The 223,702-nt window shown below is 68.4% G+C and carries 217 protein-coding genes, 2 tRNA genes, 1 other RNA gene and 1 pseudogene (2 of these 221 cut by a window edge); 95 read left to right on the forward strand and 126 right to left on the reverse strand.

The window, feature by feature from the left end:
* The 4 genes from JL100_RS25340 to mdh form a co-directional block, all read right to left on the reverse strand.
* Positions 1–1,463, reverse strand: partial view of a 2-oxoglutarate dehydrogenase E1 component gene (locus JL100_RS25340; protein WP_202680646.1) — the 5' end (the start) only. It extends 1,474 nt beyond the left edge of the window; 1,463 of the gene's 2,937 nt are visible here — the first part of the coding sequence; its start codon is at positions 1,461–1,463; its stop codon lies beyond the left edge, outside the window.
* A gap of 97 nt (positions 1,464–1,560) precedes the next feature.
* Positions 1,561–2,436: a succinate--CoA ligase subunit alpha gene (sucD, locus tag JL100_RS25345; RefSeq protein ID WP_202680647.1), complete on the reverse strand. Its 876-nt coding sequence runs from the start codon at positions 2,434–2,436 to the stop codon at positions 1,561–1,563.
* Positions 2,437–3,633 (reverse strand): ADP-forming succinate--CoA ligase subunit beta, encoded by a 1,197-nt coding sequence (gene sucC / locus JL100_RS25350; RefSeq protein WP_202680648.1) that lies wholly within the window; start codon positions 3,631–3,633, stop codon positions 2,437–2,439.
* 225 nt (positions 3,634–3,858) lie between these two features.
* A complete protein-coding gene (mdh, locus tag JL100_RS25355) occupies positions 3,859–4,824 on the reverse strand; it encodes a malate dehydrogenase (protein WP_202680649.1) in 966 nt (321 codons plus the stop codon).
* A gap of 279 nt (positions 4,825–5,103) precedes the next feature.
* On the opposite strand from mdh, the gene JL100_RS25360 reads away from it, so the two are divergent.
* The gene (locus JL100_RS25360) at positions 5,104–5,505 is read left to right on the forward strand and encodes a hypothetical protein (protein ID WP_202680650.1); all 402 of its coding nucleotides are present in this window, start codon (positions 5,104–5,106) and stop codon (positions 5,503–5,505) included.
* A 239-nt stretch (positions 5,506–5,744) separates the two neighbouring features.
* On the opposite strand, the gene JL100_RS25365 is transcribed toward JL100_RS25360, so the two are convergent.
* The 4 genes from JL100_RS25365 to soxY all read right to left on the reverse strand — a co-directional run bounded on the left by JL100_RS25365 (position 5,745) and on the right by soxY (position 9,199).
* Positions 5,745–6,512, reverse strand: a complete 768-nt coding sequence (locus JL100_RS25365) for a cytochrome c biogenesis CcdA family protein (protein ID WP_202680651.1) — start codon at positions 6,510–6,512, stop codon at positions 5,745–5,747.
* Between the two features lie 37 nt (positions 6,513–6,549).
* Positions 6,550–8,238, reverse strand: a complete 1,689-nt coding sequence (soxB, locus tag JL100_RS25370; RefSeq protein WP_202680652.1) for a thiosulfohydrolase SoxB — start codon at positions 8,236–8,238, stop codon at positions 6,550–6,552.
* Positions 8,239–8,309: 71 nt separating this feature from the next.
* Positions 8,310–8,639: a thiosulfate oxidation carrier complex protein SoxZ gene (gene soxZ / locus JL100_RS25375; RefSeq protein WP_202680653.1), complete on the reverse strand. Its 330-nt coding sequence runs from the start codon at positions 8,637–8,639 to the stop codon at positions 8,310–8,312.
* A gap of 80 nt (positions 8,640–8,719) precedes the next feature.
* Complete coding sequence (gene soxY, locus JL100_RS25380) at positions 8,720–9,199, reverse strand: thiosulfate oxidation carrier protein SoxY (protein ID WP_202680654.1); 480 nt, start codon at positions 9,197–9,199, stop codon at positions 8,720–8,722.
* A 164-nt stretch (positions 9,200–9,363) separates the two neighbouring features.
* On the opposite strand from soxY, the gene JL100_RS25385 reads away from it, so the two are divergent.
* Positions 9,364–9,714: a transcriptional regulator gene (locus JL100_RS25385; protein ID WP_228420905.1), complete on the forward strand. Its 351-nt coding sequence runs from the start codon at positions 9,364–9,366 to the stop codon at positions 9,712–9,714.
* Between the two features lie 54 nt (positions 9,715–9,768).
* Positions 9,769–10,275 (forward strand): GlcG/HbpS family heme-binding protein, encoded by a 507-nt coding sequence (locus JL100_RS25390; protein ID WP_202680655.1) that lies wholly within the window; start codon positions 9,769–9,771, stop codon positions 10,273–10,275.
* Between the two features lie 32 nt (positions 10,276–10,307).
* On the opposite strand, the gene JL100_RS25395 is transcribed toward JL100_RS25390, so the two are convergent.
* From JL100_RS25395 to JL100_RS25440, 10 genes are all read right to left on the reverse strand, one after another.
* Positions 10,308–10,778: a DsrE family protein gene (locus tag JL100_RS25395; protein WP_202680656.1), complete on the reverse strand. Its 471-nt coding sequence runs from the start codon at positions 10,776–10,778 to the stop codon at positions 10,308–10,310.
* On the reverse strand, positions 10,778–11,446 hold the full coding sequence (locus JL100_RS25400) for a c-type cytochrome (protein WP_202680657.1): 669 nt from the start codon (positions 11,444–11,446) through the stop codon (positions 10,778–10,780). The genes JL100_RS25395 and JL100_RS25400 overlap by 1 nt, the downstream gene beginning before the upstream one ends.
* The gene (gene soxC, locus JL100_RS25405) at positions 11,430–12,767 is read right to left on the reverse strand and encodes a sulfite dehydrogenase (protein WP_202680658.1); all 1,338 of its coding nucleotides are present in this window, start codon (positions 12,765–12,767) and stop codon (positions 11,430–11,432) included. The genes JL100_RS25400 and soxC overlap by 17 nt, the downstream gene beginning before the upstream one ends.
* 29 nt (positions 12,768–12,796) lie before the next feature.
* Complete coding sequence (locus JL100_RS25410; RefSeq protein WP_202680659.1) at positions 12,797–14,101, reverse strand: c-type cytochrome; 1,305 nt, start codon at positions 14,099–14,101, stop codon at positions 12,797–12,799.
* A 23-nt stretch (positions 14,102–14,124) separates the two neighbouring features.
* Complete coding sequence (locus JL100_RS25415; RefSeq protein WP_228420906.1) at positions 14,125–14,697, reverse strand: NapC/NirT family cytochrome c; 573 nt, start codon at positions 14,695–14,697, stop codon at positions 14,125–14,127.
* Positions 14,698–14,768: 71 nt separating this feature from the next.
* Entirely contained in the window at positions 14,769–16,073 is a 1,305-nt protein-coding gene (locus JL100_RS25420) for an NAD(P)/FAD-dependent oxidoreductase (RefSeq protein ID WP_202680660.1), read from the reverse strand.
* Positions 16,074–16,084: 11 nt separating this feature from the next.
* A complete protein-coding gene (locus JL100_RS25425; RefSeq protein ID WP_202680661.1) occupies positions 16,085–16,681 on the reverse strand; it encodes a c-type cytochrome in 597 nt (198 codons plus the stop codon).
* Positions 16,682–16,912: 231 nt separating this feature from the next.
* A complete protein-coding gene (locus JL100_RS25430) occupies positions 16,913–18,160 on the reverse strand; it encodes a DUF2336 domain-containing protein (RefSeq protein WP_228420907.1) in 1,248 nt (415 codons plus the stop codon).
* A gap of 114 nt (positions 18,161–18,274) precedes the next feature.
* Entirely contained in the window at positions 18,275–18,826 is a 552-nt protein-coding gene (locus JL100_RS25435; protein ID WP_202680662.1) for an NUDIX hydrolase, read from the reverse strand.
* Positions 18,827–18,893: 67 nt separating this feature from the next.
* Entirely contained in the window at positions 18,894–19,097 is a 204-nt protein-coding gene (locus JL100_RS25440; protein WP_202680663.1) for a hypothetical protein, read from the reverse strand.
* A gap of 476 nt (positions 19,098–19,573) precedes the next feature.
* On the opposite strand from JL100_RS25440, the gene JL100_RS25445 reads away from it, so the two are divergent.
* Positions 19,574–20,746 (forward strand): DUF2336 domain-containing protein, encoded by a 1,173-nt coding sequence (locus JL100_RS25445; protein ID WP_202680664.1) that lies wholly within the window; start codon positions 19,574–19,576, stop codon positions 20,744–20,746.
* A 22-nt stretch (positions 20,747–20,768) separates the two neighbouring features.
* Here the strand turns inward: JL100_RS25445 and JL100_RS25450 are convergent, their stop codons facing one another.
* Positions 20,769–21,197, reverse strand: coding sequence for a DUF1178 family protein (locus tag JL100_RS25450; protein WP_202680665.1), 429 nt, complete (start codon positions 21,195–21,197; stop codon positions 20,769–20,771).
* A gap of 119 nt (positions 21,198–21,316) precedes the next feature.
* On the opposite strand from JL100_RS25450, the gene JL100_RS25455 reads away from it, so the two are divergent.
* The 3 genes from JL100_RS25455 to JL100_RS25465 all read left to right on the forward strand — a co-directional run bounded on the left by JL100_RS25455 (position 21,317) and on the right by JL100_RS25465 (position 24,159).
* A complete protein-coding gene (locus JL100_RS25455) occupies positions 21,317–21,898 on the forward strand; it encodes a class I SAM-dependent methyltransferase (protein WP_202680666.1) in 582 nt (193 codons plus the stop codon).
* 142 nt (positions 21,899–22,040) lie between these two features.
* Positions 22,041–23,774 carry a PAS domain-containing sensor histidine kinase gene (locus JL100_RS25460; RefSeq protein ID WP_202680667.1) on the forward strand — a complete coding sequence of 578 codons (1,734 nt, stop codon included), beginning with the start codon at positions 22,041–22,043 and terminating at the stop codon, positions 23,772–23,774.
* Positions 23,767–24,159, forward strand: a complete 393-nt coding sequence (locus tag JL100_RS25465) for a response regulator (protein WP_202680668.1) — start codon at positions 23,767–23,769, stop codon at positions 24,157–24,159. Before JL100_RS25460 ends, JL100_RS25465 begins: the two co-directional genes overlap by 8 nt.
* Here JL100_RS25465 and JL100_RS25470 read toward each other — a convergent pair.
* Genes JL100_RS25470 through JL100_RS25480 form a run of 3 tightly spaced genes read right to left on the reverse strand, consistent with a single transcriptional unit; the run spans position 24,149 to position 26,147 of the window.
* A complete protein-coding gene (locus JL100_RS25470) occupies positions 24,149–25,030 on the reverse strand; it encodes a carbon-nitrogen hydrolase family protein (protein WP_202680669.1) in 882 nt (293 codons plus the stop codon). The two genes, JL100_RS25465 and JL100_RS25470, sit on opposite strands and share 11 nt — an antisense overlap.
* Positions 25,030–25,290 (reverse strand): glutaredoxin 3, encoded by a 261-nt coding sequence (gene grxC / locus JL100_RS25475; protein WP_202680670.1) that lies wholly within the window; start codon positions 25,288–25,290, stop codon positions 25,030–25,032. The genes JL100_RS25470 and grxC overlap by 1 nt, the downstream gene beginning before the upstream one ends.
* Before the next feature lie 59 nt (positions 25,291–25,349).
* Complete coding sequence (locus tag JL100_RS25480; RefSeq protein WP_202680671.1) at positions 25,350–26,147, reverse strand: ComF family protein; 798 nt, start codon at positions 26,145–26,147, stop codon at positions 25,350–25,352.
* Between the two features lie 95 nt (positions 26,148–26,242).
* Between JL100_RS25480 and JL100_RS25485 the strand changes: the two genes are divergently transcribed.
* Positions 26,243–27,154: a methyltransferase domain-containing protein gene (locus tag JL100_RS25485; protein ID WP_202680672.1), complete on the forward strand. Its 912-nt coding sequence runs from the start codon at positions 26,243–26,245 to the stop codon at positions 27,152–27,154.
* Positions 27,155–27,167: 13 nt separating this feature from the next.
* Here JL100_RS25485 and JL100_RS25490 read toward each other — a convergent pair whose 3' ends face one another.
* From JL100_RS25490 to JL100_RS25515, 6 genes are all read right to left on the reverse strand, one after another.
* Entirely contained in the window at positions 27,168–27,905 is a 738-nt protein-coding gene (locus JL100_RS25490) for a Crp/Fnr family transcriptional regulator (protein ID WP_202680673.1), read from the reverse strand.
* A gap of 101 nt (positions 27,906–28,006) precedes the next feature.
* Complete coding sequence (gene ccoS / locus JL100_RS25495; RefSeq protein WP_267133624.1) at positions 28,007–28,150, reverse strand: cbb3-type cytochrome oxidase assembly protein CcoS; 144 nt, start codon at positions 28,148–28,150, stop codon at positions 28,007–28,009.
* Entirely contained in the window at positions 28,089–30,635 is a 2,547-nt protein-coding gene (locus JL100_RS25500; protein ID WP_202680674.1) for a heavy metal translocating P-type ATPase, read from the reverse strand. The genes ccoS and JL100_RS25500 overlap by 62 nt, the downstream gene beginning before the upstream one ends.
* A gap of 10 nt (positions 30,636–30,645) precedes the next feature.
* Entirely contained in the window at positions 30,646–31,167 is a 522-nt protein-coding gene (locus tag JL100_RS25505) for a FixH family protein (protein ID WP_202680675.1), read from the reverse strand.
* Positions 31,168–31,183: 16 nt separating this feature from the next.
* Positions 31,184–32,635, reverse strand: coding sequence for a cytochrome c oxidase accessory protein CcoG (ccoG, locus tag JL100_RS25510; RefSeq protein WP_202680676.1), 1,452 nt, complete (start codon positions 32,633–32,635; stop codon positions 31,184–31,186).
* Positions 32,636–32,967: 332 nt separating this feature from the next.
* Positions 32,968–33,783: an enoyl-CoA hydratase gene (locus tag JL100_RS25515; RefSeq protein ID WP_202680677.1), complete on the reverse strand. Its 816-nt coding sequence runs from the start codon at positions 33,781–33,783 to the stop codon at positions 32,968–32,970.
* A 112-nt stretch (positions 33,784–33,895) separates the two neighbouring features.
* On the opposite strand from JL100_RS25515, the gene JL100_RS25520 reads away from it, so the two are divergent.
* The 4 genes from JL100_RS25520 (at position 33,896) to argC (ending at position 36,725) form a co-directional block, all read left to right on the forward strand.
* Positions 33,896–34,342, forward strand: a complete 447-nt coding sequence (locus tag JL100_RS25520) for a PaaI family thioesterase (RefSeq protein WP_202680779.1) — start codon at positions 33,896–33,898, stop codon at positions 34,340–34,342.
* Between the two features lie 223 nt (positions 34,343–34,565).
* Positions 34,566–35,030 carry a 50S ribosomal protein L13 gene (gene rplM, locus JL100_RS25525; protein ID WP_202680678.1) on the forward strand — a complete coding sequence of 155 codons (465 nt, stop codon included), beginning with the start codon at positions 34,566–34,568 and terminating at the stop codon, positions 35,028–35,030.
* 2 nt (positions 35,031–35,032) lie between these two features.
* Positions 35,033–35,533 carry a 30S ribosomal protein S9 gene (gene rpsI, locus JL100_RS25530; RefSeq protein WP_202680679.1) on the forward strand — a complete coding sequence of 167 codons (501 nt, stop codon included), beginning with the start codon at positions 35,033–35,035 and terminating at the stop codon, positions 35,531–35,533.
* Positions 35,534–35,672: 139 nt separating this feature from the next.
* Positions 35,673–36,725 carry an N-acetyl-gamma-glutamyl-phosphate reductase gene (gene argC / locus JL100_RS25535; RefSeq protein WP_202680680.1) on the forward strand — a complete coding sequence of 351 codons (1,053 nt, stop codon included), beginning with the start codon at positions 35,673–35,675 and terminating at the stop codon, positions 36,723–36,725.
* Positions 36,726–36,873: 148 nt separating this feature from the next.
* On the opposite strand, the gene thiL is transcribed toward argC, so the two are convergent.
* Genes thiL through JL100_RS25560 form a run of 5 tightly spaced genes read right to left on the reverse strand, consistent with a single transcriptional unit; the run spans position 36,874 to position 40,738 of the window.
* A complete protein-coding gene (gene thiL / locus JL100_RS25540) occupies positions 36,874–37,839 on the reverse strand; it encodes a thiamine-phosphate kinase (protein ID WP_323378318.1) in 966 nt (321 codons plus the stop codon).
* Positions 37,826–38,389: a transcription antitermination factor NusB gene (gene nusB, locus JL100_RS25545; protein WP_202680681.1), complete on the reverse strand. Its 564-nt coding sequence runs from the start codon at positions 38,387–38,389 to the stop codon at positions 37,826–37,828. The genes thiL and nusB overlap by 14 nt, the downstream gene beginning before the upstream one ends.
* Positions 38,390–38,434: 45 nt before the next feature.
* Positions 38,435–38,956, reverse strand: a complete 522-nt coding sequence (gene ribH, locus JL100_RS25550) for a 6,7-dimethyl-8-ribityllumazine synthase (RefSeq protein WP_202680682.1) — start codon at positions 38,954–38,956, stop codon at positions 38,435–38,437.
* Between the two features lie 3 nt (positions 38,957–38,959).
* Positions 38,960–40,147, reverse strand: a complete 1,188-nt coding sequence (gene ribB, locus JL100_RS25555; RefSeq protein ID WP_202680683.1) for a 3,4-dihydroxy-2-butanone-4-phosphate synthase — start codon at positions 40,145–40,147, stop codon at positions 38,960–38,962.
* A 3-nt stretch (positions 40,148–40,150) separates the two neighbouring features.
* Positions 40,151–40,738: a riboflavin synthase gene (locus JL100_RS25560; RefSeq protein WP_202680684.1), complete on the reverse strand. Its 588-nt coding sequence runs from the start codon at positions 40,736–40,738 to the stop codon at positions 40,151–40,153.
* Positions 40,739–41,084: 346 nt separating this feature from the next.
* Between JL100_RS25560 and JL100_RS25565 the strand changes: the two genes are divergently transcribed.
* Entirely contained in the window at positions 41,085–42,080 is a 996-nt protein-coding gene (locus tag JL100_RS25565; RefSeq protein ID WP_202680685.1) for an acyltransferase family protein, read from the forward strand.
* A gap of 9 nt (positions 42,081–42,089) precedes the next feature.
* On the opposite strand, the gene ribD is transcribed toward JL100_RS25565, so the two are convergent.
* The 4 genes from ribD to rpiB all read right to left on the reverse strand — a co-directional run bounded on the left by ribD (position 42,090) and on the right by rpiB (position 45,565).
* Positions 42,090–43,214 (reverse strand): bifunctional diaminohydroxyphosphoribosylaminopyrimidine deaminase/5-amino-6-(5-phosphoribosylamino)uracil reductase RibD, encoded by a 1,125-nt coding sequence (gene ribD, locus JL100_RS25570; protein WP_228420908.1) that lies wholly within the window; start codon positions 43,212–43,214, stop codon positions 42,090–42,092.
* A gap of 40 nt (positions 43,215–43,254) precedes the next feature.
* Positions 43,255–43,713 (reverse strand): transcriptional regulator NrdR, encoded by a 459-nt coding sequence (gene nrdR / locus JL100_RS25575; protein WP_158047284.1) that lies wholly within the window; start codon positions 43,711–43,713, stop codon positions 43,255–43,257.
* Positions 43,714–43,726: 13 nt separating this feature from the next.
* Positions 43,727–45,055, reverse strand: a complete 1,329-nt coding sequence (glyA, locus tag JL100_RS25580) for a serine hydroxymethyltransferase (RefSeq protein ID WP_202680686.1) — start codon at positions 45,053–45,055, stop codon at positions 43,727–43,729.
* A 75-nt stretch (positions 45,056–45,130) separates the two neighbouring features.
* Positions 45,131–45,565, reverse strand: a complete 435-nt coding sequence (rpiB, locus tag JL100_RS25585) for a ribose 5-phosphate isomerase B (protein WP_202680687.1) — start codon at positions 45,563–45,565, stop codon at positions 45,131–45,133.
* Positions 45,566–46,090: 525 nt separating this feature from the next.
* Here rpiB and JL100_RS25590 point away from each other — a divergent pair.
* Positions 46,091–46,534, forward strand: coding sequence for a MucR family transcriptional regulator (locus JL100_RS25590; RefSeq protein WP_037454989.1), 444 nt, complete (start codon positions 46,091–46,093; stop codon positions 46,532–46,534).
* Positions 46,535–46,790: 256 nt separating this feature from the next.
* Here JL100_RS25590 and JL100_RS25595 read toward each other — a convergent pair whose 3' ends face one another.
* A complete protein-coding gene (locus JL100_RS25595) occupies positions 46,791–46,994 on the reverse strand; it encodes a DUF6898 family protein (RefSeq protein ID WP_202680688.1) in 204 nt (67 codons plus the stop codon).
* A gap of 134 nt (positions 46,995–47,128) precedes the next feature.
* On the opposite strand from JL100_RS25595, the gene JL100_RS25600 reads away from it, so the two are divergent.
* Complete coding sequence (locus JL100_RS25600; RefSeq protein WP_202680689.1) at positions 47,129–48,367, forward strand: acyl-CoA dehydrogenase; 1,239 nt, start codon at positions 47,129–47,131, stop codon at positions 48,365–48,367.
* Positions 48,368–48,489: 122 nt separating this feature from the next.
* On the opposite strand, the gene JL100_RS25605 is transcribed toward JL100_RS25600, so the two are convergent.
* From JL100_RS25605 to JL100_RS25620, 4 genes are all read right to left on the reverse strand, one after another.
* The gene (locus tag JL100_RS25605) at positions 48,490–48,963 is read right to left on the reverse strand and encodes a MarR family winged helix-turn-helix transcriptional regulator (protein WP_158047289.1); all 474 of its coding nucleotides are present in this window, start codon (positions 48,961–48,963) and stop codon (positions 48,490–48,492) included.
* 74 nt (positions 48,964–49,037) lie between these two features.
* The gene (gene mmsB, locus JL100_RS25610) at positions 49,038–49,928 is read right to left on the reverse strand and encodes a 3-hydroxyisobutyrate dehydrogenase (protein WP_202680690.1); all 891 of its coding nucleotides are present in this window, start codon (positions 49,926–49,928) and stop codon (positions 49,038–49,040) included.
* Positions 49,929–49,987: 59 nt separating this feature from the next.
* Positions 49,988–51,127: an enoyl-CoA hydratase/isomerase family protein gene (locus JL100_RS25615; protein WP_202680691.1), complete on the reverse strand. Its 1,140-nt coding sequence runs from the start codon at positions 51,125–51,127 to the stop codon at positions 49,988–49,990.
* A gap of 76 nt (positions 51,128–51,203) precedes the next feature.
* Entirely contained in the window at positions 51,204–52,343 is a 1,140-nt protein-coding gene (locus JL100_RS25620) for an isobutyryl-CoA dehydrogenase (RefSeq protein ID WP_202680692.1), read from the reverse strand.
* A gap of 236 nt (positions 52,344–52,579) precedes the next feature.
* Between JL100_RS25620 and JL100_RS25625 the strand changes: the two genes are divergently transcribed.
* From JL100_RS25625 to hemB, 3 genes are all read left to right on the forward strand, one after another.
* Entirely contained in the window at positions 52,580–53,566 is a 987-nt protein-coding gene (locus tag JL100_RS25625; protein WP_202680693.1) for a diacylglycerol/lipid kinase family protein, read from the forward strand.
* A 20-nt stretch (positions 53,567–53,586) separates the two neighbouring features.
* Positions 53,587–54,438, forward strand: coding sequence for a metallophosphoesterase family protein (locus JL100_RS25630; protein ID WP_202680694.1), 852 nt, complete (start codon positions 53,587–53,589; stop codon positions 54,436–54,438).
* A 198-nt stretch (positions 54,439–54,636) separates the two neighbouring features.
* Positions 54,637–55,614 (forward strand): porphobilinogen synthase, encoded by a 978-nt coding sequence (hemB, locus tag JL100_RS25635; RefSeq protein WP_228421431.1) that lies wholly within the window; start codon positions 54,637–54,639, stop codon positions 55,612–55,614.
* A 21-nt stretch (positions 55,615–55,635) separates the two neighbouring features.
* On the opposite strand, the gene JL100_RS25640 is transcribed toward hemB, so the two are convergent.
* Positions 55,636–56,121 (reverse strand): PaaI family thioesterase, encoded by a 486-nt coding sequence (locus JL100_RS25640; protein WP_228420909.1) that lies wholly within the window; start codon positions 56,119–56,121, stop codon positions 55,636–55,638.
* 186 nt (positions 56,122–56,307) lie between these two features.
* On the opposite strand from JL100_RS25640, the gene JL100_RS25645 reads away from it, so the two are divergent.
* On the forward strand, positions 56,308–56,922 hold the full coding sequence (locus JL100_RS25645; RefSeq protein WP_202680695.1) for a glutathione S-transferase family protein: 615 nt from the start codon (positions 56,308–56,310) through the stop codon (positions 56,920–56,922).
* A 16-nt stretch (positions 56,923–56,938) separates the two neighbouring features.
* Here the strand turns inward: JL100_RS25645 and JL100_RS25650 are convergent, their stop codons facing one another.
* The 3 genes from JL100_RS25650 to JL100_RS25660 all read right to left on the reverse strand — a co-directional run bounded on the left by JL100_RS25650 (position 56,939) and on the right by JL100_RS25660 (position 60,865).
* Entirely contained in the window at positions 56,939–57,544 is a 606-nt protein-coding gene (locus JL100_RS25650) for a hypothetical protein (RefSeq protein WP_202680696.1), read from the reverse strand.
* A gap of 293 nt (positions 57,545–57,837) precedes the next feature.
* Positions 57,838–59,520 carry an energy-dependent translational throttle protein EttA gene (gene ettA, locus JL100_RS25655; protein ID WP_202680697.1) on the reverse strand — a complete coding sequence of 561 codons (1,683 nt, stop codon included), beginning with the start codon at positions 59,518–59,520 and terminating at the stop codon, positions 57,838–57,840.
* A gap of 127 nt (positions 59,521–59,647) precedes the next feature.
* Positions 59,648–60,865: a polyhydroxyalkanoate depolymerase gene (locus tag JL100_RS25660; RefSeq protein ID WP_202680698.1), complete on the reverse strand. Its 1,218-nt coding sequence runs from the start codon at positions 60,863–60,865 to the stop codon at positions 59,648–59,650.
* A 248-nt stretch (positions 60,866–61,113) separates the two neighbouring features.
* On the opposite strand from JL100_RS25660, the gene JL100_RS25665 reads away from it, so the two are divergent.
* Positions 61,114–61,773 carry a glutathione S-transferase family protein gene (locus JL100_RS25665; RefSeq protein WP_202680699.1) on the forward strand — a complete coding sequence of 220 codons (660 nt, stop codon included), beginning with the start codon at positions 61,114–61,116 and terminating at the stop codon, positions 61,771–61,773.
* Positions 61,774–61,792: 19 nt separating this feature from the next.
* Here the strand turns inward: JL100_RS25665 and JL100_RS25670 are convergent, their stop codons facing one another.
* Entirely contained in the window at positions 61,793–62,239 is a 447-nt protein-coding gene (locus tag JL100_RS25670) for a VOC family protein (RefSeq protein ID WP_202680700.1), read from the reverse strand.
* On the reverse strand, positions 62,239–62,859 hold the full coding sequence (locus JL100_RS25675; protein WP_228420910.1) for a glutathione S-transferase family protein: 621 nt from the start codon (positions 62,857–62,859) through the stop codon (positions 62,239–62,241). The genes JL100_RS25670 and JL100_RS25675 overlap by 1 nt, the downstream gene beginning before the upstream one ends.
* 154 nt (positions 62,860–63,013) lie before the next feature.
* Here JL100_RS25675 and JL100_RS25680 point away from each other — a divergent pair, with 154 nt between their 5' ends.
* Positions 63,014–63,790, forward strand: coding sequence for a class I SAM-dependent methyltransferase (locus JL100_RS25680; protein WP_202680701.1), 777 nt, complete (start codon positions 63,014–63,016; stop codon positions 63,788–63,790).
* Here the strand turns inward: JL100_RS25680 and JL100_RS25685 are convergent.
* Positions 63,750–65,231 carry a glycosyltransferase gene (locus JL100_RS25685; RefSeq protein WP_202680702.1) on the reverse strand — a complete coding sequence of 494 codons (1,482 nt, stop codon included), beginning with the start codon at positions 65,229–65,231 and terminating at the stop codon, positions 63,750–63,752. The genes JL100_RS25680 and JL100_RS25685 overlap by 41 nt on opposite strands.
* Positions 65,232–65,627: 396 nt before the next feature.
* Here JL100_RS25685 and JL100_RS25690 point away from each other — a divergent pair, with 396 nt between their 5' ends.
* The gene (locus JL100_RS25690; protein WP_202680703.1) at positions 65,628–65,954 is read left to right on the forward strand and encodes a DUF1476 domain-containing protein; all 327 of its coding nucleotides are present in this window, start codon (positions 65,628–65,630) and stop codon (positions 65,952–65,954) included.
* Between the two features lie 95 nt (positions 65,955–66,049).
* Positions 66,050–66,787: pseudogene (locus JL100_RS25695) on the forward strand (amidoligase family protein); the annotation flags it as partial.
* Positions 66,788–66,990: 203 nt separating this feature from the next.
* On the opposite strand, the gene JL100_RS25700 reads toward JL100_RS25695, so the two are convergent.
* Positions 66,991–68,784: a sensor histidine kinase gene (locus tag JL100_RS25700; protein WP_202680704.1), complete on the reverse strand. Its 1,794-nt coding sequence runs from the start codon at positions 68,782–68,784 to the stop codon at positions 66,991–66,993.
* Between the two features lie 187 nt (positions 68,785–68,971).
* A complete protein-coding gene (locus tag JL100_RS25705; RefSeq protein WP_202680705.1) occupies positions 68,972–69,910 on the reverse strand; it encodes a LysR family transcriptional regulator in 939 nt (312 codons plus the stop codon).
* A 132-nt stretch (positions 69,911–70,042) separates the two neighbouring features.
* Here JL100_RS25705 and JL100_RS25710 point away from each other — a divergent pair, with 132 nt between their 5' ends.
* From JL100_RS25710 to fba, 8 genes are all read left to right on the forward strand, one after another.
* Positions 70,043–71,509: a ribulose-bisphosphate carboxylase large subunit gene (locus tag JL100_RS25710; protein ID WP_202680706.1), complete on the forward strand. Its 1,467-nt coding sequence runs from the start codon at positions 70,043–70,045 to the stop codon at positions 71,507–71,509.
* Between the two features lie 152 nt (positions 71,510–71,661).
* Positions 71,662–72,078: a ribulose bisphosphate carboxylase small subunit gene (locus JL100_RS25715; RefSeq protein ID WP_202680707.1), complete on the forward strand. Its 417-nt coding sequence runs from the start codon at positions 71,662–71,664 to the stop codon at positions 72,076–72,078.
* Positions 72,079–72,090: 12 nt separating this feature from the next.
* Positions 72,091–72,801, forward strand: a complete 711-nt coding sequence (gene rpe / locus JL100_RS25720) for a ribulose-phosphate 3-epimerase (RefSeq protein ID WP_202680708.1) — start codon at positions 72,091–72,093, stop codon at positions 72,799–72,801.
* Positions 72,798–73,685, forward strand: a complete 888-nt coding sequence (cbbX, locus tag JL100_RS25725; RefSeq protein WP_202680709.1) for a CbbX protein — start codon at positions 72,798–72,800, stop codon at positions 73,683–73,685. Before rpe ends, cbbX begins: the two co-directional genes overlap by 4 nt.
* A 62-nt stretch (positions 73,686–73,747) precedes the next feature.
* Positions 73,748–74,854: a class 1 fructose-bisphosphatase gene (locus JL100_RS25730; protein ID WP_202680710.1), complete on the forward strand. Its 1,107-nt coding sequence runs from the start codon at positions 73,748–73,750 to the stop codon at positions 74,852–74,854.
* A gap of 4 nt (positions 74,855–74,858) precedes the next feature.
* Positions 74,859–75,734 (forward strand): phosphoribulokinase, encoded by an 876-nt coding sequence (locus tag JL100_RS25735; RefSeq protein WP_202680711.1) that lies wholly within the window; start codon positions 74,859–74,861, stop codon positions 75,732–75,734.
* 37 nt (positions 75,735–75,771) lie between these two features.
* Positions 75,772–77,802: a transketolase gene (gene tkt / locus JL100_RS25740; protein ID WP_202680712.1), complete on the forward strand. Its 2,031-nt coding sequence runs from the start codon at positions 75,772–75,774 to the stop codon at positions 77,800–77,802.
* Between the two features lie 46 nt (positions 77,803–77,848).
* Entirely contained in the window at positions 77,849–78,895 is a 1,047-nt protein-coding gene (gene fba, locus JL100_RS25745; RefSeq protein ID WP_202680713.1) for a class II fructose-bisphosphate aldolase, read from the forward strand.
* Positions 78,896–78,938: 43 nt separating this feature from the next.
* Here fba and JL100_RS25750 read toward each other — a convergent pair whose 3' ends face one another.
* From JL100_RS25750 to JL100_RS25785, 8 genes are all read right to left on the reverse strand, one after another.
* The gene (locus tag JL100_RS25750) at positions 78,939–79,349 is read right to left on the reverse strand and encodes a type II toxin-antitoxin system VapC family toxin (RefSeq protein ID WP_202680714.1); all 411 of its coding nucleotides are present in this window, start codon (positions 79,347–79,349) and stop codon (positions 78,939–78,941) included.
* A complete protein-coding gene (locus tag JL100_RS25755; protein ID WP_202680715.1) occupies positions 79,349–79,594 on the reverse strand; it encodes a type II toxin-antitoxin system Phd/YefM family antitoxin in 246 nt (81 codons plus the stop codon). The genes JL100_RS25750 and JL100_RS25755 overlap by 1 nt, the downstream gene beginning before the upstream one ends.
* A 514-nt stretch (positions 79,595–80,108) precedes the next feature.
* Positions 80,109–80,306 carry a hypothetical protein gene (locus JL100_RS25760; protein WP_202680716.1) on the reverse strand — a complete coding sequence of 66 codons (198 nt, stop codon included), beginning with the start codon at positions 80,304–80,306 and terminating at the stop codon, positions 80,109–80,111.
* 168 nt (positions 80,307–80,474) lie between these two features.
* Positions 80,475–80,865: a transfer-messenger RNA gene (gene ssrA / locus JL100_RS25765) on the reverse strand.
* Between the two features lie 41 nt (positions 80,866–80,906).
* Entirely contained in the window at positions 80,907–82,322 is a 1,416-nt protein-coding gene (uxaC, locus tag JL100_RS25770; RefSeq protein WP_202680717.1) for a glucuronate isomerase, read from the reverse strand.
* Positions 82,323–82,329: 7 nt separating this feature from the next.
* Positions 82,330–83,607 (reverse strand): TRAP transporter large permease, encoded by a 1,278-nt coding sequence (locus JL100_RS25775; RefSeq protein WP_202680718.1) that lies wholly within the window; start codon positions 83,605–83,607, stop codon positions 82,330–82,332.
* A complete protein-coding gene (locus JL100_RS25780) occupies positions 83,604–84,119 on the reverse strand; it encodes a TRAP transporter small permease (protein ID WP_202680719.1) in 516 nt (171 codons plus the stop codon). Before JL100_RS25780 ends, JL100_RS25775 begins: the two co-directional genes overlap by 4 nt.
* A 40-nt stretch (positions 84,120–84,159) precedes the next feature.
* Positions 84,160–85,143 (reverse strand): C4-dicarboxylate TRAP transporter substrate-binding protein, encoded by a 984-nt coding sequence (locus JL100_RS25785; protein WP_202680720.1) that lies wholly within the window; start codon positions 85,141–85,143, stop codon positions 84,160–84,162.
* A gap of 161 nt (positions 85,144–85,304) precedes the next feature.
* On the opposite strand from JL100_RS25785, the gene JL100_RS25790 reads away from it, so the two are divergent.
* A complete protein-coding gene (locus JL100_RS25790; protein ID WP_202680721.1) occupies positions 85,305–86,024 on the forward strand; it encodes a GntR family transcriptional regulator in 720 nt (239 codons plus the stop codon).
* Positions 86,025–86,028: 4 nt separating this feature from the next.
* On the opposite strand, the gene JL100_RS25795 is transcribed toward JL100_RS25790, so the two are convergent.
* From JL100_RS25795 to JL100_RS25850, 12 genes are all read right to left on the reverse strand, one after another.
* Positions 86,029–86,574 (reverse strand): biotin transporter BioY, encoded by a 546-nt coding sequence (locus JL100_RS25795; protein ID WP_202680722.1) that lies wholly within the window; start codon positions 86,572–86,574, stop codon positions 86,029–86,031.
* Positions 86,575–86,656: 82 nt separating this feature from the next.
* Positions 86,657–87,256 (reverse strand): energy-coupling factor transporter transmembrane component T family protein, encoded by a 600-nt coding sequence (locus tag JL100_RS25800; protein ID WP_202680723.1) that lies wholly within the window; start codon positions 87,254–87,256, stop codon positions 86,657–86,659.
* Positions 87,256–87,930, reverse strand: a complete 675-nt coding sequence (locus tag JL100_RS25805) for an energy-coupling factor ABC transporter ATP-binding protein (protein WP_202680724.1) — start codon at positions 87,928–87,930, stop codon at positions 87,256–87,258. The genes JL100_RS25800 and JL100_RS25805 overlap by 1 nt, the downstream gene beginning before the upstream one ends.
* 48 nt (positions 87,931–87,978) lie before the next feature.
* On the reverse strand, positions 87,979–88,317 hold the full coding sequence (locus JL100_RS25810) for a HesB/IscA family protein (RefSeq protein WP_202680725.1): 339 nt from the start codon (positions 88,315–88,317) through the stop codon (positions 87,979–87,981).
* Between the two features lie 62 nt (positions 88,318–88,379).
* Positions 88,380–88,736 carry an SUF system Fe-S cluster assembly protein gene (locus tag JL100_RS25815; protein WP_228420911.1) on the reverse strand — a complete coding sequence of 119 codons (357 nt, stop codon included), beginning with the start codon at positions 88,734–88,736 and terminating at the stop codon, positions 88,380–88,382.
* A gap of 40 nt (positions 88,737–88,776) precedes the next feature.
* Positions 88,777–89,259, reverse strand: coding sequence for a Fe-S cluster assembly sulfur transfer protein SufU (sufU, locus tag JL100_RS25820; RefSeq protein ID WP_228420912.1), 483 nt, complete (start codon positions 89,257–89,259; stop codon positions 88,777–88,779).
* The gene (locus JL100_RS25825; RefSeq protein ID WP_202680727.1) at positions 89,259–90,527 is read right to left on the reverse strand and encodes a cysteine desulfurase; all 1,269 of its coding nucleotides are present in this window, start codon (positions 90,525–90,527) and stop codon (positions 89,259–89,261) included. Before JL100_RS25825 ends, sufU begins: the two co-directional genes overlap by 1 nt.
* 24 nt (positions 90,528–90,551) lie before the next feature.
* On the reverse strand, positions 90,552–91,892 hold the full coding sequence (gene sufD / locus JL100_RS25830) for a Fe-S cluster assembly protein SufD (RefSeq protein WP_202680728.1): 1,341 nt from the start codon (positions 91,890–91,892) through the stop codon (positions 90,552–90,554).
* Between the two features lie 14 nt (positions 91,893–91,906).
* Positions 91,907–92,659 (reverse strand): Fe-S cluster assembly ATPase SufC, encoded by a 753-nt coding sequence (gene sufC / locus JL100_RS25835; protein WP_202680729.1) that lies wholly within the window; start codon positions 92,657–92,659, stop codon positions 91,907–91,909.
* 40 nt (positions 92,660–92,699) lie between these two features.
* The gene (locus tag JL100_RS25840) at positions 92,700–93,188 is read right to left on the reverse strand and encodes a DUF29 domain-containing protein (protein ID WP_202680730.1); all 489 of its coding nucleotides are present in this window, start codon (positions 93,186–93,188) and stop codon (positions 92,700–92,702) included.
* A 6-nt stretch (positions 93,189–93,194) separates the two neighbouring features.
* The gene (gene sufB / locus JL100_RS25845; protein ID WP_202680731.1) at positions 93,195–94,676 is read right to left on the reverse strand and encodes a Fe-S cluster assembly protein SufB; all 1,482 of its coding nucleotides are present in this window, start codon (positions 94,674–94,676) and stop codon (positions 93,195–93,197) included.
* Entirely contained in the window at positions 94,660–95,169 is a 510-nt protein-coding gene (locus JL100_RS25850) for an SUF system Fe-S cluster assembly regulator (RefSeq protein ID WP_202680732.1), read from the reverse strand. Before JL100_RS25850 ends, sufB begins: the two co-directional genes overlap by 17 nt.
* Before the next feature lie 274 nt (positions 95,170–95,443).
* Between JL100_RS25850 and JL100_RS25855 the strand changes: the two genes are divergently transcribed.
* Positions 95,444–95,647, forward strand: coding sequence for a type II toxin-antitoxin system Phd/YefM family antitoxin (locus tag JL100_RS25855; protein WP_202680733.1), 204 nt, complete (start codon positions 95,444–95,446; stop codon positions 95,645–95,647).
* A 96-nt stretch (positions 95,648–95,743) separates the two neighbouring features.
* Here JL100_RS25855 and JL100_RS25860 read toward each other — a convergent pair whose 3' ends face one another.
* From JL100_RS25860 to JL100_RS25880, 5 genes are all read right to left on the reverse strand, one after another.
* Positions 95,744–96,760, reverse strand: a complete 1,017-nt coding sequence (locus JL100_RS25860) for an aspartate-semialdehyde dehydrogenase (protein ID WP_202680734.1) — start codon at positions 96,758–96,760, stop codon at positions 95,744–95,746.
* 248 nt (positions 96,761–97,008) lie between these two features.
* A complete protein-coding gene (gene thpR, locus JL100_RS25865) occupies positions 97,009–97,545 on the reverse strand; it encodes an RNA 2',3'-cyclic phosphodiesterase (protein ID WP_202680735.1) in 537 nt (178 codons plus the stop codon).
* A 42-nt stretch (positions 97,546–97,587) separates the two neighbouring features.
* Positions 97,588–98,631: an NADP(H)-dependent aldo-keto reductase gene (locus tag JL100_RS25870; protein ID WP_202680736.1), complete on the reverse strand. Its 1,044-nt coding sequence runs from the start codon at positions 98,629–98,631 to the stop codon at positions 97,588–97,590.
* Positions 98,632–98,681: 50 nt separating this feature from the next.
* Entirely contained in the window at positions 98,682–99,824 is a 1,143-nt protein-coding gene (locus JL100_RS25875; protein WP_228420913.1) for an FIST signal transduction protein, read from the reverse strand.
* A 5-nt stretch (positions 99,825–99,829) separates the two neighbouring features.
* Positions 99,830–100,564 carry an arylesterase gene (locus JL100_RS25880; RefSeq protein WP_202680738.1) on the reverse strand — a complete coding sequence of 245 codons (735 nt, stop codon included), beginning with the start codon at positions 100,562–100,564 and terminating at the stop codon, positions 99,830–99,832.
* Here JL100_RS25880 and JL100_RS25885 point away from each other — a divergent pair.
* The 5 genes from JL100_RS25885 (at position 100,563) to JL100_RS25905 (ending at position 106,897) form a co-directional block, all read left to right on the forward strand.
* The gene (locus JL100_RS25885; RefSeq protein WP_202680739.1) at positions 100,563–101,306 is read left to right on the forward strand and encodes an ABC transporter ATP-binding protein; all 744 of its coding nucleotides are present in this window, start codon (positions 100,563–100,565) and stop codon (positions 101,304–101,306) included. The two genes, JL100_RS25880 and JL100_RS25885, sit on opposite strands and share 2 nt — an antisense overlap.
* A gap of 15 nt (positions 101,307–101,321) precedes the next feature.
* On the forward strand, positions 101,322–103,862 hold the full coding sequence (locus JL100_RS25890; protein WP_202680740.1) for an ABC transporter permease: 2,541 nt from the start codon (positions 101,322–101,324) through the stop codon (positions 103,860–103,862).
* 220 nt (positions 103,863–104,082) lie between these two features.
* The gene (locus JL100_RS25895) at positions 104,083–104,814 is read left to right on the forward strand and encodes a Bax inhibitor-1/YccA family protein (protein ID WP_201074783.1); all 732 of its coding nucleotides are present in this window, start codon (positions 104,083–104,085) and stop codon (positions 104,812–104,814) included.
* Positions 104,815–105,004: 190 nt separating this feature from the next.
* On the forward strand, positions 105,005–106,447 hold the full coding sequence (locus JL100_RS25900) for a PAS domain-containing sensor histidine kinase (protein WP_202680741.1): 1,443 nt from the start codon (positions 105,005–105,007) through the stop codon (positions 106,445–106,447).
* A 54-nt stretch (positions 106,448–106,501) separates the two neighbouring features.
* A complete protein-coding gene (locus JL100_RS25905) occupies positions 106,502–106,897 on the forward strand; it encodes a response regulator (protein ID WP_202680742.1) in 396 nt (131 codons plus the stop codon).
* 24 nt (positions 106,898–106,921) lie between these two features.
* Here the strand turns inward: JL100_RS25905 and JL100_RS25910 are convergent, their stop codons facing one another.
* Complete coding sequence (locus JL100_RS25910) at positions 106,922–107,236, reverse strand: hypothetical protein (RefSeq protein WP_202680743.1); 315 nt, start codon at positions 107,234–107,236, stop codon at positions 106,922–106,924.
* Positions 107,237–107,440: 204 nt separating this feature from the next.
* On the opposite strand from JL100_RS25910, the gene JL100_RS25915 reads away from it, so the two are divergent.
* On the forward strand, positions 107,441–107,827 hold the full coding sequence (locus JL100_RS25915; protein ID WP_202680744.1) for a YciI family protein: 387 nt from the start codon (positions 107,441–107,443) through the stop codon (positions 107,825–107,827).
* Positions 107,824–109,074, forward strand: coding sequence for an RNA polymerase sigma factor (locus JL100_RS25920; protein WP_202680745.1), 1,251 nt, complete (start codon positions 107,824–107,826; stop codon positions 109,072–109,074). Before JL100_RS25915 ends, JL100_RS25920 begins: the two co-directional genes overlap by 4 nt.
* Positions 109,075–109,104: 30 nt before the next feature.
* Here JL100_RS25920 and JL100_RS25925 read toward each other — a convergent pair whose 3' ends face one another.
* The 3 genes from JL100_RS25925 to JL100_RS25935 all read right to left on the reverse strand — a co-directional run bounded on the left by JL100_RS25925 (position 109,105) and on the right by JL100_RS25935 (position 110,807).
* Positions 109,105–109,248: a hypothetical protein gene (locus JL100_RS25925; RefSeq protein ID WP_202680746.1), complete on the reverse strand. Its 144-nt coding sequence runs from the start codon at positions 109,246–109,248 to the stop codon at positions 109,105–109,107.
* Entirely contained in the window at positions 109,245–109,667 is a 423-nt protein-coding gene (locus JL100_RS25930) for a hypothetical protein (RefSeq protein ID WP_202680747.1), read from the reverse strand. Before JL100_RS25930 ends, JL100_RS25925 begins: the two co-directional genes overlap by 4 nt.
* Before the next feature lie 132 nt (positions 109,668–109,799).
* Complete coding sequence (locus JL100_RS25935) at positions 109,800–110,807, reverse strand: hypothetical protein (RefSeq protein WP_202680748.1); 1,008 nt, start codon at positions 110,805–110,807, stop codon at positions 109,800–109,802.
* A gap of 186 nt (positions 110,808–110,993) precedes the next feature.
* Between JL100_RS25935 and pepN the strand changes: the two genes are divergently transcribed.
* The 3 genes from pepN (at position 110,994) to JL100_RS25950 (ending at position 114,260) form a co-directional block, all read left to right on the forward strand.
* Entirely contained in the window at positions 110,994–113,648 is a 2,655-nt protein-coding gene (gene pepN, locus JL100_RS25940; protein ID WP_202680749.1) for an aminopeptidase N, read from the forward strand.
* A 151-nt stretch (positions 113,649–113,799) separates the two neighbouring features.
* Positions 113,800–113,892: transfer RNA gene (locus JL100_RS25945), tRNA-Sec, on the forward strand.
* Between the two features lie 185 nt (positions 113,893–114,077).
* Positions 114,078–114,260 carry a hypothetical protein gene (locus JL100_RS25950; protein ID WP_202680750.1) on the forward strand — a complete coding sequence of 61 codons (183 nt, stop codon included), beginning with the start codon at positions 114,078–114,080 and terminating at the stop codon, positions 114,258–114,260.
* 37 nt (positions 114,261–114,297) lie between these two features.
* Here JL100_RS25950 and JL100_RS25955 read toward each other — a convergent pair whose 3' ends face one another.
* The 11 genes from JL100_RS25955 to JL100_RS26005 all read right to left on the reverse strand — a co-directional run bounded on the left by JL100_RS25955 (position 114,298) and on the right by JL100_RS26005 (position 128,904).
* On the reverse strand, positions 114,298–116,055 hold the full coding sequence (locus tag JL100_RS25955) for a hypothetical protein (RefSeq protein ID WP_202680751.1): 1,758 nt from the start codon (positions 116,053–116,055) through the stop codon (positions 114,298–114,300).
* A complete protein-coding gene (locus JL100_RS25960; RefSeq protein ID WP_202680752.1) occupies positions 116,055–117,086 on the reverse strand; it encodes a glycosyl hydrolase family 8 in 1,032 nt (343 codons plus the stop codon). The genes JL100_RS25955 and JL100_RS25960 overlap by 1 nt, the downstream gene beginning before the upstream one ends.
* 3 nt (positions 117,087–117,089) lie before the next feature.
* On the reverse strand, positions 117,090–119,492 hold the full coding sequence (locus JL100_RS25965) for a cellulose biosynthesis cyclic di-GMP-binding regulatory protein BcsB (protein ID WP_202680753.1): 2,403 nt from the start codon (positions 119,490–119,492) through the stop codon (positions 117,090–117,092).
* 59 nt (positions 119,493–119,551) lie between these two features.
* On the reverse strand, positions 119,552–121,849 hold the full coding sequence (gene bcsA, locus JL100_RS25970; RefSeq protein ID WP_202680754.1) for a UDP-forming cellulose synthase catalytic subunit: 2,298 nt from the start codon (positions 121,847–121,849) through the stop codon (positions 119,552–119,554).
* 15 nt (positions 121,850–121,864) lie between these two features.
* Positions 121,865–122,509: a cellulose biosynthesis protein BcsN gene (gene bcsN / locus JL100_RS25975; protein ID WP_202680755.1), complete on the reverse strand. Its 645-nt coding sequence runs from the start codon at positions 122,507–122,509 to the stop codon at positions 121,865–121,867.
* Positions 122,506–123,105, reverse strand: coding sequence for a hypothetical protein (locus tag JL100_RS25980; RefSeq protein WP_202680756.1), 600 nt, complete (start codon positions 123,103–123,105; stop codon positions 122,506–122,508). The genes bcsN and JL100_RS25980 overlap by 4 nt, the downstream gene beginning before the upstream one ends.
* Before the next feature lie 11 nt (positions 123,106–123,116).
* Positions 123,117–123,842 (reverse strand): response regulator transcription factor, encoded by a 726-nt coding sequence (locus JL100_RS25985; RefSeq protein ID WP_202680757.1) that lies wholly within the window; start codon positions 123,840–123,842, stop codon positions 123,117–123,119.
* 584 nt (positions 123,843–124,426) lie between these two features.
* Entirely contained in the window at positions 124,427–125,791 is a 1,365-nt protein-coding gene (locus JL100_RS25990; protein WP_202680758.1) for a glycosyltransferase family 2 protein, read from the reverse strand.
* Positions 125,792–125,802: 11 nt separating this feature from the next.
* The gene (locus JL100_RS25995) at positions 125,803–127,014 is read right to left on the reverse strand and encodes a glycosyltransferase family 4 protein (RefSeq protein ID WP_202680759.1); all 1,212 of its coding nucleotides are present in this window, start codon (positions 127,012–127,014) and stop codon (positions 125,803–125,805) included.
* 109 nt (positions 127,015–127,123) lie between these two features.
* The gene (locus tag JL100_RS26000; protein ID WP_202680760.1) at positions 127,124–127,804 is read right to left on the reverse strand and encodes an RluA family pseudouridine synthase; all 681 of its coding nucleotides are present in this window, start codon (positions 127,802–127,804) and stop codon (positions 127,124–127,126) included.
* A gap of 29 nt (positions 127,805–127,833) precedes the next feature.
* Entirely contained in the window at positions 127,834–128,904 is a 1,071-nt protein-coding gene (locus JL100_RS26005) for a hypothetical protein (RefSeq protein ID WP_202680761.1), read from the reverse strand.
* Positions 128,905–129,075: 171 nt separating this feature from the next.
* On the opposite strand from JL100_RS26005, the gene JL100_RS26010 reads away from it, so the two are divergent.
* Positions 129,076–129,387: a cupin gene (locus tag JL100_RS26010; protein ID WP_202680762.1), complete on the forward strand. Its 312-nt coding sequence runs from the start codon at positions 129,076–129,078 to the stop codon at positions 129,385–129,387.
* A gap of 1 nt (position 129,388) precedes the next feature.
* The gene (locus JL100_RS26015; RefSeq protein WP_228420914.1) at positions 129,389–130,453 is read left to right on the forward strand and encodes a potassium channel family protein; all 1,065 of its coding nucleotides are present in this window, start codon (positions 129,389–129,391) and stop codon (positions 130,451–130,453) included.
* 6 nt (positions 130,454–130,459) lie between these two features.
* On the opposite strand, the gene JL100_RS26020 is transcribed toward JL100_RS26015, so the two are convergent.
* Positions 130,460–132,685, reverse strand: coding sequence for a helicase-related protein (locus JL100_RS26020; protein ID WP_202680763.1), 2,226 nt, complete (start codon positions 132,683–132,685; stop codon positions 130,460–130,462).
* A 135-nt stretch (positions 132,686–132,820) separates the two neighbouring features.
* Between JL100_RS26020 and JL100_RS26025 the strand changes: the two genes are divergently transcribed.
* The gene (locus JL100_RS26025; protein ID WP_202680764.1) at positions 132,821–133,846 is read left to right on the forward strand and encodes a hypothetical protein; all 1,026 of its coding nucleotides are present in this window, start codon (positions 132,821–132,823) and stop codon (positions 133,844–133,846) included.
* A 762-nt stretch (positions 133,847–134,608) separates the two neighbouring features.
* Positions 134,609–135,988: a group II intron reverse transcriptase/maturase gene (gene ltrA / locus JL100_RS26030; RefSeq protein ID WP_407696907.1), complete on the forward strand. Its 1,380-nt coding sequence runs from the start codon at positions 134,609–134,611 to the stop codon at positions 135,986–135,988.
* Between the two features lie 863 nt (positions 135,989–136,851).
* Here ltrA and JL100_RS26035 read toward each other — a convergent pair.
* A complete protein-coding gene (locus JL100_RS26035; protein ID WP_202684065.1) occupies positions 136,852–137,196 on the reverse strand; it encodes an HNH endonuclease in 345 nt (114 codons plus the stop codon).
* Positions 137,197–137,216: 20 nt separating this feature from the next.
* Complete coding sequence (cynS, locus tag JL100_RS26040; protein WP_202684064.1) at positions 137,217–137,672, reverse strand: cyanase; 456 nt, start codon at positions 137,670–137,672, stop codon at positions 137,217–137,219.
* A 160-nt stretch (positions 137,673–137,832) separates the two neighbouring features.
* On the opposite strand from cynS, the gene JL100_RS26045 reads away from it, so the two are divergent.
* From JL100_RS26045 to JL100_RS26065, 5 genes are all read left to right on the forward strand, one after another.
* Positions 137,833–139,236, forward strand: coding sequence for an ethanolamine ammonia-lyase subunit EutB (locus JL100_RS26045; protein WP_202684063.1), 1,404 nt, complete (start codon positions 137,833–137,835; stop codon positions 139,234–139,236).
* The gene (eutC, locus tag JL100_RS26050) at positions 139,229–139,996 is read left to right on the forward strand and encodes an ethanolamine ammonia-lyase subunit EutC (protein WP_202684062.1); all 768 of its coding nucleotides are present in this window, start codon (positions 139,229–139,231) and stop codon (positions 139,994–139,996) included. Before JL100_RS26045 ends, eutC begins: the two co-directional genes overlap by 8 nt.
* 75 nt (positions 139,997–140,071) lie before the next feature.
* Positions 140,072–141,844: an ATP-binding protein gene (locus JL100_RS26055; RefSeq protein ID WP_202684061.1), complete on the forward strand. Its 1,773-nt coding sequence runs from the start codon at positions 140,072–140,074 to the stop codon at positions 141,842–141,844.
* A 149-nt stretch (positions 141,845–141,993) separates the two neighbouring features.
* Positions 141,994–144,240, forward strand: a complete 2,247-nt coding sequence (locus JL100_RS26060) for a methyl-accepting chemotaxis protein (protein WP_202684060.1) — start codon at positions 141,994–141,996, stop codon at positions 144,238–144,240.
* Positions 144,241–144,328: 88 nt separating this feature from the next.
* A complete protein-coding gene (locus JL100_RS26065) occupies positions 144,329–145,297 on the forward strand; it encodes a calcium-binding protein (RefSeq protein ID WP_202684059.1) in 969 nt (322 codons plus the stop codon).
* 90 nt (positions 145,298–145,387) lie between these two features.
* On the opposite strand, the gene JL100_RS26070 is transcribed toward JL100_RS26065, so the two are convergent.
* Positions 145,388–146,173, reverse strand: coding sequence for an alpha/beta fold hydrolase (locus JL100_RS26070; RefSeq protein ID WP_202684058.1), 786 nt, complete (start codon positions 146,171–146,173; stop codon positions 145,388–145,390).
* A gap of 428 nt (positions 146,174–146,601) precedes the next feature.
* Between JL100_RS26070 and JL100_RS26075 the strand changes: the two genes are divergently transcribed.
* The 3 genes from JL100_RS26075 to JL100_RS26085 all read left to right on the forward strand — a co-directional run bounded on the left by JL100_RS26075 (position 146,602) and on the right by JL100_RS26085 (position 149,692).
* The gene (locus JL100_RS26075; protein WP_202684057.1) at positions 146,602–147,603 is read left to right on the forward strand and encodes a cytochrome-c peroxidase; all 1,002 of its coding nucleotides are present in this window, start codon (positions 146,602–146,604) and stop codon (positions 147,601–147,603) included.
* 120 nt (positions 147,604–147,723) lie between these two features.
* Positions 147,724–148,890, forward strand: coding sequence for a NapC/NirT family cytochrome c (locus JL100_RS26080; protein WP_202684056.1), 1,167 nt, complete (start codon positions 147,724–147,726; stop codon positions 148,888–148,890).
* 244 nt (positions 148,891–149,134) lie between these two features.
* Complete coding sequence (locus tag JL100_RS26085) at positions 149,135–149,692, forward strand: Uma2 family endonuclease (protein ID WP_202684055.1); 558 nt, start codon at positions 149,135–149,137, stop codon at positions 149,690–149,692.
* 23 nt (positions 149,693–149,715) lie between these two features.
* Here JL100_RS26085 and JL100_RS26090 read toward each other — a convergent pair whose 3' ends face one another.
* Positions 149,716–150,480, reverse strand: a complete 765-nt coding sequence (locus tag JL100_RS26090) for an SDR family NAD(P)-dependent oxidoreductase (protein WP_202684054.1) — start codon at positions 150,478–150,480, stop codon at positions 149,716–149,718.
* A gap of 355 nt (positions 150,481–150,835) precedes the next feature.
* Here JL100_RS26090 and JL100_RS26095 point away from each other — a divergent pair, with 355 nt between their 5' ends.
* The 4 genes from JL100_RS26095 to JL100_RS26110 all read left to right on the forward strand — a co-directional run bounded on the left by JL100_RS26095 (position 150,836) and on the right by JL100_RS26110 (position 153,329).
* Entirely contained in the window at positions 150,836–151,057 is a 222-nt protein-coding gene (locus JL100_RS26095; protein WP_202684053.1) for a hypothetical protein, read from the forward strand.
* A gap of 246 nt (positions 151,058–151,303) precedes the next feature.
* Positions 151,304–152,038: a terminase small subunit gene (locus tag JL100_RS26100; protein WP_202684052.1), complete on the forward strand. Its 735-nt coding sequence runs from the start codon at positions 151,304–151,306 to the stop codon at positions 152,036–152,038.
* 183 nt (positions 152,039–152,221) lie between these two features.
* The gene (locus tag JL100_RS26105) at positions 152,222–152,803 is read left to right on the forward strand and encodes an RbsD/FucU family protein (RefSeq protein WP_202684051.1); all 582 of its coding nucleotides are present in this window, start codon (positions 152,222–152,224) and stop codon (positions 152,801–152,803) included.
* A gap of 49 nt (positions 152,804–152,852) precedes the next feature.
* A complete protein-coding gene (locus JL100_RS26110; protein ID WP_202684050.1) occupies positions 152,853–153,329 on the forward strand; it encodes a hypothetical protein in 477 nt (158 codons plus the stop codon).
* Between the two features lie 32 nt (positions 153,330–153,361).
* Here JL100_RS26110 and pyrB read toward each other — a convergent pair whose 3' ends face one another.
* A complete protein-coding gene (gene pyrB / locus JL100_RS26115) occupies positions 153,362–154,237 on the reverse strand; it encodes an aspartate carbamoyltransferase (RefSeq protein WP_202684049.1) in 876 nt (291 codons plus the stop codon).
* Positions 154,238–154,421: 184 nt separating this feature from the next.
* On the opposite strand from pyrB, the gene JL100_RS26120 reads away from it, so the two are divergent.
* From JL100_RS26120 to JL100_RS26130, 3 genes are all read left to right on the forward strand, one after another.
* Positions 154,422–155,570 (forward strand): L,D-transpeptidase family protein, encoded by a 1,149-nt coding sequence (locus tag JL100_RS26120; RefSeq protein ID WP_202684048.1) that lies wholly within the window; start codon positions 154,422–154,424, stop codon positions 155,568–155,570.
* A gap of 69 nt (positions 155,571–155,639) precedes the next feature.
* Positions 155,640–156,428, forward strand: a complete 789-nt coding sequence (locus tag JL100_RS26125) for an SDR family oxidoreductase (protein ID WP_202684047.1) — start codon at positions 155,640–155,642, stop codon at positions 156,426–156,428.
* A 52-nt stretch (positions 156,429–156,480) separates the two neighbouring features.
* Positions 156,481–156,645, forward strand: coding sequence for a hypothetical protein (locus tag JL100_RS26130; protein ID WP_192499135.1), 165 nt, complete (start codon positions 156,481–156,483; stop codon positions 156,643–156,645).
* A 23-nt stretch (positions 156,646–156,668) separates the two neighbouring features.
* Here JL100_RS26130 and JL100_RS26135 read toward each other — a convergent pair whose 3' ends face one another.
* Positions 156,669–157,154 (reverse strand): hypothetical protein, encoded by a 486-nt coding sequence (locus JL100_RS26135; RefSeq protein ID WP_202684046.1) that lies wholly within the window; start codon positions 157,152–157,154, stop codon positions 156,669–156,671.
* A gap of 17 nt (positions 157,155–157,171) precedes the next feature.
* On the reverse strand, positions 157,172–158,119 hold the full coding sequence (locus JL100_RS26140) for a hypothetical protein (RefSeq protein ID WP_202684045.1): 948 nt from the start codon (positions 158,117–158,119) through the stop codon (positions 157,172–157,174).
* 265 nt (positions 158,120–158,384) lie between these two features.
* Here JL100_RS26140 and katE point away from each other — a divergent pair, with 265 nt between their 5' ends.
* From katE to JL100_RS26160, 4 genes are read left to right on the forward strand one after another with little or no spacing between them, the layout of a single operon-like run.
* Positions 158,385–160,505 (forward strand): catalase, encoded by a 2,121-nt coding sequence (katE, locus tag JL100_RS26145; protein WP_202684044.1) that lies wholly within the window; start codon positions 158,385–158,387, stop codon positions 160,503–160,505.
* 5 nt (positions 160,506–160,510) lie between these two features.
* Positions 160,511–161,632: an alpha/beta hydrolase gene (locus JL100_RS26150; RefSeq protein WP_202684043.1), complete on the forward strand. Its 1,122-nt coding sequence runs from the start codon at positions 160,511–160,513 to the stop codon at positions 161,630–161,632.
* A 30-nt stretch (positions 161,633–161,662) separates the two neighbouring features.
* Positions 161,663–162,685, forward strand: coding sequence for an alpha/beta fold hydrolase (locus JL100_RS26155; RefSeq protein ID WP_228420915.1), 1,023 nt, complete (start codon positions 161,663–161,665; stop codon positions 162,683–162,685).
* A gap of 10 nt (positions 162,686–162,695) precedes the next feature.
* Entirely contained in the window at positions 162,696–162,971 is a 276-nt protein-coding gene (locus JL100_RS26160; RefSeq protein ID WP_202684041.1) for a GNAT family N-acetyltransferase, read from the forward strand.
* Between the two features lie 11 nt (positions 162,972–162,982).
* Here the strand turns inward: JL100_RS26160 and JL100_RS26165 are convergent, their stop codons facing one another.
* Together JL100_RS26165 and JL100_RS26170 are read right to left on the reverse strand one after the other, a co-directional pair.
* Positions 162,983–164,110 carry a type III PLP-dependent enzyme gene (locus JL100_RS26165; protein ID WP_202684040.1) on the reverse strand — a complete coding sequence of 376 codons (1,128 nt, stop codon included), beginning with the start codon at positions 164,108–164,110 and terminating at the stop codon, positions 162,983–162,985.
* Between the two features lie 389 nt (positions 164,111–164,499).
* A complete protein-coding gene (locus JL100_RS26170; protein WP_202684039.1) occupies positions 164,500–165,669 on the reverse strand; it encodes a pyridoxal phosphate-dependent aminotransferase in 1,170 nt (389 codons plus the stop codon).
* A gap of 174 nt (positions 165,670–165,843) precedes the next feature.
* Here JL100_RS26170 and mtnK point away from each other — a divergent pair, with 174 nt between their 5' ends.
* Positions 165,844–167,166, forward strand: coding sequence for an S-methyl-5-thioribose kinase (mtnK, locus tag JL100_RS26175; protein WP_228420916.1), 1,323 nt, complete (start codon positions 165,844–165,846; stop codon positions 167,164–167,166).
* 308 nt (positions 167,167–167,474) lie between these two features.
* Here mtnK and xth read toward each other — a convergent pair whose 3' ends face one another.
* A complete protein-coding gene (gene xth / locus JL100_RS26180) occupies positions 167,475–168,266 on the reverse strand; it encodes an exodeoxyribonuclease III (RefSeq protein WP_202684037.1) in 792 nt (263 codons plus the stop codon).
* Positions 168,267–168,442: 176 nt separating this feature from the next.
* Between xth and JL100_RS26185 the strand changes: the two genes are divergently transcribed.
* Both JL100_RS26185 and JL100_RS26190 read left to right on the forward strand, forming a co-directional pair.
* The gene (locus JL100_RS26185; protein ID WP_202684036.1) at positions 168,443–168,862 is read left to right on the forward strand and encodes a CopG family transcriptional regulator; all 420 of its coding nucleotides are present in this window, start codon (positions 168,443–168,445) and stop codon (positions 168,860–168,862) included.
* Positions 168,863–168,916: 54 nt separating this feature from the next.
* On the forward strand, positions 168,917–170,179 hold the full coding sequence (locus tag JL100_RS26190) for an extracellular catalytic domain type 1 short-chain-length polyhydroxyalkanoate depolymerase (RefSeq protein WP_202684035.1): 1,263 nt from the start codon (positions 168,917–168,919) through the stop codon (positions 170,177–170,179).
* 13 nt (positions 170,180–170,192) lie between these two features.
* Here JL100_RS26190 and JL100_RS26195 read toward each other — a convergent pair whose 3' ends face one another.
* On the reverse strand, positions 170,193–171,383 hold the full coding sequence (locus JL100_RS26195) for a response regulator (protein ID WP_202684034.1): 1,191 nt from the start codon (positions 171,381–171,383) through the stop codon (positions 170,193–170,195).
* 366 nt (positions 171,384–171,749) lie between these two features.
* Between JL100_RS26195 and JL100_RS26200 the strand changes: the two genes are divergently transcribed.
* Positions 171,750–172,646, forward strand: a complete 897-nt coding sequence (locus JL100_RS26200; RefSeq protein WP_228420917.1) for an alpha/beta hydrolase — start codon at positions 171,750–171,752, stop codon at positions 172,644–172,646.
* Between the two features lie 346 nt (positions 172,647–172,992).
* Here the strand turns inward: JL100_RS26200 and JL100_RS26205 are convergent, their stop codons facing one another.
* Complete coding sequence (locus tag JL100_RS26205) at positions 172,993–173,946, reverse strand: ABC transporter substrate-binding protein (RefSeq protein ID WP_202684032.1); 954 nt, start codon at positions 173,944–173,946, stop codon at positions 172,993–172,995.
* Positions 173,947–174,208: 262 nt separating this feature from the next.
* On the opposite strand from JL100_RS26205, the gene JL100_RS26210 reads away from it, so the two are divergent.
* On the forward strand, positions 174,209–174,934 hold the full coding sequence (locus JL100_RS26210; RefSeq protein ID WP_202684031.1) for a hypothetical protein: 726 nt from the start codon (positions 174,209–174,211) through the stop codon (positions 174,932–174,934).
* 72 nt (positions 174,935–175,006) lie between these two features.
* Here JL100_RS26210 and JL100_RS26215 read toward each other — a convergent pair whose 3' ends face one another.
* The gene (locus JL100_RS26215) at positions 175,007–175,960 is read right to left on the reverse strand and encodes an ABC transporter substrate-binding protein (protein ID WP_202684030.1); all 954 of its coding nucleotides are present in this window, start codon (positions 175,958–175,960) and stop codon (positions 175,007–175,009) included.
* A 188-nt stretch (positions 175,961–176,148) separates the two neighbouring features.
* Between JL100_RS26215 and JL100_RS26220 the strand changes: the two genes are divergently transcribed.
* From JL100_RS26220 to JL100_RS26245, 6 genes are all read left to right on the forward strand, one after another.
* On the forward strand, positions 176,149–177,519 hold the full coding sequence (locus JL100_RS26220) for an MFS transporter (RefSeq protein ID WP_202684029.1): 1,371 nt from the start codon (positions 176,149–176,151) through the stop codon (positions 177,517–177,519).
* Complete coding sequence (locus JL100_RS26225; protein WP_202684028.1) at positions 177,516–178,661, forward strand: alpha/beta fold hydrolase; 1,146 nt, start codon at positions 177,516–177,518, stop codon at positions 178,659–178,661. Before JL100_RS26220 ends, JL100_RS26225 begins: the two co-directional genes overlap by 4 nt.
* A gap of 5 nt (positions 178,662–178,666) precedes the next feature.
* Positions 178,667–182,248: an ATP-binding protein gene (locus JL100_RS26230; RefSeq protein ID WP_202684027.1), complete on the forward strand. Its 3,582-nt coding sequence runs from the start codon at positions 178,667–178,669 to the stop codon at positions 182,246–182,248.
* An 82-nt stretch (positions 182,249–182,330) separates the two neighbouring features.
* Entirely contained in the window at positions 182,331–182,906 is a 576-nt protein-coding gene (locus JL100_RS26235) for a histidine phosphatase family protein (protein ID WP_202684026.1), read from the forward strand.
* Between the two features lie 175 nt (positions 182,907–183,081).
* Entirely contained in the window at positions 183,082–184,647 is a 1,566-nt protein-coding gene (locus JL100_RS26240) for a methyl-accepting chemotaxis protein (RefSeq protein WP_202684025.1), read from the forward strand.
* A 411-nt stretch (positions 184,648–185,058) separates the two neighbouring features.
* The gene (locus JL100_RS26245; protein WP_202684024.1) at positions 185,059–185,550 is read left to right on the forward strand and encodes a MarR family winged helix-turn-helix transcriptional regulator; all 492 of its coding nucleotides are present in this window, start codon (positions 185,059–185,061) and stop codon (positions 185,548–185,550) included.
* Between the two features lie 2 nt (positions 185,551–185,552).
* On the opposite strand, the gene JL100_RS26250 is transcribed toward JL100_RS26245, so the two are convergent.
* From JL100_RS26250 to JL100_RS26265, 4 genes are all read right to left on the reverse strand, one after another.
* Positions 185,553–186,344: a gamma-glutamyl-gamma-aminobutyrate hydrolase family protein gene (locus JL100_RS26250; RefSeq protein ID WP_202684023.1), complete on the reverse strand. Its 792-nt coding sequence runs from the start codon at positions 186,342–186,344 to the stop codon at positions 185,553–185,555.
* A 126-nt stretch (positions 186,345–186,470) separates the two neighbouring features.
* The gene (locus tag JL100_RS26255; RefSeq protein ID WP_202684022.1) at positions 186,471–186,887 is read right to left on the reverse strand and encodes a flagellar basal body rod protein FlgC; all 417 of its coding nucleotides are present in this window, start codon (positions 186,885–186,887) and stop codon (positions 186,471–186,473) included.
* Positions 186,888–186,973: 86 nt separating this feature from the next.
* Positions 186,974–188,710, reverse strand: coding sequence for a stimulus-sensing domain-containing protein (locus JL100_RS26260; protein ID WP_202684021.1), 1,737 nt, complete (start codon positions 188,708–188,710; stop codon positions 186,974–186,976).
* Positions 188,703–189,404: a response regulator transcription factor gene (locus JL100_RS26265; RefSeq protein WP_228420918.1), complete on the reverse strand. Its 702-nt coding sequence runs from the start codon at positions 189,402–189,404 to the stop codon at positions 188,703–188,705. The genes JL100_RS26260 and JL100_RS26265 overlap by 8 nt, the downstream gene beginning before the upstream one ends.
* Before the next feature lie 167 nt (positions 189,405–189,571).
* Between JL100_RS26265 and JL100_RS26270 the strand changes: the two genes are divergently transcribed.
* The 4 genes from JL100_RS26270 to JL100_RS26285 all read left to right on the forward strand — a co-directional run bounded on the left by JL100_RS26270 (position 189,572) and on the right by JL100_RS26285 (position 192,781).
* Positions 189,572–190,366, forward strand: a complete 795-nt coding sequence (locus JL100_RS26270; protein ID WP_202684019.1) for a HugZ family pyridoxamine 5'-phosphate oxidase — start codon at positions 189,572–189,574, stop codon at positions 190,364–190,366.
* A 53-nt stretch (positions 190,367–190,419) separates the two neighbouring features.
* Positions 190,420–192,033 (forward strand): phosphoenolpyruvate carboxykinase, encoded by a 1,614-nt coding sequence (locus JL100_RS26275; protein ID WP_202684018.1) that lies wholly within the window; start codon positions 190,420–190,422, stop codon positions 192,031–192,033.
* Positions 192,034–192,241: 208 nt separating this feature from the next.
* Positions 192,242–192,463, forward strand: a complete 222-nt coding sequence (locus JL100_RS26280) for a ribbon-helix-helix domain-containing protein (protein ID WP_202684017.1) — start codon at positions 192,242–192,244, stop codon at positions 192,461–192,463.
* A gap of 75 nt (positions 192,464–192,538) precedes the next feature.
* Positions 192,539–192,781 (forward strand): hypothetical protein, encoded by a 243-nt coding sequence (locus tag JL100_RS26285; protein ID WP_202684016.1) that lies wholly within the window; start codon positions 192,539–192,541, stop codon positions 192,779–192,781.
* 113 nt (positions 192,782–192,894) lie between these two features.
* On the opposite strand, the gene infC is transcribed toward JL100_RS26285, so the two are convergent.
* The 3 genes from infC to JL100_RS26300 form a co-directional block, all read right to left on the reverse strand.
* Positions 192,895–193,347, reverse strand: coding sequence for a translation initiation factor IF-3 (gene infC, locus JL100_RS26290; RefSeq protein WP_407696909.1), 453 nt, complete (start codon positions 193,345–193,347; stop codon positions 192,895–192,897).
* Between the two features lie 224 nt (positions 193,348–193,571).
* The gene (thrS, locus tag JL100_RS26295; RefSeq protein WP_202684069.1) at positions 193,572–195,536 is read right to left on the reverse strand and encodes a threonine--tRNA ligase; all 1,965 of its coding nucleotides are present in this window, start codon (positions 195,534–195,536) and stop codon (positions 193,572–193,574) included.
* Between the two features lie 58 nt (positions 195,537–195,594).
* Positions 195,595–196,911: a glycosyltransferase family 4 protein gene (locus JL100_RS26300; protein ID WP_202684014.1), complete on the reverse strand. Its 1,317-nt coding sequence runs from the start codon at positions 196,909–196,911 to the stop codon at positions 195,595–195,597.
* A 13-nt stretch (positions 196,912–196,924) separates the two neighbouring features.
* Between JL100_RS26300 and JL100_RS26305 the strand changes: the two genes are divergently transcribed.
* Complete coding sequence (locus JL100_RS26305; protein WP_202684013.1) at positions 196,925–197,695, forward strand: alpha/beta hydrolase; 771 nt, start codon at positions 196,925–196,927, stop codon at positions 197,693–197,695.
* Here the strand turns inward: JL100_RS26305 and JL100_RS26310 are convergent.
* A complete protein-coding gene (locus tag JL100_RS26310) occupies positions 197,682–197,957 on the reverse strand; it encodes a hypothetical protein (RefSeq protein WP_228420919.1) in 276 nt (91 codons plus the stop codon). The two genes, JL100_RS26305 and JL100_RS26310, sit on opposite strands and share 14 nt — an antisense overlap.
* 178 nt (positions 197,958–198,135) lie before the next feature.
* Here JL100_RS26310 and JL100_RS26315 point away from each other — a divergent pair.
* The 4 genes from JL100_RS26315 (at position 198,136) to JL100_RS26330 (ending at position 199,448) form a co-directional block, all read left to right on the forward strand.
* Positions 198,136–198,225 (forward strand) — tRNA-Ser (locus JL100_RS26315).
* Positions 198,226–198,468: 243 nt separating this feature from the next.
* A complete protein-coding gene (locus JL100_RS26320; protein WP_202684071.1) occupies positions 198,469–198,723 on the forward strand; it encodes a ribbon-helix-helix domain-containing protein in 255 nt (84 codons plus the stop codon).
* A 150-nt stretch (positions 198,724–198,873) separates the two neighbouring features.
* On the forward strand, positions 198,874–199,044 hold the full coding sequence (locus tag JL100_RS26325) for a hypothetical protein (protein WP_228420920.1): 171 nt from the start codon (positions 198,874–198,876) through the stop codon (positions 199,042–199,044).
* Between the two features lie 158 nt (positions 199,045–199,202).
* A complete protein-coding gene (locus JL100_RS26330) occupies positions 199,203–199,448 on the forward strand; it encodes a hypothetical protein (protein ID WP_202684070.1) in 246 nt (81 codons plus the stop codon).
* On the opposite strand, the gene JL100_RS26335 is transcribed toward JL100_RS26330, so the two are convergent.
* From JL100_RS26335 to JL100_RS26350, 5 genes are all read right to left on the reverse strand, one after another.
* Positions 199,381–199,626 carry a BrnA antitoxin family protein gene (locus JL100_RS26335; RefSeq protein ID WP_202684010.1) on the reverse strand — a complete coding sequence of 82 codons (246 nt, stop codon included), beginning with the start codon at positions 199,624–199,626 and terminating at the stop codon, positions 199,381–199,383. The two genes, JL100_RS26330 and JL100_RS26335, sit on opposite strands and share 68 nt — an antisense overlap.
* A complete protein-coding gene (locus tag JL100_RS36580) occupies positions 199,586–199,720 on the reverse strand; it encodes a BrnT family toxin (RefSeq protein ID WP_267133627.1) in 135 nt (44 codons plus the stop codon). The genes JL100_RS26335 and JL100_RS36580 overlap by 41 nt, the downstream gene beginning before the upstream one ends.
* Before the next feature lie 217 nt (positions 199,721–199,937).
* Positions 199,938–200,408, reverse strand: coding sequence for a hypothetical protein (locus JL100_RS26340; protein WP_202684009.1), 471 nt, complete (start codon positions 200,406–200,408; stop codon positions 199,938–199,940).
* A 239-nt stretch (positions 200,409–200,647) separates the two neighbouring features.
* Positions 200,648–202,096, reverse strand: coding sequence for a carotenoid oxygenase family protein (locus JL100_RS26345; protein WP_202684008.1), 1,449 nt, complete (start codon positions 202,094–202,096; stop codon positions 200,648–200,650).
* Between the two features lie 11 nt (positions 202,097–202,107).
* On the reverse strand, positions 202,108–202,584 hold the full coding sequence (locus tag JL100_RS26350; protein ID WP_202684007.1) for a DUF2141 domain-containing protein: 477 nt from the start codon (positions 202,582–202,584) through the stop codon (positions 202,108–202,110).
* A 97-nt stretch (positions 202,585–202,681) separates the two neighbouring features.
* On the opposite strand from JL100_RS26350, the gene JL100_RS26355 reads away from it, so the two are divergent.
* Complete coding sequence (locus JL100_RS26355) at positions 202,682–203,509, forward strand: LytTR family DNA-binding domain-containing protein (RefSeq protein WP_202684006.1); 828 nt, start codon at positions 202,682–202,684, stop codon at positions 203,507–203,509.
* 112 nt (positions 203,510–203,621) lie between these two features.
* Positions 203,622–205,895 (forward strand): heavy metal translocating P-type ATPase, encoded by a 2,274-nt coding sequence (locus JL100_RS26360; RefSeq protein WP_202684005.1) that lies wholly within the window; start codon positions 203,622–203,624, stop codon positions 205,893–205,895.
* 8 nt (positions 205,896–205,903) lie between these two features.
* Here JL100_RS26360 and cysE read toward each other — a convergent pair whose 3' ends face one another.
* The gene (cysE, locus tag JL100_RS26365) at positions 205,904–206,770 is read right to left on the reverse strand and encodes a serine O-acetyltransferase (protein WP_323378324.1); all 867 of its coding nucleotides are present in this window, start codon (positions 206,768–206,770) and stop codon (positions 205,904–205,906) included.
* A 150-nt stretch (positions 206,771–206,920) separates the two neighbouring features.
* Here cysE and JL100_RS26370 point away from each other — a divergent pair, with 150 nt between their 5' ends.
* The 3 genes from JL100_RS26370 to JL100_RS26380 all read left to right on the forward strand — a co-directional run bounded on the left by JL100_RS26370 (position 206,921) and on the right by JL100_RS26380 (position 210,270).
* A complete protein-coding gene (locus JL100_RS26370) occupies positions 206,921–207,595 on the forward strand; it encodes a cation transporter (RefSeq protein ID WP_202684004.1) in 675 nt (224 codons plus the stop codon).
* A gap of 114 nt (positions 207,596–207,709) precedes the next feature.
* Positions 207,710–209,041 carry an O-acetylhomoserine aminocarboxypropyltransferase/cysteine synthase family protein gene (locus JL100_RS26375; RefSeq protein WP_202684003.1) on the forward strand — a complete coding sequence of 444 codons (1,332 nt, stop codon included), beginning with the start codon at positions 207,710–207,712 and terminating at the stop codon, positions 209,039–209,041.
* A 161-nt stretch (positions 209,042–209,202) separates the two neighbouring features.
* Entirely contained in the window at positions 209,203–210,270 is a 1,068-nt protein-coding gene (locus JL100_RS26380) for an SDR family oxidoreductase (protein WP_202684002.1), read from the forward strand.
* A gap of 18 nt (positions 210,271–210,288) precedes the next feature.
* Here the strand turns inward: JL100_RS26380 and JL100_RS26385 are convergent, their stop codons facing one another.
* Positions 210,289–210,738, reverse strand: coding sequence for an RrF2 family transcriptional regulator (locus JL100_RS26385; protein WP_202684001.1), 450 nt, complete (start codon positions 210,736–210,738; stop codon positions 210,289–210,291).
* Between the two features lie 341 nt (positions 210,739–211,079).
* Here JL100_RS26385 and JL100_RS26390 point away from each other — a divergent pair, with 341 nt between their 5' ends.
* Both JL100_RS26390 and JL100_RS26395 read left to right on the forward strand, forming a co-directional pair.
* The gene (locus tag JL100_RS26390) at positions 211,080–211,514 is read left to right on the forward strand and encodes a septal ring lytic transglycosylase RlpA family protein (protein ID WP_228420921.1); all 435 of its coding nucleotides are present in this window, start codon (positions 211,080–211,082) and stop codon (positions 211,512–211,514) included.
* Positions 211,515–211,740: 226 nt separating this feature from the next.
* The gene (locus JL100_RS26395; RefSeq protein ID WP_202683999.1) at positions 211,741–212,082 is read left to right on the forward strand and encodes a ComEA family DNA-binding protein; all 342 of its coding nucleotides are present in this window, start codon (positions 211,741–211,743) and stop codon (positions 212,080–212,082) included.
* 63 nt (positions 212,083–212,145) lie between these two features.
* Here the strand turns inward: JL100_RS26395 and JL100_RS26400 are convergent, their stop codons facing one another.
* Positions 212,146–215,646: an FAD-dependent oxidoreductase gene (locus JL100_RS26400; protein WP_202683998.1), complete on the reverse strand. Its 3,501-nt coding sequence runs from the start codon at positions 215,644–215,646 to the stop codon at positions 212,146–212,148.
* A gap of 228 nt (positions 215,647–215,874) precedes the next feature.
* On the reverse strand, positions 215,875–216,405 hold the full coding sequence (locus JL100_RS26405) for a hypothetical protein (protein WP_228420922.1): 531 nt from the start codon (positions 216,403–216,405) through the stop codon (positions 215,875–215,877).
* A 190-nt stretch (positions 216,406–216,595) separates the two neighbouring features.
* Here JL100_RS26405 and ispH point away from each other — a divergent pair, with 190 nt between their 5' ends.
* Positions 216,596–217,546 (forward strand): 4-hydroxy-3-methylbut-2-enyl diphosphate reductase, encoded by a 951-nt coding sequence (gene ispH / locus JL100_RS26410; protein ID WP_202683997.1) that lies wholly within the window; start codon positions 216,596–216,598, stop codon positions 217,544–217,546.
* Positions 217,547–217,585: 39 nt separating this feature from the next.
* On the opposite strand, the gene JL100_RS26415 is transcribed toward ispH, so the two are convergent.
* The 4 genes from JL100_RS26415 to JL100_RS26430 all read right to left on the reverse strand — a co-directional run bounded on the left by JL100_RS26415 (position 217,586) and on the right by JL100_RS26430 (position 222,583).
* Positions 217,586–217,951, reverse strand: a complete 366-nt coding sequence (locus JL100_RS26415; protein ID WP_202683996.1) for a hypothetical protein — start codon at positions 217,949–217,951, stop codon at positions 217,586–217,588.
* Positions 217,952–218,141: 190 nt separating this feature from the next.
* Positions 218,142–218,882, reverse strand: coding sequence for a response regulator (locus JL100_RS26420; protein WP_202683995.1), 741 nt, complete (start codon positions 218,880–218,882; stop codon positions 218,142–218,144).
* 5 nt (positions 218,883–218,887) lie between these two features.
* Positions 218,888–221,392, reverse strand: a complete 2,505-nt coding sequence (locus tag JL100_RS26425) for an ATP-binding protein (RefSeq protein ID WP_202683994.1) — start codon at positions 221,390–221,392, stop codon at positions 218,888–218,890.
* Positions 221,393–221,518: 126 nt separating this feature from the next.
* A complete protein-coding gene (locus tag JL100_RS26430; RefSeq protein WP_202683993.1) occupies positions 221,519–222,583 on the reverse strand; it encodes an Rpn family recombination-promoting nuclease/putative transposase in 1,065 nt (354 codons plus the stop codon).
* Positions 222,584–222,736: 153 nt separating this feature from the next.
* Between JL100_RS26430 and JL100_RS26435 the strand changes: the two genes are divergently transcribed.
* Positions 222,737–223,702, forward strand: partial view of a homoserine kinase gene (locus JL100_RS26435; protein ID WP_202683992.1) — the 5' portion only. The gene runs 12 nt beyond the window's last position; only the first 966 of its 978 coding nucleotides appear in the window; its start codon is at positions 222,737–222,739; its stop codon lies off the right edge, out of view.

Here is a 223,702-nt window from a genome sequence, read left to right on the forward strand (position 1 = left end):
TCGACGACCACGTCCTTCTTGAACTTCTGGCGGAACTCGATCGCGATCCGCGCGACGTGGACGACCGCCTCCGGGTCGTCGCCGTTGACGTGGAAGATCGGCGCCTGGATCATCTTCGCGACGTCGGTGCAGTACGGCCCCGAGCGCGAATAGCTCGGCATCGTGGTGAAGCCGATCTGGTTGTTGATGATGAAGTGGATCGTGCCGCCGACGCGATAGCCCTTCAGCTCGCTCATCATCAGCGTCTCGGCCACCAGTCCCTGGCCGGCGAAGGCCGCGTCGCCGTGCAGCAGGATGCCCAGCACCTCGTCGCGGCTCTCGTCGGTCGGCGGGACGGTGCCGCAGCGCTGGATCTGCTTGGCGCGCACGCGGCCGATCACGACCGGGTCGACCGCTTCCAGGTGCGACGGGTTCGGGCTCAGCGACAGGTGGACGGAGTTGCCGTCGAAGTCGCGGTCGGACGAGGTGCCCAGGTGGTACTTCACGTCGCCCGAGCCCTGGACGTCCTCCGGATGGGCCGAATTGCCCTGGAACTCCGAGAAGATCGCCTTGAACGGCTTGCCCATGAAGTTGGCCAGCACGTTGAGACGGCCGCGGTGGGCCATGCCGAGCACGACCTCGCGCAATCCCAGCTGGCCGCCGCGCTTCAGCACCTGCTCCATGGCGGGCATCAGGGCCTCGCCGCCGTCCAGGCCGAACCGCTTGGTGCCGGTGTATTTCTTGTCGAGGAAGCGCTCGAAGTTCTCGGCCGCGGTCAGGCGCTCCAGGATCGCCTTCTTGCCGTTGACCGTGAAATCGGTGTGGTTGCGGCCGCCCTCGATGCGCTCCTGGATCCAGGCCTTCTGCTCGGGGTCCTGGATATGCATGAACTCGACGCCGATGGTGCCGCAATAGGTCTTCTTCAGCACCTCCAGGATCTGGCGCAGCGTCGCCGTCTCCATGCCGAGGACGTTGTTGATGAAGATCGGGCGGTCCCAGTCGGCGTCGGTGAAGCCGTAGGTCTTGGGATCCAGTTCCGGATGCTGCTCGCGCTTCTCCAGCCCCAGCGGGTCAAGGGTGGCCTGGAGATGGCCGCGGACGCGGTAGACGCGGATCAGCATCAGCGCCCGCAGGCTGTCCAGCGTGGCGGCACGGAGCTGGTCCTGGTCGATCACGGAAGCCGGCGCCGCGGCGCCGTTCGGGGCGGCGTGGCCGTTGGCCTTGGCCTGCGCCGAACCGTTCGGCTTGGCGGCGGGGGCGGGTTCCTCGCCGATCACCGCCGTGGTGTTGGGCGCCCAGCTCGCCCCGCGCAGTTCGTCCAGCACCTCCCGCGCGTCGTCGTTCAGTTCGCCGAAGAAGCTGCTCCAGCTCTGGTCGACGGACTGCGGGTCCTTGAGATAACGGGCGTACAGCTCGGCGATGAAAGTGGCGTTCGAGCCGAAAAGGAACGATGACTGATCAGGGGTCGCTGCGGTCGCTGACATTTTGTTAATGACGCGGGCGTTGGCGCCCGCGCCCTCTTTCTGGCAAGGGTTTACGGCTCCGGCGGGTCGGTCGGGGACCGGCCCGGGCTGATCGGGATCAACCCTTCAGAGCCTTCAGCATGGTGCTGCCCAGGCTGGCCGGGCTGTCGGCAACGTGGATGCCGGCGGACTTCAGCGCCTCGACCTTGAAGTCGGCGGTGTCGTTGCCGCCCGAGATCACGGCGCCGGCATGTCCCATCCGGCGTCCCGGAGGAGCGGTGCGCCCGGCGATGAAGCCGACGACCGGCTTCTTCGTCTTGCTGTCCCTCAGGAATTCGGCTCCCTTGACCTCGGCGTCGCCGCCGATCTCGCCGATCATGATGATGCCTTCGGTCTCCGGATCGTCCAGGAACAGCTCCAGGCTGTCCACGAAGTTGGTGCCGTTGACCGGGTCGCCGCCGATGCCGATGCAGGTCGACTGCCCCAGGCCCGCCGCCGTGGTCTGCGCCACCGCCTCATATGTGAGGGTGCCGGAGCGGGAGACAACACCGATCTTGCCGCGGCGGTGGATATGGCCGGGCATGATGCCGATCTTGCACTCGTCCGGGGTGATGACGCCCGGGCAGTTCGGCCCGATCAGGCGGGTCTTGGAACCGGCCAGGGCGCGCTTGACGGTCACCATGTCGAGGACGGGGATGCCCTCGGTGATGCAGACCACCAAGGCGATCTCGGCGTCGATCGCCTCCAGGATCGCGTCGGCCGCGAACGGCGGCGGGACGTAGATCACGCTGGCGTTGGCGCCGGTCGTGTGGACCGCCTCGGCGACGGTGTCGAACACCGGCAGGTCGAGGTGCTTGGTGCCGCCCTTGCCGGGGGTGACGCCGCCGACCATCTGCGTGCCGTAGGCGATCGCCTGCTCGGAGTGGAAGGTCCCCTGCGCGCCGGTGAAGCCCTGGCAGATGACTTTCGTTTGGGAATTGACGAGGACAGCCATTTACGCCGCTTCCTTCACCGCTTTGACGACCTTTTCCGCCGCATCCGCCAGATTGTCGGCGGACAGGATGGGGAGGCCCGATTCACTGAGGATCTTCTTGCCCAGGTCGACGTTGGTGCCTTCGAGGCGGACGACGAGCGGGACATGGAGGGAGACTTCGCGGGCCGCGGCGACGACGCCCTCGGCGATCACGTCGCAGCGCATGATGCCGCCGAAGATGTTGACCAGGATGCCTTCGACGTTCTTGTCCGACAGGATCAGCTTGAACGCGGTGGTCACCCGCTCGCGCGTGGCACCGCCGCCGACGTCGAGGAAGTTGGCCGGCTCGCCGCCGTACAGCTTGATGATGTCCATGGTCGCCATCGCCAGGCCGGCGCCGTTGACCATGCAGCCGATCGAGCCGTCGAGCTTGATGTAGTTGAGGCCGTGCTTGGCGGCTTCCAGCTCGGAGGCTTCCTCCTCGTCGGCGTCGCGCAGCTCCTCCACGTCCTTGTGGCGGAACAGGGCGTTGTCGTCGAAGTTCATCTTGGCGTCGAGCGCGATGATGTCGCCGGCGCCGGTCACGACCAGCGGGTTGATCTCGACGATCGAGGCGTCCAAGTCCACGAAGGCCTTGTACGTCGCCAGGATCAGCTTGACCGCGGCGTTCACCTGCTTGCCTTCCAGGCCCAGGCCGAAGGCGATCTTGCGGGCGTGGAAGCCGGAGATGCCGGTCGCCGGGTCGACCGCGACCTTCAGGATCTTCTCCGGCGTGTTGTGGGCGACCTCCTCGATCTCCATGCCGCCCTCGGTCGAGGCCATCACGGTGACGCGGGAGGTGGCGCGGTCAAGCAGCAGGCCCAGGTACAGCTCGCGCTTGATGTCGCAGCCTTCCTCGATGTAGAGGCGCTTGACTTCCTTGCCGGCCGGGCCGGTCTGCTTGGTCACCAGGACGTGGCCGAGCATCTCCTTGGCGTTGGACGCGACGTCCTCGACCGACTTGACGACGCGGACGCCGCCCTTGCCGTCGGGATTGTCGGCGAAGCGTCCGGCGCCGCGGCCGCCGGCGTGGATCTGGGACTTCACCACCCAGACCGGCCCGCCCAGCTCCTTCGCGACCTGTTCGGCCTCGGGAATGGTATAGGCGACGCCGCCGCGCGGCACCGACACACCGTATTTTTTCAGCAGGTTTTTGGCCTGATATTCATGAATGTTCATGGACGTCCGTCTATCTGATGGCGGCTATCTGGTGACGGGTGGCAAACGAGGCACCCCGGCTTAAGAATACCTGGCCCGTACCGTCGGGATCGCGGGGGTGCCGGCCGCTCAGTCTAGCACCCTCCGCGCCCCGATTGAACCGGGCCCGGCCGTACCGGCTATGCCGGACGGCCAGTCGGGATACAAAAAAGGCCGCCCGGAGCGGCGGCCTCCCGAAGGCCGCTGTCAGGCGGACTTCTCGCTTTCCATCTTCTTGACGACCTCTACCAGGGTCTTCACGGCCCCGACCGAGTGGTCGAACATGGCCTTTTCGTCGGCGTTCAGCTCGATCTCGACGATCTTCTCGACGCCGCCCGCGCCGATCACCACCGGCACGCCGACATACATGTCGTCCACGCCGTACTGGCCGGTCAGGTGGGCCGCGACCGGCAGGACGCGCTTCTTGTCCTTCAGGTAGCTGTCGGCCATCGCGATGGCGGAGGCGGCCGGGGCGTAGAAGGCCGAGCCGGTCTTCAGCAGCTTGACGATCTCGGCGCCGCCGTCGCGGGTGCGCTGGACGATCGCGTCGAGCTTTTCCTGGGTGGTCCAGCCCATCTTGACCAGGTCGGGGAGCGGGATGCCGGCGACGGTGGAGTAGCGCACCAGCGGCACCATGGTGTCGCCGTGGCCGCCCAGCACGAAGGCCGTCACGTCCTCGACCGAGACGTTGAATTCTTCCGCCAGGAAGGTCCGGAACCGCGCGCTGTCGAGCACGCCGGCCATGCCGACCACCTTGCTGGTGGGCAGGCCGGATGCCTGCTGAAGCACCCACACCATCACGTCGAGCGGATTGGTGATGACGATGACGAAGGCGTTCGGGGCGTACTTGCCGATGTTCTCGCCGACCGTCTTCATCACGCCGGTGTTGATGCCGATCAGGTCGTCACGGCTCATGCCGGGCTTGCGGGGAACGCCGGCGGTCACGATCACGACGTCGGCGCCCTCGATGATCGAGTAGTCGCTGCCGCCGACCATCCTGGCATCGAACCCCTCGACCGGGGCGGACTGGGCGATGTCCAGCGCCTTGCCGTCCGGCATGCCTTCCGCGATGTCGAACACGGCGATGTCGCCGAGTTCCTTCAAGCCTGCCAGCAGGGCGAGCGTGCCACCGATCTGGCCGGCGCCGACGAGCGCGATCTTATTGCGTGCCATGAAGCGTTCCCCAAGTGTTGCCGAGCATTGTTTACGAGGGAGCGAGGGTCGCTTTGGTCCGGGCCGGCCGGTCCTGAGATCGGCCCTCAAATCCGCGCGGCTACGTACTCCGATTCCGTGCCGAGGGCAAGGGGGACGGGCCGGGCGTAACCGAGCGCCGGTTGAGTAGCACCCGCTCACGACCATCGCGCCGACCCTCCCCGGAATCGCGCTTCGGGAACCCTCGGGCCGCGCTTAAGGTTTGGATGGTAATACCAAATTTGGCTGAGGAGAGCGCTCATGTTGACCTGGACTTCCCGCTTGTGCGGTGCGGCGGCACTACTCGCCGCCTCGCTGCCGGTACAAGCCCAAGTGGTATCACCATCGCCCGGGGCGGCCCCCGATCCGGCCTCCCGGCAGGCCCAGCCGACCCCGCCCGCCTTCACCTCGGTGACCCCCGGCTCGGATGCCGCGGAAACCTTCGAATGCAGGTCCCTGCTGACTTTGCTGCGGGTCGACATACCCTCCTGGGAGCGCGCGACCGCCTGGTTCCTGGAACCGTTCGTCCGGGACCAGCCGACGCTCGAACAGCTCGCCGCGCGCCAGCGCTGCTTCGACGTCATGGCCTCCCCGGTCGTCACCTTCCAGGAAAACGTCCCGGTCGAGCGGCCCGTGGACCGGGTGCCGCGTCCGGGCATGTGAGCACCGCCGGTCCCCGCGCGCAGGCTCCCGAGGGGCGCCCGGAAGGCCGTTCCGGGACGCTTCGGGAGCAGTTTCCGGTTGTGGCGGCAGATTGACGCAGTGCCCGAAAGTCGGCCGGATCGGGGGCGGTTTGGACAGATTTGTATAGCTTGCCGCCCTTGGCAAGCAACTTCCCGCCGGAAGGCTGGCAGTTCCGGCAATCTTCGCATCAATACCCGCCGGAGAGGCATCCCGGGGCCTCAGCCGATCCGGCCGAGCGCGGGCACGGCGTCGAGCAGCCATCCCGCCACCGTCGGCATGGCTCCCGACAGCATCAGCGCGCCGGTGCCGATCAGCGACAGGCCGATGCCCCCCTCGATCATCGGCATATGCCGCCGCAGCCGTTTCGCGAGGCGGAGGAACGGCCGCACCGCCAGGGCGGCCGCCAGGAAGGGAATGCCGATGCCGGCCGCGTAGACGGCCAGCAGCAGCGCGCCGCGCGCCGCGTCGGCCTCGCCGCCGGCGACGAACAGGATGGCGGCCAGCACCGGCCCCACGCAGGGCGTCCAGCCGAAGGCGAAGGCCAGCCCGACCACATAGGCGCCGGCCAGGCTTCCAGCCACCCGGCTCCCCGGATCGATCCGCCAGTCGCGGTACAGCGCGGTGACGCGGAAGACGCCGAGATAATGCAACCCGAGCAGGACGATCATCGCGCCGGCGATCCGGGACAGCGGCTCCAGATGGTCCGCGACCAAGCGGCCCAGCGCCGAGGCCGTGGCGCCCAGGGCCACGAAGACCGTCGCGAAGCCCAGGACGAAGGCCAGCGCCGCCGCGAAGACGCGCGCCTGCGTCCCCGGCGGCGGCCCGCCGCCGCCTTCTCCGTCCGTCCCTTCCCCGCCGGTCAGGCGGTCGAGCGAGACGCCGCCGAGGAAGCACAGGTAGGCCGGCACCAGCGGCAGCACGCAGGGCGAGGCGAAGCTCAGCAGGCCGGCCGCCAGGGCGCCGGTCCAGGTGATGTCGATCCCCATCGGCGCGATCCCGGAAGACGATCCCCCGAACCGGGGCTCAGAAGCCGCTCACCTTGACGGTGTCGTTCTCGGGGATGTTGACGACCTGCCGGCGCTCGATGAAGCTGCGCACCAGGTCGTAGACCGGCGGCCCCTCCGTCCCCTCGTTCACCGAGGCCCATCCGGCCACAGCATAGCTCGCCGAGGCGTCGATCGCCTGCCCGGTCCGCAGCAGGGTCAGGGCGCCGATCCTCTGTCCCATGGGCTTGGAAACGTCGATCGCGTAGCCCAGGCCGCCCACCCGCACCATGTCGCCGCCCTGCTGGTAATAGGGGTCGGGGTTGAACAGGTTGTCGGCGACGTCCTCCAGGATGTCCTTGATCTGCGCCCCGGTCATCTGCATCCGGTAGGCCGCGGGATAGGTTATGGCCGTCTGGTTGTAGACGTCGTCCATGGTGATGTCCTGGCCGGGAAGCAGCGTGGCGCCCCAGCGGAAGCCCGGCGACAGCGAGATCTCGGCGTCCCGCTCCTCGATCAGCGCCCGGCAGATCAGGTCGTCCCAGGTGCCGTTGAAGTTGCCCCGCCGGTACAGCAGCCCGTCGGTCCGTCCGACCACGCGGGAGAGCTCGGGCTTGAAGGGGGCCCGCAGCCCCTCGATCACCCCGGCCATGTCCGGGTCGGGCGCGATGGCGTCGGAGAACACAGGGATCAGCTGGAACCGGTAGTCCTTGACTTCCCCGCCCCGCACGTCGAGGTCCAGCCGCGACAGGAACTTGCCGTGCGAGCCCGACGCCACGATCAGCGTCCTGCCGACCGGCACCACCGCCGGGACCGCGTCATGGGTATGGCCGGACAGCACCACGTCGATGCCGGCGACCCGGCTCGCCAGCTTGCGGTCCACGTCGAACCCGTTGTGCGACAGCAGCACGACCAGCCCGGCGCCCTCGGCCCGCGCCGCCTCCACATGCTTGCGGACCAAGTCCTCGCGGATGCCGAACGACAGCGTCGGGTTCATGTAGCGCGGGTTCGCGACGGGGGTATAGGGGAAGGCCTGGCCGACCACCACGATCTTCACGCCGCCCCGCTCGTACATCTCGTAGGGCTTGAAGGCCTGCTCGTCCCACTCGGTGTCCAGCACGTTGCCCGCGACGAAGGGACAGCCCAGTTCCTCGATCAGTTCCTTGACCCGTTCGGTGCCGTAGGTGAACTCCCAGTGGAAGGTGCAGCCCTCGACCCCCAGAGCCTTCAGCGCCGCCGCCATGTCGCCGCCGCGGGTCTTCAGCGCGCCGTAGGATCCCTGGAGGCTGTCGCCGCCCTCCAGCAGCAGGGTCTTGCCCGGCCGCTCGGCGCGGATCGCCTTGACCAGGGTGGCCATGCGGTCCAGCCCGCCGACCCGGCCGTACTCCGCCGCCAGCCCGGCATAGCCTTCGCTGGAGAAGGCGTAGGCCTCGGCCGAGCCCTGCCGGATGCCGAACTTCTTCAGGAAGGCGTCGCCGGTGACGTGGGGCGCCACCCCGGCCGCCTCGCCGATGCCCAGGTTGACCGACGGCTCGCGGAAGAAGATCGGCACGAGCTGGGCGTGGATGTCGGTGACGTGCAGCAGGGTCACCGTGCCGACGGGATCGAACCGGAGCAGCCCGTCCTGGGTGATGGCTCCCTCGGCGATGGCCTGGCTCAGCGAGCCGGAAAAGCCGGTCAGGGTGGTGGCGGCCGCTGCCACCTGCAGGAAATCGCGGCGATTGAACATCGCTTCCGCCTCTTGGATATGTCTTCTCGTGGACAGGCGCTCGGGACGGGCGGCCGGAGGGGCCACCCCGCTCAGCCGACGGTGATTTCCTTGACGTCCTTGTAGACGGTGCCGTCGTCGTCGGTCCAGGCGAACTCGAACTTGCCGCTCTCCTCCATCTTGACGAGGAAGGTGATGTACGGGTTGGCCGACAGGGACGGGTAAAGGTCGGCCTTGAACACCTGCCGGCCGTTGAAGGTCGCGACGAAGCCGTTGATGATCTGGCGCGGGATCGGCTGGCCCTTGTCGTCCTTGCGCTGGCCCGATTCCATGGGGTGGGTGATCAGCGTCTTCACTTCCAGCAGTTCGCCCTTCGCTGCGGTCTTGGGCAGCTTGATCCGGGGCTTGGCGTCGATGGCCATGGTGGCACTCCTCGAATGGGTTGCGGCCGGCAGGTTGCGGCCGGGTCGGGACTTGACCGGGTCGAGACTGGGCCGCGGGATCAGCCGCCGCAGCCGCCGATGGTGACCTTGACCTCGGTCTTGTCGATGTAGACCGATCCGTCCTTCATCTCCGCGACCGCCCAGACGTTCTGCGTGGTCGACATGCGCATCCGGGTCGTGATCTCGGCCCGGCCGTTGGCCGGCGACAGGTGGAACGAGGCGACTTCCGGCGCGGGATTGCCGTCGGCCATGATGTGGATGACCTTGACGTGGTCGGCGTCGGTCATGGGGCTGTCGACGGTGACCGCGACCGGCACGGTGTTCCCGTTCTCCGCGATCTCCGGCATGGTCAGCTTGACCCGGCCCGCGACGGGGGTCCGGTTGCCGATCAGGCTCGCCATGAACTTGGTGGCCGCCTCGACCGTGGCATGGGCGGGCGGCGGCAGGAAGACCGTGCCCGCGGCGGCGATCACGCCGGCGCCGGCGGTGGCGAGCAGGCCGCGGCGGCTGATGCCGGCGGCCGGGTTAGAGTTCGGCATTGGGGCCTCCTCCTTCGTTGGTACGGTTGAACTGTCTCTGCATGGAGCCGAGCGGCACGGGCATTCCGCGTCCGGTTGAACTCCATGCTGGCATTCGCCTTTATATTATGTTTCTCTTATATAATCCAGCATCAATGACCGGCCACAAGGAATAGGGAGCCGCCATGATCGCCCGCGTCCTGAGCCTCCTCGCCTTCCTCTCGCTCCCCTTCGGCCCGTCGCTCGCCGCCGAGCTGGTGATGTTCGAAGCGGAAGGCTGTGCCTGGTGCGCGGCCTGGGACCGGCAGATCGGCCCCGTCTACCCGCTGACCGACGAGGGCCGGCGGGCGCCGCTGCGCCGCGTCGACCTTCATGGTCCGCGGCCGGACGACCTCGGGCGGATCACGGGGGTCGTCCATACGCCGACCTTCGTCCTGACCGAGGACGGGCGCGAGATCGGCCGCATCCGGGGCTACCCGGGCGAGGATTTCTTCTGGGCCATGCTGGGCGACCTGATCCGCAAGCTGGATCCCTGATCCGGCACCAACCGGGCCGGACAGGCCCACCGATCCCACAAGGAAGGAAACACCATGAAGAAGCGCATCACTCTTGCCGCGGCCCTGCTGTTCGGCATCGCCGTTTCCCCCGCGCAGCCCCGGGCCGAGGGCGAGGCCCTCGTCACGTTCCGCAGCCTCAGCCCCGCGGCGGCGCTCGATCTCGCGCGGGCGGTCCTGGACAGCTGCCACCACAAGGGATTCCAGGTGGCCGTGGCGGTCGTCGACCGGTTCGGGACGCCGCAGGTCATGCTGCGCGACCAGTTCGCCGGTCCGCACACGCCGGACACCGCGACGGCCAAGGCCTGGACGGCGATCAGCTTCCGCTCTGACACCCTGAAGCTGGCGGCGTCCACCGCGGGCGACCAGGCCCAGTCGGGCGCCCGCTTCATCGCCGGCGCGGTCATGCTGGGCGGCGGGCTCCCGGTCGAAGCCGGCGGATCGATCGTCGGCGGCGTCGGCGTGTCCGGCGGCCCGTCGGGCGAGGCGGACGACGCCTGCGCGCGCACCGGGATCGCCGCGATCGAGGACAAGCTGTTCTGACCGCGGCAGCGGGACCGCACCCCCGGGGCGCCTCATGGCCGGACATAGACCCAGCCGGCCAGCTGGCGCTCCACGATCTCGGCCACGCCGGCGGTCACCACCTCGACCCCGGGGATCAGGTCGGCGGGGGTGCGGTTCTGGGTCTTCATGGTGTTGGCGCAGCCGATGAAGGCGACGCCGTACCGCATCAGGCTGCGGACCCGTTCCGCCACCGGCGAGACGTCGGCGTAGAGCGCCTGCATGCCGGCGCCGAAGGCGACGATCACCACCTCGGCATTGTCCTGGCCGTAGAAGTCCTGGACGTTCACCGCATTGTAGAAAAGGTTATTGATATCCTTCTCGTCCGAGCTGGTGAGTTGCAGCAGCAGCCGGCGGGGAGCCTCCGGGCTCGGCTCCGGGCTGGCCAGCACGGTGTCGGCCGACGCCGGGGAATGCCCCGCGCCGCCGAAAGCCGCCCCGGCCAGGACCAGGGCTGCCGCCAGGCGCCTGACCGCCGGACCCATCACTTGCCCGCCGGCGCGATGTCGGGCGTGATGTTGGCGTCCACCGCGCGGGCGGTGATCCTGACCGGCTCGCCCTTGCGGCAGTCCTTCATGCACGGCTCACCGGCGGGGACGTCCGGACGGGGGTCCTCTTCCAGGAAGCCGTCCCGGTTGGGCATCCTGATCGACACCAGCTTGGCGGCGTCCAGCGTCTCGTCCTGGCCCAGCAGGTCGTTCAAGTAGAGGATGTAGGCGACGATGCCGTAGGTCTCGTCCGCGGTCAGGCTGTGGGCCTGGCCGAACGGCATCGAGGTGTAGATGTAGCTGAAGACGCCCGGCGCGTAGGGCCAGAAGCTGCCCACCGTGCGCACCGGGTCGGCCGTGGCCAGCGTGTCGAAGCCCCCGGCCAGCGGCAGGTAGCGGGTGCCCTCGCCGAAGTCGCCGTGGCAGACGGCGCATTTTTCCGAGAAAACCTCCTCGCCGTCGGTGGCGTTGCCGCTTCCGGCGGGCAGGCCCAGCCCGTCCTCCGCCCGGACGGTCCGGTTCCAGCCGGCGACCTCCTCCGGGGTGACCGGGCGGCCGAAGCCGTAGCGCTCGCCGGCCGAGGCGGCGCCGGACAGCAGGGTCGCGGCGAGCAGGCCGCCCAGCAGGACGGAGCGACTTTTCGCTTTCTCAGGAAATCTGGACATTCTCGACCTCGCCGCCGGGCAGGACATGCCACGTGTAGATGCTGTTCTTGTGGTAGATGCTGTTGGTGCCCCGGACCGCGCGGAGCTGCGGCAGCGAGGGCTGGACATACCCGGTCTCGTCGATCGCCCGGCATTGCAGGAAGGCGTCCTTGCCGTCCCAGGTCCACGGGATCTCGAACCGGGTCAGGCACTTGGACAGCACCGGCTCGTTCAGCCGGGCGGGCGTCCAGGTGTTGCCGCCGTCGGCCGAGAAGTCCACCCGGCGGATCTTGCCCCGGCCGCTCCAGGCCAGGCCCGACACGTGGTACAGGCCCGGCCCCTGGCGTATCGGCTTTTCAGGGCAGGGGAAGGTGATGACCGAGTTGGCCTCCTGCATGAAGGTGAACTTGCGCGCCTTGCCGTCCGCCATCAGGTCGGTGTAGCGCGACGTCTCCTCCCGGCTGTGCCAGGGCTTGTCGCCGACCTCCAGCCGGCGCAGCCACTTGACGCTCATGTTCCCCTCGTAGCCGGGCAGGAACAGGCGGATCGGATAGCCCTGCTCGCGCCGCAGCCGCTCGCCGTTCTGGCCCCAGGCGACCAGCGCGTCGTCCAGCGCCTTGTCCATCGGGATCGAGCGGTGGTTGCCGGCGGCGTCGGCGCCCTCGGCCAGGATCCACTTGGCCCCGGGCTTCACGCCGCACTCGTCGAGCAGGACCGAGAGCGGCACGCCGGTCCATTCGCAGCAATGGATCATGCCGTGGGTGTATTGCAGGCGCGTCATCTGCGCGCCCTTCCACTCCATCCCGCCGTTGGCCGGGCACTCCAGGAAATGGATGCGGCTGACCGAGGGGAAGCGGGTGATGTCGTCCATGGTGAAGATCATCGGCCGGTCGACCATGCCGTGGATCATCAGCCGGTGCTCGTCCGGGTTGATGTCGGCGCAACCGCCGTGGTGGCGCTCGAAGCATACGCCGTTGGGCGTGATGATGCCGGACAGGTCGGCCAGCGGCGTGAAGCTGATCGAGGCGATGCGGTCCGCCGTCAGCCAGTCGACGTTGCGCCGGACCACGTTCGCCTCGTAGGGCGACGGCATGCCATAGGGGTATTCGACCACCCCGTAGCCGGCCGTGGTCGTCCAGGGCGGATTGTTGGGCGGCAGGTTCGCCGGATCGGCCGGGCCGGCCAGCGCCGGGCGGGAGGTTCCCGACAGCAGCGCCGGCGCCGCCGCGAGGCCGGCGGTCCCGCCCGCGACCTTGCGCAGGAAGGAGCGGCGCGACGGGCTCTCCCCGGGCCGGACGGCCGTCGGGGTGCGCGGAGGGGCAGTTTCGTCTTGGTCGTTCATGGTGCGCTCCCTGGAGTCGTTCCGCGGGTTCATTTCTTGGCGGGCAGGGTCTGGGCGTAGGCCAGGATGCTGCCGATGGTTTCCGCCGGCATCGCGCGGAGCGGCGGCATGGTGTCTCCGGGATGGCCGTTGTAGACGCTGTGCAGCGATCGCCACGGGTCCGACGCGACCATCCGGCCGAGCGGCGGCATGGTCCGGACGGCGCGGCCGTCCTTGCCGTGGCAGGTGGCGCAGATGGTTTGGAAGAAGGGTTCGCCGGCGGCGGCGTCGCCCTTGAACCGACGCTCCGCACCGTCGATGAAGGCCGCCATGTCCACCTGCCCCTGCGTCACGAAGCGCGCCAGGTCGGTGAGGTCGCGGACCGACAGCAGGCCGCCGAACTGGTGGACCTGGTCCGACAGCGCCGCCGCCACGGCGGCCGGGTCTGTCCCCTCCAGGTTCCGCAGCCCGGCGATGCCGTCGCGCCCGCGATAGTCCCAGCCGTGGCACTCGACGCAGCGCCAGGTGGATTGCGGGCGAAGTCCCTCGTCCTTGGCCGCCCGGGCGGCCGGGAACGAGGGGTGCAGCCCCGCCGGCGGCGTCCGGCCGTTCTCCTTGAACCAGTTGTCGTAGAGCCGGCCGCCGCGGACCAGCGAGGCGGTCGGGTCGCGCTGGGGAAGGGTCTGGAGATAGGCCAGCGTGTCGGTCAGGACGGCCCGGTCCAGCGCCCGAAGCGCCGACATGCTGCCGTTGGGATGGCCGTTCATCATGCTGTGCAGGGCGTGCCAGGGCTGGTCGCGGCCAAGCTCGCCCAGCGGCGGCATGCTTTCGACCTGGAGCCCGTCGGCACCATGGCAGTTGGCGCAGATCGTCTGGAAATAGACGGCGCCCCGGGCCGGCTCGCCCCGGGCCCTGAGGGTCGCAGGATCGATGTGGTCCGTCATGGCGACCTGGCCGCCGGTAACGAAATTGGCGAGGTCCTGGATGTCCTCCGCGTCGAGCAGCGCGCCGTAGCCATGGGACGGGTGGCGCAGCAGCGCCGCGACCGCCGCCGGGTCGCCGCCCTGGAAGGCGCCGAGGCCCCTGGCGGTCCCGCCCGAGGCGCCGTCGGCGCCGCGGTAATCCCAGCCGTGGCAGTCCACGCAGCGCCCGGAACCGGTCCCGGCGGCGCCCTCGGCCCGCTCCTTGCCGAGATGGGAGATCCGGCGCTCGTGCTCGCCGGTCTCCACGTGCCAGTTGTCGTAGAGCCGGCCGCCCCGCGCGATCGAGGACAGGACCTCCTCCGCGCCGGCCGGGAGGGCCGCGAGAAGCGCCGCCAGGATCAGGACGGCCGGAGCGATGATGCGGACGGGCATGCTTGCCTCCAGTCGTGCCGGACTCACTTGGGGTCGTATCCGGCGGGCAGCTCGTGGACGATGCCCTTGTGGCAGTCGATGCAATGCTTGCCTTCCTGCATCGCCACGGGGTGCCGGACCTTGGCCCGCCGCCCCTGCTCGCCCAGGTTCATGGCGTCGAAGGCGTGGCAGTTCCGGCACTCGCGCGACTGGGTGCTTTCCATGCGCGCCCAGACGCGGGTCGCCATCTCCAGCCGGTGGGCCTCGAACTTCTCGGGCGTGTCGATGGTGCCCAGCAGGTGATGCCAGACATCCTTGACGGCCACGACCTTGGCGACCAGCTTGGGGCCGAACTCCTTGGGGACGTGGCAGTCCTCGCACTCCGCCCGGACGCCGGTGCGGTTGGTGAAATGGATGCTCTTGCGGTACTCGGCATAGGTCCCGGTCTCCATCTCGTGGCACGAGATGCAGAACTCCATGCGGTTGGTGTATTCGGCGAAGACGGTGAACCCGCCGAGGAACACGACCGCGGCGGCCACGCCCGAGAAGATCAGGACCATCCCGCCGCCGAAGACGGGCCACGGGCGCGCAAGCCGATTCCAGAGACGGCCGAACATGGGGAATTCTCCGGTTCAGGGGAGTGCCCGCCGATCCCTTCGGCGCGAAGCTTCCGGGCGGCGGGACGGGCTCAGCCCCAGGCGTCGTGGCGGATATTGTCGAACCAGCTGTAGGCGTACATCAGCTCCCGCCGGCGGTCCTCGGCCGACGCGCCGAGCGGCGAGATGCCGCCGGCATCCGGCAGTTCGACGATCTTGTTGTCGGCCGCGCTGTAGCCGTAGACCCCCGCGATCGAGAAGCAGTGGTCCGTGCCGGCCACGGAATAGCAGGTGTTGATGTAGGACGGCTTCGGCGGCTCCTGCCCCTTCAGCGCGGAGACCACCGCCGCGGCGGCGACCTTGGCCTGGGAATTGGCGCCGTAGGCCGACTTGGGCATGGTCGCCGCGTCGGCGGCGTCGCCCATGACGTAGACCCCGGGGAGCTTCTTCGCCTCGAAGGTCCCCTTGTTGACCGGAACCCAAGCTCCCTCGGTCAGGCCGGCATCGACCGCGATCCGGCCAGCGCCCTGCGGCGGGATCACGTTGACCACGTCGCCCTTGAAGGTCCCCGCTTCAGCCGTCACCGTCATGGTGCCCGGATCGACCTTCAGCACCTTGCCGCCCTCCTTGAGGGGGACCCAGGTGATCATGCTGTCGGCCGTGCCGAAGCCGTAGAACTTCTCCCAGGCCTCCTTGAACAGCGGCTGCTTGGAGAAGGCGTCCTTGGCGTCGAGGATGATGACCTTCGACTTGGGCTTGTGGTGCTTGAAATAGTTGGCGATCAGGCTGGCGCGCTCGTACGGGCCGGGCGGGCAGCGGAACGGGTTGGCCGGGGCGACCATGACGAAGGTGCCGCCGTCGGGCATGGCTTCGAGCTGGCGGCGCAGCAGCGCGGTCTGCGCCCCTGCCTTCCAGGCGTGCGGCATCTTCTCCGCCGCCTCGACGCCGTAGCCTTCGAGGCCGGCATAGTTCAGCTCGATCCCCGGCGCCACGACGCAGCGGTCGAAGCCGAAGGTCTGGCCGCCCTTGGTGGTCACGGTCCTGGCCGTGCCGTCGACGCCGGTCACCAGGTCGTGGACCACGGCGATGCCGTGCTTCTTCAGCCCGTCATAGCCGATCGCCAGGCTCTCCAGCTTGCGCTCGCCGCCGATCACCTCGTTGCTCATGAAGCAGGTGTGGTACTGGGGGTTGGCCTCGATCAGCGTGACCTCGACCGAGGGGTCGAAATGCTTCAGGTATTTGGCGGCGGTGGCTCCGGCCGGCCCGCCGCCGACCACGACCACCTTGGGTCCGGCGGCGCGGGCGATGCGGGGCATCGCGACCACGCCGGCCGCGGCGGCTCCCGCGAGGTTAAGGGCCGCGAGCTTCAGGAAGGTCCGGCGTCCGGTGTTCTGCATGGCGGCGGCCCTCACTTCACGCTGGCATAGTAATGGAGGATCGCGTCGAACGCGTCCCGGCCCTGGTCGGCGAGCAATGCGTCGAACTTCTGCTTCTGGCGCTTTTCCATCGCGCGCCGGCCGGACAGGAAGTCGGTCACCGAGAACTGCATGTAGGGCAGCCGCTGCCCGGCGAGCACGCCGACGCCCTCGCCGACCTTGCCCTCCTCCTCGTGGCAGGATTCGCAGTATTTCTTCGCCAGCCCCTTGCCGGCATCGACCTTGGCCTGATCGACGGCCTGTCCGGGCCGGTCGAACGGCTTGCCCTCGAAATACTCGGCCAGCTTGTCGATCTGGGCGTCGCTGTAGCCCTTGGCGATCCGCCCCATGACGGTGGAGGGCCGCGTCTCGGTCTTGTAGGCGATCATGCTGTCGACGAAGTATTCCGGCGACAGGCTGGCGATCGTGGGAGTCGCGATACCGATGCTGCTGCCGTCGGTTCCGTGGCACGCCGCGCAGGACACGGCGAGCAGTTCGGTCTCCAGATCCGCCAGCGCCGGCGCCGACCACAGGATCGCGCCGAGCAGGAGGGCGGACCCCAGGCGGCGGCTTGGGATTGATGGCCTCACGAGCATGTCCTGGGAACCTCCCCGTTCCGTTTCGTTGGTCCGGACGGATGCTCCGCTGGCCGTGAAGCTGTCGCCTTCGCCTGAACGGCCGCCCGAATGGACGCCTTATATCAGGCTCTGCGTATATAATGGATTCAGAATGTAAGGAAGCGCACGGATGCGGCGTAAAAATGATCCAGATCAATTCCGTTGGGAAATTGGAGACCCTCCACTCCGCAACCGGAGCGGGCGCTACAGCCTGACCCCGTAGAACTCCAGCTGCCAGGTCATCTCGACCGGGGTCAACGGATAGTCCACGCCGTTGCGGGCGTTCAGCAGCATGCGCGGCGGAATATTGGCGGCGCGCGATTGGAGCTGCATGGCGCAGCGCATGCTGAGGCCGGCCCGCCAAGCCAGCGCGGTGACGCCCTTGGGGCTCTGCGCCGCGATGATCTCCTCGACCAGGGACGGCGCGATGCCGGCCATCAGCGCCAGGCCCAGCTTGACGAACACCATGTCGTTCCACGACAGCGCGTCGCTGATGGCGCTCTCGTCGAGCTGGCCGACCGCGAAGAGCCGCCGGACGCGGTGCTCCGGGGACTCGCCGTCGGACCGCTGGTCCAGATAGTCGATCCTACGGCGGGCGACGCTGACCACCTCGGCCGCGGTCTCGCCGTCCAGGTCGCGGCGCTGGCGCAGGATGGTCAGCACGTGCTGGTCGACGAACTCGGCGAGCCGGACCGCAAGCCGGCCGGGCAGCCTGGGGCGCTTCGCCAGAGGCTCCTGCCACGACGGGCGGGCTGTCGACTGCTCGACCATGCCGGACAGGGTATGCTCGGGAATCAGGGCGCCGTGATTGTCGAGCAGCGCGGTCGACGCGGGGATGTCGCCCGTCTCGTACAGGGCCGCCGCGACCGGACCGGAGACGCCGTCGCGCTGGGCGATGGCGCTGAGCACCCAGGATTTCGGCTGATTGGCGATGATGCTCAGCAGATCCTGGTCGGTCAGCGTGGCGCAGTAATGCAGGATCGGCTCGGCAACCCCCCGCTCGACGTCGCGGGCCAGATGCGCGCAAAGGTCGGGCGGCGCACAGGCGACGTCCTTGAGGCTGGACGCCAGCGCCTGCCGGACGCCGACCGCCTGGTCGCGCGCCAACTGCTCCAGCGTCCGCACCGTCAGCTGGAAAAGTTGGCCCTGGGCCTCGCGCGAGAGGTCGGGCAGCAGTCGGGCCAGCTTGTCCGCCAGCAGGCGGCGCACGCTCTCGTCGCTGTCGCGGGCCAGCACCGCGCTGGCCTGCGCCGGTGCCGACCGGTTGGCCGCCACTTCGCGGCGCACTTCGACCGCGGGATCGATCGCGAGGTAATAGAGCAGTTCCGGCCTGACATCCTCGCGCCCGGCGACCTGGGCGCGGACGGCGGTGTCCTCGCTCTGGGCCATGCGCTTCGAGGTCTCGTAATCGAGCTGGCCGTCGGGTGGCGGTTTCTGCTCTCTGCTGGGCACGATATATCCTGGTCTGCCGGCTTGGTCTGCCGGGCGCGGCGACTGCCAGCCGCGCCGATCCCGATCCTTTATCGGCGATCGGAGTTTCCAGAAGATGAACTTGGGGGATCGCCCCTACAGGCCCGTGGGCGGCGGCGGTTCGGGTTCCGGGTTGGTCGCCGGGCTGAACTCGTGCTCGCGGCGCCGGCTGTCGAACTCGTCCAGGGCCCAGCGCACGGTCGGGAAGGCGATCTGGTCCCAGGGGATCTCGTCCCACCTGAAGAGCCCCACCTCTAGGCTCTCCGGTCCCGCCGCCACGTCCGGCGACCGGAGCCGCGCGCGGTAGATGAGCTGGACCTGGCTGATGCGCGGGATCTCGTACACGGCGAGCAGGCAATCGATCTCGATCCTGGCCCTCGCCTCCTCCCAGGCTTCGCGGGTCGCCCCCTCGGCGGTGGTCTCGTTCAGCTCCATATAGCCGGCCGGCAGGGTCCACAGCCCCTTGCTAGGCTCGATCGCCCGGCGGCACAGCAGGATGCGGTCCTCCCACGCGGCCACCGAACCCACCACGATCTTCGGGTTCTCGTAATTGATGAAGCCGCAATCGGGGCATACGAGGCGGTGACGGTCGTCGCCCTCGGGGATGATGCGGACTGTCGGCCCGCTCGGCTTTGGATCGGAAGTCATACCCGTAATGTGGCGCAGCCCGTGGGGGTGGGCAAGCGGAACGCGCCGACGCCCTCGGACCTGGACTTCAGACCGTGATGTTCACGTTCCGGCCGCGGGTGGCGAAGGGATCCGTGACCGGCCGGTTCTCCGGAGTGCCACCCTGAGGCCCGCCGGCAGCCTGGCTGCCGCCCGAGCCGCCCTGCTGTTCTTCCTGGGGACGGGTCGCGGCGGATTGAAGCGGGCTGGAGTAGCCCGATGCGGGACCGACTCCCGATGCTTGGACTTGCATGGCAATCTCCTGGATGCGCTGCGGAAGCCGGACGTCACACGGACCCGGGCCATTCCTAAGAGGGGTTACACCATCGTGAGTATAACCCGCACGGGAGGGATAAAGCCATACCCATCAGGCTGCGGCACCATCGCCTTTCAGCGCCCTGAAAAACGTTCGGCGCCCTATTCTCCAGCGTTCGGCGGGTTCGAGGCAAATCGTTTAAAATGCTGACAATTCCGGAATCGAGACACGGGTGGGGTGATCGCGGACCGCCGGATTAACATTTTACTAAGGAAGATTCCGCATGCTCGTCACGCTGCGAAGTCAGCGGGAACACGGTTCCGATCCAATGACCGGCCGACCAGAAGGGTCGCGAAGATGAAGTGTTTGGTTTTGGTTTCCCAGGCAATGCCGGCCGAGCGGAGGGTCCTTCCCGTGCCGCACCGCGAGGGCGGCCGGAGAATCTTCCGGGGCCGTCCCGGCGGAGGACGCCGATGAACGGCGGCACGGTGGAACCGGGATCGGAAACGGGAACAGGCGGCGGTACAATGGCGCATCTGGCCGATCTGTTCGAGATGGCACGGGACAGGAGCCAGACCGGACGGCGGGCTCTGGCCGACAAGGTCGGCGATTTCTATTTCGCGGGGCACAGCCTTTCCGACCGCGAGCGCGCCCTGGTGATCGATATCCTCCGCCAGGTTCTGCGCGACGCGGAGATGGACGTCCGGCGGTCGCTCGCCGAACGGCTGGCGCCCCACGCCGAGGCACCCCGGGACCTGATCGTGACCCTGGCGAACGACCAGATCGAGATAGCCCGGCCGATCCTGATGCGCAGCGAGGTGCTCGAGGACGAGGACCTGATCGCCGTCGTACGCGCCCACGCGGAGGCCCACCAGCTCGCCGTCGCCGGCCGGCCCAGGATCAGCGCGGCGGTCAGCGACGTCCTGATCGAAACCGGCAACACGCGCGTCGCCGAGACGCTGCTGGGCAACTTGGGCGCCAGCCTGTCCGGACAGGCGATGATCCGCCTGACCAATGTCGCCCGCCGGGTGCCGCCCCTGCGGTCGCCGCTGCTGGGCAGACCCGAGCTGACGCCGGAACTGGCGACGAAGATCTACTGGCTCGTCTCCCAGGAGCTGCGGCGGACTATCCTCGACCGATTTCCGATCCCGAGGGCGCAGCTCGACGCGGCGCTCCAGGCGACGCTCCAGGATCTGATCGACGGGACCCGCGGGCGGACCAGCCTGACCGCCGACCAGCTGGAAACGGTCGAACGGATGGCCGAAGCCGGCGCCATCACGCCGCAGGTCCTGATCCAGACGCTGCGGCTCGGCCAGATCGACCTGTTCAAGGCGCTGTTCGGCCGGATCGCCGGCCTGGGTCCGGAGGCCATGCACCAGCTGATCGCCGAGACCGGCGGCGAAGCCATGACCCTGGCCTGCCGGGCGCTGAGGATCGACAAGGGATTCTTCGCCTCGATCTTCCTGCTGAGCCGCGCGGCCCGGCCGGGCGAGCAGATCGTCGATCCGCGCGAGCTGTCGCGGGTGCTGGCGCTCTACGACCGCCTGACGCCGGAAACGGCGCTGCCGATCCTCCAGGGCTGGCGCCAGAATCCGGCCGCCATCAACCTGGTCCCGCTGCGCCGCCGCGAGCGCCCGGACGCCTGACCGGTCCCCCGCCGGACCATCCTCAGGAGTTGGTCGTCGGGATCCAGGGAATGCGCTCGACGGTGATGCCTTCCTCCTTCAGCTCCGACGATTCGGCTTCCGTCGCCTCGCCGTAGATCCCGCGGCTCTCGACCTCGCCATAATGGATGCGCCGGGCCTCCTCGGCGAAGCGGTCTCCGACATAGTCGCAGTTCTCCTCGACCTTGCGGCGCAGGTCCTTCAGCTCGCGCAGGATCTCCGCCTTCCGCCGGCTCGCCTCGTCGGCGTCCTTGGCGGAGGCGTCGCGCGACTTGGCGATGCGCGGCGCCATCGGCGCCTTGGCGATCCGGACGTCCCCGCAGATCGGGCAGGAGATCTCCTGCGCGGACGCCTGCGCCTCGTAGGCGCCGCCGTTCCTGAACCAGGCCTCGAAGACGTGGCCGGCTTGGCACTTGAGATCGAAGAGGATCATCGACCGTTACTCGTTCCGCTCCCGGCGGCGGCGGCGCCGCATGTTCACTGATCAGCCTGATCTGTCATATATGTACGAATTGGTTAGGCCAAGATGAAAGCACAAGCGGGTACCGGACCATGGACCACCCTTCCCCTCCGCCGCCTTCCCCTCCGCCGCCCTCCCGGTGGGTGATCCGCTTCGCGCCGCTGGTCCGGCAGGGCGGGCCGGTGCTCGACCTGGCCTGCGGGTCCGGCCGGCACACGCGCCTGTTCTCCGGGCGAGGGCACCCGGTCACTGCGGTCGACCGGACCCTGGCGGGCGTCGCCGACCTGGCCGGCCAGCCGTCCGGGCCGGAACTGATCGAGGCCGACCTGGAGGACGGCGGCCCCTGGCCCCTGCCGGCGCACCGGCGCTTCGCCGCTGTGGTCGTCACCAACTACCTTCACCGCCCCCTGTTTCCCAGGCTGCTGGGCTCGCTGGAGCCCGGCGGAGTGCTGATCTACGAGACGTTCATGCGGGGCAACGAGCGGTTCGGAAAGCCCTCCTCGCCGGACTTCCTGCTGGCCTCCGGCGAACTCCTCGACCGCATCGGCCTCCAACTCCAGGTCGTAGCCTTCGAACAGGGCCTGACCGATTTCCCGAGGCGGGCGGTCGTCCAGCGCCTCTGCGCCGTCGCCGATCCCGCTCCCCGGCCGCTGCCGCCGCACGCCATGGGATAGCCCCTACCGTTCAATAGGACGAGACAAGGCCCCGGCCTTTGGCTTACAATTATTAACCTTGTTTGCGTTTCTCGACCGGGCGGGAGGCCGGCTTCCGGTAACCGCGGCGCCCTGAATACTGCGATATCGAACCGGAAACTGGATGGAACCCTTCTTTCGCGCCCTCGGCGAGCCCGACGACTTTCTGCCCCATGGCCTTTGCTTGACTTGGCGACCGGAGCTGATCTGGACCCATCTGCTGTCCGACCTGCTGATCGGCCTCGCCTACTTCTCCATTCCGGTCGGATTGCTCTACTTCGTCTGGCGGCGCCAGGACCTCGCCTACAAGTGGATCTTCCTGATGTTCTGCGGCTTCATCCTGGCCTGCGGGATAACCCATTTCTTCGGCGCCTGGACGTTGTGGAACCCGGATTACGTCGCCCAGGGCGCGGTCAAGGCGTTCACCGCCGCGATCTCGGTCGTGACCGCGGTCGTTCTCTGGCCCCTGATCCCCCACGCGCTCGCCCTGCCCAGCCCGGCCCAGCTCCGCGACGCCAATTTCCGGCTCGAGCAGCAGATCCGGGAGCGGCAGCGCGCGGAAGCTGAAGTCCGCCATGTTAACGGGGAGCTGGAGCGCCGGGTCGCCGAGCGCACCGCCGAGCTGGAGGCGGCCAACGCGGCGCTGCAGCGGGCCAACGAGACGCTGGAGATCCGGGTCGCCGAGCGCACCGCCGAGCTGTCCGACGCCAACCGCCGGCTGCGCGCCAGCGAACTGCATTATTCCAGCATCTTCCACCATCTGGCGGAGGGGCTCTTCGTCGTCCGGGTGGAGGGACCCGGCGAATTCCGGTACGAAGCGCTAAATCCCAGCCACGAGCGCCAGACCGGCCTGCTCTCGACGCAGGTGGCCGGCCGCACGCCGCACGACCTTTTCCCGCCCGCCCTCGCCGATCATCTGGTCGAACGCTATCGCGCCTGCTGCGAGGCCCGGCAGCCGATCCAGTACGAAGAGACGCTGGATCTTCCGGAGGGCACCCGCATCTGGCAGACCAACCTAGCTCCCGTGCTCGACGCCGAGGGCCGTCCGACCAAGTTGCTGGGCACGTCGCGCGACATGACCGAGTACCGCACCCTCCAGGAGGAACTGGCCCAGACCTCCAAGCTGGCCACCCTGGGCACCCTGGCGGCCGGCATCGCCCATGAGATGAGCCAGCCGCTGAACATCATCAGGATCACCGCCGACGACAACCGCCTCCTGATGGAGGAGGACGGAATGGAGGCCGACGCGGCCTATCTCCGCCAGGGGATGGAACTGATCTCGACCCAGGCGGCCCGCATGGGCGAGATCGTCGACCAGATGCGCTCGTTCAGCCGCCGAGACGGACCGGAGGTCGTGCCGTTCGACCCCGTCCAGCCGGTCAGGCGCGCCGTCGCCCTGCTCGATCGCCACTTCGCGACCGAGGGCACGGTCCTGGCCCTGTCGACGCCGCCGACCGCGTCCGCCGTGGCCGGCCGGCCCGGCCGCCTGGAGCAGGTCGTGATCAACCTGTTGAGCAACGCCCACGACGCCATCGTCGCCCGCCGGGGCATCGATCCGGGCTTCGAGGGCGGACTCATCGAGGTCGGCCTGTCCGAGGAGCAGGGGCCGCACCAGATCCGCATCACCATCAGCGACGACGGAACCGGCCTGCCGCCGGGAATGGCCGACCGGATCTTCGACCCGTTCGTCACCACCAAGGAGGCGACCAAGGGGGTCGGTCTCGGCCTGTCGATCTGCGCCAGCCTGATCGGCGCGATGGGCGGGCGGATATCCGCCGAGAACCTGGCCCAGGGAGCCCGCTTCACCATATTGCTGCCGGTCCGCAGCAGACCACCGCATGAGAACCCGAATGCCTGACACCGATGCCGTGACGCAAGAACAGCCCAGGAGCCATGTCCTGGTCGCGGACGACGAGGTGATCGCCGCGATGGCGCTCGAACGGTTCCTGACCCGCAAGGGCTATCGCGTCACCACCGCCTGCGACGGCAGGGAAGCCCTGGCGATTCACCGGCAGGATCCGGCCGACATCGTGGTGACCGACATGCGGATGCCCCGCGGCGGCGGGCACGAGCTGATCGGCCATCTTCGCTCCACCGACGGCGACCTTCCGATCGTCGTGATGACCGGCTACATGTCGCCGAACGAGGAGGAGACCATCCCCGTCGGCGACAGGCTGGTGGTGTTGCAGAAGCCGATCGAGGTCGAACGGCTCCTGCGGATCATCCGGAGCTTCACGGGCTGACGCTCAAGGCACCGCGTCGGGGGGGGTCGATCTCGCGGTCGTGCTTCAGTGACGGCACCTGGGCGCGGGCCTTGGCGACCTCCCCCAGGTCCAGACGGGCGGTGACGACGCCGGGCTCCTCGCCGCCGTCGGCCAGGATCTCGCCCCAGGGGCTGACGATCAGGGAATGGCCGTAGGTCGTGCGGCCGCCGTCATGGGTGCCGCACTGGGCCGGAGCCACCACGAAGCAGCCGGTCTCGATCGCCCGGGCGCGCAGCAGCACGTGCCAATGCGCCCGGCCGGTCGGCACCGTGAAGGCGGACGGAACGGTCAGGATCGACGCGCCGGCATGGGCCAGCATGCGGTACAGGTAGGCGAAGCGCAGGTCGTAGCACACCGTCATGCCGACCCCGCCCCAGGGCGTCGCGGCCAGGACCGCCCGGTCGCCGGGCCGGAACGTCGCCGACTCGCGGTAGCTCTCTCCCCGCGCCAGGTCGACGTCGAACATGTGGATCTTGTCGTAGCGCCCCGCGATCTCGCCCTCGGGCGAGAACAGCAGGCTGCGGTTGGCGACCCGCTCCTCGTCTAGCTTGACGGCGAGGGAACCGGCCAGCAGCCAGGCCCCGGTCCGCCTGGCCATGTCGCGGAAGAAGGGAACCGCCGGATGGTCGCTTTCCGGCTGGGCCCGCCGCAGGACGCGGCTGCGGCCCAGCACCATCATGCTGACATTCTCCGGCGTCGTGATGAAGTCGGCCCCGGCCTCCCGCGCGCGCAGGATCAGGTCCCCGACCGCGTTCAGGTTGGGTTCGATGTCCGGCCCGGCGTTGACCTGGACGCAGGCGACGGTGAGCGAGGCGGCGGGCGGCGGGTCAGCGAGGGCGGAGCCGGTCATCACGCGCGGCCCAGCATGGGGTCGAGCTTGCCGGCCCGGTCGAGCGCGTAGAGGTCGTCACAGCCTCCGATCGGCTTGGCGTCGATGAAGATCTGCGGCACCGAGGTCCGTCCTTCGGCCAGCTGGGTCATCTCCACCCGCTTGCGCGGCTGCATCATCACGTCGATCTCCTCGAACTGGACGCCCTTCTCGGTCAGCAGCTTCTTGGCCCGCGTGCAATAGGGGCACCAGGGACTGGTATAGATGATGACTTCGGCCATGGACTCCGGCTCCACTGTGGATTGACTATCCCGTTATATGATCGGTACCGCCGATTTCGCTAGACGCCGGACCGTATGACGCGCGCGAGCGTGAGCACGTCGACCCTGGCCGCCCCGGCGCGCAGCAGGACCCGGGCGCACTCGGAGACGGTGGCCCCCGTCGTCAGCACGTCGTCGACCAGCACCACCGGGCGCCCGTGGATGCGTTCCGCCAGCCCGGTCCTTACCCGGAAGGCGCCGCGGACGTTCCGCTGCCGGCCGGTCCGGGAATGGCCGCCCTGCGGCGTGGTCCGGCGCTGGCGCACCAGCAGGCCGGGCAGCACGGCGACGCCGGAGCGGCGGCCCACGTCCCCGGCGAGCAGGGCCGCCTGGTTGTAGCGCCGGGCGAACAGTTTCCAGCGGTGAAGCGGCACCGGCGCCAGGACGGCGTCCGGCGTCAGCAGTTCGGCCCCGGACCGGGCGAGCCAGCCGCCGAAGGCGACGGCGGCATAGGTCTGGTCGGCATGCTTGAAGCCCAGGATCATGCCCCGGCTGCCGTCGTCGTAGCGGAGCGCCGACCGGGCGCGGCCGAACGGCGGCGGGCTCCCGACGCAGCGGGCGCACAGCAGCGACTCGGCCTGTCGCGTCTCGTCCTGTCGCATCTCGGGCGGGCCGGGATCGACGACGCCCTCGAACGGCTCGCCGCAGCAGGAGCACCAGGGCGGCGCCAGGAAGGTCAGGGCGCCCCAGCAGCGCATGCACAGCGTCCCCTGCCGGTCGACCGACTCGGCGCAGGACAGGCAGCGCGGCGGCAGCACCGCGTCGAGCGCCGCGCGCGCGAAGTTCGTCAGGGAGGCGGCGAGCGGCCACGAAGTCATGGTGGAGGATCGCACCGTCCCGCGCCGGCGGCAACGGATCGGATGCCGCACCCGGCGTGTGTTGTGCGGCGCGGCGGAGTCTCCATATAGGGGGAATGGACGACAGCGACATCATGAACGTGTTCGACCGCGCGATGGTCCGCCGCCACCGCGACCGCGCGGCCGCCGGCTTCGCCGGTTACGGCTTCCTGTTCGAGGAGATCGCGGAACGGCTGGCCGACCGGCTGGACGACGTGGTCCGCGACTTCCCCACGGCGCTGGACCTGGGCTGCCACACCGGCGAGGTCGGCCGCGCGCTACGCGGGCGGAAGGGGATCGAGCGGCTGGTCCAGTGCGACCTGTCGCCCGCCATGGCCGCCGCCGCCGGGGGCCTGTCGGTCGCTGGCGACGAGGAGCTGCTGCCGTTCGCCGACGCCAGCTTCGACTTGGCAATCAGTAACCTCAGCCTGCACTGGGTGAACGACCTGCCGGGAGCACTGCTCCAGCTCCGCCGCGCGCTGAAGCCGGACGGCCTGTTCATCGGCGCCATGCTGGGCGGCGACACCCTGTTCGAGCTGCGGCGCTGCCTGATGGAGGCCGAGCTGGACCTGACCGGCGGGGTCAGCGCCCGCATCTCCCCCTTCGCGGAAGTGCGGGACGCCGGCGGCCTGCTCCAGCGCGCCGGTTTCAGCCTGCCGGTGGTGGACAGCGACACGCTGACCGTGACCTACGAGAGCGCTTTCAAGCTGATGGCCGACCTGCGCGGCATGGGCGAGACCAATGCCGGGCTGAACCGCCGTCGGCAGCCGACTCCGCGGGCCTTGCTGATCGACGCCGCACGGCGCTATGGCGAGCTGTTCTCCGAACCCGACGGACGGGTGACCGCGACTTTCCAGGTGCTCTATCTCGCCGGCTGGTCGCCGCACGAGAGCCAGCAGAAGCCGATGCGGCCGGGCAGCGCCCAGGCGAGGCTGGCCGACGCCCTGAAGACGGAGGAACGGCCGGCGGGCGACAAGGCGGAACCCTGACGGCCGGAAGAGGTCAGACGCCTTCGGCCATGTCGTAGATGCCGTCCATGTCGGCGATCTGGATCCGGTTGCCCTCCTGGAGAGAGATCGCCTGGGAGGTCTTGAGCTGGGTGAAGGTCCGGCTGACGGTCTCGGTCGTGAGGCCCAGATAGTCGGCGATGTCGGCCCGGCTCATCGGGACGTAGACCGGGTTCTCCTTGTGGCCGCGGCGCGACTGCCGCTGCGACAGCATCAGCAGGAACGAACAGATCTTCTCCCGCGCGGTCTTGCGTCCGAGCAGCAGCATCTGGTCCTGCGCCGCCGCCAGCTCATTCGACGCCATCGAGAAAAGGCGCCGCTGCATCTTCGGGAACTCGTCCAGCAGCGCTTCCATCTTGCGGCGGGGGAACCTGCAGAGCGAGGTGGGCGTCACCGTCTCCGCCGAATAGGCGTAGCTCTCGTTCATGGCGAGACCGAGGAAATCGCCCGTGACCAGGAACCCCGTGATCTGCCGGCGCCCGTCGGGCAGCAGCTTATAGAGCTTGACCGTGCCGGAGGTGACGTTGAACAGGGCGTCGGCCTGGTCGCCCTCGGCGAAGATCGTCTGGTTGCCTTCCAGGCGCTGCATCTGGACGATATCGGCGAGCCGGCGCACCTCGTCCACCTCCAGCGCCGCACAGACCGTCAGCGTCCGAACCGGACACGCGCCGCAGGGCGTCGTCTCCGCCGCGGCACCCTTGTCGCGCACCCTGCCCATGTCGAATGGAGGCATCGCAGTTCCCCCCGCCCTTCTGCTTCCCTATTCCATTCTGGTTATAAATTGGATTTTTCGCAAGATTGCAACACGCCTGAATATAACCATTCTCATAGTGGTTATTTTTGGTCGTTTCGCGGCTGCGGTGTTGCACGCTCGTCATCGTCGAACAGGATGCGGTTGGCGGCTCCGTCGAGATCGTCAAACTGGCCGGACTTCAGGCACCACAGGAAGCCCAGAAGGCCCAGGAGTCCCAGGCCCACCGCCAAGGGAATGAGATATATGAGCACGTCCATGGGACTGTCCCGGGTTGGCCCGGCGCCGGGCCAGGCGCAGGGCGTTGAGGATGACGATCAGCGACGAAGAGGACATGGCGAGCGCCGCGATGAGGGGAGTTACCAGCCCGGCGACCGCCACCGGTATAGTCAATAAGTTATAGAGAAAGGTCAGGGCGAAGTTCTGGCGGACCAGGCGGTCCGACCGGCGGGCCACGTCGAGCGACTCCAGGATCGGCGTCAGCCTGATCCCCTGGAACACCACGTCGGCCGCCGTCTGGCTGACGTCCGCCGCGGTGGCCGGCGACATGGAGACATGGGCGGCCGCCAGCGCCGGCGCGTCGTTGAGGCCGTCGCCGACCATCAGTACGGTGGCCCCGGAGCGGGCCAGCTCCTCCAGGCAGGCGGCCTTGTCGGCCGGCGCCTGGGCGGCCCGCCATTCCTCGATCCCGAGGCGGGCGGCGCAGGCGGCGACGGCCGGCCGGCGGTCGCCCGACAGCAGCAGCACCCGCTTGCCGCCGGCCAGCAAGGCCGCCACCACGGCGGCGGCGTCGGGCCTCAGGGCGTCGCTGAAGGCAAAGCGCACGGGTGGGCGGCCGGGCCGGGCCAGCCACAGCTCGGGACCGCCCGACTCGCCGGCAGGATCACCGCCCGACCCACCAGGCGCCCCGCCGTCCTCCGGGACGCCGGTGAAGCGGCGGCTGCCCAGGCGGATCTCCCCGTCCGGCCCGTCGAGGCCGAGCCCGGCGCCGGGCACCTCGCGCACGCCGGCGGCGACCGGAACCCCCGGCACGGCGCGGCACAGCGCCCGCGCCAGGGGGTGGCGGCTGGCCCCGGCGATGGCGGCGGCGAGCCGCAGGTCGTCCTCCTCCGCCCCGTCCGTGCCCTGGAGTTCGGGTCGCCCCTCGGTCAGGGTGCCGGTCTTGTCGAACACGACGGTGTCGACCCCGGTCAGCCGCTCCAACGCGGTGGCCGACTTCAGCAGGATGCCCTGGCGCATCAGCCGGCCGCTGGCGATCACCTGGACCACCGGCACCGCCAGCGCCAGCGCGCAGGGGCAGGTGATGATCAGCACCGCGATGGCGTTGAGCAGGGCCGGCTGCCACGGGCTGCCGGCCAGGAGCACCCAGCCGAGGAAGGTCGCCAGGGCGGTCAGGTGGACCACCGGCGCATAGGCCCGGGACACCCGGTCGGCCAGGGCCACGTAGCGCGCCCGGCCCTGCTCCGCGACCTCCATCATGCGCACGATCTCGGCCAGCAGGGTGCCTTCGCCCACGGCGGTGACGGTCAGCCGCAGCGGCGCGGTCAGGTTGAGGGTCCCGGCGAACACCTGGTCTCCGACCCGGGCGGCGCCCGGCACGCTCTCCCCGGTGATCAGGCCGGTGTCGATGTCGGAGACGCCGTCGAGGACGCGGCCGTCCACGGGGATGCGCTCCCCGGCCGCGACCAGCACCGTCATTCCCGCGGCGACCTCGCCCGGCCGGACGACGCGCCCGCGCCCGTCGGCGTCGAGCACGGTGACGGCGGCGGCGCCCAGCGCCAGCAGGTGCTCGGCCGCGGACCGCGCCCGGCCCCGCGCCCGCATGTCCAGGTAGCGCCCGATCAGCAGGAAGAACAGCAGCGTCACCGCGCTGTCGAAATAGGCGTGCTCCGCGCCCCGGATCGTCTCGGCCAGGCTCATCCCGGTCGCGAGCGTCACGCCGATCGAGATCGGCACGTCCATGTTGGTGCGCCGGGCCGACAGCGCCGCCCAGGCGGAGCGGACGAAGGGACGGGCGGCGTAGAGGATCGCCGGCATCGCGATCATGGCGGAGACCCAGTGCATCAGGTCGCGGGTCGCCGGCCCCATCCCCTGCGCATGGCCGGCCCAGATCGCGACGGACAGCAGCATCACGTTGGCGGCGGCGAAGCCGGAGACGCCCAGCGCCCGCAGCAGCTCGCGCTCCTTCGAGGCTTCGGCCGCCTCCATCTTCGCCGGATCGAACGGCACCAGCCGGTAGCCCAGCCGCACCACGGCGCCGGCGACCCGGGCGGCGTCCGTCGCCGCCGGGTCCCAGGTCACGGTCAGCCGGCGGGTCGTCATGTTGAGCCGGGCGTGGGTGACGCCGGGCTCACGCCGCAGCACCGTCTCGATCAGCCAGACGCAGGCGGCGCATTGCAGCCCGTCCACCATCAGGTGCAGGCTGGCCCGCCCGTCGGCGCCGGCCGACACGTGGGCCGAGAAGTCGGCGGGGGCCGCGTCCCCGTCGGGGCGGATCGGCCGCGCGTCGGGATCGATGCAGCGGCGGGCGTAATAGGCGTCCAGCCCCAGGTCGCGGATCAGCGCGTAGGCGGCCTCGCAGCCGGAACAGCAGAAGCCGGCATTCCGGCCGGAAATCTCCTGGCCGCAATGCAGGCAGGCGCCGGGAAGCTCGCCGGAGGACAGGGAGACGGAGGCGGAGGCGGTGGAAAGGGAAACGGCGGAGGTGCTCATGCCCGGGTCTTCACCCCTTGACCACGACTCGGCGGACTTCCTGGTAGTCTCCCTGGGGATGGTCGGCGACGACCCGGATGTCCCACTGGCCGGGCAGCGGCATCGCGAACTCGGCGCCGTAGCGGCCCTGGCCCTGGTAGGTCAGGTCGACCGTGAAGTCGTGCCCCTCGCTGGTCGGGCGGACGACCAGGGCGGTCACGCTGGCCCCGCCGAGGGCGTTGCCGTGGCGGTCCTTCAGGTCGACCGTCAGCCGGGCCTGCCGCGCCGCCGGGGCCTGGAAGTCGATGCCGACCTGCCAGCCGCGCTCCTGCTGGCGGCGGGCGCCCTCGATCGCGGCGTTATAGGTGGTGCCGCGCTGCCAGTAATGCTGGGTTTCCAGCCCGGTCCAGGTGTTCATCGCGAAGTACACCATCGTCGCGTTGACCGCGACGGTGACGAAGAAGAAGGCGACGAAGATCCACGGATACCACCACCCCGGTGATCTTCCGCCGGGGCGGGACTGCTGCTGGTCGATGTTCATGGCGCTGCTCATGGGGTCCATCCGGGCGTCACTTGTCGGGACCGATGAAGACCGAGTCGTAGTCCGCCGAGTCGGAGGTCTGCTTGTCGGTCAGGGTGAAGGTCACGGGTGTCGAGGTCGCCTTCAGGGCGGCGGGCGGGGTCCGCACGTAGATCCGGTAGGTCGCGACGGTGTCCGGCTTGGCGGAGAGTTCGATCCGGTCCAGCTTCTCGTCCTGACCGATCACCGACAGGGTGGCGTCGGGCACGCCGGCGAGCCGGAGGCTGTATTCCTTCTGGTACCGCGTCATGTTGGAGATCTTGAAGGTGTAGCCGTTACGGATGTCGCCGTCGGACAGGGTGACGAACAGCGGCGCGCGGTCGCGCAGCACGCTGATGTCGAGCTGCGGCCGGAAGATCAGGCCGGCGACCATCAGGCCGACCAGCACGACCAGGATCAGCCCGTAGATGATGGTGCGCGGCCGCAGCAGCTTGACGCTGGTCTTCTCGCCGCAAGACCGGGCGACCTGGTTGTTGTGGGTGTCGAAGGTGACCAGGTTCAGAGGCCGGCCGATCTTCCTCATGATGTCGTTGCAGGCGTCGACGCACAGGCCGCAGCCGATGCATTCCATCTGGAGCCCGTCGCGGATGTCGATGCCGGTCGGGCAGACATGGACGCAGGCCTTGCAGTCGATGCAGTCGCCCCGCCCTTCCCACGACTGGTCCTTGCGCTTGGCCCCGCGCGGCTCGCCCCGCCAGCCCTCGTAGGTGACGATCAGGCTGTCCTCGTCGATCATGGCGCTCTGGAAGCGCGGCCAGGGGCACATGTAGGTGCAGACCTGCTCGCGCGCCCAGCCGCCCAGCAGATAGGTGGTGAAGGTCAGCAGGGAGATGAAGAAGATCGACTGGCTGTCGAGCTGGAAGTGGAACAGGTTGTAGACCAGCGTCGGCGCGTCGGTGAAGTACATCGCCCAGGCGCCGCCGGTCAGGAAGGCGATGACCAGCCAGGACGAATGCTTGGCGATCTTCTTCAGCATCTTGGAGCCGGTCCACGGCCCCTTGTCCAGCCGGATGCGTTCCGACCGGTCGCCCTCGATCTTGCGCTCGACCCACATGTAGAGGTCGGTCCACACGGTCTGCGGACAGGCGTAGCCGCACCAGATGCGCCCGGCCAGCGAGGTGGCGAGGAACAGCCCGACGGCGGCCATGATCAGCAGGCCGGTGAGGTAATAGATCTCCTGCGGCCAGATCTCGATGAAGAAGAAGTACAGGCGCGGCCCCGTCATGTCGACCAGCACCGCCTGGTCCGGCGCGGTCGGCCCGCGGTCCCAGCGGATCCAGGGAACGAGGTAGTAGATGCCGAGCAGGACGACGACGGCGGCCCATTTGAGCTTGCGGAACTTGCCCGCGACCGAGCGCGGGTAGACTTTCTCCCGGTTCTTGAAAAGCGACTTGGGAGCCTGTTCCTCCGCCGCGCCGTGGGTCTGGGTAGTCGTCGTCATTCCGTCCGCCTCGGGTCTACGTCACCGTCTCCGCCGGCGAGCACGCGGCGGATCACGGAACGCAGTGTGAACCGGACAGGTCAGTCCCGGCATTGCGATACATCAAAGCCCGACGGCGATATTCGGCGCTTTCGGGGGACACTCCGCATTTCAGCGCCCGCGGCCCTCCAGCTATCACCGCACCGTGATTCTGATTGGCTCGCCGTAGGTCGGCCTCGGCCGAAGGCCGACGCCGACAGCATGGCCGAGGCGTCGATGCAGGGTGTCGGCGTTCGCCCTGACGGGCGAACGCCGGCCTACGGCAAACCCAACGTGATCACAGCACGGAACCGCTACCGGCCTTCCCACACCGGCGGGCGCTTGGCGAGGAAGGCGTCGATCCCCTCCTCCGCGTCGCGGGCCAGCATGTTCCTGGTCATGACGTCGCTGGCATAGGCGTAGGCGTCGTCCAGGCCCATGTCGAGCTGGCGGTAGAAGGCTTCCTTGCCGATCGCCAGGGTCAGCGGCGACTTGGACGCGATCCGGGCGGCGAGGTCCTGGACGGTCGCGTCCAGCTCGGCTTCGGGCACCGCCTGGTTGATCAGGCCGAACATCACGGCGTCGCCGGCGCCGATCATGTCGCCGGTCAGCAGCATCTCCATCGCGTGCTTGCGGCCGACCGCGCGGGACAGCGCCACCATGGGGGTGGAGCAGAACAGGCCGATATTGACGCCCGGCGTCGCGAAGCGGGTCGTGTCCGCCGCGATGGCGAGGTCGCAGGTCGCGACCAGCTGGCAGCCGGCCGCCGTGGCGATGCCGTGGACGCGGGCGATCACCGGCTGGCGCAGGCGGGTGATCGTCAGCATCAGGCGGGAGCACTGGCGGAACAGCGCCTCGTAGGTCTCCCGCCCGGGGTTGGCCCGGATCTCCTTCAGGTCGTGGCCGGCGCAGAAGGCCGGGCCGGCCCCGGCCAGCACCACCACCGCGATCCCGGCGTCGTCGCGGATATCCTCCAGCTCCTCGGTCAACAGGGTCATCAGCTCCATGGAGAGCGCGTTGCGGGCGGCGGGCCGGTTCAGCGTCAGCGTCGCCACGCCGTCGCGGACCTCGCGCAGGAGGATCGGTTCCGCGGGGCGGGCGGCGGCCGGGGCCGAGCCTGTGGCTGTCATGGTGGCGTTCTCCCGTTCATTTCGGCTGTGTGTTGGTGCGCTTGGATGGTGACGCGCATGGGAAACCATGCGACGAAGGGATTCAAGAGACGAGATGACGGGGGCCTGGGAAATGGGTGAGTCGGCGATCGCGGCGGCGGAACTGGAAACGCTGATCCGGGAGGGCGTGCCGCTGGTCGGCAGCTATGGCGTCGCAGTGGAGAGCGTGGGCGCCGGGACGATCCGGCTGCGCATGCCCTACCGCCAGGATTTCGTGCGGCCGGGCGGCACCGTGACGGGGCCGGCCCTGTTCGGCCTGGCCGACGTGGCGCTCTACGGCGCCGTGCTCAGCCTGATCGGCCGGGTCGAGCTGGCGGTCACCACCAGCATGACCATCAATTTCCTGCGCAGGCCCGGCCAGCGGGCGGTGATCGCAGAGGCGCGCGTGCTGAAGCTGGGCAAGCGGCTGGCCTATGGCGACATCCTGCTCTATTCCGACGGCGAGGACGACCCGGTCGCCCACGTCACCGGCACCTACAGCATCCCGCCCGACCGCCCTCCCGTCACCATGCTGGCGTGAGGCGAGTGCGGTATCTGCATACCGCATGGTGAAACCAATCGGAAAAAGCCTTTTCCAACAAGGGCATAAGAGGTGCGGTATCGTGATACCGTGAGCCTAAATCCCTGCCATGGCGGCACTTTTCCGGTTGACTCACACCCTGCCGGCGCCCTAGAACAGCGCCCAACTTCGGCAGGGGAGTCCCGCTCTCGTGCCGTTACCGGTATTTCTTGAGAGAGTGGCAATGAAGACCCTGTCCCTGAAGCCGTCCGAAGTCGAAAAGAAGTGGTTCGTAATCGACGCGGAAGGCCTCGTCCTCGGACGTATGGCGAGCATCATCGCCAACATCCTGCGCGGCAAGCACAAGCCGTTCTATACCCCGCACGTCGACTGCGGTGACAACATCATCGTCATCAATGCCGAGAAGGTCCGCCTGACCGGCAACAAGCGCAACGACGACATCTTCTACTGGCACACCGGCTACCCCGGCGGCATCAAGGGCCGTTCCAAGGGGCAGATTCTGGATGGCAAGTATCCCGAGCGCGTGATCATCAAGGCGGTCGAGCGCATGGTTCCGCGCGGTCCGCTGGGCCGCAAGCAGATGGGCAACCTGAAGGTATACGGCGGCACCGCCCATCCGCACGAAGCCCAGCAGCCGGAGGTGCTGGACATCGGCGCCCGGAACCCGAAGAACAAGAGGATCGCATAATCATGGCGCAGGTCACCACCACCCTTGCCGATCTGAAGAACCTGACCGGCGGCGCCTCCTCCTCGGTCACCGCCGTCGACGCCGTCGCCGCGGCGCCCGAGCCGAAGATCGACGCCCAGGGCCGCGCCTATGCCACCGGCAAGCGGAAGAACGCGGTCGCCCGCGTCTGGATCAAGCCCGGCTCCGGCAAGGTCACCGTCAACGGCCGCGACATCGGCGTGTATTTCGCCCGTCCGGTGCTGCGCATGCTGCTGAACCAGCCGTTCGAGATCGTCGCCCGCATCGACCAGTACGACGTGACCTGCACGGTCGCCGGCGGCGGCCTGTCGGGCCAGGCCGGCGCCGTTCGCCACGGCATCTCGAAGGCGCTGACCTACTACGAGCCGGGCCTGCGCTCGCCGCTGAAGGCCGCCGGCTTCCTGACCCGCGACGCCCGCGTCGTCGAGCGTAAGAAGTACGGCCGCGCCAAGGCCCGCCGCAGCTTCCAGTTCTCGAAGCGCTAACGGGTACCCAGGGCACCAAGCCCCGCATTTCTGTTATACTGCGGCAGGGCGTCCCGATCGGGGCGCCCTGTTCGTTTTCGTACTTGCCGCCACTATCCCCGTTCTTCTGTCCCGCTCTTCGCCTTTGGGAGTTCGTTCCATGCCCGAAACGGTCGACCGGATCCGGATCGCCATCCTGGGAGCCAGCGGTTATACCGGTGCCGAACTGGTCCGCATGCTGGCCCGCCACCCCGCCGCCGACATCCGAGTCCTGACGGCCGAGCGTCAGGCCGGCAAGCCGCTGTCGGACGTCTTTCCCCACTTGGCCTATTTGAAGATGCCGGACCTGGTGAAGGTCGAGCAGGTCGACTGGTCGGAGATCGACTTCGTCTTCTGCGGCCTGCCCCACGGCACCACCCAGGAGATCATCCGCGCGCTGCCGAGCACGCTGCGGGTCGTCGACCTGTCGGCCGACTTCCGGCTGTCGGACGCCGCGACCTACGCCGAGTGGTACGGCCACGAGCACCAGGCGGTGGAGCTCCAGGCCGAGGCGGTCTACGGGCTGACCGAGTTCAACCGGCAGGGCGTGCGCAACGCGCGGCTGGTCGCCAACCCCGGCTGCTACCCGACCGCCACCCTGATCCCGCTGCTGCCGCTGGTGCTGGACGGGCTGATCGAGACCGACGACATCATCGTGGACGCCAAGTCCGGGGTCAGCGGCGCCGGCCGCGACGCCAAGCAGCAGAACCTGTTTTGCGAGGTCAGCGAGGGCATGCACGCCTACGGCGTCGGCCGCCATCGCCACATGCCGGAGATGGAGCAGGAACTGAGCCTCGCCGCCGGCAAACCGGTGACCATGGCCTTCACCCCGCACCTGATCCCGATGAACCGGGGCGAGTTCGTCACGACCTATGTCAGGCTGGCCGGCGCCAACACGCCGGACGACCTGCGCGCGGCGCTGGCGGCGCGGTTCGAGGCGGAGCCGTTCGTCCAGGTGCTGCCGGCCGGCGTGGTGCCGCACACCAAGCATGTCCGCGGGTCGAACCAGATCCACATTTCCGTGTTCCCGGACCGGATCAAGGGCCGCGCGATCGTGCTGTCGGTGATCGACAACTTGGTCAAGGGCGCCTCGGGCCAGGCTATCCAGAACATGAACGTGATGGCCGGCCTGATCGAGACCATGGGCCTGGAGCAGGCGCCGCTGTTCCCGTAGGAGCAAGAGGGGTTTTGCCACAGATGAACGGCGATGGAGGGAGATACTGTCCGGATCATCTCCGTTGATCGCCGTTATCTGTGGCCGAACCTTCTCCCTTTTGGCTTATCAACTAAAACGTGTATAACCGTAGGTCGTCGTCAGATAATCAGAAGTGCGTCCAGCCCCGGGACGGAAGCGGCAGGGGCTGGCCGGCGGCGTTCAGGACGGTGACGCTTCCCGGCTCGCCGCCGGGGACCAGCCGGCCGATCTCGGTCACGTCGGCGCCGGTGGCGAGCAGCGCGTCGCGATCCTGCGGCTTCACCGTGAAGACGATTTCGTAGTCGTCGCCGCCGGTCAGCGCCGTCGCCAGCAGGCTCGCGTCGGCGGCCACGACGGCACGGGTCGAAGCGGACAGGGGGACGCGGTCGGCGTGGATGACGGCGGCGCGGCCCGAGACCTCGCACAGATGCCCCAGGTCGGCGACCAGGCCGTCGGACACGTCGAGGCCGGCGGTGGCGAAGCGCCGCAGCACGGGCACCAGGGACAGGCGCGGCTGAGGGCGGCGGTAGCGGTCGATCAGCGGCTGCGGGTCGGCGGCTGTCAGGTTCCCCTGGAGCACGCCCAGGCCGAGCACGGCGTCGCCGATGGTGCCGCTGACGAAGACCAGGTCGCCTGGGTCCGCCCCGCCCCGGCGCAGCGCCTTGCCTGCGGGCACCAGGCCGAAGGCGGTCACCGACAGGGTGACGGGGCCGGGCGTGGACACGCTGTCTCCGCCCATCAGGTGAATGCCGTATTCTCGCTGGTCCTCCGCCAACTGGGCGGCGAAGTCGGCCAGCCACGCGTCGCCCAGGCCTGCGGGCAGGCTGGTGACCAGGGAATAGGCCAAGGGCTCGGCGGCCATGGCGGCAAGGTCGGACAGGTTGACCCGCAGCATCTTGGCGGCGATGTCGGCCGGCGGGTCGTCGGCCAGGAAATGCACATCGGCGACCAGCGCGTCGGTGGTCACCACCAGCTCGTGCCCGGCGGGAATGCCAAAGACCGCCGCGTCGTCGTTCAGGCCGAGCGCGCCGGGAAAGCCCGCCGCCAGCGGCTTCAGGTATCGTTCGATCCGGCCGAATTCACCGAGCGGCACGGGAAGGATCCGGCGTCGCCAAGTCCTCGGCCCGGATCGCGCGGGCCAGCTTGTCCAGCACGCCGTTGACCATGGCCGGCTCGCGCCCGGCGAAGAAGGCGTGCGACACGTCCACATACTCGCTGATCACGATGCGGGGATGGGTGTCCACATGGACCAGGAGCTCGAAGGCGCCGGCCCGCAGGATCGCGCGCATCAGCAGTTCCAGCCGGTCGATCGGCCATTGGGCGTCCAGGCAGGTGCCCAGCATCTCGTCCAGTTCGGCCCGGCGGGCGCTGGCGCCGCGCAGGATGTCGGAAAACAGCTGGGGGTCGGCCGCGACATAGGTGTCGCCGTCCACCTCGTGCCCCAGCCGGTGCTTGATGAATTCGCCCAGGACCGACTCCGCGTTGGTGCCGGTCAGGTCGATCTGGTAAAGCGCCTGCACGGCCGCCAGCCGGGCCGCCTTGCGGCGCGCCTTCGCGGAACCCCCGCCGCTGCGGCGTGACCCCGAACCGGAAGTGCCGCGCTTGGGCGGGGCGCCGTCGCGCGCATCGTCGGACTGTGCCATGGTGGAGCTTTTCAACCGCGTCTATGTCTGATTCGAACGTCCCGGTCAGGACGTGAGGCCGAAGTGGCGCTTCAACCGGATCATGTCAAGACACGCGTTGGCGACCGCCCCGCCCTTGTTCTTCTGATCCACCTTGGCGCGCGCCCAGGCCTGGTCGTCGTTCTCGACCGTCAGGATGCCGTAGCCGATCGCGGCGTTGTGGCGCAAGGCGAGATCCTGCAACCCTCTGGCGCTCTCCACGCAGACATAATCGTAGTGTGTCGTCTCGCCCCGGATCACGCAGCCGAGCGCCACGTAGCCGTCGTAGCGCGGCGGCGCCCCGGCCTCGTCGTTCGCATGGGCGGGGGCATGGGTGGCGTCGCCGCCGGCCAGGATCGCGAAATTGATCGCGGCCGGAATCTCGAAGGCGCCGGGCACCGCGATCCGGTCATAGGTCGCTCCCGCCGCCTCCAGCGCCAGGATGGCGCCGCGCACCAGTTCGTCGGCGATGTCCTCGTAGAAGCGGGCTTCGACGATCAGGACGTGGGGACCCATGATCTGGGTTACTGAGTCGGAAACGGCGGACATGCCTCAGTCGGCTCCGGAAGTGGTTGCGTCAGGACTGGTGAGCGGGATGGGCTGCTGGCCGACCACGGTCAGGCCGTAGCCATCGAGCCCGATGATCGTCTTCTTGTGGTTGGACAGGAGGATCATCTCCCTGACGCCCAGGTCGAACAGGATCTGGGCGCCGATGCCGTAGTCGCGCAGCTCGCCCGCCGGGTTGGGCATGCCTTCGAGCTGGGCCTTGACGCGGCTGGACAGGCTGGTCGCCTGCGGCTCGCGCAGCAGCACGACGATGCCGCGGCCGGCCTCGCCGATCGCCCGCATCGCCGCCTGGAGCTCCCCGCCCCGGCCGCAGGACCGGTCATGCAGCACGTCGTCGAGAACGTTCAGCGCGTGCATGCGGACCAGCACCGGGCCGGGCGCCGTGATGTCGCCCTTCACCAGCGCGATGTGCTCGGCGTACTGCACCTTGTTGACATAGACCATCATGCGGAACTGGCCGCCGTAGCGGCTGTCCAGCACCGTCTCCAGCGTGCGGTCGATGATCGTCTCGGTCCGACGGCGGTGCGCGATCAGGTCGGCGATGGTGCCGATCTTCAGCCCGTGGAACTGGGCGAACTTCACCAGGTCCGGCAGGCGGGCCATGGTGCCGTCGTCGTTCATGATCTCGCAGATCACGCCGGACGGGTTCAGGCCGACCATGCGGGCGACGTCGACCGCGGCCTCCGTGTGGCCGGCGCGGACCAGCACGCCGCCGTCGCGCGCCATCAGCGGGAACACGTGGCCGGGAGTCGCGATGTCGTCGGCGCCCATCTCCGGGTCGATCGCGACCTGGACGGTGCGCGCCCGGTCGGCCGCCGAGATGCCGGTGGTGACGCCCTCCCGCGCCTCGATCGAGACGGTGAAGGCGGTCTGGTGGCGCGAGGCGTTCTGCTTGGCCATCAGGGGCAGGCGCAGCTTCTCGATCCGCTCGCCGGTCATGGCGAGGCAGATCAGCCCGCGGCCGAACTTCGCCATGAAGTTGATCGCCTCCGCCGTCGCCATCTGGGCGGGGATGACGAGGTCGCCCTCGTTCTCCCGGTCCTCGTCGTCGACCAGGATGAACATCCGGCCCTGCCGGGCCTCCTCCAGGATTTCCTCGGTGGTCGAGAGATATTCCGTGTCGTGGGGGCTGCGCAGGCCCGCGACGAGGTCGGTCTTGTTGACGGTCCGCATGATCTAAAGGCTCTCCGCCAGGCGCGCGACGTAGCGGGCCAGCATGTCCACTTCCATGTTCACCCTGCTGCCGGGACCCAGCGTCCGGAAGGTGGTGTGGGTCCGGGTATGCGGGATGATGTTGACGCCGAAGCGGCGCCCCTCGACCTCGTTGACGGTCAGCGACACGCCGTCCAGCGCCACCGAGCCCTTGGGCGCCACGAAGCGGGCCAGGTCGGCCGGCACCTCGAACAGGTAGCGCCAGCTGTCGCCCTCCTGCGCCGCGGAGACCACGTCGGCGACGCCGTCCACGTGGCCGGAGACGATGTGCCCGCCCATCTCGTCGCCGAGCCGAAGCGCCCGCTCCAGGTTGATCTCCGTCCCCTGCTCCCAGGTGCCGAGCGTCGTCTTGGACAGGGTCTCGCCGGAAGCCGAGATGGTGAACCGGCCGGGCGCCTTGTCGATCACCGTCAGGCAGCAGCCGCTGCACGCGATCGAGGCGCCCATGTCGACGGTGCCCATGTCGAAGGCTGTCTCGATGGTGAAAAGGGTATCGCCCCGCCGCTCCACGGCGGCGACGCGACCCACGTCTGTGATGATTCCGGTGAACATGGGCACAAGCCTAGCAGCTTCGACGGATGCCGGCCACGTAACGGTAAGCCGCAGGGGTCATGACATGGCATCCGCCACAGCGCCAGTCAACCGCGGATGGGGCGGCCGGCGGCGGCCTTGCCGCGGGGATTTCGGGCGGCGGATTCGGAAGGCTTAGGGCAATGCCCATCCCAAGCGCAGCTTTTCGAGTAAATTTTCATGACTGTCCCGAACAGATCGGGGCGCCATGGTACCGGCGCCTCCGGTCTATTCCGCGGGTCCATGATATCCTGGAAGTCCCATGGGGAACATTACGCCGGACACACCCTTCCATTTCCTGTGGATTGTGTACTGGAAGATATTCGCCATGCGCGATAAATTCAATATTGATGAGTTGCGGGGATTCGCCTGCCTTTTGCTGGTATCGCTGCATGTGATCGGGCACGATCCGTCCGTGGCGATGCGGGTCCCGGACGACAGCTGGTACCGGTACGCCGTGGACAGCTGGCTGTTCGTGCGCATGCCGCTGTTCACCTTCCTCTCCGGCCTGGTGTACGCGCTCCGCCCGGTGCGGCGGGAGCATCTGGCGGGTTTCTACGGCAAGAAGCTGCGCCGGCTCGGCATCCCGCTGCTGATCGTCGCACCCGCCTTCTTTCTGCTTCAGGCGGTCACGCCGGGGACGACAGCGTCGCCGGACTGGTACGAGTTCCTGACCATCCCGGTGCTGCCCTACCAGCATTTCTGGTACCTGCAGGCGCTGCTGCTGATCTTCCTGCTGGTCGGGTTCCTGGACGCGCACGGCGCGCTGTTCCGGCCCCGGCCGTTCCTGGCGCTGTCGGCGGCCGCGGCGGTGCTGAACCTGACCTTCGGCGGCACCTTGTACAAGACGGTGGACCTGTTCTCGGTCAGCCAGGCGGCGTACCTGCTGCCCTATTTCCTGCTCGGCGTCGCCTTCACGCGGTTCCACGGCGCCCTGTCCACTCCGCCCGCCAGGATCGGGGCCGTGGCGGTTCTTGCGGCCGGCGCGCTGATCCACCAGGCTTCCCTGTGGCATCTGATCCCGGTGGAATTCGGCCGGACCAGCCTGCTGGCCCTGGTCACCGGATCGGCGGCGGCGCTGGTCCTGGTCCGGGCCATGCCGGCGGTGCCGCTGCTGCGCACCCTCGGCCGGCACTCCTACGCGATCTTCCTGCACCACATGTTCTTCCAGGCCGCGGTGCGCATCCTGCTGATGCGGCTGGGAGCGGAGGACTGGCAGATCTTCCTGCTGGCGACGGCGGGCGGCTGCGTCGGGCCGATGGTCCTGCAGCGCCTGGCCTCGGTGAACCCCTGGACGCGGACGGCGTTGCTGGGAGCGGCCTGAGCGCCGCCCTCAACGCCGATAACTCTCCATCACGTCGTCGCCGGCCCGGCGGACGCCGACGCGGATGAAGTCGGCGGTGTCCTCCAGCAGGTCCACGCCGAAGCCGACGACGGCGGGCAGCCCGTCGCCGCCGATCATGCGCGGTGCCCGGAACCATTCCAGCCGGTCGACCAGCCGCTGCTGCATCAGCGAGGCGCTGAGCCGGGCGCCGCCCTCGACCAGCAGGCGGGTGGTGCCCCGGGCCGCCAGCGACTTCAGGGTCCCGGCCACGTCCAGCACGCCCGACGCGTCGGGCACCAGGGACACCACCTCCACCCCGCAGTCGGTGAAGGCGCGGGCGCGCTTGGGATCGACACCCTGAAGGGTGAACACCAACGTCGGCGTCGTGCTGGCGCCGCGCACCAGCTTGGAGGTCAGCGGCAGGCGCAGCCGGCTGTCCACCACGACCCGCAGCGGCGAGCGATGGCCCAGGCCGGGAAGCCGGCAGGTCAGCTCCGGGTCGTCGGCGAGCGCCGTGTTCAGCCCGATCATGATGGCGTCGTAGCGGGCGCGCAGCCCGTGTCCCCAGGCCCGCGCGGTCGGGCCGGTGATCCACTGGCTTTCGCCGGTGCGGAGCGCGATGCGGCCGTCCAGCGACGTCGCCAGCTTCAGGGTCACCAGCGGGCGGCCGTCCCGGATGCGGCGGAAGAAGCCCTCGTTCAGCTCCGCCGCCTCGTCGGCGCAGAGGCCGACATCCACCTGGACGCCGCCGTCCCGCAGCCGGCGGATGCCGGAGCCGGAGACGCGGGGGTCGGGGTCCTCGCACGCGACGACCACCCGGCCGACGCCGGCTTCCAGCAGCGCCTCGGTGCAGGGCGGGGTCTTGCCCCAGTGGTTGCAGGGCTCCAGCGAGACATAGACGGTGGCGCCCCGCGCGGCCGCGCCGGCGCGCCTCAGCGCCTCGGTCTCGCCATGGGGCCGGCCGCCCGGCTGGGTCCAGCCGCGGCCGACCACCACGCCGTCGCGCACGATGACGCAGCCGACCGACGGGTTGGGAGCCACCGTGCCCAGGCCGCGCCGCGCCAGGGCTATGGCCGACCGCATGAAGCCGGCGTCGGCTGGCGCGTACGGTACGGGCGGGGGCGGAACTGGCATCGGTCGCTGATCCTGGTCGGAAACCCGGATTGCCGGATCGTCAGGAGACTTCCGGCTTCAGGGTTCCGACGAATTCGTTGAAATCGGACGCCTCGCGGAAATCCTTGTACACCGAGGCATAGCGGACATAGGCGACCTGGTCCAGGTTGAACAGGGCGTTCATCACCATCTCGCCGATCTGCTTGGACGGGATCTCGCTCTCGCCCGACGATTCGAGCTGGCGGACCAGGCTGTTGACCAACCGGTCGATGCGGTCGGCATCGACCGGCCTCTTGCGCAAGGCGATGCGCATGGAGCGCAGCAGCTTGTCGCGGTCGAAGGGTTCGCGCTGCCCCATGCTCTTGATCACCGTCAGCTCCCGCAGCTGGACCCGCTCGAAGGTGGTGAAGCGGGCCCCGCAGCCGGGACAGAAGCGGCGCCGGCGGATCGCCGAGTTGTCCTCGGTCGGCCGGCTGTCCTTAACCTGGGTGTCGTCGTGTCCGCAGAACGGGCAGCGCATTTAGGTCATCGCCTCACAGGGTTGGTCTTGGAGCGGGGCGGCCCTGGTAGATCGGGAACCGCCGGCACAGCGCGCGGACGCGCTCGCGCACCTGGGCCTCGATCGCCGCGTTGTCGCCCGAGTTGCTGGCCGCCAGGCCGTCGAGCACTTCCGAGATCATCTCGCCGACCTGGGTGAACTCCGCGACGCCGAAGCCGCGGGTGGTCGCCGCCGGGGTGCCGAGCCGGACGCCCGAGGTGACCATCGGCTTCTGCGGGTCGAACGGCACGCCGTTCTTGTTGCAGGTCATGCCGGCATGCTCCAGCGCCGCCTCCGCCGCCTTGCCGGTCAGGTTCTTCGGCCGCAGGTCGACCAGGACCACGTGGCTGTCGGTGCCGCCCGACACGATGTCGACGCCGCCCTCGATCAGCCGGGCCGCCAGCGCGCGGGCGTTCTCCACCACCGAGCGGGCATAGTCCTTGAACTCCGGCCGCAGCGCCTCGCCGAAGGCCGCCGCCTTGCCGGCGATGACATGCATCAGCGGGCCGCCCTGCAATCCCGGGAAGACCGCGGAGTTGATCTTCTTGCCCAGGTCCGGGTCGTTGGACAGGATCATGCCGCCGCGCGGGCCGCGCAGCGTCTTGTGCGTGGTCGTGGTCACCACATGGGCGTGAGGCAGCGGCGACGGATAGGCGCCGCCGGCGACCAGGCCTGCGAAGTGGGCCATGTCCACCATGAAGATGGCGCCGACCTCGTCCGCGATCCGGCGGAAGCGGGCGAAGTCGATCTGGCGGGGATAGGCCGAGCCGCCCGCGATGATCAGCTTCGGCTTGTGCTCGCGCGCCAGCGCCTCGACCTGCTCGAAGTCGATCCGGGCGTCGTCGCGGCGCACGCCGTACTGGATCGCCTTGAACCACTTGCCCGACTGGTTGGCGGCGGCGCCGTGGGTCAGGTGCCCGCCGGCGTCCAGGGACATGCCGAGGATGGTGTCGCCCGGCTGGAGCAGCGCCATGAAGACCGCCTGGTTCGCCTGCGCGCCCGAGTGGGGCTGCACGTTGACGAAGGCGCAGTCGAACAGGGCCTTGGCCCGGTCGATGGCGAGCTGCTCCGCGACGTCGACGAACTCGCAGCCGCCGTAGTAGCGGCGGCCGGGATAGCCTTCCGCGTACTTGTTGGTCAGGACGGAGCCCTGGGCCTCCAGCACGGCGGCCGAGACGATGTTCTCCGACGCGATCAGCTCGATCTGGTCCTGCTGGCGCGACAATTCGCGCGCGATCGCCGAGGCCAGCTCGGGATCGCTCTCGGCCAGGGCGGCGCCGAAGAAGCCGGAAGAGGGTGAATAGGATTGGGGAAGGGAGGACATGGAAGAATTCCTTAGGATCTGCCGCTTCGGGATCTGCCGCTTCGGGGCGCCTGGACTGCGGTAAGGAAGGGCCGTTCAGCCCATCTTGTCAACGCGGCGGCTGTGGCGGCCGCCTTCGAACGGTGTGGCGAGGAAGGTCGCGACGCAGTCCTTCGCGACTTCGATCCCGGTCACCCGGGCGCCCATCACGAGGACATTGGCATCGTTGTGCTGCCGGGAAAGCCTGGCGCCCGTCGTATCGTGGCACAGCGCCGCGCGGATGCCGGCATGCCGGTTCGCGGCGATGCTGATGCCGATGCCGGTCCCGCAGATCAGGATGCCGCGCTCGGCGGTCCCGTCCCTGATGGCGGCGGCAAGGGCCGCGGCGATGTCGGGATAGTCCACTGAATCGGTGCTGTGGGCGCCGAGGTCGACCATCTCGTAGCCTTGGCCGGCGAGCGAGTCCTTCAATGAAGCCTTGAAGTCGAAGCCGGCGTGATCGGACGCAATGACGAGTTTCTGTTTAGACATCGAAGCAAACCCATTTCCGGAGACCCTGCGGAACCCTCGTGGCCCGGCGGGTGGCCTGAACCTCCCGCCATCCCCTCCGAAAGCTGGCCATAGGGGCATCGTGTGCGCGACACTACCAGATATCGGCGCGGCACGCCAGAATCGCACCGGGCGCCGCTGCCGGGCAGATCTGCGCGGGGCGCACGCCGGAGTTGAGCCATGCGCCCGGCGCGTGGCGGCCATGCATCCCGACAAACTATGCTTCTGAAGCAAAAGCGCTGTTCTCGCTTCTGGCCTCGAATTCGTGGGCAAGTGCCGGGGCGACAACGGAGCTCAAATGCCATTCCGGCACCACTAAAATATCTTTAATGCTGTTCGCTGCTCAATTCGGCCGGCGAACTAGCGGTTTCCAATCTTGCCGTGTGGATGAAAACCTCGGCCGAGTCAAAATAACCTTTGAACCACTTGCGGAAATTTTATTGACACCCAAATCCCCATGTGCGACTTGAAGAGCATCGAACACAATGAATAATCAGGATACTGGGCATGAGTGACCAGCTTGAACACGACGCGCCGGACGGTGCCATTCTGAGGATGACGGCGGACATAGTATCCGCCTACGTCAGCAAGAATGTGCTTCCGGCGACCCAAATCCCGGAAGTCATCAATACGGTTTTCTCCTCGCTGACCGGTCTGAACGGCCAGCCGCGGGAGGTTCAGGCCGAACCGCAGAAGCCCGCGGTGCCAATCCGCAAGTCGGTGACGCCCGAATACATCGTTTGCCTGGAAGATGGCAAGAAGCTGAAGATGTTGAAGCGGCATCTCCGGTCTACATACGGCATGACTCCGGATGAGTACCGCGCGAAGTGGAACCTGCCGCCGGACTATCCGATGGTGGCGCCGAATTACGCTGCCCAGCGGTCCGAATTCGCGAAGAAGATCGGCCTCGGCCGTTCTTCCGGTCGCCAGACGAGGCGCAAGGCTTCCTGATCCACGCCGCTTCCCGGCATCGCCACCGCCCGTCCCGACGGGAAGGGAGAGCGGCCGTGCCGGGGAGCCGGACGAAATCGGAAGCCTGCCCGGCGTTCTGACAAGTCGACAGGTATGCATTGACTGGCGGACAGGTGGAGCGGATGAGACGTCCGATTGCCTGTCCGTTTTTATTTTACGACCTCTTGATGTACGCCCCGTGTCGTCGTGACGCAGGCCGGGAAGCGCTCAGCGTGGCAGGCTCAATGTGGCGGGCTCAGCGGGGCGGATTGCCGGCCTTCTTCGCCAGCACATATTCCAGCTTGGCCACGGCGGTGCGGCGAAGCATTTCCTGGCTGTGGTTCAGCGGACCGAGCACGGTCACTTCCGTCAGCGTTTCAGGGTCCATCGCGATCGCCTTCATGTACATGCCGACGCGCTGGAACTCCAACAGGACCTCGCGCTCTGGCGGCTTGGCCATCACAGTCTCCCTTTTAAGCAATCGAGCGCATCGATCCAGGTGGATAGTGCCGCCGGCGTTTCGATTCGGTAAATTCCCCCCAGTGCCGGGCACCCCTTTCCCGGGTACCCGGAGTTCGACTCGGAGAATCAAGAATGACCGCAAACCCGATCGTCGCAGCAACCGATGCGGCAAAAGGCGACGAAACCGCGAAGCCGGCGCAGGCCGCCCGTTTCCAGTGGGAAGACCCCTTGCTGCTGGAGGAGGAGCTTTCCGAGGAAGAGCGGATGGTCCGCGACAGCGCGCGGAGCTATTGCCAGGACAGGCTGATGACGCGCGTGCTGGAAGCGAACCGGCACGAGCATTTCCATCGCGAGATCATGACCGAGATGGGCGAGCTGGGCCTGCTCGGGCCGACCATCGAGGGCTATGGCTGCGCCGGCGTCGGCTATGTCAGCTACGGCCTGATCGCCCGCGAGGTCGAGCGGGTGGACTCGGGCTACCGCTCCGCCATGTCGGTCCAGTCCTCTCTCGTCATGCACCCGATCCACGCCTACGGCACCGAGGAGCAGCGGCAGAAGTACCTGCCGAAGCTCGCCAGCGGCGAGTGGGTGGGCTGCTTCGGCCTGACCGAGCCGGACGCCGGCTCCGACCCCGGCTCCATGAAGACCCGGGCGCGCAAGGTCGACGGCGGCTATTCGGTCAGCGGCTCCAAGCAGTGGATCACCAACTCGCCGATCGCCGACGTGTTCGTGGTGTGGGCCAAGGACGATGCCGGCGACATCCGCGGCTTCGTGCTGGAGAAGGGCATGAAGGGGCTGAGCGCCCCGAAGATCGAGGGCAAGTTCAGCCTGCGCGCCTCGATCACCGGCGGCATCGCGATGGACGAGGTGTTCGTTCCGGACGATAACCTGCTGCCCAACGTCAAGGGTCTGAAGGGACCGTTCGGCTGCCTGAACAACGCGCGCTACGGCATCTCCTGGGGCGCCATGGGAGCGGCGGAGTTCTGCTGGCACCAGGCGCGCGACTACGTGCTGGAGCGCAAGATGTTCGGCCGGCCGCTGGCGGCCAACCAGCTGATCCAGAAGAAGCTGGCCGACATGCAGACGGAGATCACGCTGGGCCTGCACGCCGCGCTGCGGCTGGGCCGGCTGAAGGACGAGCACCGCGCCCCGCCGGAGGCGATCAGCCTGATGAAGCGCAACAACTGCGGCAAGGCGCTCGACATCGCCCGGGTCGCCCGCGACATGCTGGGCGGCAACGGCATCTCGGACGAGTACCACGTGATCCGCCACGTCATGAACCTGGAGGCGGTCAACACCTACGAGGGCACCCACGACATCCACGCCCTCATCCTGGGCCGCGCCCAGACCGGCATCCAGGCCTTCGGCTGAAAGGCATGACGGGACCGCGGATCATTGGCGAAGAAATGACGCGGGCGGAGAAATGACACGCGAACGTGCCGGGCCGCCCATCGGGCGGCCCGGCCGACGACGTGCGAACCGGGCCGTCCGGGTCAGGCGGCCGACGTGACCGGATAGCCGCTGTAATCCAGCGACGAGGACCAGAAACGCTCCAGCTTGCGCATGGTCTCGTTCGCCTTGATCAACTCCTCGTCGTTGAGGCCGGCCTTGTCCAGCGCCTTGATCTGGCGTTCGAACATGTTGCTGATCTTGTCGCGAAGATCGAGCCCCTTGTCGGACAGGCGGACCCGGACCGACCGGCGGTCGTGGGGCGAGCGCTCCTGGCCCAGATAGCCGTTCTCGACCATCTTCTTCACGTTGTATGACACGTTCGAGCCAAGATAGTAGCCGCGCGCGGTCAGTTCGCCGACGGTCAGCTCGTCGTCACCGATGTTATAGAGAATCAGGCTCTGGACGTTGTTGATGTCCTGGATTCCCAAACGGTCCAGTTCGGTCTTCAGCACTTCCAGAAAGTGTCGATGCAGACGCTCGATCAGGAGGATGCTGTCATAGTAGGGCTGTCGCACGGCGTTCTCCATTCTCCCGGTTCCGGAATTCCTTGAGGCCAAGGACTCCGTAGCCTTTCAAGTAATACGTTAGCTCAACAAGCTCCGCGAAGCATCTTGATAATCGCGGAAAAATCCAGTTTGCCGTTGCCGTTATTGGCGAACACCGTATAGAGCGCCGCCGCTTCGGCCCCCAAAGGCGTCGCCGCTCCGGAATTATTGGCAGCCTGCTGCGCAAGCTTGAGATCCTTCAGCATCATCTCCGCCGTGAAACCGGGTTGATAGTCCCGATTGGCCGGCGAGGTGGGTACGGGTCCGGGCACCGGGCAGTACGTGGTCAGGGACCAGCACTGTCCGGATGATTTGGAACTGATATCAAACAATTTTTGGTGGTCCAAGCCAAGCTTTTCGGCGAGCACGAAAGCTTCGCCCACGGCGATCATCGAGATCCCCAGGACCATGTTGTTGCAGATCTTGGCGGCCTGCCCCGTCCCGGGGCCGCCGGCGTGGATCACCGCCTTGCCCATTTGCGACAGCAGCGGCTCGGCCCTGGCGAAGGCGTCGTCCGTTCCGCCGACCATGAAGGTCAGGGTACCGGCCGCGGCCCCGCCCACGCCGCCCGACACCGGCGCGTCGACCATGGCGAACCCCGCCCCGGTCGCGGCATCGGCGACCGCCCGCGCGCTGTCCACGTCGATCGTCGAGCAGTCGATCAGCAACGCCCCCGGCTTGGCCGAGGCGATCACCCCGCCCTCGCCCGTATAGACCTGCCGGACATGCTGGCCCGCGGGCAGCATGGTGACGACGGCGTCGGCCCCGGCGGCCGCCTCGCCGGCACTGGCCGCCGCTTTGCCGCCGGCCCCCGTCAGGCCCTCCAGGTTGGACGCGGACACATCGAACCCGACCACCTCGTGCCCTGCCTTCACGAGATTGAGGGCCATCGGCAATCCCATGTTGCCCAGGCCGATGAACGCTACCGTCGCCATTTCAGATGCCTCCCCCGTCTTGTCATGCCCGTCGTATCGTATGATCCAGGCGATTCATGTCATTCAGCGAAGCTGAGGTCGCTGTCGCCGAGCGGCGCGAAGTGACGTTCCACGTCGGCGGCGCCGACCTCGCCCAGGCTGGCCGGGCGCCACTTGGGCGAACGGTCCTTGTCGACCAGCAGGGCGCGGATGCCTTCGTAGAAATCATCCCCCCGAATGAACGCCTGACTCATCCTGTACTCCATGATCATCGCATCATCGAAAGACAGGTTCTTCCCGAGCCTGACCTGCCGCAAGGTGACCTTGAGGCTTGTCGGAGACATCTGGCTCAAATTTTTCAACGTGGACACCGCCCAATCTGTTCCGTCCTTTTCCAGGGCGGCCCAAATCTCCTCAACCGAATCAAAGCGGAAGCAGCGGTCGATGGCCTCGCGATGGGCCGCCAGCGGCGGCTCTCCGGCCGACCCGGCGGCGACGGAAGCCAGGGCGCCGTCCACCACGGCCCGGCCGTCGCCCGACCAGTCGGCGGCGGCCATCGCGTCGATCAGGTCGCCCAGCGCGGCACTCGGCACGTAATGGGTGGCAAGGCCGACATAGAGCGTGTCGGCGGCGTGCAGCCGGGCGCCGGTCAGCGCCAGGTAGGTCCCGATCTCGCCCGGGCAGCGCGGCAGGTACCAGCTTCCGCCGACGTCGGGAAACAGGCCGATGCCGGTCTCCGGCATGGCGAACAGGGTCTTCTCGGTCACCACCCGGTGCGATCCCGGCACGGAGATCCCGACGCCCCCGCCCATGGTGATGCCGTCGAGCAGCGCCACGTAGGGCTTGGGCAGGGTGTGGATCCGACGGTTGAGGACATATTCTTCCCGGAAGAAATCGCGGGCGAGATCGCCGCCCTCGCGTCCCTCCTTGAGCGCCCGGCCGGCATCCGCCACGGCGCGGACGTCCCCGCCGGCGCAGAAGGCGCGGTCGCCGGCACCCCGGACCACGACCGCCTTGACGGCGGGGTCCTCGGCCCAGGCGGCGAGACGGGGATCGAATTGGCGGATCATGCCCAGGGTCAGCGCGTTCAGCGCCTTGGGCCTGTCGAGCGTCACGACGGCGACGGCCCCCCGCCGCTCGAAGGAGATCCCTTGCCGGGAGTCCGGTCCGTTCTCCGGAACGCTCCCGGTTCCGGATGGGGAATTCGCTGTATCGGTCATGGCGTCCGTTCTTGGTCGTTGGCAGGCGTCTGATCGGATGGGCGGGAAAGCCGAAAGTCGATCAGGATAGGGGAGTTCAGGCCGAGAGCAGGCGGCGGGCGATGATCAGGCGCATGATTTCGTTGGTGCCTTCCAGGATCTGATGCACGCGGACGTCGCGCATGTAGCGCTCCACCGGATACTCCTTGATGTAGCCGTAGCCGCCGTGAAGCTGCAAGGCTTCGTTGCAAATCCTGAAGCCGGCATCGGTGGCGAAGCGTTTCGCCATCGCACAATATAGCGTGGCTTCGGAGTCGCCGTCATCCAACTTCGCGGCGCCGCGATGGACCATCAGCCGCGCGGCCTCCAGGTCGGTCGCCATGTCGGCCAGCCGGAACTGGAGCGCCTGGAACTCGGCCAGCTTGCGGCCGAACTGGGCGCGGACGTTCATGTGGTCGCGCGCCAGCTCCAGACAGGCGCGGGCTCCCCCCAGCGAGCAGGCGGAGATGTTGAGCCGGCCGCCGTCCAGCCCCTTCATGGCGATCCTGAAGCCTTCGCCCTCCGCCCCCAGCCGGTTGGCGACCGGAACGCGGCAGTCCTCGAAGATCACCGCCGCGGTGGGCTGGCTGTTCCAGCCCAGCTTCTTCTCCTTCTTGCCGAACGAGAGCCCCGGCGTCCCCTTCTCGACCACGATGCAGGAGATCCCCCTGGGGCCGGGCTCGCCGGTACGGACCATGGCGACATAGATGTCGGACACGCCGCCGCCGGAGATGAAGGCCTTCGTCCCGTTCAGCACGTAGTGGTCGCCGTCGCGCTCGGCCCGCGTCTTGAGCGACCCGGCGTCGGACCCGGCGCCGGGCTCGGTCAGGCAGTAGCTGGCGAAATGCTCCATGGATGTCAGCTTGGGAAGCCAGCGGGCGCGCTGGGCATCGTCGCCGAAGCTGTCGATCATCCAGGAGGCCATGTTGTGGATCGAGATATAGGCCGAGGTCGAGACGCAGCCGGCCGCCAGCTCCTCGAAGATCACGGCGGCATCCAGCCGCGACAGTCCCGACCCGCCGAACTCCTCGCGGCAATAGATCCCGGCGAAGCCCAGTTCGGCGGCTTGGCGCAATGTTTCCGTCGGGAAGACCTGGTGCTCGTCCCACTCGGCCGCATGGGGCGCCATGTGCTCGGCGGCGAAGGCGCGGGCGGTTTCCTGGAATGCGCGCTGGTCCTCGGTCAGGTCGAAATTCATGGCGGCCCTGCTTCCTCCCGTTTATCCGGTTAACCCGTTTGTTCGGGCCGGATGATAAAGCCGGCGGGGTGGCTGTCAATCGAGGCGCACTCCGCCGACGCGCGGGGCGGGAATGCGCGGAGAGCCGGGCCTTCTGGAACACCGGCCATCTGGAACACCGGACCTGCACCCGTGTTGAACCCCAGGTGCGTGGATGATTTCCCTTTTTCAAGCCGTTCCGAAGTGGAACCTGTCACATGAAAGTCACCGTCGTCCTCAATGGCGCCGCCGGATCCCTGGTGGGCCAGCCGATCGAAGACTCGGTCAGCGAGGTGAAGCGTCTGTTCGAGGAGGCCGGACACACCGCCACGGTCACGGCGGCGTCCGGACCGGAGATCGTCGCGGCGATCGACCGGGCCGTGGCGTCGGACGCCGAGGTGGTCGTGGTCGGCGGCGGCGACGGCACCGTGGCCACCGCGGCCGGCAAGCTGATGGGCACCGACAAGGCTCTGGGCATCCTGCCGCTCGGCACGCTCAACCTCTACGCCAAGGACCTGGGCATTCCGCTCGACATCGCCGAGGCGGTGCCGCTGCTGGCCCACGGCCGGATCAAGCCGATGGATATCGGCGACGTCAACGGCACCGTCTTCCTCAACCATTCCGTCCTCGGCCTCTATCCGATGATGGTGCAGGAGCGCGAGGAGGTTCGGGAGGAGCGCGGCCTCAGCAAATGGCCGGCCATGGCGATCGCCATGTGCAAGGCGCTGAAGCGCTACCCGCTGCTGCGCGTCCGGCTGGAGACCGACAAGGGCACCCGGCGGATCACCACCCCGATCCTGGCGGTCGCCAACAACCCCTATGACGAGGGCTTCGGCTCCTTCCTCAAGCGTTCCCGCCTGGATACCGGCGAATTGGCGCTCTACGTCGCCAAGCATCGCCAGCCGCTGCGGATGGCGCGGATGATGGTGGCGCTGGTGCTCGGCACCTGGCAGCGCGACGCCGAGCTGGAAGTGATGCACATGACCGAGTTCACCGTGAAGAGTCGCCGGCGGACCCTGAAGGTCGCCAACGACGGGGAGGTCCACCGCATGGAGGCGCCCCTGCACTATCGGATGCTGGCCGGCGGGCTGAGGATGCTGGTCCCGGCGGAAGAGGCCGATGTCCATGGGGCATCCCCCGGGGAGCGTCTGGCCGAGGAAGCCGAAATAGCGCGGGCCGAGAACGCGCGGAAGGAGAGCGCCTGAGCCAGGGCAAGAACTCCACCATGCGCACCGTCGCCCACATCTCCGACCTGCATTTCGGCCGCATCGACCCCACGGTGGTCGAAGCCCTGGCCGAAGACCTGGCCGAGCAGAAGCCGTCGCTGGCGATCATCAGCGGCGACCTGACCCAGCGGGCGCGGAGCAGCCAGTTCCGCGAGGCGCGCGCCTTCCTGGACCGACTGCCGATGCCCTACATGGTGATTCCGGGCAACCACGACATACCGAACTTCAACATCCTCGGCCGTTTCACCGACCCTTACCGCAACTACAAACGCTACATCAGCGAGGACCTGTGCCCGATCCACCAGGACGACGAGCTGGTGGTGGTCGGCATCAACACGGTCCGGTCATGGATCCTGGATTTCGCCGAAGGCCGGATCAACCGCGCCCAGATGAAGCGCATGCAGGAGGTGCTCCACGCCGCTGGTCCGGAGCGGTTCAAGATCTTCTTCACCCACCACCCGTTCCTGCCGCCGCCCGACGCGCCGGAAACCAGGCTGGTCGGCCGCGCCCGCGAGGCCCTGCGCCGGCTGGAGGAGGTAGGCGTCGATCTGATGCTGGCCGGGCACCTGCACCGGGCGTACAGCGGCGACATCATGAGCCACCACACCAAGATCGCGCGCTCGATCCTGGTGGCCCAGGCCTCTACCGCGACGTCGACCCGGCTGCGGAACGAGCCGAACGCCTATAACTTCATCACCATCGAGGGAACCGGCGAGAACGCCAGGGTCACTTTCCTGGTGCGATCCTGGGAGGGTGCCCGTTTCACGCCGGGGCTGAAGAGCCAATATGTGAAGCGGGGGAACCGCTGGGAACTCCAGGCGCAAGATCCGGGATTGAGCCCGGTATCCTGAACGGCGTACAGTCCCTGCCGGAGCCGGCAAGCCCCTTCCCCCGATACCGGGCGCCGACTCCGAGTCCCGGTTCCAAGCCCCCCGTTCCAAATCCGAGTTCCAGGCCCGATGTTCACCAAGATGTTCAACCGGCAGCCGCCCCGGCCCGCCGAACTGCCGCAGACCGAAGCCGCCGCGGCCCGCCAGCTCAGCCTGCGCATGAGGCCGCGCCGCAACCGCGCGGATGCCTGGACCCGTCGGCTGGTCGCCGAGAACCGGCTGAGCACCGACGACCTGATCCTGCCCGTGTTCTCCGTGGACGGCGAGAACCGGCGCGAGCCGGTCGCCTCGATGCCCGGCGTGGAGCGGCTGTCGCTGGACTTGCTGGTCGGCCACGTGGCGGAGGCGGTGGAGCTGGGAATCCCGGCGGTGGCCCTGTTCCCGGTCACCCCGAACGAGCTGAAGACGCCGGACGGCGCCGAGGCCGCCAATCCCGACAACCTGATGTGCCGCACGATCCGCACGCTCAAGGGCCAGTTCCCGGACCTGGGCCTGATCGGCGACGTGGCGCTCGACCCCTATACCAGCCACGGCCACGACGGGCTGATGCGTGACGGCGTGATCCTGAACGACGAGACGGTGGAGGTGCTGGTCGCCCAGGCGCTGGCCCAGGCCGGCGCCGGAATCGACATCCTGGCGCCGTCCGACATGATGGACGGCAGGATCGGAGCGATCCGCGACGCCCTGGACGCCCGCAACCACCATCTCGTCCGCATCTGCTCGTACGCCGCCAAATACGCCTCGGCCTTCTACGGCCCGTTCCGCGATGCGCTGAACTCCGGCGGGTTGCTCAAGGGCGACAAGCGCACCTACCAGATGGACCCGGCCAACACCGACGAGGCCCTCCGCGAGGTGGCGCTCGACCTCCAGGAAGGCGCCGACATGGTGATGGTCAAGCCCGGCATGCCCTACCTGGACATCGTCTCCCGGGTGAAGCAGACCTTCTCGGTCCCGACCTTCGTCTACCAGGTCAGCGGCGAGTACGCGATGCTGAAGGCCGCCACGGCCAACAGCTGGCTGGACAACGACAAGGTCGTGATGGAAACCCTGCTGGGCTTCAAGCGCGCCGGCGCCGACGCGATCCTGACCTACTCGGCGATCGAGGCCGCCAAGCTGCTGCGCGAGATGCGGGGGTAAAGAACCGCTCGCGCGCGCCGGTCACCCGACCGGCACGCCCTCCGGGTCCTCGCTGCCGCTGCGGTAGCGGTAGGTGCCCTCGCCCATGGCGATCAGGTTGCCCTCGGCGTCGAAGACCTCGCAGCTTGCCATGAAGATCTTGCGGCCGCCACCGCGCCGGCGGCCGACCGCGCGGAGCGTGCCGCTGCTGGCCTGGCCCAGGAAGCTGGTGGTCAGCGACAGGGTGACAGTGCCGCGCTTGTTGCCCGGCACGGTGCAGAAGGTCCCGGCGAAGCCGCCGACGGTGTCGATCAGGGTGGCGAGCACGCCGCCATGAACGACGCCGCCGCGGTTCAGGTGGCGCGGCAGCAGGTCCAGCACCAGCACCGCCTCGTCGGGCTTCCACTCCGCCAGCCGGTAGCGGATCGTCCGCTGGAAGGCGGAAGGCTGTTCCGGCGCGAGCAGGGGATCGGCGAAGGGTTCCAGGTCGTTCGGCTCGTCGTCGTGAGGGCTCGGCGGCATCGTCATGGGCAGGGTACCTGTCAGCGGTGCGTGGAAGGTCGAAACCACAGGGTAACGCGCCGCACCCCCGTCCCGACAGCATGCGCTCGCGGCATACTGGAAATTCGCGGCCATCGGTTATCATCCGCCGGCAATCATCTGACGGCAATCATGGGCGGCCATGTTCGACCGCCTGCGGCATCCGGAGGCACCATGCGGCTTTATGACGATCCCTGTTCGGGCAACGGGTACAAGGTCAGGCTGATGCTGGCCCTTCTCGGGCAGGAGTACGAATACGTCCCGCTCGACATCGACAAGGCCGAGACCCGCACGCCGGAGTTCCTGGCGAAGAACCCGAACGGCCGCATCCCCTTGCTGGAACTGGACGACGGCCGGCTGCTGCCGGAATCGAACGCCATCCTGCACTATCTGGCCGACGGCACGCCATACCTTCCGGCCGACCGGTTCGCCCACGCCCAGGTGCTGCAATGGATGTTCTTCGAGCAGTACAGCCACGAGCCGAACATCGCGACCGTTCGCTTCTGGCTGACCCACGGCGTCGAGATGACGCCCTGGCGCGAGGAATCCGTGGTCCAGAAGCGGATCGCCGGTTATGCGGCGCTCGACGTGATGGAAGCCCACCTGGCGCTGAACCGGTTCTTCGCCGCCGATACCTACACCGTCGCCGACATCGCGCTCTATGCCTATACCCATGTCGCCCACGAGGGCGGCTTCGACCTGAAGCCCTATCCGTCGGTGCTGGCCTGGCTGAGCCGCGTGGCTGCGCATCCCGGACACGTGGCGATCACCGAGATTCCGGGGCGCTGATCCTGGACACGGCCGGTCAGCCGGGCAGCCAGACCTCGATCGTGCGCTCGCGCGGCTTCGGATCGTAATGGGTGAAGTCGACGACCCGGAAATCCTGGCCACCGAACCTTTCGCCATAGAGGCCGCCGAGCCGCTCGGCGAGGCTGGCCGCCGCGTCCCGGTCCTCGGGAAAGAAATAGCGTACGTTGCCGGAGGAGATGCTGCCCTGGACGGTGCGCGTATCGATGACGGTCAGCCCGTCGGACCGCAGGGCCCCGACCACGTCGGCGGCGACCGCCGCGAGCGACGGAACGGCGTAGTGATGCACGAACAGGCGCGCACCGCTCAACGGCGTCGGCGCCGCCGGCTCGGGCGGCGGAGCTTCCTCGGCCGGCGGCGGCTCCGGCTGCGGTTCCGATTCCGGCTGCGGCGCGGCTGCATCCTCCCCTCCCAGGGGAAGCGGGGCGCCCAGCATTTCCGGTTCGATCACCACTGCGGTCGGCGACGCCGGACGGGCGGGACCCAGCACGTCGACGATCAGCACATAGGCCGCGATCCCCAGGCCGATGCCCGCCAGCAGGAAGCCCGCCAGGAAGCCCAGCAGGAAGCGTCCTCTCCGGCGTGGCGGCGGGGGCGATGGCAAGGGCGGGGGCGGGGATCTTCGCACCGGAGGGGCCGGATCCGGATCTGGAGCCGGTTCCGAGGGCCGTGCGGCGGCGCCCACGGGCCGCTTGAAACGGGGGAACTCCTCGTCGGACCAGTCCGCTGCGTCGGGAGGCGATAGCGGTCTGCGCGAAGTCATGTCGAGAACCCGATCTGGCTGGCGGTCCCTCTACAACTCCGGATCGGGTCCAAGGTTCATGCGAGAGGGGATATCTCCGCCGATCACGGCCTTATGGATGATAGGCATGGGTGATCGGCGGAGACGCGTCCCGGTTACGCCCGCACCAGCGGCTTGTACTTGATGCGGTGCGGCTGGTCGGCCTCGTGGCCCAAGCGGCGCTTGCGGTCCGCCTCGTAGTCCTGGTAGTTGCCCTCGAACCATTCGACGTGGCTCTCGCCCTCGAAGGCCAGGATGTGGGTCGCGATGCGGTCCAGGAACCAGCGATCGTGGCTGATCACCACGGCGCAGCCGGGGAAGCCTTCCAGCGCGTCTTCCAGCGCCCGCAGCGTATCGACGTCCAGGTCGTTGGTCGGTTCGTCGAGCAGCAGGACGTTGGCGCCGGACTTCAGCATCTTCGCCAGATGGACTCGGTTGCGCTCGCCGCCGGAAAGCTGGCCGACCTTCTTCTGCTGGTCGCTGCCCTTGAAGTTGAAGGCGGCGACATAGGCCCGGCTCGGCATCGAGCGCTTGCCCAGCTCGATCACGTCCAGCCCGTCGGAGACCTCCTCCCACACCGTCTTGTTCGGCGCCAGCGTGTCGCGGCTCTGGTCCACGTAGCCCAGCTTGACGGTGTCGCCGACCTTGAAGGTGCCGTCGTCGGGCTGGTCCTGGCCGGTGATCAGGCGGAACAGCGTGGTCTTGCCGGCGCCGTTGGGACCGATCACGCCGACGATGCCGCCGGGCGGCAGGCGGAAGCTCAGGTTCTCGAACAGCAGCCGGTCGCCGAAGCCCTTGGCGATGTTCTCGGCGTCGATCACCACGCCGCCCAGCCGGGGCGGAGTCGGGATGATGATCTGCGCGTCGGTGTTCTGGCCCTTGCCGCTCTCCGCCAGCATCGTCTCGTAGGCGGAGATACGCGCCTTGCTCTTGGTCTGGCGGGCCTTGGGCGACTGCCGGATCCATTCCAGCTCACGCGCCAGGGTCTTCTGGCGGTTGGCCTCGGTCTTGGATTCCTGCTCCAGCCGCTTCTGCTTCTGCTCCAGCCAGGCGGAATAGTTGCCCTCGTACGGGATGCCCTGGCCGCGGTCCAGCTCCAGGATCCAGCCGGTGACGTTGTCCAGGAAGTAGCGATCGTGGGTGACCAGGACGACGGTGCCCTTGTAGTCCTCCAGGAACTGTTCCAGCCAGGCGACGGACTCGGCGTCGAGATGGTTGGTCGGCTCGTCGAGCAGCAGCAGGTCGGGCTTCTGGAGCAGCAGCTTGCACAGCGCCACGCGCCGGCGCTCGCCGCCGGAAAGCTTGGTGACCTCGCTGTCGGGCGGCGGGCAGCGCAGCGCGTCCATCGCGATCTCGACCGTGCGCTGCAGGTCCCAGGCGTCGGCCGCCTCGATCTTCTCCTGCAGTTCGGCCTGCTCGTCGATCAGCGCGGTCATCTCGTCGGAGTCCTCGACCTCGCCGAGCTTCATGCTGACCTCCTCGAACCGGTCCAGCAGCGCCTTGGTGCCCGCCAGGGCCTCCATGACGTTCTCCTGCACGGTCTTGGACTCGTCCAGCTGCGGCTCCTGCGACAGGTAGCCGACGGTGGCTCCTTCCGCGGTCCAGGCCTCGCCGTTGTAATCCTTGTCCATGCCGGCCATGATCTTCATCAGCGTGGACTTGCCGGCGCCGTTCGCGCCCAGCACGCCGATCTTGGCTCCGGGGTAGAAAGACAGCCAGACGTTATCCAGCACCTTCTTGCCGCCGGGGTAGATCTTGGTCAGCCCCTTCATGACAAAGACGTATTGATAGGACGCCATGCGTCTCTCCGACCATATTCACGTGGATCAGGGTGCGACGGGACGCCACCGCAACGGCCTCCCGTCGATGTTGCGCCTTATGTAGCGCAAGGAGCGTGGATTGGCGAGGTTTGACTGGCCGGCCCGCTCAGTCGTTGGCCTGGATGATCATGCGCAGCATGGGATAGACCTGCCCCGACCAGCGCCGCCCGTTGAATACGCCGTAGTGGCCGGCCCCGGCCTGGAAGTGGTGGTGCTTCAGGTGCGGGCGCAGGCCGGTGCACAGGTCCTGGGCCGCCAGGGTCTGGCCGACGGAACAGATGTCGTCGTTCTCGCCCTCGACGGTGAACAGGGCGGTGCGGCGGATCGCGGCCGGCTCGACGCGTTGGCCGTGCCATTCCAGCGTGCCCAGCGGCAGCGCGTGCTCCTGGAAGATCAGCCGGACGGTCTGGATGAAGAACTCGGCCGGCAAGTCCATCACGGCCAGGTACTCGTCGTAGAAGGTGCGGATCGCGTGGGCCTTCTCGTCCTCCCCGGCGACCAGATGCTCGTACAGGTCGCGGAACGCCTTGACGTGCCGCTCCAGGTTCATCTGCATGAAGGCGGCGAGCTGCACGAACCCGGGATAGACCCGCCGCATGGCGCCGGGATGGCGCAGCGGAACGGTGGAGATCATCTTCTCCTCGAACCACTCGATCGGCTTGCTCATGGCCAGCTCGTTGACCTTGGTCGGGCTGACCCGGGTATCGATCGGGCCGGCCATCAGGGTCATGCTGCGCGGCTGGGAATGGTTGTCCGACTGGGCCATCACCGCGACCGCCGCCAGCACCGCGACCGAAGGCTGGCAGACCGCCACCACGTGGCAGTCGCGCCCCAGGAACTCGAAGAACCCGATCAGGTAGTCGACATAGGAGTCGAAGTCGAACCGGCCTTCCGACAGCGGCACGTCGCGGGCATTGTGCCAGTCGGTGATGTAAACGTCGTGCTCGGCCAGCATGGTCTGACAGGTGCCGCGCAGCAGGGTCGCGAAATGCCCCGACATGGGGGCGACCACCAGCACCCGCGGCTCCTGGACCGGCAGGTCCTTGCGGAAGCGGACCAGCGAGCAGAACGGGGTGCGGTGGACCACCTCCTCGGTCACCCCGACCTCGCGGTGGCCCACGGTCACGGAGCGGATGCCGAAATCGGGGCGGGTGTGGGTGGTGCCCATGCAGGACAGGACCTCCAGCGCCGCCGACAGCCGGCGAGCCATCCCGCCCGTCCCGATCCCCGGCCAGGGCTGGCCGAAGACGGCGCTGGAACTCCGCGCCATCCAGCGGAGCGGATCGAGGATGTCGGACTGGTGCTGGTACATCTGGTAAATCATACGCGCTCACCCGATCCGCTGAGGGGAATGCTTGATTTCAAAACGAACGAATGATCCGCCGAAAACCCGGCTGCACAAGAAATCGGCAACTCGCCGAAGAAATAAACGTCGTGAAACCCACTTCCCCGCCTATACGAAATGATAGGCAAAACCTCCGCCAAGCAACAGCGTTTCTTCTGGACTTGCAAGCGCCCCGCACGCAATCCTTGGGGCATCGAACGGCACCCCGCCCGGAAGGGATCCCAGCCATGGCCGACGCCACCCTCGTCATCAGCAGCAAGAACTATTCCTCGTGGTCGCTTCGGGGCTGGCTCCTGGCGCGGATGTCGGGGCTGAAGTTCGAGGAGCGGATCATCTCCCTCGACGACTCCTCGGCCAAGGCGGAGATCCTGCTGCTGTCCCCGTCGATCCTGGTGCCGTGCCTGATCCATGGCGGCAACTCGGTCTGGGACACGCTGGCGATCGGCGAGTACCTCAACGAGGTCAGGCCGGCCGGCAAGGGCCTGCTGCCCGAGGATGCGGGCGCGCGCGCCCATTGCCGATCGATCTGCGGGGAAATGCATTCGGGCTTCGCCGGGCTTCGCTCGGCCCTGCCGATGAACCTGAAGCGGCGCTATCCCGGCTTCAAGGTATGGGCGGGGGCGCTCGCCGACATCGAGCGGATCGCCGACATCTGGCGCGACTGCCTGGGAAAATACGGCGGCCCCTACCTGTTCGGCACGACGCCGACCATGGCCGACGCGATGTACGCGCCGGTGACCACCCGCTTCCAGACCTACGACGTCAAGCTGGACAAGGTCTGCGCGGGTTATTGCGCCAATATCCTGTCCCTGCCCGACATGGCCGAATGGTTCGAGGCCGCGAGGATGGAACCCGACGAACTGCCTGAGCTGGACGCGGAGTTCTGAGAACCCCGCGCCGCGGGCGTCACTCCGCCCAGGGATCGTAACTCCCGAAGGTCCAGACATGGCCCTCGGGGTCGCGGCAGGTATAGTCCCTGCCGCCATAATCCTGGTCCCTGATGTCGATGGCGATCCGCGCGCCGGCCGCCCTGGCACGGGCGTAATGCGCGTCGACATCCTCCACCACCACATAGATGCCCTGGGTATTCGCCCCGCCCAGCTCGTCCGGCTGGCGCATCAAGGCCCCATAGTCGCTCTCGACCGCGGAACCGAGCATGACCATACCCCGACCGCCGGTCCGACCCGTGGAAATCTCGGCATGGGCGATGGTGCCGTCCCCGTTCGGGTAGACCGCATGCCGCTCGAAGCCGAAGGCATCGCACAGCCAGTCGATCGCGGCGGGCGCATCGCGATAGCGCAGGCAGGGAACCGCGCTGCCGGTCCCGGTCCCGGTCCTGGAAGAGCCGGCCATCACGCGCCCGCCGCGTCGATCGCCAGCGCCCGCTGGAAGGCCGGGCGGTCCAGGCAGCGCCTGACATACTCCTCGAACGCGGGGCGGCGCGGCACGACGCCGATGATGTCCATGCCGTAATGCAGGTCGATGCCGAGCAGCACGTCGGCGGCGGAGAAGCGTTCGCCGAGGATCCAGCCGCCCCGATTCCCGGCATCGGCCAGCGCCTCCTCCAGGACCGCGAAGACCCGGTCGAAACTGCCCCATCCCGTGGCGGCGCTATCGGTCGTCCAGCCGTTCATCCGCTCGGAAAAGGCGGGGTCCACGCAACCGGCGGAGAAGAACAGCCATTGGAGATAGCGGCCGCGCGCCGGATCGCCGACCGGGGGCGCCAGGCCCGCTTCGGGAAAGCGGTCGGCCACGTAGGCGCAGATCGCCCCCGACTCGGCGACGACGGCCTCCCCGTCCACCAGCGCCGGGACCTTGGCCATGGGATTGACGCGGCGGTACTCCGGCGTGGACTGGGCCCCGGTGGAAAGATCGACCAAGACCCTTTCATACGGGCATCCCGCCTCCTCCAGCAGCCAGAGCGCCCGCATGGACCGGGTCCGCGGCATCCAGTACAGCCTCATCACAGTCATGGCCCTCGCCTCCCATCAGGTTCGAAAGACATTCAACGACCAGAACAATACGTGAACATCCATACCCTGTCCAGCCACGCCGGATGGACCTGTACGACCGAGTGTATATGACGATAGGATCGTCCGGATCACCGCCTGAAATCGGGAGGAGGCCATGACGGCTTCGCCGAAGGACCGGAGAATCCAGGGTTCCTGGCACGACAATGCCGGGCGGTGGACCGCCGCGGTGCGGTCGGGAGCGATCACCAGCCGCCGGGCGGGAACCGACTCGGCCATCCTCGGGGCCATCGTCGAGGCCGTCGCCCGCCTGCGTCCCGCCTGTATCCTGGGCCATGTCCTGGATCTCGGCTGCGGCGAGGGCTGGCTCACACGCCGCCTGCGCGCCGAAGCGGGTTGCCGGGTCACCGGTGCCGACGGCAGCGCCGAACTGGTCCGGCTGGCCCGCGAGGCCGATCCGGACGGCCGCTATCTTCATGCCGATTACGCCGCGATCGCCGCCGACCCCGGTTGCCTCGGCGGACCGTTCGACGCCGTCGCGGCCAATTTCGCGCTTCTGGACGAGGATCTGTCGGGCCTGCTCCGGGCCCTGGCGATCTGCGCGCCGGCAGGGTCGCTGGTGATCCAGACCGTGCATCCCTGGACCGCGTGCGGCGACGGCCCCTATGCCGACGGCTGGCGCGAGGAGAGCTTCGCCGGGTTCGGCGGCCCCGGCGGCGAGGCCTGGAGCCCGATGCCCTGGTATTTCCGGACGCTCGAAACCTGGATCGGGGACCTGCGGGACGGCGGCTGGCGGGTGGCCGACCTGCGGGAGCCGGCCGACCCGCAGACCGGCCGGCCGCTCTCGCTGGTGCTGACCTGCGCGGCGATCACGCCGGAACGCCGGGGCCGGGTTACGGCATCACCGCGCGAAGCACCTGCCAGCGCTCCCTGAACAACGCGCCGCCGACCACGGCCAGCCCCAGGATCGTCGTGCCGAGCAGGGGCGAGTACCAGCCCTCGTGTAGCACCATGGTGAAGAACAGGCAGGCCCCCAGCATGATCTCCGGAATGCCGGTCGGGCCGGCGCGGCGGACCGCCGCCGCGGGGATCGCGGGCCGCGCCGGGCCGCCGCCCATCTTGGGCGTGCGCACGAAGGGCGACTGCCTGCCCACGGCGGCCTCGTACACCGCGCGGGAGTTGGACAGGATCAGGCCCGAGGTCAGCGTCATCGCGGCCAGCACGCTCAGCGGGACGGCTCGCAGCGGCCGGCGGCCCAGCGCCACCTGGCCCAGGGTGACGAAGGTGGTCGCCGAGAAGACGCCCATGGCGGTCGCGACCAGACCCAGGACCGACAGCGCCAGCGGCTGCTGGCCGGCCTCCATCCAGAGCAGCGACAGCGAGGTGGTCAGGCACAGGGCCGCCAGCGGGCAGAACAGCGACTGCCCGACCTCCAGCGTCAGCGCCAGCTTGGACAAGGCCGGCAGACGGGAGCGCCAGACCGCCGGCAGCAGCTTGCGGGCGACCTGGGCGAAGCCCTTGTTCCAGCGGTGCTGCTGGGTCCGCCAGGCGGCCAGCGTCGTCGGCAGCTCGCCGGGCGCCGCCACGTCGGGCGCGTAGGCGGCGCGCCAGCCGGCGAGATGGGCGCGCACCGAGAGGTCCAGGTCCTCGGTCAGCGTGTCGGCGGTCCAGCCGCCCGCGTCGTCGATCGCCTCGCGCCTCCAGACGCCGCAGGTCCCGTTGAACGGCAGCACCAGCCCGGTCGCCGAGCGGACCGACTGCTCGACCCCGAAATGGGCGTCCAGCATCACGGCCTGGGCGCGGGTCAGCAGGTTCTGGCCGGCGTTCAGGTGCTCCCACCGGGCCTGCACGAAGGCGAGGCCGCGGTCCGCCGCCAGGATCGGGACGGTGCGCTTCAGGAAATCGGCCGGCGGGACGAAATCGGCGTCGAAGATCGCGACGAAGGGGCTGTCGTCGCGGTCCAGCCCGTTGGCCAGCGCGCCCGCCTTGAAACCGGTGCGGTCGCGCCGGTGGATCACCGTGATGTCCAGCCCGGTGCGGCGCAGTTCGTCGGCGAACCGCCTCGAGATCTCCTCGGAACCGTCGGTGCTGTCGTCCAGCACCTGGATGGCGAGCCGGTCGCGCGGCCAGTCCAGGGCGGCGGCGCGGATCGCCCGCTCGATCAGCATGCCCTCGTTGAAGGCGGGCAGTTGAACCAGGACTTTCGGATGATCTTCGGGAGCCGTGACGACCAGGCGCTCGGGCCCAGTGCGCAGGGCTCCCCGGCGGGAGCGCAGGAAGGCCACGGAAAGGCCGAGCAGGTTGCAGCTGAGGGCGAACAACATGACGAGGGAGAGGGAGAGAAGGAGGTACAAGAGCCACTGAACGACGGTCACGACAGGCATTCCCCGATCACCCTCTATGGTTTCCACGAACGGCCGGCCAACCGATGAACATACGGCGATGAACATCCGGCTGCCGGCGCTTAGTCCCGGTACAGGCATCGAACTACATCTCCGGATATGCAGTCACGCTGTGCCAAGGCGGTGATATCGGCGTCGCAAGGATGTCCCCGCGATAGCGCCCCGCCCGAGGATTGAAGTGCCGCCCCGGCACCCCCAAGTAGTTTGATATCGGGGGTCCGGGCCCCTCTGGCGGCAGCTCCAGCAAGCGCCGCGATGTCGGACCTCTCCACCTGCACGCCGTGCATCTGGAGGGTTCGGACCATGGTTCCTTCTCAGAAACCGCAGGCTGCAGGTTACCGTCAGCCCTTTCTCCCGAGGAGACCGCCGATGCCCGCTTCCCATCATAAGCATACCGTCCCGGAGCTTGACGCTCCCTGCCCGTTCGACGCGACCGACGGCTATGTTACCGCCCGCCGCAACCTGCTGCTCGGCCTGTGGGCCGGCCGCAGGCTGTCCCTCACCGGCACCGACCTGGAGACCTATGCGCGCTCCGTCGTCAAGGCCGACCGCGACGAGCCGGGGCACGAGGACGTACTGCGCAAGGTGCGCGCCGATCTGGAGCGGGCCGGCTGCCCGGTGCCGGAAGCCGAGTTGACCAGCCGGCTGGTCGCCTGCCATGCGGAGGCGAGCCGCCAGTGCGCCGCGACGGACTGACGCCGGATCCGGCTTTCGGACCCCGCTTCGAACCCTTGCCGGCCGCCCGCACCGCAGGCGGCACGGCACGGCGGGTGGGCGTCGAGATCGAGTTCATGGGCATCGGCGTCGCCGAGGCGGCGCGGGCCCTGGCCATAGGCCTGGGCGGGCTGCCGCTGGAGGAGGACCCCCATGCCTTCACCGTCCGCGGCACCGGGATCGGCGATCTCGCGGTCGAGCTGGACCTCCGGCACACCCATCCCCAGCGCCATGCCGGCGCCCTGCGGCTCCGGCCGGGTCCCGCCGGCGCCGCCTGGCTGGGCAGGATCGCCGGCGGCATCGTCCCGCGCGAGCTGATCACGGCACCGCTGCCGCCGGACCGCCTGCCCGAGGTGGACGAGGTCGTGGCGGTGCTGCGGGACGCCGGGGCGACCGGGAACGGCGCCATCCGGTTCGGCTCGCCGGGCTTCGGATCGCCCCAGTTCGGTTCGCTCGGCCTGCACTTCAACATCGACGTGCCCGGGCTGGAGGTCGGATGCCTGCTGGCCCATCTGCGCGCCTTCATGCTGCTCGACCGCTGGCTGCGCACGCCGCAGCCGGGACCGCGCGGGGTCTTGTCCGGAACGCGGGCGGCCACGCCGCCCCCGTATCCGGAGGAGTATGTCCTGAGGGTCCTGCATCCGGACTACGCGCCGGATCTCGACGGCTTCATCGACGACTATCTCGCGGCCAACCCGACCCGCGACCGCGGGCTGGACCTGCTGCCGCTGCTGCTGCACATCGATCCCGACCGGGTCCGGCAGCGGTTGCCGCGGGAGAAGATCGGCGCGCGCGCCGTCTTCCATTACCGCGTGCCGCAGGCCCATGTGGGCGTGCCGGGCTGGAGCCTCGCGCCGGAATGGAACCGCTGGGTGGCGGTCGAACGGCTCGCCGGCGATCCGCTCCGGGTCGACCGGCTCAGCCGGGCCTGGCTGCTGTTCCGGGGACTTCCGGTCGGGGGGGACGCCGAGGATGGCGACGATCGCGGGGACGGCCGCGGGGAGGGCGGCGGCCGGGATCAGGCGGTCAGCCGGTCGTCCATCAGGCGCGCGGGCGGTAGTCCGACCCTGACCGTCGTGCCCCAGCCGAGCGAGCTTTCGATGACGAGCCGCCCGCCATGGGCATTCACCAGATGGGCGGTCAGCGGCAGCCCCAGCCCGGTGCCGCTGTGGCGCCGGCTCAGGGCGCTCTCGATCTGGCCGAAAGGCTCCAGCGCCTTGGCGACGCCTTCCGGGGACATGCCGATGCCGTTGTCCTCGACGCGGATCTCGGCGCCGCCGTCGGCCTGACGGCCGACCCGGATCCGGACCTCGCCGCCGGGGGCGGTGAACTTGATCGCATTGGTCAGCAGGTTGAGGATGATCTGGCGCAACCGGAGCTCGTCGGCCCAGACCAGCCGGACCGACCGGTCGGCGAACTGGACGGCGATGTCGATGTTGCCGTCGCGGGCCATGGGTTCGACCAGGTGCCGGCAGGTCGCGACGGCCCGGGGCAGGTCGACCGCCTCCTCGTGCAGTTCGATCCGCTCCGCCTCGGCCTTGGAGAAGTCCAGGATGTCGTTGATCAGGGCCAGCAGATGCTGGCCGCTGCGGTGGATGTCCTCGGCGTAGTCCTGGTACCGGGCGCTGCTGGCGCCGAACATCGCGTCCCGGATGATCTCGGAGAAGCCGATGATCGCGTTCAGCGGGGTGCGCAACTCGTGGCTCATGGACGCCAGGAACTGGGTCTTGGTCCGGCTCGCCTGCTCCGCCGACCGGCGCGCCGTCTCGCTCTCCTGGATCAGGCTTTCCACCTGGCGCAGCAGGGCGTCGAACTCCCGGGCGAGCGCGCCGATCTCGTCCCCGCGGTCCACCAGGCCCGGCCGGGCGAGATCGCCGGTGGTGCGGATCGACAGGATATGGCCGGTCAGGGCCAGCACCGGCGCCAGGATCAGGCGGTTGAGCATCAGCCAGAGGATCACCAGGGCGCCGCCGCAGGCGACCACCAGCAGAGCCATGGCCAAATGCACCGTTCGCCCCGCCGCCAGGGCGGCGTCGCGCGGCATGGTCATCCGGGCCAGCATCGCGTGATGGCCGTGCATGTCGTCGATCATTCCGGTGACGACCAGCACGTCGTCCCGGCGATCCAGCACCAGCGGGTGATCGTGCCCGCCATGCTCCGGGAAGGCGGCGCCGGTCGCCGGATCCTTGAACAGGAACTCCACGTCGATCTGGACCCGCCGGCGGACGGCGGCCACCGTTTCCCGGTCGATGACGCGCCCGAACACCAGCGTGCCCAGGGCGGGGCCGCTCCGGTCGGTCGGCTGGATCGCGCGGGCCGCCATGATGATCGGCCCGCGGTCGCTCAGGACGATCCCGTCGATGGAACCCGGAGTACCGTCGGGAGCATCGTCGGCAGGCGCCAGGGGAAGGATCTCGCGGGACAGCCCTGCCGGCACGCCTTCGCTCAGCCGGTCGCCGTCGAGCGAGGTGCCGTAGAGCAGGCTGCCGTCGGTCGCCACCACGAGCAGGACATCGACACCCATGTCCCGAAGCACCGCCGCCGAGATGTTGCGCTCCGGAAACTCGGGCAGCGCTCCGGTCACGAAGGCCGCGGTCTCGTCCCACTTCGCCCAGTCGTTCGCGTTCCGGCCGAACGCCTCGTTCTCCGCCGCCAGCGCCTGCTCTACCCGAAGCAGGTTGCGCCGGGCTTCCTCCGCCTCGAGCATCTCGAATCCGGGAACCACGAGGGATTGCAGCAGGATCCAGCTCACGGCGATCATCAGCGCGGCGATCAGTGCCATCACCGAGAGAATTTTCAGGCGCAGCGACATCAACGAACTCCGGGGCGGCGGTCCCCAGGTGAGGAACTCTCGAAACCGGTACCTATCCTAGCCCAGCTCTTCCTTTTTTTGTAGTGATAGGCTACCTATTTAGATAGTATTATGTAAATATTCGGAGAGGATCAGAAAATTGCCGCGACCCGGCAAGCTATCGTCCGGCCAAGCTCTTTCCTGCACCTCATTCGGCGGTCCGATAGGTGCTCTCGATCCCGGCGATCAAGGACTTCCCCTCGGCCAGCAGGAAGCGGCGAAGCTGGGTATGGACCGGCAGCAGGGGCATATGACGCCGCCAGGCCACGAACCAGTTCCGCATCAGCGGCAGGCCCTGCACCGGCAGGACGGTCAGCAGGCCCATGCGCAGTTCCAGCACGATGGTATGGCGGGAGATCAGGGCCACGCCCATCCCGGCCATGACCGCCTGCTTGATCGTCTCGTTGCTGCTCGACGTCAGGGCGATATGGGGCGTGAAGCCGGCTCCCCGGAAGAAATTCTCCATCAGCGCGCGGGTGCCGGAGCCTTCCTCGCGGACTATGAAGCGCTCCTCCGCCAGCCCGTCCAGCGGGATGTCCGCCTGCCCCGCCAGCCGGTGCCCCGGCGGGGCGATCAGGACGGACGGATGCGGCGCGAAGGGATCGGCCGCCACGTCGGCGTCGTCGGGCGGCTTGCCCATGACCGCGATGTCCACCTCCCCCGACAGCAGGGCCGCGATGATGTCGCGCCGGTTGCCCTCGTGCAGGTGGATGGCGATCCTCGGATACTCGGCCTGGAAGCGCGACAGCATCCGGGGCATGATGTATTTGGCGGTGCTGACCAGCCCGATCCGGGCATGGCCGCCGCTCAGCCCCTTCAGCTCCCGCATCCGCTCGTCGGCGTCCGACAGGGCCTTCAGCACGACCGAGGCGTATTCCAGCAGGGCCGCCCCGGCCTCCGTCAGGACCACCCGGCGGCCGACCCGCTCGAACAGGGCGAAGCCGCACAGCCCCTCGATCTGCTTGATCTGGAACGATACCGCCGCCGGGGTAAGCCCGAGCCGCTCGGCCACGCGGGCGAAGGACAGCGTGTGCGCCGCCTCCACGAAGACCTGGAGCTGACGGATCGTGGAATGCCGCAGGGTCATTGACAAGGGATCCCTAGGGTAAACGGTCAAAACATTTGAATTTTACTTAACGTCTTCCGCTGATACCGTCAAGGTCAAGTCAATCGTGGCACGCCTGGAAACCTCCAGGTCGATCGCGGGAGGAAACGAATAATGGAAGTGGTCGCGGATCGCGTCATCACCGACAAGAAGGCCCGCTACAAGCCGGGTGTCCTCAAGTACAAACAGATGGGTTACTGGGATCCCGACTACGAGGTCAAGGATACCGACATCCTCGCCGCGTTCCGCATCACGCCCCAGGACGGCGTCGATCCGGTGGAAGCCGCCGCGGCCGTCGCCGGCGAGTCATCCACCGCGACCTGGACCGTGGTCTGGACCGACCGCCTGACCGACTGCGAGAACTACCGCGCCAAGGCCTACCGGGTCGATCCGATCCCGGGCGCTCCCGACCAGTACATGGCCTACATCGCCTACGACCTCGACCTGTTCGAGGAAGGCTCGATCGCCAACCTGACCGCCTCGATCATCGGCAACGTCTTCGGCTTCAAGCCCCTGAAGGGCCTGCGCCTCGAGGACATGCGCATCCCGACCGCCTACCTGAAGACCTTCCAGGGACCGGCGACCGGCATCATCGCCGAGCGCGAGCGGCTGAACAACTATGGCCGCCCCCTGCTGGGCGCCACCATGAAGCCGAAGCTGGGCCTGTCGGGCCGCAACTACGGCCGCGTCGTCTACGAGGCGCTGAAGGGCGGCCTGGACTTCACCAAGGACGACGAGAACATCAATTCCCAACCCTTCATGCACTGGCGCGACCGCTATCTCTACTGCATGGAAGGCGTCAACAAGGCGATCGCCGAGACCGGCGAGATCAAGGGCACCTACCTGAACGTCACCGCCGCCACCATGGAGGACATGTACGAGCGGGCGGAGTTCGCGAAGGAGCTGGGCAGCGTCATCATCATGATCGACCTGGTGATCGGCTACACCGCCATCCAGTCCATGGCGAAGTGGGCCCGCAGGAACGACATGATCCTTCACCTGCACCGCGCCGGACACTCCACATATACCCGGCAGAAGTCCCACGGCGTGTCGTTCCGGGTGATCGCCAAGTGGATGCGCATGGCCGGCGTCGACCATATCCACGCCGGAACCGTCGTCGGCAAGCTGGAGGGCGACCCCAGCGTGATCCGCGGCATCTACGACACCTGCCGCGAGACCCATGTGCCGAAGCGGCTGGAGCACGGCATCCTGTTCGACCAGCCCTGGGCCAGCCTGAAGAAGATGATGCCGGTGGCGTCCGGCGGCATTCATGCCGGCCAGATGCACCAGCTCCTGACCTACCTGGGCGACGACGTGGTGCTCCAGTTCGGCGGCGGGACCATCGGCCACCCCGGCGGCATCCAGGCCGGGGCCGTCGCCAACCGCGTGGCGCTGGAGACCATGGTCAAGGCCCGCAACGAAGGGCGCGACATCTGGAACGAAGGGCCGGAAATCCTGGCCAGGGCGGCCAAATGGTGCCAGCCGCTGCGCGCGGCGCTGGACACCTGGAAGGACGTGACGTTCGACTACGCCTCGACCGACAGCGTCGACTACGTCCCGACCCCGACGCCCGCCTTCTAGGCTCCGTTCCAAGAGACGCCTTCCCCCGTCCCCCTTCCGCTCCCCCCGGAAGGCCGAAGGTCCCCGGTCGTTCCTCCCCTGTCCTCCAGGGGACCCGGGACGGGGGAAGGCTTCCCCGCCTGTTCGCCGCGAACCCAAGAAGGACCATTCCCATGCGCCTGACCCAGGGTCAGTTCTCGTTCCTTCCCGACCTGACGGACGACGAGATCAAGCAGCAGATCACCTACGCGCTCAGTCAGGGCTGGGCCGTCGCGATCGAATCGACCGACGATCCCCACCCCCGCAACACCTATTGGGACATGTGGGGCACCCCGATGTTCGACATCGCCGATGCCGCCGGCGTGATGATGGAGGTAAAGGCCTGCCGCAAGGCGAACAAGGGCAAGTACATCAAGGTGCTGGCCTTCGACGCCGGCAAGGGCTTCGAAAGCATCCGCATGTCCTTCATCATCGACCGCCCGGACGAGGAGAAGGGCTTCGAGCTGGTCCGCGCCGAGGGACCCGGCCGCCAGGTCAACTACACCGTCCGAAGCTACGCGACCGAGAAGCCCACGGGCGCACGGTACTGAGGGAGCGGCACCATGAGCAGCGGCGGCTTCCGGATCGCCCCCAGCATCCTGTCGGCCGACTTCGCCCGGCTGGGCGAAGAGGTCGAGAACGTCATCGCGGCGGGAGCGGACATCGTCCATTTCGACGTGATGGACAACCACTACGTTCCCAACCTGACCATCGGGCCGCTCGTCTGCGAAGCGATCCGGCCCCGCACCCGCGCTCCGATCGACGTCCACCTCATGGTCAAGCCGGTGGACGCGCTGGTGCCGATGTTCGCCAAGGCGGGCGCCGACATCATCTCGTTCCACCCGGAAGCGTCGGAGCATGTGGACCGTACCCTGGCGCTGATCCGGGACCATGGCTGCAAGGCGGGGCTGGCCTTGAACCCGGCCACCCCGCTCCAGCACCTGGACCACGTGATGGATCGGCTCGACCTGATCCTGGTCATGTCGGTCAACCCGGGCTTCGGCGGCCAGGGCTTCATCCCCGAGGCCCTGGCCAAGATCGCCCTGATCCGCCGCCGGATCGACTGCCACGCGGCGGAAAGCGGGCGGGAGATCTGGCTGGAGGTGGACGGCGGCATCAAGGCCGGCAACATCCGCGCCGTCGCGGAAGCCGGGGCCGACACCTTCGTCGCCGGCTCCGCGATCTTCGGCGCCCGCGGAACGGACGGCTCCTACCGGGAGGTGCTGGCCGACTTGCGCAACGCCCTGGAACCGGCAGCGCGGAGGGCGGCATGACCGCGCTGGCAACGGACACCCGGACATCCGTCGATCTCGACGCGCTGTACGCCGCGTCGAACATCGGCGAGATCCTGGACCAGCTCGACCGCGAACTGGTCGGCCTCGTCCCCGTCAAGGCCCGCATCCGCGAGATCGCGGCCCTGCTGCTGATCGACCAGGCGCGCCGGCAACTCGGCCTCGCGACCGACCCGCCGTCGCTGCACATGAGCTTCACCGGCAATCCCGGCACGGGCAAGACGACGGTCGCCCGGCGCATGGCCGGCATCCTGCACCGCCTGGGCTATATCCGCCGCGACCATGTGGTCTCGGTGACCCGCGACGACCTGGTCGGCCAGTATATCGGCCACACCGCGCCGAAGACCAAGGAAGCCCTGAAGAAGGCCATGGGCGGCGTGCTGTTCATCGACGAGGCCTATTATCTCTACCGGCCCGAGAACGAGCGCGACTACGGGCAGGAGGCGATCGAGATCCTGCTCCAGGTGATGGAGGACCACCGCGACGACCTCGTGGTCATCCTGGCCGGCTACAAGGACCGGCTGGAAACCTTCTTCTCCAGCAATCCGGGCATGGGATCGCGCATCGCCCACCACGTGGATTTCCCGGACTTCCGGTCGGACGAGCTGTTCGACATCGCGGAATCCATGACGGGATCGATGCATTACCGCCTGTCCGGCGGGGCCGCCGCCGCCCTGCGGGAATATATCGAGCGCCGCATGGAGCAGCCCCGCTTCGCCAACGCCCGCTCGATCCGCAACGCGCTGGACCGCGCCCGCCTGCGCCAGGCCAACCGGCTGTTCGCCCGGGGCGGCGTGCTCGACGCCGATACGCTTCAGACCATCGAGGAGGCCGACATCCGCGCCAGCCGCGTCTTTACTCAATAGCCTCGCTACGCTTACAAACAAAAGCAAACAATAAGAACGACGATTTCCCAGGGAGAAGTCACATGCCGCATCGCAGCATGACGTTCGCGAAGTTCATCATCGAGGACCAGCGCCGACGCGGCGGTCCGGACGCCGAACTGACCGCGCTGCTGAACGATGTCCAGACCGCCTGCAAGCTGATCGGGATCACCGTGTCGCGCGGGCCGCTCCACAAGCACCGGACCGCTCCCGGCACCGTCCCCGGGATCAACGTCCATGACGAGGAGCAGAAGCCCCTCGACGTGACCGCCAACGAGATCATGCTGGATACCTGCAGCTGGGGCGGCAAGGTCCGCGGCATGGCGTCGGAGGAGATGGCCGAGTTCTACGCCGTCCCGCCGCCGCACCGGAAGGGCCGCCACCTGCTGGTGTTCGACCCGCTCGACGGCTCCTCCAACATCGACGTCAACGTGACGGTCGGCACCATCTTCTCGATCCTGCGGGCACCGCCGGGCGACGCCGACCCGACCGAAGCCGACTTCCTGCGGCCGGGCACCGAGCAGGTGGCGGCGGGCTTCGCGCTCTACGGCCCGACCACCATGATCGTGGTCACCCTGGGCGCCGGCGTCCACGGCTTCACCCTGGACCGCGAGGTCGGCAACTTCATCCTGACCCATCCCGACATGCGCGTGCCGGAGGAGACCGGCGAGTTCGCGGTCAACATGTCCAACGAGCGCTATTGGGAGCCCCCGGTCCGGCGCTACGTGGAGGAATGCGTCCAGGGCCAGGCGGGCCCCCGGGGCAAGGACTTCAACATGCGCTGGATCGCCTCGCTGGTCGCCGAGGTCTACCGCATCCTGATCCGGGGCGGGCTGTTCATGTATCCATGGGACACCCGCGACGTCTCCAGGCCGGGCCGCCTGCGCCTCCTCTACGAGGCCAACCCCATGGCGATGATCCTGGAGCAGGCGGGGGGCGCCGCCTCCACCGGCCGGGAACGCATCCTGGACATGGTGCCGACGGCGCTCCACCAGCGGGTGCCGCTGATCCTGGGCTCCAAGGCCGAGGTCGAGCGCATCGTCCGCTACCACGAGGCCCACGACCGGGGCGAGGACGCGGTGTTCGACTCGCCCCTGTTCAACACCCGCTCGCTGTTCCGCCTGCCGGCCGGCGCAGCAGGAGGTTCATGATCCCATGTCCGTCAAGCATCCCATCATCGCCATCACCGGGTCGTCGGGCGCCGGCACCACCACGGTCCGCCATACTTTCCAGCAGATCTTCCGCCGGGAACAGATCACCGCCGCGATCATCGAGGGCGACGCCTATCACCGCTACGACCGCGCCGAGATGCGCCGGCGCCTGGCCGAGGCCCAGCGCCAGGAACAGACCAGCTTCAGCCATTTCGGCCCCGAGGCGAACCTGTTCGAGGAGGTCGAGACCCTGTTCCAGCGCTATGGAGAGACCGGCGCCGGCACGACCCGCAAATACCTGCACAGCGCGGAGGAAGCGGCGCCCTACGGCCAGGAGCCCGGCACCTTCACCCCGTGGGAACCCCTGCCGGAGCCGACTGACCTGCTGTTCTACGAGGGGCTGCACGGTGCCGTGAAGACCGAGACGGTGGACGCCGCCCGCCATGCCGACCTGCTGATCGGCGTCGTGCCGATCATCAACCTGGAATGGATCCAGAAGCTCCACCGGGACAAGATCTCCCGCGGCCACAGCCAGGAGGCGATCGTCGACACGATCCTGCGGCGGATGCCCGACTACGTGAACTATATCTGCCCGCAGTTCTCGCTGACCGACATCAATTTCCAGCGGGTGCCGACGGTGGACACGTCCAACCCCTTCATCGCCCGCGATATCCCCAGTGCCGACGAGAGCATGCTGGTGATCCGCTTCCGCAACCCGCGGGGCATCGACTTCCCCTACCTGCTGTCGATGCTGAAGGACAGCTTCATGTCCCGGCCCAATACCATCGTCTGCCCCGGCGGCAAGATGGCGCTCGCCATGCAGCTGATCATCACGCCGCTCATTTGGCAGCTCATGGACCGCAAGAAGAAGGCCCACTGAAAAGGGCGATCGAAAAAATACCCGCGGAGGAAACGCGATGACTGAGACGCTGACCGCCGAGGCCCAGGCCCCGGCGACGGACCGACGTACCCTGGCGAATGCGCTCCGCATACTCGCTATCGACGCGGTGGAGAAGGCCAAGTCCGGCCATCCCGGCATGCCCATGGGCATGGCCGACATCGCGGAGACCCTGTGGAACCGCCATCTCCGCCACGATCCCGCCGACCCGCGCTGGCCCGACCGCGACCGCTTCGTGCTGTCCAACGGCCACGGCTCCATGCTGCTCTACGGGCTGCTGCACCTGACCGGCTACGACCTCCCGCTTGACGAGTTGAAGGGCTTCCGCCAGCTCCATTCCCGCACCCCCGGCCATCCGGAATGGGGGATCACGCCCGGCGTGGAGACGACTACCGGCCCGCTCGGCCAGGGCATCTGCAACGCGGTCGGCATGGCGCTGGCCGAACGGCTGCTCGCCGATGAATTCAACCGCCCCGGCCATGTGATCGTCGACCACCGAACATTCGTCTTCGTCGGCGACGGCTGCCTGATGGAAGGTATCTCCCACGAAGCCTGCTCCCTGGCCGGCACGCTGGGGCTGGAGAAGCTGGTCGTCTTCTACGACGACAACGGCATCTCGATCGACGGGCATGTCCAGGGCTGGTTCACCGACGATACCCCGGCCCGGTTCGAAGCCTATGGCTGGCGCGTGATCCGCGACGTGGACGGGCACGATCCCGCGGCCCTGGACGACGCCTTCGCCCGGGCCTTGGCTCCCGACGGCAAGCCCGTCCTGGTCTGCTGCAAGACGGTGATCGGCTGGGGCGCCCCGAAGAAGGCGGGAACCCACGACGTCCACGGGGCACCCCTCGGCGCCGACGAGACCGCCGCCACCCGGCAGGCCCTCGGCTGGCCCCATCCCGCCTTCGAGATCCCCGCCGAAATCCGCGACGCCTGGGACGCCCGTGCGCGCGGCGCCAAGCTCCGGCAGGACTGGCAGCGGCGCTTCGACGCCTACGCCGCCGAGCACCCCGACCTCGCCGCCGAATTCACCCGCCGCATCGCCGGCCGGCTGCCGGACGATTTCGCCGAGCGTGCCGACGGCTTCATCGCCGCCACGGCGGAAGCGGCCCAGGCCGCAGCGACACGCAAGTCGTCCCAGCGCGCGATCGAGGCGCTGGCCCCGCTGCTGCCCGAACTGCTCGGCGGCTCCGCCGACCTGACCGGCTCCAACCTGACGAACTGGCCGGCCTGCCGGACCGTCTCGGGCACCGGCGGCGGCAACTACGTCCATTACGGCGTGCGCGAGTTCGGCATGACCGCCATCGTCAACGGCATCGCCCTGCATGGCGGCTACATCCCGTTCGGCGGCACCTTCCTGGTGTTCTCCGACTATTCCAGGAACGCGCTCCGCCTGTCGGCGCTGATGGGGCTGGGCACGATCCAGGTCTTCACCCATGACAGCATCGGCCTGGGCGAGGACGGCCCGACCCACCAGCCCATCGAGCACGCGGCCAGCCTCCGCCTGATCCCGAACATGGATGTCTGGCGCCCCTGCGACGCGCTGGAGACCGCCGTCGCCTGGCGCGCCGCCGTGGAGCGCCGCGACGGCCCGACCAGCCTGCTGCTCTCGCGCCAGAACCTGCCCGCCCAGTCGGGAGGCGCCGAACGGGGCCGGGCTGCGGCACGGGGCGGCTACGTCCTGGCGGACCCCGAGGCCGGAACGCCGGAACTGGTCCTGATCGCAACCGGCTCCGAGGTTCCCCTGGCGATGGCCGCGCGCGACCTGCTGGCGGCGGACGGCATCGCGGCGCGGGTGGTGTCGATGCCGTCCACCACGGTGTTCGACCGCCAGGACGCCGCCTACCGGAATGCCGTGCTGGGGACCGGCGTCCCCCGTCTCGCGATCGAGGCCGGCCGCACCGACGGCTGGTGGAAATATGTCGGGCTGGACGGCGCCGTGATCGGCATCGACCGTTTCGGCGAATCCGCCCCGGCGGAGGCGCTGTTCCCCTTCTTCGGCCTGACGCCCGAGCGCGTCGCCGAAACCGCCCGCGCGCTGCTCCGATAAATCGAAAACCGACACCGGAAAACAGAAGAACTCCACGGAGGAAACCATGGCTCTCGTCGCGATGCGCCAGCTGCTGGACCACGCCGCCGAACACGGCTACGGCCTGCCCGCCTTCAACATCAACAACATGGAGCAGATCCGCGCGATCATGCTGGCGGCCGACGCCTGCGACAGCCCGGTGATCCTCCAGGCCTCGGCGGGCGCCCGCAAATACACCGGCGAGGCCTTCCTGCGCCATATGGTGGAGGCCGCGGTCGAGACCTGGCCGCACATCCCGATCGTGCTCCACCAGGACCACGGCGCCAGCCCGGCAGTGTGCCAGCGCTCGATCCGCTCGGGCTTCACCAGCGTCATGATGGACGGCTCCCTGCGGGAGGACATGAAGACGCCGGCCAGCTTCGAATACAATGTCCGGGTGACCCGGCGGGTGGTGGAGATGGCCCACCCCGTCGGCGTCTCGGTCGAGGGCGAGCTGGGCTGCCTGGGATCGCTGGAGACCGGCCAGGCCGGGGAGGAGGACGGCTCCGGCGCCGAGGGCACCCTGGGCCGCGACCAGCTGCTGACCGATCCCGACCAGGCGGCCGACTTCGTCCAGGCCACGGGGGTGGACGCGCTGGCGATCGCGATCGGCACCAGCCACGGCGCCTACAAGTTCTCCCGCCGCCCGACCGGCGATATCCTGGCGATCGACCGCATCCGGGAGATCCACGCCCGCCTGCCCAACACCCACCTGGTGATGCACGGCTCCTCCTCCGTGCCGCAGGAATGGCTGGACGTCATCCGCGAGCATGGCGGCGAGATCAAGGAAACCTACGGCGTCCCGGTCGAGGAGATCCAGAAGGGCATCCGCTACGGTGTCCGCAAGGTCAACATCGACACCGACATCCGCCTCGCCATGACCGGCGCGGTCCGCCGTCTTCTGTCCCAGAAGCCCGACGAGTTCGACCCCCGCAAATTCTTCGCCGCCGCCCTGACCGCCGCCAGCGACCTCTGCCGCGCCCGGTTCGAGGCGTTCGGCAGCGCCGGCCAGGCGTCAAGGATCAGGCCGATGACGATGGAGCGGGTGGCGGAGAGCTACATGGTCGCGGCGTGAGGGGGGACGGCTCTATCGGTATCGCCAGGGAAAGGCCGATGCCCTATTCCCCCGCGCCGACCAAAGGCACATGCTCCAGCTTCGCCGCCCGCGTCAGCGCGTCGTCCAGGGTCGCCAAGGGCGCCGCCTCCCGCTGTGCAAGCTCCAGATAGGCAGCATCATAGACGGTCAGGCGATGGCGTCGCGCAAGGCGCAGCACGGACGCGCTGTCGGCAAGGTGGTCGAGCCTGATCGGCAATTCGGACAGCAGGGCCAAGGCCCGCGTTGTCTTCTCACCGTCCATGCGCCACCGGCGTTCATTGACGATGAACAAGTTGCGCATCTCGAACCACCATAAACCGGGAGCCAGCGCGTGGTCTTCTACAAGGCGCTCGAACGCGGCCGCCGCGATGTCGTGCCCCTCGTCGGAAAGCAGCCAGCTTGCGGCGATCGACGCGTCGATGACGAAAGGCATCAGTAGTTGTGCCCCTCATGGCGCGCCGACAGGATTTCCTCGACTGAAAGGCGGGGCATGGTCTGGCGGAAAGCGGCGATCCGATCCATGGTCTTGCGGATCTCCGCTGCCCGGTTATCGACCTCGGGTACGATCCTGGCGATGGGGCGGCCGTGCCGGGTGATGATGACCGTTTCCCCGCGCTCGACCTCGTCGAGGATCTGAGGCAGGCGAGCCTTTACCTCGGAGGATTGGATTTTCCTCACGGCGACCGTCCTTCCGAAATTTCGGGCTTGTCAATCTGACCGGTCCAAATCTAGCAGAATCGAAGCAAGCAACGAAGCGGATAAGGAGCCGGCGCATCGGGACCGCCCTCGCTTGCACGCAAAATCAGTGGCCTCGGGACTGCCTGCCGCGCGTCTCTCGGAACTTGGGTTCGCTGTTCGACTGCCATCTCAACACCCCCCGCACGGCTGCTACGGAAAGATCGATCTGCCGCCGGTGCGCCCGGTGGTAAGATAGGTCGACCGGTGCGCCGGCCATTACCCGATTGCCCATGTTGCAGCGGCGTCACCCTGGCCCCGGTGCCCGAGGGCGGCTCGCCTTTCGGGGTGTCAATCCTGGTGGTGGCGCTGTGTCCGCGCTTTGTTCAGGTGCTCAGCTATGGCCGTTGCTTACGCCCGATCGAAGAAATCCGCAGGTTAAAGTGGTTTGGTTCGTCGCAAGAAGTACTCGCCAGATTATCCTGAACGTCCACCGGCAAAAGGTCCGGGTCCCGCATCAATCGAGTTGCATCGCGTACTGGTAAAGAAGCTGCCAGTCCGGCTTTTCGGTTATGCGGTTGTTGATGACAGACGATATGTCGGCTGCCGTGCGGACACCCGAATTGACATGGATTTCCGAAGACGCGTTCGCTCTGGCGGCTTGCAGTTCGCGGATGAATTGGCTGTTGCTCTTCTTTATGTCGGCCAACTTCATCGGTCGCGCTCTTCCCCAAAACTTCACATGCAGGATACCACTTTCGACGCAGGATTAGCAGTGGAACGGCAGATCGGTCAAAGGGTTTCAGGTGAGCCAGGCCGCCGCATCGATGCGGTTGCTTCCCCTCGCCCGCACGCAAAAAGGGCGGGGTTGCCCCCGCCCTTCCTGGGAATATTCTGTTGCTAGGCCATTCCAGCCCCGCCTAGTTTCACCACGGCCACCGTTAGGCAGCTACGCGGAGATCCTGAGCATTGTGGTTGTCATTTGCGACATTCACAAGTTGTCGGACGAGCCTTTCCCCGAAGGGATCAGCGGGCGTACCTCACCCAACGTCTAAACGACCCTTATTCACCCACGTCGATCCTAATTCGCCCCCATCGGACAAGCCCTCACTCCGCAGAGGTTTGGCCTGATGGCCCGCAGGCCATGCCCCGCTCATCACGAGGTCTTTTGGTGGAGGCGGGGGGCATTGCAGCCCCCGTCCGCCAGGTCTTATATGATCGCAGTCTCGGACGGCCCGAGGGCCGCCCTGCAACGCTATCCTCTAGATAAGCCTTGGCGGCGGGATTCGCAAGCCCTTCCCGGGACCGGCCAGCCTCACAGACGGTAGGCCTTCTTCGCCAGCCGGTAGGCCAGATCGACCGCCACCTCCCGCGCCTCGTCCTCGTCCAGCCGGTGCTCCGCCACCAGGCCGGCCAGATAGGCGCAATCGACCCGGCGGGCGACGTCGTGCCGGGCCGGGATCGACGGGAAGGCCCTTGTGTCGTCGTTGAAGCCCACGGTGTTGTAGAAGCCCGCCGTCTCCGTGGTCTGCTCGCGGTAGCGGCGCATGCCCTCCGGGCTGTCGTGGAACCACCAGGCCGGGCCGAGCCGCAGGACGGGATAATGCCCGGCGAGCGGCGCCAACTCGCGCGCATAGACCGTCTCGTCCAGCGTGAACAGGATGACCGTGAGGTCCCGCTCGTTGCCGAACCGGTCGAGCAGCGGCTTCAGCGCGGTGACGAACTCGCCCCGGACCGGGATGTCGTCGCCCAGGTTCGGCCCGAAGGTGCGGCGCATCCAGTCATTGTGGCCGCGGTGGACGCCGGCATGGATCTGCATGACCAGCCCGTCCTCCAGGCTCATGCGCGCCATCTCCGTCAGCATTTGGCCGCGGAACAGCTCGGCTTGGGCGGGAGTCGCCCGGCCGGACACGATGGTCTCGAACAGCGCCGCCGCCTGGTCCGGGGGCAGGTCCGCGGTGAAGGCCGTGGGGTGGCCGTGGTCGGTCGCGGTCGCCCCGCACGCCATGAAGTCGCGCCGCCGCCGCGCCAGGGCCGACAGGTAGCCCTTCCAGCCCAGGGTGTCCTCGCCGGTCATCCTGCCCAGCGCCTCCAGGTTGGCGAGGAAGCCCGGGGTGTCCGGATCGACCACCGGGTCGGGCCGGAACGTCGTCACCACCCGCCCCCGCCATCCCGACGACTGGAGCGCCTTGTGGTGCTCCAGCGTGTCGAGCGGGGATTCCGTGGTGGCCAGCACCTCGATGTTGAACCGCTCGAACAGGGCGCGCGGCCGGAACTCCGGTTTCGCCAAGCACTCGGCGATCCGGTCGTAGATCGCGTCGGCGGTGGCCGCCGACAGCCGCTCCGTCACGCCAAACACGTGCTCCAGCGAATACTCCCACCACAGCCGGGTCGGCGTCGCCCGGTACAGGTGCCAGTGCTCGGCCACCGTGCGCCAGATCCGCCGGGGGTCCGTCTCGACCGATCCTACCCCGGCCGCCGCCCCGTCCCGAGGCCGCACGCCCAGGCTCTCCAGCGGGATGCCCTGGCTGTAGAGCATGCGCAGCAGGTAATGGTCCGGCACCACCAGGAGGGTGGCGGGATCGGAAAACGCCTCGTCCAGGGCGAACCAGGCCGGGTCGGTATGGCCGTGCGGACTGACGATGGGCAGGTCCCGGACCTCGGCATAGAGGCGACGGGCGATCCCCCGCGTGCCGGGATCGGCCGGGAACAGTCGGTCTTCGTTCAGCATGGCGCTCTCACATCAGGGCGTTCGGCAGGAACAGGACCAGTCCGGGCCACAAGGCGAGGACCGCGACCAGCAGCAGGATCGTGAAGATGAAGGGCAGAGATTCGACCACGTACTCCTCCACCGGGCAGTCCAGCAGGCTGCACACGGTGTACATCGCGACCCCCACCGGCGGCGTCATCGACCCCAGCGTGACGATGGTCATCATCAGGATGCCGAAATGCACGGGATCGACGCCAAGCGGCGTCACGATCGGCAGGAAGATCGGCGTCAGCAGCAGCACCAGCACCGTGCTCTCGATGAACAGCCCGGCGACGAACAGGAAGAACAACACCAGCGCCACCACAAGGATCGGCTCGCGAGTCAGCCCGGTCATCGCCTCGGCGATGCTCTGCGGCGCCTGCTCGAAGATGATGGCGTAGCCGACCATGCCGGAGAACAGGATGATCAGCATGATCAGCCCGGTATCCACCACGGCCTCGTACAGGGATTCCATCACCCCGGCCCAGGTCAATTCCCGGTGCAGCAGGAAGCCGACGACGGCGGCATAGATCACCGCGAATGCGCCGACCTCCGACGGGGTGAACAACCCGCCGCGGATCGCGACCAGCAATGCCACCGGGAACAGCAGAGCCCACTTGGCGTCGGCGACCGCCGCCCAGACCGACCGCAGGGTCGGCCGCTCGGTCAGTTCGGCGCGGTAGCCGCGCCGGCGCGCGATCAGCCACACGGTGACCATCAGCCCGGCCATCATCAGCAGCCCGGGGATGACGCCGGCCAGGAAAAGCCGGCCGACCGACACGTTGCCGACGAAGCCGTACAGGATCAGCCCCAGGCTCGGCGGGATGGTCGCGGTGATCAGCGAGCCCACCGCGATCGTGGCGCAGGTGAAGCCCCTGGAATAGCCCCGCGCGATCAGGCTGGGACCGAGGATGCGGGCCTCCATCGCCGCGTCGGCCACCGCCGACCCGGAGACGCCGCCCATCAGGGTGGACAGCACGATGCAGACCTGGGCCAGCCCCCCCGACATCCAGGACACCAGCACGCTGGAGCAGGCGATCAGCCGGGTGGTGATGCCGGTCCGGTTCATCATGTGGCCGGCCAGCACGAAGAACGGCACCGCCAGCAGCGGGAAGCTCTGGGACGCGGTCGCGACCTGCTGCACGCCGATCGACATCGGCATGATCTCGCTGGTCGCGAAGAACGAGAATCCGGCGATCCCGATGGCGAAGGCGATCGGCAGGCCGAGCCCCATGAGGACGAAGAAGGTGACGGCGAGCAGGGTCATGGGACGACCTCCTCGGCATGGATGGCGGATGGGGCGGCGAAGACGGGTTCCGGCCGGGTGCGCAGGCCGCGCGCGGTCCGGACCATCTGGCCCAGCAGGGTGACGGCCAGCAGCAGGCACCCGGCCGGCACCGCGCCGGTCACGAAAGCGTAGCTGATCCCGCTGTCGCCGAACTGCCGTTCCAGGTTCAGCATGGTCAGCTGGTAGCCCATGACGACCATGGTCAGCAGGAAGCACAGCACTACCGCCCCCAGCACCAGGTCGAGCACCGCCCGGGTGGTCGGCGGCAGGCGCTTGACCAGATAGTCGATGCCGATATGGGCGCGCTTCCTCAGCGCCATGTCGGCGCCGAGGAAGCTGACCCAGACGAACAGGAGCTGCGCCAGGTCCACCGACCAGACCAGGGGATACCCGAACCAGCGCATGACACCGGCGGCGAAGACGAGAAGCACGATGATGGCGAGGAGGAGCGTTGCCAGCAGCCCCTCCCCCTTGATCAGCCAGGATGTCATGACGGCAATCCTTCTTGTCGGCGGGCCTGGGGCAGGCGCGTCAGTTCTGGAGGATCTTCTCGATTTCCTGGTGGAGCTCGGTATAGCCCAGCTTGTCGTAGACCGGCTTGGTCGCCTCGCGGAACGGGGCGACGTCGATCTCCGCGATGGTCATGCCCTGCTCCTTCATCTGCCTCTCGTACTCGGCCAGCGACGCCTGGGTCGCGCGGGACGCGTTGTCGCCCGCCTTGGTCGATTCCTCGCGCAGGATCTGGCGGTACTCCGCCGGCAGCTTGTCGAACCAGGCGGCGCTGGTGACGATGCCGGTGATCAGGTTGATGTGGCCGGTCTTGGTGACATGGCTGGTCACCTCGTACAGCCGGGAGCCGTAGCTGGCCGGGTGCTGGGCCTCGACCCCGTCGATCACCTTCTGCTGGAGGGCGGTATAGACCTCCGACCAGCCCATCGGCGTCGGGGTGGCGCCCATCGCGCGGATCGTCTCCATCCAGACCGGGGCGCCCGGCGTGCGCATGCGGACGCCGCTCAGGTCGGCCGGCGTGGCGACCGGCTTGTTGGTCAGCACGTGGCGTTCGCCCTGCCACCAGTTGAACGACAGCACCTGGTGCCCCGAAGCCTTGCGCAGCTTCTCGACCCACTGCTCGAACAGCGGGGAGGTGACGACCTTGCGCACGCCGTCGAAGCCCTGCGCCAGGTACGGCCCGCCGAGGACGCCGAACTCCTTGGTAAAGACGGCGAGGCGGCCGCCGTCGACCACCACGGCGACGCCGGCCCCGGCCCGGGCCTGCTCCAGCACGTCCTCGTCCTTGCCGAGCTGCGACCCCGGGAACAGGCGGACGGAGATGTTGCCGTCGGTCCGCTGCTCGACGTTGCGCTTGAATTCCTCCAGGCCCTTGTACAACGGGTCCTGCTGGGCCAGGGCGGTGTTGACGCTGAGGGTGTAGTCGGCGGCGAAGGCGCTGCCGGCCATGGTGGCCAGGGCCATGCCGAGCGTGGCTGCGCGCCACGTGCGCGTGATGAAGCTCATGTCTCCTCCCTCGAGGGCTTGCCTGTATTGCAGAGGCGTTCTTGCTACTCACTGGTATGGTAGTATACAAGAATGGTATTGGCAATGCCCTTGCTACGGCGCAGGATGGGCAGCACCATCCGCCCCGTGGGGATGGTCGGGAAAGGGACGGAAGGACGGCTATGCTCAGCAGGATCGAAGCGGACTCGGCCGAGCCGGTGGCGAAGCGGGTCTTCCAGGCCTTGCGCCAGGCCATCGTCACGATGCAATTCAGCCCCGGCCAGCCGCTGTCGGAGCAGGAGGTCGCCGGCCAGCTCGGCGTCAGCCGCCAGCCGGTGCGCGAAGCCTTCATCAAGCTGGGCGAGTCGGGCTTGGTGACCATCCGTCCGCAGCGCGGCACCTTCGTGGTCAAGATCTCGGTCAAGCAGGTGATCGACGCGCGCTTCGTCCGGGAAGCGGTCGAGGTGGCGGTCGCCCGCAAGGCCGGCGAGGACCTGCCGGCCGCCGTCGTCCGCGACCTGCGCGACAACCTGCGCGCCCAGCGCGCCGCCGCCGAGGACAGCACGCCGGAACGCTTCCTCGACCTGGACGAGGCGTTCCACCGGACCATCGCCCTGGGGATCGGCTGCGAATACGCGTGGCGAGTCGTCGAGGAGACCAAGGCCCAGATGGACCGGGTGCGCTATCTCAGCCTGCCCCATGCGACGCCGCTCGACCGCCTGATCCACCAGCACGAGGCGATCGTCGACGCGATCGAGGCCCGCGATCCCGACGGGGCCGAGGCCGCGATGCGGCGCCACCTGCGGGAGATCCTGACCTCCCTGCCCGAGCTGGAGCAGCGCTTCCCCGACTTGTTCGACGGCGCCGCGGCGCCGGCAGCACGGCCCACCTGCGCCGCCTGACGCTTCAGCCCCGGATGACCGGGTAGCTGCGGTTGACCGTGTGGGCGACGAAGGCGGCGACGACCGCCTTGACCAAGTCGCCGGGGATGAAGGCCAGGGAGCCGACGGCGGCCTGGAACAGCGGCAGGCCGGCGATCAGGCTGACGCCGACGATGCCGATCGCATAGACCACGAAGATGCCGCCCGCGGCGCAGGCGATCAGCAGGCGGGCGAAGGTCAGGCGGGCGCGGAAGCGTTCGGTCAGCCAGCCGACCACGAAGGCGCCGACCGGCCAGGACAGCAGGAAGCCGGCGGTCGGGCCGAAGAACACGCCCAGGCCGCCGCGCCCTCCGGACAGCAGCGGCAGGCCCACCGCCACCAGCGCCAGGAACAGCAGGATCGCGAGGCCGCCGCGCCTGGCCCCCAGGATGGAGCCGGCGAGCATGACGCCCATGGACTGGGCGGTGATCGGAACGGGGATGAATCCGACCGGGATCGGCGGCATCAGGCCCAAGGCCGCCATGATGGCGGCGAACAGGGCGATATGGACCATGTCGCGGGTGGTCAGCATGTCGGTGTGGTCCGGTACGTTCTGGAGATTCTGGAAGGTTTCATATCGAAGCGCGGAGACATGGCGCACCGGCGCGGGAAACTCAATCCGGATCGTAGCCGCGGGCCTCGATCGCGTCGGTCAGCACGCTGGCCATGCGCAGGGTCTTGACGATCAGCGGCACCGCCACGGCGGTGACGCTCCGCTCCAGGCCTCGCGACCGCTGGGCCGCCTGGATCTCGCGGACCAAGTCGATCAGCAGCGGCACGAAGCGGATCGCGAGCGAGATCATCAGGCCGACCTTGGCGGGATTGACGCCGACCCGGCGCAAGGGCCGAAGCCCCCCTTCCAGGGCCTCGACCATGTCCGAGACCCGGGTCGTCAGGGTGATCAGCACCGCCAGCGAGACCAGGATGGTGAAGCGCAGGACCGTGACCAGCCCACTCTCCCAGCCGACCAGCAGGGCGTGGACCGCGAAGAAGAACAGCCCCAGCAGCAGCACCGGGCGGAGCTGGGCGGCGACCTCCCGCGGCGGCAGGCGCGCCAGGGCGAACAGCCCCAGGGCAGCGGCCTGAACTATGCCGAGGAGTCGCGGATCGGTGACCTGAATCAGGCCGACCGCCGCCAACATCAGCGCCAGCATCTTGGCGCCGGGCGCCAGGGCGTGGATCGGCGACTTCCGCTCGATATAGAGCCCCAGCATCAGGCCATCAGCTCGACATAGCGCTTCAGGGCGGCGGACGGGCGGTCGTCGGCGACGATCCGGCCGCCGTCGAAGACCAGCACCCGGTCGAACCCGCCGAGCAGGTCCAGGTCGTGGGAGATGAAGACGGCGGCCTGGGGCAATCCAGCCACGATCTCCATGACCATCCGCTTGTTGCGCAGGTCGAGCAGCGTCGTCGGCTCGTCGAACACGACATAGGCCGGCTCCATCACCAGCACCGAGCAGATCGCCAGCAGCTGCTTCTGCCCGCCGCTCAGCAGGTGCGCGGGGCGGCTCCGGTGTTCGGCCAGGCCGTAGCGGTCGAGCACGGCGGCGACCCGCCGGGCGATCTCGGCCCGGTCCAGCTTCAGGTTCTTCAGGCCGAAAGCGACGTCCTCATCGACCGTGGGATAGACGATCTGGGTATCCGGGTCCTGGAACACGAACCCGACCTTGCGGCGGACGGCCTTGCCGTCGGTCCGGGTGTCCAGGCCGTCCACCAGCACCGAGCCTTCGTCGGGCACCACCAGCCCGTTCAGCAGTCGGGCGAAGGTGCTCTTGCCCGAACCATTGGCGCCGACCACGGCGACCCGGCGCTCCGCCAGGGTCACCGACACGTCGCGCAGGACCCGGTGGTCGCCGAACCGGTGGCTGACCTGCCGAAGTTCGATCACGGAGGAAAGGCCCGCATCAGGGAAGGCGCCGCGGAACGGGCCGGCCGGTCAGACGCTGAAGCTCTCGCCGCAGCCGCAGCGGGCCTTCTCGTTGGGGTTCTTGAAGACGAAGCCGGATTGGATCTTGTCGTCCACATAGTCCATCTCGGTGCCGATCAGGAACATCGTGGCGGCCGGATCGATCAGGATCTTGACGCCCTTGTCCTCGACGACTTCCTCGAACTTCTTGATCTCTTCGGCGTATTCGACCGTGTAGCTGAGTCCGGAGCAGCCGCGCGACTTGACGCCGACGCGCAGCCCCAGGGCCGGCTTGTCCGACTTCGCCATGATCTGCTTGACCCGCTCGGCGGCGGCGTCGGTGATCGTCATTGCCTTGGGAAGTGCCATTTCGTCCTACTCCGACTTCTGCATGCTCTGTCCGGTGCCGAATTCAGTGCCGATCCGCGGCATCAGAACATATCCAGGGCGACCTTGGCCTCTTCCGACATCATGCCGGGATGCCAAGGCGGTTCCCAGACCAGTTCGACGCGGCACGACTTCACGGCGTCGAGATTCTCGATGACCTGCTGCACCTGCATCGGCATCTCGCCGGCCACCGGACAGGACGGCGCCGTCAGGGTCATGTCGACCTCGACGTTCTTCTCCGCATCCACGTTGACCCGGTAGACCAGCCCCAGTTCCCAGATGTTGACCGGGATCTCCGGGTCGTAGACGGTCTTGATCGCGTCGACCACCTGGTCCATCAGGGTCTCGTTGTCCACCACGCCGGTCTGCTCCAGCACTTGGCCGCTCACATCGTCTGGCATTTCATCGCCTCCTCGAACCTGCCGCCCGTTCATTCGCCATTCATTCGGTAGAAGCCTTGGCGCCGCCCGCCAGAGCCGCGTCCAGGGTGTGCCACGCCAGGGTGGCGCACTTGACCCGCATCGGGAACTGGCGGACCCCCGCCAGCACCTGGAGCCTGTCCAGGGCCTCCTCGTCCACGCCCTCGCCATGGACGTGCTCGTGGTCGTCCTTGGTGCACATCTGGTGGAAGCGCTCGAACAGGGCCTTCACCTCCGCCTCGGTCCGGCCGGCCACCAGCTCGGTCATCATCGAGGCCGAGGCGGTGGAGATGGCGCAGCCCCGCCCCTCGAAGGCGGCGTCCTCGACGATGCCGTCGGGGCTCACCTTCAGGTAGACGGTGACCTTGTCGCCGCACATCGGGTTGTCGCCGCGCGCTTCCCGGTTGCTGTCCTCCGGGTGGCGGAGGTTCCGGGGGTTCTTGCCGTGGTCCAGGATGACTTCCTGGTACAGGTCCCGCAGGTCGTCCATCGTCGCTCCCGTCATCACCCGAAGATCTCCTGGACCCGGCGGAGCGACGCCGCCAGCGCGTCCACCTCGTCGAAGGTGTTGTAGAGCGCAAAGGAAGCCCGCGCCGTCGCCGGCACATTGTAGAAATCCATCAGCGGCTGGGCGCAATGGTGCCCGGCCCGCACCGCGACGCCGGCCCGGTCGACGATCGTTCCGATATCGTGCGGATGGGCGTCGCCCAGCGTGAAGGACAGGATGCTCGCCTTGTTCGGCGAGGTGCCGTAGATCCGCAGCCCCGGGATCTCCGACAGCTGCGCCGTCGCGTAGGCCAGCAGGTCGCGCTCGTGCGCCGCGATCCTGTCCAGCCCCAGCTCCATCAGGTATTCCAGTGCCGCGCCCAGCCCGATCACCTCGACGATCGCCGGCGTTCCGGCCTCGAAACGGTGCGGGATGCCCTTGAAGGTCGTCTCCTCGAAGGTGACGCGGGCGATCATGTCGCCGCCGCCCTGGTAAGGCGGCATGGCTTCCAGGATCTCGGCCTTGCCGTAGAGCACGCCGATGCCGGTCGGGCCGTACAGCTTGTGGCCGGAGAAGACGTAGAAGTCGGCGTCCAGGTCCTGCACGTCCACGCCCAGGTGGGTGACGCCCTGGCAGCCGTCGATCAGCACCGGGATGCCCTTGGCGTGGGCGATCCGGACGATGTCCTTGACCGGGTTGATGGTGCCGAGCGCGTTGGACATGTGGCTGATCGCGACCAGCTTGGTCTTCGGCCCCAACAACTTCTCGTACTCGTCCATCAGCAGGGTGCCGGACTCGTCGATCGGCACGATCTTCAGGACGATGCCCCTCTCGGTCCGCAGCATCTGCCACGGCACGATGTTGGCATGATGTTCCATGTGCGAAATGACGATCTCGTCGCCTTCGCGCAGGTTGGTCCGCCCCCAGCTCGCCGCCACCAGGTTGATCGCCTCGGTGGCGCTGCGGGTGAAGACCACCTCGCGGTCCTCGCGGGCGTTGATGAAGCGCTGCACGGTCTTCCGCGCCGCCTCGAACCGCGTGGTCGCGGTGGCGCTCAGCCAGTGGACGCCCCGGTGCACGTTGGAGTATTCCTCCGTCATGCAGGAAACCATGGCGTCGATCACCCGGCGCGGTTTCTGGGCGCTGGCGGCACTGTCCAGATAGACCAGCGGCTTGTCGTAGATGGTGCGCGACAGGATGGGGAAGTCCTTGCGGACCTCCTCCACGTCATATCCCGTCGCCGTTCCGCTATCGAAACCCTGCCGCACCTTGGTGATCTCGTTCATGTCGTTTCCTGATCCCTGGGAGCCTCAGACACGCTGGGTCTTCAGCCAGCCGGTAACCATGCCCTGGAAAGCCTCGCGCACCGTGTCGATCCGGACTTCCTCGATCGCGTCCGCCAGGAAGGCGGCGATCAGCAGGTTCCGGGCGCTCTCCAGGTCGATGCCGCGGGAGCGCAGATAGAACAGCTGGTCGTCGTCCAGTTCGCCGGCGGTGGCGCCGTGGCTGCATTTCACGTCGTCGGCGTAGATCTCCAGTTCGGGCTTGCTGTCGATCTCGGCCGTGTCGGACAGCAGCAGCGCCCGGTTCAGCTGGTAGCCGTCGGTCTTCTGCGCGTCCGGGCGCACGATGATCTTGCCCTGGAACACCGCCTTGGCGTTGCCGTCGATGACGCCCTTGTAGACCTCGCGGCTGGTGCAGTGGGGCTGGGCGTGATCGATCACCGTGGTGGTGTCGCAGTGCTGCTGACCGTTCACCATGTAGGAACCCGACAGCCGGCATTCGACGCCCGTGCCGTTCAACACAGGCTTGATTTCATTGCGTGACAGCCGCCCGCCCATGGTCAGCACGAAATTGTCGTAGCTGGCGTCCTTGGCGAGGTCGGCGGTGACCGTCGCCATGTGGAAGGCCTGGGAGCTCTCCCGCTGCACCTTGTAGTGATGTAGCCGGGCGCCTTCGCCGGCCACGATCTCGGTCACGTGGTTGGCGAAATAGACGCCGTCCCCCTGCCCGACATGGTGCTCGACCAGCGTCGCCTCGGCGTTGGCCTCGGCCACCACCAGGATACGCGGATGGTGCATGGTCGGCTTGCCGGTTCCCGCACCGCCGCCGCTGCCGACGAACACGGCTTCGATCGGCTCGCTCACTGCGACGCCCTTGGGCAGGTGGACGACCAGCCCATCAGCCAGGAACGCGGTGTTCAGCGCCTGGAACGGGTTGGCGTCGGTCACGCCGACATGGCCCAGGTAGCGCTCCAGCAGGGCGGCATGCCCGGTCAGCGCCTGCCTCAGGGAGGTCACGACGGCCCCCTCCGGCAGCGCGCCGACGGAGGAGAGGTCCGCGCGGAAGGCTCCGTCGACGAACACAAGGCGGTGCGACGCCTGCCCGGCCGGCATGACGGTCGGAAGCACGTCGATCGACACCGCCCCGCCCGCGGCGGACGCCGGTTCGAACGCGACCTTCTCCAGCGGGCGGAGGCTGGTGTAGCGCCACGCCTCGACCCGGGCGGTCGGGAAACCCTGCCGGCTGAACCGGGCGAGGCCGGTCTCGCGCAGCCCGGCCAGCCAGGGCAGCTCGCCGCCGGGAAGGGCGGCCGCCACCCGGCCGTGATGGTCCAGGTAGGGCTGGATCGTGTTGGTATCGGTCGTCATTGAATTCTTCGCCATCAGGCGGCCTCGTCCACGCCGAACTCGGCGTAGCCCTTCTCTTCCAGCTCCAGCGCCAGGCTCTTGTCGCCGGTGCGCACGATACGGCCGTTGGCCAGCACGTGGACCTTGTCCGGAACGATGTAGTCCAGCAGGCGCTGATAGTGGGTGATCACCAGGATGCCGCGCTCCGGGCCGCGCAGCGCGTTGACGCCGTCGGCCACGATGCGCAGCGCGTCGATGTCGAGCCCGCTGTCGGTCTCGTCCAGCACGCAGAACGCCGGGTCCAGGACGGCCATCTGAAGCACCTCGTTGCGCTTCTTCTCGCCGCCGGAAAAGCCCACGTTGACCGCGCGCTTCAGCATCTCGTCGGTCATGCCGAGCTGCTTCGTCTTGGCCCTGATCAGCTTCAGGAACTCCATGGCGTCGAGCTCCTTCTCCCCGCGCGCCTTGCGGATGGAGTTGAGCGCCGACTTCAGGAAGGTGGTGTTGGACACGCCGGGGATCTCGACCGGGTACTGGAAGGCCAGGAACACGCCCGAGGCGGCGCGCTCGTCCGGCTCCATCTCCAGCAGGTCCTGCCCCTTGTAGGTCACGCTGCCCTCGGTAACCTCATAGCCATCGCGGCCCGCCAGCGCATAGCCCAGCGTGCTCTTGCCGGCGCCGTTCGGCCCCATGATGGCATGCACCTCGCCGGCGCCGATGGTCAGGTCCAGGCCCTTCAGGATCGGCTTGTCGGCGACGTTGACGTGAAGATTCTTGATTTCGAGCATCGTTGCGGTTCCGTATCGAATTGGGTTGGTGGCGGCGCCGTCAGGCGCGCTCGGGGAAGGCGGTATTCTCGGGCAGCCAGTCCGGATCGAGGATCTGGTCGAGCGTGTAGGGGCATTCCGTCGGCAGGACGGCCGGATCCAAGCCGTCGTGGCGCTGGAGGCTCTTCGCCGCCAGCCGGCGGGCGGTACGATAGATGCCGTCCAGATCGATGCGTCGGACCAGCGACTTGCTCCGGGCGATCCGCCGTTCCGTCAGCGCGCGATGGGTATCGACGCTGTCTTCCCACCCGTCGCGCGGGTTCCGGGCCGGCGAATGCTCCAGCTTCAGCAGGTGTTCGACCACCCGCACGAGATGGCTTTCCACCGCGGCCAGATCGCTGCCGCCCAAATCTTCGATCTCCTCGATCAGATGGTCAAGATCGAGGCCGTCCCAGCGGCGGGAGCGGAGCATTTCGGCCTGCTCGCGCGTCCACGCCACATAGTCCGTCTCATACTTGGTTTCGGGCTTGGATGCTGGCTGCCCTGTCATGGCCTGTTACCCCACGCTGCCTTCCAGGCTGATGCCGACCAGCTTCTGCGCCTCGACCGCGAACTCCATCGGGAGTTCCTTCAGGACCTCCTTGCAGAAGCCGTTGACGATCAGCGACACGGCGTCCTCGGAGGACAGGCCGCGCTGCTGGCAGTAGAACATCTGGTCCTCGCTGATCTTCGCCGTGGTCGCCTCGTGCTCGACGCGGGCGCTGCGGTTCCGGCTCTCGATGTACGGGACCGTGTGGGCGCCGCACTTGTCGCCGATCAGCAGGCTGTCGCACTGGGTGAAGTTCCGCGCCCCCTCCGCCTTCGGCAGGATCTTGACCAGGCCGCGATAGGTGTTCTGGGCCCGGCCGGCCGAGATGCCCTTGGACACGATGGTGGACTTCGTGTTCTTGCCGATATGGATCATCTTGGTGCCGGTATCGGCCTGCTGGCGGTTGTTGGTGATCGCGACCGAGTAGAACTCCCCGACCGAATTGTCGCCCTGCAGGATGCAGCTCGGATACTTCCAGGTGATCGCCGAGCCGGTCTCGACCTGCGTCCACGAGATCTTCGAGTTCTTGCCGCGGCAAGCGCCGCGCTTAGTCACGAAGTTGTAGATGCCGCCCTTGCCGTTCTCGTCGCCCGGATACCAGTTCTGGACGGTCGAGTACTTGATCTGCGCGTCGTCGTGGGTGATCAGCTCGACCACGGCGGCGTGCAACTGGTTCTCGTCGCGCTGGGGCGCCGTGCAGCCTTCCAGATAGCTGACATAGCTGCCCTCGTCGGCGATGATCAGCGTCCGCTCGAACTGGCCGGTGTTCTTGGCGTTGATCCGGAAATAAGTCGACAGCTCCATCGGGCAGCGGACGCCCTTGGGGATGTAGACGAACGACCCATCGGTGAAGACGGCCGAGTTCAGCGTCGCGAAGAAGTTGTCCGAATACGGCACCACCGAACCCATGTACTTCTTGACCAGCTCGGGATGGTTCTGCACCGCCTCGGAGATCGGGCAGAAGATGATGCCCTTCTCTTCAAGCTTCTTCTTGAAGGTGGTCGCCACCGACACGCTGTCGAACACGGCGTCGACCGCGATGGACGGGCTGTCCCCGGCGCCCTCGACGCCGGCCAGGATCGCCTGCTCCTTCAGCGGGATGCCCAGCTTCTCGTAGGTCCGCAGCAACTCGGGATCGACCTCGTCCAGGCTCTTGGGCTTGGACGCCACCTTGGGTGCCGAGTAATAATAGGCGTCCTGGTAGTCGATCGCCGGGTAGCCCAGCTTGGCCCAGTTCGGCTCTTCCATGGTCAGCCAGTGGCGATAGGCCTTCAGGCGCCATTCCAGCAGCCATTCCGGCTCGTTCTTGCGCGCCGAGATGAACCGGACGATGTCCTCGCTCAGGCCCTTGGGAGCGGTTTCCGACTCGATGTCGGTGAAGAAGCCGTACTTGTACTTCTGTTCCGTAACGGCCCGGACCTGTTCGACAGTCTCAAGCGTCGCAGCCATGCTTCTCTCCTATTTCCCTCATAGTCCGTCCGGTCCGACGGTTATTCGTTGTCATGTCGGGCAATTGGTCGGGTGGCGGGATGAATGTCGGCACCGCCGTCATGTCCGCCAGCGAAACCTCTTCCAGCGCGCGGCGCACCGCGCGGTTGACCTTGTCCCAGTTGCCCCGCATGGGGCACAGGCTCTCGACATCGCAATTCCCCTCCGCGCCGTCGACGCAGGCGGTCAGGGCGATCGGCCCGTCCACCGCGCTGATGATCTCGGCGATCGAGATCCCCTCGGCCGCGCGGGTCAGCCGGTACCCGCCGGCGGCCCCGCGGTGGGATTCCATCAGGCCGGCGGGGGCCAGCAGCTTCATGAGCTTCGCGACGGTCGGGGCCGGCACGCCGGTACGCTCGGCAAGCTGCGGGACGGTCTGGACGCAGGCGCCGTCGCGCGCCATGCGCGCCATCACGACGACCGCGTAGTCCGTCATCTTGCTGAGCTTGATCATATCGGCGCCTCAATCCGTACCAATCTGGTACTGATTAAGTGAGGAGCGCGGTGCGAAAGTCAAGGCGGAAGGTGGCCTTATCATAGGCCTTTCAGCGGGCTCGCGGAAGACCCAGTGCATTTGTGGGGCTTTAGGGACACAGGGGCAGACTGCGACATTCCGCCGCTATCAGCCCTGGGCCAGGGGCCCTATCCGGGAAGTTGGCCGCACCTGCACAATCCCGTGGATGGCGGCGAGCCGCCCACCGTCCACTGAACCGGTCAGGAGCACCATCATGAGCACGGCCAACCTCGCCGATGCCAAAGCTGAACTCGGCGAACTGGTGGCGAAGGCCGCCTCAGGGGAAGAGGTCTGCATCATACGCCGAAGCAGGCCCATCTCGCTTGCCATGCTGAGGGCGCATACCGAAACCATGTCTGCGCAGACAGGGACCGCCGGCGATTTCGTCCGCACCATGCGCGATGACAGCCGTCATTGATGTATTGTCTCGACACTTGCCTCCGGCCCCGGAAAGAAAAGGCGGACGACCTCCCGGCCGCCCGCCTCGCTCACTCCATGTTCCGCCGCCGGGCCGTCAGAGCGTCAGCTCCGCGATCTGCACCGCGTTCAGCGCCGCGCCCTTGAGCAGCTGATCGCCGCAGAGGAAGAAGTCCAGACCGTTCCCGCCGAACACCGGGTTGGCGCGGATGCGGCCGACCTCGACGTCGAACTCGCCGGTCGCGGTCAAGGGCATCGGGTAGACGCCGTTGGCCGGATCGTCGGCCAGCTTGACGCCGGGGGCCTCGGCCAGCACCGCGCGGGCCGCGTCGGCGGTCACCGGGCGTTCCGTCTCGATGGTGACGCTCTCGGAATGGGCGCGGTACGTCGGGATGCGCACCGCCGTGCAGCTCGCCGGCAGATCCGGGATGCCCAGGATCTTCCGGCTCTCCCACGTCACCTTCATCTCTTCCTTGGTGTAGCCGTTGTCCTGGAAGGCGTCGATCTGGGGAATGACGTTGAACGGGATCGGGTGGCGGAAGACGCTGTTGGCGACCGGAAGGCCGGAAAGCTGGTTGCGGGTCTGCTCCTCAAGCTCGGCCATGCCCTCCGCTCCGGCGCCGCTGGTCGCCTGGTAGGTGGAGACGATCACCCGCTTCAGGCCGAACGCCCGGTGGAGCGGACCCAGCGCCAGCACCAGGATGGCCGTGGTGCAGTTGGGGTTGGCGATCAGCCGGCTGGTGCCGAGCGCGCCGGCATTGATCTCCGGCACGATCAGCGGGATCTCGGGGTCGTAGCGGAAGGCCGAGGAATTGTCGATCACGACGGCGCCGGCCGAGGCCAGCGTCGGCGCGTGCTCCTTGGCGAAGTCGCCGGACACCGCCATCAGGACGATGTCGTAGCCCTTGACCACGTCCGGGTCGAAGGCGGCCAGGGTCTTCACGCCGAACGGCGTTTCCATCGTGCGGCCGGCGCTGCGCTCCGAGGCGAACAGGCCGAGCTCGGCCACCGGGAAGGCGCGGCGGTGAAGCACGCTGACCATTTCGCGGCCGACGGCGCCGGTGGCGCCGACGATGGCGACGCGGCGGGGGGAGGGGTTCGAAGAGGGGCTCATGGGATCAAGTTCCGTCCTGTTGCATGCCCGTACTGAGCGCAGGACGAACCCCCGATACGACGAGGCCCCGTCCGTGTCCGGCGGGGCCTTCGTGGTGGATGAAGCGTCTCTAACCGATCAACGCATACCACCGGACGACGGCCCGCCGCAGCGGGTCGTTTTGCAGGTGGTAGTCTTGATGGCGCGCGAACGGTTCATGACCTGTCTGTTACCAAGGCTCCCGAAATTTGTAAAGCGTCCCTTTCGCCTCACCCCAGCGGGTATTCCCTCAACGGGTCATAGACCGGTCCGCCGTTGCCCGGCCGGCTCTCGAACAGGGTGAAGTGCTCCACCCGGATCGGTCCGGCGCGGAACAGGCCGCGGTCCTGGATGAAGCGCCCGACCCGCTCCTGGGGCGTATCGCGCAGGCGGGCCAGGGTCACGTGCGGGCTGAAGCGCCGCTCCTCGCGCGGCAGCCCGGCGCGGACCAGCGCCGATTCGACCTTCTGGTTCAGGTGGACCAGGGCGTCGTTTCGCTCCACCCCGGCCCACAGAAGGCGCGCCCGGCTGCCGCTGCCGAACTGCCCGACCCCGTCCAGCACGAGGTCGAAGGCCGGGGCGGAGACGCTTCCCAGCGCCGCGTCGATGTCGGGCAGCAGGCCGTTCTCGACCTCGCCGATGAAGCGCACCGTCAAGTGCAGGTTCTCCGGCTCGGTCCAGCGGGCACCGGGCACGCCGCCGCCCAGGCCGACCAGACGCTCGCGGACGGCCTCGGGCAGCTCAAGGGCGACGAACAGACGGATCATAGCAACGCACCGCGAGCATCAGGGGCAGGATCAGGAAGAGGATCAGGGACAGGGGTTCGGGAACCGGGCGTTGACCTCCCCGATATCCTTCAACACCTCTTCGTCCAGCGTGATCCCGATCGAATCGATGTTCGTCTTCAAGTGCTCCATCGACGTCGCGCCGATGATGTTCGAAGTCACGAAAGGCTGCCGGGTGACGAAGGCCAGCGCCATCTGCGCCGGGTCCAGCCCGTGGCGCTTCGCCACGTCCAGATAGGCCCGCACCGCCGCGTCGGCGTTCACCTTGTCATAGCGGGACTTGCGGTGGTCCAGCGCGCGGCGGGTCCCCGGCGGGATGCGTCCGTCCAGGTATTTGCCGGTCAGGGTCGCCGCCGCCAGCGGCGAATAGGCCAGCAGCCCGCACTGTTCGCGGATCGACACCTCGGCCAGCCCGTCCTCGTAGGTCCGGTTCAACAGGTTGTAGGCGTTCTGGACGCTGACCACCCGCGGCAGCCCCAGCTCGTCGGCCAGCCGCAGGAACGCCATGGTGCCCCAGGGCGTCTCGTTGGACAGGCCGACATGGCGGATCTTGCCCGAGCGGACCAGCTCGTCCAGCGCCCGCAAGGTCTCCTCGATCGGGGTGGCGCCCTCGTCGTCGCCGCCCTTCCAGCCGCGGGCGCCGAAGCGGGCCGTGGTCCGGTCGGGCCAGTGGAGCTGGTACAGGTCGATGTAATCGGTGCGCAGCCGGGTCAGGCTGTCCTCGACCGCGCGCACCAGGTTCTCCCGGTCCAGCCGGGCCTTGCCCTCGCGGACCCAGGCGAAGCCGCCGGGCGAGCGGCCGATCGCCTTGGTCGCCAGCACCACTTTGTCGCGCCCGCCCCGGCTGGCGAACCAGGAGCCGATGATCCGCTCGGTCGAGCCGTAGCTTTCCTCGATCGGCGGGATCGCGTACATCTCCGCCGTGTCCCAGAAATTGACGCCGCGCTCCAGCGCGTAGTCCATCTGGGCGTGGCCTTCGGCCTCGGTGTTCTGGCGGCCCCAGGTCATGGTGCCCAGGCAGATCGCGCTGACCCGCACGTCGGTGCGGCCCAAAGGACGGTATTCCATGTGGATCCTTGATTGACAGGCTTGAAGGTTCGCGGCCCCGGCGGGACGCTTCAGAGGAAAAGCGTGAGTACGCCGGTATAGCCGTAGAGCCTGTTGTGGGAAATCTCCCCATTGGCGAAAAATCCCACCAGCGGGAAATCGCCCAGCTGATCGCGGATCGCCTTCAACTCCTCGCTGTCGTCGCCGAACAGCGCCGGCCCGCGCGCCAGGCACGACACGTAGATACCGCCGCGTGGCGGTCCCGTCAGCCGCTTCTTCAGCATCGCCAGCATGCGTTCCAGGTCGGCCTCGGCGCTCGCCCGGTCGCGCCGCGCGAACATGATGCTGCGGCCCGGCTCGACCATGTCGCCGATCGCGATCAGTCCGTGGTTCGGGTCGATGCCGACCAGGTTGCGCACCAGGTAATCCCCGGTGTCGGACCCGGTGATCGGAAGCGCCGCGAAGATATAGCCGGCGACCCGGCGAAGGTCGCGTGCCAGCAGTTCGCCGATGTCTTCCTTGAAGACCTCCAGCGCGGGCCTTCCGTCGATCTCGACGATGATGTTGTTCTGGGCGCGGGTGATCTTGTGGATCGGCCCGATCGGCGTGCATCCCTGGGTAAGGCCGGTCGCGACCGGCACCTCGGCGGAGAACAGCACGCCGGACACGCCGCCCTCGACCACCGGGGCCGTGCCGGGTCGGCCGCCGAACTGCCCATAGTTGGTCCGCGACGAAGTCAGCCCGCCGACCAGGAAGCCTCCCAGCGCGTCGGACAGTTCGGGGATGATCTCATGGGTCTGCGGGTTGCGCGGGTCGCCATGGACCAGCCCCAGGACCGGGGCGTGGGTCTTCAGCCATTCCGCCGTCTCGGGCTCGAACCCCTCGATGCTCTCGGTGATCGGCGCCGGCAGGTGGAAGCTGCCGGGCGGAAGCTGGGCGGCCATCACCGCGATGGCCGGACGGTCGAACAGCTCCTCGCCCGTGGCGCAGACCCCGATCCCGACCGTGCCGACCCAGTCCTTGATGCCGGTGACCCCGCGCATCAGCGTCACGATGCTGACCGCGTCGGCCGCCAGCGCGTCCGAGATGTACAGGAAACCCAGGTTGCAGCCTTCGACCGGCCCCAGCTTGTCCAGGCAGGCCTTGACCGTGGTGCGCCAGTCCTCGCCGGTCGCGGCGGCAGAGGCGAAGCGGGCCCCCGTGGGTGCGTCCATCCCGCTCATCCCTTCGGATCCCGCTGCGGGAGATCGTCGAGCAGCCCGGTCAGATGCGGCAGGATGCCGTCCACCATGATCGCCACGCCCTGGGCATTGGGATGCATGCCGTCCTCCTGATTCAGCTTGCGGTCGAGCGCCACCCCTTCCAGGAAGAAAGGATAGAGGGGGACATCGTATTTCGCCGCGAGGTCCGGGTAAATCGCGTTGAAACGTTCGCCGTAATCACGACCCAGGTTCGGTGGCGCGTACATTCCGGCGAGCAGGGTCGGGACGTTGCGCTCCTTCAGGATTGCCAGGATGGCATCCAGGTTCTCGCGGGTGGATGCCGGATCGATGCCGCGCAGTCCGTCGTTGGCGCCCAGCGCCACCACGGCGGCCCGGGGATTGTCGGCCAAGGCCCATTCCAGCCGCGCCCGCCCGCCGGCCGTCGTGTCGCCCGACACGCCGGCATTGATGACGTCCGCCTGGTAACCCTGGTCGCGCAACGCCCGCTGGAGCCGAGCGGTGAAGCCGTCCCGCTCGGGCAACCCGTAGCCGGCGGTCAGGCTGTCGCCCAGCGCCAGGATCCTGACCGGCTCCGCGGCGAGCGCGGACCATCCGGCCGGGGCGACCGCCGGCGCCGTCACCAGGGCCAGCAGCGCCAGCCCCGCGGCGGCGGCGGTCTTCGCACCTGCGTTGAAAAGCCGGTGGCACGTGCCATATCCGCTTGAGCTGTCACGAATGTCTGGAAGACCCATGGCGAAGTCCGATGCTGCTTCTCGGGATGACCTGATCGTCGAACTGGCCGACGTCCACCTAAAGCTGGACAGTGCCGCCGGTCCCGTCAACATCCTGCGAGGCATAGATCTCACCGTGAGGCGCGGCGAGACGGTCAGCGTCGTCGGTCCCTCGGGCTCGGGCAAGTCGACCATGATGATGATCATGGCGGGATTGGAACGGCCGACCAGCGGCTTGGTCAGGGTCGCCGGCAAGGACCTGGGCACCCTGGACGAGGACAAGCTGGCCCGCTTCCGGCGCGACCATGTCGGAATCGTGTTCCAGGCGTTCCACCTGATCCCGACCATGACCGCGCTGGAGAACGTCGCGATCCCGCTGGAGTTCGCCGGGCTGTCCGACGCCTTCGACCGCGCCCGCGCCGGGCTGGAGGCGGTCGGGCTGAAGCACCGGGTCACCCACTATCCCGGGCAGCTCTCCGGCGGCGAGCAGCAGCGCGTGGCTCTGGCCCGCGCCTTCGCCGCCGAGCCGTCGCTGCTTCTGGCGGACGAGCCGACCGGCAACCTGGATGGCGAGACTGGCGCCCAGGTCATCAGGCTGATGTTCGACCTCGCGGCCAATCGGGGCGCCACCCTGGTGCTGATCACCCATGACACCAGCCTCGCCGCCCGCTGCGACCGGGCGGTCCGGGTCGCCGACGGCAGGATCGAGAGCGCCGGCGATGCCAAGGCCGACCTCCGCCCCGTCCGCGCCTCCGGCATCTGATCCCGGACACCTTTGATGAACGGCTTTTCCCTGTCCACCCTGTCCGTCGCCTGGACCATCGCGCGGCGGGAGCTGCGCGGCGGACTCAAGGGCTTCCGGATCTTCCTCGCCTGCCTGACCCTGGGCGTCGCGGCCATCGCGACGGTCCAGTCGCTGTCCGGCGGCATCATCGAGGGTCTGCGCGCCGACGGCAGGGCGATCCTCGGCGGCGACGTGGCGCTGCGCGTGCTTTACAACCCCATCGGCGGGGCGGAACGCTCCTACCTGGACGGCCAGGGCCGCGTCTCGGTCGCGGCGGATGCCCGCGCCATGGCCCGGCGCGAGGACGGCGCCCGCTCCACCCTGGTGGAGCTGAAGGCGGTGGACGACAGCTATCCGCTCTACGGCGATTTCACCCTGCGCGAAGGCGGCGGCCTCCCCGACGCGATCGCCAGGCGGGATGGCGTCTGGGGCGCCGTGGTCGAGGAGACCGTGGGCCAGCGCCTGGACGTGGCCGTCGGCGACACCGTGCGGGTCGGCGAGACATCCTTCCAAATCCGCGGCACCATCCTGCGGGAGCCCGACCGGGCCGGCGGGGGCGGCTTCACCCTGGGGCCGCGCCTGCTGATCGACCTGGACGCGCTGGAAAGCACCGGCCTGATCCAGCCCGGCAGCATGATCTACTGGCACTACCGGATCGGATTGGCCCCCGGCACCGACCTCCAGGCGTGGCAGGCCGACCTCCAGGCCCGCTTCCCCGAGCAAAGCTGGCGGGTGCGCGACTTCACCAACGCCGCCCCGCAGATCGAGCGTTTCATCACCCGCCTGACCCTGTTCCTGACGCTGGTCGGGCTGACAGCATTGCTGGTGGGCGGCGTCGGGGTCGGCAACGCCGTGCGCAGCTATCTCGACGGCAAAGTCGCGACCATCGCGACGCTGAAATGCGTCGGCGCGCCGGGGCCGCTGGTGTTCCAGGCCTACCTGCTCCAGATCCTGGTCCTGGCCTCGCTCGGGATCGCGCTCGGCCTGGTCATCGGCGCGGTCGCCCCCCTGGTCGCGGCGGCCGTCCTGGCCGACGTGCTGCCGATCACCGCCCGCATCGGGGTCTATCCCGGCGGCCTCGCCATCGCCGCCGCCTTCGGCTTCCTGACCGCCCTGACCTTTTCCCTGTGGCCGCTGGGCCGGGCGCGCGAGGTGCCGGCGGGCGCGCTGTTCCGCGACGTGGTCTCTCCCGCGGGCGGACGTCCCCGCGGCGCCTACCTGGTGGCCGGCGTCCTGTCCGGGCTGGCGCTGGCGGCGCTCGCGATCCTGACCGCGCAGGAGAAGCTATTCGCCGCCTGGTTCGTCGGCGGCGCCTTCGTGACCCTGCTGGCGTTCCGGGCGGCGGCCCAGGGCGTCACCTGGGCTGCCGCGCGGGCCGGCCGGCCGCGCCATCCCGGTTTCCGTCTGGCGCTGGCCAACCTGCACCGGCCGGGCAACCCGACCGGCAGCGTCGTGCTGTCGCTGGGCCTGGGGCTGACCGTCCTGGTCGCCATCGCCCTGATCGAGGGCAACTTCTCCGCCCGCGTCAACGAGAGCATCCCGAAGGACGCCCCGGCTTATTTCTTCATCGACATCCAGCCGAACCAGCGGGAAGCATTCAACGCGACCGTGCTGGGCGTGCCCGGCGCCACCGACCTGCGGGAAGTGCCGATGCTGCGCGGCCGTATCGCCAAGGCCAAGGGCGTGGACGCCGAGCAGGCGATCGTCAATCCGGAACATTCCTGGGTGCTGCGCGGCGACCGCGGCATCACCTATTCGGCGCGCCCGCCGGTCGACGCGGAGATCATCGCCGGCCAATGGTGGCCGGAGGATTACCGGGGCAAGCCGCTGATCTCGATCTATTCCGACATCGCCGAGGCGTTCGGCCTCAAGCTGGGCGACGACATCACGGTCAACGTGCTGGGCCGTGACCTGACGGCGGAAGTCGCCAGCATCCGGGCGATCGACTTCTCGACCATGAACATCAACTTCACCATGATCTTCTCCCCCGGAATCCTGGAAGGCGCACCCCAGACCTTCCTGGCGACCGTCCGCGCCACGCCGGAGGCGGAACCCCTGATCCAGCGTGCGGTGACCGACCGCTTCGCCAACATCACCTCGGTCCGGGTCAAGGACGCGCTGGACACCGTCAACGAGCTGCTCGGCAATATCGGCACCGCCGTCAGGGTCACCGCCGCCATCACGCTGCTGGCCGGCACCCTGGTCCTCGCCGGCGCGGTGGCCGCCGGGCACCGGCGCCGGGTCTACGACTCGGTCGTCCTGAAGGTGCTCGGCGCCACCCGCGCCGACGTGCTGAAGGCCTTCCTGGTCGAATACGGCCTGCTGGGGCTGATCACCGCCGCGATCGCGGGCGCCATCGGCACCATCACCGCCTGGGCGGTGCTGACCCAGGTGATGGATTGGGAATGGACCTTCCTGCCGTCGGCCGTGCTGGTCACGGCGGCGCTCTGCACCGCGATCACGCTGGCCTTCGGCTTCGTCGGCACATGGCGGGCGCTCGGCCAGCCGGCCGCACCGCTGCTGCGGAACGATTGAGGGCGGAACGCTTAAGGCGGAAAACGCCGGTCCCGACAAAAATTCCGGGATTAAAGAAACCGCTCGCGCGTAGCGCCGGCCGAGCCAGTTTAATCGATGCAGGTCAAAGGGTTGCACGCTCGGGCAGGAACTTTCGAAGAATCCGATTTTTGTTGAATTGAGCGGGCCGCTCCCCAATATCCTTGTCCAAGTGACATCTACCTTTCGGATTGAGGATCACATGGCAAACGGCATGTTCAATCGGTACGCGACCCCCGGCCGCGCGGTCGATCAGGCCCAGTACGACGAAGGCCTGCGTCAGCACATGCTGAGCGTGTACAACTACATGATGGTTGGTCTCGGCGTGACCGGCGTGGTGGCCTTCGCGACGGCCATGCTGGCTGCCTCCAACCCGGCCTTCGCGCAGGCGCTCTACGGCTCGCCGCTGAAGTGGGTGGTCATGCTGGCCCCGCTCGGCTTCGTGTTCTTCCTGTCGGCGAAGATCCACTCCATGTCGATGTCGACGGCGCAGATGACCTTCTGGGCCTTCGCGGCGGTCATGGGCCTGTCGCTCTCGTCGATCTTCCTGGTGTTCACCGGCGCCAGCATCGCGCGGGTGTTCTTCATCACGGCGGCGACCTTCGGCGGCATGAGCCTGTGGGGCTACACGACCAAGCGTGACCTCTCGGGCATGGGCTCCTTCCTGATGATGGGCCTGATCGGCATCATCATCGCGAGCGTGGTCAACATCTTCATCGGCTCGACCGCCCTGCAGTTCGCCGTGTCGGTCATCGGCGTGCTGGTCTTCACCGGACTGACCGCCTACGACACGCAGCGCATCAAGGAAGAGTACAGCGAGGGCTACGGCTCCGAGTCGCTCGGCAAGATGGCCCTGATGGGCGCCCTGTCGCTGTACCTGAACTTCATCAACCTGTTCACGATGCTGCTGTCGCTCTTCGGCAACCGCGAATAAACAGGCTTGACGAGCGTCCCCCACCCGGGGGACGCCTGATGAACCCGGGCTTTCGAGCCCGGGTTTTTTCATGCGCGGATGCCGGCGTGCCGCGCCGGTCCGAAGCAGGGATTCCCTCGACGCCGCCTATGTCCTAAAGTATATAGAACATCCTATTACTCGAAGGGCATGAGCATATGCATACCGGGATATGCTCACCGTAAAACGCTCCCCTGCCGCTCCCAACCGTACCGATGTCCGGGCCGGCGATCGGGCGGACGACCGGGCCGGACGGCGCCGGGCCTTCAACGTGACCATCGTCTACGCCCTGGCCGCGGGTTTCTGGATCCTGCTGTCCGACGGGCTGCTCAACCTGCTGTTCGGCAACGCCGCCTCGCTGGTGCTGTCCCTGTCGCAGACCGTCAAGGGCCTGACCTTCATCCTGATCACGTCCCTTCTGCTCCACGCGCTGATCCGGCATATCGGCGCCGCAGCGCGCGCCGAGGTGGTCCTGCGCCAGGATCAGGCACGTCTCCTCGTCATGCTGGAGAACATGCCGGTGCTGGTGGCGGCGCTGGACGAGGAGGGACGGCTCGCCCTCTGGAACCGGGAGGCCGAGCGGATCACCGGCTACAGCGCCGCGGAGGCGATCGGCAATCCCCAGCTCCTGTCGCAGCTGCTGCCCGATCCCGACTACCGACGGGCGACCGCCGCCGCCTTTCGCCGCGCCGACCTGTGCTGCCGCGACTGGGAGCGGCAGATCACCTGCAAGGACGGTCAGGTGCGCACCATCGCGATCTCCTGCATCGCGCGACACTTTCCCATCGCCGACTATCCCGGCGGCTGGGGGATCGGCGTCGACGTGACCGCGCGCCTCGCCCGCGAGCGGGAGCTTGCCGAGGCGCGCGACGCGCTGGAAGGCGCCCGTGCCGAAGCGGAAGCGGCCAGCCGCGCCAAATCCGATTTCCTCGCCCTGGTCAGCCATGAGCTGCGCACCCCGCTGACCGCGGTGATCGGCTTCGCCGACGTGATGCGGGCGGAGTATTTCGGTCCCTTGGGCTCCCCCCGCTACCATGACTATTGCCGCGACATCGAAACCAGCGGGCGTCACCTGCTGAGCCTGATCGACGGCATCCTCGACCTCGCCAAGACCGAGACCGGCCGCTATGTGCTCACCGAGAAGGAAATCGACCTGCCGGCGCTGGCGACGGGAGCGATCCAGCTGCTCGGCGACCGGCCGTCCAGGAAAGGCATTTCCCTGACCGTCAGGATGGACCGGCCCATCAGGGTCCGGGGCGACGAGATGGCGCTGACCCAGGTGCTGGTCAACCTGCTGGGCAACGCGGTCAAGTACACGCCGCCGGGCGGACGGGTCGAGCTGTCCGCCGCGCCCGACGGCGCCGGCGGGCTGACGCTCGTCGTCGCCGATACCGGCATCGGCATCCCTTCGGCGGAACTCGCCAGCGTCCTCGAACCGTTCAGCCAGGCGAGCAACGCGGGCCGGACCGGCGAGAGCGGGTCCGGGCTGGGGCTGTCGATCGTGCGAACCTTGGTTGATCTGCACGGGGGCCTCCTGTCGGTCGACAGCCATCTGGACGCCGGCACGCGGGTGACGGTCCGCCTTCCGGCCGAACGGGTGCTCCCTTTCCCCTGAACGCCCGGTAGGATAAAGTTATTGGAGTATTCAGCACCCTCATCGAGCCGGGCCATGCCGATCTCCGCGACGACACCGCCCCACGCTCCGAAAGCCGCGCCCCGCATCCTCGTGGTGGAGGACGAGACCCTTGTCGCCATGGACCTGGAGGACATGCTGCTGTCGATCGGCTGCGAAGTGGTCGGTCCGGTCGCCAAGGTCGCGCGCGGTCTGGTCCTGGCCCGGGAAGAGCCGCTGGACGGCGCCATTCTCGACATCAACGTGGCCGGCGAACTGGTCTACCCCATCGCGGAAGTCCTGACCGACCGGGGCGTCGCCCTGATCTTCGCCTCCGGCTACGACCGCGGCCTCAGCGTTCCGGCGCACTTGGCGGGCTACCCGCGGATCCGGAAGCCATACACGCTCCAGGACATCGAGCGGTCGGTCGACGGCTTCACGCGGAGCGAATGAGGGCGATCGGACGGCTTGGAGACTTCAAGCCGGCTTCGGTATGCCGAGATGGGCCAGGATCGCATCGAGGCTCCGGTTCATCTGGAACTGATTGTCGATCAGCGTGGCCTGCCCGTTCTCGAGATTGGTCAGTTGCTTGGTATGGGTCGCCAGCATCTCGCCATGCTCTCCCAGGGTCCGGGTATGCTCCCCCAGGATCCTGGTATGCTCCCCCAGGATCCTGGTGTGCTCGTCCAGGATCCTGGTGTGCTCCGCCTGGACCTGCAGGATCTGGTCGACTTTCTCTCCCAGGCTCAAGGTGCTGACAGCCAGACGTGTGACCCTATCGCCATCGCTCATCTTCGACTCCCCACTCTCCCGTCATCCTACACGCAAACGCAGACCGCTTCCACACCGGCGCGTGGTTCACGGTGCTGCACGGAGGTATGCAGCAACCAGGAACATTCATTTCTTCCCCAACCATCGCGCACGACCCCATGCCGAACGTTTTTTGCCGCTCCCTGTCGGCCGCGGGCATACTCGTCCGTCCTCGGTTGCAGGACCATGAAAGGACCCGAGATGCTCTACGCGATCCTTTGCTACGATTCCGAAGACGTCGTCTGCTCCTGGACGAAGGAGCAGGACGACGCCGCCATGGCCCGGCTCGGAGCGGTCCAGCGGAAGCTCGCCGCCGAAGGGCGTCTGGGACCGGTCGCGCGCCTGCTGCCCACGACGGCGGCCACGACGGTCCGCAAGGGCGCCGAGCCCCTGGTGATCGACGGCCCCTTCGCCGAGACCAAGGAACAGCTCCTCGGGTTCTACGTCGTCGAGTGCGAATCGCTGGACCAGGCGATCGAGACCGCGGGCGACTTGGCGCGCGCCAGCAGTTCGTCCGGCGCCTACGAGCTCCGCCCGCTCGCCGTCTTCCGGCCGGGAGACCTCGGGACGTGACGGACCTCGCCTGGATCGACGCGGCGCTGACCGCGGCGCGCCCCCAGGCGATTGGGGCGCTGCTCCGCTATTTCCGCGACCTGGACGCCGCCGAGGAGGCATTCCAGGAGGCCTGCCTGCGCGCGCTGGGGAACTGGCCGCGCAACGGCCCGCCGCGCGATCCCGCGGCCTGGCTGATCCTCGTCGGGCGGAACGCCGCGATCGACCAGGTCCGCCACCGGGCGAGGCAGCAGCCGCTGCCGCCCGACGAACTGATTTCGGACCTGGAGGACACCGAGGCCGCCATGGCCGAGCGCCTGGACGGGTCCCACTACCGCGACGACATCCTCAGGCTCCTGTTCGTCTGCTGCCATCCCGCCCTCCCCGCCACCCAGCAGATCGCGCTGGCGCTCCGCATCGTTTCCGGCCTGCCGGTCCGGCGGATCGCCCGCGCCTTCCTGGTCGGCGAGAGCGCCATGGAGCAGCGGATCACCCGGGCCAAGGCCCGTATCGCCGGCGCCGACGTGCCGTTCGAGGCGCCGGGCCCGGTCGAACGCGCGGAACGCCTCGCCGCCGTGTCCGCCATGATCTACCTGGTGTTCAACGAGGGATATTCCGCAGCCGCCGGCGACACGTCCCGGCGGGCGCCCCTGTGCGACGAGGCGATCCGGCTCGCCCGGCTCCTGCTGCGGCTGTTTCCCGCCGAACCCGAGATCTTGGGGCTGACCGCCCTGCTGCTGCTCCAGCATTCCCGCGCCCCGGCGCGGTTCGACGCCTCGGGCGCCGTCGTGCTGCTGGAGGACCAGGACCGCGCCCTCTGGAACCGGGAGATGATCGCCGAAGGATTGGCCCTGATCGACAAGGCGATGCGCCACCGGCGATCTGGTCCCTACCAAGTCCAGGCCGCCATCGCGGCGCTCCACGCCCGGGCGCGCCGGCCGGAGGAAACGGACTGGGCGCAGATCGACCTGCTTTATGCCACGCTCGAGCGGCTCCAGCCGTCGCCGGTCGTGACGCTCAACCGGGCCGTCGCGGTCGCCAAGACCCGCGGCCCGGAGGCCGCACTCGCCCTGGTCGAGCCGCTGGAGCCCCGGCTGTCCGGCTATTTCCATTTCTTCGGGGTCAAGGGCGCGCTCCTGATGCAGCTCGGCCGCGCCGACGATGCCCGCTGCGCCCTGGACCGGGCGATCGCGCTGGCCGGTTCCGCGGCGGAAGCGGCCCATATCCGGCAGCATCTCGATCGGCTCGTCCCGGACACGGACCCGTAAGGGATCCGCGCCAGGGACCGCCAGCCCCCGTCACGCTCCGGCGAACAACACCAGGAGCAGCAGGCCGGTGCTCAGCGCCAGGGCGATCTCCAGGCCGAGCTCGACCCGGTCGAAGCCGCGGCGGCAGTCGCGCACGGAAGTGAGAACCTCGGAAGCGAATTGCTGGGTGGTCATGGCGAACTCCTTTCTTTTTGTTCTTCCGCCAGCCTGGATTCTGCGTATCCCGCTTTGCGCATGGCTTTCTTCAGGTCCTCCCAGGCGAGCCAGATGTCCGCCGCATGGACGGCGGCCTGCTCATCGCCTTCGGAACCGGTGGCATGATGCCGGAAGTAGTCGGCCGCTCGGCGCATCCGCTCCGCGAGGGTGCCGGTGTCGTCCCGGATCGTTTCGGTCCGCAGGGCGGTTTCCCGTTCGGCAAGCCAGGTTTCGATTTCCGCCATCTCGGCCTGGGTGCAGGCCTTGCGCAGTTTCTCCGGGATGGCCGGGGCGTCCTTGTCGATCTTGCCGACCACCTCCGACCGCCCGCGCTTGAGGGCGGGATCATAGGTGGTGCGAATGACCTGGATGACGCGGCGGCGCTCGCGGAACTGCATGCTGGCGGAACTCTCTGACCGGGCGGGCCGTCCTATGCGGTCCGAACATGGGCAGTATATTGCGCCGGCCCGGGCCGCATATCAAGCCCGTTTTTGGTCCGCATAACACTTTTTTGCAGACGGAAAGGTCCGTCAGCGGCCTCGCCGCCCTGCCAGCGGCCAGTCGTTGCTGATCGCGAAGTTGCGCGCCAGGAACCGGTAGGTGTCCTTCAGCAGGGCCTCGATGTCGGGAGACCGCTCGACCGTGGCGGCGGCCCATGGAGTGATCATCTCGTCCCACAGCATCAGCCGGTGGTGCAGCTCGTCACGCATCTCGCGGATGAACTTTGTCTGGGCGCCGATGTTGCGCAGCACGGCCAGGATCTCGCCGGTCTGGGCGTCGGCCTGGGTGAACATGCTGTCGAAATCGGCCAGCGGCGCCCGGATCAGCACCTGCATGCGGAAGATCTCGTTCCGCACGCCGGGCTCGCGCTTGTAGAGCTTCGACAGAAGGGCGAGCTGCGCGCCGATATACTGCACCCGGGTGTACCGGTCGCGCAGCGCCTCGATATAGGACAGCTCGCGGGCCAGCTTGTCGATCATGTCGACCACTTCCTGCTTGCGGTCCACGCCGATGCCCAGCTTCTCGGCGGCGCGGGCGAAGGCCTCCTGCACGCGGGCCTTGGTCTGCGGGTCCTCGGACAGCTGCTCCAACTGGGTCAGGTCGACCACCTGCGTCTCGCCGCCGGTCAGCCAGGACACCAGCTGCATGGTCAGGCGGTTGCGCGCGATGGTCCGGTGCTTCTCCTCGACGGTCCAGGAGGCGGTGCCGTCCAGCAGCTCGTGGGGGATCGAGTCGTTGGGCCGGATCTCGCGCACGTAGCGCAGCGACTTCTCGACGATCCCCAGCAGCTTGCCGTCCTTGGTGTCCGGGTTCAGGTCGAACTCCGACCGCAGCACCGGGATCGCGATCGACCCCTTGAGGTCGCCGAGCGGGATGTGGAACGCCGCTTCCTGGGTGTTCTTGACGTAGGAGAAATATCCCCCGTCCATCGAGAAGACCTTGTGCTCGAACTTGAAGGTCTGGCTGCGCTCATCGCAATCAGGGTCCGCCGCCGGCGTGGTGCCGGTCGCCTGCGAAAGCTGGTCAGCCGCGGTCATGGCCTGAAACTCATCCGTCCGATGGTGGTAACCACAACCCTACTTATACAGGGCCGGCGCGGTTACGGAAAGCACGGCTTTCGGGATAGCGCGACCCTCCGTCCAGTCGGCATGCGACAATACGCCGTTCTCCCTGTTAGGATGCCCTCACGGCCCGCCGTACCGGAATCAAGCGCGAGACCTCCCATGGACAAGAGCACCCCCCAGGCCATCCACCTGAAGGATTATGCCCCGCCGCCCTACCTGATCGACACCGTCGATCTGGCCTTCGACCTGGGCGAGGAGGTGACGCGGGTCCGCTCCACGCTGGCGCTGCGGGCCAATCCCGATGCCGCCTCCCCGGCCGGCCCGCTGGTGCTGGATGGGCAGGATATGCGCTTGGTCTCGGTGGCGCTCGACGGGCGGACGCTGGACCCGTCGGAATACTCGGTCGGGCCGGAGAGCCTGACCATCCCCAACCCGCCGGACTCCTTCTCCCTTGAGGTGGTGACCGAGCTCAAGCCGCAGGAAAACACCTCCCTGTCCGGCCTGTACCGGACCAGCGGCAATTTCTGCACCCAATGCGAGGCCGAGGGCTTCCGCAAGATAACCTATTTCCTCGACCGTCCCGACGTGATGGCGCGCTACCGGACGACCATCACCGCCGATGCCCTGAAATATCCGGTCATGCTGTCCAACGGCAACCTGGTCGCGTCCTCGAAAATGGAAGGGGACGGCCGCCACACCGTCACCTGGGAGGACCCCTTCGCCAAGCCCTCCTACCTGTTCGCCCTGGTCGCCGGCGTGCTGGTCCATGTGGAGGACAGCTACGTCACCCGCTACGGCCGGACCGTGACCCTGCGGATCTATGTGGAGCCGGGCAACCAGGACAAGTGCGACCACGCCATGACCTCGCTGAAGAAGTCGATGGCCTGGGACGAGGAGGTGTTCGGGCTGGAATACGACCTGGACATCTTCATGATCGTCGCGGTCGGCGACTTCAACATGGGCGCCATGGAGAACAAGGGTCTCAACGTCTTCAACACCAAGTACGTCCTGGCCAAGCCGGAAACCGCGACCGACACCGATTTCCTGGGCGTCGAGGCGGTGGTGGCGCACGAGTATTTCCACAATTGGACCGGCAACCGGGTGACCTGCCGCGACTGGTTCCAGCTCAGCCTCAAGGAAGGGCTGACCGTGTTCCGCGACCAGGAATTCTCCTCCGACATGCATTCCCGCCCGGTCAAGCGGATCGCCGACGTGCAGCGCCTGCGCGCTGCCCAGTTCCCCGAGGACAGCGGCCCCATGGCGCACCCGGTGCGACCCGACAGCTATATCGAGATCAACAATTTTTACACGACCACGGTCTACGAGAAGGGCGCCGAGGTCGTGCGCATGATCCACACGCTGCTGGGCGCCGAGGGTTTCCGGAAGGGCATGGACCTCTACTTCGAGCGCCACGACGGTCAGGCCGTCACCTGCGACGACTTCGTCGCCGCGATGGAGGACGCCACCGGCAAGGACCTGGGCCAGTTCCGCCGCTGGTACTCCCAGGCCGGAACGCCCGAGTTGGCCGTGACCGGGGAGTACGACGCCGCCGCGCGCACCTACCGCCTGACGGTGCGGCAGTCCTGCCCGCCGACGCCGGGCCAGCCGACCAAGCTGCCGTTCCACATCCCGCTGGCCCTCGGCCTGCTCGACCCGTCGGGCGCCGACATCCCGCTTCGCCTCGCGGGCGAGCCGGGACCCGCTGGCACCTCGCGCGTGCTCGACGTGACCGAGGCAGAACAGGTCTTCGAATTCGCCGACGTGCCGCACCGCCCGGTGCCGTCGCTCCTGCGGGGCTTCTCCGCCCCGGTCAAGCTGCGCGCGCCCTACACCGACGACGACCTGACCTTCCTGATGGCGCATGACGGCGACGCCTTCAACCGCTGGGAGGCGGGCCAGACCCTGGCGACCCGGCTGCTGCTCGACATGGTCGCCGACCGGGCGGAGAACCGGCCGCTCGACCTGTCGCCCGGCTTCATCGACGCCTTCTCCCGGATCCTCAAGGACCCGGACCTCGACCCCGCCTTCGCGGCGCAGGCCCTCACCCTGCCGTCAGAAGGCTATCTCGGGCAGCAGATGCCGGTGATCGACGTGGACGGCATCCACGAGGTGCGGACCTTCGCCAGGCGCGCCATCGCCGGGCGGCTGCGCGACGACCTCCTCGCCACGTACCGCGCGATGGGCGGCAACGAGCCCTTTTCGATCGACGCCGCCGCGATCGGCCGGCGCGCCCTGAAGAACCTGGCGCTGGGATACCTGATGGCGCTGGAGGACGCCGAGGCGGTCGAGCTGTGCGTCGGCCAGTTCCACAACGCCCAGGCCATGACCGACGTGATCGCGGCGCTGGGCCTGCTGTCCGACACCCGCCTGCCCCAGCGCGAGGCGGCGCTCCGGCGCTTCTACGACCTCTGGAAGGACGAGCCGCTGGTGGTGGACAAATGGTTCTCGATCCAGGCCATGTCGGAACGGCCGGAGACGCTGGACGAGGTCACGGCCCTGCTCGGCCACCCCGCCTTCGAGATCCGCAACCCGAACAAGGTCTATGCCCTGATCGGCGGCTTCGCCGGCGGCAACCCGGTGCGCTTCCACGACGCGGGCGGCGGAGGCTACCGGTTCCTGGCCGACCAGGTCCTGGCGCTGAACCGTCTCAACCCGCAGGTGGCGTCGCGCATGGTCAAGATGTTCGCCCGCTGGCGCAAGTACGACCCCCGGCGCCAGGCCCTGATGCGCGCCGAACTGGAACGCATCGTCGCCACCCCCGGCCTGTCCCGCGACGTGTTCGAGATCGCCTCGAAGAGCCTGGAAGCCTCCTGACACCGGGGGCCGGGATTTCCCCGGCCCCTATCTCACCCTCGAGAAACGGGGTCAGCGAGAAACGGGGTCAGAGTGATTTTCCTGCCGATGATCGTTCAAGCTCTTGAATATGCCGGCCCATCATGCATTGTTGGTCCGGAAATGCGTCCTCGGAGGCGACAAGGGTCTGGTGGCCCTCCTGGTCTTCAAAACCAGCGGCACGCCCCAAGCGTGCGGTGGGTTCGATTCCCATCCGCCTCCGCCATTCCCCGCCGCACCGGCACGGGGGGCATGCACCTTTGCCATAGAGCCTGGTACTCGGAAGGCCTATGTGACAAAAACAAGTCATTCGATCGGGCTCACCTAAAGAACTGAACCTTCCCCGAACGAGTTTGTTAGGAAGAGGGTGTGGCATAGCTTTCGGGCACGTTTGGAATGTATTCTGAGCTTATGAAAAAACCCGGTCAATCGACCACGGTCGGCGCGGCCGACCGCAAGCTCGTGTGGGTGCCCAACGTCCCCACTCCCGTCGTCCTGGTCGAGCTTTTCGAAGGATGGGCGCTGGTCGAGGACCCGTCCGGCCAGGTCCACGCCGTCGATGCGGATCAGGTCGAATACGCCGAACCGGCCTGATCCGCTCTCCGAATGTTTGGCTGCCCCTCCCCGCCGTTCAGTCCCAGCGCCGGTTGACCTGCGCCGTCGCCAGCCGCAATCCCTCCTTCGCCTCCGCGCTGCCGTAGACGTCGGCGAGGCGGCGGAAGGCGGTCTCCGCCTCGGCGAAGCGGTTGCTCTTGTAGAGGCTCCACGCCTCGACCATGGCAAGCGACCGGTCCTCCGGGACGAGGCGCTTGACCTGGGCGGCCAGCCGTAGCGTCTCGCCGTAATTCCCCCGGTTGAACGCGGCCAGGGCGTCCTGGCTCAGGATGCCCGCCTCGATCCGGGCGGATTTCTCGGGCGCCACCGCATGGGCCTCTACCACCGCGCGGGCCTCGCGCGACAGGCCCTGGGCGTTCTTCGCCAGCGCCAAGCCCTGCGCCGCGTCGGACGCGCGGGCCGGGTCGGAGCCGGCCTGCTTCAGGGCAGCCTCGAAGGCGCGGGCCGCCTCGGCATGCCGGTTCAGCTTCATCAGGGTCCAGCCGCGCAGGCTCTGGCCGGTCGCCGCCTCCGGGCCGCGGCCGGATTCGGTCAGGCTCAGCACGGCCGCGTAGTCGCCCGCCTTGAAGGCCGCCGCGGCGGCGGAACCGCCCCCGCCTTCCAGGACCTGCTTCAGCTTCGGCGCCTTGCCGGCCCAGGCCGCGGCGAGCGTCCGGGCCTCCTCGGCGCGGCCGAGCTTCTGGTAGGTATAGACCAGCCCTTCAGCCGCCTTGGCCCCGTCCTTGCCCGAAGGTTTCCAGTCCAGCGCCGTCTTGAACCAGGTTCCGGCCTCGTCCCATCTCTTCGCGTTGAAATGATGCCAGCCGATCGCCTGGGCGGCGCGCGCATCGCGCCGGTCGCGGGCCGTCCTGCCGATCCAGTCCAGTTCGGCCGCGTCCGAGCGCCCCTTGGCCAGCCGGCCCAGCGCCTCGCCCAGCCTGTCCTGTGCCGCCGCCCTCCGGGCGCCGTCACCGCCGGCTCCGCCGAAATCCTTCTGGATGGCAGCGAAGCGGACCTGCTGCTCGGCCGATTTCGGCAGTTCCGCCTCCTGCTCGATCAGCGCCTTCAAGGCCGCCGTGTCCCGGTTGGCGAGCGCCTTCTGAAGGGTGGACAGGCGCAGGTCGGCGGTCGGGCACGTCGCCATGGCATTGCCGTAGGTGACATAGGCCGCCTTGGCGTCGCCGGCCTTGAACTGGGCCTGCGCCAAGTCCCACAGGTTCTCGACGTGGCGGCAGGTGAACAGCCCGGGCTTGCCGGCGGCCAGCTCCACGATGGCGCCCCAGTCGCCGGCACCGCTCGCGGCCGCGACCGCGTCGCGGGTCCGCCGGGCGTCCACCAACTCGGTCAGGCGGGCCGGCGGCGTCCAGCCGGGATTGAGGCTGCGCAGGATCGCCGTCTCGCGGTCCACCGCCGGCAGATCGCCGCGCTCCCAGCTGGCCCACAGCCCGCGCTCGTCGACCGCCGCCGCCTTCGGCGCGAACAGGTCGGTCGGCGGCGACCAGCCCGGATGCAGCGCCTTCAGGCGGCGGATCTCGTCGTCCACCCGCTGGTAGTCGAAGCGCGTGGCATAGGCCCGCAGCAGCGAAACGTCCACGTCGGCGCCGGCTTCCGGCCCCGGGAGCGACCCGTCGGCGGGGCCGGCGCGCTCTACCGTCAGGTCGACGGTGACGCCCTGGCGCATGGCGCGGTAGCGGTTGTCCAGCTGGGCCTCGGCCGAGGCGGGAAAGACGGCGGGAGCGGCGGCCAGCAGCAATGCCGCGAGGGCGGACGCGGTGCGCGGAGCAAGGTAGCTCATCACATGAACCTTTCGGAGAAAGCGATTTTCGTGAGCAGAATGAGGGTGGCGGAGTAATAGTCGTCGGCCTCGCCGAGGCTCGGCAGCATGGGCAGCGCCTCGCCGCGGAACCGGGTCAGCACGCTCACCGCCCGGCCGCCGCCGGACAGGCCGTAGGGCGCCTTGGCGTTGGTGGCGAGATCCACCGTCGCCGGGATGAAGGGGGCGCCGTCATGGCCGCTCCACCAGGAGGCGACCGGCCGGTTCAGCGCGTCGGCGTCGTCCAGGCCGCCCCAGATCGCGTAGAGCGGCACGCGGATCGCGTTGAAGCCGAAGACGGTCTCGAACCCCGCCGGAAGTCGCAGCTCCGTGCCGGCCAGCTCGACCCAGTCGGGCGGCAGACCGGCCTCGCCGAAGCGGGCCCGCCGGATCAGTGTCCGGCCGCTGTCCGACACGGCGCGCCACAGGTCCCGGTCATGGCGGCGGGCGAACGCTTCGAGCGCCGGGAAGACCCAGTAGGACGGGTTGAGCACCACCGACCCGTCCCGCACGAACCCCTCCGGGCCGGGCAGCAGGACCTTGCCGAGGGAGGTCTCGACGACCATCCGGTCCCGGACGTCGTCCAGGATCGCCAGCGCCGCTGCGGCGTAGCCCTCGTCGTTCCACAGGTCGGCCGCCCGCAGCAGGCCCCAGGCGATCAGGATGTCGCCGTCGGACGCGCTGTTCAAGTCGGTCGCCGAGGCCGGTCCCGGCTCCCATTTCCAGGCGAACAGGTGGTCGCCGCGGACCTGCAGGTTCGCCGCCGTCCACCGCCACAGCCGGTCGAAGGTGGCCCGGTCGCCGTAGGCGGCCGCCATGACCATGCCGTAGCCCTGGCCCTCGCTGTGGCTGATGCCCTTGTTGCCGGTATCGGACACCCGCCCTTCCGGCAGGACGAAGCGGGTCGCGAAGGCCTGCCACTCGGACCGGTGGAGGGGAGAACCGGCGGACGCGGCGCCGGCGCTCCCGAGGGCGGCGCCCAGCAGCGCCAGGATGAGAAGGATCTTCCGCATGGTTCAGGAGTCCTGCCGCCTGTTCAGCGCGACCTGGGTCAGGACGGTCATCACCAGCAGACCGGCCAGCGCCAGGAAGATCCAGGCTACCGGATTGCGGGCGAACAGGGCATTGACGAACAGGATGCGCTGGCGCCAATCGTCCGGGAGGGTGCCGACGCGGTAGCTCTCCTCGGCCGCCCAGGACTGCATCGCCAGGGTGCCGGGGTTCCAGGCGACGGTGCCGCCCGACAGCCGGTCCCACAGGGCCGGCCGGACCAGCGCCGCGATACCTTCCTCCACCACCTCGCTGGACGCTGCGGTGATCAGGGTCACGGTCCCCTCCGACCGCAGCGGGTTCTCGAACGCGGTCATCAGCGCGCTGCCCTCGTCGATCGCGGACAGGCTCGGCGCGGCCCGTCCGTAGCGGTCAGGCCACAGGGTCTCGCGGAATTCCCGTGACATCTCGGCGGTCCAGTCGATCGCCTGCTCCACCATCCGGAACTCGGCCATGGAGGCGGTCATGGTGGCCCCGCGGGAGGCCCCCGGGGAAGCGATGACCGGGGCGGCGCCCGGGCCGGAGGAAAGCCCCGGAAAGAACGGCGCTCCCGGTTCGAACGGTGCGGGCGCGGGGCGCAGGGCGTCGCGGACGGAGCCGGCGACCGTAGGCAGGCCCGACGCGATCCGACCGTCGAGGCCGCCGGCCGGGCCGACCATCAGCACGTCGCCCCCGTACCGGGAGGTCGATCCGATGGTGAAGTTGTCGATCGGATGGCCCGCCGTCCGGGCCAGCTTGGCCAGCAGCGTCCAGGCGCCGCCGATGGTGCCGTCGTCGTCGGCGGTCAGCACCACGTCGAAATCCCGGCGCGGGCCGGAACGGGTATCCGAAACCCCGGTATAGGGGAAGCCGCCCGACGCGAAGAGCTGCAGGTCCGGCAGCGAGGCCACCCGCGGCATGTCCGGGATGGTGACCACCGACTCGCCGGAGATCGCGACGCTCCTGCCGGCGCCGGGGCGGACCAGGCAGCCGGAGGCGTCGTCGCTGCCGATCATCGGTTCGAAGGCGATCGTGTTGGTGCCCGGCCGCAGCCGGTCGATCGGCAGCAGGACCCGCTGCTTGGCGGCGGTGGCGCCGTTCGGGTCGTTCAGGGCGACCATGGAGGCGTAGCGGCCGTTGACCAGCACGTTCACGACGGAGTTGGGCGACAGGTTCGGCGCGTAGGAATAGTCCAGCTCCAGCAGGATCTTGCGTCCGCCGGCCGGCAGCGTGTCGGCCGGCAGGTTCAGCTCCAGGCCGGTGCGCGCCTCGGTGCCGTTGCTGATCCCGCCCGAGACGGCCTGGAGTTCCCGGAACCGATAGCTGCGGCCGGGCTCCTGCAGCGGACGGGTCCGCCGCTCGGGCCGCCGCACCGCTCCGGCTTCCCAGTCCGCCGAGGCGGGCAGGATCGCCGACGGATCGGCGAACGCGCTTGCCGCCGCCAGGACCTCGGCATCGTTCCGCCCGGTGACGATCAGCAGCGGACCGGCTCCCGGCATGCCGCGCAGGGCGACATGGGGTCCGGCGACCATGTCCAGGTCGCCGATGCCGCCCATCTCCAGGTCGCCGAAGGCGGCCACCAGGCCGCGCAGCGCCTCGACGGTGCCGATCAGCACCTTGCCGTCGCGGCCCGTCAGCGTCCCGGCTTCCGCCGTCCGGTGGCGCACCGCGATGCCGCTGTCCGGCATCCGCAGGGAGAAGCCCTGGGCGACCAGGGCACCGGCCTTCAGCGTGGCCCCGGTCCGTCCGGCGGGGGTCAGCAGCTCGATCCGCTCGGCGCCCGCACCGAAGAAGGAGGCCGGGTCGGCCAGCCCGGCAAGGGTGCGGTCGCGCCCGTCATGGAGCGTCTCCAGCGCGATGTAGGAGTTGGCCGGGTCGAGCCGGGTCCACAGCGCCGCCGAGCTGTCTGCGTCGCACCCGCGGCTGTTCTCCTGCTGGACCCACAGGGACAGCTGGTTCTGCCCGGGCACCAGGAGTTCCGGCGGCAGGACGATGTCGGCCCGCAGCGCGTCATCACCGCCGGTCAGCGGCAGCTGGGCGATGCCCTGCTGGTTCAGGTAGACCCACATCCTGGAGCGTTCGGACACGACGGCGTCGGCCGTCTGGTAGACCAGCCGCAGCCGGGCGTCGCGCACGTCGGTGCCGGCCTCGACCGGCACGCGGAACTGGAGCTGGCCGGCCTGGCCGCGCAGTTCGAGCTGGCCGCCCTGGTGGTCCACCGCCCGCAGCGGGATCACCCTCAGGTCGGTGCCGGCCGGCTCGGCGGCGGTGGCGACCACGGGCGCGGCCGGGATATCTGCGGCCCCGGCGGCGGCCCCGGCGGTCTGACACAGGACGGCGCCCAGACCGATCATCAGGGCCATCTTGGCGGTGTACAGTCTGTTCACCATGATCTCGTTCCTCTGGAGATACGTCCCCGGGGCGCTCGGCCCCGGGAATATTCGGCTGCTCAGCGGCCGATCGGCTGTTCGAAGGAGGCGGCGCCCAGGGCCGCGGCCCGCCGGCCCGAGGGACGCAGGGCACCGGCCATCGCCAGCGAGCGCTTGAGGCCGCGCAGGAACAGGCCCGCCACGCCCACCAGGATCGGCACCCGCTTCCGGCGGCCCTCCTGGAACGCGACCCAAACCGCGCTGTCGCCGTAGCACAGGCGGACCAGGTCGCCGTCGTCCTCGGCATCGCGCGGCATGTAGCGGACGTCCAGGATCAGGCCGCGTCCCGCCGCCGGCGCGCTGGCCTCGACCACCACGGGAATGCTGCTCAGGTCGTCACGGCCCGGCACGACGAGCTGCACCGCCGCCTTGCCGCCGGCGAGCGCCAGCGCATGGGCATGGATCCCCTCGACCAGGATGCGGCCTGTCTCGATCGTGGTCTCGACCAGGGTCGCGCGGACGGCGCCCTCGGGGGTGATCAGGTTCAGCGGCTTGGACCGGGGGATGGCGCCGGCCACCTGGTGGCGGGCCCGCTCGTACATGACGCCGAAGGCGCCGGTCGCCAGCACGATGTTGACCAGGTGCCAGACCATCACGATCATCAGGTGCTCCCGCTCCAGCGGGAAATGGATCCAGCGGTAGACGCCGATCGCGGTGGTGCCGAGCAGGATCGCCAGGATCACGGCGAACGGCTTGGCCAGCTGCGAAACATAGTGCTGGTCCACCGTCTCGGCCTTGGGCGTCACCTTGAAGGTCGGCTTCCGGGGATTGACCAGGACCGAGAGCAGGGCGCCGAAGGTGAACACCGCCTGGAGCAGCTCGTAGAGGTCGGAGACGAAGGGCCGGCGATGCCTGCCGAACAGGTAGTTGCTCATGGTCAGCGAGCAGACCACGTGGAAGACCGCGAAGGCGTAGAATTCCTCCAGGTTCGCCTCGAACACCTTGAGGCCGAAGACCAGGTAGAACAGCGGCGCCACCAGGAAGACCAGCCGGGCGAACGGGAACAGCCAGAAGGTCGAGCTGCTGAGATAGCAAAGGCGCTGGGCCAGCGTCAGGCCCCGCTTGAAGGCAGGGTTCTTCAGCAGCAGGATCTGGAACATGCCCTGGGCCCAGCGGGTCCGCTGCACGACGAAGGACGAGAAGGTCTCGGGCGACAGGCCGGCCACCATCGGGCGGTCGACATAGACGCTCTTATAGCCCTTTGCGTGCAGGTCCAGCGCCGTCTCGGCGTCCTCGGTGATCGAGGTGCCGGCGATGCCGCCGACCGACATCAGGTGCGTCCGCCGAAGCACGGCGGCCGAGCCGCAGAAGAAGGACGCGTTCCAGCTGTCCAGGCCCTTCTGGATCACGCCGTAGAACATCTCGTTCTCGCCGGGCTCGGAGCCGAAGGTGCCGAGATTGTGCTCGACCGGGTCGGGATTGATGAAGAAGTGCGGCGTCTGCACCAGGAACAGGTCCGGGTCCTTCAGGAAATGCCCGACCGTGCGCTGCAGGATGTCCTGGGTCGGCACGTGGTCGGCGTCCAGGATCAGGATCAGGTCGCCCGACGTATGGGCCAGCGCCGCGTTGATGTTGCCGGCCTTGGCCGAGTTGTTGCGCTCCCGGGTCAGGTAGTTGACGCCCAGCTCGGCGCACAGGGCCTTCAGGGTCTCGTGGCGGTCCAGCGCCTCGGCCGCCTTGCGCGGGTCCGCGTCGGAGCGCTTCTGCACGGTGCCGCCGTCGTCCAGCAGGTGGATCGCCAGCTTTTCCGCCGGATAGGCCACCTGGGTCGCCGCCATCAGAGTGACGCGCAGCAGCTCCGGATCCTCGTTGTAGCTCGGCACCAGGATATCGACGGTCGGCAGCAGGTCCGGGTCCTGCGGCAGCGGCACGTCGGCCCGGTCCTTCGGACGGACATTGACGAACAGGCCGAGCATGTAGACGACCATGCCCTGCAGTTCGGCCAGGTACAGCAGCAGGCCGGCGACGAAGCCGGAGCTGTCGACCGGCGGGATCGTGTAGAGCGTGCGCCAGGTGAAGTAGCGGATCGACACGAAGGCGACCAGGAGGATCAGCAGCACGCGGATCGCCCCGGTCGGCTTGAAGAGGTGCAGCACGGCCAGCCCGGCCAGCGCCGCGGCGCCGAGCAGGTACTGGCCTTCGAGCCCGACGTCCTGGGCGGCGAACCAGACCAGGGCTGCGGCGTGGACGGTCCACAGCAAGGTCAGGAAAAGCGGCGTGCGCCGGTGCGGCGCGGGCGCCCGGCGGACGGCGCCCGTTCCGTTTCCGGCGGGCCTTGTCTTCTCGGCCGGCGCCGCAGTGGAGATGAGATGGTTCATGTCAGGTGTCCCGGCTCACAGGTCGAGGCGAAGGGAATCGAAGGCCGCGATCAGTTCGGCCGGCTGGGCCCGGGCGTCGCATACCCGCATCTGGATGCCGGCGCGGCGCGGCGCCCCGCCGCCGGCCTGGCTCAGGTCGGTGCCGTCGAGCACCTGCCAGGCCAGGACGCATTTCGCCTGCCCCGGATAATCCGCCGAGACGTAGCCGTAGAGCCCGTAGCCGTTCTTGCGGATCTGCGGTTCCCCCTGGAGGACGGCGCGCGGCAGCATCTCGCCGATCAGGCGGTTCAGCGACGCGGGTTCCATGGCGTAGCGGCCGACCTTGGCGGCATGCACGTCGGCCTGGAAAATGCTGGCCGGACCGTGGTCGAAGGCCACGACCAGTTCGTTGTCCCCTGGCACCGCCGTGTTGTTCGGGAGCGTAAGCGTCTGGACCAGTTCGCCCTGGGACGTCCGGAGCTCGCGGGCCGCCAGGGGTTCGGCGGCATCCGGGGCGGCCAGCGCCACCCGGGCGCGGCCCGGCTCGACCGGCACCCACCGGCCGATGTCACCGGAAACCGCGGCGGCCGGATAAGGATCGGACGTGGTGACGCAGGCGGAAGTCAGCAGGGCGGCGGCGACGGCCGAAGCCCTGGCGATGCGATGGAGGATTGGGGTCACGAGACGCTCCTGGGGAACTTGGGCTGGCTGGCGCCGATCGCCTGGGACAGGTCGGCTACGGCCTTGCCGAGCCGGTCGAGTTGCCCGTCGATCCGGGCTTCGTGGGAGTTCTGGGCGGGCGGCTGGTCCCGGATCACCATGGCGCGCATGAGATCGAGAAGCTGCTTTTCGCGGCTGTCGAGGAACTGCAGGAACAGCTTCGTCGTTTCCAGCGCGCTGTCATGGTGCGGGGCCGGCTGGGCCGTTGCCGGCGCCGGAGTCTCCGCCTCGGACCGGGCGCGGGGCGGATCGGCGGCCGAGTCCGGCTCGGGCTTCCGCATGTCGGCCGGGACCGCGGGCTCGCCGACCGCCGCCATCGCCTCGATCGACAGACGATGGTACTCGGCGCGGAAGTCGGCCCCGCGCTCGCGCGCCCGGCTGATAGCCCGGGCGAGACCGGACTTGTTTGGGCCGGATCGGACAGGACCGGGCTGGTGCGGGATCTGGGCCAGGCCGGCGGGCTGGTGGACGGCGATGCGGCGGTTGACCGCATCGAGCGCCTGGTCCAGCAGCAGGGACTCTTTCGTGGAGGAAACGGTCCGGGATTCGGTCGACATCGGATACTCCGTTACGAGTTCTGTTCGCCGCCCTCCAGGGCGGCCCGGCGCTGCGCCAGGGCGGGTCCGTGGCGCCAGGCGAAGATCGCGGCCTCGGTGCGGTTGCGGCATTGCAGCCGCGCCAGCAGCTGGCGCACCAGGAGCTTGGTGGTCGGCAGGGTGGCGCCGATCGCGCCGGAGATCTCTTCGTCGGTCATGCCCTGCTCCAGCAGCGGCAGCAGTGCCAGGTGCGATGCTCCCAGCGTGTCCAGCAGGCTCAGCCGGTGCTGGTCGGCGGCCATGACCGAGATCATGGCCGGGGCGACGATCGCGTAGCCGGCGGCGGCCAGGTTCAGCTTGGCGCGCAGATCGTCGGCCGAACCGCTCCAGACCAGCCAGCCGTCGAGCAGGGTGACGAACTCGCGCACCCGGCCGAGCTGGCTCGGCATGAAGACCCCCAGCGTGTGGATGCCGCGCATCAACCCCGCATTGCCGCTCGAAATGATGTCCTGGAGCCGGTCGAGGGAACGCACGCTCAGCAGCAGCGTCTCCGAACTCCAGCGAAGCGATTCCAGATCCTGCAGCCCGTCGATCCGGCGGACCCTGAAACCGATGACCTCGGTCAGGGCCGGCTGGACCTGGGGCAGCGCCGTCAGGCAGCGCTTGAACGCCGCGAAATTCTTGCCGGTCTGACCGTCCGAATTCGGACGAAGTCCGGGCGTGGCGGCGCCGCGGGCCGCAGATGACAGATTTGGCAATCTACTGTCCTTTGATTTGCTGTAGTACCGACGGGCCGGCGGATATTCGCTGCGCGACCCCGTGCAATGTTGCTGGCAGGCTGTTCGTCTCGTCCTGTACTCGCCGATCGAACGGTATGATCTCCTATCCGTTCGCACTGTCTTTGTAACAGCTCTAACCCGAAAATGCGGGGAGAACATGAATAATTTTAATTATTTTTTAAGCTAACCCGCGAGCTAGTTGCAGGTGCCATGGATTCTCTCGAAAGGGGTACGATCCTGCACGGAGTGGTGGCACTGCCCGGAGCGCGTTCCGGTCGGACCATGGTTGTCCGGCGCGAAAACTACCTGCTCAACCAGGCGAGGCTTCCCTGGTCGGGTTTGCACTCCTTCATCGTCATGACCGGATTGTGATCCGGTCATCCGTTGCAGGCTTCATCAAAGCCTTCGTGCCTTGAGATCCGCGGGTCAAGCCCGCGGATGACGAACCGAAGGAGGAACGACCCGCCGGGAAGGCTCCCGACGGCTGATCGGCTGCAACCGTGCCGGACCGCCGCGGACCCGATCCACCCGTCCCGTCCACACCGGCCCGACCGGAAACAGGATCAGGCGCGCAGCGCCGCGACCAGGGGCTCGGCGCCGTCGAGGCTGCCGTCGGGCCGGAGCATCAGGCGCAGGCCGGAACCGCGCGGCTGGGCATCGCCGGACAGGGTGACGACGCCGAGCAGCGGCTTGTCCGCAAGGGTGGAGAGCTCGGCCCATCCGACAGGCTCCGGTCCGGGATCGAACCAGAGCACGGCCCTCACCGGCCTGGTCACGGCCAAGTGGCGGATGAAAGGGCCGTGAAAGCCGGCAGCCAGGATATTGCCCAGCGTATACCCGGCTGGCCGGGCGGGAGACCGGCCGGATTCGGCGACCTGCCCGGTCCGCACCGGGCAGAGCGACGCTCCGCCGCCCAGCGTGAGCGAGATCCGTTCCTCCAGCCCCGGGGGAGCGTCGCCGGACAGGACCAGCAGCACCATCGGCCTGCCCTGGTCGTACTGTCGGCGGTCATCGAGGTTGGCGAAGGGATCGATGACCGGGCGGTCGCGATAGCCGCGCCGGATCGTACGGCGCACTCCGGCATCCTCGAACACTTCCCGGTTGCGTCGGTAGATGTTGTCGAACAGCTTGGCGTGCCGCTTGCGCGCCCGGTTCATGAAGGCGGCGGGGTGCCGGTGATAGTTGACCAGCGGCTCGGGGATCACCTCGCCGCGATGCCCTTCGGCCCCCAGCCGCAGCCAGAACTCCCAGTCCTCGTAGCCTTCGCGCATGGCCGCGCAGAAGCCGCCGCCCGAAAGCCCGACCTCGCGGCGGAACACCGCGGATATGCTGACATGGTTGTAGTAGCGCAGGCGGTCGATATCGAGCGATTCGGACTTCCAGATCCGCTCCTCGCTGCCGGTCACCCGCAGCCAGGAATAGGCCAGCGACACGCCGGCATTGCCCTCCATCAGGAGGACGCATTTCTCCAGGTATGTGGGCTCCATCGTGTCGTCTGCGTCGAGGCAGCAGACATAGAGCCCGCGGGCAAGTCGCAATCCGGCATTGCGGGCGGCCGGCGCGCCCTGGTTCTCCTGCCTCACCAGGGTGACGTCACCGGAGTCCTCCAGCGCCTTCAGCACCTCGTGGGTGACACCGTCGGTCGATCCGTCGTCGACCACGATGATCTCCACGTCGCGCAGGGTCTGGGTCCTCACGCTGGCGATCGCCTCGTCCAGGAAGCGGCCGTAATTGTAGCAGGGGATCACGACCGAAACGAGCGGCTGGCGCTCCTGGCGGCGCACCGGCGGGGCGTCGAGCCATTCCACGGGGGCGGCCAGCGGCTCGCGCGGCGGGAACAGCACCGTCCGCACGGTTTCCTTCAAACCCTTCGGGATCATCAGGACGAGTTGCTGGAGAACCAGCAGCCGCGTGACGGCGAAGCTCATGCCGGCCTCCCTCACCTGCCCGCCTCCGCCGTGGCGGGTGCGTCCACGAGGCGGCGGTAGAGGCCGGCGACCCGGTCGCCGATGACGGCCAGGGAAAAACGCGTCTCGACCAGTTCGCGCGCGGCGGCGCCGTAGCGCCGGCGCAACTCGTCGGACGACGCCAGCCGCTCCAGGGCACGGGCCAGGGCCTCCGTGTCGCCCAGCGGCACGGTCAGCCCGTTGACCCCGTCCACGACGACGTCGCGGCAGCCCGGAACGTCGGTCGCGACCATCGGGCGTCCGCACGCCGCCGCCTCCAGAAGGCTGACCGGCAAGCCCTCGCGGCGCGACGGCAGCACGGCGACATGGGCCTTCGCCCAGACCTCCTCGGCGATCCGGTCGACATGGCCGAGCCAGGTGATGCCGGGCTCCCGGTTCCAGGCCTCGAGCTGTTCCTCGGGGATGGCCGTCGGGTTGCGGCCGTCCTGCCGGCCGACCAGCAGCAGTTCCGCGTCCGGCACCGCCGCGCGCACCTTCCGGAACGCTTCGACCAGCGGGGCCAGGCCCTTGTCCTCGATCATGCGCGTGGTGATCGCGATCGTCACCGGTCCGGCGGGGAACGGCAGGACCGGATAGCGGTCGAGATCCAGGCCGGTGCCGCCGATCACATGGATATGGTCGGGCCGGCGGAGCTTCCAGCCCATTAGCACGTCGCGGTCCGTCCCGTTCATGGTCACCAGGTGGACCTCGTGACCCGCGAAGGCGGCCCGCATGCCCAGCATCACCAGCGGCCGCAGCAGCCGTGCCTTCAGGTGGCTGGAGGAGAACAGGTATCCAAGCCCGGCGAAATGGTCGAGGATGCGGATGCCCCCGACCAGCCGGGCGGCCAGGGTGCCGATCAGGATCGGTTTCATGCCGACGCAATGGATCAGGTGGGGCCGCTCCCGCCGCAGGTAGGCGACCAGGGCCGAGGCGATCCGGACGTCGTTCAGGACGTTGAGGCCGGAGCGGTCCAGCCGCAGCGGGACGACCTCGAAGCCCGCCCGCTCGATCCGCGCGCGGTCGGACCCGACATTGCAGATCACCGTGATGCGGTATCCCCGCTCCTTCAGCCGCACGGCGAGGTTCAGCCAGTGCAGGCAGAACCACCAGTCCTCGGACACGAAGAAGACCACCTTCATGGCCTGCGCCGCGGGCCGGGGCGGAACGGCGGGGAGATTGTCGGGTCCGTCGTCTTCAGGCATCGTCGGGCGTCGGCGAACAGTCCTGACATTCATGTTCTGCTCCGGGCGCGCCCGCCGATTTATGGAATTGGTGAAAGTACCGGTTAACTAATCGTGAATGGGATCGTTGTCAAAGATAACCGCAGGCGGCCAGATCGTCGCGCATATGGGGCGGCGGCGGCGCCACCGCCGTGATCGGCGGCGTTGCGGCATGCAGCGGCAGCGTCACGGAGCGGGCGAGCAGCCGCAGGGGGCCATTCTCCCCCTCCCCTTCGCCGCCATAGAACGGGTCGCCCAGGATCGGCGTGCCGAGCGAGGCGCAATGGATGCGGAGCTGGTGGGTGCGGCCGGTCAGCGGCTTCAGCTCCAGCCAGCTGATCCCCGCCCCGGCACCGAGCACGCGGTACTCGGTCGCCGCCGGCAGCCCGGCCGGGTCGGGCCTGATGCGCCAGCCGCCCGTCTCGGGCAGCACCTTGAGCAGGGGCAGGTCGACGCGCCCCTGGTCGGCCGGCGGAAGCCCGCGCACTACCGCCCAATAGGTCTTCCCGACCAGCCCGCGCGCGAACAGCCGCCCCAGCTTCTTCAATGCCTTCTGGTGCCGTCCCAGCACCAGGCACCCGCTGGTGTCGCGGTCAAGCCGGTGGGCCAGCGCCGGCGGCCTTGCCATCTCGAACCACAGGCCGGGGAGGAAGTCGCCCAGGCTGCCCTGGCCGCGCGGCCCGGGATGGACCAGCAGCCCGGCGGGCTTGTCCAGGATCAGCACGTCGTGGTCCAGGTGCAGTACCCGGGCGCGCAGTTCCTCCGCGGTCACGATCGGAAAGCCTTCGGCATCTCGGTCACTCAGCCTGACGGGATGGTGATGACGGGAAGGGGGGATTCCCCCGACGTCTGCATGACGGCCGCCAGCAGCATCAGCAGCCCGAAGACGCGTTTGGACATGAAATCGTCGTTCCGAACATAGTACCAGGCGCCGTCGTATTCCACGGCGACGAAGGCGCCCTCGGGACGGGCGGATCGCGACTCGATGCGCAGGGAATTGTCGGCCGGACGCCGGGGCGAGCGGGTCGGATAGGTCCGCCCCTCCCGGACGGCGGCCTCGGGCACCTGGATCTCGTCGGCGACCGTGTTGAGGATTTCGATCAGCGAGCGGGTATAGATCGAGATCTCGTCGGACCGGTCCTGGCGGAACCCGAACACGATCCGGAACTTGCGGGCGGACGGGTCGAGCCGGAGAAGCCGCAGCAGCCTGGTGGCCCGGGGGTCGAGCCTGCCGTCGGCCTCGTCGACCAGCAGGGAGACCTGCCGGTGGTCGCCGTGGCCCCTGAATTCCAGGCCGAGCATGCCCGCGGCCCTCAGCTCCTCCATCAGTTCCAGGGCTTCCCGGTTGCGCCACCCTTCCGGCCTCGCCCCCTCCCGCGCCGGCCCGACGGGAATGCCGTTCAGGCTCTTGATCGCCAGCCGCAGTGTCGCGTCGGCCGGAGCGCCCGTCGTCAGCATCGCGACCAGTTCATAGGGCGGCAGCGGCGTCAGCAGCATCCTGGCATAGTCGGCGCCGCGGACAGGGTTGTAGGTGATCGTCGGGCGGTCGCTGAAGGTGCCGCCGATCCCGACCGAGACGTCGTCCCGGAACCAGTATTCGGGCCGGACCAGGTTGGTGCCCAGATCGACCCGCCCCTCGACCGAGTAGCCGGCGACGATCTGGCCGACCGTGCTCAGGGTCGGGGTATCGCCGAAGCGCAGCTTCACGATGTTCAGCAGCATCTCGCGCTGGGCCGACTGGGCGGTCGCCTGGGCATAGTCGAGGCCGTCCCAGCCGATCGCCCGCGGGCCGACCCCGGAACAGCCCGGCAGGGCCAGCAATCCGCCGCACAGGATCCAGACGGCCCGCCGGGGACCTCTTCGCAGGGGCATGCCCTCTCCTCTTCCGTCGCCTCGCGGGAGTGTGCAGGGCCGAGGCGGGATCGGCCAGCGCCCCTTGGCGGCGCATCGGGAGAGCCGGGTTGCCATCGCCCGGCTAAATTGGGTTAACTTCGGCCCGAACACGCCTCGACGGTGTTGAACAGACCCAACGGAAAAGATGTCATGAACTTCGTCACGCCGAACGACTTCACCGCCGACCGCGCCTGGGGAGCGCTCGACATCGCCGAGATCGACGGCGCCACCGTCCGCCTGCACTGGACCGACCAGCCCTATGTCTGGCACGTCAACGACGGGCCGGAAGTGTTCGTCGTGCTGGACGGCATCGTCGACATGAAGTTCGGCGACCCCGCCGCCCCGCTGGTGCGCCGGATGACGAAGGGCGACATCTTCCACGCCGCCGAGGGCGAAGCCCACGTGGCGCACCCCGAAGGCGTCGCCCGCGTTCTCGTGATCGAGCGCAAGGGCAGCGTCTGAGGTGGCGGGCGGGAAGACGCGCCGCCGCGCCCGCCGCCGCAAGCCGGGCGGTCTGGTCCTCCATGTGAACTCCAGCCTTTCCCCCGAGAAGAAGCTGCTGGTGCGGGGAGGCATCATCCTCGCGCTGGTCTTCACCGTGATGGGGATCTTCTGGTTCGACCGCGAAGGGCTGAAGGACAATCTCGACGGGCACATCAGCTTCAGCGACATCCTCTACTTCACCGCCGTCACCGTCACCACGGTCGGCTACGGCGACATCGTCCCGGTCACCGACACCGCCAGGCTGATCGACGCCTTCGCCGTCACGCCGATCCGCATCTTCATCTGGTTCATCTTCCTGGGCACGGCCTACGAGTTCGTCGTGCAGAAGATCGTCGAGGATTTCCGCATGAGCCGCATCCAGCAGAATCTCCGGGACCACGTCGTGCTGTGCGGGTTCGGGCACAGCGGCATGATCGCCGCCCGGGAGATGATCGCCAAAGGACATCCCGACGACGCGGTCGTCGCCATCGACGTGTCGGAGGAACGGGTCCGCGCCGCCGCCGACGCGGGATTCATCGGGCTGCTCGGCGACGCCACCAGCGAGGAGCTGCTGACCATGGCCTGCGTCGACAGCGCCAAGGCGGTGCTCGTCAACACCCGGCGCGACGACACCAACATCCTGGTCATCCTGACCGTGCGGCACCTGTCGTCGAGCACCCGGATCGTCGCCAGCATCCGGGACGAGGAGAACATCAAGCTCGCCCGGCTGAGCGGCGCCGACCTGGTGGTGACCCCGACCCGGATCGGCGGCTACCTGCTGGCCGACGCGGTCGCCTCGCAGCATGCCACGCCGTTCCTGTGCGACCTGATGTCGGCCGGCGGGCACATGGTCATGAAGGAACACCCGGCGGGTCCCGAGGATATCGGCAGGACCATGGCGGAGGTGGCCTCGGGGGTGGTCGTCCACGTCCATTCCAACGGGCGGGAGATCCCGTTCATCGATCGCGAGCGCTACGTCATCCGCGAAGGCGACCGGCTGCTGATGATCTGCCCGTCGTCCGGGGACAAGCCGAAGTCCGGCTGACCCGCGTCAGCTGGTCTTGGCGGCGGTCCGCCGGCGCGGCGGCTTGCCGCCTCCCTTGGCGGCGGGTTTGCCCGGCCGCTGGGGATGGTGGTAGCGGTGCTTGGCCTGCACCGGCCGGCCGGCGGCGCGGTCTTCCAGGCGGCCGGCATGGCAGGCGTCGCAGATCCGGAACCGGTGGGCCGCCTTCAGGGTGGCGCCGCAGGACGGGCAGGCGCGCGGCAGGCTGCGGGCGGCCAGGGTCCGCTCGATGAAGGAATTCAGCTCCTGCCGGCGCTCCAGGCACAGGTCCATCTCGGGATAGGCGTCCGGGAAGCGGTAGGCCAGCCAGGCATAGGCGGTCAGGTCCTTCACCGCCTTCTCCGACGCCTCCAGCTCCACGTCGGTGCCGGTGTCGTGGGTGAAGCGGCCGGAGACGCCGGGGCTCGGGTTGGGCTGGCCCCGGCCCTGGTTGACCGCCCACATGCGGAGCAGCCGGAGCTGGTTGGGGTCGCGCACGTCGATCGGGCAGCGCGACAGCAGGTCGCGGGTCTCCAGCGGCAGCTTCGCGTGGTCCACCGCCAGCGCCGCCTGGATACGCCCTTCCAGGTCGGTCATCCGGAAGGTCTGGTGGGCGCGCAGCAGCTCCTGCCCCGCCGTGCGCAGCACCCGGGCGAGGCTGTCGGTCCCCAGCTCGTGGGCGATCGCCTTGACGTGCGAGGTCGCCGGCGAGATCCACGGCCGCGGGTCCTCCGGATCGACCGGCTTGGAGGTCAGGGCACGCCGGACCGGGCTGATGTTCTCGCCCTCCAGCACCGCGACGCGGCCCTCCTCGTGCATGCCGAAGCGCCCCGCCCGGCCGCCGATCTGGCGGACCTCCGGCGGCAGCAGGTCGCGCTCCTCCCGGCCGTCGTACTTGCGGGTGGTGGACAGGATGATGCGGGCGATCGGCAGGTTCAGGCCCATGCCGATCGCGTCGGTCGCGACCAGCACGTCGGCCTGCCCCTCGCGGAACCGGCGCGCCTCGGCGCGGCGCACCTCGGGCGACAGCGCGCCGTAGATCACCGCGACCGAGTGGCCGCGCTGGAGCAGCTCGGCGCGCAAGCCCAGCACGTCGCGGCGGGAGAAGGCGACCAGCGCGTCGGCCCGGCGGATGTCGCCCAGCGAGACGCCGCCCTCCTGGACGCGGAGCGGCGACTTGCGGGTGAACTCGACGATCTCCAGCTCCTCCCCCGTCGCCGCGGCGAGCCGCTGGATATAGGGGATCGCGTCGGCCGACCCGGTCATGATGATCTCGGAGGCGGCCATGCCGGCCACGGCGGCGGTCCAGGCCCAGCCGCGGTCGTGGTCGCCGATCATCTGGATCTCGTCGATCACGCACACGTCCATGACGCGGTTGGTGTTCGCCATCTCGATGGTGGAGGACACGAAGTCGGCGCCGGGCCGCACGTCGCGCTCCTCGCCGGTGATCAGGCTGCACGGCCGGCCGCGGGTCTCGATCGCCTCCTGCCCTTCCAGCGCCAGCAGCCGAAGCGGCGCCAGGTAGGCGCCCTTGCGGCCCTCGGCCAGCCGGTCCATGGCGGCGTGGGTCTTGCCCGAATTGGTCGGCCCGACGAACAGCCGGAGCTTCCGGATCATGGCGCGGGCCGCCGCGAAGCTGTCGAGATAGACGCCGAGCCCCGACGCGGACTCCAGCGAGGCGCGGCGCACCCGGACGCCGGCGCGGGCCGCCGCCGTCGCGAAAGCCTCCTCCAGCGCGTCGAGCAGGGTCTCCAGGCGCGGGGTCCGGCCGCCGAAGCCCAGCACGCGCACTAGGTCGTCCGAGAAGGCCTGCGGCTTCCAGGTGCCGCCGAACGCCTTGGCGCGCTCCGCGACCGATTCGACCCACGCGTCGATCTGCGCCTCGGCCTCCTCGATCCGGCCGGAGCCCTTGACCGCCGCCTTGACCCGCCTGGCCAGCGCCTTGATCTCGTTGCGGCCGGCGCCGTCCGGCGTCTCCAGCAGGTCGACCAGCTCGCGCTCGACGTCCTCGACCGGGCCGACCACGGTCCGGAAGCGGGATTTAAGCCGGCGCTTCGGGTTGGCGCCGGGGATCACGAAGTCATGGGCGCCGGCGATCGACCAGCGGGCGGGCACGACGTCCAGGTCGACCTCGATGCCGTCCCCGCGCAGGATGGCCGCCATCGCGCGCAGCGCGTCGCGCCGTTCCAAGCTGTCCGTCAGTTCCGCCATGTCGCGACCATCATTTCCTGCCATGCTCCCCTCGTATGGTATGCGGCGACGGCGATATCAACCGTCGCGATGTGCGAATCGGCGCGCTCGGACCTGTTTTTTCCACCCCGCATGCTGGTAGGCTGCGGTACGGATCGGGTCCGCGGGAAGGCGAAGGGGATGATCAGGCGAATCGGTATCGGGCTGGCCGGCTGCGCGGCCGTCGGGGCCGCCCTGTCGGCCGTCGTGTTCCTCGCCGCGCCGGACGACCTGCGCGAGCCGACCGACGAGGAGATCCGCGGCAGCGTCGCCGCGACCGTCCGCGCCCTGGCCCCGCGCGAGGAGCTGGAGCTGCGACTCGCCGAGAGCCTGAAATCAGGCGATCCGGAGGAGGCCGAGGACTGGTTCCACCTCGCCGGCCTGACCGGCGTGGAGATCGACCCCGCCCTGCGCCGCGAATTCGACGAGCAGACGGCGCTGCTTCCCACGATGCTGCGCTCGGCCACGGCCGGGGCGGCAGGCTTCGTCACCGGCGCGGGCGACAGCACCGCCGGGACCGTGGGCGCCTTCCTGTCCGACCTGACCGTTGTCGGCGACCTGCGGGACGCGGCGGCCCAGACCGGCAACATGCTCCAGGGCGAGCCGGTGGACGAGGTGATCCTGGCCCTGTCCGCCGCCGGGATCGGGCTGACCGCCGCGACCGTTGCGTCCGGCGGCACCGCCCTGCCGGTCAAGATCGGCGCTTCGGTGGTCAAGATGGCTCACCGGACCGGCCGCATGACCCGGGGCTTCGCCCGGTCGCTCGCGGACCTGGGCCGGCTGAAGGACACCGCGAAGCTGGAAAGGTCGCTGGAATCGCTGGGCGCCCTGGGCAAGGCGACCTCGCCGCGCGGCGCCCTGACCGTGATGCGCAGCCTGGAACACGTGGACGACCTGCCCCGGGCCGAGCGGCTGGCCGTCGCCGTAGGCAAGCCCACGGCGGGCGTCTTCAGGGTAGCCGGCCGCCGGGCCTTCGACGGCTTGGCAAAGGTCGCGGTGCGGTCGGCCGCCGCGGTCTGGGCGCTGGCGGCCCTGCTGATATCCGCCGCGGTCGGGTTCGTCGGCCTCGTGCTGACGGCTCTGGGAATGCTCGGAACTCTGAGGATGGTGTGGCGAATGGTCGCCGGCCGGCCCGCCGTCAGCCGATCAGGCGCATCGCGGCCATGAAAGCGCCCGCCAAGGCGCCCAGTCCCAGGAAGAAGATGGCTGTCCGCCGGATCGTCTCTGTCACGCCCTGCATTGCTGATCCCTCCCCCGACATTATCACGGACGCTTCGGCATCCTTTCTTTTCCGCCCCAACAGGACGGCGGGGGGATCGTCACGAATATCTCCTACTACGTCAATAGACATTTGTTGGCCGCGGAGGGCGCCGCCTCCCGCGCGGCCTACTTCATGCTGCAGCTGCTTGGATCACGGATGGACACGGAGAGCGCCGGGAGACCGGCAAGGAGTAGCGGGTGAAAGTCCTGTACGGTGAAGGAGTAGCGCCCCACACCGGCCCCGAGTCATGCGGCGGCGGTCGTGAGGCTGTCGGCGAAGCGTTGACAGGGGAGCGCATAGGCCAGCCATTGAGCCGCGTAAGAATCTCGATCCCGGATGCCGACAGGGTTCTGTGCCTGGAAGGCGATACGGCGGGGTGCGTCATGCGAGCACCCCGGCGGTCCGGCGTGGTCAGAGACCCTGGCATGTGCGGACGCTCCTTGCGCGGGAACCGGGAGATCTTCGGCGTGACCAGAGGCCGATGGCCGTCTGGTCCGCACCGGGAAGGCGAGGAGCCGTAGCCGGTGACGCACGCGCCGAAGAGGTCAGACCCATCCATAGTACCTGTGAAGTCGGCGAACGCGGACGCGGAGCCGGTGGAGGGAAGGGGTGGGGCCGAGGGGAATGCGTCTCCGCCGCACACGGGCCGGGCTCAGGACCGGGCACCCGTGCTCTCGGGGCTGGAGCGCATACGTCAAGCGGCACGGGAGCGAAAGGAGGAGCGGTTCACCACCCTTCTGACGCACGTGGATACCGACCTGCTGCGCTTTGCCTATCGGGCATTGAAGCGGGACGCGGCTCCGGGTGTGGACGGAATGACGTGGCGGGAGTACGCGGAGGGGCTGGAGGAACGGCTGGCGGACCTGAAGGACCGCGTGCATTCCGGCCGCTACCGGGCGCACCCGTCACGCCGGCATTTCATTCCCAAGCCGGACGGCCGGATGCGGCCGCTCGGGATCGCGGCACTGGAGGACAAGATCGTCCAGCGGGCGCTGGTGGAGGTGCTGAACGCCATCTACGAGGAAGACTTCCTCGGCTTCTCCTACGGCTTCCGGCCGGGACGGGGGCAGCACGACGCGCTCGACGCGTTGGCGGTGGCGATCGGCGAGTGCCGGGTGAACTGGATCCTGGATGCGGACATCCGGGCGTTCTTCGACAGCATCGACCACATGTGGATCATGCGGTTCCTGGAACACCGGATCGGCGATGCCCGCGTCCTGCGGCTGATCCGCAAGTGGCTGACGGTAGGCGTGGTGGACGAGACGGGGAAACGGCAGCCGGCGACGGCCGGCAGCCCGCAAGGGGCGGTGGCATCGCCACTGCTGGCCAACGTCTATCTCCACTATGTCTACGACCTGTGGACCCGGCAGTGGCGCCATCGCCACGCGACCGGGACCATGGTCATGGTGCGCTACGCCGACGACACCGTCGTCGGGTTCGAGCACCGGTCGGACGCCGAGCGGTTCCTCGCGGACCTGCGGGAGCGCCTGGCGCGGTTCGCCCTGGAACTGAACGCCGACAAGACCCGCCTGATCGAGTTCGGCCGGCAGGCAACTGCCGACCGGGCCAAGCGCGGCGCGGGCAAACCGGAGACCTTCGACTTCCTGGGCTTCACCCACATCTGTGGGCGGTCCCGGCGTGGCGGCTTCCTGCTGCGACGCCAGACCCGGCGCCAGCGCAAGCAGGCCAAGCTCAAGGAAATCAAGGAGGAACTCCGGCGGCGCTGGCACCAGGGCATCCCGGAGCAAGGCCGGTGGTTGGGACAGGTGATGCGCGGCTTCTACGCCTACTTCGCCGTCCCGACCAACTACCGAGCCCTTGCCAACCTGCGCTACCATGTCGGCGTCCTGTGGATGAGGGCGCTGCGTCGGCGCAGCCAGAAGGACAAGACACCGTGGGACAAACTCACGCGCCTTGCCGACTGCTGGCTACCACGGCCGCGCATCATCCATCCCTGGCCCGGAAACCGCTTCCGCGTCAAACACCCAAGGTGGGAGCCGGATGCCTTAATCGGGCACGTCCGGTTCTGTGCGGGGGGCGCCCGGTAACGGGCGTCCCTACCGCGATTAGGCACGGATGGACAAGGATTAGAAGTAATCCCGTCCGTGGCAGACGCCCGCCGGGAAGGCACGGCGCGCCGGGAATCCGTGCCCATCCGTGCCTATCCCGTTCATCCGTGATCCTTGACGTTACCGCCCATCAACCTTTCGCCGCCTTCAGCAACGCCCGGAGCGGAGGTCGGCCTTACTTCTTCCCGGAGTTTCCCGACCCGGAATTCTTGGCAGCGGCGCTTTGGGCGCGCGCCGCGAAACTTCCCTTGGCGACGCCGCCATCCCCGGACTTCGCCGTCGCTCCCTGGATGCGTGCCGCAGCGCCGGGGGTCATCGGGCTTTTTCCTCCACCTGCTGCCCCCCCTTTTCCTCCACCTTTCGCCATAATCTGCTCCATAGTTAATAATGCCTTACCAAGCCATCTGGGCAATCAAGAATAGTCTTCTGCTGTCGCCCCGACCAATGTCAATATAATCAAGTCATCAGCACATGAAAAGGAAGGCGGAACAGTTTTTTCAAATGGTTTCCTGTATTAATTATTAGAATTCTAATATTTTCTTGTCTCCATCGAAATACATTTGTGTGCCATTCTGAGAAAACGGTAACCAGCCGACGTCAGCTCATCCAGTGCAGGTCATCGAAGCGGCATCATCCTCAGTCTTCTGGCGAGCAATGTCTTCCTCCGATGTCGCATCCAACCGGTCGTAATCAACACTCGGGGTCAACGGCACCGTCCGCCCATCCGGAAGAGCGCGAACCATGGAGCCGTCCTGTTCAAGCCTTGCCCTCACGGTGTCCATCACCTTGTACTCCCAAGTATCAGGAAATGAAGCGCTTACCCGATCCGCATCCGGCCGCCGCTACCCCGTCCATCCCCTCTCTGCCGCCACCGCCCTCGCCACCACGATCCATTCCTCCCCCTCCTCGGCGTCCAGCAGCGCCAGGATCGGGGGCCAGACCGGGAGCTTGGCGCGGCGGCGCTGCTCGACCAGGGCCTCGATCTCGTCGGGGGTCGGCAGGCGGTCGCCCTTCAGGATGTTGCAGCGGCGGTGGGCCAGCACCGTGTTGGCGATGTCGTCGATGCCGCCGTAGCATTGCGGGATGAAGTGGTCGACGGTGGCCTTGGCGCCCACCGGCTCGCCGCAGTAGAAGCACCGCCCCTGCTGGCTGATCGCCATCAGCTTCGGATCGCCCGCCTTCAGCATGCCGCCGGATCCTCCCCCCGTCAGTATTGCCGGTACTTCAGGAACTTCCCGCTGAGCGTGATGGCGACGCGGTCGCCGGCCGGATCGGGCTTGCGCGTGATGTCCATGTCGAAGTCGATGGCGCTCATGATGCCGTCGCCGAACTCCTCCTCGATCAGCGCCTTGAAGGTCGTGCCGTAGACCTGCACCAGCTCGTAGAACCGGTAGATCAGCGGATCGGTCGGCACCGCCTGCCCCAGCGAGCCGCGCGACGGGATCTGCTGGAGCAGCTTGACCTCGTGCTCGTTCAGGTCCAGGGCGTCGCCGACCTTCGCCGCCGCGTCGGCCGGCAGGGCCATCTGGCCCATCAGGGCGGCGGTCGTGAACTCCTTCGACAGGCCGGCCTCCTCCGCGATGCCCTTCCAGGTGAGGTCCCGGTCGATCTTGATGCGGATGATCTTCTCGGTCAGTTCGGCGCGCGTGATGGCGTGGTTCATGATGACTACCTCCTCCCCAGGGACATGCGGGACCGCCATTCTACCAGGAGTGAGCACCGGGGGTAAGCCGGTCCGGCGCCTCCGCCGCGCGAGGCTTGCCAGGCCGGCCGATTGTTGCGACGCTGTCGCGGTCGGCATCTCCGGGCCAGGACCATCGCGCATGGCGTATCACCACGACATCGGCGGCACCCGCCATTCCTTCGCGGACCTGAAGGACCTGCTGGCGAAGGCCTCGCCGGCGCGCTCGGGCGACCATCTCGCCGGGCTGGCCGCCGACAGCGCGGAGCAGCGGGTCGCCGCCCGCCTCGCCCTCGCCGACCTGCCGCTCAAGGCGTTCCTGACCGAAGCGGTCGTCCCCTACGAGCAGGACGAGGTCACGCGGCTGATCGCCGACACCCACGACGCCGGGGCCTTCGCGCCGGTGGCCTCCCTCACGGTCGGGGGGTTCCGCGACTGGCTGCTGTCCGATGCCGCCGACACGCCCGCCCTGAAGGCGCTGGCGCCCGGCATCACGCCGGAGATGGCGGCGGCCGTCTCCAAGCTGATGCGCAACCAGGACCTGATCGCGGTCGCCCGCCGCATCCGGGTCGTCACCGGCTTCCGCACCACGATCGGGCTGCCCGGCCGGCTCTCGGTCCGCATCCAGCCGAACCACCCCTCCGACGACGCCAAAGGCATCGCCGCCTCCATGCTGGACGGCCTGCTGTACGGCTGCGGCGACGCCGTGGTCGGGATCAACCCGGCGAGCGACAATATCCCGACGACCCTGCGGCTGCTGGAGATGCTGGAAGAGTTCCGCATCCGCTACGACGTGCCCATGCAGTCCTGCATCCTGGCCCACGTCACCAACACGCTGGAGGCGATCCACCGGGGCGCGCCGGTGGACCTGACCTTCCAGTCCGTCGCCGGCACCCAGGCCGCCAACGAGAGCTTCGGCATCTCCCTCGACCTGCTGGCCGAGGCGCACGCCGCGACCCTGGCGCTGAACCGCGGCACGGTCGGCGACAACGTGATGTATTTCGAGACCGGCCAGGGCAGCGCGCTGTCGGCCGACGCCCACCACGGCGTCGACCAGCAGACCGTCGAGTGCCGGGCCTACGCGGTCGCCCGCCGGTTCAGTCCCCTGCTGGTCAACACCGTGGTCGGTTTCATCGGCCCGGAATACCTGTACGACGGCAAGCAGATCCTGCGCGCCGGGCTGGAGGACCATTTCTGCGGCAAGCTGCTGGGGCTGCCCATGGGAGTGGACGTCTGCTACACCAACCATGCCGAGGCCGACCAGGACGACATGGACAGTCTGCTGACCCTGCTGGGCGTCGCCGGAGTCAACTTCGTGATGGGCGTGCCGGGCGCCGACGACATCATGCTGAACTACCAGAGCACCTCCTACCACGACGCGCTCTATGTCCGCTCGGCCCTCGGCCTGCGCCCGGCGCCCGAGTTCGAGGACTGGCTGCGCCGCATGGCGATCCTGGACCGGGGCGGCCGGATCCGCCCCGCGCTGGCCGGAGAGGCCGGAGCCGCCGCCCTGCTCGGCTACGCTGAGGCGGCGCACCATGGCTGACGACATCGAACACTCGAAAGAGACGCCCGCCGATCCCTGGAACGCGCTGCGCCGCCACACCGCCGCGCGGATCGCCCTGGGCCGCAGCGGCGACGGCCTGCCGACGCGCCACCTGCTCGATTTCCAGCTGGCCCACGCGCGGGCGCGCGACGCGGTCCACCTCGCCTTCGACCCGGAAACCCTCGCGGCATCCCTGCCGCCCGGCCTCGCCGCCGTCACGGTGCGCAGCCGGGCACCGGACCGGGCGACCTATCTCCAGCATCCCGACCTGGGCCGCCGGCTCGACCCGGAGGACCTCCCCCTGCTGCGCCGGGGCGATTACGACGCCGCGTTCGTCCTGGCCGACGGGCTGTCGGCCCGCGCCGTCCACGACCACGCGGCGGACCTGCTGCTGGCCACCCTCGACCGGCTGCCGGGCTGGCGGGTCGCCCCGGTCGTGCTGGCCCGCCAAGCCCGGGTGGCGCTCGGCGACGAGATCGCGGCGGCCCTGGGCGCCGCCTCGGTCGTGATGCTGATCGGCGAGCGGCCCGGCCTCAGCGCCGCCGACAGCCTGGGCGCTTACCTGACCTTCGGCCCGCGGCCCGGCCTGCAGAACGCCGACCGCAACTGCATCTCCAACATCCGGCCGGACGGGCTGGCGATCCCGCCCGCGGCCCGCAAGCTCGCCTTCCTGCTGGCCGAGGCGCGCCGGCTCAAGCTGTCCGGGGTCGGGTTGAAGGACGACGTCCCGGCCGAACTGCTGGCCCCTCCCGATCCCTGACCCCTCCGCCGCCGGCCTTCCCCCCATTCCATTCGATTTCAAAGTTAACTTAACGTTAATCATGCTTGCCCGACGATGGCGCCCCGGGCATCCCGCCTCATCCGCAGCGAGCACGTGCTGGTCTCCACCCCCTCCCCGCATGACATCCTGATCCAGCTGGCGCAGCATACCGGGCTGTTCGCGCTTCTGGCGCTCGTCTTCTCGCAGATCATCCATGCCTCCCGGCTGCACCGGAGCCGGTGGCGGCCGGTCCTCCTGGGAAGTACCTTCGGCGCCTTCGCGATCCTCTGCATGATGATCCCGGTGACCATCGGCGGGGGCCTGATCGTGGACGGCCGGATCGTCATGACGGCACTGTCCGGGATGCTCGGCGGACCGGTCGCGGCGGCGATCGCGGGGATTGCCGCCGCGGCGTTCCGGACCTGGATCGGCGGGCCGACCGCCGCGGCGGCCTGCGCCGTCATCCTGGTCAGCGTGCTGGCCGGCACCGCGGTCTGGTGGCTGGCCGCCCGGCGCGGCCGGCGCGCCCGGTTCCGCGACCTGCTCCTGCTGGCGGGGCTGGTGGCGGTGGTCGGCCAGGCGCCGATCCTGATGCTTCCCTCGCCCGAGATGGCCTGGACCTATCTCACCCTGGCGGCGCTGCCGCTGGCCGCCTCGACGGCCGGCGGCATCGTGGTGCTGGGCGGGCTTCTGCTGATCGAGCTGCGCCGGCTGGTCGAGGAGGACAAGCTGCGCCTGCTCGCCGCCCACGCCACCGACATCATCTCGCGCTCCGACCAGGCGGGGCGGTACCTCTATGTCTCGCCGGCCTGCCGGGAGATCCTGGGTTTCGACGCCGAGGAGCTGGTCGGCAACTCGTTCGACTCGGTGGTCCATCCCGACGACCTGCCCTCCGTGCGGGCCGTGATGGCGTCGCTGACGCCGCAGGCGCCGCGCCAGATCTTCACCTGCCGGGTCAGGCGGAAGCAGGGCGGCCATGTCTGGGTCGAGGTGACCCTGCGGCTGGTCCCGGCGACCTCGTCCGACACCCTGTGGAACGGCCCGGCCGAGATCGTCAGCGTCGCGCGCGACATCAGCAAGCGCAAGGCGGTGGAGGCCCAGCTGGCCGCCGCCAAGGCCCAGGCCGAGGCGGCGAGCCGCGCCAAGTCCGGCTTCCTCGCCAACATGAGCCACGAGCTGCGGACCCCGCTGAACGCCATCATCGGCTTCGCCGAGCTGATCCGGACGGAGACCATGGGTCCCGTCGGCAACCGGACCTACTGCGACTACGCCAAGGACATCCACGACAGCGGCCATCACCTGCTCAGCCTGATCAACGACGTGCTGGACCTGTCCAAGATCGAGGCCGACCGCCTGGTGCTGGACGAGGAGACGGTCGACCTGAACGCCGTCGTCGCCACCTGCATCCGCATGTCGCGCACCCAGGCGACCCGCGGCGGCGTGACCCTGGACGCCCGCGTCGATCCCGAGGCGGCGCTGGTCCGGGGCGAGCAGCGCCGGCTGGTGCAGGTGCTGCTGAACCTCGTCTCCAACGCGATCAAGTACACCAAGCCGGGCGGCTCGGTCCGGATCGCGACCCGGATGCGGCCCGATGGCTGCCTGGACCTGACCGTGAGCGACACCGGCTGCGGCATCGACGAGCGCGACCTCGCGACGGTGATGCAGCCCTTCGGCCAGATTGACAACCCCTACAACCGGACCAGCCACGGCACCGGCCTCGGGCTGCCCCTGGCCCGCCGGCTGGTCGAGATGCACGACGGCCGGCTGGCGCTGGAAAGCAGGGTCGGCGTCGGCACCACCGCGACGGTGACCCTGCCCGCGCTCCGGGTGATCGAAGCGGTCGCCTGAAAAGAACGCCCCGAAAAGAGCGCCGGAAGGGTCCGCACGGCCCGGCCGCCACGGCCGGAAGAAATTTTCGCACTGCGACAAAGCATTGTTTGGCCCGGACCACACTTCATGATAGTCCGGATCATCCAATATGATCGCGGTGATCCGCCATGGCCTCGCTCTCCTTTTCCTCCGGCAGGTCGATCGGTTCAAGACTGACCGTTCTGATTGTCATCATGGTGGTCGGCGCCGCCGCCATCGCCGGCTTCGGCCTTCGGGAGCTCAGGCTCACGCTGCTCGGCGACCGCCAGGACAAGACCCGGAACCTGGTCGAGATCGCCCACGGCATCGTCGAGCATTACGGCAGCATGGCCGAGCGGGGCGAGATCGGGCCGGACGCCGCCCGGGACGGGGCCAAGGCGGCGCTGCGCCGGCTGCGCTACGACGGGAAGGAGTATTTCTGGATCAACGACATGACCCCCAGGATGGTCATGCATCCGTTCCGCCCGGACCTGGAGGGCCAGGACCTGTCGGCCAGCAAGGATCCCGCCGGCAAGCTCCTGTTCGTCGAGTTCGTCCGGACGGTGGAGGCGCGGGGCGCCGGCTTCGTCGATTACCTGTGGCCGCAGCCGGGCGGCACCCATCCGGTGCCCAAGCTGTCCTACGTCAAGGCCTACCAGCCCTGGGGCTGGGTGATCGGTTCCGGCATCTACATCGACGATGTCGACGCCATCTTCGGCCGGCAGGCGGCGATCACCGCGTCCATCGCGGCGGTGATCTTCACGCTGGCGGTGGTGCTGGCGCTGCGCATCGTGCGCGGCATCGTGCGACCGATCCGGGGCCTCCGGCAGGCCATGGCCGACCTGTCCGACGGCCACCTGGACGTCACCGTGCCCGGCACCGATGCCCGCGACGAGCTGGGCGACATGGCCCGCACCTTGGACGTCCTGAAGGAGGTCGCGGTCGCGGCGGTGCGCTCCGGCAGCGGCCTGGACCAGGTCGGCTCCTGCATCATGATGGTCGACGGCGCCGGCACGGTGTTCTACGCCAACCAGGCCGTCGCGGCGCTGTTCGGCGCCTGCGCCGGGGAGATCCGCCGGACGGTCCCCGGGTTCGACCCGGCCCGGCTCGCCGGCCTGCCGATCGACGGCTTCGGAAGCCCCGCCGCGGCGCCGGGGACCGGCCTTCACGCCGCCCTGCTGGCCGGCGGAGAGGCCGGCCTGGACCTGGGCGGCCGGACCTTCCTGCTGATCGCCCATCCGGTCGCGGGGCGCCACGGCGAACCGCTGGGCACCGTGGTCGAGTGGCGCGACCGGACCGAGGAGCGCCGGATCGAGGCGGAGATCAGCGGCATGGTGGCGACCGCCGTGCGCGGCGACCTGTCGGCCCGCATCGCGCTGGACGGCAAGGCCGGCTTCTTCCTGACCGTCAGCGAAGGGATCAACCGGCTGGCCGACACCGTCGCCGTCGTGTCGGAGGAGCTGGCCGAGGTGCTCGGCCACCTCGCCCGGGGCGACCTGACCCGGCGCATCGAGTCGGACTATGACGGCGTGTTCCTGCGCCTCAAGAACGATTTCAACAGCACGGCCGACACGCTGTCCGACGTGGTCGGCCGGATCGAGACGGCGGCTTCGACCATCGCGTCGGCCGCGGGCCAGGTCTCGGCCGGAAGCCGCGACCTCGCGGGGCGGACCGAGCAGCAGGTCTCCAGCCTGCGCCGCACCGCCACCACCATGGACGGGCTGACCGCGACCGTGCATGCCAACGTCGAAACCTCCGTCCGGGTGGAGGAGGCGGCGGTCGCCGCCCACGGCGCCGCCGGGCGGGGCGCCGGGGTCGCGGAGGACGCCGTCGCCGCGATGCGGCGGATCGAGGAGTCATCGTCCCGGATCGGCGACATCGTCAGCATGATCGACGAGATCGCCTTCCAGACCAACCTGCTGGCGCTGAACGCCGCGGTCGAGGCGGCCAGGGCCGGCGACGCCGGCCGCGGCTTCGCCGTGGTCGCGAGCGAGGTCCGCACCCTGGCCCAGCGCTCCGCCGCCGCGTCGAAGGAGATCAAGCAGCTGATCCAGGCCAGCGGCACCGAGGTCCATGACGGCGTCGTGCTGGTCCGGGCGGCCGGGACGGCGCTGACCGACATCACCGCGTCGGTCGGCCGCGTCGCCGATCTGATGGGCCGGATCTCCCGCGCGACGGCCGAGCAGGCGAAGGGCCTGGACGAGGTCAACGGCGCCATCACCGCCATGGACTCCATGGCCCAGCAGAACGCGGCCCTGGTCGAGGAAAGCTCCGCCGCCGCCGAGTCGCTGGAATCCCAGGCCCGCGAGCTGACCAGCCTGATCAACTTCTTCGAGCTGGACGCCGACGCCGCGGCGCCGGACCGGCAGGCGCCCCGCCGGACCGCCTCGGGCTAATCTCAAAAAAGTATTAATACTTTCTTACAGATGATTTGCGCGCCCGGATATGAAAGACTATCCTTTCGATAAACGGGGACTGACTATAATGGCGCTCATCCAGGGTACAAGTAACTCCGAGACACTGTACGGAACCACCGGTGCCGACAGCTTGTACGGCCAGGGCGGGAACGACAGCCTTTACGGCCGCTCCGGCGATGATCAGATCCGGGGCGGGGCCGGGGACGACAGATTACTTGGGGAGTCCGGGAACGACACTTTGTACGGGGAGGACGGAAACGACACCCTCCACGGCGGCACCGGGGTCTCCCATCTCCATGGCGGCGCCGGCAACGACCGGCTCATATACGATCCGAGCGCGGCGAACATCGCGACGATCCGGACCTCCCTCGCGGCCAGCCAGCTCAACGGCGACTCCGGCACCGACACCCTGGCCGTGATCAACCGGACGACCTACACCTCCGGAACGGCGGCCCAACCGGTCGAGGCGCCGTCACAGACCTATGTCTATATCGACGCCAAGGGCTCCGGCCGGATCCTGTTCACCAAGCCCGACTCGCAGTGGGACGAGTCCAGCATCACGGTCGGCAACTTCAAGGGCATCGAGAAGCTCACGGTGAGCGGCGCCGGCGGCCTCAGCTTCGCCGGCGGCTTCCACGAGAGCACGGGCATCGACATCACCGGCACGGCCGCAGCGGACACTTTCCGGAGCGCCTACGGGTCCGACACCATGCGGGGCGGCGCCGGCGACGACGTCTTCCACATCGGCGGCGGCGGCAACGACCGGGTCTACTCGAACGCCGACGACGCGGACAGCTTCCACCTGAACTTCTTCGACCCGGGCTCCCACGTCATCACCGGGTTCAATGGCGCCGGCGCCGAGGGCGGCGACCGCCTCTTCATCGACGCGGACGCCTCCCTCAGGACGTCGGTGTCCATCAGCGAGAATGCGGGAAAGACGACGATGACGCTGACCAACCAGGACTGGGGCACGGTCAGCACTTGCGTGATCGACAAGGTCGGCTTGGTCGAAGGGATCGACTACTTCTACGTCTGACTTCTTCTACGGGTTCTGAAAAGCCCGACGGCGCGGGATACCGTAGGTCGGCCTTCGGCCGAGGCCGACCTACGGCGACTCCGACCTCGCTCAATCGTCCAGAAAGGCCAGGACACTGTCGACGAAGCGGTCGGGCTGCTCCGCGTGCAGCCAGTGCCCCGCATCGGCGATCCCTTCGATCCGGGCGTTCGGGAACAGCCGCCGGATCTCCTCATGGTGGGACGGCCGGACATAGTCCGAGCGTTCCCCGTGCAGGAACAGCGTCGGCTTGTCGAAGCTGCGCCCGGCGAAATCCCCGGTCGGGAAAGCGGTCAGCTCGTCCATCCGGTCGCCCAGCGCCTTCAGGTTGATCCGCCAGGAGAACGTGCCGTTCTCGGCCACGAGGTTCTGCAACAGGAAGCTTCGGATCGGCGCCTCCGGGATGGACGACGCCAATTGCGCATCGACCTCTCCCCGCCGGGTGACGCCGGACAGGTCGACCGCCCGCATCGCCTCCACATAGGGCATCAGCGTGTGGCCGTAGCCGACCGGCGCGATGTCGGCGACGATCAGCTTGTCCACCAGCTCGGGCCGGGTCAGCACCAGCGCCATGGCGGCCTTGCCGCCCATGCTGTGGCCGAGCAGCGAAACCGGCCCGAGCCCCTCGCCCCCGATCTTCTCGATATAGCCGCCCACGTCGTCGGCCATGTCGGCGTAGCTCATGTCGTCCGACCAGGGCGAGCCGCCATGGTTGCGCATGTCGAGCGCATGGACCCGATGCCCGGCGCCCAGCCGCTTCGCCACCGTGTTCCAGTTCCGGGCCGAGCCGAACAGCCCGTGCAGCACCACCAGCGGCGCCCCCTCCCCGGCCTCGAAGCCTGTCAGCGTCACTCCCATGGGTCCGATATCCTTCCTGTCCCGGCCGGCATGCCCGACCCGATACTCCCACATGTATCCGCCGACGCGCCCAAGATCCAGGGGGCGCGTCGGTACCGGCAGTATCTTCCCCACGGCCGACCTCGAATTCCCGCACGAAAGAAATCCAGCCGCAGATGACGGCGATTTTCGGAGATGATCCAGAAACCGTAGGTCGGCGATAGCGCAAAACGGGGTCACGCAAAACGGGGTCAGAGTGATTTTCCAGCCACAAAACACTCCGACCCCATCTTCATGCCGCTTCCAGGCCGTTTCGAGCCTATTCGGCCGAACCTGCGGCGTCCTGACGCGCGACATTCGCGCAGGGCGACGGCTCCATCAGCATCCTCCAGTATGTCTTTTGTATCAATGACTTAAGCGAAGCACTGTTTATCTCCAGGAGAAAGAAAATGTCGAAGCGTGTCGCGTTCTCGTTGGTCGCCGCCATCGTCCTGGCGCCGGCCGTCGGCGCCGCGCCGGCGGGCGCCGCCGAGCCGATCCAGCCGATCGAGCCGGCGAAGGTCACGTCTCCCGCCATGGTCGAACTCGGCAAGAAGCTCTTCTTCGATCCCCGCCTGTCCAAGTCGGGTTTCATCTCGTGCAACTCCTGCCACAACCTGTCGATGGGCGGCACCGACAACCTCAAGACCTCGATCGGCCACAACTGGCAGCAGGGGCCGATCAACGCGCCGACGGTGCTGAACTCCAGCCTGAACGTGGCGCAGTTCTGGGACGGCCGCGCGCTGACCCTTCAGGATCAGGCCGGCGGCCCGATCGCCAATCCCGGTGAAATGGCCTCCACCCACGCGCTGGCCATCTCCGTCCTCCAGTCGATCCCCGCCTACGTCGAGGAGTTCAAGGCCGTGTTCGGCACCGGGACGGTGACCATCGCCGAGGTCACCAAGGCCATCGCCACCTTCGAGGAAACCCTCGTCACCCCGAACTCCCGCTTCGACAAGTGGCTGAAGGGCGACAAGACGGCGCTGACCAACGCCGAGCTGGAAGGCTACGAACTGTTCACGGACTCGGGCTGCACGGCCTGTCACAACGGTTCGGCGGCCGGCGGCAACACCTTCCAGAAGATGGGCGTGGTCGAGCCCTATCAATCGACGAGCCCGGCCGAGGGTCGGGTCGCCGTGACCAAGGAGGAGGCGGACCGCTTCAACTTCAAGGTCCCGACCCTGCGCAACGTCGAGTTGACCTACCCGTACTTCCACGACGGCGAGGCCGCGACGCTCACCCAGGCGGTGGACACCATGGGCCGCATCCAGCTCGGCCGGAAGTTCACCGAGGTCGAGAATGCCAAGATCGTGGCTTTCCTGAAGACCCTGACGGGTGATCAGCCGGACTTCAAGCTGCCGATCCTGCCCCCCTCGACGGACAAGACCCCGCGGCCCGAGCCGTTCAACTGACCTAACGGGCGGATGCAGGGTTGAAGACGCAGGGCCGGGCGGTAGCGCCGCCGCCCGGCCCGGTTTTCCCGGAGACATTCCCGGAAAAATTCCCGGAAGAATTCACAACGGACGTTCGGCATGGATCGGCAGCGCTTTGGCGTCTCGGGGATCATCGCCGCCGCGGCGGTCGGAGGGATCGTCGCCGGCGTCATCGGCTGGGGCGGCTTCAACACCGTGATGGAAGCCACCAACAGCATGGAGTTCTGCATTTCGTGCCACGAGATGCGCGACACCGTCTATACCGAATACACGCAGACCATCCACTACCGGAACGGCTCGGGCGTGCGCGCGGTATGCGCCGATTGCCACGTACCGCGCGACTGGACGCACAAGGTGGCCCGGAAGCTGGCGGCCACCAACGAGATCTACCATTGGCTGGCGGGCTCCATCGACACCCGGGAGAAGTTCGAGGCCAGGCGCCACGAGCTGGCCCGCCATGAATGGGACCGGATGCGGGCGTCCGACAGCCGCGAATGCCGCAACTGCCACTCGTTCGAGGCGATGGACCCGCACCGCCAATCCGCCAAGGCCGCCAAGGCCATGGGCGAGGCGGCCATGGGCAACGCGGCCAAGACCGCCAAGACCTGCATCGACTGCCACAAAGGCATCGCCCATGCCTTTCCCGACGTGACCGCAGGCCACCGGCGTACTTTCGCGGAGCTTTCGGCCGAAGCGGCGGCGCTGGCGCTGAAGCCGGGCCAGAAAGCTTATGCGCTGACCACCCTTCCGCTTCGGGTCGAGCGCCCGGAAGCGGACGCGCCGGCAGACGGCGAGCTCGCCGCCGCGACCCCGGTCCGGGTGCTGGCGGTGGCCGATGGGCTGGTGCAAGTCGAGGTCCTCGGATGGCGGCGCGGGAATGCCGCCGAAACGCTCTACGCGGAGGCCGGCAGGCGCATCACGCTCGCCAGGCTGGGGAATGCCGCCTCCGCCGGTGCCGAGGCGCTACGCACCGTGACCGACCCGGACACGGGCCGGGACTGGACCGAGGTACGCCTTGCCGTCTGGACTCGGGCCGATGGCTACGTTCCCGCGCTCGGGTCCCTTTGGACGCAGGCCGCCCGAGTCTATGACGCGAACTGCACGCTCTGCCATGCAGCCTATCCGCCGAGCGCCTACACCGCGAACGACTGGATCGGCAACATCAACGCCATGAGACGCCTGACCAAGCTCGATGACGAGGAGATCCGCCTCCTGCAAACCTACCTGCAACTCCACGCCAAGGACATGGCCGCGCCGCCGCGATGACGCACGCGAAATAAAAGGGGTCAGCGAAATAAAAGGGGTCAGAGTGATCTTTGAAATAAAAGGGGTCAGAGTGATTTTTCGTATCCTCCCTCGGTATTGGGGAACCCAGCCGAGGTGTCCATCACAGCCCCCTCCCGGCTCACTCCGGCTGGCGCGCCGCGTCCGCTGAACGTGCTATGATGGCCCCGCGAGGGAAATCCAGTCCCCCGTCCCGCAAGCGGACAGGCCGAAAGGAAGCCGGGCAATGGAACAGCCGAACCGCCGATACATGACCCGCGAAGGTTTCCGGCGGTGGCTGGAGGAGCAAGCCGGCGGCACGCGCTACGAGCGGGTGGCGGGCGAACCGATCGCCATGGCTCCGGAGCGGATCATCCATGCCCGCCTGAAAGCCCGGGTCTGGCAGGCGCTCGACCGGGCGCTTTCCGGCCAGGATGCGGGGTGCGAAGCCTTGCCCGACGGCATCACGGTGGAAGTGGATGACGATACGGACTATGAACCGGACGCCGTGGTCAACTGCGGTCCCAGGCTGCCTGACGACGCCGTCGCCGCAAGCAATCCCGTGATCGTCGTGGAAGTGCCGTCGCCCGGACCAAGCGGGGTGGATACCGGCGGCAAGCTCGCCGATTACTTCCGCGTGCCGAGCATCCGGCACTACCTGATCGTCCACACGAACCGGAAGGCGGTGATCCACCATCAGCGGGCGGCGGACGGCAGCATCCTGACCAGGATCGTCTCCAGCGGGCGGATCGACCTCGAACCTCCCGGCATCTCCATCGGGCTGGAGGAAGTCTACGGCGACTGAACCAACGCCCAACTTCCCCCGGCCTACCTCCCGCCCGCGACCGGCAGCACCGCCCCGCTCACGTGGGAAGCCGCGTCCGAGCACAGCCAGAACACCGCCTCCGCGACCTCCTCCGCCATGCCGGCCCTGCCCATCGGGATCTCGTGCCGCATGGTCTCCAGCCGGGCGGCGATGCGCTCCGCGTCTGCCGGATCGGACAGGGTCAAACCCGGAGCCACCGCGTTGACCCGGATGCCGAAGGGCGCCACCTCCGCCGCCAGGCCCACCGTGAACACGTCGATGGCGCCCTTGGTCGCCGCATAGTCGATCCACTGGCCGGGGCTGCCCCGCTTCGTGGCGGTCGATGAGAGATTGACGATCGCCCCGCCGCCCGCTCCCCTCTCCGCCGAGGCCCGCATGTGCCGGACCGCCTCGCGGGCGCACAGGATCGGCCCGATCAGGTTGGTCGTCGCGACGTCCCGCAGCAACCCTGCGGTGACATCCTCGATCCGGCGCGGCGGCCCGGTGATCCCGGCATTGTTGACCAGCGCGTCGATCCTGCCGAACGCGCCGACGACGTCCCGGAACAGACCGACGACCTGTTCCTCGTCGCGGACATCGCACCGGAAGGCGGCGCTGCCCACGGCCGATGCGGCCACCCCCTCGGCCGCGGCCCTGTCCGACACCCAAGTCAGCGCCACGCGCCAGCCCCGGGCGGCGAACAGGCGGACGACGGCGGCCCCGATCCCCCGGCCGCCCCCGGTGACAAGCACGGTCCTGGGCGATGGCACCGGACCCGAGGAATTCATGCACGTCATCGCGGCCTGCCTTTCCACTCGCCGCCATGCGTCAGGCCACGGCCCAACCAAGGCTTGACGCAGGGCGGACGTGATGCAGGCCGTCAATCGTAGGTTGGGCCGTGCCCCCACGCGTCGGCCCCGCTTTCCCAGGCGGGTCAATCCGGTCGGGTGCTGTTCTAAAAGTGTATGGCACGCGGGATGACTTCTCAAATTAGCGCAAATCCACTGAATAGCACAGCGCCCGGCGCGTTTTCGCGCCGATTTTTGTTGTCCGCCGCCGCGATGGTTTCGACCGTCGCGGCGGCGGCAGGACCGCATTGCGCCGCGGAGTTTCGAGTTACCACATTACCGGAGAAACCCCGACATGCGCACACTCGGCAAACTGCTGGTGATCTGGGGCACGCTGCTTCCGCTGATGATTCTGCCCACCACCGCCGACCGGATCGACCAGACCGTCGCCATCCTGAACATCCGCCTCGACCGCGACGCCCATGTCGCGGGCGTCCCGGTCTATTACGACACCGTGCTGGTCTGCGGTCTGTTCGTCGTCGGCATCGGCCTGTCGTTCCGCGCCCTGCCGCGCTGACCGCCGCACCTGCGGTCACGGCACGGTGATGATCTCGAACGGTTCGCCGTAGGTCGGCCTCGGCCGAAGGCCGACGCCGACAGCGCGGCCGGAACGTCGATGCAGGGCGTCGGCGTTCGCCCTGACGGGCGAAGGCCGACCTACCGCACTGCCTTTGAAGCCGCATCCATCCCGCCAAGCATAAGATTGAGATCCTCAACAATAAAGGATAAAATACCTAAGCCATCTACCCGGGGAGCCCCCACCATGCCCGCCACCGCCAGCACTCCCACCCCCGCCCTGCAGCGCCGGCACGAAGCCTTCGCCCGCCACGTCGCCGCCGGCCGCAGCCTCGCCGAGGCCGCCCGGCTCTCCGGCTATGCCTGGGCCAGCGCCCGCCAGACGGGATCGCGCCTGATGCAGGACGGCTGCATCGCCGCCCGCGTGGTCGAGCTCGCCGCCGAGGAGGACCGCCGCCGCCGGGAGGAGGCCGACGAGCTGGTCGCCGTGCTCAAGCGCGTCATGTTCGAGGCCGTGGAAAAGCAAAACTATTCCGCCGCCCTGCGCGCCGCCGACCAGATCGCCCGCTTCCGGGGCTTGCTCCCGCCGGCGCCCAAGGCCGGCAGGCACGCCGCCGGCATCACCGGGACCATCGCCGCGGCCATGGCGGAGGCGGAGGACGAGGACGACGGCACCCTCCCCGCCGATCTCGACGCGCCGGGACTGGTCGGCTTCGACCCGCCCATGCCGCCGGCCGCCGTCGCCCCGGTCGAACCCATGCGCAACCTCAAGGAGGAGGCCCGCAAGCGCCACGCCGCCGCGGTCGAGCGGAACTCCCGCTGCCTCAAGCTGATCCTCGGCCGCCACAAGGACGACAAGGACCTCAAGGCCCGGATCGAGTCGTCCGACGACGCACATCTCTTCTTCGACGCCGACTACCGCCTGCTCCCCCAGGACCAGTGGCCCGGCGCCCCCGGCGCGGCAACCGCGCCGCGCGCGTGACCCCGCGATCATGACGAATCATGACATTCATCCGCCTTGGCACCAGCCCCGGCCCTCGCACCAACCTTGGCCCTGGCACCAGCCCCAACCCCGGCCGTGCAACCTCCGCCCCGTTCCGGCGGTTTACTGGCATGCGGCCGTCCCGACCGGCCGCGCCCACCCTTGCCGGAGACCGGAGCGACCATGCTGAAGGGCCTCGACCCGCTGCTCCACGCCGACCTGCTCTATGTCCTGGCCGCCATGGGCCATGGCGACGAGGTGGCCCTGGTCGACAAGAACTTTCCCGCCGTGTCGCTGGGCGCTCGGGTGATCCGTCTGGACGGGGTGGACGCGCCGCGGGCGCTGGAGGCGATCCTGTCGGTCATGCCGCTGGACGACATGCTGGACACGCCCTACACCCGCATGGTCGACCTGACGATCGGCGAGGTCGAGGAATCGGAGATCTGCCGCCAGTTCGTGGACATCGTCGAGCGTTTCGAAGGCCCGCGCTGGACCATCGGCCAGATCGACCGATTCGGCTTCTACGACCGGGCGCGGTCCGCCTTCGCCGTCGTCGTCACCGGCGAGACCCGGCTGAACGGCTGCCTGCTTCTGGCCAAGGGCGTCGTCCGCCCGGCCCAGCCGATCCCAGACCAGCCGATCCCCGCCCAGCCAAGCCAAGACCAACCGACGGCCGAGGGCGGGGAACCCGGCGCACGGTCATATTCCCGCCCCGATTTTGAGGGGGAATCATCTTCGCGGGAGCGTCCGGTTCCTGTATCCTGAACCGGTTCTGCTGTGCCGATGCGGGTGGTTCTGGAGGTGGGAGACTGCCATGATGGTGGGGCGCCGTTATCTGATACGGCAGGCGACGGGCGACCTCGTTGAACTGTCGCGCCGGGATTTCGACCGTGCCGACGACCGGATCGCCCCGATCGCCGGGCTGGCCGGCCGCTGCGTCGAGATGGTCTCGGTCGTGGTGGTCGAATCGCCGCACCTGACGCCTGTCGTATCCGACGTCGCCTTCACCAAGGTCTATTTCGACGATGACGGTTTCATCGACGTCTCCAAGCGCGACCTGATGATCCGCCTGATGGTCGAAAGCTGCGCCGACCAGCGCTCGCAGGTGGCGCCGCCGCTCGACCAGAAATCGCTGGTGGTGTTCGCCCACAAGGCGCGCGGCCGGCTCAACCGCGAGTTCCGCTGGCGGCCCGATCCGGCCGTCGTGAACGAGGTGCTCCACCGGTTCGACCTGCCGGTGTCCAACGGCCTCGGCCGGCGCCTCCTCGCGATGAGCCGCACGCTCCATTAGGGCGGTCTCCGGCCAAGTCCACCGGGCCGGTCTCAGCCCAGCAGGTACATCAGCAGGGCCATGCGGACATACAGCCCGTTCTGCATCTGGCGGAAATAGGCCGCCCGCGGGTCGGCGTCGAGCGACAGCGGGATCTCGTTGACGCGCGGCAGCGGGTGCATCACCGACATGGTCGGCTTGGCCCGCGCCATGTGGTCTTCGGTCAGGCCATAGTCATAGTCGCCGGTGGACTCGAACCGCTCCTTCTGGACACGGGTCACGTAGAGCACGTCGGTCCCGGCCAGCACCTCGTCCAGCTCGGCGACCTCCCGGTCGGCCGGGCGGACCAGGTCGGCCGGCATGCGCAGCTCGGGCGGCGACACATAGTTGATCGTCACGTCGTACATGCGCAGCAGGCGCGACAGGCTGTGGACGGTGCGGCCATGCTTCAGGTCGCCCATCATGGTCACGCTCAGCCCGTCGATCCGGCCCTGTTCGGCCAGGATGGTGAACAGGTCGAGCAACGCCTGGGTCGGGTGCTCGCCCACGCCGTCGCCGGCATTGACGATCGGCACCGGCGACACGGCGGCGGCGCGGGCGGCGGCACCCTTCTCGGGGTGGCGCAGCACGATGATGTCGGTATAGCAGGCCAGTGTCCGGATCGTGTCCTCCAGGATCTCGCCCTTGGACACGCTGGAGAAGGTCACGTCGTTGATCGGCAGCACGCGCCCGCCCAGCCGGCTCATGGCGGCGAAGAAGCTGGACGAGGTCCGGGTCGAGGCCTCGTAGAACAGGTTCGCCAGCAGCTTGCCGCGCAGGTGGCTGATGCTGTGCCCCTTGGCCTTGCTGATCCAGTTGGCGTGGTAGAACAGCTCTTCGATCAGCGCCTTGTCGAACTGGTCGACGGACAGGACGTGGTTAAGCTTCATCGGAGGACTCCACAGGACGCGCGCGGCACCTATTGCAGCATATCCCGCCGGGATACAACCCGGATGTGATCTCCGAACGAGGGGTCGACCTCCCCTCCGAAGGCGTGACATGGATCACGCCGTTGCCATGGCCGGTACGGCATAGTGCGCTACATTCCCTGATGTGCAGAACCGAGTCATCGCCATGATCCCCCGCCTCGCCGTCCTCCCCGCCCTGGTGGCGCTGTTAATGGCCACCCTGGCCGCCGCCCTGCCCGTGCGGGCCGGCGGGTTCGACCAGGGCATGGCGCGCTGGGTGGCGGCCCTGGAAACCCGGCTGGTCACTCTGGAGGAAGACATGCCCGACGCGGCCCCGGCGACGCGGATCGCCCGCGGGCCGGTGCTCAAGCCGGGCATGGTGGACGGCCGGGTGTTCGACCTGACCCGCCGGCTGGTCGAGCTGGGCTACCTGGAGCCGGGGTCGGAGCGCGACGTCCTCGACGAGCTGGTTACGGTTGCAATCGAAACCTTTCAGACCGAGCGCGGGCTCAATCCCGACGGCAAGGTCGGCGGCGCCACCCTGGCGGCCCTCAACCTGACGCCGGCGGAGGAGGTCGCGTCGATCCGCGAGACCCTGTCGCGGATCGCCGAATTCAGCGCCTCGGCACCCGCCACGGTGGTACTGGTCAACCTTCCGGCGCAGGACCTGACGCTGGTGCGCGACGGCGAAACGGTGCTGACCATGGAGACGGTGGTCGGCAGCCCGTCCCGGCCGACGCCGCTGCTGACCGACACGATCACCCATGTGGTGGTCAACCCGACCTGGACCGTACCGCCGACCATCCTCAAGCAGGACAAGCTGCCCAGCCTGCGCCGGACCGGCTCGCCCGGCATCGACCACGCGACCGTCTGGCTCGACGGCGAGCCGGTCGATCCGGCGGCAATCGACTGGACCGGCGTGTCGCCCCGGCGGGTCCGGATCGTCCAGTCGGCCGGCGACCACAACGTGCTGGGCCGCTTCCGGTTCAACCTGACCAACGGCGACCACATCTACCTGCACGGTACCAACGCGCCGCGCGTCTTCGAGCGGGACCGGCGGGCGGTCAGCTCCGGCTGCGTCCGGCTGGCCGACCCGGAGGCGCTCGCCGACGACCTGCTGCGGTCCGCCGGGTTCACGCCGGAGCGGATCACAACCCTGGTGAATACGGGGGAAACCCGGTGGCTGCGGCTGGCCGAGCCGATGCCCGTCCGGTTCGTCTATTGGCCCGCCGTGCTGCGCAACGACCGCGTCGTCGTCCTGCCGGACATCTACGGTATCGTTCCGCCTCCGGAACAGATCGCGGCGGCCAACTGACACTGCGCGCTTGCCTCTCCCGGCCAGCCGGTTAACGTTGCGTCCGACAATGCAACGGGAGGAAATCCAATGGACCTCGGGCTTTCGGGCAAGCGCGCCCTGGTGCTGGGATCGAGCAAGGGCCTGGGCCACGGCATCGCCGAGATGCTGGCCGCCGAAGGCGCCCACGTGACCCTGGTCGGCCGCAACGGGGAACGGCTGGCCCAGGCGGCGGAGACGATCACCGCTCGGGGCGCCGGAACCGCCCGCTTCGTCGCGGTGGACATGAACGGCCCCGGCGCGGTTGATCGGCTGATGGACGGGGTGGAGGGCGGCCCCGGCGCCGTCGACATCCTGGTCAACAACTCGGGCGGGCCGCCGCCGGGCAACATCTCCGCCGTGGGCGCCTCGGACTGGAGCAGGCATTTCGAGACCATGGTCGTGACCCTGATCGAGACCGCCGGCCGGGTGCTTCCGGGCATGCGGGAACGCAAGTGGGGCCGCATCCTGACCATCGCCTCGTCGGGCGTGATCCAGCCGATCCCCAACCTCGGCATCTCCAACACGCTCCGCGTGTCGCTGGTCAACTGGGGCAAGACCCTGTCGCTGGAAGTCGCCCCCGACGGCGTCACGGTGAACACGATCCTGCCCGGCCGCATCCATACGGAGCGGGTGGACCAGCTCGACCAAGCGGCGTCGGACAAGCAGGGCAAGGACATCGAGGCGGTCAGGTCGGCGGCGAAGGCCCAGATCCCGGTCGGCCGCTACGGCACGGTGGAGGAGTTCGCCTCCGTCGCCACCTTCCTGGTCAGCGCGCGGGCGAGCTACGTGACCGGCTCGGTCACCCTGGTCGACGGCGGTCTGGTCAAATCCTGGTGACGAATCGGCGCCCTTCGCTGTTGTCCCTGGCGTAACCGACAGGAGAACGACCATGGCAACAGAACCGATGGCACCCGGCGACGACGCCCCTCCCGGCACTCCCGGCACCGGCGAGAACATCTGCCCCGACTGCAAAGGCAGCGGCCGGCTGAACGACAAGTCCTGCCCGACCTGCTCGGGCACGGGCAAGATCATCGAGGGGGTCGGCGGCGCCTGAGCCGAAACGCCTGACCCGAAATCCTAGGGGGTCGAGGCGGCGACCATGGCGGTGCGGAGCTGGCGGTCCATCCGCCGGCCCAGCGCCTCCGTCATGCGGTTGAACTGGCCCCAGGTCAGCCGGCCGGATGCCAGGGCGGCGTAAAGCTGTTCCTGCTCGTGCCAGGTGGTCAGGATCGCCCGCCCGGCCGCTTGGTCGCGCGGGTTCAGGATCGCCTCGGCCCGGGGGGTGCAGGCGGCGATGGCGGTGAGGTAGCCCCGGGCCAGCTCCTGCTCCTCCGGGGTGGGCTTGGCCGTGTCGCCCAGGTTGGCCGGCGACATTTCGCCCAGGGGCGGGCTCTTGGCCCGCAGCGGCGCGAAAGCGGGCCGGCCCTCGACCTCGCCGACGCAGGCGGCCGAGGCCCCGATCTCCATCGCCAGCGGGGAGTTGGACTGGGTGGAGCCGCAGCCGGCCGGAAGGGCCACCAGGGCGAGAAGCGCCAGGATGCGGGAACCGGTGATGCCGCTCATTGGGTAAGACCCCAAGCCTATTTGCCCTTCATCGGGTTGCAGTACTGGCCGGATGCCTTCAGGTCGGTGCAGAACTCCGACACCTCGGTCAGCTGGGTGAACCCGTCGGTCATCAGCCGGACGAAGGTCCCCTGCCCCGGGATGTCCGCCTTGACCATGACCGGCGCCCGGTTGATCAGAAGGTCGCGGTGCGACTTCTTCAGCGTCTTCCACCCGGCCATGGCGTGCTGCGGGTCCCGGTAGGACGCGAGATGCGCCATGTATCCGCCGGGACGCGGCGTCTCCGGCTTCGCCTCCATCGCCTCCGTCCGGTCGATCACGGCGGCCCGGACGACCGGCACGGCCGCCGGCGGCGCCGCTTCGGGAACCGCCGCGGGAGGAGATGGCGGAGGGGCCGGTTCCGGCGAAGCCTCCGGCGAGGGTTCCGGCGCCTGGGCGACCATGACCGGCGCGGGCGCAGGGACGGGCTGGGCCGTCACCGGTCCGGTGATGTATCCCATGGACCGGTCGTCGCTGGTCAGCCAGGCCCCGGTCCAGGGATTGACCGTCATGTCGGCGGTGATCTGCATGTACCCCCGCGAGAAACCACCGTCGGAAGCGGGCGCGGAGGCCTGGACCGGCATCGGCGGCGGCGGCGGCGGCGGCGGGGTCGGCGGCGCGGTCAGCGGCATCACCGAGGCGACGGCCATCGCCGGAGCCTCGGCCTGCGGCGTCGTGTCAGGTCCGGGAGCCGCGACCGGTGCCGGAACGGGAGCCTCGACGGCGGCCTCGACGGGGGCCGGAACCGGACGTTCCGGCATCGGCGGGACCTCCAGCTTCGCGACCCGCTCCACCTTCGGCGGATTGGCGGCGCGGCCGGCACCGCCGGCTCCCATGCCGCCACCGCCGCCGCCCTGCACGTAATAACCGGTCGCCGCCGTGGCGCCGAGCATGCCATAGGCGACAGCGATAAACTTGAAGCTCACGACCCTCTCCCCTCGAAATCCGTACCGGGAGCCGCAGCGGCACGCCGCGATCCGATATTAATTTCGATGGGGTTAACGATTCCTGAGTGTCGCGTCCTTGTCCCGGTAAGGTCGCTGCGGCGCTTTTCCTGGAAACATTCCAAGCCTGCCGGGGTTTCTGCCTTGTGATCCCTTCAGAGCGGCTCCCACGGCCCGGGCATCGGATGCCCGAGGGCGGGCAGGCGCCCCGACCCTACCAAGACCCAGAAGACAGGAAGCAACCACGATGCCGGACAACAGGCTTACCAGCAGCCGCGAGACCGCACGCTTCGCCGACCAGGAAGTGATCCGGGGCGAGGGCGGCGAAACCCATCAGGTGGCCGGCGGCGACGTGCCCGTCCTGACCACCCAGCAGGGCGTCCCCGTCGCCGACGACCAGAACTCCCTCAAGGTCGGTTATCGCGGCCCGACGGCGCTGGAGGACTTCCACTTCCGGGAAAAGATCTTCCACTTCGACCACGAGCGCATTCCCGAGCGCGTGGTCCATGCCCGCGGCTTCGGCGCCCACGGCTATTTCGAGACCTACGAGCCGCTGTCCGACCTCACCCGCGCCGACCTGTTCCAGCGCGCCGGCGAGAAGACCCCGGCCTTCGTCCGCTTCTCCACCGTGGCGGGCAACAAGGGCTCGGCCGACCTGGCGCGCGACGTGCGGGGCTTCGCGGTCAAGTTCTACACCCAGGAAGGCAACTGGGACCTGGTCGGCAACAACATCCCGGTGTTCTTCATCCAGGACGCCATCAAGTTCCCCGACCTGATCCATGCCGCCAAGCAGGAGCCCGACCGCGGGTTCCCCCAGGCCCAGACCGCGCACGATAATTTCTGGGACTTCATCTCGCTGTCGCCGGAAGCGGTCAACATGGCGTTGTGGATCATGTCCGACCGGACCATCCCGCGCTCGTTCCGCTTCATGGAAGGTTTCGGCGTCCACACCTTCCGGCTGGTCAACGCCGAGGGCAAGTCGACCTTCGTCAAGTTCCACTGGAAGCCCAAGCTGGGCATGCAGTCGGTGGTCTGGAACGAGGCGCTGAAGATCAACGGCGCCGACCCCGATTTCCACCGCCGCGACCTGTGGAACGCGATCCAGGCCGGCGACTTCCCCGAGTGGGAGCTGGGCCTCCAGGTCTTCGACCAGGACTTCGCCGAGAAGTTCGACTTCGACGTGCTGGACGCCACCAAGATCATCCCCGAGGAGATCCTGCCGATCCGCCGCGTCGGGCGCCTCGTGCTCGACCGCTGCGTCGACAATTTCTTCGCGGAGACCGAGCAGGTCGCGTTCTGCACCCAGAACATCGTCCCGGGCATCGACTTCACCAACGACCCGCTGCTCCAGGGCCGCAACTTCTCCTACCTGGACACCCAGCTGAAGCGGCTGGGCGGCCCCAACTTCACCTACCTGCCGATCAACGCGCCCAAGCGCCCGGTCCATCATTTCCAGCAGGACGGGCACATGGCGATGGTCAACCCCAAGGGCCGCGCCAATTACGAGCCGAACTCCTGGGGCGGCGCCGCGGGCGGCCCGCGGGAGGCGCCGGACATCGGCTTCAAGTCCTTCCCGGCGGAGGAGCAGGGCGCCAAACTGCGCATCCGCGCCGAGAGCTTCGCCGACCACTACAGCCAGGCCCGGCAGTTCTACCTGAGCCAGACCCCGGTCGAGCAGACCCACATCGCCGACGCCTTCACCTTCGAGCTGAGCAAGGTCAAGACCCCCGCGATCCGCGCCCGCATGGTCTCGCACCTGCTGAACGTGGACAAGGGGCTGGCGGAAAAGGTCGCCTTCGGCCTGCGGCTGGAGGAGATGCCCAAGCCGGCCGACGCCGCCCGGCCGACCCAGGACCTGCCGCCGTCCCCGGCGCTCAGCATCCTGCTGAACGGTCCGGAGAGCTTCAAGGGCCGCAAGGTCGGCGTGCTGGTCAGCGACGGCGTCGACATCGACTTGGTCAAGGCGCTGAAGGAGGCGATCACCGCCGAAGGCGCCATGCTGGAATTCGTGGCCCCCATGGTAGGCGGCGTGAAGGCCAGCGACGGCACCTTCATCGAAGGCGACGAGAAGATCAACGGCGCGCCTTCCGTGGTCTATGACGCGGTCGCGGTCCTGCTGTCGGACGACGGGGCCAAGCTGCTCTCGAAGGAGGCGACCGCCCGCGACTTCGTGACCGACGCCTTCGCCCACGCGAAGTTCATCGCCTACAACAAGGAGGCGATGCCTCTGCTGGAGAAGGCCTGCGTCGCCGCGGACATGGACGGCGGCTTCACGGAGCTGAAGGGCGCATCGGATGCCAAGGACTTCGTCCAGTCCTGCCGGAAGCTGCGTTTCTGGGAGCGCGAGCCCAAGGTGAAGCAGGTTTGAACACCATGAAGAACAGGTCCAAAAGCCCGCTGCTGCTGGGTGCCGCGGCGATCCTGGCCCTGGGTGCCTGCCAGCAGCTCTCCAACGCCGGCACCGCCGTCTCGAACGACCCGGCGGCCGCCGCCCAGGGCGCGCCGACCCTGGCCGCGGCGGACGCCGACATGCAGTCGGTGTTGCTGGCCCTCCAAGCGCTGGGTCCCAAGCCGATCGAGACCCTGTCGGCCGAGGAGGCGCGGCGCCAGCCGACCATGGCCGACGCGGTCGCGAAGGTGCTGGCCGACGACGGCCGGAGCGCCGCCCCGGAAACCATGGCGTCCGTGCGGGATGTCTCCATACCGGGACCGGGCGGAGCCCAGCCGGCCCGCATCTATGTTCCCGGGTCCGCCCGGAGCCCCCTGCCCGTCATCGTCTATTACCATGGCGGCGGCTGGGTGATCGCCGACCTGGACACCTACGACGCCTCGGCCCGGGCGCTCGCCAACCAGGCCGGCGCGATCGTCGTCTCGGCAGGGTACCGCAAAGGACCGGAATCGAAGTTTCCGACCGCCCACGAGGACGCCCTGGCGGCCTATCGCTGGACGCAGGTGAACGCCGGCCAGTTCGGCGGTGATCCGGACCGCATCGCCGTAGCGGGCGAGAGCGCCGGCGGCAGCATGGCGATCGGCGTATCGCGGATGGCGCGGGAGCAGGGTCTGCAACCTCCGGTTCACCAAGTCCTGATCTATCCGGTCGCGGGCAACGACATTGAGACGGAGTCGTACCGGGAGCAGGCGAACGCGAAGCCGCTGAACAAAGCCATGATGGCCTGGTTCTTCGACAAGTACCTGCGCAGTCCGCGCGACGGCAACAACCCGCTGATCAACGTCGTCGACGCGCCGGATCTCGCCGGGCTGCCGCCGACCACCATCGTGACGGCGGAGCTCGACCCGCTGCGGTCGGAGGGCGAGTTGCTGGCCCGGCGGCTGCGCAATGCCGGCGTCGAGGTGGCGTCCAACAGCTACGAGGGCGTCACCCACGAGTTCTTCGGCGCGGCGCCGGTCGTGGAAAAGGCGAAGGAGGCCCAGTCCTATGTCGCCGGCCGGCTGCGTGAGGCGTTCGTCGGGGGCTCGGCCGGTTCGGGTTCCTGAGGTTGGGAAATGATCGGTCGAGGTGAGACGATGAAGCGGACCCTGTTGACGGCACTGGCCTTGGGCATGATCCTGACCGGAGGGCCGCTGGCGCCGGCGGGGTCCGCCTCGGCCGATCCGATGCTGGCGGACTTCGACTATCCCTACGAGGTGAAGCGGTTCGAATTCACCTCGCAGGGCCAGCCGCTGTCCATGGCCTACATGGACGTTCCGCCGGCCAATGCCGGGAACGGCGGGACGGTCGTCCTGCTCCACGGCAAGAATTTCTGCGGAGCCACCTGGGAAAGCGTGATCGAGCCGCTGACCCTGGCGGGCTACCGGGTCGTCGTTCCCGACCAGGTCGGATTCTGCAAATCGACCAAGCCGCGGGCCTATCAGTACGGCCTGCACCAGCTGGCCGCCAACACCCATGCCCTGCTGGAGCAGGCCGAAGTCCGCCGCCCCATCGTCATGGGCCATTCCATGGGCGGCATGCTGGCCATGCGCTATGCCCTGATGTATCCGGACCGGACATCGGGGCTGGTGCTGGTCAACCCGATCGGGCTGGAGGACTGGAAGGCGGAAGGCGTTCCGGTCGTCACCGTGGACCAGCTCTACCAGTCCGAGCTGAAGACCGATTTCGACAGCATCAAGCAGTATCAGCGGACCACCTACTATGCCGGCGACTGGAAGCCCGAATATGACCGCTGGGTGGAGATGCTGGCCGGCATGTACCAGGGCGACGGCCGCGACCTGGTCGCCTGGAACCAGGCGCTGACCTCCGACATGGTGTTCATGCAGCCGGTGGTCCACGAGCTTCAGAACATCCGGGTGCCGACCCTGTTGATGATCGGCGAGCGGGACACCACCGCGATCGGCAAGAACCGCGCAGAGCCCGACGTCGCCGCCCGCCTGGGCCGCTATGCCGACCTGGGGCGCCTGACCGCGGAGCGCATCCGCGATGCGCGGCTGGTAACCTTCCCGGAGCTCGGCCACTCGCCGCAGGTCCAGGCGCCACGGGAGTTCAACGCGGCCCTGCTGGAGAACCTGGAGCAGGTCAGCGCGCTGGAATGAGAGGAACGATATGACGGAACAGGTGACCGACAATCCGGCCAGGAGCCGGTACGAGCTGGACGTGGACGGCAAGACCGTCTTCGCCAACTACCGCCGGGTCGGCTCCACCCTCCAGATCCCCTATGTGGAAGCGCCACCGTCCCTGCGGGGGACGGGGGCGGCCGGGAAGCTGATGCGCGGCGTCATGGAAACCGCGCGGAGCGAAGGAATGAAGGTCGTGCCGATCTGCAGCTACGCCGCGGCGTGGATCCGGCGCCACCCGGAGTTCCACGACCTTCTGGCGTAGCGCAACAACCCTCAGATGTAGTACTGCGACAGCGGCGCGAAGCCGTTGAAGTTGACCGAGGCGTAGGTGGTCGTATAGGCGCCGGCCGCGTGGATCCGGATCCGGTCGCCGATCGCCAGGTCGAGCGGGAGCTGGTAGTCGGCCTTCTCGTACAGCACGTCGGCGCTGTCGCAGGTCGGACCGGCCAGGATCACCGAATCGGTGGCGCCGGACCGGGTCGTGACGATCGGGTACTGGATCGCCTCGTCCATCGTCTCGGCCAGACCGCCGAACTTGCCGATGTCCAGGTAGACCCAGCGGCGGTTGTCGTTGGCCGACTTGGTCGAGATCAGGACGACCTCGCTCTCGATCACGCCGGCGTTGCCGACCATGCTGCGGCCCGGTTCGACGATGGTCTCGGGGATGCGGTTGCCGAAATGTCGTCGGAGCGAGTCCAGGATGGCGTTGCCGTAGGCCTCCGACTCGGGCACGTCGCTGCGGTAACGCGTCGCGAAACCGCCGCCCAGATTGACCATGCTGAGCGTGATGCCGAGTGCCTCCAGGTCATGGAACATCTCGGCCACCGTGCGCAGCGCGGTGTCCCACTGGGTCGGGTCCTTCTGCTGGCTGCCGACATGGAACGACACGCCGTAAGGCACCAGCCCCTTGCCCGCGGCGGCGATCAGAAGCGCCCGCGCCATGGCCGGGTCGCAGCCGAACTTGCGCGACAGCGGCCATTCGGCACCCTCGCCCGAGGTCAGGATGCGGCAGAACACCCGGCTGCCGGGAGCCGATTCGGCGATCTTGTCCAGCTCGCCGATGCTGTCGAAGGCGAACAGCCGGACGCCCAGCTCGTAGGCCTTGGCGATGTCGCGCTGCTTCTTGATCGTGTTGCCGAAGGAGATCCGCTCCGCCGTGGCGCCGGCGGCCAGCACCATCTCGATCTCGGGCACGCTCGCGGTGTCGAAGGACGAGCCGCGCTCGACCAGCAGCGACAGGATCTCCGGCGCCGGGTTCGCCTTGACCGCGTAGTAGATCTTCGCGTCGGGCAATGCGGCGGTCAGCGACCTGAAATTCTCGTCCACGATATCGAGGTCAACCACCAGGCACGGAGTTGCAGGCTGCTGCTCCGCGAAAAAACGAGCAATCTTCTCGTTCATCTCAGTCTCCCGAGAACCAGAAAGGAGTGATATGATGGGTGTGTGGAGTACGGTCAGGCCGCCGTCGGCGCCGATGCGCAGACTGAACCCTCAGACCCTTTGGGGTCTGCACACAATCGACCGAGATGCGTGATATGAGGCGGATGGGCGTGCGGCCCACCGACAACAACATGAAACATCGTATCCTCCAAGACGCCGCCTTGCTTAAGGGACGGTCGGGGGTTACACGTTCGTCGTTGCATAACCCCACTTGGAAGAACCGTGGGGGCCAGGGGCACGTGCTAGCGCGGAGCGATCTGATACACTGAAACCCCTCCGCGCAAAAGGGTAAAATCGACCTGCGGCAAAAAAAATTCCAGGGCGAAGCATCGCCGCCCCGGTGACGGGTTTCAGGCCGAAGCCGCATGCTCCGCGATGCGCCGGGCCGCCTCCTCGATCCGCCCGTCGGGCGCGGCGAGTGATATCCGCAGGTGCCCGGCGGCGCTGGGGCCGAAGCCGTCGCACGGCAGGACCGCGACACCGTGCCGCTCCAGCAGGCCCTGGGCGAACTCGCCGGAGGTGCGGCCGGTGCCCCGGACGTCCAGCAGGACGAACATGCCGCCCTCCGGCAGGGAGGCACGCAGGCCGGGAACGCTTTCCAACAGGGAAACCATGATGCCGGCGCGGCGCCGATAGGCTTCCGCCATCTCGCCCACCTCCGGGCAATCGTTCGTCAGCGCCGCCAGCGCGCCGTCCTGGATGAAGGGCGGCCCGCCGTAGAGCATGCACAGCACCAGCCGCGACAGATGATCGGCCAGTTCCGCCGGCCCGATGATCCAGCCGAACCGGAAGCCCGGCACCGCGTGCGACTTGGACAGGCTGGACACCACCACGGTGCGCTCCGCCATACCCGGAAGGCTGCGCGGGCTGACATGGGGTCCCGCATAGGCCAGGTCGGCATAGACCTCGTCCGACAGCAGCCACAGGTCGTGGCGCCGGCAGAAGTCGGCGGCGGCCTCGACCTCGGCGCGGGTCATCACGGCGCCGGTCGGGTTGTGCGGGCTGTTGAGCCACAGCACCCGGGTGCGCGGCGTCACGGCGCGCTCCAGGTCTTCCGGGTCGAGATGGAAGCCCCGCTCCGGACGCAGCGCCACGTTGACGATCGCCGCCCCCGCGGCGCCGGCGACCGCTTCGTAGGTCGCGTACATCGGCTCCGGCGCGATCACCTCGTCGCCCGGGCCGGCGAGGCACTGCATCGCGCAATAGAGTCCGGCCTGGGCGCCGGGCACGACGACCACGTCGTCCGCCGGAGTCGGCGTCCCGGTGCGCTCCTGGTGGCGGGCGGCGATTGCCGCGCGGACCTCCGGATAGCCCGCCATCGGCGAATAGGTCGTGCGGCCGGCCCTCAGCGACTCGACCGCCGCCTCGATCACCCGGGCCGGCGGGGGCATGTCGGGGTCGCCGACGGTCAGCATGATGACGTCCCGCCCCTGCCGGGCCAGCTCCCGGGCGCGCCAATGGATGCTCCAGGCATCCGAGCCCTTGCCGGAAATCCGATCGACCAGGGGAGAGAACCGCATCGCCAACGCTCCTTCGCGGACAGGACCAAACCGGGGACTTGCCCGACAACTCATAGCGCGAAGCCCACGCTTCGGCAGCCCCCTTCGGCGCGATGCCGGGTTGCGGTTGCCAAGCTTGACCGGACGCCGGAAACTCGTCCCGAAAACAAGAAAAGCCGGATAGGAGATGGCCCCGTGACGCTGGATACCGAAACCCCGACGAATCGCCCCCCGACGAATCGCCTCCTGGAGACCCCGCCCGGATACCGCGCCCTGGACGATGCCGGCCTGCCCGCGTACCTGGCAGGCATCGGCGCCGTCGCCTCCCGCCTGGGCGGCGGCCCCGCCGACTGGCAGGTCCGCGAGGTCGGCGACGGCAACCTGAACCTGGTGTTCATCGTCACCGGCCCGGGCGGCGGGGTCGCGGTCAAGCAGGCCCTGCCCTATGTGCGGCTGGTCGGCGAGAGCTGGCCGCTGCCGCTGAGCCGGGCCTTCTTCGAGCACGAGGCGCTGACGGCGCAGCGCGCCGCGGCGCCGGCGCAGACACCCGAACTGTTCCATTACGATCACGAAATGGCCCTGACGGTGATGGAGCTGCTGCGGCCGCACATCATCATGCGGAAGGGTCTGGCGGCCGGCATCCGCTACCCGCGATTCGCCGGCGACATAGCATATTTCATGGCCCATACGCTGTTCGGCACCTCGGACCTGGCGCTGCCCGCCGCCGACAAGAAGCGGCGGATGGCGGTGTTCTGCGGCAATACCGCCCTGTGCCGGATCACCGAGGACCTGATCTTCACCGATCCCTACCGGGTGGCCGAGCTGAACCGCTGGACCTCCCCCCAACTCGACGGGATCGCCGCCGAGTTCCGCGCCGACACGGCCGCCAAGGCCGCCGTTTCGGAGTTGAAAGGGAAGTTCCTGACCTGTGCCGAGGCGATGATCCACGGCGACCTGCACACCGGGTCGATCATGGTGACCGAGTCGGACACCCGGGTGATCGACCCGGAATTCGCTTTCTACGGTCCCATGGGGTTCGACGTCGGGGCGGTGCTCGGCAACCTGCTGCTGGCCTTCTTCGCCCAGGCCGGCCATGAGACCGCCTCCGACCGGCGCGACGGTTACCGGGCCTGGATCCTCGACCAGGTGCGGGAGGTCTGGACCCGCTTCGAGGCGACTTTCCTGGAGCTGTGGCGGGAGCGCCCGACCGGCGACCTCTATCCGGCCGGCCTGTTCGCCGATGCCGCCGGGCAGGCGGAGCTGGAACGGGTCCGGACCGCCTACATGGCGCGGCTGTTCTCCGATTCGGTGGGATTCGCCGCCGCCAAGATGATCCGGCGAATCCTGGGCCTCGCCCATGTCGAGGAGTTGGAGACCATCGCCGATCCGGACCTGCGCGCGGCCTGCGAAACCCGGGCGCTTCGGCTGGCACGCGACATGCTGGTCAACCGGAGCCGCTATCCCGCGATCGGCGACGTCACCGCCGCGGCATCCTCGCTTCTGGGGAAATTGGATTAGTCCTTTTGCGAAAAAATCTGTTGCCGTATCGTAACTGCCTCTGGTGCAACGGATTTTCCCCAGAACCCGGCTTCAGGGGGCCAAGCCTTTGTCAGGACACCTAAATTTCGCCACTTTTCGCCCCCATATCGGTCTTACGCGGAGGGTCCCTACAGCGCGGTCACCAAGACCGATGAACAGCCCTTCACGCGGGCGCCCTCATTAAAGGGCGTCTCCAGCCTGGCCCCGGCTGGATCTATCGGCCACCGCATGAGCCCCCCGCGGTGGCCGTTTTCTTTTCCGGTTCCGGAACCGCCCGCCCGGCTCCCCTACACGTCCAGATCGATCAGCACCGGGACATGGTCGGACGGCTTCGGCTCCCAGCCGCGCGCTTCGCGCAGGACCTCATGGCCGCGCAGGCTGCCGGCCAGCGGCTCGGTGACCCAGATATGGTCCAGCCGGCGGCCCCGGTCCGCCGCCGACCAGTCCTTCGCGCGATAGCTCCACCAAGTGTAGAGCTTCCGGTCATCCGGCACGAAGCGGCGCACCGCATCCACCCAGCCGATCGACCGCTGCATCGCTGTCAGCCGCTCGACCTCCGCCGGAGTGTGCGAGACGACGTCGAGCATCTGCTTGTGCGACCAGACGTCGTGTTCCAGCGGCGCCACGTTGAAGTCGCCGACCACGACCATCGGCCGGTCCGGCGTCCGCTCGGCCGCCCACCACGCCGTCATCTCGTCCAGGAAGCGCAGCTTGTGCTCGAACTTGGGGTTGACCGCCGGATCGGGAACGTCCCCGCCCGAGGGGATGTAGACGCTGTGGATCTCGATCCCGTCGACCACGGCGATGGCGTGGCGGCAGTCCTGGCGCTCGCACCAGTGCTGCACGCAGCCGCCAACGAGCGGCCGGCGCGACAGGATCGCGACGCCGTTGTAGCTCTTCATGCCGTGGATCCGGGCATGGACGTAGCCGCGCTCCGCCAGGGGAGCCAGGGGAAAGGTCTCGTCGACCGTCTTGGTCTCCTGAAGGCAGATGACGTCGGGGTTCTTCTCGTCGATCAGGCGCAGCAGGAGATCCAGCCGCAGCCGGACGGAGTTGATGTTCCAGGTGGCGATTCGCAAGGCAAACTCGGGGCGGACAGGGGACGGGAAAGTGTGGCGCGGCACCATACAGCATCGCGCCCGGGTCGCGCCGGAATATTCCGCCCACCACAAGGCGCCTTGATCACCGCCCCTTGACATTGAACGCCGCCCACCCGAATTACCATCCCACTGGATGGTGAATGGATGGAAATGAGATGGCGAACAATGTGCAGGACATCCGGCCGAAGGGTCCGGACAGCGAGAAGATCACGATCAACCTGGGCTACGTGGACCTGGGGCACGTGGATCTGCTGGTGCAGGAGGGGTTCTACTCCAACCGGACCGATTTCATCCGCACCGCCATCCGCAACCAGATCGAGCGCCACGCCGATGTCGTCCGGCAGGCCGTGACCCGCAAGAGCGTGGACCTCGGCCTTCGGCACTTCACCCGCGCGGATCTCGAAGCGGCGCGGGACGCCGGGCAGATGCTCGACGTCCGCGTCCTGGGACTGGCCACCATCGCTCCGGACGTCACGCCGGAACTGGCCCGCGCCACCATCGCCTCGCTCACCGTCCTGGGCGCCCTGCATGCCAGCGCCGCCGTCAAGTCGGCCCTGGCCGACCGCATCAAGTAACGCCTCCCCGGCCCGACTCCCCGAACAGACCTCCGGGAACAGAAAGCACCCGACATGAACAGCAGATTCTCCTCCGGCATGCCCCCCGGATTCGCCGAGGCGACCCGCCTGACCGGCGCCGGCAAGCTTGCCGAGGCCACGGCCCTTATCCAGCGACTGCTGAACGGCACCGGTGGCGAGGCGCCCGCCGCCTCCGCGCCGGCATCCCCTTCCTCCACCGTGATCGACGTGGAGCCGGTGCATCTCGACGGGGAAAAGCCGCAGGCCGCTCCCCGGCCCTCCGCGAAGTTCGCGGGCAGGCTGCATCCGCGCCCGCGCACCGGTTCCCTGCCCGGCCTGGGCGAGACCCTGCGCGACCTCGCCGCCCGGGGCATGCCGGCCGGCTTCGACATCGGCGGCGGGTCCTCCCGGCCAGCCTCCGATCCGCTGCCGGACGGCGCCTCCTTCGAGACCAGGTCGCATGCCGGCCCGGCCGGGACCCGGGACTACAAGCTCTACGTGCCCGCCAAACGTACAGACCACCCCATGCCGCTGGTCGTGATGCTCCACGGCTGCACCCAGTCGCCCGACGATTTCGCGGCCGGGACCCGCATGAACGCGGTGGCGGAGGAGCTTGGCGTCCTGGTGGCCTACCCGGCGCAGCCGTCATCCGCCAACGCGCAGAAATGCTGGAACTGGTTCAAGCCGGAAGACCAGGGCCGCGACCGGGGCGAGCCCTCGCTGATCGCGGGAATCACCCGGCAGATCATGCGCGACCATGCGGTGGATCCGGAACGCGTCTATGTCGCCGGGCTGTCCGCCGGCGGGGCGACCGCCGCGATCCTGGGCGCGGCGTATCCCGACCTCTACGCCGCCATCGGCGTGCATTCGGGCCTGCCCAGCGGCGCCGCCCGGGACCTGCCCTCCGCCTTCGCCGCCATGCGGCAGGGGGCGCCGGGAACGAGACCGGGAACGGCGGGTGGCGGCAGGGCGGTGCCCACCATCGTCTTCCACGGCGACCGGGACGGCACCGTCCATCCCGGCAACGGCGACGCGGTCGCGGCCCAGGCCCTGGCGCATCCCACCGCGGGCAAGGCGACGCTGCGCGCGACGGTCGAGCGGGGCCGGGCGCCGGGCGGGCGGGAATTCAGCCGCACCGTCCATGCCGACCCTTCCGGCCGCGTGCTGTGCGAGCATTGGACGATCGCCGGGGCCGGGCACGCCTGGGCCGGCGGCAGCCAGTCCGGGTCCTATACCGATCCGGCCGGACCGGACGCGACGCGGGAGATGATCCGCTTCTTCCTGTCGCACCGGAACGGCCGGGCTGGGACCGCCTGAGGCGGGAGGGGTCTCAGCCTCGCACGCGCAGGGCGACGATCGTGACGTCGTCCTTGAGGATGCCGGTGCCGGTGAACGCGGCGGCATCCTCGCGCAGGGTGGCGGTGACGACCTCCGGAGGTGCCGACAGCACGCTTTCCAGAACGCCGCGCAGCCGCTGCTCGCCGAAGGTGGCTCCGGCGGCATCGGCGGCGTCCGCCAGGCCCCGGGTATAGACGACCAGGCCGTCGCCGGGCTGGAGCGACAATTCGCCGCCCGAAGCTCCTTCTTCCGCCCCCTCCCCGCCGAGCGGCGGGCCGCGGCGACCGGCGAGCGGCAGCACGCCCAACACGCCGCTCAGCACCACCGGGGCCGGCATACCGGCATTGGCGTGGCGGAGCGCTCCGCCACCGGCGGGGAACAGGCCGACGAACAGGCCGACCGGGAAGCCCCCGTCAAGCTCGCGGCCGACCGAGGCGATCACGGCAGCCGGGTCGCCGCCCTTCTCCACCGCGGCGCGGGCAAGAGCCCGGACGCGCGCGGCGGTCAGCACGGCGGCGACTCCGGAGCCGGCGCCCCCGAAACCGGAGACGGTGCCGACCAGGAAACAGGTTCCGCCGCCGGGCGCCGGCAGGACGTCGTGGAAGTCCCCGCCCAGCCCGGGTTCCGCGCCGCCGGCGCCCGGTTCCGCCAGGACCGCTGCGTCAACCGGAAAGCCGGGACCGGCGGGCGGGAAGCCCTGCCTGGCCAGGGCCGCCCGCAGTGCCCGCGCGGCCCGCCGGTCGAGCGCCTGGCATTCGCGGGCGACCGCCGCCTCCTGCCGGAGCCGGCGCCGCTCAAGGCAGGCATCGACCCGCTGCTGGAGCTGCATCACGTTGAAGGGCTTCGCCAGATAATCGGTGGCCCCCATCTCGATGCATTGGATGGTGTCCTCCATGTTGGTGATCGCCGAGATCACCACGACGGGAGTGTTGGCCAGCAACCCTTCCTTCTTCAGGCGGCGCACCACCTCCGTCCCGCCGATCCGCGGCAGGTTGAGGTCGAGCAGGATCAGGTCGAAGCTGTTGGCTTTCGCAAGGTCGAGCGCCTGGCGGCCGTCGTTGGCGACCGTCAGTTCGGTGAATCCGGCCTTGCGCAGGTATAACTCGATCAATTGCTGGCTGAACTCGTCGTCCTCGACGACGAGCAGACGCTCGATCCGGGATACGGTGACGGCTTGGGCCATTTGAGAAGACCTCGATCATGCATGATCACCGGCTGCATCGGGGCCAGTCCCCCTGGTTCTGCCATCGGGACGGCGCGCCGCCGGTTGCTGAAAGGACGCGAATGGAATTCAAGTTGTTGAGGCGAAGCATCCGGAGCGGATACCGATTTACAACCTCTGTTAATCAGTATTCTAAGTGATATTTCGTATAGGCGCAATGCGTTTCACCAATTCTCCCGTTTATCCCCTCTACCATGCCAATGCAACCCTGGCTAAAGTGCGACACCCGGCATAATGAACCGGAGCATCGCGTCGGGCCGGGACTGCGCGGAGAGGGGAACGGAAATGAAGCGACTTGGATCGAGGTTTGCCGCCCTGGCAACTTCCATGGGAATGCGGTCAGGCGCCTGGGCCGGCGCCGCGCTGGCCGCATGGCTCGCCGCGACGCCGGCGCTCGCGGGTACCGTGCTCGAACAGAGCCTGGCCTCGCCGACGCTTGGCCGCGATTACCGCTTCACGGTCTATCTGCCGGACGGCTACGCCGACGCCTGCCTGTCCTATCCGGTGCTGTACCTGCTGCACGGCGCCAATGGCGACGAGCATGACTGGCTGGTCAAGGGCAAGGCCGAATCGACCCTAGACTCGCTGATCGCCGGGGGAGCCATCGCGCCGATGGTGGTCGTGATGCCCGGCCACAAGCAGATGTGGTGGCTGGACGCCAATGCCGAGAAGTCGCAGACCGTGCTGATGACCGAGCTGCTGCCAGAGGTCGAGCGCCGGTTCCGCACCATCGCCGACCGTTCCGGCCGCCTCGTGGCGGGCCTGTCAGCGGGCGGCCTCGCCGCGGCGCGCCTGTCGTTCGAGCGTCCCGACCTGTTCGCCGCGGCGGGCGCGCTGAGCCCCGCGGTGTATGAACCGCTGCCCCCCGCCAATTCGTCCGCGATGAAGGACCCGCCCTTCCAGAAGGACGGGAAGTTCGACCCGGAGACGTGGCAGCGCCTGGGCTGGCGCATCCTGTTCGACGCCTACCGCGCCCAGCCGCTGGTGGTCCCGTTCTACATCAACAGCGGCGACATCGACCGGTTCGAGATCGCCTACCATGCCGCCGTGCTGTTCCGGGACCTGAACCGCCACCAGCCGGGCAAGGCGGTCTTCCGGGTGGTCGCCGGGGACCACGAATGGCCGGTCTGGGCCAGCACGCTGGGCGACGCGTTGAAATACCTGTCCAGCCATGCCAGCGCCCCGGTCAAGGCGCCGCCGGCGGCGTGCCCGACGAAGAAATGACGGACTGCCGTGGGGGAATGGCCGACTCGGACTGCCGGCCATTCCTCCTCGGCGCTCCGGCGGGGCGCGGGCCGGCCTCAAGGTTTCTCGGCACCGCCTCCGCGCCGCTCCATCCCGCGGCATCGATCTTTTAAAAGCGAAGATCCCTTGGTCCGGCACAGTGTTCTTGATTGATTTACCGTAGGTCGGCCTCGGCCTCGGCCGAAGGCCGACGCCGACAGCGTGGCCGGAGCGTTGACGCAGGTGTCGGCGTTCGCCCTGACGGGCGAAGGCCGACCTACCGCACTCCGCTCCGCCGAACGTCATCAAAGACACTGTACAGGACCATCAGGTCGTCAGGGGCCGGTCAGTTGTCCAGGATGACGTCGGGCGGCAGCGCGATGCCATGCTTTTCGGCGGCCGCCTTGGACATGAAGAATTTGGGCTTGGGCAGCAGGACAGGCAGGGTGGCGGGGCTGGTACCGTTGAGCACCTTTGCCATCTGTTCGGCGGCGGTGATGCCCATGTCGGTGGCGGACGCACCATAGGCCGCGAGCCAGCCGGCCTTGGTATAGGTCTGGGTGGCGCCGAACAGCGGCACCATGTTGCCGATCGCGGCGTGGATCTCGCCCGCGACCGATCCGACATAGTTGTCCGCGCCGGCATAGACGGCGTCGACCTTGACCTTGCCCGACGTGATTTCCGCCAGCACGTCCTTCAGCGATTCGTTCCCCAGGGTGACGCGGCGGGACGTGACGTTGACGCCGTGCTTCTCGGCCCAGCTGCGAACCTCGTTTTCGATGATGTTGGAGTTGGCCTCGCGGGAATTGAACAGTACCAGGAGGGTCCTGATCGGCTTCAGCTTGGTCAAGGCGTCGAACTGGTCGGCGATGGGAACGCCGTTCGTGGCGCCCGTGACGGTCCCGCCGGGCTCCTTGAGCGACTTGACGAGCTTGGCGCCGACCGGATCGACCACGATGTCGAACACGACCGGGATGCGGTCGCGGATGACGCTGGTCGTGACCTGGGTAGCGGGCGTTCCATGGGTATAGGCCGCGTGGAAGCCGTTGGCCACGATCTCGGCCTCGAGTCCCTGCAAGGCGGAAGCCAGCGCGCCGCGATCCTGGTTGCCGTTGATCTCGCGGTAAGTCGCCTTGATGCCCAGCTCCGCCAGCCTGACCTTGAATGCCTCCTCCGAGGGGGTGAACCCCTTCCACAGGACGAACAGGATGTTCTTTTCCTGTGCCGCCGCTGGGACGACGGAGAGCGGCAGTGCAACGAGCGCGCCCAGCAGGGCGGCATACAGGAAGCGCACCTTCATGACACAACCCTCAGTTATAATATCGTTCGATACGTAATTTTCCGGTAGAATTAATTGTAAAATTATAACTCAGTGAGAGCAATAAGGATGCATACGTGAGACTGCCCGACTTGGCGCTGGCTCACGAACTAAAGTTGTATATTAAGTTATTTTAATTACTTAAAGGAGAAATTCAACACTGCGTCACCTTACATAGTTGATTTTCCTGTACCATGATCACCAGAGATAGCCGTCGCAAGGTCGCAACGACTGAGGAAGCACTATGTCCAACTATTTTACCTTGGCCAGGCACCACGCCCTGTACCGGATACTGGCAGCACCTGTCCGCTCCTGGCCCCACCAGCACCTCTTCATCGAAGATGTCTTTCCCAAGGATTTCTATGCCGAACTGCGCCGCCGCATGCCAGCGCCGGAGGCCTATGAGTCCCTCTCCAAGACCGGAAAGGTCGCGGATGGGGACTACGACATGAGGGCGGGATTCCTGCTGAAGGAAGACCACCTCGCCCGCGTGCCGGGAGAGGTCGCATCTTTCTGGTCCAGCCTGTTCAACGAAGTCTTCGACAAGGAGTTCGCCGACGCGCTGCTGACGCGGCATGCCCCGGACATCACCGCGCGGCTCGCGCGCGAAGGTGCCCCATGGCCCGAAACCATCCGCCGGGACATGCTCCTGGTCCGCGACTCAAGTTCCGATGGCGTGAAGATCCACACGTCCGATCCGAAGAACCTGCTGACGCTGCTGTTCTACCTGCCTGAGGATGATCGTCACATCGAGTGCGGCACGACCCTCTACCTGCCGAAGGATCGTGGCTTCCATTGCTGGGGTGGGCCGCACCACGATTTCGAGCAGTTCGACCGCGTCGCGACCATGCCTTACAAGGCCAATTCACTATTCATGTTCGTCAAGACCGACGACTCGTTCCACGGCGTCGAGCCGATCCGCATCCCGAACCTTCGGCGCGACCTGCTGCTGTTCTACATCCACCGCTGAACAGAATGGCAATGGGGCCGGCGGCGATCTGCCGGCCGGCCCCGCCCATACACCCCCGAAGGGAACTGGAGTTCAGTTCTCCAGGACCGCGTCGGGCGGAAGGGTGATACCGTGCGCCGCTGCCGCAGCCTTGGAAATGAAGAACTTCGGTGTCGGCAGGACGATCGGAAGGGTGCCAGGGTTCGCTCCTTTGAGCACCTTCGCCATCAGCTCGGCGGTCGAAGCCCCCATGTCGTTGACCGCCGGCGTGTAGGCGGCAAGCCATCCGGCCTTGACATAGGTCTGGGTGCCGCCGAACAGCGGAACCTTGGGGCCGACGGCGGCCTGGATCTCGCCGGCGACCGAGGCCAGGTAATTGTCGGCACCGGCGAACAGCGCATCGGGCTTGATCGCGCCGGAATTGATCTCCGCGAGGACATCCTGAAGCGAGTTGTTGCCGGGGGTGACGCGGCGGGACGTAACGTTGACGCCCTTCTTCTCGGCCCAGTTGCGAACTTCGTTCTCGATGATGTTCGAATTGACCTCGCGGGAGTTGAACAGCACCAGCAGGGTCCGGATCGGCTTCAGCTTGGTGAAAGCGTCGAACTGCGCCGCGATCGGCACTCCGTTCGTTACCCCGGTGACGGTGCCGCCCGGTTCTTGCAGCGACTTCACCAGCTTGGCCCCGACCGGATCGAACACGATGTCGAACACGACCGGTATCCGGTCGCGGATGACGCCCGTCGCCACCTGGGTCGCCACGGTGCCGTAGGTATAGGCCACGTCGAAGGACTTGTTCGCGATATCGGCCTCCAGCGCCTGCATGCCGGCCGCGAGCGTGCCGCGATCCTGGTTGGCGTTGACTTCGCGGTAGGTGGCGTTGATCCCCAGTTCCGAGAGCTTGGCTTTGAAAGCCTCTTCCGAAGGGGTGATCCCCTTCCACAGGACGAGCAGAACGTTCTTATTCTCCGCCGCTGCAGGAACGTGGAAAAGCGGCAATGCGACAACTGCACCCAACAGGGCAGCAAACAAGAGCCTCGCCTTCATGATGCAACTCCCACAAACATATTCATGTAACGGATTTTACCATAAGTCGTAGAAAGGGTATCTTGATGACCAAAAGGGAGCAACGCAAAAATCTCCTTCCCGAAAAAAAAGGTTGTAAGTTATAGAATTATACCTTAAATTTAAGTTAGAATATTTCTCGGTTGCAATCCTTTATAGTTGCGTGATTCATGAGTCCACCGATTCCCCTCGGAAGTTCCGGCAAGGCTGATCCACCTCCAGTTGGCAATCGCGCTCTGGAGGAATGCCCCGGCACTCCATCCCGGGAGCATCGGCGTCACAGGCGCGAACTCCGTCTGATCCGGGGTGCGTTCTTCATTTTCATCGCGGGCGACGCGTTCTCGAACGCCTTCCTTCCCGTGCATGCCCGGAACCTTCCTTTGGCATGGCCGGGCCTGACGCAGGAAGTGGCCAGCGGTCTGCCGGTATCCGCCTTCTGGCTGATGGTGGCGGCCGCCCAACTGACCACCGGCCTCTGGGAGCGGGGGCGCAACCACCGCACGCTGATCCTGGCCGCGATGGTCCTGTCGGGCACCGGTCTGGCGCTGGCTGGCTTGGCCGGAACCGTTCACGAGCTGATCCTGTGGCGGGGGGCCAGCGGGTTCGGATACGGCATCGTCATGATCCTGGCCCAGGACGGCATCCTGCGGACGATGGGGCCGGAAGCGCGGACCCAGGCCTCGGGGAAGTATCTCAGCGCCTTCTTCGCCGGGACGATCTGCGGCACCCTCGCGGGCAGCGCGATCGCCGACGCGGCCGGGTTCGCCAACGCCTTCTTCGCCGCCGCCGCGGTCACCGCCTGCGCCATGATCCTTACGCTTTTCCTGGAGGCGCACTGCGAGACCGAACCGCGCCAGCCGTTCCGCCCGCTGGTGCTGCTGCGCAATCCCAGGGTGGTCGCCCTGGTCGCCTTCGCCGCCGTGCCGTCGCGCCTGCTGATCGCCGCCTTCCTTTACTATCTGCTGCCGCTGTACCTCCACGACGCCGAGGCATCGCCGACCGAGACCGCCCGCATCGTCATGATCTATTCGCTGATCCTGGCGCTGACCGCGACGGCGTGGTCGCGGCTGGTCGACAGCACCGGCCGGCCGATGCTGTTCACGTCGGCCGGCATCGTCCTGTCGGCCGCGTCGATGATGATCATTCCCGTCTGGGGGCCGGGGGGCGACGGCGCGGCGCTGTCCGGAATGGCGGCCGCGGTGGCGGCCGTGGCCCTGCTCGGGACGTCGCAGGCGATCGGCATGTCGCCCCAGGTGACGGTGCTGTTCCGGGTGGCCCGCGCGGAGATCGACCGGTTCGGTCGCACCCCCGTGCTCGGCATCTACCGCGTGTGCGAGCGGGTCGGCCTGTTCGTCGGCCCCATGGCGGCGGCCTGGCTCGTCGGAGGCTACGGCTACGGTCCGGCGCTGGCGGCGCTCGGCGTCCTGGCGGCGCTTTCGGCGACGGCGCTGCTGGCCGCCTTCGCGCTGGCCCCAACTCCCCTGCCGGAGGGCCTGGCGGCCCGTCCGGACGAGGCATCTGAGCAGGAGACGACAGTATGACTTCGGCTATCCATGAAGGTTTCGCCCCCGACGACCTCGCGGTGATCCCCGACGGCTCCGGCAACGAGGGCGGCTTCTCCCTGCTGTCGTGGGGCGACGCGATGACGTGGGAGGAGTACGATCTGCTGGCCGGGCGGACCGCGGCGCCGTTCGACGGCCGGTTCGACCAGTGCTTCTACAACTACATCCATCCCAAGCGGCTGCAGGGGCACTGGCCGGCCCACCAAGTCAAGGATACCCCGATCCGGCTGGCCTTCACCGACTGGGGCGATCCGGACGGGCCGCTGGTGATCTGCGTCGGCGGCATCGCCAACACGGCGCGGCGCTGGGACTACCTGGCGCTGGGGCTGTGCGAGGATTTCCACGTCGTCTGCCTGGACTGGCCGGGGCGCGGCATGAGCGGCTGGATGCCGACCCAGGGCGACTACACGATCGAGACCAACGTGGAGGCGATGATCCAGCTGCTCGACCATCTGGACTGCCCGCGCGCCAGCATCATCGGCTCCTCGCTCGGCGGCAGCGTCAGCATGGCCCTGGCGGCCCGGCGCCCCGACCTGGTGGAGCGGCTGGTGCTCAACGACATCGGACCCTACATGCCGGCCGAGCGGCGGCGGCGGCGGGCCGAGGCGGTCGCCCGCCACTATGTCTTCCGGCGGCCAGCCGACCTGTTCCGGCGCCTGGGCGCCTCGGCCAAGAACGAGGGCCCGGTCACCGAGGACGAGCTGCTGCACAACACCTTCTTCCAGACCAAATGGTCCGACGGGCACGGCGGCCGGATCTACCGGCACGACCCCAGGGCACTCCAGGCCTATGCCGAGGAGGCCCAGGCCAGCCTGGACCAGCGGGAGGACTGGGCCCGGCTGGAGCTGCCGGTGCTGGTGCTGCGCGGGATGGTGTCGGACGCGCTGCTGCCCGAGACGGTCGAGGAGATGGTCGCCAAGCCCGACGTGACCGCCGTGTTCGTGCCCAACACCGGGCACACCCCGGCGCTCAGCGACGTCAACCAGATCCATTTCGTGCGCGACTGGCTGCTCGGGCGCGGTCCGGAACACCATTTCACGTGCCTGAACCCGCCGGCGACCCCGCGCCACCTGTTCGCCGGCGCGCCGGTCCCCGCGGCCCAGCCGACCCGGAGGGCGTGAGCGCCATGACGGCTCGGCCGGCCGTCCAGCAGGCGCCCCGCCCGGCGGAAACCGGCCCGGGCGAAGCCGGGGCCGACGGCTCCGGCGAGGTGCCGGGCGTCGAGGGCCTCCGCCTCAAGGTCGATTCGGTGCTGGGCAACCTGCCCGGGCACGACCTGACGGTCGAGAGCGACACCCCGGTCGAGCGGATCGAGGAACTGTTCGCGGCCCATCCGACGCTGCCCGGCATCCTGCTCAGCCGGAGCGGGCGCCATGCCGGCATGGTGCCGCGCGGAAGGTTCACCGAATGCCTGGCCCGGCCGCTGGGGCGCGAGTTCTACGCCGGCCGACCGGTCGCGCAGATGGTCAGCACGGAGCGGATGCAGGCGCTGCGGCTCGATTCCAACGACCGGCTGGAGATGGCGGCGCAGATCGCCCTGCTCCGGCCGGGCGGCCAGTCCTACGAGCCGGTGGTCGTGGCCTTCCCGGACGGCCGCCACTGCGTGCTCGACATGCAGGTGATCCTGCTCCAGCTCGCCCGCTTCTACGACATCGCGACCAGCCAGAACCGCGGCCTGCTGGAGAACGTCCAGGCCTATGCCGCCCGGCTGGAAAGCACGCTGGACGAGCTGCGCCGGACCGAGGAGCGGCTGGTCCTGGACATCCAGGTGCGCGAGCGGACCGAACAGCACCTGCGCGACAACCGCATCCGCCTGCTGCGCCAGACCACGGCATTGCAGGAGATCGCGAAGCTGGACGCGATGCGGCTGTCCGACTTCGACCGCGCGCTGACCAACATCACCGGCGTGATCGCCATGACGCTCCGGATCGACAGCGTCAGCATCTGGATCATGGAGGAGGGCGCCGACGGCCCGGCGCTGACCAAGGTCGCCCAGCACCAGGCCTGCCGCGCCGCGGCCGGCGACGAGACCGGCGGCGGCGCGCTGCCGCTGAACGACTATCCGCTCTATCGCCGGGCGCTGATGCGCGACCGCTCGCTGGTGGTGGCCGACGTCGAATCGGACATCCGGGTCGCCGAGCTGCTCGATCCGGTGCTCCGCCCGTCGGGCGTCAGCTCGCTGATGCATATCTGCGTGCAGGTCGAGCAGCGCCAGGTCGGCGTCGTGCGCTGCGAGCACCGGGGAACTCCGCGCACCTGGGCCGACGACGAGGTCAACTTCGTCGAGGCGGCGATCAATTTCGTGGCGCTGGTCACGATCGGCCGGGAGCGCAAGCAGGCGGTCCAGGCGCTGCACGACAGCGAGCTGCGCCTGCTCCACCTGCTGGAGACCAGCCCGGTCGGGGTCTGCATCATCGACCGCCAGGGCCGCATCCATTTCTCCAACCCCAGCCTGTGCGACCTGTTCGGCCGCAGCCGCGACCAGCTGCTGACGACCGACTTCGAAGGGCTCTACCTGGACCCGGCGCAGCACGGCGCCTGCCTGGAGGTGTTCGACGCCAACGCCTGCGTGCGCGGCGTCGAGACCGCGTTCCGCCGGGCCGACGGCGAGATCCGCTGGACCATCATGTCGTGGGAACCGTCGGTGCTCGACGGCCGTGGCGTGATCGTCGTGTGGCTGTTCGAGATCTCCGGGCTGAAGGAGGCCGAATCCTCCCTGCGCCAGGCGAAGGAGGAGGCCGAGGCCGCGACCCGGGCCAAGTCGACCTTCCTCGCGACCATGAGCCACGAGATCCGCACGCCGATGAACGGCGTGCTGGGCATGCTCGACATCCTGAGCCGCAGCCGGCTGGACAGCGACCAGCGGCGCTCGGTCGCGGTGATCCGGGAAAGCGGCGTGTCGCTGCTCAGCATCATCGACGACATCCTGGACTTCTCCAAGGTCGAGGCCGGCCGCCTGGACCTGGAGCAGGTGCCCATGACCCTGACCGACACGGTCGAGGGCGTCGCCGCGACCCTGACGCTGGCGGCCTGGCAGAAGGGGCTGCGCCTCGTCACCTTCATCGATCCGGCGATCCCGCGCTGGCTGATCGGCGATCCGATGCGGCTGCGCCAGATCCTGTTCAACTTGGTCGGCAACGCCATCAAGTTCACCTCGGGCGGATCGGTCACGCTGAGGATCGACCTGGACGCCGTGCGCGACGGCAGGGCGAACGTCCTGGTCCGCGTCATCGACACCGGCATCGGGCTGACCCCGGAGCAGGCCGCCCGCCTGTTCCAGCCCTTCACCCAGGCGGAAAGCTCGACCACCCGGCGGTTCGGCGGGACCGGGCTCGGCCTGTCGATCTGCCGGCTGCTCGCCCAGCTGATGGGCGGCACCATCGGCGTGGACAGCGCCCCCGGCAAGGGCAGCGCCTTCCGGGTCGAGCTGTCGCTGCCGGTGGTCGAGGGCGCCTGGACCGAGCACGCCATGGGCCTGGTGAACCTCGACGGGGTCGGCGTGGTCGTGATCGTGCCGGAGGAGGACGAGCGCGCCGTCGCCATGCGCTATCTCCAGGCCGACGGCGCCTTGGTCGCGGGATTCGCCGACGCCGCCTCGGCCGCTTCCTGGATGGCCGCGACGGGAGCGGGATCCATGGGATCCTCCGCCGTGATCCTGCTCGACGCGGGCGTGGCGGCCGGTGCCGCCCTGCCGGTGGTGCCGCGCGTGAGGCTGGGCTCCGACGCCAAGCCGTTCCGACGCGGCGGGCTCAACCGGATGGTCGCGGTCGCGGCCGGGCGGCTGGCCGAGGACAGCGCCGACCAGCCCGACGCCGGGATGCTGGAGGAGCAGGTCACGCTGGCGCCCGGCGGGCCGATCCTGGTCGCCGACGACCACCCGATCAACCGCGAGGTCATCGTGCTCCAGCTGGCCCAGCTCGGCTGCGAGGCCGACGCGGTCAACGACGGGGTCGAGGCGCTGGCGGCCCTGGACCGGCGGCCCTACGTGCTGCTGCTGACCGACTGCGACATGCCGGAGATGGACGGCATGCAGCTGACCATGGCGATCCGGGAACGCGAGGCCGCCGGCGGCCCGAGGCTGCCGATCGTCGGCATCACCGCCAACGCCCATGCCGGCGACGTGGAGCGCTGCATCGCCGGGGGCATGGACGACTGCCTGACCAAGCCGGTCGAGACCATGCGCCTGGGCCGCGCCCTGGCCCGCTGGCTGCCCGAGGCGGACGGCGAACCGGCCCGCGAACCAGAAGGCGAACCGGCCAGCGAATCGGAAGGCGAACCGGAGTGCGGCGGTGGCGGGGAGGCCCAGACCGGCGATGGAGACGCCGAGGCCGAGCCCGCCGCCGGGACCGCGCCGCCCGATCCTCCGCCGGCCGCCGAGCCGCCGATCGACACCCGGGGCTTCCGCGAACTGCTGGGCGACGACCACGAGGCGATCCGCGGGCTGCTGGCGCGCTACGTCCAGGCCAGCGCGCCGGTCCACAACGCGCTGGCCGGGGCGATCCGGTCCGGCGAGCCGGCCGACGCGGTGAAGCGCCACGCCCACAAGCTGAAGGGCGCTTCCGGAATGGTCGGCGCGGCGGCGCTCGCCGGCGTGTGCGAGGACCTGGAGCGGGCGGGAGCCGCCGGGGACGCGGCGGCGATCGCCGGCCACGGCCCGCGCCTGGCCGAGGAATGGAGCCGCGTCGCCCGCTTCATCGAACAGTTCTGATCCGGCCGGCGAAGCAGGGCCGACCGGCGAGGCCCCGACCTCCCGGCGATGCCGCGCCGGCAATGTTGCGAAGGGAAGCGAAATGGCCGACATCGTCGAGGCGGGGCGCGCCCTGCTGTTCATGCGTCATGGGGAAACCGAGTTCAACCGGCGCAAGGTGCGCTGCGGCGGCGACGTCGACATCCCGCTGACCGCGCTGGGCGAGGCCCAGGCCCGCGCGGCCGGCGAGTTGCTGCGGGAGTCAGCCGATTCGATCGACGCCATCGTCGCGAGCCCGCTCCGGCGGACCCGCCGCACCGCCGAGATCGTCCGCGAGGTCGCGGGCATCGCCTGCCCGATCACCTTCCACGAGGGGCTGGTCGAGCGCCGGCTGGGCGACTGGAACGGACTGGATATCGCAGCCACCCAGCCGCTGCTCGACGCCGGGGAGGATCCGCCCGGCGGCGAGGCCGAGCCGGACTTCCGGAACCGGGTCGCCGGCGCCCTCGCGGACATCCTGGCGCGCCGGAACAACCTGCCGCTGCTGGTCGGCAGCAAGGGAGTGGCGCGCGTTCTTTCCCTCCTGCTTGCGGCGGATCAGCGCGGGCCGGCGGGAAATGCCGAGGTGCTCCGGTTCGACCTGCCCGCGGGGGCATGGCCGCCGGTCCCGGCTCCTTGAGGAGACCGCGGAAAGCCGCCGGTCCCGGCGGCGCGACCCGTGCCGGTGCGGATGGTCGCATCACGGAACATTAACATTCATGATATTAAAATTTCGGTGGCAATTTCAGGTTTATGCTCTTTGCGGTACGCTCCAGGCGGTCGGGACGCGCAAGGCGAGCAAGAGGATTTACGGTATGCTGAGCTTTTACAACCGCAGCCTGATGATCAGGGTTATCGTGCCGATCATCATCCTGCTGACGGCCATCGCGCTCGGCACCACGGTCGGCGTCGCCTACATGAACATGACCAAGGCGCAGAACGCCCTGTCCGAACGCGCCCAGATGGTCACCAAGGTGCTGGTCGGCGGTGCCGGCGAAGCGGTCTGGAACATGGATGCCGGCGCGGGCGAGGCGACCCTGGCGGCCCTCGAATCGGACCCCGACTACCTGGGCAGCACCATCTCCGACAAGGACGGCCGGGTCTTCGTCAGCCACGGCGCCGCCGCGACCGACGATGACGGCGCCATCGTCCGGCGGGCCGACATCGTGCGCGGCAGCGGCTCACGCGAGGAGACGATCGGCTCGGTCGAGGTCCGCCTGTCCCCCCGGCGGATCTACGACGACATCCGCGACCAGACGATCACCATCGCGGGCGTCTGCGCCGCGGCGCTCCTGCTGGTCTGCGGCGTGCTGGTGCTGATCGTCCGCGGCCTGACCCTGCCGATCGTGGACATGACCTCGGTCATGACGACGCTGGCGTCCGGCCGCACCGAGGTCGAGGTGCCGGTGACCCACCGCAAGGACGAGCTGGGCCGCATGGCCGCCGCCGTCGTGACCTTCCGCGAGAACGCGATCGAGAAGGCGCGGCTGGAAGCCGAGCAGATCCGCCTGCGCGCGGAGGCGGAGGTCCAGCGCCGCCAGGCGCTCGCCTCGGTCGCCGAGAGCTTCGACGCCGACGTCGGCCAGCTCCTGGCAACCGTCAACCGGACCGCCGGGGAGATGAGCCACGCCGTCGGCGACGTCGCGGCCAGCGCCGGGGACAATGCCAACCTCACCCAGGAAGCCGCCTCGGCCACGACCGAGGTCACCTCCAACGTCGAGACGGTCGCGGCCGCCGTCGAGCAGCTCGCCGCCTCGATCTCCGAGATATCCACCCAGGCCCATGCGTCCCACAACGTCTCGGGCAGCGCCAACGAGCGAGTCACCGGCACCGTGGAGCGCATGAGGAAGCTGGTGGACGACGCCAACCGCATCGGCGACGTGCTGACCCTGATCTCCAGCATCGCGGGCCAGACCAACCTGCTGGCGCTGAACGCCACGATCGAGGCCGCGCGGGCCGGCGAGGCCGGCAAGGGTTTCGCCGTCGTCGCGACCGAGGTGAAGAACCTGGCGGGCCAGACCGCCAAGGCGACGGACGAGATCTCGCGGCTGGTCGGGGCGATCCAGGCCTCGACCGGCGACGCCGCCCGGGAGATCGACGGCATCGCCGGCGTGATCGTTAGCATCAGCGAGATCAGCGCCTCGATCGCCGGCGCGGTCGAACAGCAGAACGCCGCGACGGAGGAGATCAGCCGCGCCGTCCAGCAGGCGGCGGGCGGCACCCAGCGGCTCCGAAGCAACATGGAAGGGGTGGCCCAGTCGGCCCAGCGCAACGGCCAGGCGGCCCACCGGCTTCATGAAGGAATCCGCAGCCTGGAGGACAGCTTCAACGCGGTCCAGGTCCAGATCGACCGTTTCGTCGACCGCCTGACAACGGGATAACGGGCCAACGGGGGACGACCGGCCCGCGGGAACGCCCGGCCAAGGGGGTGGCCGGGCGCTGAAGCTCCGCTGCGGGAGCCCGGATGCGGCAGGGGAAACCGGTGGCCGGGCGACTGCCTCCAGGGGAAGAGGCCTCACTTCGTCCAGCAAGGTGGCGGAGCGGCCGCCGGAAACCAATGCGTTAAACGCATATCTGCCATGCGTGAAAATCCGAACCCGCCCCTGCGACATGGTAGCGGTTGCAACCCGCGCGCAAGGTGCGTTACCAGGGCATCATCATTCTCTTATTTTAGCGATATGCGATAAACCATACCGGAAGGCTTTTCATCCGACCGACGCGGGGACCGGACCGGCACCCCGCTCCGCGCATCGGCGCCTCGACGCGCCGGGAGCCACATCGAGGGAGCAAACTTGCCTGACACCGCGAGACCACAAGTCCTGAAGCGTCCGCGCGCCCGGGATACCCGCCAGCCGAAGCTTGCCCTCGGCCTGCTGCCCGATCTGGTCGGCTACAATCTGCGCAAGGCCCAGATCGCCGTGTTCCAGAACTTCCAGAGCGCGGTGGCTCCCCACGACATCACGCCGGGGCAGTTCGGCGTCCTGATCCTGATCTGCGAGAACCAGGGCCTCAGCCAGTCCGAACTGGGCACCGCGGTCGGCATCGACCGATCGACCATGGTCGCCGTGATCGACCGCCTGGAAAGCCGCGGCTGGGTCGTGCGCGCGCCCTCGCCCAACGACCGCCGGTCCTACGCGCTGGAACTCAGCGCCGAGGGCGCCGCCCTGGTGGAGGAGCTGATCCCGCGGGTCCGTGCCCACGAGCGCGCCATGGTCAAGGACCTGAGCAAGGCGGAGCAGTCCGTCCTGATCGACCTGCTGACCCGGATCGCCCGGACCGGCTGACATCAGGCCCGCGGACGATCCGCCCTCCGGGCGCGATCCGCGCAAGCCGCGCCGAAGGCCCGGAACAGGGCCGTGCTGTCCGGGCATTCCCAGAAGCGCCATTCCGGGTGCCACTGGACCGCCAGCGCGAAGGCGGCGGCCCCGGTCACGCTGACCGCCTCGATGATCCCGTCGGGCGCCACGGCCTCGATGCTCAGCCCGTCGGCGAGGCGGTCGATCGCCTGGGCGTGGATCGAGTTGACGCGGATTTCCCCGGTCCCCGCCCCGTTGCCCAAGATGCCCGCCAACACCCCTCCCGGCGTCAGGCGCACCGGATGGACCTTGGCGTACTGCTCCTCCACCGGCCGGGTATCGTCGGCGCGATGGTCGAGGCGGCCCGGCAGTTCCTGGACCCGCTGGTGCAGGGTGCCGCCCAGCGCGACGTTCAGTTCCTGGATGCCGCGGCAGATCGCCAGCACCGGCACCGAAGCCGCGATCGCCGCGCGGATCAGCGGAAGGGTCGTGGCGTCCCGTTCCGGGTCGTGCAGGGTGCCGGCGGCGCTGGCCGGCCCGCCGTACCGCGCCGGCTCGACGTTCGACGGGCTGCCGGTGACCAGCAAGCCGTCGAGCCGGGCCACCAGACCCTCCGGGTCGAGCGAGCCGCCCAGCGCCGGGATCACCATCGGCAGAGCCCCCGCGCCGTCGGAGACCGCGCGAATGTATTTGTCCCCCGCGATATGGAACGGGTGGTGCCCCATGAAGCGGACGCAAGCGGGAATGCCGACGAGCGGAAGGGGCTTGGAAGCCGCGGACATGGGCGGATCACTCCGGGAAAAACGACTCGGGAAGGGCACAAGGGGGGACCAATTGGCGAACATGGCCCAAAACGGGAACCAAAACAGAATGACCGGCCTGTCCGTTCGCCCTTGGACCGGTCACGCCTAGGCCTGCATCCTCAGCAGGTCGCGGGTCATGTCGTCGGTCGCGCGGACCACCGACAGGTTGGCGGAGTAGGCGCGCGAGCCCAGGATCTGCTGGCCGAACTCCGCGCCGACATCGACGTTGGGCACGCCGACCATGCCCTTGGCGTCGGCGTCCGGCGACGACGGGTCGTATTCGGCGACCACCGGCGTGGACAGCGGCTTCACTCCGCCCCGGACGCCGGCCCCCTGCCCGTCCGGACCGCGGACGTCGCCCTGGGTGGCCGCGACCGGAACGTAGGGCGGCCGCCCCCCGTCCGCCGGTCCGGACGGCCCCGCGTCCGGAAGCCTGCCGGTGGTCCGCGCGTTGGCGATGTTCGACGCGCTCGCGTCGATCCGCCGGGTTTCGACCGCCGCGCCCGAAAGCGCGATTCCCATGATGCCGCTCATCGCCGCCGCCTTTTGCAACCATCCACACGATAATCCCGAACGGTCGCCCGGGGCAAGGTCCGGATGGGCGCGGCTCAGGCGCGCGGCAGGCGCACCGTGAAGACGGCCCCGCGGACCTCGTCCCGCCCGTCGCGGCGGTTGCGCGCGAAGATCTCGCCGCCGTGGGCGTCGACGATCTGCTTGGAGATGCTGAGCCCCAGGCCGGAATGGGTGCCGAACTTCTCGCCCACCGGCCGCTCGGTGTAGAAGCGGTCGAAGATCGCGTCCAGCTTCCCTTCCGGGATGCCGGGACCGTCGTCCTCCACCGTGACCTCGACCCGCTCGCCCTCCGGGGTTCCCCGGGCCACGGCCGCCCGGACCGTCACGGTTCCGCCCGGCGGCGAGAAGGAGACGGCGTTGGCGATCACGTTCTGGAACACCTGCACCAGCCGGCCTTCCAGCCCGGGCACCGTCAGGTCTCCCGCCGGCGGCAGTTCCAGCACGACCCGGGGGGCGTGGCGCTCGGCCGCCGTGGTCTGGTGGATGTCCGCGAGCATGCGCAGCATGCGGCCTATGTCCACCGGCTCCGCCTCGGCCCGGCTCAGCTCGGCGTCCAGCCGGGACGCGTTGGAGATGTCGCTGATCAGCCGGTCCATGCGCTGGATGTCGTCCTCGATGATCGACATCAGCCGGCGCTGCTGGTCCGGATCGCGCACCCGCGCCACCGTCTCGACCGCGCTGCGCAGGCTGGTCAGCGGGTTCTTGATCTCGTGGGCGACGTCTGCGGCGAAGCTCTCGATCGCGTCCATCCGCTGCCACAGGGCCGCCGTCATGTCGCGGAGCGCGCCCGACAGGTCGCCGATCTCGTCGCCGCGCCAGCTGAAGTCGGGGATCTCGTGGTGCCTTCCATGGCCGCGCCGGACATGGTCGGCCGCCACCGCCAGCTTGCGGATCGGCCGGGCGATGGTCCCGGCGAGATAGAAGGACAGCAGCACCGTGACCGCCAGCGCCACCGCGAAGACCTTGAGGATGTCGAGGCGGACCGAGCGGATCGCAGCGTCGATCTGGGCGCCGCCCCGCGACAGCATGACCGCGCCCAGCACCTGCTTGAAGCGCTGCACGGGCACCGCGACGGTCAGCATCATGCCGTGGTCGTGGGTGGTCCAGACGCTGGCGCTCACGTCGCCGGCCAGCGCCCTGACGACGTCCGCGTACTTGTCGGCGACCTGGACCGGCCCCTCGCGGAACACCGGGAACTTGTCGCGCGACGGCAGCGCGTTGACGATGCCGTCGTACAGGTCGATGGCGAAGCGGGCGACCGGGCCGCCCTGGACCGGCGGCGGCAGCTCCTCGATCTGCACGACGCCGCCCGGACCGATCAGCACGCGGCTGTCCGCGACCAGCGTGCCCGACGGGTCGAACAGCCGGGTCCTGGTGTCGGTCGTCTCGACCAGCCGGCGGACCATCTGGCGGGCCAGCTCGTAAGACAGCTCGTTGGACTCGTCGCCGCCCCGGGTGACCGCCGCCTCGCCGATGGCGCCGGCGAAGATCCGGGCCTCGGTGCGCAACGCCTCCAGCTCGCTCTCGATCAGCCGGTCCTGGTAGCGGCCGAGATAGAGCAGCCCGCCCACCAGGATGGCGAGCGCCAGCACGTTGACCGCCAGGATGCGCAGGGTCAGCGGGGACAGCGTCCGCCGGTACCGGCGCGGCTGCGCCCGGTCGGCTCCGTCGCGCCGGCGGGCTTCCGCCGGGTCCGCCCGGGAAGGAACGCCGGAACGCTTCCCGGCCGGCTCCCGCGCGCCCACCCGGGAAGCCACGCCGTCGTCAGGCATCGCGGTACCGGTAACCGACGCCGTACAGGGTCTCGATCTGGCCGAAATCGCCGTCGATCGACTTGAACTTCTTGCGCAGCCGCTTGATGTGGCTGTCGATCGTGCGGTCGTCCACATAGATGTGCTCGCCATAGGCAGCGTCCATCAGCTGGTCGCGGCTCTTGACGTGCCCCGGCCGCGCGGCCAGCGCCTTGACCAGCAGGAATTCGGTGACCGTCAGCTCGATCGGCTGTCCCTTCCACATGCAGGCATGGCGCGCCGGGTCGAGCACGAGATCGCCGCGCACGATCACCGCGCTGGGCTCGCCGCCCGCCGACTTGTCCCGGCGCATCTGCTCCCGGCGCAGCAGCGCCCGGATGCGCTCGATCAGCAGGCGCTGGCTGAACGGCTTCTTGATGTAGTCGTCGGCGCCCATGCGCAGGCCCAGCACCTCGTCGACCTCGTCGTCCTTGGAGGTCAGGAAGATGACCGGCAGCCCGCTGACCTGGCGCAGGCGCGACAGCAGCTCCATCCCGTCCATGCGGGGCATCTTGATGTCGAGCACGGCAAGGTCGACCGGCTTCGCGGTCAGGCCCCGCAGGGCCTCGTCGCCGTCCGTATATGTCCGGACCTCGAAGCCCTCGGCCTCCAGCGCGATCGACACCGACGTCAGGATATTGCGGTCGTCGTCAACCAGCGCGATAGTTTGCGGCAACGTCAGTCTCCTCTGCGCCTCGAAGTGGAGCATCCGTCGGGATGCGGAAAATCCCTCTTCCGCGCCGGCACTCTGGTTTGCCAATATGGCACCATTGCGGCGCAAAAAAGGGCTGGTTCACCCCATCGACAGGGTTGGGCCGGCCCCATACAAGGCGGGTGGCTTCGATGAACAACGGCACCGGACCGGGCGCGGCCCCGGACCCCGCCCCCAATCCCGGAACCGGTACCAATCCGGACCCCATCGCCACGGCCCGCAGGGTGATGCGCGCGGCCGACCGCGCCGCCCTGTCCACCGCCCAGCGCGACGCGGCCGGCTGGCCCTACCCGTCGCTGGTGCTCACGGCGCTCGACCACGACGCCTCTCCCCTGCTCCTCCTCTCAGATCTGGCGGACCACACCGCGAACATCAAGATGGACCCGCGCGTCGGGCTGCTGTTCGACGGAACGGCCGGCCTGGACGAGCCGCTGGCCGGCTCCCGGGTGTCGGTGCTGGGCCGGGCCGAACGGAGCGACGACCCGCGTCATCGTGTCCGTTTCCTGGCGCGACATGAAAGCGCATCCTTGTACGCCGGATTCGGAGATTTCGCGATCTACCGGGTCGCGGTCGAGCGCGCCCATCTCGTGGCCGGGTTCGGCCGGATCCGATGGATCCCGGGCGATGACCTGCTTTTTCGTCTCCCAGATATCGAGACACTGGCTTTGCGGGAGGCGGATATCGTAGAGCATATGAACGAGGACCACGCCGACGCGGTCGAGCTGTACGCGACCGCGCTGCTGGGCCGGGAAGGCGGCGGCTGGAAGCTGACCGGCATCGATCCCGACGGATGCGACCTGCGCCTGGGGGGCCGGACGGCCCGGATGGATTTCGGCCGCCCCGTGTTCAATGCGGAGAGTGTCCGGAAGGAACTCGTGGATCTGGTCCGGCAGGCACGCCGGACTCGAGGGGAAACTCAGGCCTGACGACCTAAGGCCGACTGTAATCCGGCAAACCGGACAGAAAATACGTGGAGAGAATGACCGTGAAGCAATTCGGACCGACCATCAGCAGCAACGGCCTTGACTATCTGGGCCTGTCCGGCCTCAAGGCGGCGCACTGGAACTACAGCGCGGCCGGGCTCTATGAACAGGCGCTGGTGAGAGGCGAGGCGACGCTCGCCAAGGGTGGACCGCTGGTGGCGATCACCGGTCAGCACACGGGCCGTTCGCCCAACGACAAGTTCATCGTGCAGGAAGACTCGACCAGCGGCGACATCTGGTGGGGCAACGTCAACAAGCCGATCACCGAGGAGCAGTTCGACCGGCTCCACGGCCGGGTCGCAGCCTATCTGCAGGGCCGCGAGGTGTTCGTCCAGGACCTCTACGCCGGCGCCGACCCGGAATACCGCCTGCCGGTCCGCATCGTCACCCAGCACGCCTGGCACAACCTGTTCGCCCGGAACATGTTCATCCGCCCCTCGGCGGAGGACCGGATGCATTTCGCGCCGGAGTTCACCGTGCTCCAGGTGCCCGACTTCAAGGCCGTGCCGGAGCGTGACGGCACCCGGTCCGACGTCTTCATCCTGTGCAACTTCGCGAAGCGCCTGATCCTGGTCGGCGGCACCTCCTATGCCGGCGAGATCAAGAAGGGCATCTTCAGCGTCATGAACTACCTGCTGCCGGCCCGCGGCGTGCTGCCGATGCACTGCTCGGCCAACATCGGTCCGAAGGGCGACACGGCGGTGTTCTTCGGCCTGTCCGGCACCGGCAAGACGACCCTGTCGGCCGACGGCAGCCGCACCCTGATCGGCGACGACGAGCACGGCTGGTCCGAGACCTCGATCTTCAACTTCGAGGGCGGCTGCTACGCCAAGGTGATCCGCCTGAGCGCCCAGGCCGAGCCGGAGATCTACGCCACCACCAGCCGCTTCGGCACGATCCTGGAGAACGTGGTGATGGACCCGGAGACCCGGGTGCTCGACCTGGACGACGGCCGCTACACCGAGAACACCCGCGCCTCCTACCCGCTCGACTTCATCCCCAACGTCAGCGAGACGGGCATCGGCGGCATCCCGCAGAACATCGTGATGCTGACCGCCGACGCCTTCGGCGTGCTGCCCCCGATCAGCAAGCTGACGCCGGACCAGGCCATGTACCATTTCCTGTCCGGCTACACCGCGCGCGTCGCCGGGACGGAAAAAGGCGTGACCGAGCCGCAGGCCACCTTCTCGACCTGCTTCGGCGCCCCCTTCATGCCGCGCCACCCCGCGGTGTACGCCAAGCTGCTGGGCGACAAGATCGCCAAGCACGGCTCCAACGTCTGGCTGGTGAACACCGGCTGGTCGGGCGGCGCGTACGGTACGGGCAAGCGCATGTCGATCGGCCACACCCGCTCGCTGATCCGGGCGGCGCTGGAAGGCAACCTGGCCGACGCGCCGCACCGCCCCGACCCCAACTTCGGCCTGTTCATTCCCGAAGCCTGCCCGGACGTGCCGGCCGACGTGCTTCAACCGAAGAACACCTGGAGCGACAAGCGCGCGTACGACGAGACCGCCCACGAAGTCGCCAAGCGCTTCGAGGCGAACTTCAAGCAGTTCGCCGACGAGGTCGAGCCGGGTGTGCGCGACGCCGCGATCAAGACGGCGGCGTAAGGCTGGCTGAACCGTAGGGGAGCAAGGCCAGGGAGCTACGGTTCCCTGGCCTTTTCCGTTCGATCCGCATGACCTTGATCGTTATCGATACCAAGGTCTTCGTGGCCGGATTGCGCTCGGCCGGCGGAGCCGCTCGCGAAGTCCTGCGGAGATCGCTTCAAGGGCACTATCATGTGATCGCGCCGGCCGAATGCCTGGAGCTTTTGCCATGAGCACGCTGACGATCCGATTGACCAACGATATCGCCGAACGGCTGGAGGCGCTTGCCCGCAGCCGTGGACTCAGCGTGAACGGCCTGATCGAGGAGATGAGCGTCCAGGCGCTGGCGGCATGGGACGCGGAACGCCGTTTCGGATCGATGGCGGCCAAAGGAGATATCGCGCAGGCTCTTTCGATCCTGGAGCGGCTCGATCGTCAATCCGCCGAATAGGGGATAGCCACCCCCGGAACAATTGCATCCCACACGTGTTCATGAAGCAGCGCAGACAATTCGAAAGGTTGCTTCATGTTTTCCCTGACCGGTTCAGGTCTTCGACGTGCCGCCCTCGGTGCTTTCCTGGTCCTGGGCGTCCCCATGCTCGCGGCCTGCGACAACGAAGGCCCGGCGGAGCGTGCAGGCGAGTCGTTCGACAACAGCGTCAGCAACGCCGCAAAGCAGACCGGCGAAGCGATGGAGAATGTCGGCAACGCCATCCAGGACAAGAGCCAGGAAGTGCGCCGGGACATGAACGACGACAAGCCCAACTGACCGGGCGAAAACGCCCGGCCCTACCCCGGAAAACGTGAAAGCCCGCCGAACGGCGGGCTTTCTTGCGTTGCGGCCTGGGAGCTGATCTCCCCAGGCCCTGTCCGGTCAACGCGTCATTTGGGAGCCAGGACCATGATCATCTGGCGACCTTCCAGCTTGGGCATCTGCTCGACCTTGGCCATTTCCTGGAGATCGTCGCGCACCTTGACCAGCACGTTCATGCCAAGGTCCTGGTGAGCCATCTCGCGGCCGCGGAAGCGCATGGTGACCTTCACCTTGTCGCCTTCCTCAAGGAACCTACGGGCGCTGCGCATCTTGACGTCATAGTCGTTGTCATCGATGTTAGGACGCATCTTGATTTCCTTAACCTCGATGATCTTCTGCTTCTTGCGCGCCTCGTTGGCCCGTTTCTGCGCCTCGTACTTGAACTTGCCATAGTCGAGGATCTTGCACACCGGCGGATCCGCATTCGGGGAGACCTCGACGAGGTCAAGCCCTGCTTCCTCCGCGGCGATCAGCGCGTCGCGGATCGAAACGACTCCGACCATTTCGCCGGCGGCATCCACCAGGCGGACGGAGCGGACATTGATTTCCCGATTGACCCGCGGCCCATCACGGGACGGTGTGGAGTCGGCATTTGGTCTGGCTATGGAATAGTCTCCCTCGTTGGAACCGGCGCCTGGAGTTTCAATCATGTCCCGGGCGGGGGTTCATAACCCGCCCGGGACCCAGGCGACCGGAATTGTAGTCATCCCAGGCCGCGAACGACCTGACCTGGATCACTCCAGGATTAGAATGGTGATTCCGGCGCGAGATTGCCAAGGGGCGACCTCGCTTCGGCCACAATTGTATTGACAGCGGCGTCGAGAGCAAGAACTTCCTGATCCTTGCCGCCCAGACGGCGCAATGCCACGGTCCGCTCCTCGGCCTCGCGCTTGCCCACCACCACCATCAGCGGCACCTTGGCGAGGCTGTGTTCGCGGACCTTGAAGTTGATCTTCTCGTTCCGGGTGTCAAGCTCGACCCTGACCCCGGCCCGCCGAAGCCCGTTCGCCACCTCGGCGGCATAACCGTCCGCCTCGTTGGTGATGGTCGCGACGACCGCCTGGAGCGGGGCCAGCCAGAGCGGGAACTTGCCGGCGTAGTGCTCGATCAGCATGCCGATGAAGCGCTCCATCGAGCCCAGGATGGCCCGGTGGAGCATGACCGGCCGGTGCCGCTGGCCGTCCTCGCCGACATATTCCGCGTCCAGCCGCTCCGGCAGGACGAAGTCGACCTGCAGGGTGCCGCATTGCCAGTCGCGGCCGATCGCGTCGCGCAGCACGAACTCCAGCTTCGGGCCGTAGAAGGCGCCCTCGCCGGGGTTCATGGTATAGGGCAGACCCGCGGCCTCGATCGCCTCGCGCAGCGCCGCCTCGGCCCGGTCCCACACCTCGTCGGTGCCGGCGCGGGTCTCCGGGCGGTCCGAGAACTTCACCGACACGTCGGTGAAGCCCAGGTCCTTGTAGACGCTCAGCAACAGGTCGCAGAACGCGATGCTCTCCGACGTGATCTGCTCCGGCGTGCAGAAGATGTGCGCGTCGTCCTGGGTGAAGGCGCGCACCCGCATGATGCCGTGCAGGCTGCCCGACGGCTCGTTGCGGTGGCACGAGCCGAACTCGGCCATGCGGAGCGGCAGGTCGCGGTAGCTGGTGATCCCCTGCTTGTAGATCTGGACGTGGGCCGGGCAGTTCATCGGCTTCAGCGCCAGCACCTTCTCGTCGTCGGCGTTGGCGGTGAACATCGCCTCCCGGAACTTCTCCCAGTGGCCCGAGGCCACCCAGAGCGCCCGGTCGATCAGCTGCGGCGTCTTGACCTCGACATAGCCGGACCGCTGCAGCCGCGCGCGGACATAGTTCTCCAGCGTGCGCCACAGGGTATAGCCCTTGTCGTGCCAGAAGACGCTGCCGACCGCCTCCTCCTGGAGGTGGAACAGGTCCATCTCCCGGCCGAGCCGCCGGTGGTCGCGCTTCTCCGCCTCCTCCAGCTGGTGCAGGTGGGCCTTCAGCTCCTTCTCGTCGCGCCAGGCCGTGCCGTAGATGCGCTGAAGCATCTCGTTGCGGTGGTCGCCGCGCCAGTAGGCGCCCGCCACCTTCATCAGCTTGAAGCCCTGGCCGAGCCGGCCGGTGGACGGCATGTGCGGCCCGCGGCACAGGTCCAGCCACTCGCCCTGGCGGTAGACCGTGATGGTCTCCGTCTCCGGCAGGTCGCGGATGATCTCCGCCTTGTACTTCTCGCCCCGCTCCTCGAAGAAGCGGATCGCCTCGTCCCGGTCCCACGCCTCGCAGGTGAAGGGAGCGTCGCGCGCGACGATCTCGCGCATCTTCGCCTCGATCTTCTCCAGGTCGTCGGGCGTGAAGGGCTCCGCCCGCGCGAAGTCGTAATAGAAGCCGTTGGCGATCGCCGGGCCGATGGTGACCTGCGTGCCGGGATACAGCGCCTGGACGGCTTCCGCCATCACGTGGGCGGCATCGTGCCGGATCAGGCCGAGGACGTCCGGATGGTCGCGGGTGACGATCTCGACGGCGGCGTCCGAGCTGATGCGGGTAGTGAGGTCGCGGATCGTGCCGTCGACCTTGACGGCAAGCGCGTCCTTGGCCAGCCGCTTGCCGATGGATTCGGCAATCTGCCGGCCCGTCACCGGGGCATCGTAGTCGCGCACGCTGCCGTCCGGCAGGGTGACGGCGACTTTCTGGATCTGTTCAGCCGTCTGCATCGTCAAAAAACAATCATCCCAAGGAAGAAGCCGCACTCTATGCGCATTGCCGGTCGAGTCAAGCTTGGCGCGGCCCGCCGGAACCCGCGCCCGGCCCCGCGCCCGCCGCCGCCCCGCCCGTCGCCCCGCCCGTCGCCGCCCGTTCGGCCATCAGCTCGCCATAGACCGCCAGCGTGTCGCGGCACATGCGGTCCCGGGTGAAGCGGCTGTTTACATAGGCCATGGCGCGCTCGCCCAGCACGGCCCTCTGGTCCGCGTCCAGGGCCAGCGCCTCGCCCAGCGCCTCCGCCAGGGCATCGGCGTCGTTGGGCGGAACCACCCAGGCGGTCTCTCCGGCGACCACGGTCTCGCGCACGGCGCCGTGGTTGGTCACGATCACCGGCCGGCCCATGGCCTGGGCCTCGACGATGACCCGGCCGAAGGCTTCCGGATCGCTCGACGCGGAGACCACCACGTCGGCCAGCATGTAGGCGGCCGCCATGTCGTTGCAATGGTCCACCAGCCGGACGACGCCTTCCAGCCCCAGGCGGCGGACCTGCTCCTCCAGCTCCTGGCGGTAGCCGGCGCGTCCCTGGTCGGAGCCGACCATCAGGCAGCACACGTCCTTGCGGCCCAGCCGGGCGAGCGCGTCGATCAAAACGGTCTGGCCCTTCCACCGGGTCAGGCGGCCCGGCAGCATGATCACCTGATGGCCGTCGGGCAGCCGCCACGCGCGGGCCAGCTGGATCACCCGCTCGGGGCTGACCCGGTCGGGCGCGAAGCTGTTGGAGTCGATCCCGCGGTGGATCACCCGGATGCGGTCCGGATCGATCCGGTAGTTGGCCAGGATATGGTCGCGGATGAACTCCGAGATGGCGATCACCCGGTCGCCCCGCGCCATCACCGAATTGTAGAACAGCTTCGACTTGCCCGAGAAATTGTAGGGGGCATGGAAGGTCGTCATGAACGGCACGCCGGTCCGCCGCGCCGCGCCATAGGCGCTCCAGGCTGGCGCCCGGCTGCGCGCGTGGACGATATCGACCTTGTGCTCGCGGATGAGCCGGCTGAGCCGGTCGACGTTGCGCCACAGGGTCAGCGGGTTCTTGCTGTCGAGCGGCAGCGTGAAATGGGGGATCCGCCAGCGCTCCAGCTCACGCGCCATGGGGCCGCCGGACGACGCGACCAGAGGCGTGCCGCCGGCCTGGTGCAACGCCGCCGCCACGTCGATCGCGCCGCGTTCCGCGCCGCCGGTGACGAGCGCCGGCAGCACCTGGAGGACGACGGGCCGGCCCGGCGCCCGGCCCGACTGGTCCCGCCCGGCCTCTTCCGGTCTGGCCTCCTCCCGCCTGGAGTTGTCGTGCGGCCCGGCCGTGGTAGTGTTGTATGCCCCGCTCATGGAATCTTTCGATATGACCGATCTGAACGCTTCGCCCGAAAATACCCTGGCGCATGAAGGCGCCACCATAGCCTATCGCCGCACCGAAGGAAGCACTCCCGGCGTCATCTTCATGGGAGGATTCAAATCGGACATGACGGGCACCAAGGCGGTCGCCCTGGAAAGCCTCTGCCGCAGCCGCGGCACGGCGTTCTTGCGGTTCGACTACCAGGGCCACGGAGCGTCGAGCGGCCGGTTCGAGGAAGGCTCGATCGGCCAGTGGTCGCGCGACGCGCTGGCCGTGTTCGACCGGCTGACGGAGGGGCCGCAGGTCGTCGTCGGCTCCTCCATGGGCGGCTGGATGATGCTGCTGACGGCGCTCGCCCGGCCGGAGCGCGTCGCCGGTCTTGTCGGCATCGCCGCGGCGCCGGATTTCACCGAGGACCTGATCTGGTCCACCCTGGACGAGACCGACCGCGCCATGCTGATGGAGACCGGCGCCTTGCTGAAGCCGTCCGACTACGGCGATCCCTACCTCTATACCCGCCGCCTGATCGAGGACGGCCGGGACCACCTGCTTCTGCGTGGGACGATCCCGCTGGCCTGCCCGGTGCGCCTGCTCCACGGCATGCGCGACGCCGACGTGCCCTGGCGCACCAGCCAGCGCATCGCGGAGCGGCTGGCCGGCGACGACGTAAGGATCACCCTGGTGAAGGACGGCGACCACCGCCTGTCCCGCGACCAGGACATCGCGCTGTTGTGCCGCACCGTCGGCGAACTGCTCGACGGGCTCAGGACCTCCTGATCGACCCCAGCGCCAGCAGCGCCAACCCCGGCACCGCCAGCACCAGCGCCGCCGGCCACAGCAGGACGGTCAGCAGCACGGGATCCCACAGCTCCGGCACCAGGTAGCGCTGCACCACCGCCTGCATCAGGTTCAGGCTGCCGGGATTCAGCCGGTACCACAGCTCGCCCGCGGCGGAAAGATGCAGGCCGCCGCCGGCCGCCGCCATCTGGCTCCATTGCCACAGGTCCCAGCCCAACGCCGCGAGCCCCGCCAACAGCAAGACCCCTCCGATCACTCTCAGGACGACCACTCGTTCCTCACCGCTGATTGACATCGTGCCGGAACATGCGCCGCCACCCCGGGAGGCGCAACCGGCCCCTTCTTCACTTTCCCGGGAGCCGATGTGAACGAAGTACTTGAATCCGCCCCCGCCGTTGAGTATTTTCCGCGGCCTTGACGGAGGGGTGGCCGAGTGGTTGAAGGCGCACGCCTGGAAAGTGTGTATACCAGAAATGGTATCGCGGGTTCGAATCCCGCTCCCTCCGCCATTGTTCAGAAGCTCGCCACATTACGTTACGGTTCGCCGACTTACGCGGAAAACGACCGCAGTGGCGCGCCGTCGTTCATCCGGTCGACAAGCCTCCAATCTCACGGTGCAGGCCAGCGGTAATCGGTGCCGTGCTGGCGAGGCGGATCGCGCGTCCGATCATTTTCCAGCGATGACATGCGCCACGCATTGCGATGTGTGTTATTGATCATTCTGAAGACAAGATCAGTGGTGGGATACGGTCATGGCCCGCACGACGACGATGACGGTTCGCCTCAGTGGCGCGCTCAGCGACTTCGTAGCCGCCAATGTCGGCGAGAACGGGTCATACGAGAACGTCAGCGAATACATCCGGGATCTGATCCGACGCGACAAGGAGCGGGCGGAACGGGAAGCTCTCGCCAGGCTGAAGGCCGATCTCACCCAGGCCTACGCTGCCCCGGAATCCTCCTACCAATCGCTTGCAGCGGCGGACATCATCGCGCGCAACAAGACCTGAGGCCAAATGGCCGCCGTCCGCATCCAGGAGGCGGCCTCGCACCGCCTCGACGAAATCTATCGCTACACCCGTGACCGATGAGGGAGCGAACAGGCGGATCGCTACATAACGGGTTTGTTCGAAGCCTTCGGGAAGATCGAGACCCATGGCGTGGCATCAAGGCCCGTACCGGCGGAGTTCGGCGTCGAAGGCTACTTCTTCCGTTACGAGCGGCATTTCGTCTATTGGCGGAGGCTCAGCAATGGTGACATCGGCATCGTGACGATCCTGCACGAGCGGATGCATCAGACCGATCGCTTCCGGGAAGACTTCGACCCCTGAAGCGAAGCATGGAAAAATCCTGAGAGGGAAGTAACTGCTCAACCCCAGTGGTTTTGGGGGGATATCTGGGAAAGGTTTCCGCGTACAGGAGATCGTCGCGACGAGTTGAACCGACGAGGGTTTGCGCGATTGATGCAGGCATGACGCGGCCACCGGACTTGAGCACTCTGAGCGAAGCCGAGAAGGATTGCCTGATCCTGAATTTATGGCCGCTTGCCGGGCGTGTTCAGGAGTTGAAGTATCTGATCGCGGTTCTGCAAGCACGCATCGCGGCGCTTGAGACGCAGTTGCGCGAGCCGCCGAGGAATGTGTTCAGTATTCAGTTCATCCGCAAAGTCAAAGGCCGAGAGCGTTTCTCAGAAGATCGTTGGCCCGCGTCTGCCAGCCCGGTCCATCTTGTCTGAGCCGCTCGACAACATCCGCATCGAGGCGCAGGTTCGTGGCGACCTTCGGTCTGTCCTTGACAGGCGGGCGACCGCGCCGGGCTTTTGCGAACTTCTCCCGCCATTCCGGTGTGGAAAGGTCAGGCGCATCGTCCGGATCACTCCAGGTCGGGTCCGTAGAGTTCCTGCTCCCGTTCATTGGCTTTCCTCATGCCGATGAACAGGGGCTCGCCATAATCCTTCCGATCATCGGCAACCGTCAGGGTCGGACTGTCGAAGACCCCCCCCGGCATCGGCCATATCAAGTCCCCGTTCGGCAAGGGTCACGGCGCGCGTGTCCGGATCGAACTCGATCTTCATCCGAATAATGTATCTACGCCAATCGGGAGGGTCAATGACATCAACCGCGCCGGAGACTCTCCCGCCACCGGCTTCCGCAACGCTGCACTCCGGCACCCGACGGACCATGTCGGAACAGGTATCGCCGATCCCGCGGACGCTCCTACCAGGTCACCAAGTCAGGGCCTGCACCTGCCTGATGACGTCGATGTCGTCCAGCTTCCGGTCGCTCTGCGCCTGGCTGAAGATAAGCAGAAGCTGGTTGAGCTTGCTCGCCAGGGGGCCGGTGGTCGGGCGCGGGAAGGTCATGCCGGGGATGGCGTCGGACAGCCTTTGCCGGATCTCGCGGATCTCCACGACCGCCTTGTCGTCCAGCCCGCCCTGGGCGGGGGCCGTCAGGCTCGCCGCCCGGATCAGCAGTTCCGCCACTTCCCTGTCGTTCATCGGCCGGTGGCAGGGAGCGGGAGGGAGGTCTGCGGTGGCCGCTTCCGACTGCGTGGCTTCCTGCGGCGAGAGGAACTGGAGTAGAGGGCCGAGATGGGCCATGAGAATATCGGCCGAATTGACAATAACTCCGGACCGCCCGTTGACCGACTGAAGTTTCGCGGCATGCTTCTCGATCAGGATACGCGCTTTCGCCATCGAGCACGCAGCAACGGGTTTCGTGATGTCTGTCACGACATAGACCGGAATATGCCTGATCGAAGAAAAGCCCACGGTGACGCCCTCTTGTGTTGCGCCCCTACTGTGACAAGGAACTTTTTACGAGAGATTAAAGACAACTTGGACAGGGATGGACGGCGATGGAGGGGAGACGGGCTGTCGGCACCCGTCCTTGTCCACCGCCGTCATCCGCGGCCCGGAAAGAACAAGACGCGCAGTCAGCCCAGCCGCACGTTGGCGTGCAGACCGGGCGGAAGCGCCATGGGCAGTTCGACCCAGGCGACCGGCCCGTCGGCGATGCGGCCGGCGTCGAACAGATGCAGGAAGCTGTGGCCGGACAGGGCGTCGATGCCCGTGCCCACCACATGCCGGCCATCCGCGCCCGCCGGGACATGCTCCTCCAGCAGCACCCGCTCCGGCGCGGTCCAGCGCGCGGTGACGCCGGTCTCGCGATCGACCGCCAGGACGGTGTCGAACCATCCGGCCCGCCGGCCGGCATCGGCATGCATCAGCACGCTTCCCCCCGTCCCGCCTTCCGTGCCCGCCCAGCGCGGGAACTCGACGCCGGCCTCCGCGATCCGCGGCTCCAGCCGCGCCGGGCCGGCGGCCGGCCAGACCAGGCGCTCGAACCGCGACTCGAAGCGGCGCGGCAAGGCGCCGTCCATGACGGCCGCCAGATCCTCGGTCACGACCATCGGGTCGGGGTAGGTGACGATATCGCCCGATACCGTGCCGTCCCCGTCCTCCCGGGCGTCGCCCAGATGGAAGACGAAGCGGGCGGGTACCGCCGTCTCGCGCACGACCCGCAGATCGGCCTTGTCCACCAGAAGCAGCCGCAGCCCCTGCTCCGGTCGCCACGCCAGCGACTTCAGGAACGCGGTGCGGCCGACCCTGTCCCGATCGACGACCAGGGGCGGCATGACGAACAGCAGGTGCCGCGCTGTCACGGCGAAGTCATGCATCAGCCCGGCATAGCCGACATCCAGCACCCGGCAGCGCCGCAGGGAACCGTCGGGAGCGATCTCCCACACCACCAGCCGCCCGTCATAGCCGAGCCCGAAGTTCCACAAGGTACCGGAGGCGTCGGCATGGGGATGGCCGGAGAACGGCAGGCCCGCCGTCTCCGGGCTCCAGGCCACCGGGCCCAGCGTCTCCAGCGTGCCGGGGTCCAGGCGATAGGCGGACCCCGCCTCCCACAGCGCCAGCAGCGAGCCGGCGAAGGGCAGGGCGTTGATGTTCGCCGGGTTCATGTCGTCGGCGCCGCTGCCCGGCGCGACGTCGGGGGGCAGCGATCCGAACCCGGGAACCAGCCGCCGCCCGGCGGCCTGTTCGCGCCCCAGCTTGGCGGTCCGGACCAGCCGGGTGCGCAGCCGGGCGCCCCCGGGCGTGACGGTCCAGGCCTGGACCATGCCGTCGCCGTCGAACCAGTGGCGGTAGCGGTAGCCGCCCAGGGTATGGAGCCCCGGCCCGTTTCGATAGAAGGTCAGCGCCAGACCGGCCGGCCAGCGCCCGCGCACTTCCAGCCCGTCCAGGTCGAAATCGCCGGCCGGCGCCGACCAGGCCGAGCGCCGGAAGTCCGGCGGCACCGCCAAGGCAGGTGCTGGAAGACAGGGCAGCAGGGCCGAGGCCGCGGCGGCGGCCAGAAACCCGCGACGGGTCTGCATCATGGCAGGCTCCCTCAGCGCAGGGTGACGGAGGTGCTGGCCGGCACCGCCGACAGCGTCACGGCCGTCTCGGCGAAGCCGGGCCGCGACAGCCGGACCGGCGCGTCGTTGCCGAAGCCGAAGGGTTCGGTCGGGATGCCCAGCAGGTTGGTGCCCAGCTTCCCGTCCCCGTCCAGGTCGTGATAGACCGCGATCCCGTAGCGCCCTTCCGGCAGGCCGACGAAGACGGCCTTGACCTCCCGCCCGGACTCTCCCGCCCCGCCGGCGGCGGGAAGCATGCATCCCGCCGACTGCCGGCGCGCGTCATACCCGGCCTCGTCGGCGTACAGCGCGACCATAATGTGCCCTTGCCCGTCACGGACATTGCGGATGGTGATCTCGATATCGGCGGCGCGGGCGGCGGGCGCCGCGCCGATGGCGAAGGCACCGAGCAGCACGGCCAGGGGCAGGGCGGCCAGGGGCAGGTTGGCTGGGCGGGTGGAAAGCGGCATGGCTTGTTTTCCTCGGTTGCGGTTCGATCCGCTTCCTTCTTGACACGAGTATGGGAAGGGGGAACATCGCGCGTTCGCAGCCCGCCGGGAGTTCTTCGTGACCAGCCGTACGCCCACCCCCACGCCGCGCCGGCTGCAGGACGTACAGCCGCACCGGCGGCTGGCGCTTCGCGGATCGCAGGTGCTCGCCTCGACGGTGCTGCTCACCCTGCTCGGGCCGTTCGGCACCTATACCGACCTCGACGCAGGGACCCGGTTCATCTATTGGGGCTTGGCGATGCTGGCCGGCTTCGTCCTGGTCGAGGACATGATCTTCCGCGCCCTGCAGGTCGCGTCGGTCCGGAATTTCCCCTGGCCCGCGTCCCTGGCCGGCGGGATCCTGGTCGCGGCGGTTCCCATGACGGCGGTCGTGCTGGCCCTGGAGGCGGGATTCCGCCAGCCCTTCGCGACCGATCCCGGATCGCTGGCGACGCTGTACGCCTATGTGCTGTCGATCACCGTCCTGGTCGGCGGGGTGCCGATCTTCCTGGAACTGCACCGGCACGGCCTGCTGGCGCCGGTCCAGCCGGTGGAGGCACCCGCCGCCGTGTCCGCCCCGGCGGCGGCGGAACCGGCGCGGCTGCTCGACCGTCTGCCGGCGGCCCGGCGCGGCGCGCTGCTGGCGCTCAGCATGGAAGACCATTATGTCCGGGTCTTCACCGATGCCGGCGACTGCCTTCTGCTGCTGCGCCTGTCCGATGCCATGGTGGAGACCGGCGGCACGCCGGGGCTCCGCATCCACCGCTCCCACTGGGTCGCGACCGCCGCCGTCACCCGCCTGGAACGCCTTCCGGACGGCCGGTTGCGCCTCCACCTCGTCAACGGACTGGTCCTCCCGGTCAGCCGCAGCTACGCAAAGGCGGTCCGGGAAGCGGGGTTCCCGTGAGGTCGGGGGGCATTCCGGCCGATTCCGCCGTGACCGCGGCAAAAAGCCCTTGACCTTCCCGCGACTGGAAGCCCCATCCATATGAGGTTCCAGAGGAGCCGAGAGGTCAGCCATGGCTTACGCCGCAACCCCTACCGACACCGTACCCGACGCCGCGCAGGCCGAATTCGACCTGTCGATCGAGGGCATGACCTGCGCCTCGTGCGTGGGCCGTGTCGAGAAGGCGCTGCGCCGGGTGCCGGGCGTCACCGAAGCGTCGGCCAACCTGGCGACCGAGCGGGCGCACGTGGTCGGCAGCGGCATCGACGGGGAAACCCTGATCGCCGCGGTGGACCGCACCGGCTTCCGGGCCGCCCCGGTCGCCGCCGAGGAGGCGGGCGCCGGCCGCAAGGCGGCGGAGGAGGCGCGCGACCGGTCCAGGCAGGACCTGACCCGGGTGCTGATCGCCGCGGCCCTGTCGCTCCCCCTGGTCATCGGGATGGCCGGCGACCTGGCCGGGCTGGACGTCATGCCGCCGGGCTGGCTCCAGCTCGCGCTGGCGACGCCGGTCCAGTTCTGGCTGGGCTGGCGATTCTATGTGGCGGCCTACAAGGCGGTCCGCGCGGGCGCCGGCAACATGGACCTGCTGGTCGCCATCGGCACCTCGGCCGCCTGGGGGCTGAGCACCTATCTGCTGCTTGACCAGTACCTGGCGGCCCCGGGGCCGGCAGACCACGGCGCCCACGCGCCGCACCTATATTACGAGGCGTCGGCCGTGCTGATCACCTTCATCCTGCTGGGCAAGTGGCTGGAGAGCCGGGCCAAGGGCCAGACCGCCGCGGCGATCCGGGCGCTGATGGACCTGCGGCCCGACACCGCCCGGGTGCGCCGCGACGGCGTCGAGCGGGAAGTGGCGGTCGAGCGGGTGCGGGTCGGCGACATCGTGGTGGTTCGCCCCGGCGAGCGAATCCCGGTGGACGGAAGGGTGCGGGACGGCGAGGGCTCGGTCGACGAAAGCATGCTGACCGGCGAGAGCCTGCCGGTGGAGAAGGCGCCGGGCTCGGCGGTCACGGGCGGGTCGATCAACGTGGACGGCATGCTGGCGCTGGAGACCACGGCGGTCGGATCGGAAACCATGCTCGCCCGCATCGTCCGCATGGTCGAAGGCGCCCAGGCGTCCAAGGCGCCGATCCAGCGGACGGTGGACCGGGTCAGCGCCGTCTTCGTGCCGGTCGTGCTGGTGATCGCCGCCGCGACCTTCGCCGCGTGGTGGGCGCTCGGCGGCGACCTGGAGGCGGCGATCCTGACCGCCGTGTCGGTGCTGGTGATCGCCTGCCCCTGCGCGCTCGGCCTCGCCACCCCGACGGCGATCATGGTCGGCACCGGCTCCGCCGCGCGACACGGCATCCTGATCAAGGACGCCGAGGCGCTGGAACGCGCCCATGCGGTCACCACCGTCGCCTTCGACAAGACCGGCACCCTGACCGAGGGCAAGCCGCGGGTGACCGACCTGGTCCCGGCAGAAGGCACCGGTCGCGGCGAGTTGCTGCGGCTGGCCGCCTCTCTCCAGCAGGGCAGCGAGCATCCGCTCGCCCGCGCCGTGCGCGACCTGGCCGACGCGGAGGGCGCCGCGGCCATGCCGGCGACCGGCTTCAAGGCGCTCGCCGGGCGCGGCGTCTCGGGCCAGGCCGAAGGCCGCTCCCTGCTGCTGGGCACCCGCCGGCTGCTGGCCGAGACCGGGATTGCGCCGGGACCGCTGGCGGAGGCGGCGGACGCCCTGGAAGCGTCCGGCCGCACGGTGTCCTGGCTGGCCGAGGCGGCGCCGGAATCCCGCGTGCTGGGGCTGGTGGCGTTCGGCGACACGGTCAAGGCGGGCGCCCGGGAGGCCGTCGCGGCGCTGCATGCCCGCGGGATCGAGGCGGTGATGGTGACCGGCGACAGCGCGGGTGCCGCCGGCGCCGTGGCGCGGGAGCTGGGGATCGACCGGGTCTTCGCCGAGGTCCTACCCGGCGACAAGGCCGACGTGGTGGCCCGGCTGAAGGCGGAGGGGAAGACCGTCGCCATGGTCGGCGACGGCATCAACGACGCGCCGGCCCTGGCCTCCGCCGATGTCGGCATCGCCATGGCGACCGGCACCGACGTCGCCATGCACACGGCGGGCGTCACGCTGATGCGCGGCGACCCGGCCCTGGTGGCGGGATCGCTCGACGTGTCCAGGCGGACCTACGCCAAGATCCGGCAGGGGCTTTTCTGGGCCTTCGCCTACAATGTCGTCGGCATCCCGCTGGCGGCGCTGGGCTATCTCAGCCCCATCCTCGCCGGCGGCGCCATGGCGCTCAGCTCCGTCAGCGTCGTCGCCAACGCGCTGACCCTGCGGGGCTGGACGCCGAAGCGGGACGGACGATGACCGGTGGACTAGATGCTGTAGTCGGGCTCGGGCAGGCTCTGGTCCATCGCCAGGGCCGCCGCCGGGCCGCTGCACCAGCCGACGACCTTGGCCGGCACGCCGACCACCGTGGCGCACTCCGGGACCTCCTTCAGGACCACGCTCCCGGCGCCGACCTTGGCGCCGCGCCCGATCACGATGTTGCCCAGGACCTTTGCGCCGGCCGACAGCAACACGCCGTCGCGCACCTTCGGGTGCCGGTCGCCGTGCTCCTTGCCGGTGCCGCCCAGGGTCACCTCCTGGAGGATCGAGACGTTGTTGCCGATCTGCGCGGTCTCGCCGACGACCAGGCCGGTGCCGTGGTCGATGAAGACGCCGCGGCCGACCGGCACCGCCGGGTGGATGTCGATCGCGAACACCTCGGACACCCGGCTCTGCAGGAAATGGGCGAGGCTGTGGCGCCCGTGGGTCCACAGCCAATGGCCGATCCGGTGCCACTGAAGCGCGTGGAAGCCCTTGAAGTACAGGAACGGCGTCAGATAGCTGTCGGCGGCCGGGTCGCGCTCCAGGATGGCGATCAGGTCGGCGGCGCCTGCCTCGACGATGTCCGGGTCTTCCGACAGGGCCTCGTGGGCCAGCCGCTCCAGCCGCTCGGACGGCATGTTGCGGTCGCCCAGCTTGTGGGCGAGCAGCGCTCCCAGCGCGCCGGCGTAATCGTCATGGAACAGGACGGCGCCATGGATGAAGCCGCGCAGGATCTCCTCCTCCGAGGAGATGCGGACCGCGTCGGCACGCAGCAGGCCCCAGACCATGTCGCTGGCGCGCGAGGTCGGCCGTGAAGCCGCTTCATCCCCAGGTGCTGCGAATTCCGGTACTGCAAACTGTACTTCACTCATGGACCCGGTGCTCCCAAGCGCGACGATATCATGACCGGACCGCGCCGCGACGGCCGACATAGGAACGGAAAATAAGGTCTTCCGGTTCTGACGCAATGTCGATCGTCACAGCCGATAGAAAAGTCGTTACACCCAATAAAGAGGATTGCCATGGCTGCCGGTTGCTGCAACGGCGGATGCTCCTCCACCAAGCCTCCGGTGGACAAGACCTATCGCCGTATCCTTTGGACAGCCCTGGCGATCAATGCCGGGATGTTCCTGACCGAGCTGGCGGCGAGCGCCGCGGCCGATTCGGTCTCGCTGCTCGCCGATTCGGTCGATTTCCTGGCCGACGCGGCGAACTACGCGATCTCGCTTCTGGTGCTCGGCATGGCGCTCCGGTGGCGCGCCCGCGCGGCCCTGCTGAAGGGCGTGTCGCTGGGAGCGGTCGGGCTGCTGGTGGCCTTCCAGACCGCCTGGAATGCCTTCAACCAGACAGTCCCGGAAGCCGGGATCATGGGGGCCATCGGGGCGCTGGCGCTGGCGGCCAACATCGCCTGCGCGCTGCTGCTCTATTTCCACCGCGAGGGCGACAGCAACCGCCGCTCGGTCTGGATCTGCTCGCGCAACGACGCCATCGCCAACCTGGCCGTCATGGCCGCGGCCCTGGGCGTGTTCGGCACCGGCACCGGCTGGCCCGACATCGCCGTGGCCGCCATCATGGCAACGCTGGCGGTCTGGGGCGCCGCCCAGATCATCCGCCACGCCCGGGAGGAACTGGCCGGCATCGCCCCAAACGTCGCGACCGTCCCGGAGGAGAAAATACACAACGTCCCTGCTGAATAGGTTCAATTCACAAATAAGATATCCAGCCGGCTGGCGCTCCTGTAGCTTGGGCCTCCATGACCCACCGGGGACGGAGACTCCCGTGGGCAGGCCAGAAGAGAGGAACCCCAAGCCATGAGCGCCACCGGCAACACCCCCGATTCCCCGAACCCCGGTGTCCCGCACCCGGAAACCCTGGTACTGCATGCCGGATACCGGTCCGATCCGGCGACCGGCGCCGTCGCCGTGCCGATCTACCAGACCACGTCGTACCAGTTCGAGCATACCGAGCACGCGGCGAACCTGTTCGCCCTGAAGGAACTGGGCAACATCTACACCCGCATCATGAATCCCACGACCGACGTGCTGGAGAAGCGCATCGCGGCCCTGGAGGGCGGCGTGGCGGCGCTGGCGGTCAGCTCGGGCCAGGCTGCCTCGGCCCTGGCGGTGCAAAACCTGGCGCAGGCGGGCGACAACATCGTCAGCTCCACCAACCTGTACGGCGGGACCTGGAACCTGTTCGCCAATACCCTGAAGCAGCAGGGCATCGGGGTCCGGTTCGTCGATCCGGCCGACCCGGAGAATTTCCGCCGCGCCACCGACGAGCGCACCCGCGCCTACTATGCCGAGACGCTGCCCAACCCCAAGCTTACCGTGTTCCCGATCCGCGAGGTCGCCGACATCGGCCGGCCGCTGGGAATCCCGCTGATCGTGGACAATACCGCCGCCCCGATCCTGGCCCGGCCGTTCGACCACGGCGCCGCCGTCATCGTCTATTCGACCACCAAGTATATCGGCGGCCACGGCACCTCGATCGGCGGCATGATCGTGGACAGCGGCAGCTTCGACTGGGCCGCCGACCCGGAACGCCAGCCGCTGCTGAACCAGCCCGATCCCAGCTACCACGGCGCCGTCTGGGTCGAGGCGGTCAAGGGGATCGGGCCCGTCGCCTACATCATCAAGGCGCGCACCACCCTGCTGCGCGACCTCGGCTGCGCGCTCAGCCCGTTCAACGCCTTCCAGATCCTCCAGGGGCTGGAGACGCTGCCGCTCCGCATCCGCGAGCACAGCCGGAACGCGGCCTCGGTCGCCGAATACCTGTCCCGGCATCCCAACGTGACCAAGGTGATCTATCCCGGCCTCCAGCAGGGGGACGAGCGCACGCGCGCCGACGCCTATCTCAAGGGCGGCTACGGCGGCCTGGTCGGTTTCGAGCTGCAGGGCGGCCGCGAGGCGGGCCGGCGCTTCATCGACAGCCTCAAGCTGCTCTACCACGTCGCCAACATCGGCGACGCGCGCAGCTTGGCGATCCACCCCGCCAGCACCACGCACTCGCAACTGTCGATCGAGGAGCAGTTCGCCACCGGCGTCAGCGAGGGCTATGTCCGCCTGTCCATCGGCATCGAGCATATCGACGACATCATCGCCGACCTGGAGCAGGCCCTGGGGCAAGCCGGCGCTCGATGACCGGATGATCTCCGCGGGCACGTGTCGCCCGGATCGCCGCGATTCCACGGCTTTTCGACGGCGGATCCGTCCCCGAAAGCGGTTTTCGATCGTTCACCTTGGAGAAGCGCTTCCGCGAAGGCGGGAGCGCGCTCCAATCACCATCGATCGAGGAAAATTCCATGTCGAAATCGGCGCTCATCGTCGGTGCCGGCGGCATCGTCGGCGGAAACCTGGCCGACAGGCTCCTGGACCAGGGCTGGACCGTCCATGGGCTGGCGCGCCGCCCCTCGTTCCGCCGGCCGGAGATCAAGCCGGTCGCCGCCGACCTGTCGAAACCGGAGGAGACCGCGGCAGCCCTCAAGGGCCTGGACGTCAGCCATGTCTTCATTTCCGCCTGGTCGCGGCAGGCGACGGAAGCCGAGAACTGCCGCGTCAACGGCGGAATGGTGCGCAACCTGCTGGATGCCGTCGGGTCCGCTCCCGACCTGCGGCATGTCGCCCTGGTCACCGGGCTGAAGCACTATCTGGGGCCGTTCGAGGCCTATGGCGCCGGCGCCGTGCCGGAAACCCCGTTCCGCGAGGAGCAGGGGCGCCAGCCGGTCGAGAATTTCTACTATGCCCAGGAGGACGAGCTGTTCGCCGCATCGGCACGGCAGGGTTTCACCTGGAGCGTCCACCGGCCGCACACCATCATCGGCTATGCGGTCGGCAACGCCATGAACATGGGCGTGACGCTGGCGGTCTACGCCACCCTCTGCCGCGAAGCCGGCCTGCCCTTCGCGTTCCCCGGCTCGCCGACCCAGTGGAGCGGCCTGACCGACATCACCGACGCGCGCCTGCTCGCCCGCCACCTGGAATGGGCCGCCACCTCGGAAGCCGGCCGCAACGAGGACTTCAACGTGGTCAACGGCGACGTTTTCCGCTGGAACTGGCTGTGGCCGCGCCTCGCGGCTTATTTCGGGATCGAAGCGGCACCTTACCAGGGCGAAGCCCGGCCGCTCGAACAGGCGATGGCGGACGCCGGCCCGATCTGGAGCGGGATCGCGGAACGCCACGGGCTGGTCGAAAGCGACCTGACCCGGCTGGCGTCGTGGTGGCATACCGATGCCGACCTGGGCCGCCCCATGGAAGTGGTGACCGACATGACCAAGAGCCGCAAGGCCGGCTTCCTCGACTATCAGAGCACGCCGGACAGCTTCTTCGACCTGTTCGCCCGCCTGAAGGAGGACAGGATCATCCCGGGCTGATCCGGCCCGCCGGGCAGGCTACCCGGCGCTGCGCAGCATTTCCCGGGCTTCGCCGGCGCCCTGGAGCGCCCGGGCGAGGGTCATCCCGTCCAGGATCTCCGAGGTCGCGTCATGCACCTTGGCGAAGACCCGGCGGACGGCGCACCGCTCCTCGTCCACGCATTCCTCGCAGCGGCGATAGGCCATGCGGCTCAGGCAGGGCAGCGGCGCCAGCGGGCCGTCGATGATGCGCACGATCTCGCCGAAGGAAATCCTGTCCGCCGGCTTCAGCAGCGCATAGCCGCCGTTCTTGCCGCGCCAGCTCTGCACGACGCCCTGGTGCTTGAGGTCCAGCAGGATCTGTTCGAGAAAGCGCTTGGGCAGCCGCTGGCGCTCGGCGATGTCGCCGATCATCAGCGACTGGCCCTCGTCCAGTTCGGCGAGCACCAGCAGGGCCTGCAATGCGTACTTGGCTTTCTGGGACAGCAACCCCCGGTTCCTCTGGCTCAGGCCGAAACAGGACCGTCCATGGGGAAGGCCTTTGATTGGTCGTACAATATAGAATGCGCTGCGGTGCGTTCAAAGTCGCGTATCCCGGGTCGCGCGGTTTCGGACGGTTTGGTGCAAACCTGTCACGATCCGCGCCCAAGGGCCGGGCTACCCCTAAATCAAGCCGGAACCGCCCGGGAGGCACCGATGTTTATATGCCACCTCTTGGACGGGTGGAAATAAAGATGCGGACTTCACTGGTTTCGCTTTTCGCTGCATTTGGCATGGTGGGCGCGATGCATGGCCCGGCATTTGCCGAGGACAAGCCCGCGGACGGGAATTTGGCCAAAGGGGATTCGGCCAACGGGGATTCGGTGGTGATCGAGGGCGAGGCCTCGTTCTACGGCGGCAAGTTCAACGGCCGCAAGACCGCCAACGGCGAGACTTTCAACGAGAACAAGATGACCGCCGCCTCCAAGGAACTGCCGCTGGGCTCGACGGCGACGGTGACACACGAGGAGACCGGCAAGTCGGTCGACGTGAAGATCAACGACCGCGGTCCCTATGTGGATGGACGGGTGCTCGACCTGTCGAAGGGCGCCGCCAAGAAGCTGGACATGATCGACGACGGCACCGCGCCGGTCAGGATCGAGGCCGATCCGGACAAGCAGCCCAACGACAAGGTCCGCGAGAAGGTCGAGGACTTGGCGGAGAAGAAGAACGGCGGCGCCGGCGGAAAGGAAACCGGGGGCAAGGAAACCGCCAGGGCCGACTGACCGGCCGAGGAACACCAGCTCGCGGCCTTTCTCCAGGTGCCGCCTCCCCCATTCGGACTTGATTTCCTTGAAGCGGTCCAGCATCGGGTCCGGGCCGGAATTCACCGAGCCCATAGGGGCTGGATCGCCTCCGGACGCCGGTCCGGCTTGCCGGCCCCGCTCAAGGAACCCTGCCTGTTCCGATCCCGTTAGAGGATTGGAAACATCAGGAGATCCTATAGTGGAATTGGACAAGAAAACCGTGGCCGGAACCGTCGCCGCTGCCGCCGTGGGCGCCATCGGTGCCGCCGTCGCCTACAATGCCCTCGCCGGCGGCGAAGGAAACGCGGATGCCAAGCAGCCGAAGCAGTCCCGCCCCACGGCCAGGCAGGAAAAGGCCGCGCCGACAGGCGCGATCAACATCAACCAGGCGCCGCCCAGCCATCTGACGAGTCTGAAACATATCGGGAAGGCGCGGGCCAAGCGCATCCTGGCGAGCCGGCCCTTCAGGTCGGTGGACGAACTGGTCAGCCGGGGACTGGTCCCGGAAGAAGTCCTGACCCGGCACCGCGACCGGCTGACGGTCTGACGACGGAGCCTGAAACATCGGCTGCCCCAGGAGGTGCCGATCTCCAATGCCGCCTGACCTGCCTCAACCCGCCCTCCGGCGGACCTGCAGGGCCTTGAGGCAGCGGTCGATCCACTGGGCGGTCAGCTTCTCCTGGACGCCGTTCTGGCGCAGCCGTTCGTTGAGGCTCGGGAAGTCGACGCGGTCCAGATCCTGATCCTGGTTGAAACAGGAAAAGACCACCGTCTCGGCGCCCGTGGCCGGGTCCTTGTGTGCCTGGAGGCACTGGGCGCAGATCTCTTTCATCATGCATTGCATGGGGCTGTTGATCGAGCCGATCGCCACGTGCCTAGGCTTCAGGTGCGGCGCCAGGACGGTGTGGCGGGCCAGCGCCACGGCATGCATCATCCGGTCGGAGCCGATCGCGACGATGCGGTCGACCTGATCCAGGGGAATGGCGGGCTCACCCAGTTCGCCGTCGGCATAGGCCTGCATCGCGCGGACGATGTTGCCGACGAATCGCCGGTCGCCCGGCCGGCCCGGCTCGAACCCGGGCGCCTCGTCGGAGCACCAGACCACCAGGTCGGCCGCCGCCTCGATCTGATCCACCTTGTAGCGGTCGACCAGCTTCTTGTATCCGGCGAAATAGACCACCCGATTGCCCTTGGCCCGGCAGGCCTGCCCGATCGAGAACAGGACGGCGTTGCCCAGGCCGCCGCCGACCAGGCAGACGGTCTCTCCCTCCGGGATCTCGGTCGCGGCCCCGGTCGGCCCCATCAGGACCACGGGATCGCCCGCCTTGAGCAGGGCGCAGAGGTCCGACGAGCCGCCCATCTCCAGCACGATGGTGGACAGCAGGCCGTGCTCGCGGTCGACCGACGCGCCGGTTAGCGCCAGCCCCTCCATGGCCAGCGTGGTGCCGTCCACCTGGTGGGCCAAGGTCTCGAAATTCTGCAACCGGTAGAACTGGCCGGGCTGGAACCGCCCGGCGGCGCGCGGCGCCCTGACGACGACCTCGACGATGTTGGGGGTCAGCCGGACCACGTGGTGGACCGTGGCCCGCAAGTCGTGGTTCGCCATGTCGATCACGGCGTCCGCCGGCACCGCGGTGGGCTTGCGGCGGGCCAGCACGCGGGAGATGACGGGATAGCCCTGCTTCGCTCCGCCCATGGCCTTGACCACGTTGCCGCCGAAGGACGGGTGCAGGTCGCCGAAGAAGGACACCGAACGGCCGTCGGGATGGCGGCTCATCAGCACATGGACCGCCCCCGGCTTGCAGGATTTCTCCGGGACGGCCGGGTTGCCGTCCTCGTCCAGAGCGCGGAAATAGCGCCCGTCCAGTTCGATCCACTCCGGCTCCTCGCGCGCCAGGACCGTGTTGGGCTGGGTCCCGGCCGCGATCAGGATCGTGCGGGCGGGCAGCAGCACGTCCTCGGCGGCCGGCGCCACCACGCCGTCCGGCCCCACCGCCTCGTGGCGGAGGTGCAATCCCGAAGCGTGCCCGAACCGGTCCACCTCGACCGCGCGCGGGCTGACGCCCTCGACGAAGCGGATGCCCTCCGCAAGGCCGTGCTCGACCTCCTCGTGGTTCAGGGTATAGCTGGGAGAGTCGATCAACCGGCGCCGGTAGGCGATCGTCGCCCCGCCCCATCCATCCAGGAGCTTCTGGAGCTTGGGCGGATGGCCCTCGATCCGCGCCCTCTCGCGCTCCGCCCGGATCGCCCGGGCGTGGGCGATGAACTCGTCCGCGGTCAGGCGCTCCTCCTCCGACCAGGCCCGGCGGACCGCCTCCTCGCCCCGCTCGGCCGCCAGGATCTCGTAGCGGCGCAGGAACTTCTCGACCTGCACAGGGTAATAGGCCAGCGACTCGGTCGCCGTGTCGATCGCCGTCAAACCGCCGCCGACCACCACGATGGGCAGGCGGACCTCCAGGTTCGCGACCGATTCCTCCTTGGCGGCGCCGGTCAGCTGCAGGCCCATCAGGAAGTCCGACGCCTGCCGGACGCCGCGCGCCAGCCCGTTGCGCATGGGGATGACCGTCGGGCGCCCGGCGCCGGCGCACAGCGCGATATGGTCGAAGCCGGCCTCGAAGGCGTCCTCGATGGTCAGGGTGCCGCCGAAGCGAACGCCGCCGACCATCACGAACTGGCGCCGCCGCTCCAGCAGCAGGCGGATCAGCTTCAGGAAGTTCTTGTCCCAGCGGACGGTGATGCCGTACTCGGCGACGCCGCCGAAGCCCGCCATGATCCGCTCGTCCAGATGGTCGCGCAGGTCAGCGATCTGGTGGATCGGCCTGAAAGGCACCCGCCGGCCCATGGGCAGGACGCCCGACAGGTCGGCCGGCAGGGGCTCGATCTTCAGCCCGTCGATCGCGACGACCGTGTGCCCGTCGTTCAGCAGATGGTGCGCCAGGGTGAACCCCGCCGGCCCCAGCCCCACCACCAGCACCTTGTAGCCGCTGTCCGGCCGCGCCAGCGGGCGCCTTATGTCCAGCGGGTTCCAGCGGGTCAGCAGGCTGTAGATCTCGAACCCCCAGGGCAGTTCGAGAACGTCCTTCAGGGTGCGCGTCTCCGCCTGCGGGATGTCCACCGGCTCCTGCTTCTGGTAGATGCAGGCCTTCATGCAGTCGTTGCAGATGCGGTGCCCGGTCGCGGCGCACATCGGATTGTCCGCGACGATCATGGCGAGCGCCCCCACGGCATGGCCCTGGGCCTTGACCGCGTGCATCTCGGAGATCTTCTCCTCCAGCGGGCAGCCGGTCAGCGTCACGCCGAACGGGCTCTTCTGGTACTGGCCGGTCTTGCGGTCGCGCAAACCCTTGGAGCAGCTGTCCTTGCCCTGGTGATGGCACCAGATGCAATAGTTCGCCTCGTCCAGCGCGCCGATCAGGTCGGTACCCGGATCGGTCAGGCCGAAACCCTGGCGCAGCCGGCGCCGGGACTCCGGCAGCCGCATCATGGTGACGCCTGCGGCCTCCACCGTTTCCAGCGGCACCAGATGCTCGGGATCGGTCCTGTGCGGCACCTGGAACAGCACGCCATGCCCGTGCCGGGCCCGTCCGGGCCCGGAGTGGAGCGCCCAGGCGGCGTAACGGACCGCCAGATCCAGCTCGGCTGCGTGGCCGGCCTCGTCCTCGCTCCAGGCGAGGACCGCCCTGGCGAAGGTCAGCTCGTCGAACTGGATTCCCAGATGCGCTTCGAGCGCCACCGTCAGCGCGTCGCCGTCCAGCCCGGCGGCCTCCTCCGGCCGGTACGCCTTTGCGGCCCGGCGCTGGACGAACAGCCGCTTTGCGGCATAGAGCGGCGCCAGTTCGTGATGGCGCGCGGCGAGGTCGCGCAGCGCTCCGCCGATGCCGAACAGCAGGCCCGCGAAATCGTCCAGATGGGGCGCCAGCTCGATCAGGACGGCGCTTTCCGCCGCGGCATCCGGCGCCGCGGGTCCGGCTCGGGCGGCCAGCAGCCGGTCGGCCAGGGCGGCGTCCGCCTGCCGCAGATGGTCGATGAAATGCCGGTCTAGCTTGACGAGCCCGGCATGTTCGTACAGGTCCGTGAAGGCAAGGCCGAAGCCGAGACTGAGTTCCGTCATGGCAGGCGTGGCGCCCCTGTGCTGGCCTTCACTCACCGGCCGGCACTCACCGGCCGATTTCCGGATCGGGCTGCCGGCGGTCTCCAGGGCAAGCCCGCGTCGTCAAAAAACCGATGCCTGGATTTGTAACACGCCGCCGCTTTCCCGCCACGCCGAAACCCCGGCCGCCGGGAACCCCGCGACCAGCGGACGCACCCCCCGGAAACCGCTTTGTCAAGAGTCCCTTGGTCAGAAGTTCCGTTGCGGGCTCCGATTGAACTCCAGCTCGGCCGGGTCGAGCTGGAAGCCCACCACCACGCCGTAGTTTGCGGCGCTGGCGCCTTCGGGCAGGGGGATCTGCTGCTGTAGCTCCTCGATGGAGCCGCCTCGGCCCACGTTGGGCGAGAAATCGATCGTGGTGTCGAACTCGCGCTTCGCGACGATCCGCCCGCTCGGGTCGGTGATCGCGACGAAGTAGCGGTAGGCCCCCTGGGTATCCCGGGTCCCGGGACCGCGCTCGGCCCCCAGCACCAGATTGAGGTTGACGGTCACGCCGTCGCGGCCATATTCGCACCCGCCGGTGTAGTCCAGCACCGCGGCTCGCGACGTGACGTCCGTCAGGTCGCGTCCGCCGGCGCGAAAGCGGGTCACCTCGCGGGTCTCCTCCGGAATCGTCACGCGGGGGCAGGCCAGCGGGACGGCGTTCGCTTCCGCCGCCGCGGGAGGCTGGCCATCGGTGCCGGAGCAGGCCGCCGTCAGGGGTATGACGGCTGCCAGCAATGCGCCGCGGGCTTTCCTGCCAAGCGTTCCTATATTACGGTCGGGTCCGAAAAACATCGCCACTTGATGACTCGCTTGTAGGTTCGTGCGGTGCGACTGTAGAGCAAGGTATCGGCGCCGCACAAGCCGGCCACACCATTCCTCCTCCGGCGGGACGCTCCGCCGGGGGTACCAAGTGCAAGGTTGAACTATGTCCAGGCCTCTGACCATCCTGCTGGCCAGCCCGCGGGGCTTCTGCGCCGGGGTTGACCGCGCGATCCAGATCGTCGAAGTCGCGTTGGAAAAATACGGCGCACCGGTCTATGTCCGCCACGAGATCGTCCATAACCGGTTCGTCGTCGAGGGACTGGAAGCCAAGGGCGCCGTCTTCGTCGACGAGTTGGACGAGATCCCCGACGACGTGCCGGTCGTCTTCTCCGCCCACGGCGTGCCCAAGGCGGTCCCGGCCGAGGCGGAGCGGCGCCGGATGTTCTATCTGGACGCCACCTGCCCGCTGGTCAGCAAGGTCCATATCGAGGCCGAACGCCACCACGAGCAGGGCAGGCAGGTGATCCTGATCGGCCATGCCGGGCATCCGGAGGTGGTCGGCACCATGGGCCAGCTTCCCGAAGGCAGCGTCGTGCTGGTCGAGAGCGTCGGCGACGTCCCCAGGATCGAGGTCGCGGACCCGGACAACCTGGCCTTCGTGACCCAGACAACCCTGTCGGTGGACGACACCGCCGCCATCGTGGCGGCGCTCCAGGCCCGCTTCCCGGCGATCGAGAAGCCGCGCAAGGAAGATATCTGCTACGCCACGACCAACAGGCAGCAGGCGGTCAAGGCGATAGCGCCCCGCGCCGACATGGTGCTGGTGGTTGGGGCGCCCAACTCGTCCAACTCCATGCGCCTGGTGGAGGTCGCCCGGACCCACGGCTGCGAGCGCGCCATGCTGGTCCAGCGCGCCGCGGACATCGACTGGGGCGCGCTGGACGACGTGCGGACGCTGGGCGTCACCGCCGGCGCCTCCGCTCCCGACGTCCTGATCCAGGAAGTCATCCAGGGCGCCCGCGACCGGTTCGACGTCACCATCGAGGAAGTGACGCTGACCCGCGAGGACGTCGTGTTCAAGCTGCCGAGGGTGCTGACGACGGCGGCGGAATAGCGCCGTGGGCCGGGGTCCCGGGGGATCCGGCCTCGGGATTCAGGGGCCGGCGCCCTTCTCGGCGCTGCGGCGGAACAGGCGCGCCAGCCCGATGGCCTCGCCGATTCCCGCAAACCCGAACCGGAACCCCGGTTCGGGCGGACGGCCGTTGGGAAACTCCGCCGCCTCCGCCCAGAGGTCGCCGACATAGGCGGCGTAATCTAGGGGCATCCGCCCGACCAGGCCGGACAGCACGCCGGCGGGGACGTTGGGTCCGGTCGCCAGGACGATCCGCCGGCCCAGCCCCATGATGAAGTCGTGGTTCTCGTCCGTATCGAAATCCGCCATCCGCCCGATCTCCAGCAGCCTGGCGATCTGGTCGGTGATGTCGAGTTCGACACCCGTGTCTTCGTTGACGAGAATCATGCTTGGTGGCTCCGGAAGCGAAAGATAAACAATGGCCGTCAATTCACATGCCTGACGCGGGATACTTCCCGCACGTAAGACCATCACAAAGTAATTGGCCACCTGTGACATTTCTCCGTGCCTTTTTGTGCCCCACCAAGGTAAATGACAGTTATACGATGAACGCCGCGATCGGTTCGGGCGCGCCGGATTACTCCCGGATCCAGACATGTTCTATCACGATATTGAGATCCGCCAGGTCCTTCAGCCGCTGGATCAGCCTTTTGCTGAGCAGCGTGCCCTTGCCGACGATGACCAGGCCGGACGGGATGATCACGTCCTTGGCCAGCACGCTTCCCGGGACCACGTCGGTCAGCGCTATCCTGACCATGCCGACGTCCGGCGCCTCGGGAGGAACCGGCAGTGGGCGGGTCGGCAATCCGGCCTTTTCCGGGAGCCCGGACTTTTCCGGCGGCGGCTCGTCGAAGCCAAGCCGCACGTCCACCTTGGCGTATTCGCTCTCGGGGCGGACCGTGCGGATCTCCTCGCCGAAGACCCGGGCCAGCCGGGAGGCGAGCGCGCCCTGGGATACCGGCTTGACGATGAAGCCGTTGATGTCCAGCGCCATGGCGCGGCTGACCAGTTCCAGGTCCGAATGGCCGGTCAGCATGATCACCGGCAGGTCGCGGCGGCAGCCGTTGGCCCCCGAGCGGATCGCCTTCAGCATCTCCAGCCCGTTGATCCGCGGCATGTTCAGGTCGGCGATGACCGCGTCGAACTCCATCCTGCCGCCTTCCAGCATCCACAGCGCGTCGGCCCCGTTCTCCGCCTGATAGACACCCTTGGCGCCGAGATATCCCAGCAGACGGCCGACCAGGGCGCGCGTGAAGCGCTCGTCGTCGACGACCAGGATCGAGCGCTCGGCCAGCAGCGTGTCGGGTTTGGCCGGCATGGCGCCTACGCCACGTGGATGTAGCGGAGTATGAAGTCCTGGACGGCATAGGCCGCGTCGCGGACATCGGCATGGATCCCGTCGAGTTCCTCCCAGCCGGCCTCGCGGGAACCGTATTCCAGCGCCTCCAGCAGGCGCGCCAGCTCGATGGCGGCGGCGTTGCGGGCGGCGCCCTTGGCCATGTGGGCGGCCACCTTCACCGCTTGCCGATCCCGCTCGCCCAGTTGCTGGGCGAGGCCGTCGAGCAGCGGCGGGAAGGTCTCGACGAAGAAGCCCAGGACCTCGCGCAGGATTTCCGGATCGTCCAGGCCGATGATCTCCGCAAGCTGCGCCAGGTCCACGGGACCGGAGGCGGCAGCGGGCGCCGGGCCGGGACCGGAATCGGCAACGGGAACGGTGGCCGCGCCCGGCAGGGCAAGGGCCCAGGTGCGGATGATCTCCGCCAGCTTCTCGATCCGCACCGGCTTGGCGACATAGTCGTCCATTCCCGCGTCGAGGCATTTCTGGGCGTCGCCGTGAAGCGCGTTGGCGGTCATGGCGACCACGGGAGTCCGACGGTTTCCCTCTCCCTGACCGGCCTCCCAGGCGCGCAGCGCCCGGGTGAACTCGTAGCCGTCCATCTCCGGCATGTGGCAGTCGGTCAGGATCAGCGAATAGGTGTTGGCGCGGGCAAGCTCGAACCCGGCGGCGCCGTTGTCCGCCAGGTCGCAGTCGAGGCCGAGTCGGCGGAGCTGCCGGCGGGCCACCATCTGGTTCATCTGGGTGTCGTCGATCACCAGGATGCGCAGGCTGTCGGCCCGGTCGCCCAGGCTGCCCGAGAGCGCGCGCAGGTCCCTGGCCGAGGAGTCCTCCACAAGGGTCTGTGCGAACTGGCCGGCCGCGGCGGCGATGCCGTGGCGCAGCTGGTCGCGGCGCAACGGCTTGGGCAGCGACGCCGCGAATCCGGCGGCGTAGATCCGGCGGTTCAGCCTCGGGTCGGGCTTGGGCGCCATCAGCAGCATGCGGGTCGACATCGGATCGACCCGGCCGGTGAAGGACTGCCACGCGCCCTCCCCCGCCACAAGGTCGATCACGGCGATCTGGAAGGCGTGGCCGGCCCGGCGCGCCTCGGTGATCGCGGCGATGCCCTCCTCGGCGCAGTCGGCCAGTTCCACCTTGGCGCCGAAGTCGGTCAGCATGTGCGGCACCGATCCGGCGGTCACCGCGTCGTCGGTCACGACCAGCACCCGCAGGCCCTCGGTGTCGGTCAGTTCCGGCAGCACGGGCGGGGCCAGGATCTCGACCGGGATGGTGAACCAGAAGCAGGCGCCCTGTCCCGGCACGCCGTCGCACTCGATGGTGCCGCCCATCATCTCGACCAGCTTCCGGCAGATCGCGAGCCCCAGGCCGGTGCCGCCGAACCTGCGGGTGGTCGAACCATCCTCCTGGGTGAACGGCTCGAACAGGGAAGCCGCCTTCTCCGGCGCGAAGCCGACGCCGGTGTCGGCCACCTCGAAGCGCAGCAAGGGCTGCTCGCCGTCCTCGTCCACCCGGGACAGGGTCAGGGTGACGCCGCCGGCCCGGGTGAACTTCAGGGCGTTGCCGGCAAGGTTCATCAGGACCTGGCGCAGCCGCAGCGGGTCTCCGAGGATGGTGGCCGGGACGCGCGGGCCGATCGTGGCGGTCAGCCGGAGGTCGCGCTGCCGCGCCTGCGAGGACAGCAGGACCACGACGTCGCGCAGGATCACGGCGGGAGCCGCCTCGGTCTTCTCGACGTCCAGCTTGCCGGCCTCGATCTTGGAGAAGTCGAGCACGTCGCCGATGATCTGGAGCAGGGTCTGGGCCGCCTCGTCGGCGGAATGAAGCAGCTCACCCTGCTCGACATCGATTCCGGTCAGCTTCAGCAGCTCCAGGTTGCCCAGGATGCCGTTCAGCGGAGTGCGGATCTCGTGGCTCATGTTGGCCAGGAACGAGCTCTTGGCCCTGTTCGCCTCCTCCGCCGTGCGCAGCGCGACGTCCGCCGCGCGGAGCGCCATGTCCAGGTCGCGCCCGCGGCGCTGCGCCTGCTCGACCTGCCGCTTCATGTAGTCGATCGCGGTGCCGATGCCGGCGTAGCGGCCCGCGTCGGCGATGACGAAGCCGTTGACCAGAGCGTCGGGCGCCTCGTTCGCGATGCGCAGGCCGATCTCGTCCAGGCTGGCCCCCGCATCGACCACCAGCGGGGTCCGGTGCATCAGCGATTCGATCGGCCGGCGCTGATAGAGGTCGCGCATGAAGGGCTTGGCCAGGATGGACAGCAGGTCGGTCCGGCTGACCAGCCCGACGACCCGGCCGTCGTCGTCGACCACCGCAAGGGCCGGCCATTCCGAATGGTCGACGAGATGCTGGACGACCGCCTCGCAGGCGGTCTGGAAGTGGACCGGCGTCAGCGGCACCAGCATGTCCGCGGCGCTGAGATCGCGCCCGCGGGGGACCGGATCAAGGGTATCGTCGGAGGCGGCGGTCCGGAAGTCTGGCCGAAGGTCTGGCACGATCATTCTCTGGTAGTAGCGCGGACGCACTTTTAGACAAAAGCGTTGCGTCCGCGTGACTCCAGCATGAATTTCTTACGTGCCGGTCATCGATGAGCCGTTTTCCCGCGTATGCCCGCCGTGGACCTAGTTGAGATCGCCCAGCATCGCCTCGAGCGACGGCGCGTCGAAGATGTCGTCCACCCAGCGATCCAGGTCCTCGGGCGACGCCTCGCGCACCCGCCGGACCGCCGCCTCCGGAAGCGGTCCGAATCGGCGTCCGAGTTGCCTGAGCAACATGTCCGCCCTGGCTTCGGCCCGGCCCTGGACCAGGGCTTCGGCGCGTGCCTCGTCAAGATATTCGCGGAGCGCTATCGACACCACTTTCTCGCCCTCCCTCGGCACGATACGGCCCAGCATGGCCTTCAACCGCTTGCGGTCCAGGGCCTCGGCCGCCCCGAACAGATACCTGACCACCGATACGATCACCGTCAAGCCGGCCCCCGCCGCGGCCGACAGCAGGCGCTCCAGAGTCTCCTGCGGGTCGGCGTCGCGGCCGGCGTATTTCAGCACCAGCAGTCCGGCCTGCAGGTCGGGATGCCGGGACAGATCCTCGTCGGCGATGGCCGCCAGGTCGACCAGGACATAGCCGAAATCCAGCAGCCCGGCCTCCACCAGCCCGGCCGGCATGCCGTAGGCGTCGCGCAGCCGGGTCGGCAGCGACCAAGTCCGGGTGCCATGGTACAGCACCACGGCATAGACCGGAACCGGTACCATCAGCACCGTGCCGTCGGCCAGCACCCGGCGCACCGCGCCGCGCACGGCGGTACCGCCGAGATAGCCCAGCACCTGCGGGAAGGTGCCCTGGTCGGGATTGCTCTTGTGCTCGCACAGGACCATCACCTGCAGCGGATCGCCGTTCCAGGTGCTCAGGGCGTAGAGCCGGTCGCCGCGGCGTTCGCGGAGCGCGGCGTCGACGAAGCTCTCGGACCGGTCGACCGCCGGGGCGTCGGACAGGCAGGCGGCTACCGCCGCCGGCAGCCGCTCGCGCAGGAACGCGTCGGCGATGCCGGGCTGGTCCAATAGCTGCTTGGCGAACTGGTCGTGCCGCCGGATCAGCCGCTGGCTGCCCTTCTGGTGGCCGTCCTTGTGGTGGCCGTCCTTCCCGTCGTCGCTCTCGTCACCGCTCTCGTCGTCGTTCTCGTCGTTCATCGGGGCACCACTTCGGTCGGACGTCCGTCCACACTTTCGTATGGCGGCACCCCCGCCGGCTCAAGGACGGCGATGTCGCAGGCGGCAGGCCCGGGATCCCGCCCCAAGCGGCGCTTGACCCCCGATCGGAAAAGGGTTAGTTGCCGAACCGCCATGGCCGTCTATACCGAAGTCTCCGACGAGGACCTGAACGCCTTCATCGCCCAGTACCCGCTGGGCGCGGTGCTGTCGTGCAAGGGCATCGCCGAAGGGGTGGAGAATTCCAACTACTTGCTGGTGACGGAGAGCGGGCCTTACATCCTGACCCTCTACGAGAAGCGGGTGAACCGCGCCGACCTGCCGTTCTTCCTGGGCCTGATGGAACATCTGGCGGCCAAGGGGGTCGGCTGCCCGGTGCCGCTGCACGGCCATGACGGGGAGGCGCTCCGGGAGCTGTGCGGCCGGCCCGCCGTGCTGGTGACCTTCCTGAACGGCATGTGGCCACGGCGGATCGCCCCGTACCATTGCGCGGCGCTCGGCGAGGCGATGGCCGCCATGCATCTGGCCGGGGCGGATTTCACGATGGGCCGGGCCAACAACCTGTCGGTCTCCGGCTGGCGGCCGCTGTTCGAGGCCTGCACGGACCGTGCCCACGAGGTCAAGCCGGGCCTGGCGGAAGCGCTGGCGGCTGAGCTGGACCTTCTGGAAGCGCGCTGGCCCTCGGCCGAGGGGCCGGACGCGCTGCCCTCCGGCGTGATCCACGCCGACCTGTTCCCCGACAACGTGTTCTTCCGGGGGCGCGACCTGTCGGGATTGATCGACTTCTATTTCGCCTGCACCGACCTGCTGGCCTACGACGTGGCGATCTGCCTGAACGCCTGGTGCTTCGAGCCCGACGGCGCGTTCAACGCGACCAAGGCGCGGCTGCTGCTGTCGAGCTACCGCAAGGTCCGGCCGCTGTCCGACGCGGAGCTGGCAGCCCTGCCGCTGCTGGCCCGCGGCAGCGCGCTGCGGTTCCTGCTGACCCGCCTGTACGACCTGCTGAACCACCCCGCCGGGGCCTTCGTCAAGCCGAAGAACCCGCTGGAGTACTGGAACAAGCTGCGCTTCCACCAGCAGGTGCGCGGCCCCGGCGACTAC

The sequence above is a fragment of the Skermanella mucosa genome (genome assembly GCF_016765655.2).
Lineage (GTDB): Bacteria > Pseudomonadota > Alphaproteobacteria > Azospirillales > Azospirillaceae > Skermanella > Skermanella mucosa.

Coding starts and splice junctions, on each gene's coding strand:
- sucD (WP_202680647.1), bottom strand. CDS start 2,436: ATGGCTGTCCTCGTCAATTCCCAAACGAAAGTCATCTGCCAGGGCTTC.
- sucC (WP_202680648.1), bottom strand. CDS start 3,633: ATGAACATTCATGAATATCAGGCCAAAAACCTGCTGAAAAAATACGGT.
- mdh (WP_202680649.1), bottom strand. CDS start 4,824: ATGGCACGCAATAAGATCGCGCTCGTCGGCGCCGGCCAGATCGGTGGC.
- JL100_RS25360 (WP_202680650.1), top strand. CDS start 5,104: ATGTTGACCTGGACTTCCCGCTTGTGCGGTGCGGCGGCACTACTCGCC.
- JL100_RS25365 (WP_202680651.1), bottom strand. CDS start 6,512: ATGGGGATCGACATCACCTGGACCGGCGCCCTGGCGGCCGGCCTGCTG.
- soxB (WP_202680652.1), bottom strand. CDS start 8,238: ATGTTCAATCGCCGCGATTTCCTGCAGGTGGCAGCGGCCGCCACCACC.
- soxZ (WP_202680653.1), bottom strand. CDS start 8,639: ATGGCCATCGACGCCAAGCCCCGGATCAAGCTGCCCAAGACCGCAGCG.
- soxY (WP_202680654.1), bottom strand. CDS start 9,199: ATGCCGAACTCTAACCCGGCCGCCGGCATCAGCCGCCGCGGCCTGCTC.
- JL100_RS25385 (WP_228420905.1), top strand. CDS start 9,364: ATGATCGCCCGCGTCCTGAGCCTCCTCGCCTTCCTCTCGCTCCCCTTC.
- JL100_RS25390 (WP_202680655.1), top strand. CDS start 9,769: ATGAAGAAGCGCATCACTCTTGCCGCGGCCCTGCTGTTCGGCATCGCC.
- JL100_RS25395 (WP_202680656.1), bottom strand. CDS start 10,778: ATGGGTCCGGCGGTCAGGCGCCTGGCGGCAGCCCTGGTCCTGGCCGGG.
- JL100_RS25400 (WP_202680657.1), bottom strand. CDS start 11,446: ATGTCCAGATTTCCTGAGAAAGCGAAAAGTCGCTCCGTCCTGCTGGGC.
- soxC (WP_202680658.1), bottom strand. CDS start 12,767: ATGAACGACCAAGACGAAACTGCCCCTCCGCGCACCCCGACGGCCGTC.
- JL100_RS25410 (WP_202680659.1), bottom strand. CDS start 14,101: ATGCCCGTCCGCATCATCGCTCCGGCCGTCCTGATCCTGGCGGCGCTT.
- JL100_RS25415 (WP_228420906.1), bottom strand. CDS start 14,697: ATGTTCGGCCGTCTCTGGAATCGGCTTGCGCGCCCGTGGCCCGTCTTC.
- JL100_RS25420 (WP_202680660.1), bottom strand. CDS start 16,073: ATGCAGAACACCGGACGCCGGACCTTCCTGAAGCTCGCGGCCCTTAAC.
- JL100_RS25435 (WP_202680662.1), bottom strand. CDS start 18,826: ATGACTTCCGATCCAAAGCCGAGCGGGCCGACAGTCCGCATCATCCCC.
- JL100_RS25440 (WP_202680663.1), bottom strand. CDS start 19,097: ATGCAAGTCCAAGCATCGGGAGTCGGTCCCGCATCGGGCTACTCCAGC.
- JL100_RS25445 (WP_202680664.1), top strand. CDS start 19,574: ATGAACGGCGGCACGGTGGAACCGGGATCGGAAACGGGAACAGGCGGC.
- JL100_RS25450 (WP_202680665.1), bottom strand. CDS start 21,197: ATGATCCTCTTCGATCTCAAGTGCCAAGCCGGCCACGTCTTCGAGGCC.
- JL100_RS25455 (WP_202680666.1), top strand. CDS start 21,317: ATGGACCACCCTTCCCCTCCGCCGCCTTCCCCTCCGCCGCCCTCCCGG.
- JL100_RS25460 (WP_202680667.1), top strand. CDS start 22,041: ATGGAACCCTTCTTTCGCGCCCTCGGCGAGCCCGACGACTTTCTGCCC.
- JL100_RS25465 (WP_202680668.1), top strand. CDS start 23,767: ATGCCTGACACCGATGCCGTGACGCAAGAACAGCCCAGGAGCCATGTC.
- JL100_RS25470 (WP_202680669.1), bottom strand. CDS start 25,030: ATGACCGGCTCCGCCCTCGCTGACCCGCCGCCCGCCGCCTCGCTCACC.
- grxC (WP_202680670.1), bottom strand. CDS start 25,290: ATGGCCGAAGTCATCATCTATACCAGTCCCTGGTGCCCCTATTGCACG.
- JL100_RS25480 (WP_202680671.1), bottom strand. CDS start 26,147: ATGACTTCGTGGCCGCTCGCCGCCTCCCTGACGAACTTCGCGCGCGCG.
- JL100_RS25485 (WP_202680672.1), top strand. CDS start 26,243: ATGGACGACAGCGACATCATGAACGTGTTCGACCGCGCGATGGTCCGC.
- JL100_RS25490 (WP_202680673.1), bottom strand. CDS start 27,905: ATGCCTCCATTCGACATGGGCAGGGTGCGCGACAAGGGTGCCGCGGCG.
- JL100_RS25500 (WP_202680674.1), bottom strand. CDS start 30,635: ATGAGCACCTCCGCCGTTTCCCTTTCCACCGCCTCCGCCTCCGTCTCC.
- JL100_RS25505 (WP_202680675.1), bottom strand. CDS start 31,167: ATGAGCAGCGCCATGAACATCGACCAGCAGCAGTCCCGCCCCGGCGGA.
- ccoG (WP_202680676.1), bottom strand. CDS start 32,635: ATGACGACGACTACCCAGACCCACGGCGCGGCGGAGGAACAGGCTCCC.
- JL100_RS25515 (WP_202680677.1), bottom strand. CDS start 33,783: ATGACAGCCACAGGCTCGGCCCCGGCCGCCGCCCGCCCCGCGGAACCG.
- JL100_RS25520 (WP_202680779.1), top strand. CDS start 33,896: ATGGGTGAGTCGGCGATCGCGGCGGCGGAACTGGAAACGCTGATCCGG.
- rplM (WP_202680678.1), top strand. CDS start 34,566: ATGAAGACCCTGTCCCTGAAGCCGTCCGAAGTCGAAAAGAAGTGGTTC.
- rpsI (WP_202680679.1), top strand. CDS start 35,033: ATGGCGCAGGTCACCACCACCCTTGCCGATCTGAAGAACCTGACCGGC.
- argC (WP_202680680.1), top strand. CDS start 35,673: ATGCCCGAAACGGTCGACCGGATCCGGATCGCCATCCTGGGAGCCAGC.
- nusB (WP_202680681.1), bottom strand. CDS start 38,389: ATGGCACAGTCCGACGATGCGCGCGACGGCGCCCCGCCCAAGCGCGGC.
- ribH (WP_202680682.1), bottom strand. CDS start 38,956: ATGTCCGCCGTTTCCGACTCAGTAACCCAGATCATGGGTCCCCACGTC.
- ribB (WP_202680683.1), bottom strand. CDS start 40,147: ATGCGGACCGTCAACAAGACCGACCTCGTCGCGGGCCTGCGCAGCCCC.
- JL100_RS25560 (WP_202680684.1), bottom strand. CDS start 40,738: ATGTTCACCGGAATCATCACAGACGTGGGTCGCGTCGCCGCCGTGGAG.
- JL100_RS25565 (WP_202680685.1), top strand. CDS start 41,085: ATGCGCGATAAATTCAATATTGATGAGTTGCGGGGATTCGCCTGCCTT.
- ribD (WP_228420908.1), bottom strand. CDS start 43,214: ATGCCAGTTCCGCCCCCGCCCGTACCGTACGCGCCAGCCGACGCCGGC.
- nrdR (WP_158047284.1), bottom strand. CDS start 43,713: ATGCGCTGCCCGTTCTGCGGACACGACGACACCCAGGTTAAGGACAGC.
- glyA (WP_202680686.1), bottom strand. CDS start 45,055: ATGTCCTCCCTTCCCCAATCCTATTCACCCTCTTCCGGCTTCTTCGGC.
- rpiB (WP_202680687.1), bottom strand. CDS start 45,565: ATGTCTAAACAGAAACTCGTCATTGCGTCCGATCACGCCGGCTTCGAC.
- JL100_RS25590 (WP_037454989.1), top strand. CDS start 46,091: ATGAGTGACCAGCTTGAACACGACGCGCCGGACGGTGCCATTCTGAGG.
- JL100_RS25595 (WP_202680688.1), bottom strand. CDS start 46,994: ATGGCCAAGCCGCCAGAGCGCGAGGTCCTGTTGGAGTTCCAGCGCGTC.
- JL100_RS25600 (WP_202680689.1), top strand. CDS start 47,129: ATGACCGCAAACCCGATCGTCGCAGCAACCGATGCGGCAAAAGGCGAC.
- mmsB (WP_202680690.1), bottom strand. CDS start 49,928: ATGGCGACGGTAGCGTTCATCGGCCTGGGCAACATGGGATTGCCGATG.
- JL100_RS25615 (WP_202680691.1), bottom strand. CDS start 51,127: ATGACCGATACAGCGAATTCCCCATCCGGAACCGGGAGCGTTCCGGAG.
- JL100_RS25620 (WP_202680692.1), bottom strand. CDS start 52,343: ATGAATTTCGACCTGACCGAGGACCAGCGCGCATTCCAGGAAACCGCC.
- JL100_RS25625 (WP_202680693.1), top strand. CDS start 52,580: ATGAAAGTCACCGTCGTCCTCAATGGCGCCGCCGGATCCCTGGTGGGC.
- JL100_RS25630 (WP_202680694.1), top strand. CDS start 53,587: ATGCGCACCGTCGCCCACATCTCCGACCTGCATTTCGGCCGCATCGAC.
- hemB (WP_228421431.1), top strand. CDS start 54,637: ATGAGGCCGCGCCGCAACCGCGCGGATGCCTGGACCCGTCGGCTGGTC.
- JL100_RS25640 (WP_228420909.1), bottom strand. CDS start 56,121: ATGACGATGCCGCCGAGCCCTCACGACGACGAGCCGAACGACCTGGAA.
- JL100_RS25645 (WP_202680695.1), top strand. CDS start 56,308: ATGCGGCTTTATGACGATCCCTGTTCGGGCAACGGGTACAAGGTCAGG.
- ettA (WP_202680697.1), bottom strand. CDS start 59,520: ATGGCGTCCTATCAATACGTCTTTGTCATGAAGGGGCTGACCAAGATC.
- JL100_RS25660 (WP_202680698.1), bottom strand. CDS start 60,865: ATGATTTACCAGATGTACCAGCACCAGTCCGACATCCTCGATCCGCTC.
- JL100_RS25665 (WP_202680699.1), top strand. CDS start 61,114: ATGGCCGACGCCACCCTCGTCATCAGCAGCAAGAACTATTCCTCGTGG.
- JL100_RS25670 (WP_202680700.1), bottom strand. CDS start 62,239: ATGGCCGGCTCTTCCAGGACCGGGACCGGGACCGGCAGCGCGGTTCCC.
- JL100_RS25675 (WP_228420910.1), bottom strand. CDS start 62,859: ATGACTGTGATGAGGCTGTACTGGATGCCGCGGACCCGGTCCATGCGG.
- JL100_RS25680 (WP_202680701.1), top strand. CDS start 63,014: ATGACGGCTTCGCCGAAGGACCGGAGAATCCAGGGTTCCTGGCACGAC.
- JL100_RS25690 (WP_202680703.1), top strand. CDS start 65,628: ATGCCCGCTTCCCATCATAAGCATACCGTCCCGGAGCTTGACGCTCCC.
- JL100_RS25700 (WP_202680704.1), bottom strand. CDS start 68,784: ATGTCGCTGCGCCTGAAAATTCTCTCGGTGATGGCACTGATCGCCGCG.
- JL100_RS25705 (WP_202680705.1), bottom strand. CDS start 69,910: ATGACCCTGCGGCATTCCACGATCCGTCAGCTCCAGGTCTTCGTGGAG.
- JL100_RS25710 (WP_202680706.1), top strand. CDS start 70,043: ATGGAAGTGGTCGCGGATCGCGTCATCACCGACAAGAAGGCCCGCTAC.
- JL100_RS25715 (WP_202680707.1), top strand. CDS start 71,662: ATGCGCCTGACCCAGGGTCAGTTCTCGTTCCTTCCCGACCTGACGGAC.
- rpe (WP_202680708.1), top strand. CDS start 72,091: ATGAGCAGCGGCGGCTTCCGGATCGCCCCCAGCATCCTGTCGGCCGAC.
- cbbX (WP_202680709.1), top strand. CDS start 72,798: ATGACCGCGCTGGCAACGGACACCCGGACATCCGTCGATCTCGACGCG.
- JL100_RS25730 (WP_202680710.1), top strand. CDS start 73,748: ATGCCGCATCGCAGCATGACGTTCGCGAAGTTCATCATCGAGGACCAG.
- JL100_RS25735 (WP_202680711.1), top strand. CDS start 74,859: ATGTCCGTCAAGCATCCCATCATCGCCATCACCGGGTCGTCGGGCGCC.
- tkt (WP_202680712.1), top strand. CDS start 75,772: ATGACTGAGACGCTGACCGCCGAGGCCCAGGCCCCGGCGACGGACCGA.
- fba (WP_202680713.1), top strand. CDS start 77,849: ATGGCTCTCGTCGCGATGCGCCAGCTGCTGGACCACGCCGCCGAACAC.
- JL100_RS25750 (WP_202680714.1), bottom strand. CDS start 79,349: ATGCCTTTCGTCATCGACGCGTCGATCGCCGCAAGCTGGCTGCTTTCC.
- JL100_RS25760 (WP_202680716.1), bottom strand. CDS start 80,306: ATGAAGTTGGCCGACATAAAGAAGAGCAACAGCCAATTCATCCGCGAA.
- uxaC (WP_202680717.1), bottom strand. CDS start 82,322: ATGCTGAACGAAGACCGACTGTTCCCGGCCGATCCCGGCACGCGGGGG.
- JL100_RS25775 (WP_202680718.1), bottom strand. CDS start 83,607: ATGACCCTGCTCGCCGTCACCTTCTTCGTCCTCATGGGGCTCGGCCTG.
- JL100_RS25780 (WP_202680719.1), bottom strand. CDS start 84,119: ATGACATCCTGGCTGATCAAGGGGGAGGGGCTGCTGGCAACGCTCCTC.
- JL100_RS25785 (WP_202680720.1), bottom strand. CDS start 85,143: ATGAGCTTCATCACGCGCACGTGGCGCGCAGCCACGCTCGGCATGGCC.
- JL100_RS25790 (WP_202680721.1), top strand. CDS start 85,305: ATGCTCAGCAGGATCGAAGCGGACTCGGCCGAGCCGGTGGCGAAGCGG.
- JL100_RS25795 (WP_202680722.1), bottom strand. CDS start 86,574: ATGCTGACCACCCGCGACATGGTCCATATCGCCCTGTTCGCCGCCATC.
- JL100_RS25800 (WP_202680723.1), bottom strand. CDS start 87,256: ATGCTGGGGCTCTATATCGAGCGGAAGTCGCCGATCCACGCCCTGGCG.
- JL100_RS25810 (WP_202680725.1), bottom strand. CDS start 88,317: ATGGCACTTCCCAAGGCAATGACGATCACCGACGCCGCCGCCGAGCGG.
- JL100_RS25815 (WP_228420911.1), bottom strand. CDS start 88,736: ATGCCAGACGATGTGAGCGGCCAAGTGCTGGAGCAGACCGGCGTGGTG.
- sufU (WP_228420912.1), bottom strand. CDS start 89,259: ATGACGGGAGCGACGATGGACGACCTGCGGGACCTGTACCAGGAAGTC.
- JL100_RS25825 (WP_202680727.1), bottom strand. CDS start 90,527: ATGAACGAGATCACCAAGGTGCGGCAGGGTTTCGATAGCGGAACGGCG.
- sufD (WP_202680728.1), bottom strand. CDS start 91,892: ATGACGACCGATACCAACACGATCCAGCCCTACCTGGACCATCACGGC.
- sufC (WP_202680729.1), bottom strand. CDS start 92,659: ATGCTCGAAATCAAGAATCTTCACGTCAACGTCGCCGACAAGCCGATC.
- JL100_RS25840 (WP_202680730.1), bottom strand. CDS start 93,188: ATGACAGGGCAGCCAGCATCCAAGCCCGAAACCAAGTATGAGACGGAC.
- sufB (WP_202680731.1), bottom strand. CDS start 94,676: ATGGCTGCGACGCTTGAGACTGTCGAACAGGTCCGGGCCGTTACGGAA.
- JL100_RS25850 (WP_202680732.1), bottom strand. CDS start 95,169: ATGATCAAGCTCAGCAAGATGACGGACTACGCGGTCGTCGTGATGGCG.
- JL100_RS25855 (WP_202680733.1), top strand. CDS start 95,444: ATGAGCACGGCCAACCTCGCCGATGCCAAAGCTGAACTCGGCGAACTG.
- JL100_RS25860 (WP_202680734.1), bottom strand. CDS start 96,760: ATGAGCCCCTCTTCGAACCCCTCCCCCCGCCGCGTCGCCATCGTCGGC.
- thpR (WP_202680735.1), bottom strand. CDS start 97,545: ATGATCCGTCTGTTCGTCGCCCTTGAGCTGCCCGAGGCCGTCCGCGAG.
- JL100_RS25870 (WP_202680736.1), bottom strand. CDS start 98,631: ATGGAATACCGTCCTTTGGGCCGCACCGACGTGCGGGTCAGCGCGATC.
- JL100_RS25875 (WP_228420913.1), bottom strand. CDS start 99,824: ATGGACGCACCCACGGGGGCCCGCTTCGCCTCTGCCGCCGCGACCGGC.
- JL100_RS25885 (WP_202680739.1), top strand. CDS start 100,563: ATGGCGAAGTCCGATGCTGCTTCTCGGGATGACCTGATCGTCGAACTG.
- JL100_RS25880 (WP_202680738.1), bottom strand. CDS start 100,564: ATGGGTCTTCCAGACATTCGTGACAGCTCAAGCGGATATGGCACGTGC.
- JL100_RS25890 (WP_202680740.1), top strand. CDS start 101,322: ATGAACGGCTTTTCCCTGTCCACCCTGTCCGTCGCCTGGACCATCGCG.
- JL100_RS25895 (WP_201074783.1), top strand. CDS start 104,083: ATGGCAAACGGCATGTTCAATCGGTACGCGACCCCCGGCCGCGCGGTC.
- JL100_RS25900 (WP_202680741.1), top strand. CDS start 105,005: ATGCTCACCGTAAAACGCTCCCCTGCCGCTCCCAACCGTACCGATGTC.
- JL100_RS25905 (WP_202680742.1), top strand. CDS start 106,502: ATGCCGATCTCCGCGACGACACCGCCCCACGCTCCGAAAGCCGCGCCC.
- JL100_RS25910 (WP_202680743.1), bottom strand. CDS start 107,236: ATGAGCGATGGCGATAGGGTCACACGTCTGGCTGTCAGCACCTTGAGC.
- JL100_RS25915 (WP_202680744.1), top strand. CDS start 107,441: ATGAAAGGACCCGAGATGCTCTACGCGATCCTTTGCTACGATTCCGAA.
- JL100_RS25925 (WP_202680746.1), bottom strand. CDS start 109,248: ATGACCACCCAGCAATTCGCTTCCGAGGTTCTCACTTCCGTGCGCGAC.
- JL100_RS25930 (WP_202680747.1), bottom strand. CDS start 109,667: ATGCAGTTCCGCGAGCGCCGCCGCGTCATCCAGGTCATTCGCACCACC.
- JL100_RS25935 (WP_202680748.1), bottom strand. CDS start 110,807: ATGACCGCGGCTGACCAGCTTTCGCAGGCGACCGGCACCACGCCGGCG.
- pepN (WP_202680749.1), top strand. CDS start 110,994: ATGGACAAGAGCACCCCCCAGGCCATCCACCTGAAGGATTATGCCCCG.
- JL100_RS25950 (WP_202680750.1), top strand. CDS start 114,078: ATGAAAAAACCCGGTCAATCGACCACGGTCGGCGCGGCCGACCGCAAG.
- JL100_RS25955 (WP_202680751.1), bottom strand. CDS start 116,055: ATGAGCTACCTTGCTCCGCGCACCGCGTCCGCCCTCGCGGCATTGCTG.
- JL100_RS25960 (WP_202680752.1), bottom strand. CDS start 117,086: ATGCGGAAGATCCTTCTCATCCTGGCGCTGCTGGGCGCCGCCCTCGGG.
- JL100_RS25965 (WP_202680753.1), bottom strand. CDS start 119,492: ATGGTGAACAGACTGTACACCGCCAAGATGGCCCTGATGATCGGTCTG.
- bcsA (WP_202680754.1), bottom strand. CDS start 121,849: ATGAACCATCTCATCTCCACTGCGGCGCCGGCCGAGAAGACAAGGCCC.
- JL100_RS25980 (WP_202680756.1), bottom strand. CDS start 123,105: ATGTCGACCGAATCCCGGACCGTTTCCTCCACGAAAGAGTCCCTGCTG.
- JL100_RS25990 (WP_202680758.1), bottom strand. CDS start 125,791: ATGAGCTTCGCCGTCACGCGGCTGCTGGTTCTCCAGCAACTCGTCCTG.
- JL100_RS25995 (WP_202680759.1), bottom strand. CDS start 127,014: ATGCCTGAAGACGACGGACCCGACAATCTCCCCGCCGTTCCGCCCCGG.
- JL100_RS26005 (WP_202680761.1), bottom strand. CDS start 128,904: ATGCCCCTGCGAAGAGGTCCCCGGCGGGCCGTCTGGATCCTGTGCGGC.
- JL100_RS26010 (WP_202680762.1), top strand. CDS start 129,076: ATGAACTTCGTCACGCCGAACGACTTCACCGCCGACCGCGCCTGGGGA.
- JL100_RS26020 (WP_202680763.1), bottom strand. CDS start 132,685: ATGGCAGGAAATGATGGTCGCGACATGGCGGAACTGACGGACAGCTTG.
- JL100_RS26025 (WP_202680764.1), top strand. CDS start 132,821: ATGATCAGGCGAATCGGTATCGGGCTGGCCGGCTGCGCGGCCGTCGGG.
- JL100_RS26035 (WP_202684065.1), bottom strand. CDS start 137,196: ATGCTGAAGGCGGGCGATCCGAAGCTGATGGCGATCAGCCAGCAGGGG.
- cynS (WP_202684064.1), bottom strand. CDS start 137,672: ATGAACCACGCCATCACGCGCGCCGAACTGACCGAGAAGATCATCCGC.
- JL100_RS26045 (WP_202684063.1), top strand. CDS start 137,833: ATGGCGTATCACCACGACATCGGCGGCACCCGCCATTCCTTCGCGGAC.
- eutC (WP_202684062.1), top strand. CDS start 139,229: ATGGCTGACGACATCGAACACTCGAAAGAGACGCCCGCCGATCCCTGG.
- JL100_RS26055 (WP_202684061.1), top strand. CDS start 140,072: ATGGCGCCCCGGGCATCCCGCCTCATCCGCAGCGAGCACGTGCTGGTC.
- JL100_RS26060 (WP_202684060.1), top strand. CDS start 141,994: ATGGCCTCGCTCTCCTTTTCCTCCGGCAGGTCGATCGGTTCAAGACTG.
- JL100_RS26065 (WP_202684059.1), top strand. CDS start 144,329: ATGGCGCTCATCCAGGGTACAAGTAACTCCGAGACACTGTACGGAACC.
- JL100_RS26070 (WP_202684058.1), bottom strand. CDS start 146,173: ATGGGAGTGACGCTGACAGGCTTCGAGGCCGGGGAGGGGGCGCCGCTG.
- JL100_RS26075 (WP_202684057.1), top strand. CDS start 146,602: ATGTCGAAGCGTGTCGCGTTCTCGTTGGTCGCCGCCATCGTCCTGGCG.
- JL100_RS26080 (WP_202684056.1), top strand. CDS start 147,724: ATGGATCGGCAGCGCTTTGGCGTCTCGGGGATCATCGCCGCCGCGGCG.
- JL100_RS26085 (WP_202684055.1), top strand. CDS start 149,135: ATGGAACAGCCGAACCGCCGATACATGACCCGCGAAGGTTTCCGGCGG.
- JL100_RS26090 (WP_202684054.1), bottom strand. CDS start 150,480: ATGAATTCCTCGGGTCCGGTGCCATCGCCCAGGACCGTGCTTGTCACC.
- JL100_RS26095 (WP_202684053.1), top strand. CDS start 150,836: ATGCGCACACTCGGCAAACTGCTGGTGATCTGGGGCACGCTGCTTCCG.
- JL100_RS26100 (WP_202684052.1), top strand. CDS start 151,304: ATGCCCGCCACCGCCAGCACTCCCACCCCCGCCCTGCAGCGCCGGCAC.
- JL100_RS26105 (WP_202684051.1), top strand. CDS start 152,222: ATGCTGAAGGGCCTCGACCCGCTGCTCCACGCCGACCTGCTCTATGTC.
- JL100_RS26110 (WP_202684050.1), top strand. CDS start 152,853: ATGATGGTGGGGCGCCGTTATCTGATACGGCAGGCGACGGGCGACCTC.
- pyrB (WP_202684049.1), bottom strand. CDS start 154,237: ATGAAGCTTAACCACGTCCTGTCCGTCGACCAGTTCGACAAGGCGCTG.
- JL100_RS26120 (WP_202684048.1), top strand. CDS start 154,422: ATGATCCCCCGCCTCGCCGTCCTCCCCGCCCTGGTGGCGCTGTTAATG.
- JL100_RS26125 (WP_202684047.1), top strand. CDS start 155,640: ATGGACCTCGGGCTTTCGGGCAAGCGCGCCCTGGTGCTGGGATCGAGC.
- JL100_RS26130 (WP_192499135.1), top strand. CDS start 156,481: ATGGCAACAGAACCGATGGCACCCGGCGACGACGCCCCTCCCGGCACT.
- JL100_RS26135 (WP_202684046.1), bottom strand. CDS start 157,154: ATGAGCGGCATCACCGGTTCCCGCATCCTGGCGCTTCTCGCCCTGGTG.
- katE (WP_202684044.1), top strand. CDS start 158,385: ATGCCGGACAACAGGCTTACCAGCAGCCGCGAGACCGCACGCTTCGCC.
- JL100_RS26150 (WP_202684043.1), top strand. CDS start 160,511: ATGAAGAACAGGTCCAAAAGCCCGCTGCTGCTGGGTGCCGCGGCGATC.
- JL100_RS26155 (WP_228420915.1), top strand. CDS start 161,663: ATGAAGCGGACCCTGTTGACGGCACTGGCCTTGGGCATGATCCTGACC.
- JL100_RS26160 (WP_202684041.1), top strand. CDS start 162,696: ATGACGGAACAGGTGACCGACAATCCGGCCAGGAGCCGGTACGAGCTG.
- JL100_RS26165 (WP_202684040.1), bottom strand. CDS start 164,110: ATGAACGAGAAGATTGCTCGTTTTTTCGCGGAGCAGCAGCCTGCAACT.
- JL100_RS26170 (WP_202684039.1), bottom strand. CDS start 165,669: ATGCGGTTCTCTCCCCTGGTCGATCGGATTTCCGGCAAGGGCTCGGAT.
- JL100_RS26185 (WP_202684036.1), top strand. CDS start 168,443: ATGGCGAACAATGTGCAGGACATCCGGCCGAAGGGTCCGGACAGCGAG.
- JL100_RS26190 (WP_202684035.1), top strand. CDS start 168,917: ATGAACAGCAGATTCTCCTCCGGCATGCCCCCCGGATTCGCCGAGGCG.
- JL100_RS26195 (WP_202684034.1), bottom strand. CDS start 171,383: ATGGCCCAAGCCGTCACCGTATCCCGGATCGAGCGTCTGCTCGTCGTC.
- JL100_RS26200 (WP_228420917.1), top strand. CDS start 171,750: ATGGGAATGCGGTCAGGCGCCTGGGCCGGCGCCGCGCTGGCCGCATGG.
- JL100_RS26205 (WP_202684032.1), bottom strand. CDS start 173,946: ATGAAGGTGCGCTTCCTGTATGCCGCCCTGCTGGGCGCGCTCGTTGCA.
- JL100_RS26210 (WP_202684031.1), top strand. CDS start 174,209: ATGTCCAACTATTTTACCTTGGCCAGGCACCACGCCCTGTACCGGATA.
- JL100_RS26215 (WP_202684030.1), bottom strand. CDS start 175,960: ATGAAGGCGAGGCTCTTGTTTGCTGCCCTGTTGGGTGCAGTTGTCGCA.
- JL100_RS26220 (WP_202684029.1), top strand. CDS start 176,149: ATGAGTCCACCGATTCCCCTCGGAAGTTCCGGCAAGGCTGATCCACCT.
- JL100_RS26225 (WP_202684028.1), top strand. CDS start 177,516: ATGACTTCGGCTATCCATGAAGGTTTCGCCCCCGACGACCTCGCGGTG.
- JL100_RS26230 (WP_202684027.1), top strand. CDS start 178,667: ATGACGGCTCGGCCGGCCGTCCAGCAGGCGCCCCGCCCGGCGGAAACC.
- JL100_RS26235 (WP_202684026.1), top strand. CDS start 182,331: ATGGCCGACATCGTCGAGGCGGGGCGCGCCCTGCTGTTCATGCGTCAT.
- JL100_RS26240 (WP_202684025.1), top strand. CDS start 183,082: ATGCTGAGCTTTTACAACCGCAGCCTGATGATCAGGGTTATCGTGCCG.
- JL100_RS26250 (WP_202684023.1), bottom strand. CDS start 186,344: ATGTCCGCGGCTTCCAAGCCCCTTCCGCTCGTCGGCATTCCCGCTTGC.
- JL100_RS26255 (WP_202684022.1), bottom strand. CDS start 186,887: ATGGGAATCGCGCTTTCGGGCGCGGCGGTCGAAACCCGGCGGATCGAC.
- JL100_RS26260 (WP_202684021.1), bottom strand. CDS start 188,710: ATGCCTGACGACGGCGTGGCTTCCCGGGTGGGCGCGCGGGAGCCGGCC.
- JL100_RS26270 (WP_202684019.1), top strand. CDS start 189,572: ATGAACAACGGCACCGGACCGGGCGCGGCCCCGGACCCCGCCCCCAAT.
- JL100_RS26275 (WP_202684018.1), top strand. CDS start 190,420: ATGACCGTGAAGCAATTCGGACCGACCATCAGCAGCAACGGCCTTGAC.
- JL100_RS26280 (WP_202684017.1), top strand. CDS start 192,242: ATGAGCACGCTGACGATCCGATTGACCAACGATATCGCCGAACGGCTG.
- JL100_RS26285 (WP_202684016.1), top strand. CDS start 192,539: ATGTTTTCCCTGACCGGTTCAGGTCTTCGACGTGCCGCCCTCGGTGCT.
- thrS (WP_202684069.1), bottom strand. CDS start 195,536: ATGCAGACGGCTGAACAGATCCAGAAAGTCGCCGTCACCCTGCCGGAC.
- JL100_RS26300 (WP_202684014.1), bottom strand. CDS start 196,911: ATGAGCGGGGCATACAACACTACCACGGCCGGGCCGCACGACAACTCC.
- JL100_RS26305 (WP_202684013.1), top strand. CDS start 196,925: ATGACCGATCTGAACGCTTCGCCCGAAAATACCCTGGCGCATGAAGGC.
- JL100_RS26320 (WP_202684071.1), top strand. CDS start 198,469: ATGGCCCGCACGACGACGATGACGGTTCGCCTCAGTGGCGCGCTCAGC.
- JL100_RS26335 (WP_202684010.1), bottom strand. CDS start 199,626: ATGAACGGGAGCAGGAACTCTACGGACCCGACCTGGAGTGATCCGGAC.
- JL100_RS36580 (WP_267133627.1), bottom strand. CDS start 199,720: ATGCCGGGGGGGGTCTTCGACAGTCCGACCCTGACGGTTGCCGATGAT.
- JL100_RS26340 (WP_202684009.1), bottom strand. CDS start 200,408: ATGGCGAAAGCGCGTATCCTGATCGAGAAGCATGCCGCGAAACTTCAG.
- JL100_RS26345 (WP_202684008.1), bottom strand. CDS start 202,096: ATGATGCAGACCCGTCGCGGGTTTCTGGCCGCCGCCGCGGCCTCGGCC.
- JL100_RS26350 (WP_202684007.1), bottom strand. CDS start 202,584: ATGCCGCTTTCCACCCGCCCAGCCAACCTGCCCCTGGCCGCCCTGCCC.
- JL100_RS26360 (WP_202684005.1), top strand. CDS start 203,622: ATGGCTTACGCCGCAACCCCTACCGACACCGTACCCGACGCCGCGCAG.
- cysE (WP_323378324.1), bottom strand. CDS start 206,770: ATGAGTGAAGTACAGTTTGCAGTACCGGAATTCGCAGCACCTGGGGAT.
- JL100_RS26370 (WP_202684004.1), top strand. CDS start 206,921: ATGGCTGCCGGTTGCTGCAACGGCGGATGCTCCTCCACCAAGCCTCCG.
- JL100_RS26375 (WP_202684003.1), top strand. CDS start 207,710: ATGAGCGCCACCGGCAACACCCCCGATTCCCCGAACCCCGGTGTCCCG.
- JL100_RS26380 (WP_202684002.1), top strand. CDS start 209,203: ATGTCGAAATCGGCGCTCATCGTCGGTGCCGGCGGCATCGTCGGCGGA.
- JL100_RS26400 (WP_202683998.1), bottom strand. CDS start 215,646: ATGACGGAACTCAGTCTCGGCTTCGGCCTTGCCTTCACGGACCTGTAC.
- ispH (WP_202683997.1), top strand. CDS start 216,596: ATGTCCAGGCCTCTGACCATCCTGCTGGCCAGCCCGCGGGGCTTCTGC.
- JL100_RS26415 (WP_202683996.1), bottom strand. CDS start 217,951: ATGATTCTCGTCAACGAAGACACGGGTGTCGAACTCGACATCACCGAC.
- JL100_RS26420 (WP_202683995.1), bottom strand. CDS start 218,882: ATGCCGGCCAAACCCGACACGCTGCTGGCCGAGCGCTCGATCCTGGTC.
- JL100_RS26430 (WP_202683993.1), bottom strand. CDS start 222,583: ATGAACGACGAGAACGACGACGAGAGCGGTGACGAGAGCGACGACGGG.